The organism is Burkholderia sp. CpTa8-5 (genome assembly GCF_017815045.1).
Taxonomy (GTDB): Bacteria; Pseudomonadota; Gammaproteobacteria; order Burkholderiales; family Burkholderiaceae; genus Burkholderia; species Burkholderia sola.
Genome location: NZ_JAGIQD010000002.1, coordinates 1 through 230,686, shown reverse-complemented (window position 1 = coordinate 230,686; position 230,686 = coordinate 1). Strand labels below are relative to the sequence as shown.

The 230,686-nt window shown below is 66.2% G+C and carries 198 protein-coding genes, 5 pseudogenes and 2 riboswitches (1 of these 205 cut by a window edge); of the genes and pseudogenes, 84 read left to right on the top strand and 119 right to left on the bottom strand.

Going from position 1 to position 230,686, the window contains the following annotated elements; all coding sequences use genetic code 11:
• The 3 genes in view from J8I35_RS04460 to J8I35_RS04450 are tightly spaced (each overlapping or abutting the next) and all read left to right on the top strand, a layout consistent with a single transcriptional unit that may run on beyond the window.
• On the top strand, positions 1-585 hold the final stretch of the coding sequence (locus J8I35_RS04460) for an NAD(P)/FAD-dependent oxidoreductase (protein WP_209924607.1). The gene continues 876 nt to the left of window position 1, outside the view; 585 of the gene's 1,461 nt are visible here — the last part of the coding sequence; the start codon falls outside the window, past its left edge; the stop codon is at positions 583-585.
• Positions 582-1,112, top strand: coding sequence for a hypothetical protein (locus tag J8I35_RS04455; RefSeq protein ID WP_209924606.1), 531 nt, complete (start codon positions 582-584; stop codon positions 1,110-1,112). Before J8I35_RS04460 ends, J8I35_RS04455 begins: the two co-directional genes overlap by 4 nt.
• The gene (locus J8I35_RS04450; RefSeq protein WP_209924605.1) at positions 1,109-1,702 is read left to right on the top strand and encodes a peroxidase-related enzyme; all 594 of its coding nucleotides are present in this window, start codon (positions 1,109-1,111) and stop codon (positions 1,700-1,702) included. Before J8I35_RS04455 ends, J8I35_RS04450 begins: the two co-directional genes overlap by 4 nt.
• 256 nt (positions 1,703-1,958) lie before the next feature.
• On the opposite strand, the gene J8I35_RS04445 is transcribed toward J8I35_RS04450, so the two are convergent.
• From J8I35_RS04445 to J8I35_RS04430, 4 genes are all read right to left on the bottom strand, one after another.
• Positions 1,959-4,721 carry an Hsp70 family protein gene (locus J8I35_RS04445; protein ID WP_209924604.1) on the bottom strand — a complete coding sequence of 921 codons (2,763 nt, stop codon included), beginning with the start codon at positions 4,719-4,721 and terminating at the stop codon, positions 1,959-1,961.
• Between the two features lie 5 nt (positions 4,722-4,726).
• Positions 4,727-6,568, bottom strand: a complete 1,842-nt coding sequence (locus tag J8I35_RS04440; RefSeq protein ID WP_209924603.1) for an Hsp70 family protein — start codon at positions 6,566-6,568, stop codon at positions 4,727-4,729.
• Entirely contained in the window at positions 6,565-7,155 is a 591-nt protein-coding gene (locus tag J8I35_RS04435) for a DUF2760 domain-containing protein (protein ID WP_209924602.1), read from the bottom strand. The genes J8I35_RS04440 and J8I35_RS04435 overlap by 4 nt, the downstream gene beginning before the upstream one ends.
• A 251-nt stretch (positions 7,156-7,406) precedes the next feature.
• Positions 7,407-7,847 carry an Rrf2 family transcriptional regulator gene (locus J8I35_RS04430; RefSeq protein ID WP_209924601.1) on the bottom strand — a complete coding sequence of 147 codons (441 nt, stop codon included), beginning with the start codon at positions 7,845-7,847 and terminating at the stop codon, positions 7,407-7,409.
• A 140-nt stretch (positions 7,848-7,987) separates the two neighbouring features.
• Between J8I35_RS04430 and J8I35_RS04425 the strand changes: the two genes are divergently transcribed.
• The 5 genes from J8I35_RS04425 to J8I35_RS04405 all read left to right on the top strand — a co-directional run bounded on the left by J8I35_RS04425 (position 7,988) and on the right by J8I35_RS04405 (position 13,069).
• On the top strand, positions 7,988-8,902 hold the full coding sequence (locus tag J8I35_RS04425; RefSeq protein WP_209924600.1) for an NAD(P)/FAD-dependent oxidoreductase: 915 nt from the start codon (positions 7,988-7,990) through the stop codon (positions 8,900-8,902).
• Positions 8,903-9,028: 126 nt separating this feature from the next.
• Positions 9,029-9,988: a LysR substrate-binding domain-containing protein gene (locus J8I35_RS04420; RefSeq protein ID WP_089489024.1), complete on the top strand. Its 960-nt coding sequence runs from the start codon at positions 9,029-9,031 to the stop codon at positions 9,986-9,988.
• A 129-nt stretch (positions 9,989-10,117) separates the two neighbouring features.
• On the top strand, positions 10,118-11,248 hold the full coding sequence (locus J8I35_RS04415; RefSeq protein WP_050014357.1) for a DSD1 family PLP-dependent enzyme: 1,131 nt from the start codon (positions 10,118-10,120) through the stop codon (positions 11,246-11,248).
• A gap of 103 nt (positions 11,249-11,351) precedes the next feature.
• Positions 11,352-12,323, top strand: a complete 972-nt coding sequence (locus J8I35_RS04410) for an ornithine cyclodeaminase family protein (protein ID WP_124594236.1) — start codon at positions 11,352-11,354, stop codon at positions 12,321-12,323.
• Positions 12,324-12,346: 23 nt separating this feature from the next.
• Positions 12,347-13,069: an HAD-IA family hydrolase gene (locus J8I35_RS04405; protein WP_209924599.1), complete on the top strand. Its 723-nt coding sequence runs from the start codon at positions 12,347-12,349 to the stop codon at positions 13,067-13,069.
• A gap of 77 nt (positions 13,070-13,146) precedes the next feature.
• On the opposite strand, the gene J8I35_RS04400 is transcribed toward J8I35_RS04405, so the two are convergent.
• Positions 13,147-13,701 carry a tyrosine-type recombinase/integrase gene (locus J8I35_RS04400; RefSeq protein ID WP_209924598.1) on the bottom strand — a complete coding sequence of 185 codons (555 nt, stop codon included), beginning with the start codon at positions 13,699-13,701 and terminating at the stop codon, positions 13,147-13,149.
• Between the two features lie 23 nt (positions 13,702-13,724).
• Between J8I35_RS04400 and J8I35_RS04395 the strand changes: the two genes are divergently transcribed.
• Both J8I35_RS04395 and J8I35_RS04390 read left to right on the top strand, forming a co-directional pair.
• Positions 13,725-13,928: a hypothetical protein gene (locus tag J8I35_RS04395; RefSeq protein WP_209924597.1), complete on the top strand. Its 204-nt coding sequence runs from the start codon at positions 13,725-13,727 to the stop codon at positions 13,926-13,928.
• 83 nt (positions 13,929-14,011) lie between these two features.
• Complete coding sequence (locus J8I35_RS04390) at positions 14,012-14,269, top strand: SymE family type I addiction module toxin (protein WP_176016466.1); 258 nt, start codon at positions 14,012-14,014, stop codon at positions 14,267-14,269.
• Between the two features lie 40 nt (positions 14,270-14,309).
• On the opposite strand, the gene J8I35_RS04385 is transcribed toward J8I35_RS04390, so the two are convergent.
• From J8I35_RS04385 to J8I35_RS04350, 8 genes are all read right to left on the bottom strand, one after another.
• Positions 14,310-14,615: a hypothetical protein gene (locus J8I35_RS04385; protein WP_176016465.1), complete on the bottom strand. Its 306-nt coding sequence runs from the start codon at positions 14,613-14,615 to the stop codon at positions 14,310-14,312.
• Positions 14,612-15,130 (bottom strand): RHS repeat-associated core domain-containing protein, encoded by a 519-nt coding sequence (locus J8I35_RS34525; RefSeq protein WP_245170119.1) that lies wholly within the window; start codon positions 15,128-15,130, stop codon positions 14,612-14,614. Before J8I35_RS34525 ends, J8I35_RS04385 begins: the two co-directional genes overlap by 4 nt.
• 181 nt (positions 15,131-15,311) lie before the next feature.
• Positions 15,312-15,590 (bottom strand): hypothetical protein, encoded by a 279-nt coding sequence (locus J8I35_RS04375; protein ID WP_209924596.1) that lies wholly within the window; start codon positions 15,588-15,590, stop codon positions 15,312-15,314.
• A 117-nt stretch (positions 15,591-15,707) separates the two neighbouring features.
• Positions 15,708-16,043, bottom strand: a complete 336-nt coding sequence (locus J8I35_RS04370) for a hypothetical protein (RefSeq protein ID WP_209924595.1) — start codon at positions 16,041-16,043, stop codon at positions 15,708-15,710.
• Positions 16,043-20,863, bottom strand: a complete 4,821-nt coding sequence (locus tag J8I35_RS04365) for an RHS repeat-associated core domain-containing protein (RefSeq protein ID WP_348522250.1) — start codon at positions 20,861-20,863, stop codon at positions 16,043-16,045. The genes J8I35_RS04370 and J8I35_RS04365 overlap by 1 nt, the downstream gene beginning before the upstream one ends.
• Positions 20,864-20,984: 121 nt before the next feature.
• The gene (gene vgrG / locus J8I35_RS04360; RefSeq protein ID WP_209924594.1) at positions 20,985-23,798 is read right to left on the bottom strand and encodes a type VI secretion system Vgr family protein; all 2,814 of its coding nucleotides are present in this window, start codon (positions 23,796-23,798) and stop codon (positions 20,985-20,987) included.
• A 135-nt stretch (positions 23,799-23,933) separates the two neighbouring features.
• A complete protein-coding gene (locus tag J8I35_RS04355; protein WP_050014353.1) occupies positions 23,934-24,551 on the bottom strand; it encodes a glutathione S-transferase family protein in 618 nt (205 codons plus the stop codon).
• 95 nt (positions 24,552-24,646) lie between these two features.
• Positions 24,647-25,015 (bottom strand): hypothetical protein, encoded by a 369-nt coding sequence (locus tag J8I35_RS04350; RefSeq protein ID WP_050014352.1) that lies wholly within the window; start codon positions 25,013-25,015, stop codon positions 24,647-24,649.
• Positions 25,016-25,096: 81 nt separating this feature from the next.
• On the opposite strand from J8I35_RS04350, the gene J8I35_RS04345 reads away from it, so the two are divergent.
• Entirely contained in the window at positions 25,097-25,564 is a 468-nt protein-coding gene (locus J8I35_RS04345; protein WP_209924593.1) for a MarR family transcriptional regulator, read from the top strand.
• 146 nt (positions 25,565-25,710) lie between these two features.
• Positions 25,711-26,472, top strand: coding sequence for an isocitrate lyase/phosphoenolpyruvate mutase family protein (locus tag J8I35_RS04340; protein ID WP_209924592.1), 762 nt, complete (start codon positions 25,711-25,713; stop codon positions 26,470-26,472).
• Positions 26,473-26,649: 177 nt separating this feature from the next.
• Here the strand turns inward: J8I35_RS04340 and J8I35_RS04335 are convergent, their stop codons facing one another.
• The gene (locus tag J8I35_RS04335) at positions 26,650-27,549 is read right to left on the bottom strand and encodes a LysR family transcriptional regulator (RefSeq protein ID WP_050014347.1); all 900 of its coding nucleotides are present in this window, start codon (positions 27,547-27,549) and stop codon (positions 26,650-26,652) included.
• A gap of 101 nt (positions 27,550-27,650) precedes the next feature.
• Between J8I35_RS04335 and J8I35_RS04330 the strand changes: the two genes are divergently transcribed.
• Entirely contained in the window at positions 27,651-28,529 is an 879-nt protein-coding gene (locus J8I35_RS04330) for an aldo/keto reductase family oxidoreductase (protein ID WP_176016463.1), read from the top strand.
• Positions 28,530-28,593: 64 nt separating this feature from the next.
• On the opposite strand, the gene J8I35_RS04325 is transcribed toward J8I35_RS04330, so the two are convergent.
• Complete coding sequence (locus J8I35_RS04325) at positions 28,594-29,796, bottom strand: MFS transporter (protein WP_089489022.1); 1,203 nt, start codon at positions 29,794-29,796, stop codon at positions 28,594-28,596.
• A 70-nt stretch (positions 29,797-29,866) separates the two neighbouring features.
• Here J8I35_RS04325 and J8I35_RS04320 point away from each other — a divergent pair, with 70 nt between their 5' ends.
• On the top strand, positions 29,867-30,916 hold the full coding sequence (locus J8I35_RS04320; RefSeq protein WP_209924591.1) for an AraC family transcriptional regulator: 1,050 nt from the start codon (positions 29,867-29,869) through the stop codon (positions 30,914-30,916).
• 37 nt (positions 30,917-30,953) lie between these two features.
• Here the strand turns inward: J8I35_RS04320 and J8I35_RS04315 are convergent, their stop codons facing one another.
• Together J8I35_RS04315 and J8I35_RS04310 are read right to left on the bottom strand one after the other, a co-directional pair.
• A complete protein-coding gene (locus tag J8I35_RS04315) occupies positions 30,954-31,118 on the bottom strand; it encodes a hypothetical protein (protein ID WP_012338702.1) in 165 nt (54 codons plus the stop codon).
• 69 nt (positions 31,119-31,187) lie between these two features.
• Complete coding sequence (locus J8I35_RS04310; protein WP_209924786.1) at positions 31,188-33,116, bottom strand: DUF3857 domain-containing protein; 1,929 nt, start codon at positions 33,114-33,116, stop codon at positions 31,188-31,190.
• A 709-nt stretch (positions 33,117-33,825) separates the two neighbouring features.
• On the opposite strand from J8I35_RS04310, the gene J8I35_RS04305 reads away from it, so the two are divergent.
• Positions 33,826-34,689 (top strand): crotonase/enoyl-CoA hydratase family protein, encoded by an 864-nt coding sequence (locus J8I35_RS04305; RefSeq protein ID WP_209924590.1) that lies wholly within the window; start codon positions 33,826-33,828, stop codon positions 34,687-34,689.
• 49 nt (positions 34,690-34,738) lie between these two features.
• On the opposite strand, the gene pdeR is transcribed toward J8I35_RS04305, so the two are convergent.
• The 4 genes from pdeR to J8I35_RS04285 all read right to left on the bottom strand — a co-directional run bounded on the left by pdeR (position 34,739) and on the right by J8I35_RS04285 (position 43,243).
• Positions 34,739-36,742 carry a cyclic di-GMP phosphodiesterase gene (gene pdeR, locus J8I35_RS04300; RefSeq protein WP_050017231.1) on the bottom strand — a complete coding sequence of 668 codons (2,004 nt, stop codon included), beginning with the start codon at positions 36,740-36,742 and terminating at the stop codon, positions 34,739-34,741.
• A gap of 576 nt (positions 36,743-37,318) precedes the next feature.
• Entirely contained in the window at positions 37,319-40,957 is a 3,639-nt protein-coding gene (locus J8I35_RS04295) for a hydantoinase B/oxoprolinase family protein (protein WP_209924589.1), read from the bottom strand.
• Between the two features lie 127 nt (positions 40,958-41,084).
• Complete coding sequence (locus tag J8I35_RS04290; protein ID WP_089489020.1) at positions 41,085-42,383, bottom strand: MFS transporter; 1,299 nt, start codon at positions 42,381-42,383, stop codon at positions 41,085-41,087.
• 86 nt (positions 42,384-42,469) lie between these two features.
• Positions 42,470-43,243 carry a putative hydro-lyase gene (locus J8I35_RS04285; RefSeq protein WP_050017234.1) on the bottom strand — a complete coding sequence of 258 codons (774 nt, stop codon included), beginning with the start codon at positions 43,241-43,243 and terminating at the stop codon, positions 42,470-42,472.
• A gap of 205 nt (positions 43,244-43,448) precedes the next feature.
• Between J8I35_RS04285 and J8I35_RS04280 the strand changes: the two genes are divergently transcribed.
• Together J8I35_RS04280 and J8I35_RS04275 are read left to right on the top strand one after the other, a co-directional pair.
• Complete coding sequence (locus tag J8I35_RS04280; protein WP_050017235.1) at positions 43,449-44,381, top strand: LysR family transcriptional regulator; 933 nt, start codon at positions 43,449-43,451, stop codon at positions 44,379-44,381.
• Positions 44,382-44,536: 155 nt separating this feature from the next.
• Positions 44,537-45,427 (top strand): hypothetical protein, encoded by an 891-nt coding sequence (locus tag J8I35_RS04275; RefSeq protein WP_209924588.1) that lies wholly within the window; start codon positions 44,537-44,539, stop codon positions 45,425-45,427.
• 10 nt (positions 45,428-45,437) lie between these two features.
• Here the strand turns inward: J8I35_RS04275 and J8I35_RS04270 are convergent, their stop codons facing one another.
• From J8I35_RS04270 to J8I35_RS34800, 8 genes are all read right to left on the bottom strand, one after another.
• Entirely contained in the window at positions 45,438-45,764 is a 327-nt protein-coding gene (locus J8I35_RS04270; RefSeq protein WP_124554396.1) for an antibiotic biosynthesis monooxygenase, read from the bottom strand.
• A 67-nt stretch (positions 45,765-45,831) separates the two neighbouring features.
• Positions 45,832-46,818, bottom strand: a complete 987-nt coding sequence (locus J8I35_RS04265; RefSeq protein WP_209924587.1) for a YkgJ family cysteine cluster protein — start codon at positions 46,816-46,818, stop codon at positions 45,832-45,834.
• A complete protein-coding gene (locus J8I35_RS04260; protein WP_245170116.1) occupies positions 46,812-47,576 on the bottom strand; it encodes a MetQ/NlpA family lipoprotein in 765 nt (254 codons plus the stop codon). Before J8I35_RS04260 ends, J8I35_RS04265 begins: the two co-directional genes overlap by 7 nt.
• 53 nt (positions 47,577-47,629) lie before the next feature.
• Positions 47,630-48,679 (bottom strand): formylglycine-generating enzyme family protein, encoded by a 1,050-nt coding sequence (locus tag J8I35_RS04255; protein WP_124594166.1) that lies wholly within the window; start codon positions 48,677-48,679, stop codon positions 47,630-47,632.
• Positions 48,680-48,694: 15 nt separating this feature from the next.
• Positions 48,695-50,644 carry an arylsulfatase gene (locus tag J8I35_RS04250; RefSeq protein ID WP_209924585.1) on the bottom strand — a complete coding sequence of 650 codons (1,950 nt, stop codon included), beginning with the start codon at positions 50,642-50,644 and terminating at the stop codon, positions 48,695-48,697.
• Between the two features lie 291 nt (positions 50,645-50,935).
• Entirely contained in the window at positions 50,936-51,247 is a 312-nt protein-coding gene (locus tag J8I35_RS04245) for a hypothetical protein (RefSeq protein ID WP_050017241.1), read from the bottom strand.
• 11 nt (positions 51,248-51,258) lie between these two features.
• On the bottom strand, positions 51,259-51,957 hold the full coding sequence (locus tag J8I35_RS04240) for a hypothetical protein (protein ID WP_245170096.1): 699 nt from the start codon (positions 51,955-51,957) through the stop codon (positions 51,259-51,261).
• Between the two features lie 307 nt (positions 51,958-52,264).
• Entirely contained in the window at positions 52,265-52,390 is a 126-nt protein-coding gene (locus J8I35_RS34800; RefSeq protein ID WP_256975687.1) for a hypothetical protein, read from the bottom strand.
• A 242-nt stretch (positions 52,391-52,632) separates the two neighbouring features.
• Between J8I35_RS34800 and J8I35_RS04230 the strand changes: the two genes are divergently transcribed.
• Positions 52,633-52,923 carry a hypothetical protein gene (locus tag J8I35_RS04230; protein WP_245170095.1) on the top strand — a complete coding sequence of 97 codons (291 nt, stop codon included), beginning with the start codon at positions 52,633-52,635 and terminating at the stop codon, positions 52,921-52,923.
• A gap of 123 nt (positions 52,924-53,046) precedes the next feature.
• Here the strand turns inward: J8I35_RS04230 and J8I35_RS04225 are convergent, their stop codons facing one another.
• Entirely contained in the window at positions 53,047-53,976 is a 930-nt protein-coding gene (locus J8I35_RS04225; protein ID WP_124594171.1) for a LysR substrate-binding domain-containing protein, read from the bottom strand.
• A gap of 126 nt (positions 53,977-54,102) precedes the next feature.
• Here J8I35_RS04225 and J8I35_RS04220 point away from each other — a divergent pair, with 126 nt between their 5' ends.
• The 6 genes from J8I35_RS04220 (at position 54,103) to J8I35_RS04195 (ending at position 59,675) form a co-directional block, all read left to right on the top strand.
• Positions 54,103-55,122, top strand: coding sequence for an NAD(P)-dependent alcohol dehydrogenase (locus tag J8I35_RS04220; protein WP_124638399.1), 1,020 nt, complete (start codon positions 54,103-54,105; stop codon positions 55,120-55,122).
• 193 nt (positions 55,123-55,315) lie between these two features.
• On the top strand, positions 55,316-55,606 hold the full coding sequence (locus J8I35_RS04215; protein WP_011694564.1) for a co-chaperone GroES: 291 nt from the start codon (positions 55,316-55,318) through the stop codon (positions 55,604-55,606).
• A gap of 12 nt (positions 55,607-55,618) precedes the next feature.
• Positions 55,619-57,259, top strand: a complete 1,641-nt coding sequence (groL, locus tag J8I35_RS04210) for a chaperonin GroEL (protein WP_050017246.1) — start codon at positions 55,619-55,621, stop codon at positions 57,257-57,259.
• A 607-nt stretch (positions 57,260-57,866) separates the two neighbouring features.
• Positions 57,867-58,088, top strand: coding sequence for a hypothetical protein (locus tag J8I35_RS04205; protein WP_209924584.1), 222 nt, complete (start codon positions 57,867-57,869; stop codon positions 58,086-58,088).
• Positions 58,089-58,220: 132 nt separating this feature from the next.
• Positions 58,221-58,742 carry a PTS sugar transporter subunit IIA gene (locus tag J8I35_RS04200; protein WP_209924583.1) on the top strand — a complete coding sequence of 174 codons (522 nt, stop codon included), beginning with the start codon at positions 58,221-58,223 and terminating at the stop codon, positions 58,740-58,742.
• A gap of 48 nt (positions 58,743-58,790) precedes the next feature.
• Entirely contained in the window at positions 58,791-59,675 is an 885-nt protein-coding gene (locus tag J8I35_RS04195) for an acetylglutamate kinase (RefSeq protein WP_209924582.1), read from the top strand.
• An 80-nt stretch (positions 59,676-59,755) separates the two neighbouring features.
• Here J8I35_RS04195 and J8I35_RS04190 read toward each other — a convergent pair whose 3' ends face one another.
• The 12 genes from J8I35_RS04190 to J8I35_RS04135 all read right to left on the bottom strand — a co-directional run bounded on the left by J8I35_RS04190 (position 59,756) and on the right by J8I35_RS04135 (position 71,881).
• Complete coding sequence (locus J8I35_RS04190) at positions 59,756-61,774, bottom strand: family 2A encapsulin nanocompartment cargo protein cysteine desulfurase (protein ID WP_209924581.1); 2,019 nt, start codon at positions 61,772-61,774, stop codon at positions 59,756-59,758.
• The gene (locus J8I35_RS04185) at positions 61,749-62,681 is read right to left on the bottom strand and encodes a family 2A encapsulin nanocompartment shell protein (protein ID WP_050017251.1); all 933 of its coding nucleotides are present in this window, start codon (positions 62,679-62,681) and stop codon (positions 61,749-61,751) included. The genes J8I35_RS04190 and J8I35_RS04185 overlap by 26 nt, the downstream gene beginning before the upstream one ends.
• A 138-nt stretch (positions 62,682-62,819) precedes the next feature.
• Complete coding sequence (locus J8I35_RS04180; RefSeq protein WP_050017252.1) at positions 62,820-63,041, bottom strand: helix-turn-helix transcriptional regulator; 222 nt, start codon at positions 63,039-63,041, stop codon at positions 62,820-62,822.
• 8 nt (positions 63,042-63,049) lie between these two features.
• On the bottom strand, positions 63,050-63,988 hold the full coding sequence (gene epsC, locus J8I35_RS04175) for a serine O-acetyltransferase EpsC (RefSeq protein WP_050017253.1): 939 nt from the start codon (positions 63,986-63,988) through the stop codon (positions 63,050-63,052).
• Between the two features lie 28 nt (positions 63,989-64,016).
• Positions 64,017-64,487 carry a rhodanese-like domain-containing protein gene (locus J8I35_RS04170; RefSeq protein WP_209924580.1) on the bottom strand — a complete coding sequence of 157 codons (471 nt, stop codon included), beginning with the start codon at positions 64,485-64,487 and terminating at the stop codon, positions 64,017-64,019.
• 375 nt (positions 64,488-64,862) lie between these two features.
• Positions 64,863-66,263 (bottom strand): amidase family protein, encoded by a 1,401-nt coding sequence (locus tag J8I35_RS04165; protein WP_209924579.1) that lies wholly within the window; start codon positions 66,261-66,263, stop codon positions 64,863-64,865.
• Positions 66,264-66,339: 76 nt separating this feature from the next.
• Positions 66,340-67,131 carry an alpha/beta hydrolase gene (locus J8I35_RS04160; protein ID WP_050017286.1) on the bottom strand — a complete coding sequence of 264 codons (792 nt, stop codon included), beginning with the start codon at positions 67,129-67,131 and terminating at the stop codon, positions 66,340-66,342.
• Between the two features lie 84 nt (positions 67,132-67,215).
• Positions 67,216-67,563 carry a DUF4148 domain-containing protein gene (locus J8I35_RS04155; RefSeq protein ID WP_209924578.1) on the bottom strand — a complete coding sequence of 116 codons (348 nt, stop codon included), beginning with the start codon at positions 67,561-67,563 and terminating at the stop codon, positions 67,216-67,218.
• A gap of 260 nt (positions 67,564-67,823) precedes the next feature.
• Complete coding sequence (locus J8I35_RS04150; RefSeq protein ID WP_050017257.1) at positions 67,824-68,366, bottom strand: cytochrome P460 family protein; 543 nt, start codon at positions 68,364-68,366, stop codon at positions 67,824-67,826.
• Positions 68,366-69,409: an alpha/beta hydrolase gene (locus J8I35_RS04145; protein ID WP_209924577.1), complete on the bottom strand. Its 1,044-nt coding sequence runs from the start codon at positions 69,407-69,409 to the stop codon at positions 68,366-68,368. Before J8I35_RS04145 ends, J8I35_RS04150 begins: the two co-directional genes overlap by 1 nt.
• A 291-nt stretch (positions 69,410-69,700) precedes the next feature.
• Positions 69,701-70,978, bottom strand: coding sequence for an epoxide hydrolase (locus J8I35_RS04140; RefSeq protein WP_124630874.1), 1,278 nt, complete (start codon positions 70,976-70,978; stop codon positions 69,701-69,703).
• Positions 70,979-71,176: 198 nt separating this feature from the next.
• Positions 71,177-71,881: an SDR family oxidoreductase gene (locus tag J8I35_RS04135; protein WP_124554383.1), complete on the bottom strand. Its 705-nt coding sequence runs from the start codon at positions 71,879-71,881 to the stop codon at positions 71,177-71,179.
• A 134-nt stretch (positions 71,882-72,015) separates the two neighbouring features.
• Between J8I35_RS04135 and gcvA the strand changes: the two genes are divergently transcribed.
• On the top strand, positions 72,016-72,906 hold the full coding sequence (gcvA, locus tag J8I35_RS04130) for a transcriptional regulator GcvA (RefSeq protein ID WP_050017260.1): 891 nt from the start codon (positions 72,016-72,018) through the stop codon (positions 72,904-72,906).
• Between the two features lie 25 nt (positions 72,907-72,931).
• On the opposite strand, the gene J8I35_RS04125 is transcribed toward gcvA, so the two are convergent.
• From J8I35_RS04125 to J8I35_RS04110, 4 genes are all read right to left on the bottom strand, one after another.
• Positions 72,932-73,519, bottom strand: coding sequence for a pyridoxamine 5'-phosphate oxidase family protein (locus J8I35_RS04125; protein ID WP_209924576.1), 588 nt, complete (start codon positions 73,517-73,519; stop codon positions 72,932-72,934).
• A gap of 97 nt (positions 73,520-73,616) precedes the next feature.
• Positions 73,617-73,808, bottom strand: a complete 192-nt coding sequence (locus J8I35_RS04120; protein WP_124638385.1) for a hypothetical protein — start codon at positions 73,806-73,808, stop codon at positions 73,617-73,619.
• A gap of 12 nt (positions 73,809-73,820) precedes the next feature.
• Positions 73,821-75,020 carry a PLP-dependent aminotransferase family protein gene (locus J8I35_RS04115; RefSeq protein WP_209924575.1) on the bottom strand — a complete coding sequence of 400 codons (1,200 nt, stop codon included), beginning with the start codon at positions 75,018-75,020 and terminating at the stop codon, positions 73,821-73,823.
• A gap of 361 nt (positions 75,021-75,381) precedes the next feature.
• The gene (locus J8I35_RS04110; protein ID WP_245170094.1) at positions 75,382-76,026 is read right to left on the bottom strand and encodes a hypothetical protein; all 645 of its coding nucleotides are present in this window, start codon (positions 76,024-76,026) and stop codon (positions 75,382-75,384) included.
• A gap of 380 nt (positions 76,027-76,406) precedes the next feature.
• On the opposite strand from J8I35_RS04110, the gene J8I35_RS04105 reads away from it, so the two are divergent.
• On the top strand, positions 76,407-77,828 hold the full coding sequence (locus J8I35_RS04105) for a hypothetical protein (protein ID WP_209924574.1): 1,422 nt from the start codon (positions 76,407-76,409) through the stop codon (positions 77,826-77,828).
• A 124-nt stretch (positions 77,829-77,952) separates the two neighbouring features.
• Here the strand turns inward: J8I35_RS04105 and J8I35_RS04100 are convergent, their stop codons facing one another.
• Positions 77,953-80,253 (bottom strand): NADP-dependent malic enzyme, encoded by a 2,301-nt coding sequence (locus J8I35_RS04100; RefSeq protein WP_209924573.1) that lies wholly within the window; start codon positions 80,251-80,253, stop codon positions 77,953-77,955.
• 134 nt (positions 80,254-80,387) lie between these two features.
• Between J8I35_RS04100 and J8I35_RS04095 the strand changes: the two genes are divergently transcribed.
• Positions 80,388-81,359 (top strand): LysR substrate-binding domain-containing protein, encoded by a 972-nt coding sequence (locus J8I35_RS04095; RefSeq protein ID WP_050017265.1) that lies wholly within the window; start codon positions 80,388-80,390, stop codon positions 81,357-81,359.
• A gap of 5 nt (positions 81,360-81,364) precedes the next feature.
• Here the strand turns inward: J8I35_RS04095 and J8I35_RS04090 are convergent, their stop codons facing one another.
• From J8I35_RS04090 to J8I35_RS04080, 3 genes and pseudogenes are all read right to left on the bottom strand, one after another.
• Entirely contained in the window at positions 81,365-82,042 is a 678-nt protein-coding gene (locus tag J8I35_RS04090) for a hypothetical protein (protein ID WP_209924572.1), read from the bottom strand.
• Positions 82,042-82,416, bottom strand: coding sequence for a VOC family protein (locus tag J8I35_RS04085; RefSeq protein ID WP_209924571.1), 375 nt, complete (start codon positions 82,414-82,416; stop codon positions 82,042-82,044). The genes J8I35_RS04090 and J8I35_RS04085 overlap by 1 nt, the downstream gene beginning before the upstream one ends.
• 446 nt (positions 82,417-82,862) lie before the next feature.
• A pseudogene (locus J8I35_RS04080) lies at positions 82,863-83,122 on the bottom strand (LysR family transcriptional regulator); the annotation flags it as partial.
• 152 nt (positions 83,123-83,274) lie between these two features.
• Between J8I35_RS04080 and J8I35_RS04075 the strand changes: the two are divergent.
• From J8I35_RS04075 to J8I35_RS04060, 4 genes are all read left to right on the top strand, one after another.
• Entirely contained in the window at positions 83,275-83,934 is a 660-nt protein-coding gene (locus J8I35_RS04075) for a carbonic anhydrase (RefSeq protein WP_209924570.1), read from the top strand.
• Positions 83,935-83,995: 61 nt separating this feature from the next.
• Positions 83,996-84,466 (top strand): cyanase, encoded by a 471-nt coding sequence (gene cynS / locus J8I35_RS04070; protein ID WP_124657387.1) that lies wholly within the window; start codon positions 83,996-83,998, stop codon positions 84,464-84,466.
• Between the two features lie 145 nt (positions 84,467-84,611).
• Positions 84,612-85,091, top strand: coding sequence for a DUF1348 family protein (locus J8I35_RS04065; protein ID WP_209924784.1), 480 nt, complete (start codon positions 84,612-84,614; stop codon positions 85,089-85,091).
• Positions 85,092-86,003: 912 nt separating this feature from the next.
• Positions 86,004-86,462 carry a GNAT family N-acetyltransferase gene (locus J8I35_RS04060; protein ID WP_209924569.1) on the top strand — a complete coding sequence of 153 codons (459 nt, stop codon included), beginning with the start codon at positions 86,004-86,006 and terminating at the stop codon, positions 86,460-86,462.
• Positions 86,463-86,518: 56 nt separating this feature from the next.
• Here J8I35_RS04060 and J8I35_RS04055 read toward each other — a convergent pair whose 3' ends face one another.
• Complete coding sequence (locus tag J8I35_RS04055) at positions 86,519-87,211, bottom strand: glutathione S-transferase (protein ID WP_209924568.1); 693 nt, start codon at positions 87,209-87,211, stop codon at positions 86,519-86,521.
• Positions 87,212-87,357: 146 nt separating this feature from the next.
• Here J8I35_RS04055 and J8I35_RS04050 point away from each other — a divergent pair, with 146 nt between their 5' ends.
• A complete protein-coding gene (locus J8I35_RS04050; protein WP_209924567.1) occupies positions 87,358-87,933 on the top strand; it encodes a TetR/AcrR family transcriptional regulator in 576 nt (191 codons plus the stop codon).
• Between the two features lie 119 nt (positions 87,934-88,052).
• On the opposite strand, the gene J8I35_RS04045 is transcribed toward J8I35_RS04050, so the two are convergent.
• From J8I35_RS04045 to J8I35_RS04030, 4 genes are all read right to left on the bottom strand, one after another.
• Complete coding sequence (locus J8I35_RS04045) at positions 88,053-88,514, bottom strand: GNAT family N-acetyltransferase (RefSeq protein WP_348522249.1); 462 nt, start codon at positions 88,512-88,514, stop codon at positions 88,053-88,055.
• A 150-nt stretch (positions 88,515-88,664) separates the two neighbouring features.
• Positions 88,665-89,099 carry a lysozyme inhibitor LprI family protein gene (locus J8I35_RS04040; protein ID WP_245170093.1) on the bottom strand — a complete coding sequence of 145 codons (435 nt, stop codon included), beginning with the start codon at positions 89,097-89,099 and terminating at the stop codon, positions 88,665-88,667.
• Positions 89,100-89,193: 94 nt separating this feature from the next.
• A complete protein-coding gene (locus tag J8I35_RS04035) occupies positions 89,194-89,763 on the bottom strand; it encodes a YdeI/OmpD-associated family protein (protein WP_209924565.1) in 570 nt (189 codons plus the stop codon).
• A gap of 96 nt (positions 89,764-89,859) precedes the next feature.
• Positions 89,860-90,987, bottom strand: coding sequence for an aminotransferase class V-fold PLP-dependent enzyme (locus tag J8I35_RS04030; RefSeq protein ID WP_209924564.1), 1,128 nt, complete (start codon positions 90,985-90,987; stop codon positions 89,860-89,862).
• A 277-nt stretch (positions 90,988-91,264) separates the two neighbouring features.
• Between J8I35_RS04030 and J8I35_RS04025 the strand changes: the two genes are divergently transcribed.
• Complete coding sequence (locus J8I35_RS04025) at positions 91,265-92,446, top strand: serine hydrolase domain-containing protein (protein ID WP_209924563.1); 1,182 nt, start codon at positions 91,265-91,267, stop codon at positions 92,444-92,446.
• A 100-nt stretch (positions 92,447-92,546) separates the two neighbouring features.
• Here J8I35_RS04025 and J8I35_RS04020 read toward each other — a convergent pair whose 3' ends face one another.
• The 4 genes from J8I35_RS04020 to J8I35_RS04005 all read right to left on the bottom strand — a co-directional run bounded on the left by J8I35_RS04020 (position 92,547) and on the right by J8I35_RS04005 (position 97,307).
• Positions 92,547-93,719 (bottom strand): FAD-binding oxidoreductase, encoded by a 1,173-nt coding sequence (locus J8I35_RS04020; RefSeq protein WP_209924562.1) that lies wholly within the window; start codon positions 93,717-93,719, stop codon positions 92,547-92,549.
• Between the two features lie 153 nt (positions 93,720-93,872).
• Positions 93,873-95,024: a branched-chain amino acid ABC transporter substrate-binding protein gene (locus tag J8I35_RS04015; RefSeq protein WP_209924561.1), complete on the bottom strand. Its 1,152-nt coding sequence runs from the start codon at positions 95,022-95,024 to the stop codon at positions 93,873-93,875.
• Between the two features lie 414 nt (positions 95,025-95,438).
• Positions 95,439-95,630, bottom strand: a complete 192-nt coding sequence (locus J8I35_RS04010) for a CsbD family protein (RefSeq protein WP_209924560.1) — start codon at positions 95,628-95,630, stop codon at positions 95,439-95,441.
• 141 nt (positions 95,631-95,771) lie between these two features.
• Complete coding sequence (locus J8I35_RS04005; RefSeq protein WP_209924559.1) at positions 95,772-97,307, bottom strand: helix-turn-helix transcriptional regulator; 1,536 nt, start codon at positions 97,305-97,307, stop codon at positions 95,772-95,774.
• A 392-nt stretch (positions 97,308-97,699) separates the two neighbouring features.
• Here J8I35_RS04005 and J8I35_RS04000 point away from each other — a divergent pair, with 392 nt between their 5' ends.
• The 3 genes from J8I35_RS04000 (at position 97,700) to J8I35_RS03990 (ending at position 98,543) form a co-directional block, all read left to right on the top strand.
• Positions 97,700-97,864 (top strand): hypothetical protein, encoded by a 165-nt coding sequence (locus J8I35_RS04000; protein WP_162838130.1) that lies wholly within the window; start codon positions 97,700-97,702, stop codon positions 97,862-97,864.
• A gap of 74 nt (positions 97,865-97,938) precedes the next feature.
• Complete coding sequence (locus J8I35_RS03995; protein ID WP_050017278.1) at positions 97,939-98,289, top strand: BON domain-containing protein; 351 nt, start codon at positions 97,939-97,941, stop codon at positions 98,287-98,289.
• 56 nt (positions 98,290-98,345) lie between these two features.
• A complete protein-coding gene (locus J8I35_RS03990) occupies positions 98,346-98,543 on the top strand; it encodes a CsbD family protein (protein WP_050017279.1) in 198 nt (65 codons plus the stop codon).
• A gap of 239 nt (positions 98,544-98,782) precedes the next feature.
• Here J8I35_RS03990 and J8I35_RS03985 read toward each other — a convergent pair whose 3' ends face one another.
• The gene (locus tag J8I35_RS03985; RefSeq protein WP_050017280.1) at positions 98,783-99,811 is read right to left on the bottom strand and encodes a DUF1338 domain-containing protein; all 1,029 of its coding nucleotides are present in this window, start codon (positions 99,809-99,811) and stop codon (positions 98,783-98,785) included.
• A gap of 222 nt (positions 99,812-100,033) precedes the next feature.
• On the opposite strand from J8I35_RS03985, the gene J8I35_RS03980 reads away from it, so the two are divergent.
• Positions 100,034-100,990, top strand: coding sequence for a LysR family transcriptional regulator (locus J8I35_RS03980; protein WP_124594199.1), 957 nt, complete (start codon positions 100,034-100,036; stop codon positions 100,988-100,990).
• Positions 100,991-101,009: 19 nt separating this feature from the next.
• Here J8I35_RS03980 and J8I35_RS03975 read toward each other — a convergent pair whose 3' ends face one another.
• Complete coding sequence (locus tag J8I35_RS03975) at positions 101,010-101,471, bottom strand: hypothetical protein (protein ID WP_050017290.1); 462 nt, start codon at positions 101,469-101,471, stop codon at positions 101,010-101,012.
• A gap of 87 nt (positions 101,472-101,558) precedes the next feature.
• On the bottom strand, positions 101,559-103,688 hold the full coding sequence (locus J8I35_RS03970) for a TonB-dependent siderophore receptor (protein ID WP_050017282.1): 2,130 nt from the start codon (positions 103,686-103,688) through the stop codon (positions 101,559-101,561).
• 815 nt (positions 103,689-104,503) lie between these two features.
• Here J8I35_RS03970 and J8I35_RS03965 point away from each other — a divergent pair.
• On the top strand, positions 104,504-106,132 hold the full coding sequence (locus tag J8I35_RS03965) for an NADP-dependent glyceraldehyde-3-phosphate dehydrogenase (protein ID WP_050017283.1): 1,629 nt from the start codon (positions 104,504-104,506) through the stop codon (positions 106,130-106,132).
• A gap of 69 nt (positions 106,133-106,201) precedes the next feature.
• On the opposite strand, the gene J8I35_RS03960 is transcribed toward J8I35_RS03965, so the two are convergent.
• Positions 106,202-106,834 (bottom strand): LysE family translocator, encoded by a 633-nt coding sequence (locus J8I35_RS03960; protein ID WP_204384040.1) that lies wholly within the window; start codon positions 106,832-106,834, stop codon positions 106,202-106,204.
• A 296-nt stretch (positions 106,835-107,130) separates the two neighbouring features.
• Complete coding sequence (locus J8I35_RS03955) at positions 107,131-107,280, bottom strand: hypothetical protein (protein WP_204384038.1); 150 nt, start codon at positions 107,278-107,280, stop codon at positions 107,131-107,133.
• 144 nt (positions 107,281-107,424) lie between these two features.
• Between J8I35_RS03955 and J8I35_RS03950 the strand changes: the two genes are divergently transcribed.
• From J8I35_RS03950 to J8I35_RS03935, 4 genes are all read left to right on the top strand, one after another.
• Positions 107,425-107,748: a hypothetical protein gene (locus tag J8I35_RS03950; protein WP_050018102.1), complete on the top strand. Its 324-nt coding sequence runs from the start codon at positions 107,425-107,427 to the stop codon at positions 107,746-107,748.
• 122 nt (positions 107,749-107,870) lie between these two features.
• Complete coding sequence (locus J8I35_RS03945) at positions 107,871-108,356, top strand: hypothetical protein (RefSeq protein ID WP_209924558.1); 486 nt, start codon at positions 107,871-107,873, stop codon at positions 108,354-108,356.
• A gap of 242 nt (positions 108,357-108,598) precedes the next feature.
• On the top strand, positions 108,599-110,068 hold the full coding sequence (locus J8I35_RS03940) for a PepSY domain-containing protein (RefSeq protein WP_209924557.1): 1,470 nt from the start codon (positions 108,599-108,601) through the stop codon (positions 110,066-110,068).
• A 40-nt stretch (positions 110,069-110,108) separates the two neighbouring features.
• Positions 110,109-112,232 (top strand): TonB-dependent receptor, encoded by a 2,124-nt coding sequence (locus tag J8I35_RS03935; protein WP_209924556.1) that lies wholly within the window; start codon positions 110,109-110,111, stop codon positions 112,230-112,232.
• 82 nt (positions 112,233-112,314) lie between these two features.
• On the opposite strand, the gene J8I35_RS03930 is transcribed toward J8I35_RS03935, so the two are convergent.
• Positions 112,315-113,547, bottom strand: a complete 1,233-nt coding sequence (locus tag J8I35_RS03930; protein WP_209924555.1) for an NADH:flavin oxidoreductase/NADH oxidase family protein — start codon at positions 113,545-113,547, stop codon at positions 112,315-112,317.
• A 78-nt stretch (positions 113,548-113,625) separates the two neighbouring features.
• On the opposite strand from J8I35_RS03930, the gene J8I35_RS03925 reads away from it, so the two are divergent.
• Together J8I35_RS03925 and J8I35_RS03920 are read left to right on the top strand one after the other, a co-directional pair.
• Entirely contained in the window at positions 113,626-114,084 is a 459-nt protein-coding gene (locus J8I35_RS03925; RefSeq protein ID WP_209924554.1) for a MerR family transcriptional regulator, read from the top strand.
• A 178-nt stretch (positions 114,085-114,262) separates the two neighbouring features.
• A complete protein-coding gene (locus tag J8I35_RS03920) occupies positions 114,263-114,583 on the top strand; it encodes a DUF1330 domain-containing protein (RefSeq protein ID WP_050018096.1) in 321 nt (106 codons plus the stop codon).
• A 19-nt stretch (positions 114,584-114,602) separates the two neighbouring features.
• Here the strand turns inward: J8I35_RS03920 and J8I35_RS03915 are convergent, their stop codons facing one another.
• The gene (locus tag J8I35_RS03915) at positions 114,603-115,439 is read right to left on the bottom strand and encodes an NAD(P)-dependent oxidoreductase (RefSeq protein WP_124654161.1); all 837 of its coding nucleotides are present in this window, start codon (positions 115,437-115,439) and stop codon (positions 114,603-114,605) included.
• A 71-nt stretch (positions 115,440-115,510) separates the two neighbouring features.
• On the opposite strand from J8I35_RS03915, the gene J8I35_RS03910 reads away from it, so the two are divergent.
• Positions 115,511-116,614, top strand: a complete 1,104-nt coding sequence (locus J8I35_RS03910; RefSeq protein WP_209924553.1) for a LacI family DNA-binding transcriptional regulator — start codon at positions 115,511-115,513, stop codon at positions 116,612-116,614.
• Positions 116,615-116,692: 78 nt separating this feature from the next.
• Here J8I35_RS03910 and J8I35_RS03905 read toward each other — a convergent pair whose 3' ends face one another.
• Complete coding sequence (locus J8I35_RS03905; RefSeq protein ID WP_050018104.1) at positions 116,693-117,985, bottom strand: MFS transporter; 1,293 nt, start codon at positions 117,983-117,985, stop codon at positions 116,693-116,695.
• Positions 117,986-118,308: 323 nt separating this feature from the next.
• On the opposite strand from J8I35_RS03905, the gene J8I35_RS03900 reads away from it, so the two are divergent.
• A complete protein-coding gene (locus J8I35_RS03900) occupies positions 118,309-119,781 on the top strand; it encodes an AlkA N-terminal domain-containing protein (protein ID WP_209924552.1) in 1,473 nt (490 codons plus the stop codon).
• Positions 119,778-120,309: pseudogene (locus tag J8I35_RS03895) on the top strand (methylated-DNA--[protein]-cysteine S-methyltransferase). The gene J8I35_RS03900 and the pseudogene J8I35_RS03895 overlap by 4 nt, the downstream one beginning before the upstream one ends.
• A gap of 13 nt (positions 120,310-120,322) precedes the next feature.
• Here J8I35_RS03895 and J8I35_RS03890 read toward each other — a convergent pair.
• Positions 120,323-121,141, bottom strand: a complete 819-nt coding sequence (locus J8I35_RS03890) for a helix-turn-helix transcriptional regulator (protein WP_050018091.1) — start codon at positions 121,139-121,141, stop codon at positions 120,323-120,325.
• 77 nt (positions 121,142-121,218) lie between these two features.
• On the opposite strand from J8I35_RS03890, the gene panB reads away from it, so the two are divergent.
• Entirely contained in the window at positions 121,219-122,073 is an 855-nt protein-coding gene (panB, locus tag J8I35_RS03885; protein ID WP_209924551.1) for a 3-methyl-2-oxobutanoate hydroxymethyltransferase, read from the top strand.
• 29 nt (positions 122,074-122,102) lie between these two features.
• Here the strand turns inward: panB and J8I35_RS03880 are convergent, their stop codons facing one another.
• Positions 122,103-122,594, bottom strand: coding sequence for an Lrp/AsnC family transcriptional regulator (locus tag J8I35_RS03880; protein ID WP_124654151.1), 492 nt, complete (start codon positions 122,592-122,594; stop codon positions 122,103-122,105).
• Between the two features lie 156 nt (positions 122,595-122,750).
• Here J8I35_RS03880 and glmS point away from each other — a divergent pair, with 156 nt between their 5' ends.
• Positions 122,751-124,580: a glutamine--fructose-6-phosphate transaminase (isomerizing) gene (glmS, locus tag J8I35_RS03875; protein ID WP_209924550.1), complete on the top strand. Its 1,830-nt coding sequence runs from the start codon at positions 122,751-122,753 to the stop codon at positions 124,578-124,580.
• Positions 124,581-124,791: 211 nt separating this feature from the next.
• Here the strand turns inward: glmS and J8I35_RS03870 are convergent, their stop codons facing one another.
• The 8 genes from J8I35_RS03870 to J8I35_RS03830 all read right to left on the bottom strand — a co-directional run bounded on the left by J8I35_RS03870 (position 124,792) and on the right by J8I35_RS03830 (position 134,896).
• A complete protein-coding gene (locus tag J8I35_RS03870) occupies positions 124,792-125,286 on the bottom strand; it encodes a hypothetical protein (RefSeq protein WP_209924549.1) in 495 nt (164 codons plus the stop codon).
• 336 nt (positions 125,287-125,622) lie between these two features.
• Entirely contained in the window at positions 125,623-127,353 is a 1,731-nt protein-coding gene (locus J8I35_RS03865; protein WP_124630892.1) for a DUF4236 domain-containing protein, read from the bottom strand.
• Positions 127,354-127,417: 64 nt separating this feature from the next.
• On the bottom strand, positions 127,418-127,822 hold the full coding sequence (locus J8I35_RS03860; RefSeq protein WP_185731868.1) for a hypothetical protein: 405 nt from the start codon (positions 127,820-127,822) through the stop codon (positions 127,418-127,420).
• Between the two features lie 42 nt (positions 127,823-127,864).
• Positions 127,865-127,968: riboswitch (SAM-I-IV-variant riboswitch) on the bottom strand.
• 249 nt (positions 127,969-128,217) lie between these two features.
• Positions 128,218-129,852 carry a hypothetical protein gene (locus J8I35_RS34520; RefSeq protein WP_245170092.1) on the bottom strand — a complete coding sequence of 545 codons (1,635 nt, stop codon included), beginning with the start codon at positions 129,850-129,852 and terminating at the stop codon, positions 128,218-128,220.
• A 1,200-nt stretch (positions 129,853-131,052) separates the two neighbouring features.
• On the bottom strand, positions 131,053-132,405 hold the full coding sequence (locus tag J8I35_RS03845; protein ID WP_209924548.1) for an ATP-binding protein: 1,353 nt from the start codon (positions 132,403-132,405) through the stop codon (positions 131,053-131,055).
• Positions 132,406-132,455: 50 nt separating this feature from the next.
• Positions 132,456-133,130, bottom strand: coding sequence for a response regulator transcription factor (locus tag J8I35_RS03840; protein WP_050018086.1), 675 nt, complete (start codon positions 133,128-133,130; stop codon positions 132,456-132,458).
• Between the two features lie 8 nt (positions 133,131-133,138).
• Complete coding sequence (locus tag J8I35_RS03835) at positions 133,139-133,864, bottom strand: MipA/OmpV family protein (protein ID WP_245170091.1); 726 nt, start codon at positions 133,862-133,864, stop codon at positions 133,139-133,141.
• A 219-nt stretch (positions 133,865-134,083) separates the two neighbouring features.
• A complete protein-coding gene (locus J8I35_RS03830) occupies positions 134,084-134,896 on the bottom strand; it encodes a hypothetical protein (protein WP_209924546.1) in 813 nt (270 codons plus the stop codon).
• A gap of 762 nt (positions 134,897-135,658) precedes the next feature.
• Here J8I35_RS03830 and J8I35_RS03825 point away from each other — a divergent pair.
• The 7 genes from J8I35_RS03825 to J8I35_RS03795 all read left to right on the top strand — a co-directional run bounded on the left by J8I35_RS03825 (position 135,659) and on the right by J8I35_RS03795 (position 145,955).
• Positions 135,659-138,421 carry a type VI secretion system Vgr family protein gene (locus J8I35_RS03825; protein WP_209924545.1) on the top strand — a complete coding sequence of 921 codons (2,763 nt, stop codon included), beginning with the start codon at positions 135,659-135,661 and terminating at the stop codon, positions 138,419-138,421.
• Between the two features lie 19 nt (positions 138,422-138,440).
• A complete protein-coding gene (locus J8I35_RS03820; RefSeq protein ID WP_209924544.1) occupies positions 138,441-140,753 on the top strand; it encodes a DUF3274 domain-containing protein in 2,313 nt (770 codons plus the stop codon).
• 134 nt (positions 140,754-140,887) lie between these two features.
• The gene (locus tag J8I35_RS03815) at positions 140,888-142,231 is read left to right on the top strand and encodes a virulence factor (RefSeq protein ID WP_209924543.1); all 1,344 of its coding nucleotides are present in this window, start codon (positions 140,888-140,890) and stop codon (positions 142,229-142,231) included.
• Positions 142,232-142,296: 65 nt separating this feature from the next.
• Positions 142,297-143,640 (top strand): virulence factor, encoded by a 1,344-nt coding sequence (locus J8I35_RS03810; protein WP_209924542.1) that lies wholly within the window; start codon positions 142,297-142,299, stop codon positions 143,638-143,640.
• A 79-nt stretch (positions 143,641-143,719) separates the two neighbouring features.
• Complete coding sequence (locus J8I35_RS03805) at positions 143,720-143,977, top strand: PAAR domain-containing protein (protein ID WP_050017691.1); 258 nt, start codon at positions 143,720-143,722, stop codon at positions 143,975-143,977.
• A gap of 18 nt (positions 143,978-143,995) precedes the next feature.
• Positions 143,996-144,310, top strand: coding sequence for a TrfB-related DNA-binding protein (locus tag J8I35_RS03800; RefSeq protein ID WP_124595409.1), 315 nt, complete (start codon positions 143,996-143,998; stop codon positions 144,308-144,310).
• 166 nt (positions 144,311-144,476) lie between these two features.
• Positions 144,477-145,955 (top strand): aminotransferase class V-fold PLP-dependent enzyme, encoded by a 1,479-nt coding sequence (locus J8I35_RS03795; protein ID WP_209924541.1) that lies wholly within the window; start codon positions 144,477-144,479, stop codon positions 145,953-145,955.
• Positions 145,956-146,049: 94 nt separating this feature from the next.
• On the opposite strand, the gene J8I35_RS03790 is transcribed toward J8I35_RS03795, so the two are convergent.
• The 10 genes from J8I35_RS03790 to J8I35_RS03745 all read right to left on the bottom strand — a co-directional run bounded on the left by J8I35_RS03790 (position 146,050) and on the right by J8I35_RS03745 (position 156,314).
• Complete coding sequence (locus tag J8I35_RS03790; protein WP_245170090.1) at positions 146,050-146,442, bottom strand: 2-oxoglutarate dehydrogenase; 393 nt, start codon at positions 146,440-146,442, stop codon at positions 146,050-146,052.
• An 82-nt stretch (positions 146,443-146,524) separates the two neighbouring features.
• Positions 146,525-148,372: a peptidase S10 gene (locus J8I35_RS03785; RefSeq protein WP_209924540.1), complete on the bottom strand. Its 1,848-nt coding sequence runs from the start codon at positions 148,370-148,372 to the stop codon at positions 146,525-146,527.
• 697 nt (positions 148,373-149,069) lie between these two features.
• Complete coding sequence (locus J8I35_RS03780) at positions 149,070-150,884, bottom strand: ExeM/NucH family extracellular endonuclease (protein ID WP_209924539.1); 1,815 nt, start codon at positions 150,882-150,884, stop codon at positions 149,070-149,072.
• 168 nt (positions 150,885-151,052) lie between these two features.
• Entirely contained in the window at positions 151,053-151,994 is a 942-nt protein-coding gene (locus tag J8I35_RS03775; RefSeq protein WP_209924538.1) for a CopD family protein, read from the bottom strand.
• Positions 151,991-152,371: a copper homeostasis periplasmic binding protein CopC gene (copC, locus tag J8I35_RS03770; RefSeq protein WP_050017697.1), complete on the bottom strand. Its 381-nt coding sequence runs from the start codon at positions 152,369-152,371 to the stop codon at positions 151,991-151,993. Before copC ends, J8I35_RS03775 begins: the two co-directional genes overlap by 4 nt.
• Before the next feature lie 14 nt (positions 152,372-152,385).
• Positions 152,386-152,733 carry a copper-binding protein gene (locus J8I35_RS03765; protein WP_209924537.1) on the bottom strand — a complete coding sequence of 116 codons (348 nt, stop codon included), beginning with the start codon at positions 152,731-152,733 and terminating at the stop codon, positions 152,386-152,388.
• Between the two features lie 66 nt (positions 152,734-152,799).
• Entirely contained in the window at positions 152,800-154,095 is a 1,296-nt protein-coding gene (locus J8I35_RS03760) for a copper oxidase (RefSeq protein ID WP_089488975.1), read from the bottom strand.
• Between the two features lies 1 nt (position 154,096).
• Complete coding sequence (locus tag J8I35_RS03755) at positions 154,097-155,599, bottom strand: TolC family protein (RefSeq protein ID WP_209924536.1); 1,503 nt, start codon at positions 155,597-155,599, stop codon at positions 154,097-154,099.
• On the bottom strand, positions 155,596-155,877 hold the full coding sequence (locus J8I35_RS03750) for a hypothetical protein (protein ID WP_185641185.1): 282 nt from the start codon (positions 155,875-155,877) through the stop codon (positions 155,596-155,598). Before J8I35_RS03750 ends, J8I35_RS03755 begins: the two co-directional genes overlap by 4 nt.
• 89 nt (positions 155,878-155,966) lie before the next feature.
• Positions 155,967-156,314: a hypothetical protein gene (locus J8I35_RS03745; protein ID WP_185722700.1), complete on the bottom strand. Its 348-nt coding sequence runs from the start codon at positions 156,312-156,314 to the stop codon at positions 155,967-155,969.
• Positions 156,315-156,546: 232 nt separating this feature from the next.
• On the opposite strand from J8I35_RS03745, the gene J8I35_RS03740 reads away from it, so the two are divergent.
• The gene (locus J8I35_RS03740) at positions 156,547-157,218 is read left to right on the top strand and encodes a heavy metal response regulator transcription factor (protein WP_050017679.1); all 672 of its coding nucleotides are present in this window, start codon (positions 156,547-156,549) and stop codon (positions 157,216-157,218) included.
• A complete protein-coding gene (locus tag J8I35_RS03735) occupies positions 157,215-158,624 on the top strand; it encodes a heavy metal sensor histidine kinase (RefSeq protein ID WP_209924535.1) in 1,410 nt (469 codons plus the stop codon). Before J8I35_RS03740 ends, J8I35_RS03735 begins: the two co-directional genes overlap by 4 nt.
• A gap of 23 nt (positions 158,625-158,647) precedes the next feature.
• On the opposite strand, the gene J8I35_RS03730 is transcribed toward J8I35_RS03735, so the two are convergent.
• The 4 genes from J8I35_RS03730 to J8I35_RS03715 all read right to left on the bottom strand — a co-directional run bounded on the left by J8I35_RS03730 (position 158,648) and on the right by J8I35_RS03715 (position 161,429).
• Positions 158,648-159,856 carry an MFS transporter gene (locus tag J8I35_RS03730; RefSeq protein ID WP_089488972.1) on the bottom strand — a complete coding sequence of 403 codons (1,209 nt, stop codon included), beginning with the start codon at positions 159,854-159,856 and terminating at the stop codon, positions 158,648-158,650.
• 97 nt (positions 159,857-159,953) lie between these two features.
• Positions 159,954-160,139 (bottom strand): DUF1289 domain-containing protein, encoded by a 186-nt coding sequence (locus J8I35_RS03725; RefSeq protein ID WP_209924534.1) that lies wholly within the window; start codon positions 160,137-160,139, stop codon positions 159,954-159,956.
• Positions 160,140-160,141: 2 nt separating this feature from the next.
• Positions 160,142-161,137 (bottom strand): CDF family Co(II)/Ni(II) efflux transporter DmeF, encoded by a 996-nt coding sequence (dmeF, locus tag J8I35_RS03720; RefSeq protein WP_209924533.1) that lies wholly within the window; start codon positions 161,135-161,137, stop codon positions 160,142-160,144.
• 16 nt (positions 161,138-161,153) lie between these two features.
• Complete coding sequence (locus J8I35_RS03715; protein WP_124554331.1) at positions 161,154-161,429, bottom strand: metal/formaldehyde-sensitive transcriptional repressor; 276 nt, start codon at positions 161,427-161,429, stop codon at positions 161,154-161,156.
• Between the two features lie 115 nt (positions 161,430-161,544).
• A riboswitch (yybP-ykoY riboswitch) is annotated at positions 161,545-161,712 on the top strand.
• A 69-nt stretch (positions 161,713-161,781) separates the two neighbouring features.
• Here J8I35_RS03715 and J8I35_RS03710 point away from each other — a divergent pair.
• Positions 161,782-162,792 carry a sodium:calcium antiporter gene (locus J8I35_RS03710; RefSeq protein ID WP_050017672.1) on the top strand — a complete coding sequence of 337 codons (1,011 nt, stop codon included), beginning with the start codon at positions 161,782-161,784 and terminating at the stop codon, positions 162,790-162,792.
• A gap of 92 nt (positions 162,793-162,884) precedes the next feature.
• Here the strand turns inward: J8I35_RS03710 and J8I35_RS03705 are convergent, their stop codons facing one another.
• The 6 genes from J8I35_RS03705 to gstA all read right to left on the bottom strand — a co-directional run bounded on the left by J8I35_RS03705 (position 162,885) and on the right by gstA (position 170,487).
• Positions 162,885-163,253, bottom strand: a complete 369-nt coding sequence (locus J8I35_RS03705) for a copper-binding protein (RefSeq protein WP_124631804.1) — start codon at positions 163,251-163,253, stop codon at positions 162,885-162,887.
• Positions 163,250-166,456: an efflux RND transporter permease subunit gene (locus J8I35_RS03700; protein ID WP_209924532.1), complete on the bottom strand. Its 3,207-nt coding sequence runs from the start codon at positions 166,454-166,456 to the stop codon at positions 163,250-163,252. The genes J8I35_RS03705 and J8I35_RS03700 overlap by 4 nt, the downstream gene beginning before the upstream one ends.
• Entirely contained in the window at positions 166,453-167,976 is a 1,524-nt protein-coding gene (locus J8I35_RS03695; RefSeq protein ID WP_209924531.1) for an efflux RND transporter periplasmic adaptor subunit, read from the bottom strand. The genes J8I35_RS03700 and J8I35_RS03695 overlap by 4 nt, the downstream gene beginning before the upstream one ends.
• An 11-nt stretch (positions 167,977-167,987) precedes the next feature.
• Complete coding sequence (locus tag J8I35_RS03690) at positions 167,988-169,280, bottom strand: TolC family protein (RefSeq protein WP_209924530.1); 1,293 nt, start codon at positions 169,278-169,280, stop codon at positions 167,988-167,990.
• A 91-nt stretch (positions 169,281-169,371) separates the two neighbouring features.
• Entirely contained in the window at positions 169,372-169,758 is a 387-nt protein-coding gene (locus J8I35_RS03685; RefSeq protein WP_209924529.1) for a hypothetical protein, read from the bottom strand.
• Positions 169,759-169,854: 96 nt separating this feature from the next.
• Positions 169,855-170,487, bottom strand: coding sequence for a glutathione transferase GstA (gene gstA, locus J8I35_RS03680; RefSeq protein ID WP_050017665.1), 633 nt, complete (start codon positions 170,485-170,487; stop codon positions 169,855-169,857).
• 136 nt (positions 170,488-170,623) lie between these two features.
• Between gstA and J8I35_RS03675 the strand changes: the two genes are divergently transcribed.
• The 5 genes from J8I35_RS03675 (at position 170,624) to J8I35_RS03655 (ending at position 174,802) form a co-directional block, all read left to right on the top strand.
• Positions 170,624-171,004 carry a helix-turn-helix domain-containing protein gene (locus J8I35_RS03675; RefSeq protein ID WP_050017663.1) on the top strand — a complete coding sequence of 127 codons (381 nt, stop codon included), beginning with the start codon at positions 170,624-170,626 and terminating at the stop codon, positions 171,002-171,004.
• Between the two features lie 22 nt (positions 171,005-171,026).
• On the top strand, positions 171,027-171,395 hold the full coding sequence (locus J8I35_RS03670) for a hypothetical protein (protein WP_209924528.1): 369 nt from the start codon (positions 171,027-171,029) through the stop codon (positions 171,393-171,395).
• A 213-nt stretch (positions 171,396-171,608) separates the two neighbouring features.
• Complete coding sequence (locus J8I35_RS03665; RefSeq protein ID WP_209924527.1) at positions 171,609-173,012, top strand: MFS transporter; 1,404 nt, start codon at positions 171,609-171,611, stop codon at positions 173,010-173,012.
• A gap of 179 nt (positions 173,013-173,191) precedes the next feature.
• Positions 173,192-174,076: a helix-turn-helix transcriptional regulator gene (locus tag J8I35_RS03660; RefSeq protein WP_209924526.1), complete on the top strand. Its 885-nt coding sequence runs from the start codon at positions 173,192-173,194 to the stop codon at positions 174,074-174,076.
• A gap of 135 nt (positions 174,077-174,211) precedes the next feature.
• Positions 174,212-174,802, top strand: a complete 591-nt coding sequence (locus J8I35_RS03655) for a GNAT family N-acetyltransferase (RefSeq protein WP_124639396.1) — start codon at positions 174,212-174,214, stop codon at positions 174,800-174,802.
• Positions 174,803-174,843: 41 nt separating this feature from the next.
• Here J8I35_RS03655 and tam read toward each other — a convergent pair whose 3' ends face one another.
• A complete protein-coding gene (gene tam / locus J8I35_RS03650) occupies positions 174,844-175,629 on the bottom strand; it encodes a trans-aconitate 2-methyltransferase (protein WP_209924525.1) in 786 nt (261 codons plus the stop codon).
• A gap of 137 nt (positions 175,630-175,766) precedes the next feature.
• On the opposite strand from tam, the gene J8I35_RS03645 reads away from it, so the two are divergent.
• Both J8I35_RS03645 and J8I35_RS03640 read left to right on the top strand, forming a co-directional pair.
• Positions 175,767-176,657: a LysR family transcriptional regulator gene (locus tag J8I35_RS03645; RefSeq protein ID WP_089488966.1), complete on the top strand. Its 891-nt coding sequence runs from the start codon at positions 175,767-175,769 to the stop codon at positions 176,655-176,657.
• Positions 176,658-176,802: 145 nt separating this feature from the next.
• Entirely contained in the window at positions 176,803-178,086 is a 1,284-nt protein-coding gene (locus tag J8I35_RS03640; protein ID WP_124654096.1) for a cystathionine gamma-synthase family protein, read from the top strand.
• A gap of 167 nt (positions 178,087-178,253) precedes the next feature.
• Here the strand turns inward: J8I35_RS03640 and J8I35_RS03635 are convergent, their stop codons facing one another.
• The 3 genes from J8I35_RS03635 to J8I35_RS03625 form a co-directional block, all read right to left on the bottom strand.
• Positions 178,254-178,688 (bottom strand): GNAT family N-acetyltransferase, encoded by a 435-nt coding sequence (locus J8I35_RS03635; RefSeq protein ID WP_124554320.1) that lies wholly within the window; start codon positions 178,686-178,688, stop codon positions 178,254-178,256.
• Positions 178,689-179,101: 413 nt separating this feature from the next.
• Complete coding sequence (locus J8I35_RS03630) at positions 179,102-179,305, bottom strand: hypothetical protein (RefSeq protein ID WP_124554319.1); 204 nt, start codon at positions 179,303-179,305, stop codon at positions 179,102-179,104.
• Positions 179,306-179,339: 34 nt separating this feature from the next.
• Positions 179,340-180,659 (bottom strand): DUF3422 domain-containing protein, encoded by a 1,320-nt coding sequence (locus J8I35_RS03625; protein WP_089488962.1) that lies wholly within the window; start codon positions 180,657-180,659, stop codon positions 179,340-179,342.
• A gap of 160 nt (positions 180,660-180,819) precedes the next feature.
• Here J8I35_RS03625 and J8I35_RS03620 point away from each other — a divergent pair, with 160 nt between their 5' ends.
• Positions 180,820-181,695, top strand: a complete 876-nt coding sequence (locus J8I35_RS03620) for a LysR family transcriptional regulator (RefSeq protein WP_027782171.1) — start codon at positions 180,820-180,822, stop codon at positions 181,693-181,695.
• Positions 181,696-181,722: 27 nt separating this feature from the next.
• Here the strand turns inward: J8I35_RS03620 and J8I35_RS03615 are convergent, their stop codons facing one another.
• Positions 181,723-182,274, bottom strand: coding sequence for a hypothetical protein (locus J8I35_RS03615; RefSeq protein WP_209924524.1), 552 nt, complete (start codon positions 182,272-182,274; stop codon positions 181,723-181,725).
• Between the two features lie 128 nt (positions 182,275-182,402).
• The gene (locus J8I35_RS34945; protein WP_050017652.1) at positions 182,403-182,753 is read right to left on the bottom strand and encodes a hypothetical protein; all 351 of its coding nucleotides are present in this window, start codon (positions 182,751-182,753) and stop codon (positions 182,403-182,405) included.
• Between the two features lie 241 nt (positions 182,754-182,994).
• On the opposite strand from J8I35_RS34945, the gene J8I35_RS03605 reads away from it, so the two are divergent.
• The 3 genes from J8I35_RS03605 to J8I35_RS03595 all read left to right on the top strand — a co-directional run bounded on the left by J8I35_RS03605 (position 182,995) and on the right by J8I35_RS03595 (position 186,246).
• Entirely contained in the window at positions 182,995-183,990 is a 996-nt protein-coding gene (locus J8I35_RS03605; protein ID WP_245170088.1) for a hypothetical protein, read from the top strand.
• 313 nt (positions 183,991-184,303) lie between these two features.
• Positions 184,304-185,110, top strand: a complete 807-nt coding sequence (gene blaOXA, locus J8I35_RS03600; RefSeq protein WP_124595431.1) for an OXA-1043 family class D beta-lactamase — start codon at positions 184,304-184,306, stop codon at positions 185,108-185,110.
• A complete protein-coding gene (locus J8I35_RS03595; protein ID WP_209924523.1) occupies positions 185,107-186,246 on the top strand; it encodes an acyltransferase in 1,140 nt (379 codons plus the stop codon). The genes blaOXA and J8I35_RS03595 overlap by 4 nt, the downstream gene beginning before the upstream one ends.
• 40 nt (positions 186,247-186,286) lie before the next feature.
• Here J8I35_RS03595 and J8I35_RS03590 read toward each other — a convergent pair whose 3' ends face one another.
• From J8I35_RS03590 to J8I35_RS03580, 3 genes are all read right to left on the bottom strand, one after another.
• Positions 186,287-186,874 carry a methyltransferase domain-containing protein gene (locus J8I35_RS03590; protein WP_209924522.1) on the bottom strand — a complete coding sequence of 196 codons (588 nt, stop codon included), beginning with the start codon at positions 186,872-186,874 and terminating at the stop codon, positions 186,287-186,289.
• 423 nt (positions 186,875-187,297) lie between these two features.
• Positions 187,298-189,019, bottom strand: a complete 1,722-nt coding sequence (gene poxB / locus J8I35_RS03585) for a ubiquinone-dependent pyruvate dehydrogenase (RefSeq protein ID WP_089488960.1) — start codon at positions 189,017-189,019, stop codon at positions 187,298-187,300.
• Positions 189,020-189,229: 210 nt separating this feature from the next.
• Positions 189,230-189,757: an Lrp/AsnC family transcriptional regulator gene (locus J8I35_RS03580; RefSeq protein ID WP_050017644.1), complete on the bottom strand. Its 528-nt coding sequence runs from the start codon at positions 189,755-189,757 to the stop codon at positions 189,230-189,232.
• Between the two features lie 164 nt (positions 189,758-189,921).
• Between J8I35_RS03580 and mdeB the strand changes: the two are divergent.
• Positions 189,922-192,670 (top strand): annotated as a pseudogene (gene mdeB, locus J8I35_RS03575) (alpha-ketoglutarate dehydrogenase).
• Between the two features lie 461 nt (positions 192,671-193,131).
• Here the strand turns inward: mdeB and J8I35_RS34510 are convergent.
• A pseudogene (locus J8I35_RS34510) lies at positions 193,132-193,194 on the bottom strand (Lrp/AsnC family transcriptional regulator); the annotation flags it as partial.
• A 1-nt stretch (position 193,195) separates the two neighbouring features.
• On the opposite strand from J8I35_RS34510, the pseudogene J8I35_RS03570 reads away from it, so the two are divergent.
• The 13 genes and pseudogenes from J8I35_RS03570 to J8I35_RS03510 form a co-directional block, all read left to right on the top strand.
• Positions 193,196-193,303: pseudogene (locus J8I35_RS03570) on the top strand (aminocyclopropane-1-carboxylate deaminase/D-cysteine desulfhydrase family protein); the annotation flags it as partial.
• 579 nt (positions 193,304-193,882) lie between these two features.
• Entirely contained in the window at positions 193,883-195,295 is a 1,413-nt protein-coding gene (locus tag J8I35_RS03565) for an undecaprenyl-phosphate glucose phosphotransferase (RefSeq protein WP_245170087.1), read from the top strand.
• A 52-nt stretch (positions 195,296-195,347) separates the two neighbouring features.
• Positions 195,348-196,508: a polysaccharide biosynthesis/export family protein gene (locus tag J8I35_RS03560; protein WP_209924521.1), complete on the top strand. Its 1,161-nt coding sequence runs from the start codon at positions 195,348-195,350 to the stop codon at positions 196,506-196,508.
• Positions 196,505-196,984 carry a low molecular weight protein-tyrosine-phosphatase gene (locus J8I35_RS03555; protein WP_089488957.1) on the top strand — a complete coding sequence of 160 codons (480 nt, stop codon included), beginning with the start codon at positions 196,505-196,507 and terminating at the stop codon, positions 196,982-196,984. Before J8I35_RS03560 ends, J8I35_RS03555 begins: the two co-directional genes overlap by 4 nt.
• Positions 196,981-199,275 carry a polysaccharide biosynthesis tyrosine autokinase gene (locus J8I35_RS03550; RefSeq protein WP_209924520.1) on the top strand — a complete coding sequence of 765 codons (2,295 nt, stop codon included), beginning with the start codon at positions 196,981-196,983 and terminating at the stop codon, positions 199,273-199,275. The genes J8I35_RS03555 and J8I35_RS03550 overlap by 4 nt, the downstream gene beginning before the upstream one ends.
• Entirely contained in the window at positions 199,272-200,519 is a 1,248-nt protein-coding gene (locus tag J8I35_RS03545; protein ID WP_209924519.1) for a glycosyltransferase family 4 protein, read from the top strand. Before J8I35_RS03550 ends, J8I35_RS03545 begins: the two co-directional genes overlap by 4 nt.
• Entirely contained in the window at positions 200,516-201,724 is a 1,209-nt protein-coding gene (locus J8I35_RS03540; protein ID WP_209924518.1) for a polysaccharide pyruvyl transferase family protein, read from the top strand. The genes J8I35_RS03545 and J8I35_RS03540 overlap by 4 nt, the downstream gene beginning before the upstream one ends.
• On the top strand, positions 201,718-203,010 hold the full coding sequence (locus tag J8I35_RS03535) for a polysaccharide biosynthesis protein (protein WP_209924517.1): 1,293 nt from the start codon (positions 201,718-201,720) through the stop codon (positions 203,008-203,010). Before J8I35_RS03540 ends, J8I35_RS03535 begins: the two co-directional genes overlap by 7 nt.
• Complete coding sequence (locus tag J8I35_RS03530) at positions 203,000-204,103, top strand: hypothetical protein (protein ID WP_050018197.1); 1,104 nt, start codon at positions 203,000-203,002, stop codon at positions 204,101-204,103. The genes J8I35_RS03535 and J8I35_RS03530 overlap by 11 nt, the downstream gene beginning before the upstream one ends.
• Positions 204,104-204,110: 7 nt before the next feature.
• On the top strand, positions 204,111-205,145 hold the full coding sequence (locus J8I35_RS03525; protein WP_209924516.1) for an acyltransferase: 1,035 nt from the start codon (positions 204,111-204,113) through the stop codon (positions 205,143-205,145).
• Between the two features lie 467 nt (positions 205,146-205,612).
• On the top strand, positions 205,613-207,115 hold the full coding sequence (locus tag J8I35_RS03520; protein WP_245170086.1) for a ShlB/FhaC/HecB family hemolysin secretion/activation protein: 1,503 nt from the start codon (positions 205,613-205,615) through the stop codon (positions 207,113-207,115).
• A gap of 175 nt (positions 207,116-207,290) precedes the next feature.
• Positions 207,291-210,737 carry a GLUG motif-containing protein gene (locus J8I35_RS03515; protein WP_209924515.1) on the top strand — a complete coding sequence of 1,149 codons (3,447 nt, stop codon included), beginning with the start codon at positions 207,291-207,293 and terminating at the stop codon, positions 210,735-210,737.
• 178 nt (positions 210,738-210,915) lie between these two features.
• Entirely contained in the window at positions 210,916-213,957 is a 3,042-nt protein-coding gene (locus tag J8I35_RS03510; RefSeq protein WP_209924514.1) for a GLUG motif-containing protein, read from the top strand.
• Between the two features lie 338 nt (positions 213,958-214,295).
• On the opposite strand, the gene J8I35_RS03505 is transcribed toward J8I35_RS03510, so the two are convergent.
• The 12 genes from J8I35_RS03505 to J8I35_RS03450 form a co-directional block, all read right to left on the bottom strand.
• A complete protein-coding gene (locus tag J8I35_RS03505) occupies positions 214,296-214,979 on the bottom strand; it encodes a hypothetical protein (RefSeq protein ID WP_209924513.1) in 684 nt (227 codons plus the stop codon).
• 87 nt (positions 214,980-215,066) lie between these two features.
• A complete protein-coding gene (locus J8I35_RS03500) occupies positions 215,067-215,615 on the bottom strand; it encodes a hypothetical protein (protein WP_209924512.1) in 549 nt (182 codons plus the stop codon).
• Positions 215,616-215,623: 8 nt separating this feature from the next.
• A complete protein-coding gene (locus J8I35_RS03495; protein ID WP_209924511.1) occupies positions 215,624-216,640 on the bottom strand; it encodes a hypothetical protein in 1,017 nt (338 codons plus the stop codon).
• Between the two features lie 148 nt (positions 216,641-216,788).
• Positions 216,789-217,271, bottom strand: coding sequence for a hypothetical protein (locus tag J8I35_RS03490; RefSeq protein ID WP_245170085.1), 483 nt, complete (start codon positions 217,269-217,271; stop codon positions 216,789-216,791).
• Complete coding sequence (locus J8I35_RS03485) at positions 217,262-217,903, bottom strand: pilus assembly protein (protein WP_245170106.1); 642 nt, start codon at positions 217,901-217,903, stop codon at positions 217,262-217,264. The genes J8I35_RS03490 and J8I35_RS03485 overlap by 10 nt, the downstream gene beginning before the upstream one ends.
• 49 nt (positions 217,904-217,952) lie before the next feature.
• Positions 217,953-220,112, bottom strand: coding sequence for a TcfC E-set like domain-containing protein (locus J8I35_RS03480; RefSeq protein ID WP_209924779.1), 2,160 nt, complete (start codon positions 220,110-220,112; stop codon positions 217,953-217,955).
• A gap of 249 nt (positions 220,113-220,361) precedes the next feature.
• Positions 220,362-220,910, bottom strand: coding sequence for a fimbrial assembly protein (locus J8I35_RS03475; protein ID WP_209924509.1), 549 nt, complete (start codon positions 220,908-220,910; stop codon positions 220,362-220,364).
• Between the two features lie 567 nt (positions 220,911-221,477).
• The gene (locus J8I35_RS03470) at positions 221,478-224,522 is read right to left on the bottom strand and encodes a hybrid sensor histidine kinase/response regulator (RefSeq protein WP_209924508.1); all 3,045 of its coding nucleotides are present in this window, start codon (positions 224,520-224,522) and stop codon (positions 221,478-221,480) included.
• Between the two features lie 79 nt (positions 224,523-224,601).
• Positions 224,602-225,276, bottom strand: coding sequence for a response regulator (locus J8I35_RS03465; protein ID WP_050018240.1), 675 nt, complete (start codon positions 225,274-225,276; stop codon positions 224,602-224,604).
• 368 nt (positions 225,277-225,644) lie between these two features.
• Positions 225,645-225,833 (bottom strand): hypothetical protein, encoded by a 189-nt coding sequence (locus J8I35_RS03460; RefSeq protein WP_205781944.1) that lies wholly within the window; start codon positions 225,831-225,833, stop codon positions 225,645-225,647.
• A 119-nt stretch (positions 225,834-225,952) separates the two neighbouring features.
• Positions 225,953-229,036 carry an ATP-binding protein gene (locus tag J8I35_RS03455; protein ID WP_209924507.1) on the bottom strand — a complete coding sequence of 1,028 codons (3,084 nt, stop codon included), beginning with the start codon at positions 229,034-229,036 and terminating at the stop codon, positions 225,953-225,955.
• A 397-nt stretch (positions 229,037-229,433) separates the two neighbouring features.
• A complete protein-coding gene (locus J8I35_RS03450) occupies positions 229,434-230,453 on the bottom strand; it encodes a hypothetical protein (RefSeq protein ID WP_124594911.1) in 1,020 nt (339 codons plus the stop codon).
• Positions 230,454-230,686: the final 233 nt, after the last annotated feature.

Sequence of the window (230,686 nt, the reverse complement as noted above, 5' to 3'; positions counted from 1 at the left end):
ACGCCGCCGCCGCGCGACAGCGTGCTGCGCGTGTCGCGTCACGATCATGCGCATTTCCATGCGGGCAGCCCGATCGAGACGCTCGCCGACCACGCGGACGGCCTCGACGTGACGACGCCGCGCGGCCGCTACACGGTCGACTTCCTGATCTTCGCGACGGGCTTTCATTCGGACTGGACGACGCGCGACGAATTCGCGTCGTTCGGCGCGCACGTGCGGCGCTGGAAGGATCGCTATCGGCCGGAACCGGCGCGATGGCTCGACGAGCTCGCCGAGTCGCCCGATCTCGGCCCAGCGTTCGCGTTCCAGGAGCGCGAGCGCGGTGCGTGCCCGGCCGTCACGCGCATCCATTGCTTCAATCATGCGGCGAGCCTGAGCCACGGCAAGCTGTCCGGCGACATTCCGGCCATCAGCGCAGGCGCGCAGCGGCTCGCGCGCGGCATTGCGAGCCGGCTGTTCGATGCCGATCGCGACCGCCACTACGACGCGCTCGTCGCGTACGCGAATGCCGAACTGCAAGGCGACGAATGGCGCGACGCCGACGCCATCGGTCACTTTGACGACGAAGGAAAACCGAAACGATGACTGACTCTCTCACGCCGGCCGCCGCGCCGGATACGATCGATGCGGCAGCCGGCCTGCGCGAAGGCGACGCCGTCGCCGCGCTGCGCCGCGCACGCGGCAAGGTGCTGTTGCATACGCAACTGAGCGAAGCCGCGCTGTTCGATCCCCCCCTGCCCGATCTTTCGCCGGTCGAGCGGCTGCATGCGGCACGCTATGTCGCGCGACAGTCGAACGCACACGCGCTGACCGACATCTATCGCACGCGACTGCTCGACGCAGGCGGCACGCTCGACGATATCGAACGAGCCGATGCCGATGCGTTCGACGCGCTGCCTCGCCGCCTCGGCGCGATCCTGTTGCACGCGAAGCGCCTGACGCACGCGCCGGTCGACGCACGCGCGGCCGATCTCGCCGCGTTGAAATCGGCCGGACTCACGACATCCGCGATCGTCGCGTTGTCGCAGCTCATCGCGTTCGTCGCGTATCAGTTGCGCGTGGCCGCCGCCGCGCGGGCACTTCAAGCGCGCGCCGCCAAGGAGGCCGCATGACGACTACGGCCCACGGCTTCACGTTCGACACGCTCGGCTGGCGCGCATGGCTCGACACGGTATCGCTCGACGCGGCGAGACCCGATCAGCTCGCGGTGCTCGAAGCGAGCCACCCGCAAGCGAAAACATCCGACTATTACCTGCTGCTCGTCCATCTGCCCGAGATCCTGCTGCAGCGCTCGGGCGTGTTCAACGCGATCATGTACGGCCCCGGCGGGCTGTCGCGCGCCGAGCGCGAACTGGCGAGCACGGCGGTGTCGCGCGTGAACGGTTGCGTGTACTGCGCGTCGGTGCATGCGCAGCGCTTCACGCAGCTCGCGAAACGCACCGATGCGATCGAGCAGGTGTTCGACGATCCGGCGACGGCCGGCACGACGGCGCGCGAACGCGCGATCGTCCGCTATGCGATTGCATTGACCGAACGGCCCGACGCGATCGACGACAGCGATATCGCCGCGCTCGAAGCCGAAGGGCTCACGCATGAGGAGATTCTCGACCTGTCGCACGCGATCGCGATCTTCGCGTGGGCGAACCGGCTGATGCTGACGCTTGGCGAGCCGGTGTTTCCGGAATCGGCGGCGGGCGCCTGACCGCACGCAGGAACGTGGCGCGGCCGTGCCGCGTCACGCCTTGTGCGTCGACAACAAAATGCTCGTCTCGGTGTTGGCGATTCCCGTTCGGTAACCGCGCGCGATGGCGCAGAAACCGGATCAGCGGAAAAGCGTCGCGAAGGAGTGTCGCATGCCTGAATGAAGCCGGCTTCAACGTCGTGCCATGGGTGGCGCGACGTCGACCGGGAACGGACGCTTCGACCTGCGAACGAGATCGAAGCACCCCGTACTGCTCTCAATCACCCAGCAGCTTCAATCCGGCCGGCAGCGTTTCGCCGAACACGCGCACCGTATCGGCTTCGTCGAACGCGATCGCTTCACGGACCATGTCGATCCACGCCGCCGACACGTTGGCGGCCGACAGGCGCTTGATGACGGCCTCGCGCGTGTCGTCCGGCAAATCGCGCGAGCGGTCGCCCGTCATCCGCGCGATCTGTGCGGCCGCGAACGCAGCCGGTTCGACCTGCTTCCAGTCGAGCGCGAACAGCGCATCGAGCCAGCCGTTGACGATTTCCGCCGGCACGACGCTATGCGCGCTGCCATAGAACGGCCGCCTTGCACCGATCCGCCCGAGCGCCCACGCGCACAACGCGCGATCGGCCGGCTTCTGCAATTGCGCGATCAGGCGCTCGGCCAGCTCGACCTTGCGCGCGACGGGCAGCCGTTCGAGCGACGCGGACAATCGCGTCATGTCGGCCGGCCCGACCTTGGCCGGATCGAACGGCAACTTGCGCCGCTTGTCGTCGGACGGCTCGAGGAACGCGATCGCGTCGCGCACCTGCGTCTGCGCATCGTCGTCGAGGCCGCCGGCCACGCGCCGCCACAGCGTCCACCACTCGGACCACACCTGTGCATCGGTCACATACTGAATGCCGTCGTCGAAGAGCGGCCACAGCTGCTCGATGCGCCATGCGTCGAGCGGATGGCCGAAACCCGGACGCAGGCAATACCCGGCGAGATTCAGCCACGCGCGCTCGTGATCGGCCGAGCGCCGCCGCCGCCGCACCCGCGCGAGCAATGCGTCGAACAGTTCGCGCGCGAGCGTGACATCCCAGTCTTCGCGCGCGCCGAGCACCTGTTCGAGTTGCGCGCGCAACCGACGCGTGTCCTTCGGCGTGACGCCCGCGGCCTTGCTGCCGAACGAACGCTCGATCAGCTCGAGCGCCTGGTCGAGCCGCGGATGCCGCGCGAGCGCCGCATCGTCGCCTTGCACCGGCGCATCGCCGCGCAACTGGAATTCGAGCCGCCAGCGGCGCGCCGCGTCGCCCGTCGCGATGCAATGCATTTCGAGCGTGCCGACCTCGGTCAGCGACGCGGTGAGCTTCACCGGCGTTTCGCGCGCGTCGCCGCCCGCCTTCGCATCGACGACCGTCGCGATCGGCGGCAGCCGCACGAAATCGCCGCCGTCGAGATCGACGAGATCGCCGGGTTGATACTTCGTGTCGGCCACCGTCGACACGAGGTGGAAACGCACCGGCTGCCCGAGCTGCAGCGCGAACGTGCGATCGTCGAGGCGGATCTCGCGGCCCTCTTCCGCGCCGCGCGGCAGCAGGCAGACGCCGCGGGCGGCTGCGTCGCCTTCGCCGTCGTCGAGCACGAGGAAATAGCTGCGCGCGGAGCCGCCGCCGATGCGCGGCGCATGCCCGGCGCGCGCAAGCCCGTAGGCCACCGCGCCGCGCGCGACGGCCACATCGGGATGCGCGTTGTGCAGCACGTCGAGCGGTGCGCCGCGCCACGCACCGAGCGTCTGCGCGAGACGGCCGGCAAGCGCGCCCGCGCGGAACACGCCGCCGTTGAGCAGCAGCGTGTCCGGCAGCGGGCCTTCCGCATGACGGTTCAGGAACGCGGCGACGTGGCGCGTGACGGCCGCGTCGCTCGCATACGGCAAGCCGAATTCGACGATCGCCGCGCGCGCACGGCGCGGCAATTCGCCGGCCTCGACCTGCGGAAAGAACCCGTCGACGACGATCTGCTCGACTTCCTGCCGCGTCAGCTCCGCCGAACGCGCACCGCCGACGAGCTTGCTGCCCGCGCCGAGCAGCGTGACGGTGACGGACGCCGGCGCGTCGTCACCGAGCAGCCGCTCCTTCGCCGCGCGGCAGCGCTCGACGAGTTGCGACAGGCTCGCGGCCGACAGCCGCGTACCGGGCTCGGTCAGCCGCGACTCGACCAGGCGCGCGAGCGCGAGGTCCATGTTGTCGCCGCCAAGCATCAGATGATTGCCGACGCCGACGCGCGTGAAGGTGGGTTGGCCGTCGTCGCCCGGCGCGACGTCGACGAGCGTGAGGTCGGTCGTGCCGCCGCCGACGTCGCAGATCAGCACGCGCCGCGGCGCGGCGAACGTCTCGCGCAACGTGTCGCGCTGGCCGTACAGCCAGTCGTAGAACGCGGCCTGCGGTTCTTCGAGCAAGCGCAGCGCCGGCAGCTTCGCGCGCCGCGCGGCCTCGACGGTCAACGCACGCGCGCCGTCGTCGAACGACGCGGGCACCGTCAGGATCACGTCCTGCTGCGCGAGCGGCTCATCGGGAAAACGCGCGTTCCACGCGTCGCGCACATGCGCGAGATAGCTCGCGCTCGCATCGACCGGCGACACCTTGTCGACGCCATCGGCCGCGCCCCACGGCAGGATCGCCGCGAGCCGGTCGACCGCGGCGTGCGACAGCCAGCTCTTCGCGCTCGACACGAGCCGGCCCGGCACCTGCGCGCCGAGCGTGCGCGCGTAGCGGCCGATCACGGCCGGCGGCGCATCGGCCGCATTCGCGCTGGCCTTCGGATCAGCCTTCGAATTGGCCGCCCACGGCAGCCGCAGCGCGTCCGGCGGCAGCTCGCCCGCCGCCGGGTGATAGCGCACCGACGGCAGCAGCGGCTGCGCGGCCACCGCGCCCGGGCCGACCAGCTGCTCGACGTCGAACACGCGGATCGCGTCGGAACCGGCCTCGACGTACGCGACGACCGTATTGCTCGTGCCGAGGTCGATGCCGACCGTATAACGCTTCATCGCGCTCAGGCGGCGCCGCGCACGTCGAACTCGACCTTCCAGCGCTCGTTCGTGCCGCTCGGGATCGCCTCGAGTTCGAGCGTGCCGGCTTCGGTCACGCGCGCATGCAGCTTCACCGGCACGACTTCGCCGACCGTACGCCCTTCGGCGGGCAGCGTCGCCTGGATTTCCTCCAGCTCCTGCAGCTCTTCCGCCGACCAGTAGTCGAGCAGCGTGCCGACCTGATCCTGGCGGCGCACCGACGAACCGAAGAAGCGGAACTGCACCGGTTCGCCGACGACGAGACCGAATTCCTGCGGCGGCAGTGCCGCGTCCGAGCCTTCCTCCATCCCGAACGGCGCGACGCACAGCGCCTGCACCGGCGGCTCGAGCCCCGGCACCGCGGGCATCGCCGATTCGATCGCGACGTAGTACGCACGCGCCGTGCCGCCGCGAATGCGCACGCCCCGGCCGCGCTTCACGTAGCCGTAGTACGCCGCGCCGCGCGCGACCGCGAGATCGAGATCGGCGCCTTCGAGCAGGCGCGCGGGCGGCGCGCCTTCGGCGGCGAGCCAGCCGTTGAGCGTATCGAGCACGCGCTGCGTGAGCAGCGTCGACTTGAACACGCCGCCGTTGAACAGCACGGCGGTCGGATGCAGGAACGTCGCGCCTTGCGGCAGCGTGCGCTGCACGCCTTCGAGCGTGTCGAGCGCCGCGACCTGGCGGCCGAGGAACGCCGCGAGATGGCGGGTGATGCCGGCGTCCTGCGCATACGGCAGGCCGAGCTGCGTCAGGCCGACACGCGCGCGGCTCACCGGGCGCGCGGCCGCATCGACCTGCGGGAAGAAACCTTCGAGGATCGTCTGCGTCAGTTCCGCGCGCGTGAGCTCGGTGCGGATCGAGCCGCCGATCAGCTTCGAGCCGCGGCTCGGCACGACGAGCGGCACCGCGTCGGTGGTCGGATCGGACAGCAGCGTTTCCTTGGCCGCGCGGCACGCGTAGGTCAGCGCGCGCAGTTGCCACGGATCGGCCTGCGTGCCCTGCTGCGCGAGCTTGCGTGCGACCACGTGCGCGAGCGCGAGATCCATGTTGTCGCCGCCGAGCAGGATGTGCTCGCCGACGGCCACGCGATGCAGTTCGAGATTGCCGTCGCGCTCGACCACCGCGATCAGCGACAGATCGGTCGTGCCGCCGCCGACGTCGACGCACAGGATCAGGTCGCCGACCTGCACCTGCTTGCGCCAGCCACCTTCGCTTTTCTGGATCCAGCTGTAGAGCGCCGCTTGCGGCTCTTCGAGCAGCGTCATCCGCGTGTAGCCGGCGGCGCGCGCGGCCTCGGCCGTCAGTTCGCGCGCGGCCGGGTCGAACGACGCGGGGATCGTGACCGTCACGTCCTGGTCGGCGAACGGCGCGTCGGGATGCGCGTGGTCCCACGCTTCGCGCAGGTGCGTGAGATAGCGGATCGAGCTTTCCAGCGGCGACACGCGCGCCACTTCCGGCGGCGCATCGCTCGGCAGGATCGCCGCGCGGCGATCGACGCCCGGGTGGCACAGCCAGCTTTTCGCACTCGACACGAGGCGGATCGGCGTGCCGGCGCCGCGCGTGCGCGCCATCTCGCCGACCGCGAACGCGCGCGAATCCGTCCACGGCAGCGTCAGGTCGCCCTGCGTCAGTTCGCTTTCATGCGGCAGGTAGAGGAACGACGGCAGCAGGTCGCGCGATTCCAGCGCGCCCGGTGCGGTCAGCTGCGCGATCGGCAGCACCTGCTGCACGATCTTTTCGCCGTCGCTCGTGCTGCTGTCGACGTACGACAGCGCGCAGTGGGTCGTCCCGAGGTCGATACCGATCGAATAGCGCGGATCGCTCACAGTTCCACCTCCGCCGGTGCGATGACCGATGCGTCGTGGCTGCCCGTCAGCTTCGGCAGGCGCACGTCGGAAACACGCCAGCCGCGATGGCTGACGGTGCCCGTGAACGGCGCGGAGCCGACCACGTTGCCGGTCACGCGCACGGCCGTCGCGTCGAAGCCGGCCGGCAGCGTCACGCGGCTGCCTTCCGCTTCGTCGCGCACCGGCACGATCGTGAAGTGCTCGCGCAGCGCCGCGCGACAGCCGTCGTGCACGAGGCGTGCGGCCGCGCCGATGTCGGCGTCCGCGTAGCCGGCGATGTCTTCCTCGACGAAATCGATGAAGCGCGCATCGCGCTGCAGCAGGCCGAGCAGTTGCAGCGCGGCCTGCGGGCTCGCTTCGCGCAGCTCGGGGGCCGGCGCCTTCACCGGCGCGGGTGCGACGGGCGCGGCAGCGGGGGCCGGCGTCGGGACCGGCGCGACCGGCGCCGGGGCGCCCTCGCGCACGCGCAGCACGCCGGCCGCGAACTCGCGGTTGCCGAGCACGGAGAAGAACGTGCCGACGGCCAGCGACAGCCGGCCGAAAAAGGACAGGTTGGATTCGGGCATGGGGTCTGGACTCCTGTGGGCTCGCAGCAGGGCGAGCGTTTCTTGCCTGGGCGCCCGGCGGCGGCGTGCGGCATGCGCACTGCCGCCGCCGGGCGCGTGATTCGAACGCGCCCTCGCGGGTGCGGAAAACCCGTATTTTGCCCTGTGGCGGGCGAACCGGGCAGAAGTCGGGGGACAGAACATGGCGGCGCGGCGGTTTCGGCCGCGCCTGCGCGTGCGTGACGCGCGTACGGCGGCCGTGCTGCGCTGCGTCAGCGCGGCTTGCGCAGCCGCGCCGCCTTCGCTTCGAAATCGCGCGACAGCATGCCGAGCGTGACTTCGCCGAAGCGCGCGAGCAGCGACGCTTCAGCCTCCTTCAGCGCCGCCGACAGATGCGCGTTGACCGCTTGTTCGACCAGGCATTCGGGCGCGTCCTCGGACACCAGGTCGGAAAACAGCGGCGGCTCGCCCACCGCGCGATAGACGTCGAGCAGCGTGATGTCGTCGAGCGCGACGCTCAGCGCCCAGCCGCCGCCGTGCCCCTTCTCCGACTGCACGTAGCCGCAATCGCGCAACCCGCCGAGCAGGCGCCGCACGACGACCGGATTCGTGCCCAGCATCGTCGCGATCGTCTCCGACGTCAGCGGGCCGTCGGCCTGGTCCATGTGGATCAGCGCATGCAGCACGCGCGACAAACGGCTGTCGGTTCTCACGGGCGGGACTCCCCTCTCTCGAAACTTCTGAAGTTGCATGAATGATACCATCGCCCTATCATGCAACTTCTCGTGTTTCATGAGTTGGCCGCCAGCGAAGCACGTCTATCCGTCACGCAGATTCAGAAAGGAGTGGATGCATGGATACCCATCATGAAGTGATCGTGATCGGCGGCAGCTTTGCCGGGCTGTCGGCCGCGATGCAACTGGCGCGCGCACGCCGCCGCGTGCTCGTGATCGACGCCGGCCGGCCGCGCAACCGCTTTGCCGAGCATGCGCACGGCTTCTTCGGGCAGGACGGCAAGCCGCCCGCGCGGATCGTCGCCGAAGCGAGCGCGCAGCTTGCCGCGTATCCGACCGTGCAGCGCATCGACGGCGAAGTACGTGCGGCCGAACGCGACGCGGATGAACGCTTTCACGTGACGCTCGCCGACGGCAGCCGCGCGAGCGCCGACCGGCTGATTCTCGCGACCGGCATCCGCGACGAACTGCCCGCGCTGCCGGGGCTCGCCGAACGCTGGGGCATCAGCGTGCTGCATTGTCCGTACTGTCATGGATACGAAGTGAGCGGCCAGCGGCTCGGCGTGCTCGCCACGCATCCGCTGTCGGTCCATCAGGCGATCCTGATTCCGGACTGGGGCCCGACGACGTGGTTCACGCAGCGCGTGGTCGAAGCGAACGAGGAGGAAGCCGCGTTGCTCGCCGCGCGCGGCGTGCGCATCGAACGCTCGCCGGTCGTCGAGATCGTCGGCGACGCGCCGCGTATCGACGCGCTGCGGCTCGCCGACGGGCAGGTCGTGCCGATCGACGCGTTGTTCGTCGCCGCGCGCACCGACATGGCGAGCGACCTCGCGCAGCAGCTCGGCTGCGCGTTCGACGAAGGGCCGCTCGGCACCGCGATTCGCGTCGATGCGTGGAAGCGGACGAGCGTCGCAGGCGTGTATGCGGCCGGCGATGCGTCGAGCCTGATGACCAATGCGACGTTCGCATCGGCATCGGGCGTGGCGGCCGGCGTGGGCGTACATCGATCGCTGATTTTCGGGCTGGACGCGTAGGCGGGTGGACAGCGGGGGCGTCACGGTCGTCGATGTATCAGGCGAAGGAAGCGGGCGCCTTCCGGCCATCCTCACCGCAGCCACCCCGCGCCACGTCGATAGCTTCGCCGCGCGATCTGCGGTTTAATGCTCGATACCCTATGCATTAAGAGTCATGAAATGCTCGACCTCGACGACCTTCGACTCGTCCGCGCGATCGGCACGTCGCGCTCGCTGGCCGCGGCGGCCCGGCTGCTCGACCTCACGCCGCCCGCGGTCACGATTCGGCTGCAACGGATGGAGGCGCGCCTGAACGCGAGGCTCGCCGTGCGGCAGCCGAAAGGGATTGCGCTGACCGACGAAGGGCAGCGGCTGTACCAGGAAGCCGTCGGCATTCTCGAGCGCGTGGAGGCGCTGCCAGTCAGCATCGCGGGCGACCACGGCGACGTGCAGGGCACGCTGCGCGTCGTCGCCCCGCTCGGCTTCGGCCGCAAGTACGTCGCGCGGATCGTGCGCGACGTGCAGCGCGCGCATCCGAAGCTCGAAATCTCGCTCCATCTGTCGGAAAGCCCGTTGACCAGCGCATCGGGCGCCGACGTGGTCGTCCACGTCGGCGGCCTCAAGTCGTCTTCGTGGATCGGCTATCCGCTCGCGCCCAACGAGCGCTTCCTGTGCGCGAGCCCCGCGTATGCGCGCCGCCTCAAAGACCTGAACCATCCATCCGACCTGACGCGCTACGACTGCCTGTGCCTGCGCGAGAACGACGAAGACATCCCGCGCTGGCGCTTCTCGCCCGGCCGCGGCGTCAAGGGCGAATCGCGGCGGGCGACCGTCATCCGCGTGACCGGCGCGCTGTCGTCCAACGACGGCACCGTCATCACCGAATGGGCGCTGGCCGGGCTCGGCATCGTCGAACGCTCGGAGTGGGACGTCGCGCAGTTGCTCGCGAACGGCAAGCTCGTGCGGCTGCTGCCCGGCTGGAGCCTGCCGCCCGCGCCGGTGACGGCGCTGTTGCCGTCGCGGACCGGCCGCTCCGCGCGGCAGCGGGTGTTTCTCGACGCCGCGCGGCAGTTTCTCGATCCGCCGCCGTGGCGCGGCAAAGCGTGAGCCGGGGCCGCGCTCCGCGAGAGTCGGCCAATTAAACTTCCCTTAATGGCAGATTAGTTCCGCATTAAACACGCCGTGAGCCGACTGCCCTACAGTGTCCGCATCGGCAACCCCGCAATCGGACGCATCGTGGACCTTCACACCCTCAACACCCCGGCCGCCTTGATCGACGTCGGCCGCATGCAGCGCAACATCGCGCGCATGCAGACGCATCTGGACGCACTCGGCGTGCGGTTCCGGCCGCACGTCAAGACCACCAAATGCCGGCACGTCGTCGACGCGCAGATCGCGGCGGGCGCGCAGGGCATCACGGTATCGACGCTCAAGGAAGCCGAGCAGTTCTTCGCGGACGGCATCCGCGACATCGTCTACGCGGTCGGCATGGTGCCCGCGAAGCTCGGCCAGGCGCTTGCGCTGCGTCGGCAAGGCTGCGACCTGAAGATCGTCGCCGACAGCCTGCCGGCCGCCCATGCGATCGCCGCGTTCGGGCGCGAGCACGGCGAACGTTTCGACGTATGGATCGAGGTCGACGTCGACGGCCACCGCTCGGGCATCCCGCCCGACGCCGATTTGCTGATCGATGTCGGCCGCGCGCTGACCGACGGCGGCATGCTGCTCGGCGGCGTGATGGCTCACGCGGGCTCCAGCTACGAATACGACACGCACGCAGCACTCGTCGCGATCGCCGAGCAGGAACGCAGCCGCACCGTGCGGGCCGCGGAGCGCCTGCGGGCCGCCGGGTTGCCGTGCCCGGTCGTGAGCATCGGGTCGACGCCCACCGCGCTGGCGGCGGAACGGCTCGACGGCGTGACCGAAGTGCGCGCCGGCGTGTACGTGATGTTCGACCTCGTGATGCACAACATCGGCGTGTGCGAGCCGTCCGACATCGCGCTGTCAGTGTTGACCACCGTCATCGGCCATCAGGAAGAGAAAGGCTGGGCGATCGTCGACGCGGGCTGGATGGCGATGAGCCGCGACCGCGGCACGCAGCGCCAGGCGCACGATTTCGGCTACGGGCAGGTCTGCACCGAAGCGGGCGACGTGCTCGGCGGCTACCTGCTGAGCGGCGCCAATCAGGAACACGGGATCGTGTCGCGAACCGGTACGCCGGATACGGGCATCGCGCAGCGGTTTCCGATCGGCACGCGGCTGCGCATCCTGCCGAATCATGCGTGCGCGACCGGCGCGCAGCATCCCGAATACCAGGCCGTCGGCGACGACGGCGCCGCGCAGACGTGGCCGCGCTTCTATGGGTGGTGAGCATCAGTCCCCGCCGCGTCATCCGCGCATTGACTATTTGTCCAAATCTGGACAAACTTTAAATACCCTGAATTCGTCTCGTGCCGACCAGGCACCCCCGACCATGCCGACCGACGCCCGCCTCCTTCTCCTCGACCGCGATGCCGTCGAGCCCGCCCTGCAAGCCGGGCAAGTGATGGCGGCCGTCCGCGAAGCCTTCGTGCTGCACAGTCAAAGGGCCGGACGCGTATTTCCGGTCGTGCGCGAGAAACTGCACACAGGCGGCGTGTTCGGCATCAAGTCGGGCGACGTCGCCGATCAGGACTTGCTCGGCTTCAAGGCGGCCGGGTTCTGGCCCGGCAATCGGGCGCGCGGCGGCGAGCCGCATCAGGCCACCGTCGCGTTGTTCGATCCGGCGACCGGCCGGCCGCTGTGCATCATGGACGGCAACGCGATCACCACCGCGCGAACCGGCGCCGCGGGCGGCCTCGGGCTGCAACAGCTCGCGCGTCGCGACAGCACGCGGCTCTGCGTGTTCGGCACCGGCGTGCAGGCGCGCGTGCAGCTCGACTACGCGCTCGCGCTGCTGCCGCAGCGATGCACGGTGCAGTACGTGACCGTCAACGGCGAGCCGGATCCGGCGTTCGAAGCGCACTTCGTCGAACGGTGCACGATCGGCGTGGCGCGCGACCGGAACGATGCGGTCGCCCATAGCGACGTGGTGATCACGGCCACGCCCGGCGGCGGCGCGTTGTTCGACGCGGATGCGGTTCAGCCGGGCACCCACCTGACCTGCGTGGGCGCCGATACCGCGGGCAAGCGCGAACTGCCGGCCGGCGTGCTGGAACGCGCGCGCATCGTCGTCGACGATCACGATCAGGCGCGCACCATCGGCGAGTGCCAGTGGGCGCCGGATTTGCCGCGCACGGAAATCGGTGACATCCTCGCGGGTGCGGCATCGGTCGATCGTGCCGCGCACGAGATCACCGTCTTCGACATGACGGGGCTTGCGCTGCAGGACCTGACCGTCGCGCGCTTCCTCTATCGACACGCGCTCGACAACGGCACCGGAACCGCCGTTCCGTGGCCCTGGTAAACGACTTCCCGCTTTCGACCGCCATGCGTCTCGCCCAAGTTTCCGCGCTCTCGTTCGACCTCGACGACACCCTGTGGCCGTTCGGGCCGTCCGTCGTACGGGCCGAGGCGACGCTTCGCGCATGGTTGATCGAGCACGCGCCGAATACCGAGCGCGTGCTGCCGACGCAACAGGCGCTCGGTGCGTTGCGTGAGGAATACGAACGTTTGCGCCCGGAGCTCGCCGGTGACTTTCGCGCGATGCGAATCGGGTCGATCCGGCTGGCGCTGGAACGCGCGAACGAAGATGTCTCGCTGACCGATCGTGCGTACGACGTGTTCTACGCGGCACGCAACCGCGTCGAATTCTACGAAGACGCGCTGCCGGCGCTCGCGTGGTTGAGCGAGCGCTTTCCGTTGATCGCGGTCACCAACGGCAATGCGGATCTCCGGCTAACCGGCGGCGGCGAATTCTTTCGCACGACGCTCAGTGCGCGTGAGTTCGGCTTCGCGAAGCCGGAACCCGAGATCTTCCATGCGGCGGCGGACGCGCTCGACGTACGGCCGGGCGAATTGCTGCATGTGGGTGACGACTTCCACCTCGATGTCGTCGGCGCGTTGAATGCGGGGCTGCAGGCGGCGTGGGTCGTACGCGAGCCGGTTTCTGCAGGAGAATACGCGCCGGGGTACGCCGCGGCGCCGCATCTCAGGCTGCGCGACCTGTCGATGCTTTGTCGCGTGCTCGGCGGGCCGGACGACGTGTCGTAGACGTCTGTACGACGGTTGGATACATTCAATCGGATCGTTCGCAGATCATATCCTTCGCCCCGCAGGGGCGCTGGCCTTTACTCCTGCGCATCCGCTTCCGACTCCGCGTCGATGGCCGCTAACAAGGAGCCCGCTTTCAACCCCTGCGCCGCCTTGTCATCCACATACTCCGGCTCCCGCATCCGTCCATCTCCGCGCGCCGGATGCGTCGCCGCATGGATGTGCTTCAGCTTCTCCAACGACACCATCGTATAAATCTGCGTCGTCGACAGCGACACGTGCCCTAACATTGCCTGGATGAACCGCGTATCCGCTCCGTTATCCAGCATGTGCGTGGCCATCGCGTGACGCAGCAGGTGGCACGACCCGACCTTCTTGATCCCCGCCGACGCCATCAGCCGCTTCACAATGTGCGCCAGGTACGACGCATCCAGCGGTTCACCGAAGTCCGTCACCCATAACGCTTGGTGACCGCCTGTCGTCAGTTCCTCGCGTGCCTCGCGCATGTACACGTCCAGCCACTGCAACGCGCGCTTGCCGATCGGCACCATCCGGTCCCGCCATCCCTTGCCCTCGCGAACCAGCACCAGACGTCGTGCGTAATCGATGCCCCACGTCCGCAAGCCCGCCATCGCTGCCGCAACTCGATGCGGTCGTGCGCATCGCGCAAGTGCTGCAAACCAGCGTGGACTCCCTCGTCGGACTCGAGCCGCCCATCGAGCCGCGTATTCATAACCCGCGGCTGCATGCACTGTACGAACAGATGAATTTGCTTTCGGACGAGGATCAGCAAGCGCTGATCGTCCTGAGGGACAGCCTTGTCAAACGCTCGCAGATGTCGAAGCTCATGGCGAGGTAACACCGCTGTAAAAGAGCGCCGGCCGCATGGGCGCCAACCCATACGGCCCGCTGACCACCACCAACTCACGCCAGGAGTTGATCATGGCTGACGCCAATCTTGAAGCACGTCCACCCGTCACGGAACGTTTCATCACCATGCAGCGCAAGCGCGACATCGGTCGTTACGGGATGAGGGCCATCTATGATGAGAGCTGCGAGCCGCTGCACCTCTGGCTCAAGATCGCCGGCCGCTGGTTGATCCACGATGCAGGCTTCCACGCCGGCCAGAAGCTCCGCGTTCACGTCGAACACGGCAAGCTCACCATTACCGCCGCGCAAATCACCCCCGATTGCGGCTAACCACACTAACTACAAGGGCCGCAACTGCGGCCCTTGGTGCTTAACGCCTCACTCGAAAGCTCACATCGCTTCCCATGATTTGCAAATCGTCAATTTCAAGTCGGTTCTCTTGCGGAAGTGGACCAACCAAATAAAAGCCAAGTTCGGTGATTTCTCGCTCCAACCGATCTATCTCTACAAAGAGCTGATTGTTTGCAGCTTGCTCAAATTCCATGAAGAGTTGTTCATACGAGCAGAAATGCGGACCAGGGGCAAAGTTTCCGAGCATGAGTATCCCATCGGCAGAAGTCACCGTGACCTCTCCTGCTAAATCTCCACTGCAATCGTTCAAATAGAACTTCATCATCGTGGGCACCCTGTGGTTTTCCCAAGTGCTTCGGACAACCCCTTGAGGTTCTCATCGCTGAAGCCGTCTGCGCCACCAGGATGAATGATTCGAGCATGATTTGGAAACTTATTAGTCCGGTCCTCAATAACATCGAACCCGGCTCCTCGGATCGCATCTGCCGTACCCGATGCAACAGTTTCTGTTGCCTTCTGCAAACCCGTAGCCTTCGGAAAAGCATCCCTCATCTGTTGAGCTGCAGCGCAGGGACAACAACCATGTAGGACGGATATCCCAGGAGGATTGAGCTTCTTTTCTGGCTCTTTCAAGCGGAGGTTATCAATCGAGTTACCCCCAATCCGATTGACCTTCGTGGCCCCAGGAAGAGGCTTACCAGTCAGCCCAAGCGGATCGATCCACGTGATGGGATTCGGCGCGTATTGGTAGACGTTGATCCCGCCTGCAAGCCCGATCGGATCCTTGGAGGTGAACCGTCCGCTACTCGGATCATAGTACCGATACCGGTTGTAATGCAGCCCCGTCTATACGTCACGCTCCTGCTGATTGCAAAATAGCGACGAACTACGGCTTTGGTGCAAAAGTAACCCTCGTCATAGTCGCATCGCAACCCTGTTCGTTTGGCGACACTCCTGCAGCAGTGGGGCTGTGAGGAATTTCCGCAAGGGTGTGGGGCGCAAACGTCGAACCAGATCGTACTCATACCGCTACCCCGCCATCAACGATTCTTTGTGCCGCCGCCTCAATATTCCTTCGGGAAACGCTCTCGACAACCACGATGTTAGGCATATAGAAAAATCCGTCGTCACGAACGCCATCGGTTGCATCTTGAGCGAATCTAACTGCATCGTAAAAATTCAGCGTGATATCACCCTCCTCAGAGGTTACGAGAACGCCTTCCAAAAATCCTTTTTCTTCATGTTCAAATTCTGCAAGCTCGTCATACCAGCCAGGATACGTGATTTTTATTTTCCGCACACTTCACCCCTCACTTTATTCCAACCTTCTCCAGAGCACCGCCGCCCCATTGAATTAATTTCACGAACTCAGGAGCAACCTCAGGCGGACGAGGACCACCGACACATGTTCATTCTCTTACAGGCGACCCGAAATCAATCTCACTAAATCATTAAAAATTCCGCCGAGATTTTCCTTTAAGAACTCAGCATTACCACTTAATTTAAAAATATCTCCAACAACAACTCTCCCATCCTGATGTGTTAAGTCGGCAGTCAGCTCGTACATCCCCTCCACACCATTTAGATCAAGTGTTAAATCTATCTCACTTGGATAGAAACTCACATACGCCGTGCCGCCTAGCACGTTTTGATAGAAGCCAGAACTTGATGATTCGAGCATCACTCTCTCACCAACTTCGGCCTCCACTGCCTTAACGTACCTCGCCAAATAAGCACAAATATCGCTTGGCATCACTTCTTCCCCCTTCCAGTGACCGATCCCAATATACCTTCCGTCAGAGGGTGTGTTGATCCATTCCCTCTGGATTTAGCCCAATCAGTCAACTTGGAATCGGCGGAATCGTTTATGGGTCTAATTGTTACGTGACCGTTTGGCTTGTCATGCGTCGCTTGTAAACCACACGAGCAAAGCTTTTGCACGTCTAACGCAACGTATTTTCCGCTATCCAGTCCGGCCTCTGACGTCGCCGCCGATAGACCCGGCTCTTTCCCGTCAATGCGAGTCGTGTCTTTCCCCAGTCTTGGAGTCAGACTATCAGGTGTTCCAGACGCATTTCTGAAAACGGTTCCGCTTGTTAGAACTTTCGGCTCGAAGTCAGAGAGCCCAAGCGGATCGATCCAGCTTATCGGGTTCGGCGCGTACTGGAACGCATTCAGTCCACCGTTGAGTCCGATCGGGTCTTTCGATATGAACCGTCCGCTACTCGGATCATAGTACCGATACCGGTTGTAATGCAGCCCCGTCTCTTCATCATGGTACTGCCCCTGGAACCGAACCGCGTTCCCCACCTCGTTGCGCTCCGGCACCTCCCCCCACACCGTCTTCTCGCCGCCCCACGCCCGATACCGCCCCAGCCACACCACCTTCCCTGACTCATCCAGCAGTTCCTGCGGTGTCCCCAGGTGGTCGTTCTGGTAGAACAGCGTCGCATGCCGCGTCTTCGCCGGCACCTGCACGAACCTTCCATCCGTGCCCGTCGCCACGAACGCCGCCTCCACCAGCGTCTCGTCCAGCCGCGCCAGCGGCACGAACGTCCCCGGTTCGTGCAGGTATAGCGACGCCCCCTGCCACCGGTGCCGCTCAATGAACGTATGGACCCGCTGCGCCACCGGCACAGAGTACGGATCGGCCGGATCCTCCCGTACCACCGGCGTCGAGCGATCCCTCACCCGCTCGCCGCGTTCCCCCGGCTCGAGCGGTGCGAGATGGAACCGCTCCTCCATCAGCAGCACGTCGCCGTCCCACGTGAACACCGTCCGATCGATGCGGCCGTCCCTGCTCGTCACCTCTTTCAACTGCCGTCGGCCGAACGCATCATAGGCAAAGTGCACGCCCAATTCCGGCCGCACCGTGCCCGGGGTCGACGTCACGCCGTGTTGCGGCCGCTCGATCCGGTCGATCTCGTTCGCCGCCGGCCGCCTCGCATAGCGTTCGGCCTGCGTGAGCCGGTTCGCCGCGTCGTATTCGTACAGCCAAGTCACGCCACCCGGCTCCGTCTTGCGCACCAGATTGCCGTGCGCGTCGTGCTCGTAGCGCGTGCGGTTCAGTTCCTTCAGCACGTTGCCGATGCACTTCGGCAATGACCGCTCCCAGCCGGTCAGCGCGTCGACCGCGTCGGCAATCCGCAAGCGCCGCGCGAGTTGTTCGTCGGGCAACCGTTCGCCCGGATGGGCGTCCCACCACGCACGATCCTGCGCCATTTGCCGCTGCATCCGCGCCGTGGCCGACTCGATCGTTTCGTCGCTCGGGCGCGGCGGGATCTTGTCCGGATCCACCGGGTTGCCCGCCGGATCGAATGCGAACACCTCCTTCAGGTCCCGTGTCGTCGCCTTCAGCAGACGCCCGGTCGGGTCGTACGCATACTCCGTGACGCCGCGCGTGCGATCCTCGATACGCGTCAATTGGCCCGCCGCGTCGTACTGCAACCGGCGCGTGGCCATCCAGTCCGCCAGCCGCGCACTCCCGTCACGCCGCACGGCCATGCGCTGCAATCGACCTGCCGGATCGTATTCCCGAACCTGCTCGAAGCTGCGATACCGGCGCACGATCTCACGATGCAGTTTGTCGCGCTCGAAGTCCACCAGCGGCCGGCCGTCCAGCAACACGCCGTGCAAATGGCCCGAACCGTAGCGCAGCCAGTCGATCGTGCGCGTGTTCGGCAGTTGCGTGCGGATCCGGTTGCCGAGCACGTCGTATTCGTGACGCGTCACCGTCGTGTAGGAACCGTCGCTGTCCGGGTAGATCGTCTGCTCTTCGGCGATCAGGTTATCGGCATCGTCGTAGTGCAGGTGCACACGGCTGTGATATCCCTGCGCGGTCGTCAGCCGGCCGCGGGCGTCGTAATGGAAGAGCTCGGTCACCCGGCCCCGGCCACCCGGCCCCTTCGTCTCCCGCCGCGTCAGCCGGCCGAGCGGGTCGCGCGCGTAGGTCGTCTCGACGTCCCCGGCCTGCGAACCGATCAGTTGCCCGGCATCGTCCCATTGGTAGCGGGTCGTGCTGCCGTCGAAGTCCGTCTGCTCGACGATGCGCCCCAGCCGGTCGTAGCCGAACCGCGTCCGGTCCCGGTTCTCGTTGGTCAGCGTGTCGAGCCGCCATTGCCGGTCGTATCCGTATGCCAGTTCCCGGCCTGCGGCGTCCTTGCGCCAGGTCGGCTGCCCACGTGCATTGAACGTGTACTCGGTGACGTGGCCCGCGCCGTCGCGATACGTGCGCAGGTTGCCTTCTCCGTCCCACGTGAAGCGTTCCTCGGCGCCGTCCGGATGCACGACGCTGACGACCTGCCCTCGCGCGTCGCAGCGATAAAGCGTGTCGTGGCCCGCGGCATCGGTGACCCGCGACGGATGACCGCGCTCGTCGTAGCCGTAGCGTGTCGCGTGGCCGGAGCAGTCGGCCGCCTCCGCGAGCCGTCCACCGTGGTCATAACGGAAGCGTTTTACGCCGCCTTTCGGATCGGTCACCGACAGCAATTCGCTGCGTACACCCCACACGTAGCGGGTCGTGCGGCCTGCCGCGTCCGTCACGGAGACCGGCCGGCCAAGCGCGTCGTAGGCCGTTTGGGTGACACGGCCATCCGGCCCGGTGACCTGGACCGGCAAACCGCCCGCGTCGTATTCGGTACGCGTGACATTGCCGAGTGCGTCGATCTCGGCCGTCAGCCGGCCGTGCGCGTCGTACTCGAAACGCTGCGTGTGACCCAGCGCGTTGCGCATGCCGACCAGACGGTGCTGGTCGTCCCATTCGTACGATTCGGTCGAGCCGTCAGGATGCTCGACCAGCACGATCCGGTTGTGGAAATCGTAGCGGTGAATCGTCGCATGACCGTCCGCATCGGTCACCTTTGTGTACCAGTGTTCGCGGTGGTACTCGAAGTGCATGTCGTCCTGGACATGCTGGCCGTCGTTGCCGTACCACGTCCGCACGCATCGTGCGTCGGCCGGCGCGGGCACGCCTTCGCGTCGGCCCGGCCAGTCCCATGCGAGGTTCGCGGGGTGTCCGTTGAAATCCGTATAACGCGTGAGCAGGTGTTGCTCGTACGTGTACGTACGCCGGAAACCGAGCATGTCGACGTGGCCGATCAGGTCGCCGTCGGCGCTGTACGTGTAGCGCGCGAGGGCTTCGTTGGCGAGCCCCGTAACGCCTGCACGGTAGATCGCCGAGACGCGGCCGTCGACGTACTCGATGCGGATCGCGTTCGCCGCACCATCGCTGATCGTAACGAGTTCGCCGGCGGCGTTGTACGTGAAGCCGAGACCGAGGCCGTCGCGGTTGATGCGGGAAACGAGGCGGTAACGGGCCGACGCAATGCGGCCGCTCAGTTCGTATTCCTCTCGACTACCGTCCGGATAGGTCAAATGGATTCGGCGGCCATCCGGGCGTGCAATCGTGAACTGCTCGGCCGGCACCTCGACAGACTCCCCGAATCCGACCGGCGGCAACGGCACCGCGCGGCTGTCCGGATCGAAGAACGTCAGCGTACCGTCCCGCTCCTCCAGCGACAGGTGATACGCACTGCTCCAGCGCGCGCCCAGCGGGCTCGCATCGTAGGCCGCAAGGCTCGACCGATAGCGTCGCGCCCACACGATCGGCACGACACCGTCGAGCACGAAGTCGGTCTGCGCGAGGTGCTCGTCGCCCATTGCGTAATTGACGGGCTTCGCGCTCGCCGTCTTCGGACAGCCGCACCCGTCCTTCGGCGGCAGCGGGCTGGGTGTCGCGCCCTTCTGCGTCGAATCGCGGTGCTCGCCCGGCTTGCGGTGCGGCGCGCGCATCGTACCCGGCGTGGCCTGCGCGACGTGCGACGGCATCCCGCGCGCCTTGCGCGCCTTGATCTCCGCGGTGATCTGCGCGGCCATGAACAGCAAACCGCCCGCTTCGTCCACGCTGCCGAACGCGCGGTCGAGCATCGGCCCGGTGTCGCGGTCGAACGCGTCGAGCCAGGCGACGATCGCATCGCGCTGACCCGACACCTTGAGCAACTGGTCGATGCCGATGAGCGCGATCTCCTCCGTCGACGGCACCCACGACAGGAAGCCCGGGTTCTTCTTGATGCGCCCCATCTGCTCGGCCGCCGAAACAGGATCGAGCACGAAGCGGCGCACCGTGCGCGACGCTTCGCGCACGCCCGCGACGATGTCTTTCTTCCACGCGCCGAGGTGCGTATCGAACTCGGCCATGAATGCGAGCACGTCGCCGCCGGCCGTCGCCCAGAACAGGTCGACGAGCATCGCCGCGCCCGCGCCCTTTGCAAATGCGAGCAACACTTCCTTGACGATCGCGCGCGCTGGCCGCGTCGCATTGCCAGCGGCCGGCACCACGCCGATCGCATCGATCGCGAGAATGCCCCAGTTGAGTACCTTCTTCGTGCCGTCCGGCTCGCTGCAGATCCGATAGATGTCGACACCGACGTCGTACAGCGACATCGCATTGCCGACGAACGGCACCATGTACAGGCACTGCACGAAGATCTCGAGGCCGGGGTTACCGACCGATTCGACGTCGGTCGCGATCAGCTTCGGCGAGGTGTCCGGTGCGGGCACCGGACTGACGATCACGCGCCGTGCTTCGGCATTCTGAAGAATCGCATTGGGTATCGGGCGCTGCGGGGTCGAGGGTGCGGTGGTTCCGGCCATAAGTTGTTATCTGTTTCGAATAGGAAGCGAACACCGCGCGCGATCAGCGCGACACGGTGGTTTTGACGAGACCGGGGGCGGCGCCGGGCATCGAAGCCGCCGCGTGATTGCTTGTGGAATTCGCGACTGGCTTGCCGACAGCGTCGAGCGAGGCCCGGGCAAGCGCAGCGGCATCGCCGTTCGCGACGTTCGCCGCCCCGCCCGATGCGGCTTCCCTGACGAGCGCGGCCGCCCCGAGCGCTTGCCCGGCCGACTCCGCTATGGGAATCGCGGCCGTCATCGACGCCCCGACGAGACTCGGCACCGTGTGGCCGGCATCCCCGCTCGCCGGCGAAAATGGTGGCGTCCCTTGCGGATCGCCCCACTTGCGCGTGGTGTCCTGAAGATCGTGGTCTTCCTCGAAATACTGGACCGAGCCACCGCCGCGCGGCATATCCGCCACCGTGCCCCGGCCGTCGGCATCGAGCCTGCCCTCGCGCCACGAACCGTCCGGGAACGTCACGCGATACTTTGCGTTCCTGACCGGCTCGCCATTCGGATACGCATGCCAGAGTTGCATGCCGGTTTGTTCCTGTGCCGGCATCAGCGGCAACGCCTGCCGACGGGTCGCGGACGGCCCGGCACTCACCGGCCCCCGCAATCGGATCTCGCCCGCACTGCCGATCTCCACTGTCCCGCCTTCGAGCTTGATATAGGCGCCGCCGCACATCAGCACCAGCGCCTTCTGCGCATTCAGCGTCACCGCATCCGACGTGCTCGCGATCGTCACACCCTTCAGCGCCGTCAGTTCGAGCGCATCCGCTTGCGCCTGAACGTCGACCTTGCCCGCGCCCGCGTACAGCTTCATTCCGTGCGCATTCGCATACAGCGACACCGCATTGCCCGCTGCAACCGTATAGTTGCCGCCGATCGCCGCATCGGCGTTGCCGCCCGTCGTCGTGAAAAGATGTCCGTCAGCCGCCAATTGCATGTGTTCTCCGCTGGTCACGGCGACCCCGTGCGGTGCGGATGCGAGCAGCACGGCAGCTTCGAGATCACGAACCTGCGCTTCGAGCAACGCCTGCTGCGCTTCGCAGGCCGCCATCGTCGCTCGCGCCTTCTCGACCGCATCGCCCAGACTGCGCATGCGGGATCGCGCCGCGTCGAGTTGCCGCCGCGCGACCGCCATGTGGAAAGCGTGCCCGCCCGCACTCGACTGCGCGTCGGCCGACAGGAACAGTCCCTTGCCGGCGCGCAGCACGCCGCGCTCGTCGGTCCGGACCTCGAACCCTTCACCGCGCGTCTGCTGCCGGCTGTCGACGAAATGCCCGAGGTTGACCTGCGTCTTTCCACCGTAATCCGTCGACAGCTTGATGCTTTCGCGCCCCTTCCGATCCTCGAAGCGAAGCTTGTTGTTCGCTCGCGTGCGAATCACGTTGCGCGTGTTGAAGCCATCCCGGCTCGTGACCAGATCGACGGCCTGACTGTAATGGTGCGCATGCGCGATATACGGCCGGTTCGGGTTGCCGCCGGCAAATGCGACCGCGACTTCGGTATCGGCCAGCAACGGAAAGTGAAATCCCGTCTGATGGCTGCCTGCGAAGGGCTTGGCGAGGCGCAGCGGCACGCACTCACCGCCGGCCGGCCATGTGTCGAAGTCGAAATCGAAGCGCACGGTGTAATAGCCGTCGCTCGTCAGGTGCGCATACGGCGAAGCGCCCGGTGTCGTGACCCGTGCCGACAACGTGCCGGCAATCGCAGGCCAGCGGCGCTCGTCGAGTTTCAGCCGAAACGGCCGGCCGCACGGAATCGCATCGAACGTGTTGATATACGACGCATCCCGGCCGCCCGCATGGCGCACCGACACGATGACGATCCCGTGCGGCGCGTCGGCCGGTTGCTCGTCGAGCTTCGCGACAAGCCCCGGCGCGAAGTCGACGACCGAACTCTTGCCCGAATACGTGACCTGCCATGCAAGCGCCGCCTCGCGGCGCAATTGCGCTTCACGCCGCGCTTCGTCGCCGTCGGCATGGTGAGTGCCATAGACGTAGCTCGCCCCCCAAGTCGTCGGATCTTCGCGCGCGATGGTCGCCTCGGCGTTGAATCGGTCGTCAGCCTTCTCGGGGTTGTAATCGGCGACCTTGATCGAACGAGGAATCGTTTCGCTTAACGATTCGAGCGAAAGCACGGCCTCGTGACCACTTTCCAGGCCGCTTGCTTCGCGGTACGGAATGACGACTTGCGGACGATACGAATAGGCATCGACATCATCGCCGAAATGCAGTTCGTCGCCATGCTGTCCCGCGCGGAAAAAACAGAATAATCCGGTTTGTTCCATCAGCAGGCGAATGTAATCCCAGTCGGACATCCGGTACTGCATGCGAAACGCAAGACGCGGATACGCGCGCCGCAGCTTGAACGAAAACTGGTGCGCGCGGAATTCGTGCCGCCTGAGGATCGATTCGACGATTTCGGGCACGGACTGTTGCTGATAAATGCGGGTCGCCTCCACGAGGCGCAAACGGGCGACGAACGGCTCGACGACGATCCTGTACGATACGAAATCGCGCGTCTTTCGGATCTGACCGAACGCGGTGATGCAGCCGGCGAATCGACGTATCGCGTCCGTCGCGACGTTCGTGCCGGGCGGCTCGATCGTAAAGATCGCGGGGCGATTGAGGTAATCGGCGCGTGCGAGCGAAACCGGGCTGGTCAGCGTCACCTCGATCCGATAGGGCTCGCCGAGTCGCTCGTCGAGCACGAACGACATGATCGACAGATCCGGCGCCACGGGTGCGCTGGGCACCTCGAGGAAATACGACTGACGACCGGTTATCCACTGCGCGACTGAGCGTTGCGTATCTCGTTCTCGGGCCATGCTTCCCTCTCAGCAACCGCGTTTTTCTCGGAAGCAGAAGGGATAAAGGATGGCCGGGTTCTCGTCCAGCGAATTGCAACGGTCTGCAACAATGTTCGTGGCCGATCACGCCAATCGACATGACCGACCACCATTTCACGCCGCCTTCCTCGCCTCCGCGATCCGCTGCGGCGCCTTCGGCCGCGCATACAGCCGTTCCAGATACGCGCGCAGTTGCGGGAACGGTTCGATCAAATGGCATTCGCTTGCCCAGTCGATCAGGTACGCCGTCACGCAATCGGCCACCGTCAGCGTATCGCCGACGATGAATTCGCGCCCCTCGAGATGCGTGTCGAGAATCGCGGCCATCGTCGCGAAATCCTCGCGCGCCAGTTCGATATCGGCCGGCGAGCGCTTCTCCGGCGGATAGAGGAACGTGTGCCGCGTGATGCGCCACAGCGGCTGCTCGAGCTCCGTCACCGCGAACATGACCCACCGATAGGCTTGCGCCCGCAACGCCGGATCGACGGGCAGCAGCGCCTTCTCCGGGTACTTGTCCGCGAGATACAGCACGATCGCGGCCGATTCGGGAATCACGAGGTCGCCGTCCACCAGCACGGGCACCTTGCCGGCCGGATTGAGGCGCAGGAATTCGGGCCGCTTGTGCTCGCCCTCGAGCAGGTTGACCGACACGAATTCGAAATCCGCATCCAGTTCCTTCAGCCCCCACAGCGCGCGCTGCGAGCGCGTGCCGGCAAATCCGTAAAGCTTCATCGCCAGTCTCCATCCATGAATGTCGGGAAAATGTCTGCATGCCGGGCACGACGGATCGAACGAAGCGACGCGCGTCGCGCGGCATCACCCGTCGCTCACGCGCCGGGAATCGCCAGTACCGGCATCACGTCGACCGACACGCCCGGGAACAGCGTGAAATGCGGATGACCTTCGAACAGCGCGGCGGCCGCGTCGTGCGACGCCGCCCGCACGACGGTGAAGCCGGTCAACGCATTGGTCGTGTCGCGGATGCCGGCTGCGTCGATGTTCTTGGTCTTGCCGAGCGGCCCGCCCAGCTCGACGATCGCGTCGCGATGCCGGTCGACCCACGCATGCCATGCGGCGATGCCGTCGCGCTCGCGCGTGCGCCGCTCGTCCTCCGGCAGCGCGAGCCATGCCTTCATCGCCGGGCTATCCTGGCTCCCGAGAAATACGGCGAGATACAACTGTGGTTGCGCACTCATGCCTGCTCCTCCGATGACGGACGCGGCGGGTTGCCGCGCCTCGACCTTGACAAGATAGGTTGATATCAACACAATTGCAACATGGCACGAAAAGAAAAGCTTCCCTTCGAAACGACGCTGATGGTGCGCGATTGCTGCCTGTGTTTGCACATGCAGCGCGCGGCGCGCAATCTCGCGCGTATCTTCGACGACGTGCTGCGCCCGCTCGACCTCACCAACGGCCAGTTTTCGCTGCTGATGTCGTTGAACCGGCCGCAACCGGCGCCGATGAAATCGGTCGCGTCGCTGCTCGCGATGGACCGCACCACGCTCACGGCCGCGCTCAAGCCGCTCGAGCGGCGCGGCCTCGTCACGATCGTCCAGGATCCCGACGACGGACGCAGCCGCCTGCTCTCGCTGACGCCGGCCGGGCACGACCTGCTGGCCGAAGCGTTCCCGCTGTGGCAACAGGCGCACGCCGAGATCGAGCGGCCGTTCGCGCCGGGCGAAGTCGACCAGTTGCGCGGCCAGCTGCGCACGCTGTCGATCGATCCGGAGTCGCGCGACTGAAGCGGCCTGCGGATCGCGCTGCGGTCGTCATGCGCACTTCCTGTCACGCGCTGTCAGCAGACATTGCGCAAGCCGGTCGCACCGCCCGATTCGGTGGCAATATCGCTCGGCACGACAATCGGTCCGGCATCCATCAGGAGACGAGTATGGGCAACAACGAGAAAGGCGCGATTTTCCGGTCGCTTCACCGCGCGGGCCAGCCGCTCGCGCTGTTCAACGTGTGGGATGCCGGCAGTGCGCGCACGGCGGCCGACGCGGGCGCCGTCGCATTGGCCACCGGCAGTTGGTCGGTCGCGGCGGCCAACGGTTTCGCCGACGGCGAGCAGATGCCGCGCGCACTGATGATGGACGTGCTGGAGCGGATCGTGCGCGCGACGGACCTGCCCGTCACCGTCGATCTCGAAAGCGGGTACGGCGAACGGCCGGAGGATGTCGGCGACACGATCACGCTGAGCATCCAGGCCGGCGCGATCGGCTGCAATCTCGAAGACAGCTTTCCGGCCACGGGCGAACTGCGCGACGTCGACGAGGCGGCGGCCCGCCTCGCGGCAGCCCGGCGGGCGGCCGATCGCGCGGGCGCCGATTACTTCATCAACGCGCGCACCGACGTGTTCTTCACGGCAGCAGCCGATACGCACGACGAACGCTTGCTCGACGCGACGCTGGCGCGCGCCCGCGCGTATGCGGCCGCCGGCGCCGACGGCCTGTTCGTGCCGGGCCTGCGCTCGCCGGCGCTGATTCGCGCACTGACGGCCGCGTCGCCGCTGCCGGTGAACGTGATGCGCGTGTCGGAAGCGCCGACGATCGCGGAACTCGCCGAGTACGGCGTGGCGCGCATCAGCCACGGGCCGTATCCGTACCTGCAGGCGATGAAAGCGCTGGCGGCGCTGGTCAAGCAAGGCGGGTAACGGCTTCACGGGGCGGCGGGTGCCTGCTGCCCATCAAACGACGACCTTCCGTGTCATCGGCGCCCGCTTCCGCGCTTCGGTTGTCGCGCGTTTGCCGCAGCGCGTGGGTCGGCCGCATGAGCGACGACGACGCGCGGCGCCTGCTCGACGCACACGCCCCGGCGCGCTGATCGGCGCTCAGGATGCCTTGATGAAATCGATGAACGCGCGCAGTGCCGGCGGCACGAGACGCCGCCCCGGGTAATACAGGAAAGGCCCCGAGAACGGTCGCCACCACGGTTCGAGCACAGGTTCGAGCGCGCCGCTGTCGACATGCGGGCGCAGCCAGTCTTCGAACAGATGCACGATGCCCGTCCCGGCGATCGCCGCATCGACCATCAACTCCGTCGCCCCGCCGATCTGGACCAGCAACGGCCCCGCGGCCGGCTCGACCCGCACGACCTCGCCGTCGCGCTCGAACTCCCACGGCGGCATCGCGCCGCTGGCGAAACGCCCGCGCAGGCACCGATGGTCGAGCAGGTCGCGCGGATGCTGCGGCCGGCCGTGCCGGTCGAGATAGCCGGGCGCCGCCGCGGTCGCGAACCGCTGGATGCGCGGGCCGATCGGCACCGCGATCATGTCCTGTTCGAGCCGTTCGTCGTAGCGGATGCCCGCGTCGCATCCGGCCGCCAGCACGTCGACGAAACTTTCGTCGGCCGTCACTTCCAGCCGGATGTCCGGATACGCATCGAGAAAGCGCGGCACGATCGCCGGCAGCACGAGCCGCGATGCGCTGACCGGCACGTTGAGCTTCAGCGTGCCGGCCGGTCGGCCGCGGAATTCGTCGATACCGTCGAGCGCCGCCGCCACTTCGGTCAGCGCGGGCCCGAGCCGTGCGAGCAGGCGCTCGCCGGCTTCGGTGGGCACGACGCTGCGCGTCGTGCGATGCAGCAGCCGCACGCCGAGCCGCGCTTCCAGCCGGCGCACGGCCTCGCTCAGCCCCGACGCGCTGAGGCCCGTCACGCGAGCGGCGTCGCGGAAGCCGCTCGCGCGTGCGACGGCCATGAATGCGTTCAGATCGCCGAGATCGGTTTGCATTGTTCGCCTTTTCGTACAACCCGTGCGAATTATGCCCGCTTATCGCGCAGCCGACTCGTCCTTATGCTGAACGCATTCATCTCTTCGACAGGAGCAAGGTCATGCCCGATATTCGCCACACCGCCACCTTCAGGCTCGGCGATCGCCACGTCAAACGGATCGGCTACGGCGCGATGCAGCTGGCGGGCCCCGGTGTATTCGGCCCGCCGAAAGATCGCGAGGCCGCATTGAACGTGTTGCGCGAAGCCGTGGAATCCGGCGTCGACCATCTCGACACCAGCGACTTCTACGGCCCGCATGTGACGAACCAGTTGATTCGCGACGCATTGCATCCGTACCGCGACGATCTCGTGATCGTCACCAAGATCGGTGCGCGGCGCGGCGACGACGCATCGTGGCTGCCCGCCTTCGCGCCCGACGAACTCGAACGGGCCGTGCACGACAACCTGCGCAACCTGGGGCTCGACGTGCTCGACATCGTCAACCTGCGCATCATGTTCGACACGCACGGGCCGGCCGAAGGATCGATCGAAGCGCCGCTGACCACGCTCGCCGAGCTGCAGCGGCGCGGGCTCGTCCGGCACATCGGCCTGAGCAACGTCACGCCCGCACAGGTCGCGCAAGGCCGGCGGATCTGCGACATCGTCTGCGTGCAGAACCACTACAACATCGCGCATCGCGGCGACGATGCGCTGATCGACGCGCTGGCCCGTGACGGCATCGCGTACGTGCCGTACTTTCCGCTCGGCGGCTTCTCGCCGCTGCAGTCGTCGACGCTGTCCGGCGTCGCGGCCCGGATCGGCGCGACGCCGATGCAGGTCGCGCTCGCGTGGCTGCTGCGCCGCGCGCCGAATCTTCTGCTGATTCCCGGCACGTCGTCGGTCGCGCATCTGCGCGAGAATCTCGCGGCGGCCGATCTCGATCTGCCGGCCGACGCGCTCGCGGCACTCGACCGCATCGCGGACGCCGGCGCCGCCTGACGTGCGGCCGATCGCCCGGTAGCCCGTGCGACACGAGCCGCCGGGCCGCTAGGCCGCCAGACGGTCAGGACGCGACCACGCCGACCCGCTTCGGCACGCCGGTCACGATCGTCGCGACCGCCACCGCGAGCACGATCGCCGCGCCGACGAACACGCCTGCCGCGCCGTTCGCGTCGAACACGACGCCGCCGACGGCCGCGCCCGTCGCGATCGCAAGCTGGATCGCCGCGACGATCAACCCGCCCGCGCTCTCGGCTTCGTCGGGCACGGTGCGCGTCACCCACGTCGACCATGCGACCGGCACGCCGCCGAACGCCATCCCCCACAACGCGACCAATACCGCGTCGATCATCGGCGCGCGGCCGAGCACGACGAGCGCGATGCCGAGCACGACCATCAACGCGGGCATGCCGATCAGCATCGGCCGCAGCCGGTGTTCGAGCACGCGGCCCGCGAGCGACGTGCCGACGAAGTTCGCGATGCCGTAGCCGAGCAGGATCGCCGACAGTCCGTTCACGCCGACGCCCGCCACCTGTTCGAGGAACGGCCGCAGATACGTGAAGAACGCGAAATGTCCGGTGAACACGAGGATCGTCGCGAACATCCCGAGGCCGACGGTCGGCCGGCGCAGCACGTCGATCAGCGTGCGCAGCCGCGTCGTGCCGCTCGGCGGCATCGACGGCAGCGTGAGGATCTGCGACACGAACGCGATGCCGCCGATCACGGCCGCGATCAGGAACACGTTGCGCCAGCCGATCAGGTGGCCGAAGTAGCTGCCCATCGGCGCGGACGCGATCGTCGCGACCGCCACGCCGCTGAAGATGATCGACAGCGCGCGCGGCACCATCGCCGTCGGCACGAGCCGCATCGCGGTGGCGGTCGCCATCGTCCAGAAGCCGCCGAGCGCGATGCCGAGCACGACGCGGCCGAACAGCAGCACGCCCAGGTTCGGCGCGAACGCGACGGCGAGGTTCGATGCGACGAGCAGCACCGAGAACACGAGCAGCACGCGCCGCCGGTCGATCGTGCGCGTGAGCGCCGAGATCAGCAGGCTCGTGACGAGCGCGACCGTGGCCGTGGCCGTGACGGCTTGCCCGGCCACGCCTTCGGTCACGCCGAGGCTGTCGGCCATCGGCGTCAGCAGGCTCGCCGGCAGGAATTCGGCCGTGACCAGCCCGAACACGCCGAGCGCCATCGCGAATACCGCGCCCCAGGCCGGTTCGCGGGGGGCCGCCGTCGAGGCGGCCGAGGAGATTCCGGGATTCATGCGGGATTCCGTGTCGGTTAGGGAAAGTACTGATGAGGGGCTATCGTAAGGAACAGCGGCAGGACGGTCTATGACATACAATCCGTTGTTATTGATCGTTCGTCCGAATCTCGCCATGTCCGAGCCGCTGCTTCCCCCGATCCCCGACGCGCACGACCTCGTCAGCGAGCTGCTGCTGGGGATGCGCCTGAGCGGCGTCCAGTACCGCCGGATCCAGGTCGCGCGGCCGTTCGGGCTGAGTTTCGGCCACGGGACGGGCCGCGCGCAGTTCCATTTCATCGTGCGCGGACCCGTGCTGCTGCGCGACGCGACGGGCGAGACGATGCGGCTCGAGGCCGGCGACGCGATCCTGTTGCCGCACGGCGGCATGCACGCGCTGGTGTCCGATCCGGATGTGCCGTGCCGCGAGATCGACGGCTTCGAGGTCGCGAAGATCTGCGATACGGTCGCGTCGGTGGCGTCGGCCGGCGTGTCGCCCACGAGCTGCGCGACGAAGGAACCCGGCGCCGGCGATGCGCTGATCTTCAGCGCCTGCATGGAACTCGACCTCGGCGGCATGCAGCCGCTGGTCGGCACGATGCCCGCGTTCATGCACGTGGGCACGCTGCTCGCGCGCTACCCGGAAATCCGCCCGATGCTCGATGCGATGGAGCGCGAAGCGTGCACGGCGCGCGCGGGCTTCGCGGGCATCCTCGCGCGGCTGGCGGACGTGGTCGCGGCGTTCATCGTGCGCGGCTGGGTCGAGTGCGGATGCGGCGACGCGACCGGCTGGGTGCAGGCACTGCGCGAGCCGAAGCTCGGCCGCGCGATCGTCGCGCTGCATCGCGACCCGGGCCGCAACTGGAGCGTCGCGGAACTCGCGACCGAAGCGGGCGTGTCGCGCTCGGTGTTCGCCGAGCGCTTCCTCGCGGCGACCGGGATGACGCCCGTGCGCTACCTGACCGAGCTGCGGATGCGGCTCGCCGCGCAGTGGATCGCGCGCGACCGCGAGACGATCGAAGCGGTCGCGTACCGGCTCGGCTACGGTTCGCTCGCCGCGTTCAGCCGCGCGTTCAAGCGCGTGGTCGGCAAGCCGCCGGGCGCCGTGCGCGCGGACGGCGACGTGCGCGCCGAAGCGTAACGCCCGGCGCGCGGCGCCGACGCCGGGCCGCCCTGCATCACTTCAACGCGTCGAGCCGATCGACCAGCGCCGTCGCGCACTGCACGGCGAGCGCCGCGCACTGCTCCACATCGACTGCCGCGCCGGTCGCGACCGTGCCCTGCACGATCCTGCCCAGCAATTCCTTCGAGAGTTCGGCGATCTCGTGATCCCGTTCCGTCATGATGTCCCTCCTGCGCGTCGGCGATTCCGGTGATTCGCCCGTTCGGAGCGAATGCCGTGCCCGCGCCGTTCAACGCGGCTTCGCCCGCACGACGATCTGCGCCTGCGTGTCGCGCTCGATGCGCTCGAGCGACGCGCGCAGCGCCACGAACTCGTCCGGCGTGCATACCTGACGGCCGAAATCCGCGCTCATCCGCCGCGTGACCTGCACGACGCGCGCGGCCGCATCGAACACGTAATGCGACGTGAAATCGACGAAGCGGTCGTGCACGGCCGCATCGGCCGGCAGGTCGGTCAGGACCACGCCCGCCGGCAGCACGATCTGGCCGGTCTCGTCGAACGTGCCGCCGACGCAGCCCCACGGCTGCGTGCGCACGGGCTCGGCCAGCCAGGTTTCGACCTGCGTCGCGATACCGCCCGTCAGGCTCGACAGCGCGGGCAACGCGGTCGTACCGTCCGGCCACACGAAACGATCGAGCGTGCCGGTCACGGTCACGTCGAACGGCCCGCCGGTCACGCGCCGGTCGCTGGTCGACAGTTGCGCGCGGCCGCGCAGGCCGCTTTGCCGCAAGCGCTCGTTCGCCAGTTGCGCGAGGCGGTCGCGCGACGCGCGGCGAAACAGGTTGCGTTCGAGTTCGGCGGTCCAGCCGTCATCCTGCACATAAGCCTGAACACGCGCGGCGCCCGGCTGCGCGGCATCGATCGCGATTCGCGCGGTGCGGCCGCGCGGCTGCGTGGCCGGCGTGCGCGACAGCACGCCGGTATCGACGAGCAGCGCCGGGCGGTCCATCACGATCGGCGGCAGGTAGCCGAACGCGATGCCAGCCGTCGTCGTATCCGCGTAGAGCCGGAGATCGGGCAGCCACGTGATCGCATGGTTGATCGCGCCGCCGCCGTAGCCGGGCACCGACGGCAGCGTGTACACGGCGCCGAGATTGATCAGCACCGGTTCGCTGCGAATGCCGACCGCCGCGAGCAACGCGCCGAACAGCGCGACGTGATCCTTGCAGTCGCCGTAGCGGTTGCGCAGGATGTCGGTCACGCGATGCGGCGCGGCGGCCGTTTCGCCGAGAAACAGCCCGACGTAGCGCACGTTCGCCTGCACCCAGTCGTACAGGATGCGCGCCCTGTCGCGCGGATCGACGGCATTCGCGGTGAGCGCGCGCGCCAGTTGCACGACGGCCGGATCGTTCGCGCTCGGGTCGACGGCCGCGTTGCGGTAGCGTGCGGCGAACGCCGCGTAGTCGGGCAGCGTCGACACGACGAGCCGGTCGCCGTAGGTCGGATAGCCGACCGCGCCGCTCTCGATGCGGTCGTACGCGCCGTGCCGGTAGTCGAATTCGTAGCGCGTGCGGCCGTTCGCCGTGACGGGCGGCAGCGCGACGTAGCCGCGCGCATCCGCATACAGCGGCATGTCGGCCGGCAGGTCGAAGATCAGCCGCTGGCTGTCGACCGGCTCGCGCGACGGCTCGACGGTATAGCCGAAATAGCCGCGATTGACCGGCTTCGTGCGGGTCTTGCGGAACGCGACGCGCGTGCTCGACCCGGCCTCGACGCCGGGAAACACGACGGTGCGCAGCAGCCCGTCCTGGAACGTCGGCGCGCCGGCCGAGCGCGGCTCCTGCACGTCGCGGATGCCGTCCGCACCGACCGGATGCGCGACGCCGTCGCGGTCGATCGTCTCGGCCGCGACCAGCTCGACCTTCTCGAGATTCCTGTCGAACCACACGTAGCGCTGCGCGACCGCGTCGATGCCGTTCGCGTCGTTCGCGCGCAGCGTCGAATCGTCGTGCTCGTCGAGCGAACCGTCGTGCTGGATCACGAACTCGTGGACGTCGCTGACGAGCGTGACGGGCGCTGCTGCATCGGCCGCCGCGCGCGAGTCGCTCATGTCGCCCATGCCGCCCGTGTCGCGCATATCGGCCACGGCCGTACCCGCGCCGAGCGCCACGGCGCACGCGAACAGGCAGCCGGTCCATCGGGAAGGAAAACGCACCACGTCGAAGTTCTCCGCGCGTTCGTTGCCGGACGCCAGCGCCGCGCGCCGGTGCGGCAGCCGTGCCTGCATGACGCGCACATGACGGCCGCCCGCGCCACCCGCGCGCGTGGCCATCGTGCGGCCCAGTGTGGGCGCCGTGCCGGCGAGCGTCAAGCCGCGCCGTCGGGAAGGAAACGTGATGCCGAGCGACGGCGCCTTCGAGATCCGTTGACCGTGTGATTGCGTTCGTGTCGCGGGCGGCGTGATCGGCTTCGGCATCTTGCCGACGGCGCGGCATCTCGAGCGGCGGCGTCCGAAACCGATCGACACCGCGCGGCCATGCGAGCCGCGCTATCCCTCACGCTCACGGCGCGACAAGCCATCCGTACTTCGATCGGCCCGACCCGCTACGGCCGATCGGCGTCCCGACGCGCTTTCCGGCGCGTAAGCGACCGGCGACGCCGGCCGCGTCATCGCCGCCGCGCCCGCTCCGCGCCAGCCCCCTCCGCCCCGCCGACGTCGGCCCCTCGTTCCGCCGTCCGTCGTCCCCGCCGCTTCGCCCGAACGCGATCCGCGCCGGCGTCCCGGTCGTGCGTTTTTCCCCGCAATTCGACATTTGTGCGCGCGCAACAATGGCGATGCCTCGCGCCGGGCGCCATGCAGGCGACCCGATTCCCGCATGGCGCCTGGCGCGGCGCGCTTTAAAAACCACATCTCACGAGGACATACCATGCAACTCCAATCTCATCCGGCATGCCGCCCGTTTTACGAAGCCGGCGAACTCTCGCAACTGACCGCCTTCTACGAAGAAGGCCGCAATGTCATGTGGATGATGCTGCGATCGGAGCCGCGGCCGTGTTTCAACCAGCAACTCGTCACCGACATCATCCAGCTCGCGCGCGTCGCACGCGACTCGGGCCTCACGTTCGACTTCTGGGTGACGGGCTCGCTCGTCCCCGAGCTGTTCAACGTCGGCGGCGACCTGAGCTTCTTCGTCGACGCGATCCGCAGCGGCCGGCGCGATCAACTGATGGCCTACGCGCGCTCGTGCATCGACGGCGTGTACGAGATCTACACCGGCTTCGGCACCGGCGCGATCTCGATCGCGATGGTCGAGGGCAGCGCGCTCGGCGGCGGCTTCGAGGCCGCGCTCGCGCATCACTACGTGCTCGCGCAGAAGGGCGTGAAACTCGGGTTCCCCGAGATCGCGTTCAACCTGTTCCCGGGCATGGGCGGCTATTCGCTGGTCGCGCGCAAGGCGAACCGCGGCCTCGCGGAATCGCTGATCGCGACCGGCGAAGCGCATGCGGCCGAGTGGTACGAAGACCAGGGGCTGATCGACGAGACGTTCGAAGCAGGTGATGCGTATCTGGCGACGCGCACCTTCATCGACGTGGCAAAGCCGAAGCTGAACGGCATCCGCGCGATGCTGCGCGCCCGCGATCGCGTGTTCCAGCTGTCGCGCTCGGAGCTGATGGACATCACGGAAGCGTGGGTGCATGCGGCGTTCACGATCGAGCCGAAGGACCTCGCGTACATGGAACGCCTGGTGATGCTGCAGAACCGGCGCGTGTCGAAGTTGCGCACGGTGTAATGCGACGGGCGCCGCCGACGGCCGGCGGCGCCTTTTTCCGGAACGACGCTCAGGCGATCAGCCTGAGCTTTCTCGTCTCCGCGAGCCACGCCTCGAACGCCTGCGCCGGCATCGGCCGCGCGTAGTAGTAGCCCTGCGCGTGATCGACGTCGAGCTGCTTGAGGAATTCGGCTTCCGCATGCGTTTCGACGCCTTCGGCGACCACCGCGAAATTCAGCGCCTTCGCGAGCGACACGACCGAGTGCACCAGCGCCTGCGAGCGCGGGTTGCGGTCGATGGCCGTGATGAAGGTGCGATCGAGCTTGATCGCGTCGAGCGGCAGACGCGACAACTGCGACAGCGACGAATAGCCGGTGCCGAAATCGTCGAGATGGATCTCCGCGCCGAGCTGGCGGAACTGCCGCATCAGCCCGATGGCCGCCTCCTCGTCCTCGATGAAGCAGCTCTCGGTCAGCTCGATGTCGAGCAGGCCGGGCTTCAGCCCCGCGCCATCGAGAATCGACGCGAACTGATGGACGATGTTCATGTCCTGCAACTGCCGAGCGGACACGTTCACCGCGATCCGGATGCCGAGCCCCTTCGCTTTCCACGCGGCGGCCTGCGCGGCCGCGGTGCGCATCACCCAGCGCCCGAGCGGCGCGATCAGCCCCGACTCTTCCGCGAAACGGATGAACTCGATCGGCGCGACGAGCCCGCGATCGGGCGACTGCCAGCGGATCAGCGCCTCGACGCCGTGCACGTCGCCCGTCGCGATGTCGACGACCGGCTGGTAGTACAGCACGAACTGCTCTTCCTCGAGCGCCTTGCGCAGGTTCGTGTCGAGCCACATGTACTTCGCGACCTTCTGGTTCATCTCGAGCGAGAACACGCGATACGTATGCTTGCCTTCCTCCTTCGCGACGTACATCGCGGTGTCGGCGCAGCGGATCAGCGTCTCGAGCGAATCGCCGTGCTGCGGGTACATCGCGATGCCGATCGAGCAGCTCGTGTAGACCTCCATCAGCCCGAGATGGATCGGCGTGCGCAGCCGTTCGAGGATGATCTGCGCGGTCGCTTCGAGCAGCGGGCGCGTGCCGTGTTCGAACAGCACGAGGAATTCGTCGCCGCCGAGCCGCGCGAGCGTCGCGCCCGACGGCAGGCAGCCGTTGATGATCGCCGATACGTCCTGCAGCAGGCGGTCGCCGGTGATGTGCCCGTAGTGATCGTTGACGCGCTTGAAGTTGTCGAGATCGAGGAACAGGATGCCGACCTGGCCGCGCGTATTGGCGTCCTCCTGCGCGATCGCCGCGTGGATGCGCTCGCTGATCGCATGGCGGTTCGGCAACCCGGTGAGCACGTCGGTGTTCGCGAGCTCGGTGAGCCGCTGCTGCGCGTTGCGCTCCTCGGTGATGTCGATGCCCGAGCAGATCAGGAACTGCTCTTCGACGCCGCTGCCGCTCTGCACGAACTTGTTGCGGAACTGAAACAGGCGCGGCCCGTTGACCGTATTGATGTAGCGCTCGACCGCGAACGACTGGTTGCTCGCGAAAAAGCCCGTGATGTTGGTGCGCGACTGCGCGCCCTGCTCCGGGCTCATGAACAGCTCGAACGCGCTGCGGCCGATCACGTCGACCTCGCGCTTGCCGGTCACTTCCTCGCACAGGCGGTTGAAGCGCTGCACCATCCCGTTGCGATCGAGGATCACGACGAGCGAATTCACTTCCGACACGACCTGCTCGGCGAACGCGAGCCCGTGCGACAGGTCGCCGGCGACGGACTCGGTATCGGAATAGGCGGACGCCGTGCCGGCCCAGTCGACCGTATTGACCTTCCTGCCGACGAGGTGGAGGCTGACCGTGCTGCCGAACAGCACGATGTCGAGCACGAGGTGCGACGTGACGCCGGTCAGCGCGCGGATGCGCCCGGCCTGTTCGACCGTCAGCGCGACCGCGACGTTGGTCAGCCCGCGGACCGCGGCCAGTTCGAGTGCATTGCTGTCGCTGCCGAGACGCCAGCAGGGGCTGCGCGTACCGACGTGCGCCTCGAGCACCGCGCTATCGTTTTCGTCATCCATGGACACGCCCCGATCCAAAAAAAACGCACAGTGTAGACGGAGGCGAGTGACCCCACCGCCTTCCCGGGCCGCGATGCACGTGCCCCGCAGGGCGGCCGTGATTGCCGTGACAGCGGCCTCGTCCCGTACTTGTTTGCAGCTGATGCGACCGGCGTTCGCGCGTGATGCGCGCAGGTTCTGCCTTACGGAATGATGAGAGCCATCTTATCAAATGACAATGAAGATTGGCACTCACATTTAGAGAAGTGTGTCAAGGAATCGGGACTCGATTGGCAAGCCGGAGTTTTCATGATTGGCGGTTGGCGAATGCGCGCACGGGGCGGGGCGCATCGGGAGCGGCGTGCCAGGCCGCAAAGCCCCGCCGGGCGGGCGTTCGGGGCCGGTCCATCGATATGGGGCCCGATCTTTCGGGAGCCCGTGGCGGCAGGGTCGAATCGGATCCCGTGATCCGCAGTTTCCCGTGGTTTTTGATTCCGTTCGTGCGCGAATACGCGGCTTTATTCCACAGTTCGTTGCAATATCCTCCGCCCGCCCCCGTCGCACCCGGCGCGGCGCATCCGCGCCGGATGCGCGGGCTCAGCCTGCCGCGCCGTAGCCGCCGCCGCCCGGCGTTTCGACGACGAACACGTCGCCGGGCGCCATCTGCGCGCGGCCGATGTGGTCGAGCGCCTCGACCGTGCCATCCGCCCGCTCGATCGTGTTGCGGCCGAGCGCGCCGGCTTCGCCGCCCGCCGCGCCGAACGGCGCGTGGACCCGGTTGTTCGACAGGATCGACGCGGTCATCGGCTCGAGGAAGCGGATCCGCCGCACCGCGCCGTCGCCGCCGCGCCAGCGCCCACCGCCGCCCGAGCCCGCGCGGATCCGGTGCGAATCGAGCCGCACCGGGTAGCGCCATTCGAGCACCTCGGGATCGGTGAGCCGCGAGTTCGTCATGTGCGTCTGCACCGCGGCGACGCCCGCGAAGCCGTCGCCCGCGCCGCTGCCGCCCGCGATCGTCTCGTAGTACTGGACTCGATCGTTACCGAATGTGAAGTTGTTCATCGTTCCCTGGCTCGATGCGACGCAGCCGAGCGCGCCGTACAGCGCGTTGGTGATCGCCGACGACGTCTCGACGTTGCCCGACACGACGGCCGCCGGGTAGTCGGGGTTCAGCATCGAGCGGGCCGGCACGATCACGGTCAGCGGCTTCAGGCAGCCGGCGTTCAGCGGAATGTCGTCGCCGACGAGCGTGCGGAACACGTACAGCACCGCCGCCATGCAGACGGCCTTCGGCGCGTTGAAGTTGTTGTCGAGCTGCGCGGACGTGCCGGTGAAATCGATCTCTGCGCACCGCGCCGCGCGATCCACGCGGATCGCGACGCGAATCTCCGCGCCGTTGTCGAGCGGATAGCGGTAAGCGCCGTCCTGCAGCGCGCCGATCACGCGCCGCACCGCTTCTTCGGCGTTGTCCTGCACGTGCGTCATGAACGCGAGCACGACGTCGCGGCCGAACTGCGCGACCATCCGGCGCAGCTCGTCGACGCCCTTCTGGTTCGCGGCGACCTGCGCGCGCAGGTCGGCCATGTTCTGCTCGACGTTGCGCGCCGGATAGCGGCCGGATGCCAGCAGCGCGCGCGTCTCGGCATCGCGCAGCACGCCGGCCGACACGAGCTGCCAGTTGTCGATCAGCACGCCTTCCTCGTCGATATGGGTCGAATCGGGCGGCATCGAGCCCGGCGTCGTGCCGCCGATATCCGCATGGTGGCCGCGCGAGCCGACGTAGAACAGCGGCGCGTCGGCGCCGTCCGCGAACACCGGCGTGATGACCGTCACGTCCGGCAGGTGCGTGCCGCCGTGGTACGGGTCGTTCAGCATGAACACGTCGCCGTCGCGCATGCGGCCGCGGTTGCGCTCGATCACCGTGCGGATGCTCTCGCCCATCGAGCCGAGATGCACGGGCATGTGCGGCGCGTTCGCGATCAGGTTGCCGTCGCCGTCGAAGATCGCGCACGAGAAGTCGAGCCGCTCCTTGATGTTCACCGAGTACGCGGTGTTCTGCAGCCGCAGCCCCATCTGCTCGGCGATCGACATGAACAGGTTGTTGAAGATCTCGAGCCGCACCGGATCGGCGTCGGTGCCGAGCGAGCGGCGCGTCGGCAGCGGCGTCGTGCGCGTCAGCACGAGATTGCCCTGTGGGGTCATCTCCGCGCGCCAACCAGGTTCGACGACGGTCGTGCCGTTCTGCTCCGCGACGATCGCGGGGCCGTCGATCGCGTCGCCGGCGCGCAGCGTGTCGCGCACGACCAGCGCCGCGTCGTGCCACTGGCCGCCGGAATAAAAACGCACGGCCGCGTGCGCTTGCGGCGCCGCGCCCGCCTCGCGCGGTGCGAGCGGCGCGATGTCGACCGGCGCGTCCGAGCGGCCGATCGCCTCGACCGACGCCAGCTCGGCGACGAGCGGCGTGCCGGGCATCAGGAACGCGTAGCGCTGCCGATATGCGGTTTCGAACGCCTGCTGCATCGCCGCGACCGAGCCGGCCGGCACGTCGAGCGCCGAATCGGTGCCCTGGTAGCGCAGGTGCACACGTCGCTCGGTCGTGATCCGCTCCGGCGGCACACCCTGTTCGAGCAGCGCGCCGATGGCCTCGTCGGCCAGCCGGTCGAGCGCCGCGTTCAGCGCCGGCAGCGATTCGTCGGACAACACGGCTTCCACCGCGCGCTCGCGCATCGCGGTCTGGTCGGCGAGGCCCATCCCGTATGCGGACAGCACGCCCGCGAGCGGATGCGCGAACACTTGCGTCATCCCGAGCGCATCGGCCACGCCGCACGCGTGCTGGCCGCCCGCGCCACCGAACGTCGTCAGCACGTAGCGCGACACGTCGTGGCCGCGCTGCACGGAGATCTTCTTGATCGCGTTCGCCATGCTGCCGATCGCGATCTCCAGGAATCCTTCGGCGAGCGCCTCGGGCGTCTCGCGCCGGCCGGTCGCCGCGTGGATCTCGTCGGCGAGCGCCGCGAACTTCGCGACCACGCCGTCGCGATCGAGCGGCTGGTCCGCATGCGGGCCGAACACGCGCGGGAAATGATCGGGCTGGATCTTGCCGAGCATCACGTTGCAGTCGGTCACCGTCAGCGGGCCGCCGCGCCGGTACGCGGCCGGCCCCGGGTTCGCGCCGGCCGATTCGGGTCCGACGCGCAGCCGCGCGCCGTCGAAGCCGAGCACCGAGCCGCCGCCGGCCGCGACCGTGTGGATGCTCATCATCGGCGCACGCATCCGCACGCCGGCCACCTGCGTCTCGAACACGCGCTCGAATTCGCCGTTGTAGTGCGACACGTCGGTCGACGTGCCGCCCATGTCGAAGCCGATCACCTGCTCGAAGCCGGCCGCCCGCGCCGCGCGCACCATCCCGACGATGCCGCCGGCCGGGCCCGACAGGATCGCATCCTTGCCCTGGAACGCGTCGGCGCGCGTGAGGCCGCCGCTGCTCTGCATGAACTGCAGGTTCACGCCGGGCATCTCGTGCGCGACCTGCTCGACGTAGCGGCGCAGGATCGGCGACAGGTATGCGTCGACCACGGTCGTATCGCCGCGCGACACCATCTTCATCAGCGGCGACACCTCGTGCGACACCGACACCTGCGTGAAGCCGATGCGGCGCGCGAGCGCCGCCAGCATCCGTTCGTGCGCGGTATGGCGATAGCCGTGGATCAGCACGATCGCGAGCGCACGCACGCCGCTGTCGAACACGCGACGCAACGACGCTTCGGCACCCTGAACATCGAGCGGCACGACCACGTCGCCGTGCGCGCCGACGCGCTCGTCGATCTCGACGACCGTCTCGTACAGCGCGTCGGGCAGCGCGATGTCGAGATCGAACAGGCGCGGCCGGTTCTGGTACGCGATACGCAGCACGTCGCGAAAACCGCGCGTCGTCGCGAGCGCGGTGCGTTCGCCCTTGCGTTCGAGCAGCGCGTTGGTCGCGACCGTCGTGCCCATCTTCACCATGTCGACCTGCGCGGGCGTGATCGGCTCGCCGGCCGCGAGGCCGAGCAGGTGGCGGATGCCGGCCACGGCCGCGTCTTGGTACTGCTCGGGGTTCTCCGACAGCAGCTTGTGCGTGACGAGCGTGCCGTCGGGCCGCCGCGCGACGATGTCGGTGAACGTGCCGCCGCGGTCGATCCAGAATTGCCAGCGCGCGGCGTCGGAGGGAACGGAGGAAAGGTGTCGGTCAGTCATGATGTCGGTCGATGCGTCGTTGAATCGAGGGACGAACGCCGCCGCACGGCGCGCGTCGCACGCCGTGTCACGGTGTCGATGAAAGGGGAAAAAAGCGCGGGGCCGACGGCCCCGCCGCTGCCGTCGGTCAGGCAGCGTCGAGTTCGCGGCCGCGGGTCTCGGGCAGTGTCAGCGCGGCGACGATCACCACGCCGTACGCGGCGACCGCGAAGATGCCGATGCTCGTGCCGAGCCCGTACTGCTTGGACAGCGCGCCGATCAGGAACGGGAACAGCGCGCCGATCGCGCGGCCCACGTTGTAGCAAAAGCCCTGGCCGGAGCCGCGCACGCGGGTCGGGAACAACTCGGTGAGGAACGCGCCCATCCCCGAGAAGATGCCCGATGCGAAGAAGCCGAGCGGGAAGCCGAGCCACAGCATCGACGCGTTGGTCAGGTTCAGCGACGTGTACGCGAACGCGATCACCATCGAGCCGACCGCGAACAGGATGAAGTTCGGCTTGCGGCCGAGGCGGTCGGTCAGGTATGCGCTCGTCAGGTAGCCGACCCACGAACCGAAGATGATCATCGCGAGATAGCCGCCGGTGCCCATCACCGTCAGGTGCCGCTCGGTCTTCAGGAAGGTCGGCAGCCACGTCGTGATCGCGTAGTAGCCGCCCTGCGCGCCGGTCGTCAGCAGCGCCGCGCGCAGCGTCGTCGTGATCAGCTTCGGCGCGAAGATCTCGGTGAGGCGCGGCGCATCGGCCACCTTCGCCTGCGCGGCCTTCTCCTTCTCGTAGACGTCCGGCTCCTTCACGTAGCGGCGGATCGCGACCACCAGCAGCGCGGGCGCGAGGCCGACGAGGAACAGCGCGCGCCACGCCTGCTCGGCCGGCAGCACCGAGAACAGCAGCGCATACAGCAGCGCGCACAGCCCCCAGCCGATCGCCCAGCCCGACTGCACGAGGCCGACCGCCCTGCCGCGGTCGCGCGCGCGGATCACTTCGCCGATCAGCACCGCGCCGGCCGTCCATTCGCCGCCGAAGCCGAAGCCCATCAGCGCGCGCGCCGCGACCAGTTGGTGATAGTTCTGCGCGAGCCCGCACAGCGCGGTGAACACCGCGAACCACATCACCGTGAGCTGCAGCGTGCGTACGCGGCCGATCCGGTCGGACAGGATGCCGGCGATCCAGCCGCCGAGCGCCGACGCGAGCAGCGTGATCGTGCCGATGAAGCCTGCGTCGGCCAACGAGATGCCCCAGGTCGCGACGAGCGTCGGGATCACGAACGACAGCATCTGCGTGTCCATCCCGTCGAGCATGTAGCCGACCTTGCAGCTCCAGAACGCGCGGCGTTCGCGCGGTTGCGCATCCGCGTACCACGAGAACAGGCCGCTGCGCTCGCGGCTCGCGGGCTCGGCGGCGGGCGCCGCGAGGGTCTTGCTTTCCATGGTGGTACTCCTGTCGTTGTGCGCCGATCAAATGGCGTGTGGTGCTGTGTGTCTGTCGTAGGTGTGTCGCGTGCGGGGCCGGCGGTTCAGAACACGGCCAGCGACGCGTTCGTGATGTCGGTCATCAGCATGTGGCCGGGCGTATGCGCGATCGCGATCGGCAGCTTCGCGTCCATCAGCGCGGTTTGCGGCGTCACGCCGCACGCCCAGAACACCGGCAGCTCGCCGTCGCGGATCGTCACCGCGTCGCCGAATTCGGGCGCGTCCAGATCCTCGATGCCGAGTTCCCGCGGATGGCCGATATGGATCGGCGCGCCGTGCACGCCCGGAAACCGGCTCGTGATCTGCACCGCGCGGATCGCGTCGGCGCCGCGCAGCGGCCGCATCGACACGACCAGCTGGCCGCCGAAAATCCCCGCGCGGCGGTTCGCGATCGACGTGCGGTACATCGGCACGTTGCGCCCCTCCTCGACGTGGCGCAACCCGATCCCTTCGCGGGCGAGCATGTCCTCGAACGAGAACGAGCAGCCGATCGCAAATACGACGAAATCGTCGCGCCACAGCGCTTCGAGCGATTCGACCTGCTCGGTCAGGCGGCCGTCCCTATATACGTTGTAGCTCGGCACGTCGGTGCGGATGTCGAGATCCTCGCCGAGCGCGGCGATCCGGAACGCACCCGGTTCGCCGACGCCCAGCAGCGGGCAGGCCTTCGGGTTCGCCTGGCAGAAGCGCAGGAAATCGTGCGCATACGCGTCGGGCAGGATCGCGAGGTTCGCCTGGGCAAACGGGCCGCAATGGCCGGCGGTCGGGCCGCGGAACGCGCCGCGGCGCACGGACTGGCGGAATTCGGAAGGCGTCATCATGGTCGGTCGCAGATCGGGATGGCGGGGCGATGACGGTGGTGTGTCATCGGATATGGCGAAGAATAGAAAGGAAAAAATTTTGTCGCCAACGAGTTTTTTTGCGCCCGTTGTATAGAATTTCTTAACGGGTCTGCGGGTTTTCCCCGGTCCCGTTCACTTTTCGTCGCCGGCAAGCTGCGCATCCATTGCTCGCCCGACTGCCATGAACACGCGTTTTCTCGAAACCTTCGTCATGCTCGCGAAGCTGCGCAACTTCCGCACGACCGCGGCCGCGCTGCACGCGACGCCGGCCGCGATCTCGCAGCGCCTGAAGGCGCTCGAGGACGAACTGCATACCGTACTCGTCGATCGCGACAGCCGCGCGTTCCGGCTCACGCCGAACGGCGAATACCTGCTCGGCTATGCGAAGGCCGTCGTCGAGGCGACGCAGGAACTGCAGGCCGCCGCGTCCGGCGAGCGCGCGCTGCGCGGCAAGCTGCGGCTCGGCGTGATCGAGACGGTCGTGCACAGCTGGCTGCCGCATTACATGCGGCGGCTCGCGGCCGACTACCCGCAACTGGAAATCGACCTGACCGTCGACGTCAGCGTCGTGCTGCAGCGCCGACTGATGGCCGGAGAACTCGACCTGATCATTCGCGTGGAAGGCAGCGACGAGGCGTCGGTCGTGTGCGACGCGCTCGCGAACTACCCGGTGCGCTGGATCGCGCGCGCCGGGCTGCTGCCGAACACGCGCACCGGCCTCGCGCGGCAGGTGCTGCGCCAGCCGATCCTCACCTACGGGCGCGGCACCGCGCCCCATCGCGCGCTGGAAGACATCGTCCGCACGCTCGCGCATGCGCACGGCGTGCCGCTGTCGGAGACGCGCATCACCGGGTCGCCATCGATCTCGGTGATCGTGCAACTGGTGCGCGACGGTTTCGGCGTCGCCGCGATTCCGGTGCTGTTCGTCGATGCGCTGATCGAAAGCGGCGAAGTCGTCGAGCTGCCGCTGCAGCCGTCGCCGCCGTCGATCGTCGTGTCGATGTCGCGGCGAACGGACGCGCCGCGGTTCGTGCACGGTGCGTCGATCGCCGCGCGGGCGGCGTGTCACGAGTATTGCGAAAAGAGCACGCGCTTGCTGGTCGAAGCGCTTTGACCCCGACGCGCTGGCTGACGCACGTTCGACATCGCCGCGCGAATCGCCCACAATCGCGATCGGCGCGTCGCCACATCGGCGCCGCGCATCGTGAATGACCGCCCGGCCGTCCGGCATTCGTCGCTTCGCATGATCGTGCACCACGAGAAGGCAACATGCAGATCCGCTCCACTTCGTCCCGCCTGAACCTCGCGCGCGTCGTGATCGTCGCGCTGTATGTCGCGTCGCTGCTGCTGCCCGTCGCGGCCGAACCGCCGAATGCGGTCGGCGCGGTAAGCTGGTTGCACGGCTACACCGTGCTCGCGCTCGGGCCGCTCGCGATCCTCGACCTGCAATTCGCGTGGCTCGGCAACCCGCTGCTCGTCGTCGCGCTGCTCAGGCCGAGCCGTACCGTGTCGGCGCTACTGGCCGTGGTCGTCGTCTTTGCGCTCGGCTGGCATACGATCCCGACCGATGCGAACTACGAAACGATCCGCACGTTCGGGGCCGGGTACTACTGGTGGATCGCGGCGATGGTGGGCGCCGCCGCGCTGCCGTGGATCGACGGGCGCGAGCGGCAGGATGACGTGACGCGAAGCGGTGCCGTCGGCGCCGTGGATGGGGTCGTACCGAACGGTGCTGTCACCGGCACCGGCGGCCTGGCCCGGCCGAATGCCGCGCCGGCATCGACGCGTCCGCCTGCCCGGCAGCGCGGCTGGACCGTGACGGCAACCGATACGCGCATCGCGTCGACCGATCAGACCGGGACGACACGCGGCATCGCGCTGTCCGACCTCGGCGCGATCCTGATCGAAACCAACGACCAGGGGCCGTTCGTGTCGGATGTCTGGTGGATCCTGTTCGATACGAACAAGCAGTTCGCGTGTGCCTTTCCGCAGGATGCCGAAGGCGCGAAGGCGGCGGTCGACCGATTGCTCGACCTGCCCGGCATCGACCACCGCAAGGTCATCGACGCGCAGACGTCGATCCAGAACGCGACGTTCCCGATCTGGGAGCGCGCGGCGCGCGAACCGGCCACGCCGGGAGAGACCGGCGCGACCGCGTGACCGGCGACCGTTACGCGGAGGGCTCCGCACGCGGCGGCGTCAGCTTGCCGTCGCCGTACTCGCGAAGCACCTGCGAAATCACGACACGATACCCGTCCAGCCAGCGCGCCTGCTTCGCCTTGGCTTCGAGATGCGCGGGATGCTGGATCAACTGCCGCAGCGCCGCCTCGGATTCCCAGTAGTAGATATTCTGGATCAAGCCGGCTTCCGCGTTCTCCCACGTTTCCTCGCCGAGATAACCGGGCGTCGCGCGCGCCATGTCGGCGATCTGCCGGTCGAGCCGGTGGAATTCGTCGTCGTACTGCCCGGCACGAAAAATGAAGGTCGACGCGTACATGCCCGCTCACTCTGCCACGATGAAAGAACGCCAAGTGTAAGGCACGCACGGCGTGCCGCGATCGTCGTCAAGCGGCGAGCGGAGCGGCGGCGGCGCGATCGTCGAGCCACGCGTCGATGCATGACGCATCGTCGCGCGTGGCGGCAGTGGGTGACGGCATGGCTGCGAGCGCTTGTCGCGCCCGCTCCAGCGCCTGCGCGAAGCCACGCAATTCGTGCGTCGCCGGCCGGTCGTCGGACCGTCGACGCGCGAGCGCCGCTTCGACGTTCGCGCCGATCAACGCCAACTGCGCGTCGATGAAGTCGACGCACAGCGCGCGGCAATGCGCGGATACCTGAGCGACGACGAGCAGGACCGGCACGATCGACACGGTCAGGTAGCCGCCGGGCGCCAGCCGCGACAGCGCATCGCGCAGGTCCTGCCCGCCGTCGGTCAGCGACGCGAATACGGCGTCGCGCCACACCGCGCGCTCGAACACGAGCGCATCGCGATACGCGTCGAGCGCCGCACGATCCGCGACCTGCCCGGCCGTCACCAGCGGAATCGGGAACGACGATTCGTTTGTGGATTGCACGCTCCCGGCCTCGACGATGCAGTTCGCGCCGAGCCACGCCGCATCGTCGTGTCGTGCCGCAAGCACGCGGGCCTGCAACCGGTCGGGCAGCATCGGATCGAGCGGCACCGCGCGGCAGATCGACGGCTTGTTCGCGTGCACGCCGCAGCGGCCGTCGTCGGCGAGCGCCGCGCAACGGCCGAGCGACGAATAGTCGTAGCCTTGCAGCGTCAGCGCGAGCCATTCGCCGTGCACGCCGCCGCCGCGATGAAACAGCCGGTCCGCCAGCGCATCGGCGGCCGCGACGTCGTCCGCATCGAGCGTGTGCTCGCGCCCGCCCGCCTGCCAGCGTTCGCCGATCCGTCGCTTCGGCACGCGACGAATCGTCAACGCGCCGACGAAGCGGTGCCGATGCCGGAACAGTTCGCGCAACGACAGCGTCGGCGCGCTGTTGCAGCAGCGTCCGCACGCGTTGCACACGAGCAGGTAGGTGTCTACCACGGCCGCCGCACCGAATCCTGGTAGCGCGTGAGGATGAAGCGCGCGACGTCGTCCGAGTGATACGCGGCGACGAGCTGCGCGACCCACGGCTTCGCACGATCGGCGTCGCGCACCGTGAGCACGTTCGCATACGGCGAGCGGGCGTCCTCGAGGCTGATGCTGTCGCGCGCGGGCTGCAGCCCGGCGCGGGCCGCGTCGTCGCTGTCGATCGCGACGAATGCGGCCGTGTCGAGCGCCGCGTAAAGCCGGTCGCGGCGCAGCGTGGCGAATTTCAGCGCGAGCCGGTTGCCCGTCACGTCGCGCAGCGTCGCATGCAGGCCGGCTTTTTCGCGCAGCGTCACCAGCGTGTCGTTCTGCAGCAGCACGAGCGCGCGCGCCATCCCGCGCGGATCGGCGGGCAGCGCGACCGTCGCGCCCGGTTGCAGTTCGTTCAGGTTCTTCAGCTTGCGCGAATAGAATGCCATCGGCAGCGTGACCGTCGGCGCGACGGCGGTCAGCGCATAGCCTTTCGCCGCGCGCGTGGCGCTCAGGCGCTGCGCATCCTCGAAGCTGGCCGCGTCGATCCGCCCGTCGGCCAGCGCCGTGTCGATGCGCGACGCATCGTCGAATTCGACGACGTCGACGCCCAGCCCGCGCGCGGCGGCCACCTTCTTCACTTCGCCGAGGATCTGCGCATGCACGCCGCGCGTGACGCCGACGCGCACTGCCGGTGCGGCACGTGCGGCGGCTTCGGCAGCCATCGCCGAACCCTGCTGCATCACCGCGCAGGCAGCCAGCAGCCACGCCGAAACGAATCGCCCGATGCCCGCGGTCACGACGCGTCCCTCAGGATCGTGCGAAACCCGATATGCGATGCGCCGAGATCCGCTTCCTGCTGTTCGCGCGACGACGCGCGATAGCGCACGCAGTAATCGCGCGAACACAGGAACGAGCCGCCCTTGATGACCATCGGCGTATCGTGCCGGCGCGTCGACGGTGCGACGGCTGCGGTGTCGCCGTTCGTATGCGACTGATGCGGGCCCGTGTACGCATCCTTCGTCCATTCCCATGCGTTGCCGATCATGTCGTAAAGACGAAAGCCGTTCGCCGCATAGCAGCCGACGGGCGCCAGCCCCGCGTGACCGTCCTCGGCCGAGTCGAGCACCGGAAACGCGCCCTGCCAGTAGTTCGCGGCCGGCTTGCCGTTCGCGTCGCGCGGCGCCGCATCGAGCGACGCGTCGTCGCGGCCGGCCTTGCCCGCGTATTCCCATTCGGCCTCGTTCGGCAGGTCGCGGCCGAGCCAGTGCGCATACGCGAGCGCATCGCGCTGCGTGACGAGCGTCACCGGCAGGTTGCCGAGCCCGTCCACGTCGCTGCCGGGCCCGCGCGGATGCCGCCACGACGCGCCCTTCACCCACGACCACCACGCGAGGTCGCGTGCATTCATCTCGTCGCGCGTCGGCACATGGAACACCGCCGCCCCGCCCTGCTGCTCGGCCTCGGTCACGTAACCGGTCGCCTGCACGAAGGCTGCGAACTGCGCGATCGTCACGTCGGTCTGGTCGATCCAGAAGCCGCCGACGCGCGTCGTGCCGTCGCCGGCCGGACGCTCGTCCGCATAGCCGCGCGTGCTGCCGAACACGAACGCGCCGCCGCGCAAGTGCACCATGCCCGCCTTCGGATCGTCGCGCCACTTCGCCGGCAGCCCCGAATAGCGCTTGCACTCGCGCTCCGAACCGAGCGGCGCGAGCGCGCGGCCGCGATTCAGATCGTCGAACGCGCCGCCTGCCGGCACCGCCGGATTCGCATAACCCACCGCGAACGCGGCGGCGAACAGCGTGGCGGCCAGCGCCGCGCCGATCGTCCAGAAACGCAACCGCATCGTGTCGCCTCGCGATCAGTAGTAGCCGCGCGGACGCAGCGGCTCGACGCCACCGACGTTGCTCATGTAGGTCTTCCACTGATCAACCAGCGTGCCGATCACCGACGGGTTCTGCGCCGACACGTCGGTCGTCTCGCCACGGTCCGCCGCGAGATCGTAAAGCTGCCAGTGACCGTCGAGCGGGCCGAGCGGCGGCTCGGTCCACAATGCCTTCCAGCGACCGTCGGCGCTGCGCAGATACGCGCGGCCGTATGCTTCGTCGCCGAACGGCGTCGTATGCACTTCGCCCGTCGTCGAACCGGTGAGCACCGGCAGCAGCGACTGGCCCGTCACCGGATACACGTAGCGGTTGTTGTAAATGACCTTGCCCTTGTTCTGCTCGACGCCCGTCAGCGTGTTGACCAGCGGCGGCGCCGGTTGCGACGGCGGCGTGACGCCCGCAACCGCGAGGAACGTCGCCGTGTTGTCGGTCACGTGCGTGAACGCGCGCAGCGTCGGCAACGGTTGCGACTGGCCCGGCAGGTGCACGATCGTCGGCGTCGACACGCCGCCTTCGCCCGAATAGCCCTTCGTGAGCCGGAACGGCGCCGCGCTCACTTCGGCCCAGCGCAGCCCGTACTGCAGGCGCTGTGCGTTCTGCTTGCCGTTGTCGGTGCCGAGCGTCGAGTAGATCGGGTCCTGTCCGTTCGCGGTATCGGTCGCCGTCGGGTCCGCGCCGGAATCGATCGGCCAGCCTTCCGCGCCGTTGTCCGACTGGAACATGATGAACGTGTTGTCGTATTCGCCGATGTCCTTCAGATGCTGGATCAGGAGTCCGATGTTGTAGTCGAGGTTCTCGACCATCCCCGCGTAGATTTCCATGTAGCGCGCCTGAGCCTTGCGCTCGGCCGGCGACAGGCTCGACCACAGCTTGTCGACCTTGCCGGAGCCGTAGTCGCTGTAGCCGTCCGCGGCCGAATGCACCGCGCTGATGTACCTTGCGCTGGCCGTGCCGTTGTTCGCGGTCGCGGGCGATGCCGCCGTCGTCTCCGGTAGCCCGTCGAACGGCTTGAAATCGGCGGGAATCAGGCCGAGCGCCTTCTGTCGCGCGATCCGCGCGTTGCGGATCGCATCGTAGCCGGCGTCGTACACGCCCGCGTACTTGTGCAGCCACGGATCGGGCACCTGCAGCGGCCAGTGCGGCGACGTGTAGGCCGCGTACGCGAAGAACGGCTTGCCGTCCTGCTTGTTCGCATCGATGTACGAGATCAGCTTCCGCGTATAGAAATCGGTCGAATAGAACACGGCAGGGCTGCCGCCCGTGCCCCCCGGTTGCCCGGGCTGGCCCGGCTGCACGTAACGACCGTCTTCCGTGTAGTTCGACGAGCCGGCCGGCTCGTGCGCGAAGTGGTTCGTCGCCGCGCCGCCGAGCAGCACGTAGCTGCGCTCGAAGCCCCACTGGTCGGGTGTCTGCCCGCTGCCCGTCGCACTGCCGACGATGCCCGAGCCGATGTGCCACTTGCCCGCGATATACGTGTGATAACCGGCGTCCTTCAGCAATTGCGCGAACGACAGCGCGCGATCGTTCAGGTAGCCCTCGTAGCCGGGCAGCCCGCGCCGCTCGTCGGTCGGCACGCCCATCGTGCCCTCGCCGACGAGATGGTGATCGGTGCCCGACACCAGCATCGCGCGCGTGATCGCGCAAACAGTGCCCGTGTGGTGGTTCGACAGGATGCGGCCCGACGCGACGAGCGCGTCGAGGTTCGGCGTGTTGATTTCGCCGCCGAACGCATGGATGTCGGAATAGCCGAGATCGTCGGCCATGATGTACAGGATGTTCGGGCGCTTGGCCGCGGGCGTCGCGCTGGCCTGCGGCGGCGGACTGCTGTCGACGCCGCCGCACGACGCGAGCGACACCGCGCCGGCAATCGCGGCGCAGACGACACGGAAACGAAAAGCATGCAACGGCGACGCGGACTTTTTCATTCTTGTTGACGCTCGATCTACGGGAGCGGCGATCTTAGCGTCGCGCGCGCAACACCCAAAGTCGGATTCGTCACATGCTAACGGGGTGGGGGAATATGTAAGGAGGCCAGTATTCCGCAACTCGCACGACGATTGATTCGCCGCGTCAGGTTGAATCACGTCGCATCAGCTTCGGGCGAATCGCGATTGCGGCGCACGTTTGTCCGGCACCGCGCCTTTTACGGGGACGTCCGCCCTTCTTCTCGTCGTAGACCATCACGACGGCATGATGCAGGCGCCCCACCCCAATTCTCAGTCGGTGTCCGGGCGCTGAACGGGGGACCAGTCGATGGAACCCGACTCTGCGAACTTGAGCCGTTCGCGCAATTCCGGATGTACACCCGCCTGCATCAGCAGCGCCATGCCGCCCAATCGCCGCGCGTCCTCATCGGTAATCGGGCACCCGTCATTCGGTTCTGCATGCGGCGGAATCGTGATGGCGACACCTGCATTCATTTCGCGGTCAAGGACGGCCTGCACGTCGCGGCGAAACACCGTGCACAGCGTAACCTGTTCGGTCTCCTCGTCGTAAAACACGATGGTGGCGCGTCTCGGTTTGCTCATGTCACCGTCCTCTACAGGTCTGAAATTTTTTCGAAAGCACGTTGCCTGCACAATGCGTAGGTTCTGGGGTCTTTATACATCGCGCCAGCGGCCGCACACATTTCCATGTCGATTTCGTATCGTGCGAAACACTGTGCCTCTTGAAACGCGTCGACAGCCGCCGTGGTCATAGCGTCGCCCCACGGTGAGTCGTCGAGCGAGAACGGTGTCGCGTCGCTGAGCAGCGCACTATCAACCCGTACGGGCGCGATGCCGGCAATACCACTGCCTGTGCCAGCTATGATGCTCTCCAGGTATCGTATCAACTCATCAGCCGATACATCGCTTGGCCGTGCCCAACTCGGGATTGGCGTGTCCGCAGACCGCAACGCCATGGGTGCCACTCTACCGAACCGGTTCCCACGAGGGAGAGGGGGCAGGGACCGCCGACCACCCGAAGCGCCGCCATTCACCGCCACGCGCTCAATCTCGACGACGACCCGCCCATCCCCGATGGCGGACCTGAGCAAATCGAGCGGTGCACCACGAACGGTACCAAGGCCCAATTGCCGCACGTACATCACCGCATTCGTCGTCAGGCCTGCATACTTCGGCCAGTGCAGCATCAGTTCGGAGATTGCGGCGCGCTGACTGGCCAACAACGTTCCACGTCCCGCGCGCGTCAGTGTCGCGCGCTTTCCCGAACCCAATTCGATTGCGATTGAAGCCATTCGAAACCCCGGCGTTACCGTCGGGCGAATCTACTTTTCGCAACACGATGTCACAAGCTCGCGGTTTTCATGGAACACGCAAAAACCTGCGCGCGTCGGGACTGACGGCTCGCATTGTTTCCCCGAGACATGCCGCCGAGGCGCTGCGGCTCGCTGTTTGGCGCCGCGCAGACGCCCGCATTCCGGATGTACGTATGTGCTCCCAGCGTCGGAAATCTTTAAATTCTGTTACCTGCCCCAGGTAGTCCCTGTCGTGCGCTCAATACCGCATCACCCGATACAGACCGGCGGCCGCAAGCGCCATGCCTCACCACGCGAGCCCGCCGCTCGTCTCGCTGACCACGACGAGCGCGATCAACGCGGTGGCGGGTGGTATCAGGAAAACAGCGCCGACACACGCGACGCGTCGCCGTAGCGCACCAATGCGCTCCATACCCTCGCCATCCTTGGCGTGGAAACGTTAGAAAAAGTCTCGAGACGGCCAACAAGAGCTGCAAAACTACACCGATCGCGGCAATCGCGAAGGTTACCGCGACCGATCGGCATGCCAGCGTCAGCGCTACCCGGCACCATGGGCGGGATATCGCCGGCGCAATCACCCGATCTAAACTCGATCGATCTGCTCGACAACCTGCTAGAGTTGCCGGTCAATTTTTGGAAAGGGACATGTAAGAATTGCGCGACTTATCCCGAGAAAGTGCTCGCGCCGCGCCCGTACAGCTATCTCGGCCTGAAGGCGAACACTGCGATTCGGGGTGCGCAATGAATTGGCTTGCAGACCGATTGCTTCTCATCGTCACGGCACTGATCGTCACGGCCGCAGGCTGGGCGATCATCAGCGCGACAGGCGAATGGTTTCCGCTTCTGATGACGGTGACCGCGTTCGCTTCACTGTGGATCGAAAACTCGCGGCTGCGCAAGCTGCTCGAACAAAACGGTATCGATCCGCGACGACGCAAGCGCTAGTCGCCCGAAAAAAGCGGCTTACCGGTTTTTCCTCACTGGGTTCAGGCTGACTATGCGAGACGCACGAGAGTGCGACACGCATCCAACCAGATTGTCACGTCGTCATCGGAGAACCGCTCGCCGTCATCCGCGCTCGCCGTTCGCGTCGTCCGACGCCAGCATGTTCGGAATCTCGTCGACCAGCGCATCGACGACGACCCGCACCTTCGACGGCACGTGACGCGCCGCCGGTCGCACCGCGAACACTTCGGCGCCCGACACGCTGTCGCTGTCCATCACGAGCGCGAGGCGGCCGTCGCGCACGTACGGCGCCATCAGCCAGCACGGCAGCCACGCAAGGCCCGCGCCGGCGGCAGCCGCATCGGCGATCGCCTGCAGGTCGTCGAACCGCAGCCGGCCGGCCGCGCGATGGTCGTGCACCGCGCCGTCCGCGCCGATGACCCGCCATGGCGTCGGTTGTCCACCGCGCGAATACGCGATGCCGACGTGCGACGCGAGTTCGTCGAGCCCCGACGGCCGGCCGTGACGCGCGAGATACGCGGGCGATGCGCAGATGCCCATGCGCTGCACGCCCAGCTTGCGGCCGACCAGCGCGTTCGTATCGGCCAACTCGCCGATGCGCACCGCCAGGTCGAAGCCGTCGTTGACGAGGTCGGCCACGCGGTCGCTGAACGACATGTCGATTTCGAGCCGCGGGTGGCGCTCGACGAGACGCCGCACCACGGGCGCCACGCACTGCCGCCCGAACAGCACCGGCACGCTGACGCGCACGCGCCCGGCCGGCTCGCGGCGCCCCGCGTCGAGCGCGGCCTCCGTTTCGCCGAGTTCGGCCAGCAGCCGCCGGCATTGCTCGTAATAGACGAGCCCTTCGTCGGTCAGGCCGAGCTGGCGCGTCGTGCGCTGCAGCAGCCGCGCGCCGAGACGCAGTTCGAGCCGCGCGACGATCTTCGCGACGGCCGAGCGCGTCATGCCGAGGCGCAGCGCCGCCGCCGCGAAGCTGCCCGATTCCACCACGTCGACAAATTCGGCGACGCCTCTCAGCCGTTCATCCATGCCGCTCCGCTCCGGTGCGATGACAGGGTTGTGTCCGTGCTGGCGACAATCGTCGGCCGAATTCTCGCCAATGCGTCCACCTGCGCAACACTATGATAGTCCTGACTATCTCGAAAAGGAGTCGACATGCATGCATGGCAAATCAAACCGGGCGACGGCATTGCCGGGCTCCGGCGCATCGACGCGACACCGCGCGCGGTCGGGCCGACCGGCGTCGTCGTCAGGATCCATTCGGCCGCGCTGAACTATCGCGACCTGATGTTCGCGCGCGGCGACTATCTCGGTATCGGCACCGACGCGCTGATCCCGGTCGCCGACGGCGCCGGAGAAGTGGTCGAGACGGGCCGCGACGTCACGCGCTTCAAGCCGGGCGACCGCGTGATCAATACGTACTTCCCGCGGTGGATCGACGGGCCGCCGACACCGCACAAAGTGTCGGGTTCGCCCGGCGCGCAATTCGACGGCGTGCTCGCCGAACGCTTCGTGTCCGACGAGGCCGCGCTGGTCGCGATCCCCGCGCATCTCGACTACGACGAAGCCGCGACGCTGTCGTGCGCGGGCGTCACCGCGTGGAACGCGCTGTTCGTCGACGGCGGACTGTCGCCGGGCGCGACCGTCGTGCTGCTCGGCACGGGTGGCGTATCGATCATCGCGCTACAGCTCGCGCAGGCCGCCGGGTTGCGCACGATCGTCACGTCGTCGAGCGACGCGAAGCTCGAACGCGCTCGTGCACTCGGTGCGGACGCAACGATCAACTATCGGACGACGCCCGAATGGCAACACGAAGTATTGCGCCTCACCGGCGGTGCGGGCGCGGATCTCGTCGTCGAAGTCGGCGGACGCGATACGCTGCCGCGCTCGCTCGCCGCGACGAAAACAGGCGGCATCGTGTCGGTGATCGGCGGGCTCAGCAGCTTCGACGGGCCCGAACTCGGGCTGCTGCCGCTGATCGGCGGCTTCCGGCGTCTGCACGGCTTCATGGTCGGCAGCCGCGCGATGCTCGACGACGTCGTGCGGCTCGTCGACGCGAAACGGATCAAGCCGGTGGTCGATCGCGTGTTCGGCTTCGACGAGGCGCCGCAAGCGTATGCATACCTGCAATCGGGGCAGCACTTCGGCAAGGTCGTGATTCGCGTCGCATCGTGACGCCTGAAGGCGGCACACGCCGCCTTCTTCCGCCTCCTCCCTCTCCGCTCCCCGTCTTCCCGTCCAAAGCGCATTCGCGCAAATGCTTTTCCGAATCCGTTATTGGATCGCACCGCCGCGCGTTTTTATACTCGTCAGCACTCTCTGTTAAAGAGTGCCAGCCAATTTCGACAGAACAGCACAGGACGAAAAGATGAGCCTACGCCCCTTGCACGACCGCGTGATCGTGAAGCGACTCGACCAGGAAACCACCACCGCATCGGGCATCGTGATTCCCGATAGCGCCGCCGAGAAACCCGATCAGGGCGAAGTGATCGCCGTCGGCCCCGGCCGCAAGGATACCGACGGCCAGCGCATCGTGCCCGACCTGCAGGTCGGCGAGCGCGTGCTGTTCGGCAAGTACGCGGGGCAAGCCGTCAAGGTGGACGGCAACGAGTTTCTCGTGCTGCGCGAAGAAGACATCGTCGCGGTCGTCAATCAATAACGGAGCGCAATCATGGCAGCCAAGGAAATCATTTTCAGCGACATCGCACGATCGAAGTTGACCGAAGGCGTGAACATTCTCGCGAACGCGGTCAAGGTCACGCTCGGGCCGAAGGGCCGCAACGTCGTGCTCGAACGCAGCTTCGGCGCGCCCGTCGTCACGAAGGACGGCGTGTCGGTCGCGAAGGAAATCGAACTCGCGGACAAGCTGCAGAACATCGGTGCGCAGCTCGTGAAGGAAGTCGCGTCGCGCACCAGCGACGCGGCCGGCGACGGCACGACGACGGCTACCGTGCTCGCGCAGGCGATCGTCCGTGAAGGCCAGAAGTACGTCGCGGCCGGGCTCAATCCGCTCGACCTGAAGCGCGGCATCGACAAGGCCGTCGCGTCGGCCGTCGACGAATTGAAGAAGATCAGCAAGCCGACCACCACGAGCAAGGAAATCGCGCAGGTCGCGACGATCTCCGCGAACGGCGAGGAATCGATCGGCCAGCGTATCGCCGAGGCGATCGACCGCGTCGGCAAGGAAGGCGTGATCACCGTCGAGGACGGCAAGTCGCTCGCCGACGAGCTCGACGTCGTCGAGGGGCTGCAGTTCGATCGCGGCTACCTGTCGCCGTATTTCATCAACAATCCGGACAAGCAGATCGCCGAGATCGAAAACCCGTACATCCTGCTGCACGACAAGAAGATTTCGAACATCCGCGATCTGCTGCCGGTGCTCGAACAGGTCGCGAAGTCGGGCCGGCCGCTGCTGATCATCGCGGAAGACGTCGAAGGCGAAGCGCTCGCGACGCTCGTCGTGAACAACATCCGCGGGATCCTGAAGACGGTGGCGGTCAAGGCACCGGGCTTCGGCGATCGCCGCAAGGCGCTGCTCGAGGACATCGCGATCCTCACCGGCGGCCAGGTGATCGCCGAGGAAACGGGCCTGACGCTTGAGAAGGCCACGCTCGCCGAGCTCGGCCAGGCGAAGCGCATCGAAGTCGGCAAGGAAAACACCACGGTGATCGACGGCGCGGGCGATGCGAAGAACATCGAGGCGCGCGTGAAGCAGATCCGCGTGCAGATCGAAGAGGCGACGTCCGACTACGATCGCGAGAAGCTGCAGGAACGCGTCGCGAAGCTCGCGGGCGGCGTGGCGGTGATCAAGGTCGGCGGCGCGACCGAAATCGAGGTGAAGGAGAAGAAAGATCGCGTCGACGACGCGCTGCACGCGACGCGCGCGGCCGTCGAGGAAGGCATCGTGCCGGGCGGCGGCGTCGCGCTGATCCGCGTACGGCAGGCGATTCGCGAACTGAAGGGCGCGAACGCCGATCAGGACGCGGGCATCAAGATCGTGCTGCGCGCGCTGGAAGAACCGCTGCGCCAGATCGTCACGAATGCGGGCGAGGAGGCGAGCGTCGTCGTCGCGAAGGTCGCGGAAGGCGCGGGCAACTTCGGCTACAACGCGCAGACGGGCGAGTACGGCGACCTCGTCGAATCGGGCGTGCTCGATCCGACCAAGGTCACGCGCACCGCGCTGCAGAATGCGGCGTCGGTGGCCGGGCTGCTGCTGACGACCGATGCGACCGTGTTCGAAGCGCCGAAGGATGCGGCGCCGGCCGCTGCGCCCGGCGGCCCGGGCGCGGGCGGGCCGGGGTTCGATTTCTGACGACGCGGCGGCGTGCGCGCCGGTTTGTCGGTATGCGCGCGGTCATGTAGTCACGGGAAACGCGTGGCGACGGAAGTCGTCACGCGTTTTTCTTTAGGATCGACCGTCTGCGGAGCAGTTGGCGCAAACCAAACGTTCTGATACGCACCCTGCCACACCAGCGCGCATCTTTCGCAGTGCACGTAACGCGCGACTCACACGCCTTTACGACCTTTTTACTTGCGCCCGCGCATCCGTTCACTAGAATGGGTCCGCCATCCACCGCCGAGCACGCGCCATGCGCATCCGAAGTCCTCGTCCTCCGAGTTGCTTTTCTGCCTGACAGGCCGGACGCCTGCGTCACCTTCCCGAGTCACCGTCCTGCCGACAGGCGGACGATGCGCGCCGTAGTCCTTTCCGTGCACGCTTGAACGCGATGTCGATGTGGTCGTCACGCATCGCAATGTATGCGTTCGAGCACGTGCATCGACACAGGCCGCGTAACGACGCGCCATCGATCCGCCGATTCTAGCCGGTTGTTTTGCATCACTGATTTCATTCACGGGGCCTTCCGCTTCCGCAGCATCGCATGCCCCGTCGCGATCGTCTTTCATACAGGAGCCGTGAAATGATGCTGGGTTTGACGTTCTGGAAACACGTGATCGGCAGGCGGACCGAAACCCTCCACGAAGCGCGAGCGACGGCGCACGACCGGCATCGCCGGGTGTCGAGAACGCTCGTACTGGCGAGCGCCGCGGTCGCGTTCGCGGCAATCGCGTTCGGTGCGCCGGTCGTCGGCATTTCGGTGTTTGTGCTGACGACGCTGCCGTTCGTACTGTCGGGCACCTGAGGTTGCCCCTATCGGGCGCGACTCCGTCGGCGCTCGATACGAAATTTTAATGCTTGCCCACCGCGTATCTGACACCGTCTTTACGCGAGGTTATCTAGGATTTCCCTGTCATCCCGACACGGAGCAATCCGCATGCAAACGCAGCAGGCCGCCGTCGGCGGCCAATCCCCCCTCCCTCACCGACGCGGCAGCACGCCGTCCGCGCCCCGGCTCGCCAACGCTTGTCCGCCGGACAACATCCTGCTCGATGTACCCGTGGAAAGCGCGAGCCAGTTGTTCGACCTGATCGCGCGCCATGTCGCGCGCGGCAGCGGCGTATCCGCCGACCGGATCCGCGCCGAACTGATCAAGCGCGAGCAACTCGGCTCGACCGGCCTCGGGCAAGGCGTCGCGATTCCGCATGCGCGCGTCGACGGGCTCGGCTCGGCCGTCGCGCTGTTCGTTCGCGCGCGGTACCCGTTCGCGTTCAACGCGCCGGACCGCAAGCCCGTGCATGAATTCATCGTGCTGGTGCTGCCGCACGCGGACGGCCGCATGCACCTCGAACTGCTCGCCGATGCCGCGCGATGGTTCAGCGAACGCGCGATCCGGCAGGCGTCGCGCGATGCGCAAACGCCCGAAGAGATTCACCGGCTCATGCAACGCACTGTTTGACCCGACATCGTGCAACGGCAGGCATTCCCTCCATCATTTCCGATTCCCATGTTCCCAGACCCTGATACTCCCACCCGACGCGTGGCCGGCCTGACCCGCGCGCTGCCTTTCATGCAGGCGCTGCACGGACAGACCGTCGTCATCGTCGACGGCGGTGCCGCGAGCGACGCCCACGCGCGCTCCGCCTTCGCACAGGATGTCGCGCTGCTCGCACTCACCGGCATCCGTCCGATCGTGATCCAAAGCATCCCGACCGCGTCCGGCACGCAATCGGTCCACACCGTGCATGCGGCCATGACCGGCATCAATCATGAACTGGTGCGCCTGATCGGCAGCCACGGCGCCCCGGCGATCGGTGTCGACGGTCACGACGGCGGCTTGCTGGTTGCCAGCGCTGAACCCGACCACGCGAGCACACGCGCGATCGCACGATTCGACAGCGCTGCGTTGAACGCGTTTCTCGACAATGGACTGGTGCCCGTCGTGATGCCGGTCGCACCGGACGACGCGGGCCACGACCGGCTGTTGCGCCCGGAACGGCTCGGCAGCCTGTTCGCGCAACGCACGGGCGCCGTCACGCTGGTGATGATGGTCGACAGTGCATGGCTGCGCGAACTCGGCGAGCTTGCCGGTCTGTACGGCATCGCGGAACTCGAGCAATGGCTCGCCGAACATCCAGCCGCCGACGCGGCGCCGTGCGTACGCGACGCGCTCGATGCGCTCGCGCACGGCGTGCAGAACGTCCATCTCGCCGATATCGGGCAACCCGAATCGCTGATCGATGAGCTGTTGACGGAGGAAGGATCGGGCGTGGTGTTCTGCCGGCGCGGCAACACCGATCTGCTGTCGGAGATCCGCCGTTATTTCGCGGATTCGGCCAGTGTGCTGCGTGACGGCTTCAGCGTCGAGCAGAAGCCGGTCGTGCGTTTCTAACCGGGTAGCATAAAAACGCTTGCGGCGACCCGCAAAGGCCGCCGCAAGCGGGCAACATCGACGTCAGCGCAACGAAAACGTCAACGCCGCGCCGCCAGTCTCCTGACGACGCTCACCAGCGCATCGACTTCATCGCACGTGTTGTAGAACGCGAGCGACGGCCGCACCGTGGCCTCGAGCCCGAAACGCCGCAGGATCGGTTGCGCGCAGTGATGCCCCGAGCGCACCGCGATGCCCTCTTCGTTCAGCGCCTGCCCGACCTCCTCGGTTTCATAGCCCTTCAGCACGAACGACAGCACGCTCGCCTTGTCGCGCGCGGTACCGACGAGCCGCACGCCCGGCACCGGCGCGAGCACGCTCGTTGCATACGCAAGCAGATCGTGCTCGTAGCGCGCGATGTTCTCGATGCCGATGCGGTTCACATAGTCGAGCGCCGCGCCGAGCCCCACCGCATCCGCGATGTTGCCGGTGCCGGCTTCGAAGCGGTTCGGCGGCGGCTGGAACACCGTGCGCTCGAACGTCACGTCCGCGATCATGTTGCCGCCCCCCTGCCACGGCGGCATGTCGTCGAGGATCGCGCGCTTGCCGTACACGACGCCGATCCCGGTCGGCCCGTAAATCTTGTGTCCGGAGAACACGAAGAAATCCGCATCGAGCGCCTGCACGTCCACACGCATGTGCGAGATCGACTGCGCACCGTCGACGAGCGCCTTCGCGCCCGCGCGATGCGCGAGCTCGACGATCTCCTTCACCGGCACGACCGTACCGAGCGCGTTCGACACCTGCGTGACGGACACGATCTTCGTGCGATCGTTGAGCAGCTTCCGGTATTCGTCGAGCAGCACCTGCCCCGAATCGTCGACCGGAATTACACGAAGCTTCGCGCCCTTGACCGCGGCAAGCTGCTGCCACGGCACGATGTTCGCGTGATGCTCGAGATGCGACACGACGATCTCGTCACCTTCGCCGACGTTCTGCACGCCCCACGTCTTCGCGATCAGGTTGATCGCCTCGGTCGTGCCGCGCACGAACACGATCTCGTCCGGCGACGATGCGCCGATGAAGCGCTGCACCGTTTCCCGCGCATGCTCGTACGCATCCGTCGCGCGGCCGGCCAGTGCATGCGCCGCGCGGTGGATGTTCGAGTTCTCGTGTGCGTAGAAGTATGCGAGGCGGTCGATCACGGCCTGCGGCTTGTGCGTCGTCGCCGCGTTGTCGAACCAGACAAGCTGCTTGCCGTTCACGCGCTCCTGAAGGATCGGGAAATCGCGGCGGATCGCGTTCACGTCGAACGGCGGATGCGCGCCGCGATACAGCTGGCTTTGCGGCTCGGCTGCGTGCGCGTCGTCGATGAAATACCGCGGCACATCCGCGCCCGATGCGCCCGATGCGCCCGATGCACGCGACACCGGCACGTCGCGATGCACGGCGAGCAGTTCGCGCAGCGCGTCGTCGTCCGGCAACCCGAACGCTTCCGGCGACGCCAGCCCGTTCGACGGCACGACGATGTCCTGCGGCGTCGCCTGCCAGCCTTGCAGCGAACCGTCGGTGAAGTAGTACGGCGACGTCTTCGCCGCGCTTTCCGGTGCCGGCGTATTCACCTGCGGCACGCCGAGCGCCGCGCCGCCGACACGCGGTTCGAGCGCGGGCGCGATCGACACCGCGTTGTCGGGCAGCCCGTTCTGCGCGGCCGCATGCGGCGCGAGCGCGGGTGCGCGGTTGCCGAGCGACAGCACGTGCGTCGGCGCGGACGGCGCGAGGTTCGCGCCCGGTACCTTGCCTTGCGGCAACGCAAGACCCGGCACGCCGGTGCCCGCGCCGCCCGGGCCCGCGAGCGGCGAGCCGCCCGGCACCGGGTTGCTCACCGACGCGAGAATCGGCGCCGCGGCCGGCAAGGCCGACGGCACGCCGCCAACCGCACCGCTGCCGGCCGACAGCCCGGGCGCGGTGGCCTGCCCGGGCGGCGTCGCGAAGAACTCGGACGCGAGCCGCGCGAGCGTCGCCGGGTCGGGCAAGCCGGCCGGCAGCGGCGCATGCGGCAACGCGTGCGCGTCGCCGCCGGCCAGGCCGGGATTAACGGTAGGTGTCGGGATAGTCATGGAACTTGGCGATTTCGACGTCATCGAGGACAGCCAGCGCATCCGGAGAATGGATCGCGAGCGAGCAATACAGCGAGATCAGGTACGACGCGATCGCCTGGTTGTTGATCCCCATGAAGCGCACCGACAGGCCCGGCCCCTGCTCGCCCGCGACGCCCGGCTGATACAGGCCGACGACGCCCTGGCGCTTGTCGCCGACGCGCAGCAGCAGGATCTTGGTCTTGCCGTCCGCGACCGGCACCTTGTCCGACGGAATCAGCGGAATGCCGCGCCACGTGAGGAACTGCGAGCCGAACAGGCTGACCGTCGGCGGCGGCACGCCGCGCCGCGTGCATTCGCGGCCGAACGCGGCGATCGCGAGCGGGTGCGTGAGGAAGAATGCCGGCTCCTTCCACACCTTCGTCAGCAGCTCGTCGAGATCGTCCGGCGTCGGCGCGCCCGTCAGCGGGAAGATCCGCTGTTCGTCGGTCACGTTCGCGAGCAGCCCGTAATCGGGATTGTTGATCAACTGGCTTTCCTGCAGTTCCTTGATCGTCTCGATCGTCAGGCGCAGCTGTTCCTTGATCTGGTCATGAGGACTGCTGTAAAGATCGGAGATCCGCGTATGCACGTCGAGCACCGTGCTCACCGCGTTCAGGAAGTATTCGCGCGGCTGTTCCTCGTACGGCACGAAGGTCTGCGGCAGCACGCTTTCGTCCTCGAGCTGCGTGCACGCGGCGCGCACCGCTTCCGGGTTCTTCACCTGGTTCAGGCGGTAGATGCCGGCCTCGACCGGCACCCATTGCAGCAGATGGGTCAGCCAGCGCGGCGTGATCGTGGAAAGCTGCGGGACGGTCTTGGTAGCGTTCGCTAGTTGGCGGGCGGCGTGATCGCTCAGCGCGGCCGTGCCGCTTGCAACGGTCGACATGTGTGGCTCCGGGTTCTTAAGATGAAAAACGGGATTGCTTATGACGCTGGGTGATTATCGGAAGCACGCCCCTGCCGGCTCAACATGCTATAGCCGTCAGGTCGTGCACCCGAAAGGGGAAAACGATGGGGGACGGCCTCAGGTGACGTACGCGCTTGGCAGTAGCGTCGAGATCGACACGTCGAATGCGCGCGCGATCTTGTCGGCCGTGACGATCGATGCGATCGCCTCGCCGCGCTCGATCTCGCCGACATACGAGCGGTTCAGCCCCGCGTGCTCGGCCAGTTGCTCCTGCGACCACGTGCGCGCTTCGCGCAGCTTGCGCACGGTGGCGCCGAAGTGATGGATGAGGTCGCTCATCGCGCCTCCTAGGCGACGCGCGCCGCCGTGCGCGGCGCGGCGTTCGCTTCGCTGCGCAGCACGGCCTGCGTGACGTTTTCGCCGGCCGGCACGTCCTGCGTGAGCCACACGTTGCCGCCGATCACCGCGCCGCGCCCGATCGTCACGCGGCCGAGAATCGTTGCGCCCGCATAGATCACCACGTCGTCCTCGACGATCGGATGGCGCGCGAGCCCTTTCTCCAGATGGCCGTCCGCATCGCGCGGGAAGCGCTTCGCGCCGAGCGTGACGGCCTGATACACGCGCACGCGCTCGCCGATGATCGCCGTCTCGCCGATCACGACGCCCGTGCCGTGGTCGATGAAGAACCCCGCGCCGATGCGCGCGCCCGGATGGATGTCGATGCCGGTTTCCGCATGCGCTTGCTCGGCGATGATCCGCGCGAGCAGCGGCAGGCCGAGCCCGTACAGCTCGTGCGCGAGCCGGTGGTGGATCATCGCGAGGATGCCCGGATAGCACAGCAGCACCTCGTCGACGCTGCCCGCCGCCGGATCGCCGTGGAAGGCCGCGAGCACGTCGCTGTCGAGCAGGCGGCGAATCTCCGGCAAGCGTGCGGCGAACGCCTGCACGGCCTTCGACGCGACTTCGCCGAGGTTGTCTACCGGCCCGTCGGCGTTACGCTGGCGCGCCGCGTAACGCAATTCGAGCGTCACCTGCGTGAGCAGCGCGTTCAGCGCCGCGTCGAGCGCGTGAGCCACGTGGAAGTTCTCGCTTTCCTGCCGCAGGTCGGGGGGCCCGAGCCGCATCGGGAACAGCACCCCCTTCAGCGCGCCGACGATCTGCGCGAGCGCCTCGCGCGCCGGCAAATCGCGCCCGCCCGGTTCGAGCGAGCGCCGCTGTTTTTCGCGCCATGCGCGGCGCACCGTCTGCAGCGATTGAACGATGTCGTCGATATCGAATGCGGCCATGCTGCTTTCTCCCCGTAACGGCCGTGAATCAATCCTGCGCCCACGGCAGGCCGCGAAAGCGCCAGCCGTTGTGGCCGCCGCGATGCTGCCGCTCGTCGAGGTCGCCCTCGAAGCCTTCGAGCACATTGAACACCTGCGTGAAACCACCCTTGGTGGCAGCCTCGGCCGCCTGCGCCGAGCGGTTGCCGCTGCGGCACAGCAGCAGCACGACCGCACCCTTGCCGGTCTTCGCTTCCAGTTCGCGCACGAAGCGCGGGTTGCGCGTCAGGCTCGTACCGGTCGCCCACGGCACGTGCAGCGACTCCGGCACGTAACCGACGAATTTCCGTTCCTCGGCCGTGCGCACGTCGACCAGCACTGCGTCGCCCGCCGTGAACAACGCCCACGCGGCTTCCGGCGCAACGCCGCCCGCGTAGGGCGTGCCGGCCGCCACGGCCGTTGTGCGCGCGTCTTCCAGCGCCTGCTGGGCGGCAGTTCGTTCTTCCAGTTCAACCGTCATGACACTTCCTTGTATTCTCAGATTCGTATGAACAAAGACACCGGGAATGCGGCTGTTGCAGCTTGCGTGCTGTCTATAGCCGTCAGCGCCACTATGCGAGTGCGGTCGGGGAAGCAGAACCAATAAAAATTCATTTCCTAATCAGCGCCGCGGGGAATGCAATAGCAGACGCGCGCTATCGATGCGCGGTCGTTGGCGGGATGGAAATGGAGGACGGGGGCCGTTCGATGTCGTGCATCGAAGGGATTCGAAAGGAAGCGAGAGAGACGATCGGCGCGGCATGCGGCGCGTCGTCATGGAGTCCGAAATGGAACGGATCACGCGATGCACCGACGAAGCCACCGCGCCTCGCCGATGCATGTGTTCTTCAGTACGTCACACCACCGGGTCGACCACCGTAACCGGCGCGCCACGCGCCTCGATATCGCGCCCCGCGAGCAGACACAGATCCTCGCGATGATGCGTGGCGACCACCTGCACGCCCACCGGCACGCCGTTCACGATCGACGTCGTGACGGCCAGCCCCGGCAGCCCCATCGCGGGCAGCGCGCGCAACGTGAGCTGCGCTTCCCATACGCGCTCGAACCCGTCCGGCCCTTGCCGGTCGAGATCGTCCGGAAACGGCAGTTCCGACGAAACCGGCAGCAGCAACACCGGATATTCATCGAAAAACAGCCGCCACTCGCGCGTCAACGTCGTGCGTCGGACCAGCGCGCGGCTGATCACGTCGGCCGGCAGATCGCACACCTTGCCGCGCACGGCGGCGATCACCGCAGCCGCGCCCGGATCGCCATCCTGCTCGACCGAGTTCGCCAGCGCGTCGAAGCCATCGCCGAGCCACAGCTGTTCCTGCAGCAGCGCGGCCTCGCGCATCGGCGGCGTATCGTCGATCTCGTCGACGGTCCAGCCGGCATCGACGAGCCGGCGCGCGGCATCGCGCAACGCGGTCTCGACTTCGGGCACGACCTCCAGGCCGCGCGGACGCACGCACAGCGCCGCGCGCCTCGGCACCTCACGCCCGTCGAACGGCACCGCGACGTGCCACGGATCGCGCGGGTCCGGTGCGGAGAACGCTCGCAGCGCAAGCGAGAGATCGTCGATCGTGCGCGCGATCGGCCCGGCCGCCGACATCAGTTGCGCGCCGATCGCCCGCTCGGGCGACGACGCATTGAATGCCGGCACGCGACCGAGCGACGGCCGGATTCCATGCACGCCGCACGCATAGGCCGGGTAGCGCACCGAGCCGCCGATGTCGGTGCCGACCGCGAGCGGTCCGATCCCGGCTGCTACGGCCGCCGCCGCGCCGCCGCTCGATCCGCCCGGCGTCAGCGACGGATTGCGCGGATTGCGCGTATGACCATGCACGCGATTCGACGTGAACCAGCGCAATGCGAACGTCGGCGAATTGGTGCGGCCGAGCAGCACTCCGCCGGCCTTGCGGATGTTGGCGACCACCGGGCTGTCGGCGGGCGCGATCAGGTTTTCCTGCAGGCGCGTGCCGTTGGTCGTCGCGAAGCCGGCCTGATCGACGTTGATCTTCACGGTGACGGGTACGCCCGCGAGCGGCCCCGGATCGTCGCCGCGCGCGATCGCGCGATCGACTTCGTCGGCCTGCCGCCGCACGTCGTCGGGGCGGTGTTCGACCACCGCGTTGATCGCCGGATTCACCGCATCGAGACGATCGAGCACGGCGTCCGCCACTTCGCGCGCGGACACGTCACGCTGCCGCACGCGTTTCGCGAGTTCGGTCGCCGACAGTTGCCAGAGTTCGGTCATGACTTCTCCTGCTGAAAAGACATCACAATCACGCGCGGCGCCGCGCTTCGTCACGAAAGCGCGGCGCCGCATTCGCTCACTGCGTATCCTGCTTCGCGCGCTCGGCGGCGGCGATGATCGCGTCGGCCACGGCCTTCGGCTGGCTCAGCATCGCGACGTGGCTCGCGTTCACGCGCGCGACCGTCGCGCCGATCCGCTTCGCCATCGCTTCCTGCAGCGTCGGATCGATCATCCGGTCGTGCGTCGCGACGACGAACGTCGACGGCTTCGCATGCCATGCGGCTTGCGCGACCTTCTCCGAGATGCACCCGCTATACCACGGCCCCTGGGTCGCGGCAACGATGCGCTGCTGCGCGGGCGGCAGATCCGGCGCGAAATCCTGTGCGATCGCCTTGTCCGACAGCCGCGCGAAACCGCCGGCGTCCTTGCGCAGTTCGCCAGCCCATGCCGGCGCCGGCAGCCCCTGCGTGACGTCGGCGATCGACTGGCCGTTGTCCGGCGCGAACGCCGCGACGTACACGAGCGACTTCACCTTGTCGTCGTTGCCCGCGTCGCTAATCACGACGCCCGCCCACGAGTGGCCGACCAGCACGACCGGCCCCTTCTGTTCGTCGATCGTACGCTTCGTCGCGGCCGCGTCGTCGGCAAGCGAGCTCAGCGGGTTCTGCACCGACACCACGTGCAGCCCGCGCGCCTCGAGCAGCGGGATCACGCGGTTCCAGCTCGACCCGTCGGCAAATGCGCCGTGTACGAGCACGACGTTGGTGCCCTTCAGGTCTTCCTTCGGCGCGGCCTGCGCCGCGACCGCACCGAACAGTCCGCCGATCATCGCGGCGGATACCAGAACGCGTTTCATCAAACCGGCCATCGTCATGCTCCCTTCCTTATCGTGTCGTTGAAATAAAGTGCTGCCCGAGCAGCCGCGCGTGCATGCGGCAAGCGCGGCGCCCGATCACGAATGCGCGTACAGGTCGTCGGCGGCGTAGCGTGCGGCGCGCGACGGCGCGGCACCGCGATGGCCGGCCGGCGTCACCGCATCGGCCACGTTGTCGCCTTGCGACTTCGACGGGCCATTCTGGTCGGAACGCGCGACCTGCTCGGCAGCCGCGACGGCGTTCTCCGCGGCGGCGATGTCGTCCGGGTAGTGCGCTTCGCTGCCGGCCGGGTTGTAGCCGGCCTTCTCGAGACGGATGAGGTCGGCGCGCACTTCAGCACGCGTGAGGCTGTGGCCGGTATCGGCGAACGACAGCGCGGGGGCGATGGCGAGGACGGCAACGGCGAGGATTCGAGCGGCTTTCATGAAGGTTCTCCTTGAACGAAGTTGAGGTGTCGAGCACTGGGCATCCGGTGCGAACGCCTGGCACCGAACGTTTGCTGCATGTCGACAGTAGAACCCGCGCACGTATCCGGCATGTTTCCGGAACCGGGCTTTCTGCATGCCAGTTTTTCAGGAACGGCAGCAGATACAGTGCGATACACACCGGCTACGCGATGCACCACGAAAAAAAGGCGTGCCCCGCCGGGCACGCCTTCCTATCCGCTTCACGCTCACGCGTCACGTCACGGTGCGAGCCGCGTGAACACGTAATCGTGGTTCTTGACCCGCGCCTGATGGCACGCAAAGCACGTCTGATGCTGGCCGATATCGGCCGGCACGCCGTTGATGAAGCGCCCGAACCCCCAGCCGCCCGTCGCCGCATAGCGACGCGAGTCCTTCACCATGACCTGCACGGTCGTCGCCTGGCCGGGCACCGTCGCGGGCGCGAACTCGTCGGACTGCTTGCGCTTGTACGCGAGCTTCACGAGGATCGTGCCGTCCGGGAACGGCAGCGTCGCCTTTTCGAGCGCACGCATCGCAACCGGATTGCCGAGCACCACGCGCAACTCGTCGAGCGGTGCGGCCTCTTCGGCCGGCGCGACCATTTCCCACTTCCGGTAGCCGGGCGGAATCGTCACGCCGTAAATCGGCGATGCGGCCGCGGCCGGCTTCGACTGTTCCGCGAACGCGGCCGGGCCGCTCGCCGACCACGCGCCGGCCAGCAGCACGCCCGCGACGAACGCGCGGCGCGCGCCGCGCCGCCATCCCCCCACGCGGGCCCGCATCACAGATGCTCCACTTGCAGGATCGCATCGGCGAAGGCCTGCGGCGCTTCCTGCGGCAGGTTGTGGCCGATGCCGCCGGTAATGGTCCGGTGCTGGTACTTGCCGGTGAACTTCTTCGCGTACGCGGCCGGGGCCGGATGCGGCGCGCCGTTCGCGTCGCCTTCCATCGTGATCGTCGGCACGGCGATCGAAGGCCCGGCCGCGAGACGCCGCTCGATGTCGTCGTATTTCGCTTCGCCCTGCGCGAGCCCGAGACGCCAGCGATAGTTGTGGATCACGACGGCCACGTGATCGGGATTCCGGAACGATGCGGCCGAGCGCGCGTAGGTCTCGTCGGAGAACTGCCACTTCGGCGACGCGAGTTGCCAGATCAGCTTGTTGAACGCGTCGCGGTTCTGCGCGTAGCCGAGTTCGCCGCGCTCGGTCGAGAAGTAGAACTGATACCACCACTGCAGTTCGGCCTGCGGCGGCAGCGGCTTGGCATTCGCCGCCTGGCTGCCGATCAGGTAGCCGCTCACCGACACCAGCGCCTTCACGCGCTGCGGCCACAGCGCCGCGATGACGTCGGCCGTGCGCGCGCCCCAGTCGTAGCCGCCGAATATCGCGTGGTCGATCTTCAGCGCATCCATCAGCGCGACGATGTCGACGGCCGTCACCGCCTGCTGGCCGTTGCGCACCGTGTCGGCCGAGCGGAACGTCGTCGAGCCGTAGCCGCGCAGGTACGGCACGATCACGCGATAGCCGGCCGCGACGAGCAGCGGCGCGACGTCCGCGTAGCTGTAGATGTCGTACGGCCAGCCGTGCAGCAGGAACACGACCGGGCCTTGCTTCGGGCCGAGATCCGCATAACCGACGTTGAGCACGCCCGCATCGATCTGGTGGATCGTACCCAGCGACGCGACGCCGGCCGGGCGCTTCGCCGCCGATCCATCGGGCGCCGACTGCGCATGCGCGAGCGCGCTGAAGCCGAGGTCGGCCAGGCTCAGGCTTGCCAGCGTGGTGCCCAGGAGCAGGCGGCGGCGGGTGTTCACGGTATCGGTCATGACTCGTTCTCCATTGTCGATCGCTAAGAAAGAGGCCCGCGGCACGTGCGGGCAATCGGATGTCGTCGTTCGCGGCGGCAGCGGATGGCGCCGCGCCGCCGTGTGAATTGCTTCACCGGTTTTATATCCGAACCGTCCGGAGGCTTTGTATCTCAACGTATCCGTGTGCGAACACGACACACAGCGATTCAAAAATCGCGAGAAAAACGACGTTTCGGCGCGGCCGCGCGGCAGAAACGAAAACGGGCCGCGCACCAGGCCGGCCCGTATTCACTGCGCTTACTACGCCGCTTACGCGCGCCGCAACGGCCGGAACCCCGCACGCACTTCGCGCGCAAACAGTTCCGGTTCTTCCCATGCCGCGAAGTGCCCGCCCTTGTCGACTTCGTTGAAGTAGATCAGGTTGTGATAACTGCGCTCGGCCCAGCTGCGCGGCGCCTGGTAGATCTCGCCGGGAAACACCGTGATCGCGGCCGGCAGCGAGATATCCACCGCGTTGAAGTTGTTCGAGTGATCCTCCCAGTAGATCTGCGCGGACGACGTCGCGGTGTTCGTCAGCCAGTACAGCGAGATGTCGTCGAGGATCTCGTCGCGCGGAATCGAGCGTTCGGGCACGCCGCCGCTATACGTCCACTGCGAGATCTTGTCGTACATCCACGCAGCCTGCCCGGACGGCGAATCGGCAAGCGCATAGCCGACCGTCTGCGGCCGCGTGACCATCATCGCCGAGTAGCCGCAATTGTCGCGATAGAACGTCGCGAGCTTCTCGTACGCGGCCTTCTCCTTCGGCGTCAACGAAGCCGGCGCGGGCGCATCGATCTCGAGCAGCGTCGCGATATCCGGCGGCACCGTCGCCGGCATGTTCACGTGAATCCCGGCCAGGCCCTGCACGCGCTGCATCGCCATCCGGTGCGAGATCACCGAGCCGCAGTCGCCGCCCTGCGACACGAAACGCGTATAGCCGAGCCGCGCCATCAACTCGCCCCACGCTCGCGCGATGTGGTCGGAGCCCCAGCCGGTCTTCGTCGGCCGGCCCGAGAAACCGAAGCCCGGCAGCGACGGCACGACGACGTGGAACGCATCGTCCGCGCTCGCGCCATGCGCGGTCGGGTCGGTCAGCGGGCCGATCGCCTTCAGCAGCTCGAAGATCGAGCCGGGCCAGCCGTGCGTCATGATCATCGGCATCGCGTTTGCGTGCCGCGACCGCACGTGAATGAAATGAATGTCGAGCCCGTCGATTTCGGTGATGAACATCGGGAAACCGTTCAGGCGCGCCTCGCCCTTGCGCCAGTCGTAGTCGGTGCCCCAGTAGCGCAGCAGCGCCTGCATGCGCTCGAGCCGCACGCCCTGCGATTCGTCGACGACGGTCTCGCGGCCCGGCCAGCGCGTCGCGACGATACGACGACGCAGATCGACCACGGCTTCATCGGGGATGTGGGCGGTGAACGGGCGTATGCCGCTCGCGCCGGTGGCCGCATGCAGCGCGGTGGGCAGCATCGCCGAGACCCCGGCGGCCACGGAAGTGGCCAGCAGGTGGCGACGCATCGGGGAAAACGGTGTGAAGGACATCGTTCGGCATCTCCTTTCGTGAAATGGAAAGTGAACATGCCGCGGGGGATCGCGCTCAGGCTTTCAATCCGGCGTGCCCATGTCACGCGGCGTCGCCCATTTGAAAGGTCGGATGTATCCCGAATTTGTCTGATTTGTACGCGTTTGTAGCTGCTGCGCGGCGAGCAGCGCTTGCGCGGCCGCTCGCCGGTGTCGCGCTCAGAGCGCGTTGACGATCGCGCCGTCGACGCGAATGTTCTGCCCGGTGATGTAGCCCGCGCCGTCCGACAGCAGGAACGCGACTGTCTTCGCGATCTCGCCGGTCTTGCCGAAGCGGCCGGCCGGAATGCGCGCGACGATCTGCGGCGTTTCCGGCCAGCTGTCGATGAAGCCCGGCAGCACCGCGTTCATCCGGATGTTCTCGGCCGCATAGCGTTCCGCGTACAGCCGCGTCCATGCGCTCAGCGCCGCGCGCAGCGCCGACGACACGGGCATCGGCTGCTCGGGTGCGTCCGCCGCGAAGCTCGATATATTGACCACCGCGCCGCCGCCCTGCTTCTGGAAGATCGGCGTCACGCGGCGCATCACGCGCACCACGTTCAGCAGGATCAGATCGAGCCCCGTGTGCCAGTTGTCGTCGGTGATCGCCAGCAGCTCGCCCTTCGGCGGATGGCCGGTGTTGTTCACGACCGCATCGATCCGGCCGTAGCGCGCGACCGTTTCCTGCACGAGCCGGTCGATATCGGCCTCTTCGGTCACCGAGCCCTTGATGCCGAAACCGCCGAGTTCGTCGCCAAGCGCCACCGCGCTGCCCGACGGCGACATCAGCGCGACGCGATAGCCCGTCGCCGCCAGTTCGCGCGCGATCGCCGCGCCCATGCCCTTGCCCGCCGCCGTGATCAACGCCACTTTTTCTACAGTCACGATCCGCTCCTCATTCTCATTCTGCCGCCGCGCAGCCGCCATTCGGCGCGCCATGGTGGTAATGTAGGCGCATCGCTTCCCACTGTCGAACCAGTATTTCTGCCGCCAGCCGATAGTTTTTCTACAGCCTGACGATGCCGCCACGTCCTTCCCGCCTGCCACCGCTGAATGCGCTTCGCGCGTTCGAAGTGTCCGCGCGGCACCTCAATTTCCGCGCGGCCGCCGACGAGATCGGCGTCACGCAGGGCGCCGTCGCGCAGCAGGTGCGCCACCTCGAGGACGTGCTCGGCCTGAAGCTGTTCGAGCGCCTGCCGCGCGGCCTCGCGCTCACGCACGACGGCGCCGCGTATTTCTCCGACGTGCAGCGCGCGCTGCACGCGATCGCCGACGCGACCGACAAGCTCGTGAAGCGGCGCGCCGCGCTGACGATCAGCACGACGCCGTCGTTCGCGTCGAAGTGGCTGATTCCGCGGCTCGCGCAGTTCACCGACGCGCATCCCGACTACGACGTGCGCGTGATCGCCGATCCGCAGATCGCGACGTTCCGCCATGACGGCGTCGATCTCGCGATCCGCTACGGCAAGCCGCCGTTCGGCAAGCATCTCGCCACTCATGCGCTGTTCCCGCTCGACGTGTGCGCGGTGTGCAGCCCGTCGGTGCTGACCGCGCCGGCTTCGCCGCGCGCGCTCGCCGGGCAGGTGCTGCTGCACGACGCGCACGACCTGTGGCCCGAGTTCCTCGCCGCGATGCCCGAACCGGTCGACGTCGATCCGCACAAGGGGCTGCGCTTCAACCAGACGTCGCTCGCGATCGATGCGGCCGTCGCCGGCCAGGGCATCGCGCTCGCGACCGAGCCTTTGGTCGAACGCGATATCGCAGCAGGCCGGCTGTGCAAGCCGTTCGATTTCGCGTTTCCGCTGTCGGTGGGGTTCTATCTCGTGTATCCAGCCGAGCGTCGCGACGACGACGCGATCGCGGTGATGCGCGAGTGGATGATCCAGGCCGCGTCGGACGGGCGGCCTTGAGTGGATCGAGCGCGCTTGACCAGCGTCAAGGCGCGATCCAGCGGGCTTCGTAGCCGCTTTCGTTCAGATCGAATACCGCGCGGCGATGGCCGGCGCGCGCGAGTTCGAGCCAGTCGATGCGCGTGATCGTCATGTGGATCAGGCAGAAGTTGTCGTAGCCGTCGCCGGTTGAGGCGGCGTTGTCGATATGCGCGTCTTCCGGTGAGGAGATCGGCGTGCCGGGCGGCAACGGCGCGCGATACAGCAGCAACGTATGCGGGCGGCTCGATGCCCAGATCGCGCGCCGTTGCGCTTCGTCGTCGCAGATCGATGCAACACCTTCCGCGCGAATCTGCGCGAGCGCGTCGAGATCATTCGCGACGATCGAGATGCGCGGATCGCGACGCAACTCCGCGACTTTCTCCGAACGCGCGTCGGTATGAAACGACAGCACGTGCGCGGTGCGGCTCACCTGACGCAATACGATCGTCCGGACCTTCGGCGCGCCATCGAGGCCGAGCGTCGCCGCCTGCAGCATCGTGAACGGCGAACGCTGTACGCTCACGCCGGATTCGAGGCAGGACCAGACGCGGTCGTAGGTTTGCGCGAGCGATTCGGAGGTCGAGTCGGACATGAGGCGGCGGCGATCGTCGGTGTTTCGATCGCGCAAGCTTAACCGCTTGTGTCGGCGACGGCTCGCATCGGATGCGCCGCAGCCGCCGTTGTGCCGCTCAGTTGTAGCCGAGCACGACCGGCGCCGCATCGCCGGCATCGGTCGCCGGCTCCGCGCCGAAGCGGCCGAGCACGTCGGCCACATACTGCGGCCCGGCGCTGATCTGCGACGACGGATGCTTTGCCGGCCGCTTGTCGCCGGTGTTCGCAGCCGCGCCCACCGCGGCCGTTTCGTTGATGGTGTTATTCATGTCGGTGTCTCCTCACGCGGCCCGCGCCGCACCATACGCGCGCACGAGACGCGCGACGCCTTCCCGGATCGCATCGACGTCCGGCGCGGCGAACGACAGGCGCAGCGACGCCGCGTCGACGTTGTCCGCGAAGAACGCCTTGCCGGGTACGAACACGATCTTGTTGGCGATCGCCTGTTGCAGCAGCCCGTCCGACGATACCGCGCCGAGCCGCGCCCACACGAACATCCCGCCTTCGGGACGATGGAATTCGATCGCATCGCCGAAGCCGTCGCGCAGCGCATCGCACATCGCGTCGCATTTGCGCCGGTACGCGGCCGTGATGCGCGGCAGATGGCGTTCGAGCGCGCCGTCCGCCAGATATTCGGCGGCGGTGGCCTGCGTCCACGGCGCGCTGCACAGGTCGACCGTCTGCTTCGCGATCACGCAGCGCCGCGCGATTTCGGCCGGCGCGATCGTCCAGCCCACGCGCAGCCCCGGCGCGACGATCTTCGACAGGCTCGCGAAATGCACGAGCCAGTCGCGCGCGCCATCCACCTCGCCGGCCAGCGCGAGCATCGACGGCACGGCTTCGCCCGCGAAACGCAGGTCGCCGTACGGATCGTCCTCGATGATCAGGAAACGGTATTGCGCCGCGAGACGCAGCAGCTTCAGCCGGCGTTCGCGCGTGAGCGTCGCGCCCGTCGGGTTCGCGAAAGTCGGGACCGTGTAGAGCAGCTTCGGCTGTGCGATCGCGCCGGATGCGAGTTGTTCGGCCAGACGATCGACGTCGACGCCTTCGCCGTCGACCGGAATCGTCACGATGCGCGCCTGTTGCAAACGCATCGCCTGCAGCGTGGCCGGGTACGCCGGTTGTTCGGTCAGCACGACGTCGCCGGGCGACACCATCACGCGCAGCAGCAGGTCGAGACCTTGCTGCGAGCCGGTCGTGACGAGCAGCTCGGCCGGCGTGCACGCGACGCCGCGACGCGCCATCAGCGCGATCAGTTGCTGCTTCAGTTCGGCGAGGCCGTCGGTCGGGCCGTATTGCAGACAGCGGATGGGCTGCCCATACGCACGTTCGGCCGCCGCGTTCAGGCCGTCGACGTCGAACAGGTCGCTGGCCGGATAGCCGCCCGCGAAGGAAATCATGCCCGGTTCGGACAGGTACTTGAACAACTCGCGGATCGGCGAGCCGGCGGGGTTTTGGAACGAGGGCGTGAACGCGTACATGTCGTCGTGTGCAGGTGGGCGCGGACGGCCGGGATAGCCGTCGAGCGCCGGCCGCCAAGGCGCTTCTGGCGCCGCGGCGGTGAATTCGAGCCACGATTGTCGATAGTCATTAAGGGCTCGGCAAACGATATCTATGCACTAGGTCTTGCGGTTTGGTCATTACATCGCGGTTGGGCGGGTGTTGGCGGCGCGTGGGGATGCGGGGTTCGGTGGCGGTTCGTCGAACGGGTGTTTGATTCGGGCGATTGTTTCGCCGGGGTGGTCACGGCGATCACCGCTGCTTTCCTGGCTTGGGTGGTTCGGCGAGAATCGTGGGTGGCGCCGCTTCAACGCAACGACCGCCCGGGCGGCGGGACCATTCTCAGCGAAGCCAAATCGGAAATTTTGCCGCGACCCAATCGAACGTGGTGGGTGGCAGCGAGATCGACCTTTCACTGTCGTCCTCATCCGATGCGTCGAAATAATCCAACTTGTTCTTACGGATGATGGTCGAGTCCTCACCCGGCCGGCCGTCCCAAAAAACGAAAAATGGTCGCGTAGCAAGCGTCGAGCCATGTGCATCGCTGACGACGAGTTTGACCTGCTCATTCTGATCACCCAAAAAACCATTGCTGCGGACACCGCTTCCGCAGATGTTGACGATGTAGGTTATGCCGTCGACCTGTTTGACACCACCATCCATCTTGACGTTGTAGTTGAAGCGCTGACAATCGGTACGGTCAATCATGATTCCGCGATAGCCTACCAAGTAGACGAATGCGAAAAAAACGAGTGTGACGATCGCGGCGCCTGCGCGCTTCGCTCGGCTGAAACGGTTGAAATTTCTGACGAGCCGGTACACGTAGAACCCGAAGATGATCGACGTGATGGCGAAGATCGCCAGCTTCGTGTTCATGACCGAGACAAGTACGATCCCGTTCCTCACGTTGCGCGGTAAGAACAGCCAGCCGATATCGACAACCAGATATATGGCGACCACCGACAAGACTACTTTGAGGATGGTCATTGCCACTTTCATTGCTCGGCCGGAATGGTTCTGTATACGGTGTCAATTTTCAGAATGATCGGCTTGTCCAGCTTGATGAGTTTGGGCTAGCTGTAGACCACGAAGTCGCCGCCACAACTATCCACGGATCTCCAGTGTCGGTACGTCTTGTTATGCTTCGACCAGTAGACATCCTTCTCTCGAAATTCCCGAAATCTCCTGGTTCGTCTGTCGACCGCCCTATTGAACTCGATTCCGTACAGAGATAGTGCGGAATCTCCTGAGTGGAACTTTTAAAAATGATCGACTATGTTTCGATCATGCAGGAGCGGCCAACGTGACTCGGACTCGACCTGCACACTTGAGAAGTGTTACAGATCGATAACGGAGCGACAAAAAAAATGAAAAATGGGGAAATTAAAGAGTATCGAAGCATCGCACGCACGATGATCTTTGGCGCATGCATCACTTCACTGACCTTAGCAGGGTGCAGTGCCGTACCAGACAAGCAGTATCAACAAGTTGGCTTCCAATCCAGGTCATGCACAATCGATAAAGTCGGCCGACGCGCCGACTGTCCAGCTACCCAAGCGGGCGTTACGGAGAACAACGATGGTCGCGTGGAAAGGCGCTTCAGCGTGGCCTTTCTCGAATACTGCGAACTGGAGAGCGAGGCATGCAAGGGGCCGGGCCAACTGTTCGCGCCAAATCAGCTACACGCCATCCTGCAGAAAATCGAGAATTCAAATACCGCGGGAGAAGCAACGTTTGTCGCTGTCTACGTGCATGGCTGGCACCATAGCGCCAGCCCCGACGACGAGAACGTCAAATATTTCGACCATATGCTGGCGCGGTACAAGGATGCACTGTCGCGCGCGGGGCAAGCGAATACGCAGGTACTCGGTGTTTATGTTGGCTGGCGGGGAGAAAGCATCTCAACGCCAGTAGCAAGCGTCTTTACAATCGCGAACCGTGCACGCGCGGCAGATTCGATCGCCACAAGTGGCACGATGGCATCCGATTTGGCCGATATTGCTCGCGCTGTCCAGAAGGGCCCCACAGCAAACCGTATGATTGTGACCGGTCATTCCTTGGGTGGCAGAATCTTATCGCGCGCCCTGTTACCCACGTTCATGAAAACAGACCAGCCTCTTGGAGAAAAGACGCTGATCGTTACATTGAATGCGGCTATTGGAGCAGACGCTTACTATGACCTCTATCACGACTCCACACGCCTTGCGCCGACTGCATCCACACCAACATGGCTGAACATCACGAGCCGCGACGATTGGACAACTCGACGTACCTATCCGTTTGCACACCTGCTGGGCAACATGCATCCCGACCATCCGGGGGACGATTCAAGTGGCAGCACCATCGGTCACTATCCCTCCTACAAAACGCATCAGATAAGTTTTGCGGATTGCAACGCCGTGGGATGCGGAGACAAGAGCCGTATAGCGGCACTTCTCACAGAAAATTACTGGCTGCCGGCTCCCTATCATTTCTTCGTGCTGCAATACGTTCCTGAAAGCCTTGAAGCTGGTGCAAACACGTGCGGCTTGATACGAGAATATCCATACAATCAGAACGCAACGGAAGCGATGACAGCCACGGGCATTTGTACCAAGATGGTGGGAAGTGAGTCACCCCATACAGGCCGAAAGCAGTTTCCCGCCAATGGTCACCTCTGGAACATTGAAGGCGATTCGACTGTCATCGACACCGATGGTTTACAGGCGACGGGCACTCCTGTTCACAACGCTACGACGCAGACCAACCTTGCGACCATACTGGTGCGCTTGCTGTATGCCAACCAATAAGATGAGCGCGCAGTTCACAGCATGATTCCTTGCGTATGAAGCCTATTGTGGCGGAGATAAAAGGCGTTTCGCATTGCGTTAGTGGCGGGCCGGCGATGACCGCCCCACCACTAACGTCATTCCATCACGCGGAAGCGCCCCGATTAGCCTCAATCACCGTCAACGCAGCCATATTCACGATCCGCCGCACAGTTGCACTCGAAGTAAGAATATTCACGGGAGCATTAACGCCCAACAGGAACGGCCCCACCGCCACATTACTCCCCGCCTCGGTCTTGAGCAGGTTGTACGCGATATTCCCCGCATCCACATTCGGACAAACCAGCAAATTCGCCGCCCCCTTCAACGGCGACATCGGCAGCAGCTTTGCCCGCAGCCCTTCATCGAGCGCGCAGTCGCCATGCATCTCGCCATCCGCTTCGATATCCGGCGCCTGTTCCCGCACGATCTCCAGCGCGCGGCGCATCTTCACGCCCGAAGCCGCACTCCCCGACCCGAAATTCGACCGCGACAGCAGCGCGACCTTCGGCGTCAGATTCAACCATTCCATCTGCCGCGCCGCCGCGATCGTGAATTCCGCGATCTGCTCCGCATCGGGGTTGTCGTTCACGTGCGTATCGACCAGCGCGACCGTTCGCTGATCGAGCAACAGGATGTTCATTGCCGCGTAGGTCGACGCACCCGGTTTCTTGCCGATCACTTCGTCCACGAACCGCAGGTGATTGTGATACTCGCCCACCGTCCCGCAGATCATCCCGTCCGCGTCGCCGAGCTGCACCATCATCGCGCCGATCAGCGTCAGGCGGCGGCGCATTTCCACGCGCGCCATTTCCTTCGAAATACCGTCGCGGCAGCGCAGCTCCCAATACTTCGTCCAGTACTGCGGGAAACGCTCGTCATATTCGGGATTGGTCACTTCGACATCCTGACCGAGTCGCACGCGCAGCCCAAATCGCTCGATGCGCGCGAGCAGCACCTCCGGACGCCCGACCAGAATCGGCCGCGCAAGCTTCTCGTCGACGATCACCTGCACCGCACGCAGCACCCGCTCGTCCTCGCCTTCGGTGAACACGATCCGCGCCTTGCCGCCGTCACGCACGAGCTGGCGCGCGGTCGCGAACAGCGGCTTCATGAACGCGCCCGAGTGATAGACGAATTGCTGCAGCTGCTCGACGTACGCGTCGAGATTCGCGAGCGGACGCGTCGCCACGCCGCCTTCCATCGCCGCCTTCGCGACGGCCGGCGCGATCCGTACGATCAGGCGCGGGTCGAACGGCTTCGGAATCAGGTATTGCGGGCCGAACGACACGTCGTACGCGCCATAGGCCGCCGCGACGACTTCGTTCTGCTCTTCCTCGGCGAGCCCGGCGATTGCGTGCACCGCGGCAATTTCCATCTCGCGCGTGATCGTCGTCGCGCCCACGTCCAGCGCGCCGCGGAAAATGTACGGGAAGCACAGCACGTTGTTGACCTGGTTCGGATAATCCGAGCGGCCCGTCGCGATCACGACATCGTCGCGGGTCTCATGCGCCAGTTCCGGGAAGATTTCCGGCGTCGGGTTGGCCAGCGCGAGAATCAGCGGACGCGCCGCCATCTGCTTGAGCATCTCCGCCGTGAGGATGCCGCCGACCGACAGCCCCAGGAACACATCCGCGCCGCCGATCACTTCGGCGAGCTTGCGCGCCTCGGTTTCCTGCGCGAAGCGCGACTTGGCCGGGTCCATCAGCGTGGTACGGCCGCGATAGACGACGCCCTCGATGTCGGTCACCCACACGTTTTCCACCGGCAGCCCGAGGTCGACCAGCAGGTCCAGACACGCCAGCGCGGCCGCACCGGCGCCGGACGTCACGACCTTCACTTCCTTGATGGATTTCCCGACGACCTTCAGCCCGTTGATGAACGCGGCGGAAACGGTAATGGCGGTGCCGTGCTGATCATCGTGGAAGACGGGAATCTTCATGCGTTCGCGCAGCTTCTGCTCGACGGTGAAGCATTCCGGCGCCTTGATGTCCTCGAGATTGATGCCGCCGAACGTCGGTTCGAGGCCGGCGATGATGTCGACCAGCTTGTCCGGGTCGGCCTCGTTGATCTCGATGTCGAACACGTCGATCCCGGCGAACTTCTTGAACAGGACGGCCTTGCCTTCCATCACCGGCTTCGACGCGAGCGGGCCGATGTTGCCGAGGCCGAGCACCGCGGTGCCGTTGGTGATCACGCCGACCAGATTGCCGCGGCTCGTGAAGCGGTGGGCCTGCAGCGGATCGGCGGCGATCGACTCGCACACGCTCGCCACGCCGGGCGTATAGGCCAGCGCCAGATCGCGCTGCGTCACCAGCGGCTTGCTCGCCACGACCGAGATTTTCCCGGGGGTCGGAAACTCGTGATAGTCGAACGCGGCCTGCTGCTGTGTCTCTGTCTGTTTCATGTTGTGGTCCCGGCGTGGGCGCCAGGCCAGTCCCGGCGCGATCCATGAAGGTGATTCTAGGGATCCGCCATAACGTGACGATTTTGTTTTAGTATCGGCCCATCACTTTTTCATGATGCATACATGACTAGTCAATGAATTTTGACGCAAACGACGTGGTCAGGCGGCTGGGCGCGCGTCTGAAGATTCGGCATCTGGTGTTGTTGCTGCAGATCCAGCAGCACGGATCGCTGACGCGCGTCGCCGAGCACATGGCGAGCAGCCAGCCGGCCGTGACGAACGCGCTGTCCGAGCTGGAGAGCATGTTCGGCACGCCGCTGTTCGAACGCTCGTCGCGCGGCATGCGGCCCACCGCGCTCGGCGCGGTCGTGCTCGAACGGGCGAAGGCGATGATCAAGGATCTCGACCACCTCGCCCGCGAGATGGAGACCGTCGCCGCCGGGCATGCGGCCCATCTGCACATCGGCGTGATTCCGTTCATCTCCGGCCAGATGCTGTCGGCCGCGCTGAAGCGGCTGCAAGCGCGCATGGAGCGGCGCCTGACCGTGACGATTCACGAAGGCACCAGCGATCAGCTGCTGCTGCAACTCCGCGATCACAGCGTCGACATCGTGATCGGGCGCGCGTCGTCGGCGATCGATCTCGGGCAGGTTTCGTTCGAAGTGCTGTACCAGCAGCAGCCGCGCATGATCGCGAGCCGGCGGCTGGCGGCCAAGCTCGCCCGCACGCCGCTGGACTGGCACAAGCTGCACGCGCTCGACTGGATTCTCGGCGCGCCGCATACGCCGATGCGCGAACAGGTGACCGACCTGTTCCTGTCGGCCGGCATCGCGCCGCCCGTGCCGATCGTCGAAAGCTACTCGTCGAAGCTGATCGGCGAAATGATCGCGTCGAGCGACGAGGCCGTGTCGATCGTGCCGGCCGATATCGCGGAGGAACTGGTGCGGATCGCCGGCGTGGCGATCGTGCCTTATTCGCTGGTGTGGACGTTGCCGCCGATCGCGCTGTTCACGCGCTCCGCCGATTCGCAATCGCCCGCGCGAGATCTGCTCGTCGACGCGCTACGCGCGGTATGCAAGGAGACGTACGGAGAAGTGCAGCGATAGCGGCATTATTTGCCGGCAGCAAGGCGCCGCAGGATTTCCGGACGCTCGGCGCTCAGCACGTGGTCCGCACCCTCGCCCCTGTCGTAGCGTTTGCTCGTGCGGTAGGAAAAGCGCTTCGCGTATTGATTGGCGGCGGGATCGAACATCCACGCGTCGACGTCGAAGAAGTGCTGACCGAAATGATCCTCGTCCTTGCCCCACACGTAATCGGCCCGGACGAACAGCGGATACGGCGACACCTCCGGCAAGTTCCACATCGCGCGGTCGGCCATTTCCGTTTCGGTAACGATCGGCATCAGGTTCTCGATCTTGCCAGTCGCGCCGATCCGCAGCACGGCCACGCGCTCCAGCATCCCGCTGCCGCCACCCGAGAACATCCCCGAGAAGAATACCCACGAGCCGCCCGATGCAATCGGCAACCGCTCGGACCGTGGATTCAGGCCGAACTGGTACAGCTCCTTCGAGGAATGAGGAAGCGGCGCCGGCGGCATCTCGAAGCACGGCGCACGGTCGGGCAGCACGCAGAGCTTCACGCCGGAAAGCGGCAGCCCGTCGCCGTCGAGCTTGCCTTCCGTCTGAGTGAAGCGCGGGAATGCCGTTTCGCGGGGCGCGGCTTGAACGCAGGCGATGCCGACGAGCGCCATGCTTGCGATCGCCGCGAGCGTTTTACCGATCCAGCGCATCACCCCTCCGCCCGATGACACACCGCCTCGATATTGTGTCCATCCGGCCCGATGACGAACGCCGCGTAGTAGTTCGCGTGATAATGCGGCCGCAGCCCGGGCGCGCCATTGTCTTTCCCGCCGGCCTCCAGCGCCGCGCGATGGAATGCATCGACTTGCTGCCGCGTGTCGGCCGCGAACGCGATGTGGAGAGGCGCCGGCTTCTCGTCGGTCGGGAACAGACACAGCGAAGACTTGCTGGGCAGACCGATCTCGATCCCGTACGACGGGTCGCTTTCCCCGACAATTTCGGCGCCCAGCGGTTCGAGTGCCTTCAGGAAAAACGCCTTGCTGGCGGCGTAGTCGCTGACGCCGAATTTGACGTGGTCAAACATGAGCTCCCTCCGATGGATCGATCAGTCATCACGGTGGTGTGATGTAGCGATGGCCGCAATGTTGCCACATGCGGCGGTGGTCCGTTACCGGCTCCAAAGGACCCTGAGCGGCGCTTCGCATCGTTCGCGCCAATGACCCTTGTTCACCATGAACCGGTCCTCCGATGTTGAGCCGCCGCAGTCTCCCGTTGGTATTGGGGCAGCGCTTGCTCTTCACGAAGACCAACAGCCGAATGACCAGGAGGAGATCTCGACTGCCGATATGCTTGCTCAACGTGTACACCCCGGCTACGGCGCAAACGAAGCGGATCTTACTGTTCGTGAGCGCTTGTGGCTTGCCTCCATACGCCTTCCAGCATCGCGGGCACCCATTGCCCGGCCGGACAGTGACTCGCGGTGTCGGCAGGAAAAATCATCGATTCGCCATCACTCGTCTGCCGAGCCTTCAGTTCGCCGACGTCATGTATCGCCCACCCGCATCCAGATCCCATAGCACGGATTTCGCTTAGCGGATCCCCGCCGCGCCGGCATCCATGAGTTGCACGTTCTGCCCCGAACGGTCTAGCCGCTGAGTGCGCAGCGTGTCTTCCAGTCGACGTATCTGCTGCGACAGCGCGGACTGCGAAACGTGCAGTGCCTCGGCGGCGCACGTGAAATTGCCGTGTTCCGGGACGGCCGGGAAGTAACGGATACCACGCAACAGCACGGCGAATTTCTTCGCGCCCGACAACAATTGGTCTTTCCTATGGTTAGCATCACAAACCCGTCTTGGACACTATGACGGAACGGGGCCATTCTCTGTTCAACGCATCGCACTGACCGACGCGGCGACGAACGCCAGACTGAATGGAGCTGACCATGCAAGAGATCATCGACGGTTTTCTGAAATTTCAACGGGACATCATGCCCGCTCGCAGGGAGTTGTTCCGCAAGCTGGCCACCAGCCAGACGCCGCGCACTCTGTTCATTTCCTGTTCCGATAGCCGCATGGTTCCCGAACTGGTCACGCAGCGCGAACCGGGGGATCTGTTCGTAATCCGCAACGCCGGCAACATCGTGCCTTCGTTCGGTCCCGAGCCGGGCGGTGTGTCGGCTACCGTCGAATACGCAGTGGCCGCGCTCGGCGTGACGGATGTGGTGATATGCGGCCACTCGGACTGCGGCGCGATGACGGCCGTCGCGACGTGCAAGTGCCTCGACCACATGCCCGCCGTCGCGAACTGGCTGCGCTACGCCGACTCGGCGAAGCTCGTCAACGAGGCGCGTGAACATGCGAGCGAGCGCGAGCGCGTCGATTCGATGGTGCGCGAGAACGTCATCGCACAGCTCGACAACCTCAAGACCCATCCCTCCGTTGCACTGGGACTCGCGCAAGGCCGCCTCAATTTGCACGGATGGGTCTACGACATCGAATCCGGCTCGATCGAAGCGCTCGACGCCGCGACTCGCCAGTTCGTGCCGCTCGCCGCGCATCCCGATGTCACCGCGACGCCCGCCGAGTGCGCGGCTGCGCTCTGATTCCCGGCTCGTCACACCGACTGCCGATCTCACCAGGTTGATTTACTCAAGGAGCAACATCATGACCCAATCGCAAGTCACACCGAACGCACGCGAAGCTTTGACGGAAACGATCGTCGACGCGAAGGTGCGCAAGAACCTCACGTTCGAAGCCATCAACGAAGGCACGGGCCTGAGCCTCGCATACACGACAGCCGCGCTGCTCGGTCAGCATGCGCTGCCGGAGAATGCGGCGAAGCTCGTCGCCGAACGCCTCGGGCTCGACGACGACGCTGTTCGCCTGCTGCAAACCATTCCCGTGCGGGGCAGCATTCCGGGGGGCGTGCCGACCGATCCGACCGTCTACCGCTTCTATGAAATGGTGCAGGTGTACGGCTCGACGTTGAAGGCGCTGGTTCACGAGAAATTCGGCGACGGCATCATCAGCGCGATCAACTTCAAACTCGATATCCAGAAGGTTCCGGACCCGGAAGGCGGCGAGCGTGCCGTCATCACGCTCAACGGCAAGTATCTGCCGACCAAGCCGTTCTGAACCCATGATGCAAAGACGAAAATTCTTACTGAGCACCGGTGCCGCGCTCGCTTCGGGCGGCCTTGCCCTCTCGGGTTGCACGATGACGGGGCCGCGCTCCACGTCGAGCACCAACAACGCGCTGTCCCCCACAAGGAGTTCCGAAATGACTTCACCCGCAGCAGTTCGTCCGCCGCTTCCGCCGTTCACGCTGGAGACGGCCATCGAGAAAGTCCGTCTCGCAGAAGACGGCTGGAATTCGCGCGATGCCGCCAAGGTCGCGCTCGCCTATTCGCTCGACACGAAATGGCGCAATCGCGCGGAGTTCGCGAACAACCGAGCGGAAGCGCAGGCGTTCCTCGAGCGCAAGTGGAAGAAGGAGCACGAGTATCGTCTGATCAAGGAACTGTGGGCGTTCGGCGGCAATCGCATTGCCGTGCGCTACGCCTACGAATGGCACGACGACTCGGGCAACTGGTTCCGTTCCTACGGCAACGAGAACTGGGAGTTCGGCGAGGATGGCCTGATGCAACGCCGCTATGCGTGCATCAACGATATGCCGATCAAGGAATCCGCGCGCAAGTATCACTGGCCCCTGGGCCGTCGGCCGGACGATCATCCGGGACTGAGCGAGTTGGGGCTTTGAAGCCCGAATCGTTACAGCCGCGGTGAGCGATCAGCGCCCGACGATTCGGTAGCGAAGAACGACGGATTGTTGGGCGTGCGCCGGCGGGCCGTCAGGATGCGGCAACTTGAACGTCGTTGAATTATTCGTGACGTTCGTCGCTCCTCCTGCGGATTCGCTGAACCGGCCCGTGAGCACGCTCGCGCTGAGTGAAATTGTCGTGGTTCGTAGATCTTCCCAATGATGTTCGAGCGCTGATCGTGTCTGTTTATTCTGCCTGCCATCGACCTCCCGCTCTCTATCGGGCTCGCGCGCGCGCCTTCGACCGTTCCTTCGCTCGGCGGCGAAACGCCGGGCGATGGGTTGCCCGCATCTTACGCGCGACTGCACGACAGTGACGGGCGCCGGTGAACAATTGTCCATCATGGTCGATGGCCAACGGCATCATGTGCATGGTGTTGTGGTAAAGCCTTCCGCGTGGCCATGAACAGCACGCCGGTCGACGTCACGACGCACATGTTATGCACGCTTCGGTGCGCTACCGATGAGGCACCGCGGGCTTCATCTGCAAGGTTCAGTGTCGTGACGTCACCGTGATTTTGGGTGTGACCGCCAAGAACGCGCTGAGCAATGCCCCGTTGGCCGGTCGATCAACGTCTGTTCGCCCTTCCAGCGACCGAATGGGCGTAATGGGCGTAATGGGCGTGCCAGCCCGACCGATTGCAACCAGCCTGAAGCGGTCGTCCACGGAAAAACACCCACCCGCCACTTCTGGCCGGACGCTGCGTCAATCGTCCGTGCTGCAAACTCGATATATCGCGCGGACTTGCCGATTTCAGCCGCCCCCTTCAGCAGCATTCCACACGACCTTGGAAGTTCGATGCCATGCTGCTATCGTCGAGCATTCCTGGCTGACTTCGGAGTGGCCGAACCATGCCCCTGATCTTGCGTCGCGCGACGATGGCCGATGCCGCGGCGGTGGCCGACGTCTATCTTCGGTCGCGCGACACGCTGGCATCCTATGCGCCACTCGCGCACGCCGAAGCGGCCGTCCGCGATTGGGTTGCCAACATGCTTGTTCCGTCGGGCAACGTTACCGTTGCCGTGAACGATGGCCACATCATCGGCATGGCCGCACACGCTGTCACCGACGGCGTGACCTGGCTCGAGCAACTGTACGTGTGCCCTGAATTCAAACGGCAAGGGATCGGCACTGCCCTGCTGGAATCGGTGAAGTCGCAAACGGACGGCACACTCCAGCTCCATACGTTCCAAATGAACCACGATGCTGCTGCGTTTTACGAGCAGCACGGGTTCGTTGCCATTGTGTACAGCGACGGAAGCAGAAACGAGGAGGGTTGTCCCGATGTTTTGTACCGCTTGACGCGGTAGCGCGGTCATCCGTTCGCTCGCCTCATCCGCCCGTTATCGACCGATGCACGGGCAGCTCAGGCCAGCATCGCAAACACCGGCTGGTTCCTGACGCTCTCACGCGCCAGCATTCTCGCGTACCAGGCTCGAAGCGCTTCGCATTCCTCAGGCACCGGCAGCTTCACGAGCATCGCAAAGATCAAACCACCGATGACGGTGATGTCGGCCATCGAGAACGTTTCGCCCGCAACATACGGTTGCCGTTGCAGCATGGCATCGAAGTAGCGCATGCCCCTCAACGCCTTGTCGCGTTGACGGAATCCCCACTCCGGATTTTGATACGTCTCCACGTCGGGCCCCAGCCCCGGCGTGCCGTGATGGAAATAGACGCTGATCGCGTCGAGCAGTTCCAACTCGGCGCGCTTGCTCATCATGTGGATGATGCCCTTTTCGCGTGGCGTGCTGCCGGTGAGCACGGGTACGCCATCGAGCGTGTCGAGGTACTCCGTAATGGCCGTGCACTCGGCAATGCAGGTGCCATCATCGAGTTCAAGCACCGGCAACGTACCCGAATAATTCTTGCCGGCGATGAACTCGGGCTTTTTATGCTCGCCCTTGTAAAGATCGACCATCACGAACTGGACGCGCGATTGCAGCCCCTTTTCGGCCAGCGCGATGCGCACGCGTGTCGGATAGGGCCCTGTCGGGAAATCGTGGATCTTCATCATGGGCAGTTGGGCTGTGTCGAAATCGACATTGCTGGAAGTCATTGCAGGGGCGCTCCGTAGTCGGTTGCACTGGATCGGACGACGCGGAAACATGTCGCCGACGAAACTACCTAACGTTTGTTAGGTTAACCATATAAGGTACAATCCGGAGTGTCAACACCCATTTCCCGCGCGCGGAGACTGAAGCAGTGACGAACGACGCGAGCTCGAACTCGAGAGAAAGAATTCTGGCAGCCGCCACGAGGCTCGCGCAGACGCACGGCTACGGCGGCTTGAATTACCGGGATCTCGCCAACGAGGTGGGCATCAAGGCCGCGAGCATCTACCACCACTTCGACAGCAAGGCCGATCTCGGCGCTGCGGTAGCGAGGCGTTATTGGGGGGATGCAGCGGCGGCGCTGGACGACATGCTGGCCGGATCGCGCGATCCGCTGGACTGCCTGCGTCGCTATCCGGATACCTTCCGCAAGGCGCTCGAGACCGGCAACCGCCTGTGCCTGTGCAGCTTCATGGCCGCCGAAACCGACGATCTGCCGGAAGTCGTGATGAAAGAAGTGCTGGCCTTCGCCGACGTGAACGTGGCGTGGCTCAGCAAGGTGCTGTCCGCGGCGGCGGTGGTCAGCGCCCGGGAGAGCAAACAGCGGGCGCGGGCAATCTTCGCCGCCATCGCCGGCGCTCAGCTCATCGCGCGGAGTCGCGCCGATCTCTCCCTCTATGACGCGCTGATCGACAATTATCGTAAAGCAGGCCTTTTGCCGGCGTAGCAGGGTAACGGTCACGCGGCTTCAGATGATGTCGAACGTTCGCGAACGCATGATGTCCGATCGTGTGACCCCGACTGACGTGGAATTCGTCGCCGATGTTTGCTGCCGGACCGCCGCGATCAACAGCAGGCCGAATTGACAGGCTTTTCGTAAAGAGACCAGACAATACCGTCCGTTTTCAATCCAACGCGGACAAAGCCCAGGGACTCGTAGTAAGCGCAGAGCTTCGTGTTTTCAGCGCCGCAGTCGAGCCGAAGCAAACGCCGGTTCAAGCGGCTCACCTCATGAGCGCACCAGTCCAGCACGAAGCTGCCGAGCCCGAGCCCGTTGAAACCTTGCCGCACACAGAGGCCGTGCACGTAGCCTGCAATCGGCGCTTGGGCCCCCCAGTGCCTGTCGTCGTCGAAGTCGAGCGAAAACGTTCCGACCAGCGCGCCATCCTGTTCGACGACGTACACGGCCTTCCCGGCGACGTGGTTTCGCACCCACCGTTCGGAAAAGCCGTCGCCTTCCTTGCCCCACACGTAGTCGCCGTGCGCGACCTTCTTGGCATGTGCATCGTTCCGGATCTGTGTCAGCACCGGGACATCGTCTGCCGTCGCTCTGCGGACGCTTTTCGACACCATCGTTCGTTTCCCCGTTATATCCGAGCTACCATCCCGGCGCACCACGTAACCAACCTGACGCTAGCCGCGCGCACGGCACTCATGCTGTCTTTATCCAGCGCTGCGCTAACCGTGGCTCACTTGCTTGAGCCACGCGTTCAATTGACGCGTACGATCGCGTGTTCTGTCGATTTCGCAAGTCAGTAGATCAAGATTACGATCCGCGCCTGCCTCGTTTATCAGATACCAAGCGGAACATTCGTCATCGAGAAAACGGATCCATTGCCGCTGAGAGGCGACAAATTTCACCTTGAGTGCAGGGTAGTCGACGTACTCGTCACGCGGCCGAGACAGCGACTTCAATACCTTTTGGTAAGTGCGGTTCAATTCGTCGTCTGCTTGCTGAAATTCATCTTGACTACGCTGCAGCAAGCACTCGGGAGCTACGCTATCCGGTGCGCAGCTCTGCGCTTGCGCAGCGGTGAACCACGACAATGTCAGCGCCATGGCGGCGCCCAGCGCCGCGCGAGGAAGGCTGAACGCCGATGCGCGGATATGCATTCTTGCTCCCATTCCCGTTTTCCCATTCATATGGCGATCGGAACAATTCACGCGCCGATCGCGTTCGACAAAATCTCCGTCGGAAACCCACGCTCTACGGATGAAAAGTCTCGCCCCGCTTCAGCATGTCGATGAATTCGGCGATTTTCCGTGCTCGTGTTTCCGGCTTCTTGGCATTCTGTATCCGAAACAGGATCGCATAGCGATTACGGCCGTTCAGCGTTGCGAAAAACTTCCAAGCTTTCGGATTGGCATCCAACGCCGCCTGCAAGTCGTCCGGCACGATCGAGTTGCCGGCCGACGCATAGGCAGCCGCCCAGCGGCCGTCCTTCCTCGCCTTCTCGATTTCGCCCATGCCGGCTGGGCGCATCCTGCCTGCGGCGATCAACGCTTCGGCCTTGTCCTTGTTGAGTTTGGACCAGATGCTTTTCGCCGAGCGCGGGGTGAAGCGCTGTAACCAGTATTGCTCGCTCTCGGCCTTCTTTTGGCCATCGATCCAGCCATGACAAAGGGCACTCTCCAACGCCTCTTGGTAGGTGACGGTTTGCTGCCCAGTACCTTTTTTCGCGAGCCGCAGCCATGCTCCGGTCGACGTGCCGCCGTTCTGCCCCAACCAGCTTTCCCATTCGGCTTGACTGGCAAACGTCAGAGCGCCTTCGGTCATGTCACGATCCTGAATGGTTGCGTTTTCAACGACTCGAAAGCCGCCGCTCAACGAACGAGCGGCAGCCACCGGAGCCCCCGATTCCGCAAAACCGCCTCAAACAATCCGGTTCAACGCATCGGCAAACCGCTTCGCCGCGCCGTCGACATCATGCAGCTTGTCGAGCCCGAACAACCCGAGCCGGAACGTCTTGAAATCCTCCGGCTCGTCGCATTGCAACGGCACACCCGCCGCGATCTGCAAACCGACATCGGCAAACTTCTTCCCGGTGCGAATACCGTCATCGTCGGTGTAGCTCACGACGACACCCGGCGCCTCGAACCCTTTCGCGGCCACGCTCCTGACCCCCTTCTCCGTCAGCAGCGCGCGAATGCGCTCGCCAAGTTCGAGTTGTTCCGCCTTCACCTTGTCGAAGCCGTATGCATCGGTTTCCTTCATCACGTCGCGCAGCGTCGCGAGGCTGTCGGTGGGCATCGTCGCGTGATACGCGAACCCGCCGCCCTCGTACGCTTCCATGATCTGCAGCCACTTGCGCAGATCGCACGCGAAGCTGGTGCTGGTCGTCGAATCGATGCGCTCGCGCGCGAGCGGGCTGAACATCACCATCGCGCAACACGGCGACGCACTCCAGCCCTTTTGCGGCGCACTGATCAGGATATCGACGCCGCTCGCCTGCATGTCGACCCACACGGTGCCCGACGCGATGCAATCCAGCACGAACATCCCGCCGACCGCATGCACGGCATCGGCCACCGCGCGCAGGTACGCATCGGGCAACATGATCCCGGACGCGGTTTCGACGTGCGGCGCGAACACGAGATCGGGTTTGTTGGCGTGGATCGCGGCGACCACTTCGTCGATCGGCGCCGGCGCATAGGCGGCCTGCCTGCCCGCTTCGACCGGGCGCGCCTTCAGCACCGTGGTCTCTGACGGAATGCTGCCCATGTCGAAAATCTGCGACCAGCGGAAGCTGAACCAGCCGTTGCGGATCACGAGGCACTTCTTGTTCGTCGCGAACTGTCGCGCCACGGCTTCCATGCCGAACGTCCCGCTGCCCGGCACGATCGCGACCGACTTCGCGTTGTAGACTTTCTTCAGCGTGGCGGAGATGTCGCGCATGACGCCCTGGAAGCGCTGCGACATATGGTTGACCGAGCGATCGGTGTACACCACCGAATATTCGAGGAGCCCCTCGCGGTCAACATCGGGAAGTAAACCTGGCATGCTCGCCTCCGGTGAAAGATGAACGATGGAATCAGGACAAGCAGCGTCTTCGATTCGATACTGCTCTGCACCATGCAAATACGTCATTTCCTCGACGAAAGCCGATTCTAGCGAACGCCGCCGGCCGATTGGCGCATATTTTTGCCCGCTCCCGGGCTCGGTATGCGCCGACGCCGGTCCGTGCCGCGCACATCGCCCTGTTCCGTGTAAGGGTTAACGACGCGCACGGCAACAGCCGCCTAACATGTCGACCAGCCCCCTCACGACGGAATTCACGATGACCTCCTCTCCCGCATCGTCACTGCAGTCGTCAACCGATCCCGCGCTCGCCGAGCGCATCGACGCGGTCCTGTCCCGCCAGCTCGATACGCAGCGCCTCGTCGGCGCGGTCGTCCTCGTCGCTCGCGACGGCGAACTCGTCTATCGCCGCGCGGCCGGGCTCGCGGACCGCGAATCGCGTACGCCGATGCGCGAGGACACGCAGTTCCGGCTCGCGTCGGTCACGAAGCCGATCGTCTCGGCGGCCGCGATGGCGCTCGTCGCGCAACGCAAGCTGTCGCTCGATGAAGACATCACGCGCTGGCTGCCGGAATTCCGTCCGGTGCTGCCCGACGGCCGCGTGCCGACGATCACGGTGCGCCAGTTGCTCGTGCATACCGCCGGCCTTGACTATCGCTTCAACGAAACCGACGCGAACGGTCCCTATGCGCGTGCGGGCGTGTCCGACGGGCTCGACGGCGCATCGATCACGCTCGCCGAAAACCTGCGCCGGATCGCGAGCGTGCCGCTGCTGTTCGCGCCTGGCACCAATTGGAACTATTCGCTGTCGATCGACGTCATCGGCGCGCTGATCGAGGCTGTGTGCGGCGTGCCGCTCGCCGACGCGATCGATGCGCTCGTGCTGCGCCCGCTCGGCGCACGCGACACCGGCTTCGTCGCACGCGATCCCGCGCGGCTCGCCACGCCGTACGTCAACGACACGCCGCAGCCGCACCGGCTCGCGGAAAACGAGACGGTGCCCATCGAGGAGGGCTTCGTCGGCGTCACGTACTCGCCGTCGCGCGCGCTGAATGCACAGGCGTTCCCGTCGGGCGGCGCCGGAATGGTCGGCACCGCCGGCGACGTGCTGACGGTGCTGGACACGCTGCGCGCGGGCGGCGGCGCGATCCTGCCGGCCGAACTGATCGACGAGATGGGACGCGTGCAGACCGGCGATTTCGAATTGCCGGACCTGCCGGGCGCGGGCTTCGGGATCGGCTTCTCGGTGCTGCGCGACCCGCAGGCGGCCGCGTCGCCGGAATCCGTCGGCACGTGGCGCTGGGGCGGCGTTTACGGTCATTCGTGGTTCGTCGATCGCGCGCGCGGACTCACCGTCGTGTCGCTGACGAACACGCTCTACGAAGGGATGAACGGGCAGTACACGCTCGATCTGCGCGATGCCGTCTACGGCGTCGGCTAACGCGTGCACACGAAAAAAGGCCCGACAGCGTCGGGCCAACGGGTTTGAGACACAAGGAGAATCCCGCCCACCCCATACCGGGCGGTTACGCCGCACTACACTACACGACGTTCTTTTCGACGATCGGCCGGTTTTCGAGCACACGCGCCCAACCGAGCGACGACAGGTCGAGCGTGTCGTAACGCCCGCCCAGAATGAGTTCACTGACGCCCCGCCCGGTCGCCGGCCCTTGCTGTAGCCCGTGGCCGCTGTAGCCGTTCGCGAACACGACGTTGTCGAGCTCGGGGTGGTAGCCGATGATCGCGTTGTGATCGAACACGTTGTACTCGTAGTAACCGGACCAGCAATTCTCGACGCGCAGCGCCTCGAATTCCGGCACGCGGTGCGCGAGCGTCGGCCAGATCACGTCGTCGAACAGCGCGTGGTCGACCTCGTCGAGCGGCAGGTCGTCCGGGTCGCGATCGGGGCTCGGCGACGTCCCGCAGATATACGTACGCCCTTCGGGCCGGAAATACACGCCGGTCGGATCGATCAGCAGCGGGCAATCGGCGAACTTCGCCGGCGACGATACGTTGAAGATGCTGCGCCGTCGCGCATACACCGGAATATCGATGCCCATCATCGACGACAGCGTGCGCGTCCAGGCACCGGCCGCGTTGACGAGCGTGTCGCACGCGTAGCGCTCGCCGTCGCCCGTCACGACATGCGTGATCCTGCGGCCGTCGCGCACCACGTCCTTCACGTCGGCCGGCACGTAGCGCGCGCCGAGCGCCTGCGCCTTCTTGCGCAGCGCCTGCACGAGCCCGTAGCCGTCGAACCAGCCTTCACCGCTCACGCCATACGCGCCCGACACGAGATCGTCGACGTTCAGCCACGGAAACTTCGCACGCAGCGCATCGCGATCCATCAGCCGGATATCGGCGCCGAGGCGCGTCTGCAGCGCATGGTTCTCGCGCAGCGTCGCGTCGCCGGCCGGCGTCGCGAGAAACAGGTAGCCGCCTTCGTGCAGATCGATCGACGGCCGATTGCCGTCCACTTCGAGCCGCTCGCCGATCGTGCGCAGGAAGTCGATGCCGAACAGCGACATCTCGATCGACAGCGGCGTCGAGAACTGCTGGCGAATCGACGCGGCAGACAATGCCGACGACGATTTGGCATAGGTGGGGTCGCGTTCGATGACGGTCACGGCGACCGTGGGATCGGTGGCGCGCAGGAAATAAGCGATCGAGCTGCCGATCACACCACCGCCGACGATGACGACTTGAGAACTCACGACTGACTCCGGTTGCACGTAAAAGGCTCAGGGCCTGTGGGTGATTCATGCCGCGTCGCACGCGGCGTCGCGCGGGCAGGCTTCGTGGACGATCGCTGCGGCTATTTCAGCACGTCCTGCATCGCCGCGAAAGCCCGCCCGCGCGGGTTGCCTTCAGTCCGCCGATTTGGTCGTGACGGGCTGCCACGCGGCGTTCTTCACTTCGTACAGCGTCGAGCTCGGGTTCTTCAGGTCGCCCGTGCTCGTGAACGCGATCGTGCCGGTGATGCCGTCGTAGCGCGTGCCCTTGAGCGCGCCATTGAAATCGGCCGGCTTCGTCGAGTTCGCCTTCTGCATCGCGTTGATCGCGATCCACGTCGCGTCGTACGCGAACGGCGCATACGCGAGCATGTCGACGCCGTACTTCTGCTTGAATTTCGTCTCGAACAGCTTGCCTTTCGCGAGACGCGACAGCGGCTGCCCGTACTCCCACACCGATGCGCCTTCGGCCGCATTGCCGGCGAGCTTGATGAAGTTCGCATTCATCACGCCGCCGCCCGCGAGGAACTGCGCGCGGATGCCGAGCTGGCGCATGCGCTTCACGAGCATCGCGGCCTGTGCGTCGAGGCCGCCGAAGAACACGAGATCGGCGTTGGCGCTCTTGATCTTCGTGAGCTGCGCGCTGAAGTCGACGGCCTTGTCGTTCGTGAATTCGCGTGCGACGATCGTGCCGCCGTTCGCCTTCGCGGCCTTCTCGAATTCGTCGGCTTCGCCCTGGCCGAACGCGGTGCGATCGTCGATGATCGCGATGCGTTTCGCCTTCGTCACGCTCGCGGCATACGTCCCGGCATTCCCGGCGTTCTGCGTGTCGGTCGCGATCACGCGGTACACGGTATCGAGCCCGGCGCGCGTGATGTCGGGATTGGTCGCCGACGGCGTGATCATCGGAATGCCGGCCTTCGCGTAGATCTTCGACGCGGGCAGCGTCGTGCCCGAATTGAAGTGGCCGATCACGACGGCCACCTGCGCGTCGGCGAGCTGCTGCGCGGCCTGCACGCCGGTGCGCGGATCGCTCTGGTCGTCCTGCGACGCGATCACGAACTTCACCGGCTTGCCGCCGACGGTCGTGTGCGCGGCATTCGCTTCGTCCACCGCCATGCGCACGCCGTTCTCGATGTCCTTGCCGTACGCGGCGCCGCCGCCCGTCAGCGGGCCGGCCACGCCGACCTTGACGATCGTCTCCTGCGCATGGGCCGCGCCCGTCTGAAACGCGAGAAGCACGGCGGTCAGTGCGACGCCGGAAAGCGAACGAATGCGGAACGTCATGGCAGTCCTTCTTGTGAGAGTCGGGATGCAACGCGCGATCGGCGCGCGTCGGCAACCTCCTGCGCGCCGATGATGTCTTGCGCTGCCGACGCGCAATGCGCGCGACCGGTGCGCCGATCACCGCGATTCCGTCTCCGAAGAACCTTTCATCGCGAAAGAGGTGAATGGATTGTGGGTAGCCAATACCCGTGCAGCAAACGAAATATCGGAACTACGTTGTGAGGATTTGTCATCAAGTTCCGGATTCATGGCCGATCCGCGGCCCGTACGACGGCGGGCCGTGGACGGAGGTGTTCCGAGGGGAAATGGCGGTCGCGTCGCCGGGTAAAGGCCGGCGCGGTCATGCCGGCAACGCATCATCGTGGCGACGCCGTCCGGCCTTCGCGACGCCGACAGCCGGCGCCGCATCATCGGTCAGTGCCGGTCGGTGCCCGTGTGGTGGCGCACCGCATCGGCCGCCTCGCCGGCCTTCTCCTGAAGCTTGCCGGCCTGCTGTTCGGCGATGCCTTCCGCCTCGGTCTCGCGGTCGCCCGTCACCTTGCCCAGTGCTTCCTTGACCGAACCCTTGACCTGTTTGAGCTTGCCTTCGATGCGATTCCTGTCCATGGTCTTCTCCTGCGATGGTTGAGGAAAGCCGGCAATGCAGCGGCCTGCGCGGCACCGCCGAGCGGACAGGATCGCAAGCGGGCGCCGCGCGCGGCAGATGCGGATGCACCAGTGCGCATGGTGCATTCGCACCGAACGCCGTCAGTCCTTGTTCGCGCCGCCCTTGTCGCCACGCGCGCCGTTCGTTTCGGCCGCGGCCGCGCCGACGATCCCCCGCTCGCGCGCCCAGACGATCGCCTCGGCGCGGCTGTGCACGTCGAGCTTCGCGTAGATCGTCGCGACGTGATTGCGCACGGTGTTCGGCGCCAGCCCGAGACGACCGGCGATCTCCTTGTCGGCGAGGCCATGGCACAGCAGGTCGAACACGTCGCGCTCGCGCGCGGTCAGGTCGGACAACTGCGCGCCCGCATCCGGCGCATTCGCGCGCCGCACGTTCGCGAGCTTCTCGATCAGCGTGCGGCTGAACCACGACGCATCCTGCATCGCGGTCTCGATCGCATAGACGAGCTCCATCTCGGTGCGCTTGCGATCGCTGATGTCGAGCAGCGCGACGAGCAAACAGTCGCGCCCGTGAATCGCGACGGGGTCGGCCGACACGACGCAATCGCGGACATCGCCGTCGCGCGTGCGGATCTGCACGTCCGCGTTGCGCACGTTGCCGTCGCGCACGAGCCGGCCTTCGATGCGCGGCCATACGCCGCGTTCGGCCCACAGCCCGATCTCGTCCGCGGATTTGCCGAGCAGGTCGGGCTGCGCGTGGCCTGTCATCGCGGCAAACGCGTCGTTCACGTCGAGCAGCTCGAAACCGTCAGCCGTGACGATCGCCATCGCGACCGGCGCCATCCGGAAGGCGGTCGCGAAGCGTTCCTCGCTTTGCATCAGCGCGCGCTCGGCCTGCTTGCGCGGCTCGAGATCCATGAACGTGAACAGCATGCACGCCTCGCCGTTCATGTCGATCGGCTGCCCGGCGACGACCACCGCCTTGGTGCTGCCGTCGGCCAGTTTCAGCACGGCTTCCATCTGCGGGATCGTCGCGCCTTCGCCGAGACGCTCGATCGCCAGCTCGCGCCGCTCGGCCTGTTCGAGCACGTCGACCTCGTATACCGAGCGGCCGAGCACGTCGTCGCGTGCGTGGCCCGTCATGTCGAGGAAGCCCTGGTTGACCTTCACGTAGCGCAGGTCGTCGAGCCGGCAGATCACGGCCGGCGCCGGATTCGCGTTGAAAGTGCGCTCGAAGCGCTCCTCGGCACTCGCCCATTCGGTCGCGTCGTGCAGCACGAGCGCGAGGCAGTCGGGTGCGCCGGCCGCGTTCGTCAGCACGAGGCTGCGGATGCGGTGCACCCAGCTCACCGATTCGTCGGCGGCCGATTCGACTTCGACCGTCACGTCGCTGAACTCCTCGCCGGCGATCACGCGATCCATCGGATAGTGGCCGTCGCGCACCGGATGGTTGTTCCGGTAGCGCAGCCGGAACCGCTCGCGGTATTCGGTGACGTTCGCGCCGAGCGCCTTGAGCTCGGTCACGCCATGCATCGCGAGCGCGGCCTCGTTCGCCCAGACGATCCGCTGGTCGGGCTCGATCAGGATCACGCCCTCGGTGAGTCCCGCGATGATCTGGTGCAGCTGGCGCCGGTCGGTATGCGACTTGAGCACCTGTTCGTCTACTGGTTCGTTCATCGATTCGTTGTCCCTGTCGTCAAACATGAGCGTCAACAGTGCGGCCGGGCGCCCGTTGCAGCGTCACGCGCCGGCCGGCGGGTGCGGCGATGATCACGTGCGGCGCAACGGCGCGACAGGCGCGGATGCACTATCTCGAATAGTACATTCGCACGCCGCCCGCGTTTCGTGCGGCGCCCCGCCCAATGGCGCAGCGCAGCCCGCGCGCCCGTCACGCAGCATTGCCCAGGTCATGGTGCACGTCGCGTGCCCGCCCGTCCGTTCCGTCCCCAGTGCAAACGCACTAGCCGATCAGGTGAATTTGCGCGATGTCCGCTCGCGTTCGCGTCGGTACGCTGGTACTGCATCGGCGCTCAGGCGCCGCCCTTTCATACCGCAGAGGAGGACACCGGATGAAATTGCAACAGACACCCGATCCGACGCGGCCCGAGCCGGCCCCGGATCACCCGCCCGAACCGGCGCCCGGCACCGATCCGCCGGTGCCGCTGCCGCCCGACGTGCCGCGCCCGGACATGCCGCCGCGCGAGCCCGGCTACGACACGCCGATCGCCCGCTAACGCGCCGAAGTGCACGGGAACGATCCGTGCTCCCGCAGCAACTGATTCAACCCGCCAATCGAAGGAGAACATCAATGAACAAGACCTCGCACCTTTCGACGCTGCTCGCCGTCAGCGCGGCTTTCCTGCTTTCCGCTGCCCCGCTCACGAACGCGCACGCCCAAGCCTCGTCGACCGACAGCGGCATGGCGACCGAATCGAACCAGCCTGTCACCGACACATGGATCACGACCAAGGTGAAGGGTGAACTCGCCACCACCAAGGGCGTGGAAAGCACTGACGTCAGCGTGAAGACGGTCGACGGCGTCGTCACGCTCACGGGCGTGCTGCCGACCAAGACCGCCGTGAAGAAGGCCGTCGCCGTGACGCGCGCGGTCAAGGGCGTGAAGCACGTCGACGCATCCGGCCTGAAGGCGAAGGGCTGAGCTACCACGCGGCGGCCGACCGCCGCACTTTTCTCCCCGTACACAAGGAGCACACCATGAACGAAGACAAGATCAAGGGTCAGTGGAAACAGCTCACCGGCAAGCTGAAGGCCAAGTGGGGCAAGCTGACCGACGACGATCTCCAGGTCGCGGAAGGCAATCGCGATTATCTGGCCGGGAAGATCCAGGAGCGTTACGGGATCGCCCGCGACGAAGCCGAGAGGCAGTTGAAGGAATTCGACCGCGAGCTGTAACGCGCCAGTCGTCTCACCCCGCCGCGACGCGCACCGCGTCGCGGCCACGCGGAGGACAACGACATGGGCAAATATCTGATCGCATGGCTGCTCGGTGTACCGATCGGGCTGCTGGTGCTGTTTTATCTGGTCACGCACCTCTTCTGATGCACGTGACGCCCCGTCGACGAAAACGGGCCGACGGCTGACACCAGCCGCCGGCCCGTCTGCTTTCGCATGCTGTATGCGATGCGTCGCGCTTACTTCGCCGCGTTTGCCGTCATCTTGAAGATGCCTTGCGCGTTGCCCGCGTCGAAGCGCAGGTCGGTCACCCAGCGACGCGCCGCCTGGTCGAACGTGCGCTTGCGCGTGATGAACTCGTAGAACGATCCCGGCACGTTGCGCTTGACCGTGCCGCCGTCGCGGGTACGGAACTCGCGCTCGACCGTATCCGCGCGATAGGCCGTCTGGAACACGCGGCCCGAGCGCGAGCGTTCGACTTCCGGCTTCATCGGCCGGCCCTTCGCCTTCTCGTCGTCGGACAGCTTGAACACGTCGGCGACGCGGTCGGTCGCGTGATTGAACGCATTGCCCTCGGTCGCGATCCACGCCATTTCCGCCGATTCCATCAGCAGCGTCTCGTAGTCGAGTTCGTTCGGCACGTCGTGCTGACGCGCGAACGCGCCGACGATCTCCGGCAGCAGCGCATGCGCGGCTTCCAGCGACAGCCAGCCTTCGCGCTCGACTTCCCACAGCAGCGCGACGGCCGCCGGCGACAGCGGATCGCGCGACGAGCCGACGACGTTCGTCACGGCCTGCTGGAATTCCTTCGAGAAGCGCTCCGGGTGCAGTTCGCTGACGAAGAACTGGGCGATTTCGTCCGGCGCGTCTTCATGCGCATACGCGCGGCCGGTCATGCCGAGCTTGTCGAGCGGGTAACGGCCGTTCAGGCGGAAGCCGAGCGGACGCAGGATGCGCGTGAACGCGGCCTCGCCCGGCGGCAGCGCGCCCGTGTGCGGCCAGCGCACCGTGCGCAGCGCGCCGTGGTCGAAATAGACCGAGCCGCCGCTTTCGACCGCGTCGGCCGTGTACGCGCGGCCGTTCGCCGAACGCTCGAGCAGCCCTTCGAACAGCGCCATATTCATCGCCTGCGCGATTTCCGCGCGCGTCACGACGCCGTCTTCCCATTCTTCGAGGATGGCCGGCATGTTCAGGGTCGAGAACAGGGCGTCGGTCTTCGCCTGTCCCAGCAGCTTCGTCAGCAGGCTGTCGATATTCGGATTGCGCATCGGGATTCTCGTGTCGGGGACCGCCGGCAAACGTGCCGGCAACTCGTCGGCCGGCCGCCCCACGAGCGCCTGACCTTGCGTGGGGAGCATTATTCAAAGGGTTGCAGCGGGGCGTAAAGCGAGATTAAATTGAGACGTGATGAGTTTTTGGAATTATCAGCCGTTTTTCGCTCGTCTCTCTCCCGTCCGGAGTGGCCCTTTTTATCAGATGAATCGAGCATCATGCGCAAATTCAAGATCCCCAACATGGGCGCGCTGGTGGCGTTCGAAGCCGCCGCCCGCCACGAGAGCTTCACGCACGCGGCCAAGGAGCTGTTCCTGACCGAAAGCGCGGTGTCGCGGCAGATCGCGACGCTGGAGGCGAGCCTCGGCGTGCGGCTGTTCGCGCGCGTGAAGCAGCGCGTCGTGCTGACGCGCGCCGGCAAGCTGTACGGCACGCAGGTGCGGCGCGCGCTGGAAGCGCTCGACCGCGACACGCTGTCGATCATCGCTCACGGCAGCGGCGGCGGTTACCTGGAACTCGCGGTGCTGCCGACCTTCGCGTCGCACTGGCTGATTCCGCGCATCAAGAGCTTCTACGACCGCACGCCGGACGTGCGCGTGAACATGGGCAGCCGCACCGACCTGTTCTCGTTCGAGGACACGCACTTCGAAGCCGCGATCCACTACGGCAAGCCGACCTGGCCCGGCACGTCGTCCGACTACCTGTTCGGCGAGGAAGTCGTGCCGATCTGCGCGCCCGCGCTGCTGAACGGGCCGGTCGAGCGTGTCGAGGATCTGCTCGCGTATCCGCTGCTGCACTCGACGACGCGCCCGGGCGCGTGGGCGCAGTGGTTCGAGACGCACGGCGTCGAGGACATCCGCACGATGCAGGGCGTGCGCTACGAACTGCATACGATGCTGATCAGCGCGGCCGCGGCCGGGCTCGGCGTCGCGCTCGTGCCGAAGTTCTTCGTCGAGGAACAGTTGCAGCAGCTCGGCCTCGTCGTGCCGTGCGATGCGGCAACCGTCGGCGATTCGGCGTACTACCTCGTGTATCCGACCGAGTTCAGCCACAGCAAGCCGCTGGAATCGTTCCGCAGTTGGCTGCTCGAACAGGCGAGCGCGTATGCGGCGCCGGAGCGCGATGCGCACGACGCCGATGCGGAAGATGAGGAAGACGACGAGGACGTCGAGTAACGGCGGCGTCGCACCGGCGTCATCGCGCGGCGGCTGCGCATGCGTGTCGCGACGGCACGTCGGCCGCCACGACCTTCACCAGCCGCGCACGATCGGGCGTTTCCAGCCCGGGACACGCCGTCTCCAGATCGCGGATCACGAGCGTCGCACGCCCGTCGAACCGGCATACGCCGCGGGGTTGCACGGCCGGTAGCCGTAGCCCGCGTCTCGCCTCGTGCTGGTTCGTGAAAACGATCACGCCCGCGCGTTGCGAGCGGGCGGGCAAGCGTCGCGCCGATGCGTCGTCCTCTTCGAACCACACGTCCGACCCGATCGATTCGTCGCCGTAGTCGAGCGCGTAACGCCCCGACAGCGTGATCGTCCGGTCGATCTGCATCGCATGGCAAGCCGGCTCGGCATCCGCCGGGATCGTCTGCGCCCCGGCCGCGAGCGGGCCGCACGCCAGCAAAGATAAAAACAGCGCGCGGGCGCGGCCGGTCATGCTCGAGACATCAATCGCGGGGCGGATCATGGGCAGCGAAGTGCGGATCATCGTGACGAAGACCCGCATTGTCGCGCACCGCGTGCGTTACATGTGCCACTTCACCGTGGCGGTCAGCGTGCGCGGATCGCCGGGCATGTTGTACAGGTCCGCGTTGCCGTGCGCGGAGATGAAGTAGCGGCGATTGAACAGGTTGTCGAGCGTGAGCGTCACGTCGACCTTCTTGCTGCGATAGCCTGCGCCCAGGTTGAACACCGTGAACGACGGCAGCGTGACGAGATCGCTCGCCGACGTATAGCGCGCCGACTGGAACTGCATGCCGGCCGCCGCATAGAAGCCGTACGGCAACTCGCGCTTGAGCCACAGGTTCGCGCTGTGGCGCGGCATCAGCCCCGGCGTGTTGCTCGACACCGCGAGGCCGGCCGCCGTCGATTGCGCGGAACCGTCCACCGTGCCGTTCAGGTACGCGTAACCCGCATACACCGACCACTTCGGCGCGATCTCGCCGGTGAAGCCGAGCTCCATCCCGCGCACGTGCTGCGTGCCGATCGGCAGCGCGTAGCCGGGATTCGCCGGATCGCCGATCTGCTGGTTGGTCTGGCGCATGTCGAACAGCGCGACGCTGGCCGTCGCCTTGCCGCCGAGGTCGAAGCGCGAGCCGACTTCATACGCGGTGGTCTTCTGTGGCGCGAGCGCGGCGCCGTTCGAGAACGCGCCGGAGCTGATCAGCGTGTCGGCCAGCGGCGAGAACGACTGGCTGAACGACCCGTACAGCGTGAGCCAGTCGAGCGGTTCGTAGATCAGCCCGACGCGCGGGCTCCACGCATGATCGGTACGGTCGAGATTGACGTTCGACGACGTGTAGTCGTGGCGGATCTGGTTCAGGTAGTCGAAGCGCAGGCCCGCGAGCACCTTCCAGTGTTCGGTCAGCGAGATCAGGTCCTGCGCGTAGACGCCCGCGAGCCCGACGACGGTCGACGCGTTCGTCTTCGCACGCGTGCCGGTCGGCACGCCGGGCAGGACGACCGGCTGCGGATTGAAGAGATCGTAGGTCGCGACCTTCGTCACGCTGTAGATCGTGTCGAACTTCTGCTGCTGCGACAGCTCCAGCCCGTACAGCAGCTCGTGGCGCATGCCGAACAGCGACGTCTTCTGCGTGAGTTCGAACAGCCCGTCGATGCCGTGATCGGTACGCTGGCGCGTCGACTGGTCGAGCGTGACGACCGGGTGCGCGGCAGTCTTGATCGGCTCGTAGTTCACGTAGTTCTTCCGCTCGAGCGAGAAGTCGTACGCGCGGATCGCGCCGTGGAACGACAGCGAATCGTTGAAGCGGTGATCGAGCGACACCGTCGCGCTTTTCGCGGAGACGTCGTTGTACGAACTGTTCACCCCGTCGGCCGACCCGTAGTACGTGTTGATCGGCACGTCGACCGGCCGGCCGCGATACGCGGGCACTCCCTGGTCGGACGTGCGGCGGTCGTGCAGGTAGTCGAATTCGACGTTCAGCACCGTGTCGCGGTCGAGCTTGAACTGCGCGGACGGCGCGATCGCCTGCCGGTTGAGCTGGAACTGGTCGCGGAAGCTGTTCGAATTCTCGGCCGCGCCGGTCATGCGGAAGCGCGCCGCGTCGTTCGGGTTCCACCCGAGGTCGAATTCGCCGCGCCGCTCGCCGCGCGTGCCGAGCGTCACGCCCACGTCGTTCACCGGGTTCGCCTGCGGCCGCTTCAGCACGCGATTCACGATGCCGCCCGCCGAGCCACGCCCGTACAGCACGGCCGCCGGCCCCTTCAGCACCTCCACGCGATCGACGTTCGACAGGTCGCGGTAGTACAGCGCATCGTCGCGAATGCCGTCGACGTACTGGTCCGTGATGCTGTTGAAGCCGCGGATCGTGATCTGGTCGCGCTGGCCGTCGCCGACCGAGAAGCCGACGCCCGGCACGTTGCGCAACGCATCCTGCAGCGACGTCGCGTTCTGATCCTCGATCACCGCGTGCGGCACGACGTTCACGGTCTGCGGCACGTCCATCAGCGACATGTCGGTCTTGGTCGCCGCGCGCGAATGGCCGCCGTCGTACGACGCATGCTCGGCGGCCGCGTTGACGGAAATCGCGGGCAGGGTCGCCGCGGCGTCGGCCGCCTGCGCAAACGAAGTGCGGGCGCCGGCCAGCGACGTGGCGATCAGAAGCGCATGGCACGCGCTCGTGTTGAGTTTCATCGTGAACGTGGAAGGGGGTGAAGAAAACGGCGAACGGCCGGCGCGTATCGCTGCCGGCCGGCGCAACCGGCACGAAAAAAGCCGTGACGCCCCGTCACGGCCCGTAATGCGGCGAAATAATAAACGAGAATGATTCGTGTTTTTAATTAATTTTCATCGTGTCGCCTGCCCGCAACGTGAACGCTTATCGCGCCCCGCATTCCTGACGAATGCCTTTCTATTCAGGCCATTTGGCGGCCCGCATCGTAATGAAAAAGAAAGCATTGGATCAGTCGCCTCATGCGGCAACGATCGGTAAAAGGCGGGATTCGGGAGGGCGACGGAGAAACTGGGAAGGATCACGAAGGATCGGGACAAGCAGGCGGGACGGATTCAATAGTCCGGTGTGCGCCGGACCGGGCAACCCCGGCCCGGCGCTCCGGCCAGCCGACCTCGTATCGGCGGCGCGGCGGATCTTCTTCTGTTCTTCACTACGTCTGCTCTCAGGTTCACTGCATTTTTTTCCTCACCGCGTCGGGCCATTATCCGCTCAATCCTGCCGAAGTAAAACGTTTGCGGTTGCACTCAAGCTGTTATACCGGCGATTCGGCAACAGTCTTTCCAAATGCTTACGGTAATTGCGACACGATTCCCTCTGTATTGCATTCGTCGCGACGTTCCTTTTAAATGGAACTGGTTCCATTCGTTGAATCGGCCATGTTCGTGCGTGACGCGCGCTCGCGTGCGCGTCATGATGCCGATTCAGGATCGAGGATCATTCCGTTCAGGATTCGCATCGCCCGTCCTTCCCGGACACCCCGTCAAACGAGACCGTCATGCCCGATTCCGCCTCCCTGCAGCACCTGTTTCCCGCATTACAGGACATCCCCGCCGAATTCCGGCTGGCTTCGCCGATTCACCAGCGCGTGTCGCTCGTCGACGGCGAATTGCGACCGTGGGACGGCGCGACCAAGACCGTGCTGTCGCCCGTGTGCGTGCGGCAGGCGGATGGCAGCGTCGAGCAGGTCGAGATCGGCAGCTACCCGGTGATGGGCGAAACGGAAAGCGACGCGGCGCTCGACGCCGCGGTGCGCGCGTACGACGCCGGCCGCGGCGAGTGGCCGACAATGAAGGTCGAGCAGCGCATCGCGTGCATGCAGGACTTCATCAAGCGGATGGTCGCGCAGCGCGAACTCGTCGTGAACCTGATCATGTGGGAGATCGGCAAGAGCCTCGCCGATTCGCAGAAGGAGTTCGACCGCACCGTCACGTACATGACGCAGACGATCGACGCGCTGAAGGAGCTCGACAACGCGAACTCGCGCTTCGTGATCGCGGAAGGCACGATCGGCCAGATCCGCCGCACGCCGCTCGGCGTCGTGCTATGCATGGGCCCGTACAACTATCCGCTGAACGAAACCTTCGCGACGCTGATCCCCGCGCTGCTGATGGGCAATACCGTGGTGTTCAAGCCGCCTCAGTACGGCACGCTGCTGTTCGAACCGCTGCTCGAAGCGTTCCGCGACGCGTTCCCGAAGGGCGTGATCAATACGATCTACGCGCCGGGCGCGGTGGTCGTGCCGCACATGCTCGCGTCGGGCAAGATCAACGTGCTCGCGCTGATCGGCTCGAGCAAGGTCGCCGATCACCTGAAGAAGCAGCATCCGAAGTCGCACCGGCTGCGCGCGATCCTCGGCCTCGACGCGAAGAACGCGGCGATCGTGCTGCCCGACGCCGATCTCGACCTCACCGTGAAGGAGTGCCTGCTCGGCGCGCTGTCGTTCAACGGCCAGCGCTGTACCGCGCTGAAGATGCTGCTCGTGCATCGCTCGATCGTCGACGAATTCCTGAAGCGCTTCACCGCCGCGCTCGAACAGCTGAAGATCGGCATGCCGTGGGAAAAGGGCGTCAGCATCACGCCGTTGCCCGGCATGCATCGCACCGCGTACATGACCGACGCGATCGACGACGCGAGGGCGTTGGGCGCGCAGGTCGTCAACCATCAGGGCGGCGAGTTCAGCAAGACGCTGTTCTACCCGGCCGTCGTGTATCCGGTGTCCGAAGGGATGAAGCTGTACCGCGAGGAGCAGTTCGGGCCGATCATTCCGGTCGCGCCGTTCGACGACGTGGACACCGCGCTCGACTACGTGACGACGTCGGAACACGGCCAGCAGGTCAGCATCTTCGGTTCGGATCCCGCGCAGATCGGCGCGCTCGTCGATCCGCTCGTGAACCAGGTATGCCGCGTGAACATCAATTGCCAGTGCCAGCGGGGGCCCGACGTGTTCCCGTTCGCGGGCCGCAAGGATTCGGCGGAAGGCACGCTGTCGGTGAGCGATGCGCTGCGCGCGTTCTCGATCCGCTCGATGGTCGCGGCGAAGCAGACCGACAGCAGCAAGCAGCTGCTCGATTCGATCGTGTCGGATCACCACTCGAAGTTCATCAATACGGGCTTCATTTTCTGAAGCGGTATTGATCGATGCCGGCGCCTCCGTCGCACGTCGGTGCGGCGGAGGGATGCCGGCACATGTCGGCTAGACGTTCGTCGCCAACAGCCGAAACCCCGCCACGCCGAACACCACGGCCAGACACGCTTCCATCGCGCGCCGCCCGCGCACGTACAACCGGCGCGCACCGTCCATCGAGAACACCAGCGCATAGCCGCCGAACACCAGGCAGCCGATCGCGAGGCAACCCGGCACGACGGCGCCGTGCGCGCCGCCCGCGCCGTTCGACGACAGCGCGACGATCGACACCCACACGAGAATCGCCTTCGGATTGGTCAGGTGCAGCATCGCGCCGCGCACGTAGAAGCGCGACAGCCGCTGCTCGCGCGCGGCGTTCGCCGCTGCCGCCGGCGGGCCGGACAACGCCGTGCGCGCCGACTTGAACGCGAGCCACAGCAGGTACAGCCCGCCGAACACCTTGATCGCGACCAGCAGCTTCGACCACGCGAGCAGCGCGGCCGAGACGCCGAGCGCCGCCACCGTCGCCCAGAACATCGACCCCGACATTACGCCGAGCGCGAACGCGAACGCCGCCTTGCGGCCCTGGTTCGCGGCGACCGACATGATCGCGAGATTGCTCGGCCCGGGACTGGCCGTGCCGATGAAATACGCGGTGTAGGCAAGCAGCAGGTTGGCGGAGAAGAAGGCGTGGACGTTCATGTCGAAGCTCGCGGAGACGATCGGGAGATTGTTGGCAAACCTGCGCCGTCTGCCCATGGACAATTGCACGGCAATTCGCTGGGCCAGTTGTGTGGCCATGCAACCAATCGCCACGCCCGGACCGTCTCTGTTTTGAAACAACTGGCGCATTCGCCGCCGGTTCGCGCGATGCGGCGGCGGGCGCTCCATGCAGTCGTTTCCCGTCGGCGAACGCACGACGGGCGTGGCCGAACCACCCGGCACGCGCCGTTGCGGCCTTTCGCCGGCAGAAACGCGCGACGCGCCCGATGCCCGCGTTACGTTACATCCGTGAAGCATTTCGCATCGTCGCGCCGCTTCCGGCGTCCGATACCGTCTGCCTGCAGCCGATAGACACGCTCCTCGATCGCCTGCGCGATCCAGTCCCGACGGGACTCGCCGCGCGATGCCGGATCGCGGCTCAACATTACTCAACAATCGTGCGGCGGCGCTGGTACGGAATCTGCATTCCGTTCGGGCAGAAGCCGCGCCCGTTACCGCGCGGACATGAATTCACCCTCGGGCGCTCCCCGGATCCGCCCGTACGACATGCACACGCAACGAGGCTCTCCATGGATGCGCAGCCCAACTCGTCCGATTCGTCGTTCCAGCTCTTCCTCGCGAAGGTGCTCGAACAGCCGCTGCCCGACTGGACCGAAAAACAGCAGATGGAACTCGAGATGGCGCACACGCTGTCGACGCAAATGGTCACGCTCGCCGAAGACATGCGCGGCCGCACGCCCGATCTCGCGCGCTGCCTCGTGCTGCTGCGCTACGCGAAGGTGCTCGACTTCATGCTGACGTCGCTCGCCGCGCATCGCGACATTCATCCGCAGACACTGCGCACGCTGTTCCGGCTCGCGAACCTGAAGGTCGACGACGCGTATCCGGTGTAAGCCGGCGCAACGGACCGGAGGCCGCGCACGTCCCTTGCGGCCACGCCGGCCAGGCGCGATTCGCCTCCGCACACGCACGGCCCGCCTGCTCCTGCGCGCAAACGGCGGTACAATCGCGCGCCATGAACGCACTTCGCCGCTTCCTGCTCCGGCCAGGCGTCGCGCGACAGTGGCTGTGGGGGTTGCTCCTCGTGACGCTGCTGTCCCGCGCGCTGATGTCGGGCGCCGTGATGCTCGATCCGGACGGTCCGGAGGCGGGCTCGGTGGTGCTGTGTTCGGGCCGCGGTCCGCTGATCGTCGCCGGCGCCGCACCGGCCGCCCGCTTCGACGCGAGCGCGCCGATCACGCCGGCCAACGATGCGCTCGCGCTCGTCGATGCACTCAAGCATGACGCGCACGCCGACAAGGCCGCATCCTCCGGCGACGGCGACGGCCTGTGCGCATTCGGCGCCGCGCTGTTCACCGCGCTCGCGTCGTTCGTGCTGCTGGTGCTGCTGTTTCCCGCGGCGGCGCCGCGGCGCTTCCGCGTTCACTTCTACAGCCCTCCTTTCGTGCGATCGATATTCGACGATCGCCCGCCCTCCCGCGCGCCTCCCCGGTTCTGCTGAACGTTCCGTCCTGTGACGCATGCACGTCGACGTGCATGCGCGTTCACGCCGTTCGTTTCGCCCGACCTGATTCACGCGTTCACCCGCATGCCCGCGTCGCGCGGGCGACGCCGCCCTGCGCCCCGTTTGCGCAGCGCGCGGTGCCGCCTGCCGCGCCGACGCATGCACGCGGGTGCGACGCACGTTGACGGCCGCCGGCCCGCGCCGGCCCCGCCGCTCGACGAACCCGAGGAGTTCACACCATGTCGACCATCGTCGATCGGGCCATCTCGCCCGCCCGTTCCGCCAGCGCCGGTTACCGGACGCTCTGGCGCTGGCATTTCTATGCCGGCCTGTTCGTGATGCCGTTCCTCGTGATCCTCGCGATCACGGGCACGCTCTACTGCTTCCAGCCGCAGATCGAGCCGCTGCTGTATCCGCACCGGCTGGTCGTCGAACCGCGCGCGACGCCGCGGCTCGATGCCGACACGTTGCTCGCTCGCGCCCGCACCGCGATGCCGGCCGGCGCGACGCCGGTTTCCGTGCAAGTCTCCGCCGCGCCGGACCGCAGCGCCGAGTACGTTTTCCGGTTGCGCGACGGCAGCCGCGAGAGCGTGTACGTGAACCCGTACGACGGCCGCGTGCTCGGCACGCTGAGCGTCGAGAACCGCTTCATGCAGGTCGACCGGATGTTGCATCGCAAGCTGCTGCTCGGCAAGACCGGCGAGTTGCTGATGGAACTCGCCGCCTGCTGGACCTTCGTGATGATCGGCACGGGCATCGCGCTGTGGTGGCCGCGCGGCGCGGCACGCGTCGGGCGCGCGCTGCAGCCCGACCTGTCGCTGCGCGGCCGGCCGCTGTGGAAGAGCCTTCACGCGACGGCCGGCATCTGGCTCGCGGCCGGCACGATCGCGTTCATCCTGTCCGGGCTGCCGTGGTCGGGCTCGTGGGGCAAGAACTTCAAGGCGCTCGCCGCGACCGTGAACCTCGGCGCGCCGGAAGGCGCGTGGGGCGGTGCGTCGGTGCGCTCGACGCGCCCGGGCGCCGCCGCGGTGGCCGACACTGCGCGTGCGCCGGCCGCCATCCCGTCCGGCCATCACCACGAATCGGACAAATCGATGCCCGGGATGGTGATGGACGACTTGCCGTTGCCGCAAACGCCGTGGGCGGTCGGCAACGTGCCCGTCCCGCATTCAATGTCCGCGCCGACGCCCGCGCCGCTGCCGCTAGGCCGCGCGATCGCGATCGTCGCCGGGCTCGGCGTGACGAGCGGCTACACGCTCGCGCTGCCGGCCGGCGCGGACGGCGTGTTCACCGCGTCGTACTTTCCGGCCGACCCGAAGGCGGAACGCACGATCTACGTCGACCAGTACAGCGGCGCCGTGCTGAAGGACATCCGCTATGACGACTACGGCGCGGTATCGCGCGCGGTGTCGTACGGCACGTCGCTGCACATGGGCCGTTATTTCGGGCTCGCGAACCAGATCCTCTGCGCGGTGCTGTCGCTCGGGCTGGCCGCGATGGCCGTCACGGGCACCGTGATGTGGTGGAAGCGCCGCCCGGCCCGGACGCTGGGCGCACCGTCGCGCGAACGCGGCGCGCCGCCGATGCGCGGCTGGATCGCCGGGCTCGTGCTGCTCGGCATCGTGTTCCCGTTGATGGGGCTGACGATCGTCGCGGTCTGGTTGCTCGACCGGCTGCTGTTCGGCCGCGCGGCACGCGCCGCGGCGTGACCGACGCAAGCGCTTCCCCCATTCGAAGGAAACCGAAGCAATGAAGTTCAGATTGATGCTGCCTGCTGCCGTGCTCGCGGCGCTGTCGCCGGCCGGGCACGCACACGCACAGGAAAACGGCGTCGACGGCAGCGGCGCCACGCTCGCACCGATTCGCGTCGACGCGCAGAAGGCGCCCGCGCTGATGCAACCGCTCGACACCGGCAGCCATCTCGGGCTGTCGTCGCTCGAAACGCCCGCGAGCGTCGAGCAGATCAGCCGCGCGACACTCGACACGCGCGGCGACCGTTCGATCATCGACGCCGTGAGCCGCGCCGCCGGCATCAGCGCGTCGCCGCATCCCGGCAACGGCAACTCGGAGCTCGCCGCGCGCGGCTTCGTCGGCGCGTCGTCGGTCACGCAGCTCTACGACGGCGTGCGCCCGTACGGCGCGATCGGCGTCACGTTCCCGTTCGACACGTGGTCGGTCGACCATATCGACGTGCTGCGCGGCCCCGCTTCGGTGATCTACGGCGAAGGCGCGATCGGCGGCGTGGTCAACATCGTCCCGAAGAAGCCGACACGCACGCCGATCCGCAACGAACTGCAGGTCGGCGGCGGCACCGAAGGCACCGCGCGGGCCGCGTTCGGCAGCGGCGGCGCGATCAACGACAGGCTGTCGTACCGCTTCGACATCAGCGGCAACCGATCGTCGAACTGGGTCGATCACGGCAATTCGCGCAACCTGTCGGTCTCCGGCGCGCTGCGTTACGACGTGACGCCCGACCTGTTCGTGACGGCGTCGTACGCGCAGGGCTTCATGCATCCGATGCAGTACTTCGGCGTGCCGCTCGTCAACGGTGCGCGCGATCGCGCGCTCGACAAGAAGAACTACAACGTGGGCGACGCCGACATCGCGTTCCGCGACAGTTGGGCGACCGTCTCGGCGAACTGGCAGCCGAGCGACAGCCTGAACGTGACGAGCACGCTCTACCGGATGAAGAGCAACCGTCACTGGAAGGATGCGGAGTACTACACGTACCTGCCATCGAGCGCGCAAGTCCGGCGCAGCAGCTACACCGAGATCTTTCACGACCAGGAGCAATACGGCAACGTGACGACGGCCACCGTCGGCGGCGCGCTGTTCGGCATGCGCAACACGTTTTCGGCGGGCGTCGAGTTCAACCACACGACGTTCCAGCACGACAACAACTCGCCGTATGCGGGCACGTCGACGGTCGATCCGTTCGACTTCGATCCGGGCAGCTTCATCAATACGGCCGGCACGTTTCCGAAGTACCGCAGCCAGTCGAACCAGTACGCGCTGTTCGCGGAGAACCGGCTCGAGATCACGCCGCGCTGGTCGGTGATCGGCGGGCTGCGCTACGACCACGCGAGCGTGAACCGCGACGATCTCGTGAACGGCGGCGCGTTCACGAAGGTGTTCGCGAACACCGGCTGGCGCATCGGCACCGTGTACGACGTGCAGCCCGGCCTCGCCGTGTACGGCCAGTATTCGGTCGCGGCCGATCCGGTCAGCTCGCTGCTGTCGCTGAATGCGTCGAAGGCGAACTTCACGCTCGCGACCGGCCGGCAGATCGAGATCGGCGTGAAGCAGTCGTTCCTCGACGGCAAGGCGGAATGGACGCTCGCCGCGTACCGGATCGTGAAGCGCAACCTGCTGACGGCCGACCCGGTGAACCCGAACCAGTCGATCCAGGTCGGCCAGCAGTCGTCGCGCGGGCTCGAGGCGACGGTCGGCGCGGAGATCGCGAAGGACTGGCGCGTCGATGCGAACGTGTCGATCCTGCGCGCGAAATACGACGATTTCCAGCAGTCGTCCGGCGGCACGGCCGTGTCGCGCGCGGGCAACGTGCCGGTGTCGGTGCCGCAGCGGCTCGCGAACCTGTGGGTGAGCTGGCGCTTTGCGCCAGACTGGACGGGTATCGCAGGCGTGAAATACGTCGGCAAGCGGTTCGCCGATACCGCGAACCAGCTCGTGATGCCGTCGTACACGACCGTCGATCTCGGCCTCGCATGGAAGCCGCGCAAGGACACGACGATCACCGCCCGCGCGTACAACGTGTTCAATCGCCGCTACGTGCAGTCCGCGTACTACAACGAAACGCAGTATCTGCTCGGCAACGACCGGCGGTTCGAGGTGCTGGCGAACTACCGGTTCTGATGCGGCGCGCCGGCGCGCAACGGGTGCGCGGCGGCGGGCCGGTCAGTGTCCGGTCGCGCCGCTGCCAGCCCGCCCGCGCCCGTCACGCACGCGGGCCCGCCATCCACTTCCGGTAGCGCCGCGTCTGGCATTGCGCGGCCAGTTGCTGCCGCACCAGCGCACGCAGCGGCGACACCTGCGGGTGCGTGCGGCGCCCTTCGCTCAATCGCGTGAGCTGGAACTTGACGACGGCCATGTTCGCCAGCGCGCCCAGCGCCTTGTTCTTCCAGCGGATCGGCTGCAGCACCGGCGCGCTGTCCTTGCCGGCGCGCCAGTCGCGCGGCAGGTTCGGGTCGATCGACAGCGCGGTCGCGATGCCGACCATCGCCACGCCGCTGTCCACCACCTGCTCGGCCACCGCGCGGCGCCGAATACCGCCCGTAACCATCAGCGGCATCCGCGCGACGGCCGTGATGTCGCGCGCGAATTCGAGGAAATACGCTTCGCGCGCGAGCGTGCGCCCGTCGCGCGCCTCGCCCTGCATCGCCGGCACTTCATAGCTGCCGCCCGACAGTTCGACGAGATCGACGCCGAGCGGATTCAGCAGTTCGACCACGCGCTTCGCGTCGTCCGCGCTGAAACCGCCGCGCTGGAAATCGGCCGAGTTCAGCTTCACCGCGACGACGAATGCCGGCGACACCGTCGCGCGCACCGCCTTCACGATATCGAGCAGCAGGCGCGCGCGATTCTCGATGCTGCCGCCCCATTGATCCTGTCGGCGGTTCGTCAGCGGCGACAGGAACTGGCTCAGCAGATAGCCGTGCGCCGCGTGCACCTGCACGCCGGTGAAACCGCTTTGCTCCGCGAGCTGCGCGGCGCGCACGAAGCGCTGCTGCACGTCGGCGATATCGGCTGCCGTCATTTCCTTCGGCACCGGAAACTGCTTCGACAGCGCCCCCATCGCAAGCGGCACAGCCGACGGCGCGAGCGTCGTCTGGCCGAGCGCCGCCTGCATCTGCCGCCCCGGGTGATTGATCTGCATCCATACGTGCGCGCCGCCCGAGCGCGCGATCTGCGCCCAGCGACGGAATCGGTCGAGATGCGCGTCGCTTTCGAGCACGACGCCGTTCGGTCCCGTCATCGCGCAGCCGTCCACCATCACGTTGCCGGTCAGGATCAGCCCGACCTGACCGTCGGCCCACGCCTGGTACAGGCGCAGCAACGCGTCGGACGGTGCGTGGTCCGCATCGGCCATGTTTTCTTCCATCGCGGCCTTGGCCAGACGGTTCGGAATCACCGCCCCGTTGGGCAGTGTGAGGGGCGCAAACAGATTCATGGTGGCAGGTCCTCGATTGACGATGGCCCACGATAACTTTAAAGTCAACTTTAAGGTCAAGCCCTTTTGGAGCCCACCATGAAAATCGGCGAACTGGCGAAGGCGAGCGGCCTCGCGGCGTCGCGCATCCGCTTCTACGAGGCGAGCGGCCTGCTCGAGCCGGCCCGCCGGCAGGCGAACGGCTATCGCGAGTACGGTCCGGAAGCGTTGACGCGGCTCGCGATCATCGACCGCGCGCAGGGCGCGGGCTTCTCGCTCGACGAGATCCGTGCGGTGCTGCCGCCGGATCTCGGCGCATGGCCGCACGATCAGCTGCTGGTCGCGCTGCGGCACAAGGTCGACGAAATCGCGCTGCTCGAACGGCGTCTCGCGCAGAACCGGCAGCATCTGGAAGCGCTGATCGACGAGATCGAGAACAAGCCGGCCGGCGAGGATTGCGCGGGTGCCGCGCAGCGGATGCTCGATCGGCTGTGCGAGCAGGCTGCCGAGCCGCTGGAGCCCTTGCCCGTCGTGCGGCCGGCGCGCAAGCGGGCGTGATCGATTGCGATGCGGAATTGCACGGCACCGTCCCGTCGATCCATGCGCGACGCGGCCTGAAGCACGATGTAACGCGGTTGTCGCGAGTTGCTTACGTCGCAGGTAATCGACGCGCGCCGCGCGCGCCGCGATCATGGCTCCATCGACTCTCGAACCGCATCCCGACAAGGAGCCTGCCATGACCGCCTACGCCATCGCCCACCTGCATGACGTCGACATGTGCGACGACATCGTCGAGTACCTCGAACGGATCGATGGCACGCTCGCGCCGTACGACGGCCATTTCGTGATTCACGGCGCACGGCCCGAAGTGCGCGAAGGCGTGTGGCGCGGCGACCTGATCGCGATCGCGTTTCCCGATCTCGACACCGCGCGCGAATGGTACGAATCGGATGCGTACCGGCAGATCCAGCCGCTGCGCGCACGGCACGCGAGCGGCCCGTTGATCCTGATCGACGGCGTCGACGAGCGGCACAAGGCGACCGACATTCTGCGTTGAGGCTCGACGCCGACGATGCTTACGACGCCTTCCGCTCCATCGGCTCGCCGACGACGAACCCGCCGCCCTGGAACCGCTGCGCGGGATCGTCGTACTCGGCGGTCGGCGCCGTCACCGGAAACAGCCCGGCGAACTGCTCGGAACTGTCGCGCGGGCGGAAGCCGAGGAAGCCGACCTTCGTGTTGTCCCACCACTTCACCGGGTTGTCCGACGCGCCGTAGACGATCGCGTGCCCGACGCGGTTCGTCAGCAGCGAGCAGCGCACGAGCTCGATGAAGTCGCGATAGCTGAGAAACGTGACGAGCATGCGCGGGTTCTTCGGCACCTCGAACGACGACCCGATCCGCAGGCATACCGTCTCGATCCCGAAGCGGTCGAAATAGTAGCGCGACAGCGATTCGCCGAAGCACTTCGTCACGCCGTACAGGCTGTCGGGACGCAGCGGCGCGTCGGCGTCGAGCACGTCGGTGACCGGGTGGAAACCGATCGCATGGTTCGAGCTCGCGAACACGACGCGCTTCACGCCGTGCTTGCGCGCCGCTTCGTACAGGTTGTACGTGCCGGTGATGTTCGCGCCGACCAGATCGTCGAACGGCGCATCGACCGAAATGCCACCGAGGTGGACGATCGCGTCCACGCCGTCGACGAGATCCATCACGGCCGGCCGGTCGGCCAGGTCGACCACGCGGAGCTCTTCATGTGCGGCCGCGTCACCGAGCGCCGCAATGTCGCTGACGCGCACGACGTCGGCCCAGTCGGCGAGCGCGCCGCGCAACTGGCGGCCGAGGTTGCCGGCCGCGCCCGTCAGCAGCAGGCGGCCGAACGGTTTGCCAGCGGCGGGGGATGAGGCGTTCATCGAATCTCCTTGGATCTGACCTAAGACGGAAAACGTTTTCCAACTATACGCGGACGCGACGCCGAGCGTCAATGGTCGAAGCTGCTCGCAGCCATCCGCACTTTCCCGATATCGGCTGCGATCTGCGCGCCGGCTTTTTCTGCCACAATCGGGCGTTATCGAACGAAAACGTTACCCTTAGCATGAAAAAAGTTTCCTCGACGATCCGCGACGTGGCCGCGGAAGCCGGCGTGTCGGTCGCGACGGTATCGAAGTACGTGAACGGCACGCAGCGCTTCTCGCCGACCGTCGAGGCACGGCTGAAGGAGGCGATCGAGCGGCTCGGCTACCGGTCGAACCCGCTCGCGCGCTCGATGATCACCGGCCGCACGCGCACCATCGGCCTCGTGATCCTCGACATCAGCAACCCGCACTTCACGAACGTCGTGAAAGGCGCGAACCGCGTCGCGCTGCAGCACGACTACACGCTGCTGCTCGTCGATACCGAAGAGAGCCAGGCGCGCGAACGCTCGCTGATCGAGGCGCTCGCGCAGCGCGTCGACGGGCTGATCGTCAGCACGCGGATGCCCGACGACGAAGCGGGCTGGATGCTCGACCTCAACAAGCCGCTCGTGCTGCTGCGCCGCAGCCCCGGCCTGCCGATTCCGAGCGTCGGCATCGACAACCGGCTGTCGACCTACATGCTCGCGCGCCACCTGCTCAATCTCGGCCATACGCGCATCGCGTATCTCGGCTTCGGCACCGCGCGCGTGAACGACGAACGGATCCAGGGCGCGCGCGACTGCCTCGCCGAAGCGGGGCTCACGCTCGACGTGCACGACGCGCACGCGCCGACCGCCGAGGCCGGCGAGCGCGCATGCTCACGCGTGATGCTCGGGCCGCAGCGCCCGCAGGCCGTGATCTGCTACAACGACCTGATCGCGCTCGGCTTCATGAAGGAAGCCGCGTCGCTCGGCTTCCGGCTGCCGCAGGACGTGTCGGTGGCCGGCATCGACAACGTGCCGTACGGCGAATACGCGGCGCCCGCGCTGACGACCGTCGACATCCAGAGCGAGAACATGGGCGAGCTCGCGATGCAGAAGCTGATCGACGCGCTCGCCGGGCGCACCGACGCGAGCTATTCGACGTTCGAGCCGCGGTTGATCATGCGCGCGTCGACGGCGTCGGCCGGCTGACGCGATCGCGACGCGCGTCACGTCCCCGAACTGAAAACGCCGCCCCGAGGGCGGCGTTGTCGCTTGGCCGATACGCCATCACGCATCGAGTTTCGCGGGCTTCATCTTCGGCGTGAGCACGTGCATCACGGCCAGCGCGATCAGGTAGGCCGACGCGCCGATCGCGAACAGCACCCAGTAGTGGCCGGTGCGCTGCAGCACCTGGCCGATCACTTCCGAGAACAGCACGCCGCCGATCGAGCCGGCCATCCCGCCGATGCCGACCACCGACGCGACCGCACGGCGCGGGAACAGGTCGGACGCGGTCGTGAACAGGTTCGCCGACCAGCCCTGGTGCGCGGCCGCGGCGAGGCCGACGATCAGCACTGCGATCCACAGGCTCTGCACCTGCGACACGAATGCGATCGGCAACACGCAGCATGCGCAGATCAGCATCGCCGTCTTGCGCGCCCGGTTCACGCTCCAGCCCGCCCGCAGCAGCATCGACGACAGCCAGCCGCCGCCGATGCTGCCGACCGTCGTCAGCGCATAGATGCAGACGAGCGGCAAACCGATGTGCTGCATGTCCATCCCGCGCGACTCGTTCAGCCACTTCGGCAGCCAGAACAGGTAGAACCACCACACCGGATCGGTCAGGAACTTGCCGACCAGGAAGGCCCACGTCTCGCGCTTGCGGATCAGTTCGCCCCAGCGTGGCGCGCCGGCGTTCGCGTTCGCCGCGTCGAGCGCCTCGGCTTCGTCGCGCGGCTCGTCGTATTCCGCGGCGAGCGCGCGCGTGTCGGCCGTGCGATACATCACCAGCCACACCGCGAGCCACACGATGCCGATCGCGCCGATGATCACGAACGCCGCGCGCCAGCCGTAGGCCACCGCGATCGCCGGGATGATCGCCGGCGCGAACACCGCGCCGATGTTCGCGCCCGAGTTGAAGATGCCGGTCGCGAGCGCGCGTTCGCGGCGCGGAAACCATTCGGCCGTCGTCTTGATCGCGGCCGGGAAGTTGCCGCCCTCGCCGATCCCGAGCAGCGCGCGCACGGCCGCGAAGCCCGTCACCGAGCCGACCGCCGCGTGCAGCATCGCGGCGATGCTCCATACCAGCATCGCCACCGCGTACGACACGCGCGTGCCGAGCCAGTCGACGATGCGCCCGAAGCCGAGCAGACCCAGCGCATAGAACGCCGAAAACGCCATCACGATGCGGCCGTACTGCACCTGGCTCCAGCCGATGTCGTGCTGCAGCATCGGCGCGAGCAGGCCGAGGATCTGCCGATCCATGTAGTTGATGACGGTCGCGAAAAACAGCAGCGCACAAACGGTCCAGCGGTAGCGGCTGGCGGCCGCGCGCACCGCGCCGACGACGGCAGAAGGCATGAATGTCTCCGATGCGCGGTCGCGCCCGTCGCGCCGCACGAAGTTCGTTGACCGGCGACCGGCGCCGGGGCGAACGGCCCACGCGCTGACGCACGGGCCCTTTTCACCAACCAATCTGGAAAACGTTTTTCAAAGGATAGGCCGCGTGCCGGTACCGTGTCAGTCGGGGATTTCGATGAGTCATCTCAAATTGGTCGCGGCAAAAGAGACGACTGTTTCGCAGAGTGGCATTAACCGTTTTTCCGCTGATTTTCCCGCCGCGGCGCGGCAGGCGCAGGGCGGCCGACATACACGTCCGATTCCAGCCAGAATCGACCGCGAGGATGGTTTACAGTCGTCGCATGCGCCTCGATCCCAACACCTGCTACGACGCCCTGCTTTCGCGGAACCGCCGCTTCGACGGCTGGTTCTTCGTCGGCGTGGCGACGACCGGCGTGTATTGCCGCCCCGTCTGCCCGGTGCAGCCGCCGAAGGCGCAAAACTGCAGCTACTACCCGACCGCCGCGGCCGCCGAGAAAGCCGGCTTCCGGCCCTGCATGCGCTGCCGACCCGAGCTCGCGCCCGGCCACGGGCTGCTCGACCTGGCCGGCAATCTCGCCGACGCGGCCGCGACGCTGATCGACGACGGTTTCCTGAACGCGCATTCCGTCGATGCGCTCGCGCGGCGCGTCGGCGTGACTGAACGCCATCTGCGGCGGATCTTCGGCGCGCAGTTCGGCGTGTCGCCCGTCGAGTTCGCGCAGACGCAGCGGCTATTGATGGCCAAGCGGCTGCTGACCGATACCGCGCTGCCCGTGGCCGTCGTCGCGTCGACGGCCGGCTTCGGCAGCGTGCGGCGCTTCAACGACCTGTTCCGCCAGCGCTACGGCCTCAATCCGCTGCGGCTGCGCAAGGGGGCCGGTGCAGCGGCCGACGGCGACATGACCTTTCCGCTGCCGTACCGGCCGCCGTTCGCGTGGGCCGACCTGATGCGTTTTCTCGCGCAGCGGCAGATCGACGGCGTCGAGCGGATCGACGCGCAGCGTTATGCCCGGATCGTCGACCTGCCCGACCGGAACGACGGCCGCCGCGTGACCGGCTGGCTGTCCGTCGCGCACCTGCCGCAGCGCTTCGCGCTGGCCGTCACCGTGTCGCCCGCGCTGACGCCGGTCGTGCCGGCCGTGCTCGCACGCGTGCGCCGGCTGTTCGATCTCGACAGCCGCCCCGACGTGATCGATGCGCATCTCGGCGATCTCGCAAGCGGCTCGCCGGGCCTGCGCGTGCCCGGTGCGTTCGATGGTATCGAGATCGCGATCCGTGCGATCGTCGGCGAGCAGCTTGCGTCGGCGCAGGCGGATACGCCGTCGCTGGCCCGCCTCGCGGAACGCTTCGGCACGGCGGTCGACGGCGCGCCGCCGGGCCTCACGCATGCACTGCCTTGCGCCGCGACGCTGGCCGCGCTGCCGCCTTCGGCCCTCGAAACGATCGGCATCGAACACGACACGGCGCGCGCGATCGTGTCCGTCGCCCGCGCCATCGACGACGGCACGCTCGCGCTCGAACCGATGGCGCCGCTCGACGCGACGCTCGCCGCGCTGCGCGCGCTGCCCGGCTTCGACGAACGCGCGGTGCAGTACGTCGCGATGCGCGCGATGGCCTGGCCGAACGCGTTCCCGGCCGACGACGCGTGGCTGCCCGCTCGCACCGAACTCGCGCGCGGGCCGTCCTCCGCACCGCACGCGGCGGCGCGCTGGGCGCCGTGGCGCGCGTATGCCGCCCTGCATGGGTGGCGCCTTCATGGAGATGTAGCGCGATGACTCCCGCTCACCTGATTCCGAGCCCGCTGGGCGACATCGCCGTGCGCATCGAGGACGATGCGCTGACCGGCCTGTACTTCGTCGGCCAGAAATACTTTCCGTCGGTGGCGATCGTGCGCGAAGCGGACGCGCTCGCCAGGTCGCCGGTCGCACGCCGGGTCGCGGAAGAAATCGCCGAGTACTTCACCGGCGCGCGCGACACGTTCTCGGTGCCGATCCACCTGCGCGGCACCGCGTTTCAACAACGCGTATGGAAGGAACTGCTTGCGATTCCGTTCGGCGAACTCGTGTCGTACGGCGACATCACCGAGCGCATCGGATTGCCGATGAGCGGCGCGCGCGGTGGGCGGCGCGGTCGGCCGCAATCCGATATCGATCATCGTGCCGTGCCATCGCGTGGTCGGCGCGTCAGGCAGCCTGACCGGTTATGCGGGCGGGATTGAACGGAAACGCGCGCTGTTGTCGCTCGAAGGTGCAGGGTTTTCGCGCGGCGCGTATCAACCGATGCAGCAGGCGCTCGCGTTCTGATTGCCGACGTTCATCACGCGCTCAACACCGGCCGACGCGCTTCACGCTTCGCATACGCGCCGGGCGTCACGCGGAATTTCGCCTGGAACAGCGCGATGAAGGACGACGTCGAGTCGTAACCCAGTTGCGCGGCCACCGTGCCGATCGGTGCCCCCGCATCGAGCAGCGGCAGCGACGCGAGCAGCCGCACGGCCTGCCGCCATTCGGTGAACGACAGCCCCGTGTCCTGCCGGAACAGCCGCGATAGCGTGCGCCGCGTCGCGCCGACCTGATGGCCCCATTCGTCGAGACTGCGCGTATCGCCCGGCGCCGCGTGCAGCGCACGCGCGATTTTCAGCAGGCGCGGATCGCGCGGGAGCGGCACCGTGAGCGGCGCCGGCTGCATGCGCGCGATCCGGTCCGCGATCAGGCACACGAGCGCACCGTCGGGCCCCGTCTCGTCGTAGTTCACCGGCAACTCGCCGGTCGCGAGCACCAGTTCGCGCAGCAGCGGCGTCATGCAGAGGATCGTGCAATCGTCGTTCACGTCGCCGCGCGCGATGGCTGCGTCGAGATACAGGCTGTGGAACGCGACGCAATCGCGCGTCGACACCGCGTGCGGCACGTGCGGCGGAATCCACATCGCATAGTGCGGCGGTAGCAGTTGCCGGCTCGACGGTGTCGTCACCTCGAGCACGCCGCTCGTCGCATACATCAGTTGCGCCCACGGATGACTGTGCGCGTCGACGCTCACGTTGCGAGGAATCCCGAACGCACGCACGTACAGCGGCCTCGGCAGGCGCGCCATCGGCGGCACTGCGTAAGGGTCGCCGGGTTGTCCCGCCAGCAACATAAGACGTCCTCCGAAGGTCATTGCACGAACGAGCGCGATGCTACCGTGGCGGCTCCTTTGTCACACGGCTTCCGCCCATGAGCGCTCATACCCGCATCACCCGCAAGACCGTCACCGCGATCCGCTCGACCAAAGGCATCGGCAGCCTCGTGTCGCTGACCGCGTATTCCGCGCCGATGGCGAAACTCGTCGACGACGTGGCCGACGTGATCATCGTCGGCGACTCCGTCGGCATGGTGCTGTACGGGATGCCCGATACGCTGCGCGTCACGCTCGACATGATGATTGCACACGGGGCGGCCGTCGTGCGCGGCGCCGCGCACGCGTGCGTCGTCGTCGACCTGCCGTTCTCCACGTTTCAGGAATCGCCCGCGCAAGCCTATCGCTCCGCCGCGCGGCTCCTCGCCGAAACCGGCGCGCAGGCCGTGAAGCTCGAAGGCGGCTGCGAGATGACCGACACGATCCGTTTCCTGACCGATCGCGGCATTCCGGTGATGGCGCACGTCGGCCTCATGCCGCAGCAGGCCAACGCGACGGGCGGCTTCCGCGCGCAGGGCATGAACCCGCGTTCGGCCACGCAGGTGTTCGACGCCGCGTGCGCGGCCGAGCGGGCCGGCGCATTCAGTGTCGTCATCGAAGGCACCGCCGAAGCGCTCGCGCGCCACCTGACCGAAACGCTGACGATCCCGACGATCGGCATCGGCGCATCGCCCGCGTGCGACGGGCAGGTGCTCGTGACCGAGGACATGATCGGCGCGTTCGATGCGTACACGCCGCGCTTCGTGAAGCGCTACGCGGATGCGAACGCGGTGATGCGCGACGCGATCCGCCAGTACGCGCACGACGTGCGGCAGCGCGTGTTTCCCGAACCTGCGCATTGCTTCGGATACGGCAAGCCGCTGCAACTGCCGGGCGCGGCCCCGACTGCGTGATGCGGGACGAACGACGCGGTTACCTCACGCTACGCGCGCTTGCGCATCGCGTGCGCGACCCGCGCGTTCGCTTCGAATTTCGCGCGATGCGTCGAGAAAAACGTCCGCACGTTGCGGACGTTCGACGCGCCGGTGAACAGCCGCCGCGCGAATTCGTCGTATTCGGCGACGTCGGCGAGATCGGCGATCACGACGAAATCGGGCCCCGGCGACACGCGATAGCACTGCGTGACGGCCGGCTCCGCGCACACGTACGCTTCGAACGCGTCGTAGTCTTCGGCCGTCTGCCGGTCGAGGCTGATCTCGATCAGTGCGGTGACGCCCGTGCCGATCGCGACCGGATCGAGCACCGCGACCTGCCGACGGATCACGCCAGCCTCCGTCAGCCGGCGCACGCGACGCATGCAGGTGGGCGGCGACGACAGCGCCCGCTCGGCGAGTTGCAGGTTCGATACCGACGCGTCGTCCTGCAGGATCGCGAGGATGCGCAGGTCGAGGTCGTCGAGGGTGATGGCGGCCATCGGCCACTCCTTCCGGTCAGCGAGTGAAATTTAATTTCAACATGATAGACGATCATCCGCCAATTTCATGTTTTGCAGTTTTTTGAAATTTAATTCCATTTCACTGGCTCTACCATCGCTCTTACTGATCCAGACAGGACATTTACGGAGCGCGATATGTGTGGAATCGTCGGGGCGGTTGCCCAGCGGGACATCCTGCCGAACCTGGTCGACGGCCTGAAACGGCTCGAATACCGCGGCTACGACTCGTGCGGCGTCGTGGTCTACCGCGACCGCGCGCTGGCGCGCGCCCGCAGCGTCGATCGTGTCGCCAACCTGCGGCGCGAGATCGCCGAGTTGGCGTTGTCCGGTTACACGGGAATCGCGCATACGCGCTGGGCCACCCATGGCGCGCCGGTCACGCTCAACGCGCATCCGCACTTCTCGCCGAGCGACGCGAATGCACGCATCGCGCTGTCGCACAACGGGATCATCGAGAACTGCGATCAACTGCGCGCGGAACTGCAGGCGCACGGCTATGTATTCGCGAGTCAGACCGACAGCGAGGCAATCGCACATTTGATCGATCACCTGTACGACGGCGACCTGTTCGATGCGGTACGGCGTGCGGTGGCGCGACTGCGCGGCAGCTATGCGATCGCGGTGATGTGCCGCGACGAGCCGCACCGGATCGTCGGCGCGCGCGACGGGATGCCGCTCGTGGTCGGGGTCGGCGAAGGCGAGAATTTTCTGGCGTCCGACGCGATTGCGCTGTCGGGCATCACCGATCGCATTGCCTATCTGGAGAACGGCGACGTCGCCGATATCCAGCTGCATCGCTACTGGATCCTCGATGCGAACGGCCAGCGCGTCGAGCGCGCGGTGCAACGCGTCGCCGCGCATAGCGGCGCGGCCGATCTCGGGTCGTATCGCTACTACATGCAGAAGGAGATCTTCGAACAGCCGCAGGCCGTGGCCGATACGCTGCTCGACGTTTCGTCGATCATGCCCGAGCTGTTCGGCGACGGCGCGTGGCGTGTGTTCAATGACGTTGATTCGGTGCTGCTGCTCGCGTGCGGCGGCAGCTATCACGCGGCGCTGACCGCGAAGTACTGGATCGAGAGCATTGCGAAGTTGCCGGCCAGCGTGGAGATCGCCAGCGAGTTTCGTTATCGCGACAGTGTGCCGAATCCGCGCACGCTGGTGGTTGCGGTGTCGCAGAGCGGTGAAACCGCTGATGTGCTTGGGGCCGTGCACGTCGCGAAACGCAGCGGGATGATGCACACGCTCGCGATCTGCAACGTCGCGACGAGTGCGCTGATGCGCGAATGTGCGCTGCAGTTCGTGACGCGTGCGGGGGTCGAGATCGGCGTGGCTTCGACGAAGGCGTTTACGACGCAGCTCGTTGCGCTGTTCCTGTTGACGCTGTCGCTGGCGCAGGTGCGCGGGCGGTTGAGTGACGACGAGGAGAAGAAACACCTGCGGGCGCTGCGGCATCTGCCCGATGCGATGTCGAAAGTGCTCGCGCTGGAACCGCAGATCATGGCGTGGTCGGAGTTGCTCGCGCGACGCGACAACATGCTGTTTCTCGGGCGCGGGATGCATTATCCGATCGCGTTGGAAGGCGCGCTGAAGATGAAGGAGATTTCCTATATTCATGCGGAGGCTTATCCGGCGGGGGAGCTCAAGCATGGGCCGCTGGCGCTCGTCAGCAATGAAATGCCGGTGATCGCGGTTGCGCCGAATGACATGCTGCTTGAAAAGCTCAGGTCGAACATGCATGAGGTCAGTGCGCGGAATGGGCGGCTTTTTGTGTTTGCGGATGTGGACTGTGGGTTGGTGCCGAGTGACGGGATCGAAGTGATTCGGCTGAATGAGTACTACGGGCCGTTGTCGCCGATCCTGCATACGGTGCCGATGCAACTGCTCGCGTATCACGCTGCGCTGGCAAGGGGGACGGATATTGATAAGCCGAGGAATCTGGCTAAGTCGGTGACGGTGGAGTGAGGGGGGCTTCGCGCTCTTATTGTGTGCTCAGGTGCATTAATTTCGATTACAAAGCCTCGATTCAGTTTCGGCTAGTGTCAGATCAGGTCGGCGGAGCGTTACATCGCAGCAGAGCGCGCATCGCACGCGTTAGAGGGGAAATGGCCGGGAGTTGCCCGGCCAGACTGCGATGACTTTTTAACGTTGTGAAGATCAACCGACTCCCGTCGCATCACTCGGTGCAGAACGCACCATTTTCGAGGAATGGTCGGAGTACTTTTCGATCGACATACTGGACGGGTTGGGTGCTCGTCGATTCTTCACTCAAGGCTCCCGCATCCGAAAGTTCGATGCGGCACTCGTTTCGGTATCCTTTTATCATGGCGGTATAGTGATGACCGCTCTCCGGCGTAAAGGTCAGAATGCGAGTGCATGCTTCCGAGAAGTAATCCCGAGCGCGCAAGAGTGAGATCGACAGTGGTTGTCCCGCGACAACTGTTCGAGTTACATCGCCATTGTTAGGTATCGCCGGTAGGCGATTTCGGTCCGTGCAATTGGATGCATTTCCGAATATGCTAGGCAAAACCAAAAAATAATCGTTTTTCGCGAAGGTTAGTAAGGCGGCATCGCCGCCTGTTGGCTCCACATACTGTGGAGCGACGGCAATGGCGCATCCGGCAAGCGCCGAGGTCAGTGCCGATGCAATAAGTGGGTAGCGCGATTTCAATTTGTTATCCTGTTATCCATATGCCTTGCCTCGATGGCATATCGTTAACGACAATAAAGATCGAAACTTGAGGGCCGTGTCGGAAATAGAGGCAGACTGCCGTCACCACCGATTGAGTGACGCCCCAATCCCCACCAGAAAAGGAACGAGGCTCGGGAATCGGCTGCGATCGCTTTGATTGTGAGGTAGCGTTCGACTTTATCGATCGAATGGTCGATTGCAAAGCGGAACTGGAAACTGAATGACCGAACTACGCGGTGGTGAATGGCTCTTTGTGGCCAAACTGAGTCAGACGATCTGACGCTATCTGTTTGCTCTAGTCCAGCCATAGACAAATTACGGACCGACAACACCTGTTGCCGCGATTTCGCCTAACGCATTCTTTTGGTCAGCGTACCATCGTACGAGACATTCTCTGTCATGGCATTTCCTCTCCCGATAGTTCCATTGCCCGCGCGTTCTTTCGCGAAAAGCAGCTTGGTCTGTTACAGCAGCTTTGGCTTTCGTGTAGATGTCAGCCAACTCGACATCAGCAGCAGCCAGCGCAGCGTCATTGCAAATCAGATGCTCGGCGTCCGAACGAGACTTCGAGCAGTCGAAGCTTGTCGGATAGGTCGCGGACAGAGCTGCGGTCGTTTGAGCGCCTTGCCCCGACCCCGAGCTTGCCGAAAACGGGTATTCATCAATCTGCTGTTGCTTCCAACCGGCCAACGGCGTCCCCTCGATAGACACATTCGCGGCTCCGTACGTCGTGAAAACGGGAGTATTGTCCGACGTTTCCATCATCATAAGCACGCCTTTACCGGTGCTCTCGTTGATGGCAAACACGGCTTTCTCAGAGCTGCACTGATGAGCTTTGCACCCCTCTCCAACGAGGAACCCGTCTTTCAGTTCAATTCCAGATTGACTTCCCACCATAAGACGGTCTGATATTTTTTTCCAGCTTGCACGAGATACGCTTCCGAACGCAGCCTTGAAGCGGTGATCGTTCACAACTTCATACGACGGCTTTCCGATCATCCAGGCGAATTTGCTAGCTGCCGGACTTCCGCTGGCCATCGACGCTTGAGAAACGGCGCCGTCGCTAGTAGCTTGAGCCGAAGATGCCGTGGTGTTCGTCCCAGCTGCCTCCGGCTTCAACAGGTGCATTGCCAAAGCGGCGATCATAGCGACAAGTACAGTGATACCGAATCCAATGACTTTCGGCTTTACGGTATCGCGAGTTGACCGCAGCGCCGGGCGCGGAGTGATTTCAGCTACCAATAGCGATTCGAAGTGTTGGTCTCGTTCTTCGATAAGCGCCAGGGCAGCATCCCGCTCTCGAAAGTAACTCAAGGCCTTGCCACTACCATAGAGAAGCGCAATTGCGATAACAACAAAGCCTGCAACGATGTTCACGACTGGGATGAGGAAAGCGCCGAACAGACCGGCAATGAGCGATCCGGTCAACGACGGCGTTGCCGGATAGCTTCGCACTGCCGCCAGCAACGCAGATGCAGCGTCACTTAGATCTTTCAGGTTCCCGTGATGCTCGGCGCACTTCTTTTCAATCTCGTACACCGCACGCATCGCCTTCTCTTTCTCTGCAAGCGAGATTGAGCCGATGTCAACTGCAAGTCGGATTGCGTTCGTCGTTGTTTCGAACTCGGGGGAAATTGATTCGAGGAAGCCCTGGTGGTCTTCCAGAGTCACCGCCTCGCTCAAGTCTTCAGTGTCGACGTACACGCCGTGCGAGAAGAAGTAATCGACCAAGGCAGTAGTCGTGCGTGTTTTGACCATCACGACGAAGTCCCGCGTCGCTTGCTCCCGCTTTGATAGGCGTTCAAAGCCATTGGTGCCAAAATTTCGGCTTCCAGCAACAACAGAACTGACCGGTTTCGACGTTCGCTTGGCGCTCTTCAGCGAATGCGTATGGCGAATCCCCGTACCAGGGATGCTTGTAGTGATACGGCCCCGTGTGTTGTAAGTGAAGCCTTTTCCGCCGATTGATGTGCTGACGCCGCTCTTGCTGAAATTAATGCGGATGCCCGGTGCGACCTTGATGCTTTTTCGAAAGCCCCAGCCCATTTTTCTTCTGCTCCACGAGCTCCAGCGGTGCCACGCTAAGTCGCATCAGCACTGTGGAATTTGGTCATAGTTTGTATTCTGTTTGGTCGATAGTACAAGATAAATCCGTCGCTCGGCTATAAGACTCCGACGCATGTCCGGCCGCCGCCGAACCACCCCGAACGAAATGATGCTCGACCCTGGTCCGGAGCACACCATCCAGCGCAGCCAGCCGCTCTCGCAGCCGAACCGCTTGCCCTTCCGTCATTTCACCGAGCACGATTTTTTGTTCGAGAACGTCGCCACAGCGGGTGATGGCCCACCGATCGACGGTCGCCGTTTCACCTTCGAGCACAGCAGCCGCGGTCGAGACAATACCCGGATTCCGTCTCGAAACGAGATGAACCGTGTGCGTCAACGTAAAACCGGGAAGAAAATGCGACCAGTCTTCACAGACGGTCGGGCGGGAAGCGGAGGAAACTTGGCTCATGGTTGCTCCGGATGAATGGTTATCGAACCGGTGCCAGCCATGCTGCTCCCGTTTCGTTGCCGTCGATCGGCCGCATCGCCTCAAGGGCGTCCACCTTGCCCGGGAGGGCAGGTTGGCGTCGGAAAACCCGACTCTGGATGCTTGAATTTTCACGTTCGACATTCCGAACGTTGATTCATTATATCGAAAATCCGGCCGCTGACAAGCTGTCCGGTGAAAGCCACATTTCAGTGGGAAGGCTCCACCGATCCGGCCCTCATACGAGAGGAGGAGTCCGGCGACGTCCAAGTCCGAGGACAATCAGTAGAGGCCGCCGGACCGGGATGAGCGATAAGGGAATACGCCGGATGACCCGGCGTGAAGCGACGCTGCCCAAACGCATCCCCCTCCCGCCCTCACGCGATGTACTTGTTCTTGATCCGAATATCGCGCCCCTGAAACGGCCCCGTATCGTGATCGTGCACATGCACGATCACTTGCGTCGGATCGAACAGCCTCGATACCTCACGAAAATCCTGGTTCACGCGCTTCATACCCTCGAACATCTCGGCATGCAGTACTGCGTCGTCAAGCGGCATCGGCGCACTGGTCGACGCACGCTCGATATGAATGTGCAGGAAGCTCGTCAGGTTCGCATCCTCGGTGGTGGCGAGCTGGAACGTGCTGATTGCATCGTGCAGCGTCGGGGAAGCGGACAGAACCTGCTCGATATCGGACGGGAAAACCTTCGCACCGTAGAACGGTACGCTCGAATCGTTACGGCCGTAGACAAACAGGAACGGGAAGTGGCTGGTCCGCGATGCGAAGTCCGTCAGGCGTATGCCATGTGCCGACAGGCGCCTGTTCAGTTCGCGGAATCGATACGTCCCGCCCGAATCGCGAATGTTGTAGCGGATCTTCGGCGCCGCACCGGACTGACGGCCGATGGTCACCAGCAGTTCACCGTCGGTATTCGTTTCGATCACGTAGTCGAGCGCGTTGTACTGGAAGAGCATCGGCGGCGTATCGCGACCGAACAGTTCACGACACAATTCGGGGCGGCTCAGCAACGTGCGCCGCAAACCGATCGTCGTCGGAGTCTCGACGCCGATGTTGATCTCGAGATCCGACGCGCCATACGACGAAATGACCGTGCTCGCCTTGCGCAGCAAATGATCGCGCAACGCTTCCGACAAGCCCTCGCCGCCGACGATGAAATCGATGTGATAAGGCGACAGGTCGAGATCGCATTCGTCGACTACCGAGCGGATAAACGGCGGATAGCCGAATATCAGGTACTGATATTTCGGCCCGAACAGCTTCAGCGTGTTGATCAGCTTGGCCTTGTCCGGTCCGATCGACTTCATGATCCCGACGTCGACGAGCGACATCGACACGTTCATGCCCGTTGCCCACGGCCCGAGCGCAAAACAGTTCAGCAGCATCTTGCCGGAATCGCGAAACACCAACTGATAGTTCAGTTGCAGGATGCGCTTGACGTCGCTGCGTTCGGCCGCGCTGCGCACCCAGTTGTTCGGCTGGCCGGTGGACCCCGACGATTCGTCGATGACGACGCCCGACTTCGGAATGGCCCCGCCATAGCAGCGCTGTTCGATCGAGTAGCGCTTGATGTAGTTCTCCTTGGTCATCGCGGGCAGGTCCGATAGCCGCCATCTTCCGCCAGCCTTGTAACCCTCGGCCTTCAGGAACTCGACGTAGGCCGGGCACGTCGTGCTCGCTTTGAGGAAGGCTACGCGAGCGCGCAAGCGGCCGACATAGGCCAGATAAGGTTGAAACACCGGTGCGTTGAGGAACACGTAAAGACGTCCATCGACACTGATCACCCGGCGAAGAAACCACAGCGTCCAAAGAATGGTTTCGAGAAACAGACGGTGGAGCGTATTCATGCGGATCTCGGAGAATGGGACGAAACCGTCGCGTCGACAAGGATGTCGGCGAGCGCCCTGCGCTGGCTTTGCGGCGGTGTACGCGAGTAGCCGACCTTGAAGACGAGCCATGCCCCGTCGACACCGGTGTGCGCACTGAACCATGCGGCGGCGCCGGGGTTCGTGACCAGGTTGCCGTACGGATGCAGGTACAGCCCGAGGCTCGTCAGGGCAAGCCAGAAGCGCAGCAGGAAACGGCCCGACTCGATCGCATTCTCCGGGTTGAAGAAATCGCCGCTCAGCACGCCGATCGCGGGTACGTGGCCCAGTTGCGCGCGATACCGGTGCCTGAAGTAAAAACGCGTCGGCTTGAACGTCAGGATTTTCGACAGATGCGCGGAAAGCCAGAACTCCGCGCGCGACAGGTTCATGCAGCGCCAGTCGAGACCGTCGCGATGCAGCGCCGTCGAGCGTTCGGTGAAGCGAAACCACCCGGTGATTTCATCGTGGTAATCCGCGACGTTCATGTCGTGGAACACGGCATCGATGTTCGCGGCGATGATCGGCTCGACCCGTTCGGCCCCCGATACATGGGTATAGCGATGCCCCCATTCGTCGGCCAGCGCTGCCAGTTGCGTGACGGCCGCGTCCGGTACCGGTGTCGGGTCCATCGAAATGCGCGACGTGCGGCGCGCCATCATCAGCGCCGACAGGTCCTCGCTCGGCGCCCCGGGGTTGGCGACGAGCCGCAACGCAGCGAACGGAATCAATTCCGGCAGGGTCGGCTGGGACATGACGGCCGCCAGTTCCCGTACCGGGCGATGCAACTGCCATTCGACACGCAAACCGTGTGGTGCCGCGAGCAGATCGATCGCTTCGATGAACATGCCCATCGCGGACAACAGGAATGACCCGGTCGTGTCTTCCTTCGGTAACGTACGCGTGCCATCGACGAACAGTTCGGCGCATTCGTCCGAAATCAGTTGCACGCGCCATGGTTGAACGTTGTGCGGCGACGGTGCATGCCGGGCAACGGACAGAATCGCGTGCCAGACAGAAAAGGCTTCAGTGGAAATCCCCGGCATCTCTCGTGGCTTCCTTGTTGTTGTTCGGCAAATTGCCGCTGCGGCGCGAGAATCCGGTCCCTCTCAAGACCGGGCGAAGTTGTGCGCATCTTACACGAGGGCCGGAATCAGTTCACGTGCGCCTGCGGCCGACCTTGACGCTGCCGGCCATCCCGACGATAGGCGGCCGGTGCCTTTCCTAGCAGTCGATGAAAATCGCGAATGAGATGCGCCTGATCGAAATACCCGCACGCATGCGCCCCTGTCGCGCTTGCGCTGCCAGCCAAGACAACCGCCCCGACTAAAACCACACACTGAACCGCGTCCCCGTCATCAGCACATCGACCGTCAGTTTCCATCGATGGGCCTCGGCAATCTCCCTGCAGATTGCCAGCCCGAGCCCCGCACCGTCATATCGCGAATCCGGCGCCCGCCAGTATCGGTCGAAAAGCAGCGGCAGATGTTCCCGCCGAATACCCGGCCCCTCATCTTCAATATGAATCGCCGTCTCGAGAACGGTCAGCACGACGACACCGCCCGACGGCGACGCATTGATCGCATTCTCGATAAGGTTCTTGAGCAGGACGAAAAGCGCCCCGCCGTCCGCGCGTATCGGCGCCGCGGAATCGCGCGCTTCGATATGAAGCGTCACTTGCTTCGCATCGGCCTTGCCGGCCAGCAGGCTCACGACGTCCCGCGCGACGTCGACGCCGCTCACATCACCGAAACTGAAGTTCTGCGCTTCGCTGACTTCAGCCAGATGCAGCAGTTGCTTGACCTGCCGGGCCATCAAATCGATCTCGCGAAGCAAAAGCGCCTTATGGCTGATGTCGGGCTGCAGCTCAATCTGCCCTCTGACCAGCGTGAGCGGCGTCTGCAACTCGTGCGCGGCGTCGGCCAGAAACTGCTGCTGCACCGCGAAGCCATTCTCGAGCCGGGTCAGCGCGTCGTTGAACGCATCGATCAGCGGCTTGATCTCGCTGGGAATCCCGGCCGACGACAGCCGCGTCTTCAGGTTGCGCGGCTCGATTTCCCGCGCGGCACGCGATACCTCCCGCAACGGCTTCAGCACGTGACCGATCGTCAACGGCAGCGTCAGTCCGAAAATGATGGTCGCAATGACCAGCACATACGCGACGGTCCTCGGTATCGGATCGATCCGCGTCCTGACGAGCGCATCGACGAGTTGCCTGCTGTGCGCCACCTGCACGTAATAGACGACGCTCCCGTTCAACGCGCGCTGCGTCGCGACCGCGTACGCCTTGCCGTCGATCGTGGCGGGCAGCACCTTGCCTGCCACCGTCGCGAGGTTCTCCGTCAGCCACGGTCGATCGTCGCTCGAAGGCACCGACGCCAGCAACACCTTCCCCGTCGCATCGAGCACGCGATACTTCACGTCGGCCGGCAAGAGCCGGAACATCACCGCCGGATGCTCGCCCAATCGCACGGATGCCGGGCGCCCGGCCGCATCGAAATGCATTCCGTCCACGATATGACGGATGCTCTCCATCTGCTGGCGCCTTCCCAAGAACTCCGGATATCGGTCCAGAAAATAGATGGAAAGCACGGACAGCAGCGCCAGGCTGATGGCGAACGCGGCGACGTTGGTCACCCACAGACGCGTCGACAGGCGCAGGATCCAATGACGGAACATGGCGTTTTTTTACCAGGGAGCAGCAACGGGTGACACGCGGCGAAGCATCGTCACGCGTCCCGCAGCGCGAAGCCGGCGCCGCGGATATTGGTGAGCCGCGTCGTTGTGCCGATCGCCGTCAGTTTCTTGCGCAAGCGGTGCACGGTCACCTCGAGCGCGTTCGGCGTGACCGCCTCCGCGAGCCCCCACGCGGCATGCTCGAGTACCGCATGCCGGACGGTCCGGCCCGCGGCTTCGATCAGGCAGAGCATGACCTGCAGCTCGGCCGGCGCCAGCAGCACCGTCCGGTCGCCGCAGCGCATCGCGCGCTGCGGCGGGTCCACGGTCACATCCGCGAACGATGCGACGAGGGTCGTGAGCAGCGCCGGACGCCGCATCAGCGTGCGTACGCGGGCGACGAGTTCGGTCATTTCGAACGGCTTGGTCACATAGTCGTCGGCGCCGCTTTCGAGTCCGTCGATGCGGTCATGCAACGCGTCGCGTGCCGTCAGCATCAGGCAAGGCATCATGCGGCCCGCCGCGCGCAGCGTCCGCAGGAACGTCAGGCCGTCTCCGTCGGGCAATCCGCGGTCGACGATCAGCAGCGCGTAATCGGCCCGGTCGATACCGTAAGCGGCTTCCCGGGTATTGCCGAACCGGTCGGATTCGATGCCCGCCGCGGCCAAGGCCTGAGACAACAGGCCGGCCAGGCGTTCGTGATCCTCGACTATCGCCACTCTTGGCATGCTCGCACTCACTTGAACCGATACATGTAGCCGATCCGGGCCTGGGGAACGAACCGCCTGCCGACGAGCGGACTGTCGGTGATGCCGTCGCCGAGACGCGACACGCCGACGTCCACAAACATCGTCTGCTGCTTCGTCAACCGATAGTCGAAACGGGTGCCGGCCGACACGTTCACGGCCGAACCCGCGCTGTAGGCGGGACGCCACGCACGCGCTTCCGATGGTTGCACGCCGTAATAGTAGTCGACGTATTTGTTGCTCAGCCATTCCGCGCCGACATGCGGCGTGATCGAGAACGCGCCGAGCTCGAACGCCTTCTCGAAGCCGATTTTCGCGCGCTCGCCCTTGTTTCCGCCGAGCAGGAAGCTACCCGACAACGTGCCGAAGCCGGTGCTCCATGACAGTGCGGGCCCATACCACAACGCGCCCTTGCGCTTTTCCATGCCGTTCAGGATCGGGGCATCCGAGCCGCTGTATCCGTCGAACAGCGAGAACTGACCGCGCAGCGCGACATTGACGCCGCTCCAGTTGCCGATTTTCAGATCGACCGTGGTGCCGATGGCCTGCACCCATTTGTTGTCGAAGTAGACCAGAGGAAAAGGCAATACGCGGGTGCCGTCGCCCCTGTAGGCCGACGGCTCGATGCCGACGCCCGCGCCCAATCCCCAATGCGTGACGTTCGTCGCGTTGTTGAGGATGGTCAGCCCTGAGTTATCGGGATCGGGCGGGCTCATGCCGTCGTCCGCCCACGCGGAAGCAGATGAAAGTGCGAATGAAGCGGCAATCAGCCATAACGGGCGGGCGCGGCGAGAGGCAATTTTCACAATCGTTTCCTGGTGTCGAGGGTCGAAACCGGGGCTACTGTAGGACCAGTCGACTTACCGCTCACTTACCAGGAAAAATATCGTCCAAGGCCTCTCCGCGCGCCTGCACGACCCGCCCGCCCAAACCCCCTACTTCGACAACCGCAGCTTCTTCGACACCACGACGCCGCTCGACGGACTCACCAGCCAGATGTCACGGAGATCCACGTGCAACGTGGAGATCCGCGTCGAAATGTCCGTCGGCTCCTCGATACTCGGGTCGGCATGTTCGGTTTGTTCGCTCAAGTAAGGCCGAACCAGACGTCCGGAAAAAACCAGTGCGAAGTCGCCATGCGTTTGCGCGTACTCGGCGGGCGAAAGCCGCAAGCGGCTCCGAACCGTGGTCTTTTTGCCTTGCCCCGTCTCGAGCTCGATGATGTCGACGTGCTGGACGTACCCTTTCGCCTTCGCCTCCGGAGCAATCACGAGCCCGCGCCCGCGCGGCCCCTTCGTCACCTTGCTGAGCAGGATGCCGTCCCGGCCGTCGCGCTCCGCATCGAACAGGTCGACATCCAGCGTCAGCAACTGCCGCCGCGACCGGTATCTCAGCCCGTACCGCACCGGCACCACGAAGGTCACGTCACGGTCCAGACCGACGGCCGCCAGGTCGGGATTCGCGCCGTGCCGGCCGGCGGCACCGGCGACGGCGCCGCGAACCCGGTCACGCAACGAAGGCGCGAGCGTGCTGGCGTGCACCTTCTGCAGCGCCTCCCGGATGGCAACCGGATCGTCGCCGACAATCGGTCGTGCCGGGGACGTGTCGTGATCGACAGCCGACGCGACGTGCGTCGCGCCGCCGACGGCCTCCCCCTCCGCACGCGCCGCGACGGGCGCCAGCATCGTCGTCACGGCGACGATGCACGCGAAGCGCGAACAACCCAATTTGAATTTCCGGTGAAACACGACGAACTCCCGATTGCTTGCGGATCGATAAACGACGAGCACTATAGGGCGGAACGATCGGCAACGCACCCGCCGCTTGAAATTCGCCGATGCCGGCACGCCTCGCCATAGGCTCCTTGTCGGCCCGGCGGCACGTCAACGGCCAACACAACACTACCGTGTTGCCTTGGCGACAACAACCGACGGAAAGCGAGCAGCGGTGCCCATCGGCCATCCGCAAACGCGTCCCGCGCCATCGCCTGACTCGCGGATTCCGTCCGAATCCAGCCCGCCATTCACGTGCGCCACCGAACCATCCGGCGGCGAATTTGTATGTTGAAAGATGCCTTTTCCGGCATCCGATCGGCGGGCTTACACACCGCGCGCCGGTGCACAAGCCCCGCTCGCACCGATTTCAATAGCGTGACGTGTCGTTGCTCATTTTGATTCAGGACAATTCCGAATCTTCAACCTCCAATTCAATCGTGTCCTGACAAAAAAGCCCCCATTTCGACGATATGGGAAAACGAGGCACGACAAATACCAATCCAGAACAATCTACTCGACACATTCTCATCCAAACAAAAACACTACTCAAACCAACCAAATATTAACCATTGTTTCAAAAGAAAATATTTCCCATCTCAAAATAAAAATATTAATTAAAGCTAGAAATAGCTTGCTATTCTTCGCACCGAAATCCCAAGTGCCGTTGCATTGCCACCCTGAGAGGCGGATTCGAACCCATCCGAATCCGGAACAAAAAATAACGAGATTGTCGTTATGTCGATCGCAGCAACTTTTAGAAACTTTGCGTCGGGTCTGATCGATCTGAACAAGCGCCCAGTCTCCCTGCATTTCGGGCAGGCGCAACGCGCAGTCGGCCATCTGCTGGCGCTCCATCACGCCGATATCCGCGAGGGACTGATGTCGGGCATCGAAGGGCAACTGACCTGCGTGTCGACCTACGATCATCTGCCGCCTGCGCTGTTTCTCGGTTTGCCCGTATCGGTCCGGCTGACGACCGATCGGGGCAACATCCAGGCGATCAACGCGATCGTGCGCGAAGTGCGAGCCGGTCAATCCGACGGCGAACTGACCGTCTATCAGCTGCATGTGTGCGACGCCCTTTCACTGATGGACCGTCGCACGAACGCTCGCCTGTTCCGCTCGCGCAGCGTGCCGGACATTCTCGCGACGCTGATGAACGAGTGGAAACAGCGTAGCCCCGCACTCGCGCGAGCGTTCGATTTCGACCTGTCGGCATTGCGGGCCGATCGGTATCCGGCACGCGAGCTGACGCGGCAGGTCAACGAATCCGACGCACGCTTCATCCGGCGTCTGCTGCGCCGCGAAGGCATCACGGTCTTTGCAAAGGCCGCGCCGGTCGACGGAAGACGCGGCGTGGCCGATGAGCGCCCGATTCACACGCTCGTCTTCTGCGACGATCCGCATCGTCTGCCGGACGCACCGGCGGGCACCGTCCGCCTTCACCCGCGCGACGCTGGCGTCGAGCAACGTGACACCGTCACCCTCTTTGCGTACGACCAGAGCCTGTCGCCCGGCAAGGTCCGCCGCCCGTCGTGGGATTACAAGACCGCTCGCATGGACGACTTCGAGGCCGTCGCCGGCCTCGACCAGGGCGAGTCGGGGAACGATCTTGCGCGCCTGCTGACCGACGTCGCGATCGACATCCCGCACGTCGGCGACTCGTGGAACGATCACGCCCGCATCGCGCACGACCGGATGCTGGCCCATCAGTTCGAAGCCGCGCGCTTCGAAGGCATCGGCACCGTACGCGACATGCTGGTGGGGCACGGGTTCACGCTGGCCGGCGACCCCGAGCTGGATATGAAGTCGATCGATCGTCGTCGGTTCGTCGCCACGTCGATTCGACACGTCATCTGGAACAACCTGCCGAAAGACCTGTCGGGCCGCACAAGCGGACTATTCGCGGCAAGCCGCAACCTGACGCCGACCGCCCCGCCGCCCGATGCATCGGCGCAAACGGACACGCGCTACGAGAACAGTTTCACGTGCGTGCAGCGCGGTGTGCCGCTGAAGCCCGCCTACGATCCGGCGATCGACGTGCCGCCGGTTCACCTGCTGACCGGCACGATCGTCGGCACGCAGGGCGAAGAGGTGTTTTGCGACAAGGCCGGCCGCGTGCGTGTGCAGATTCACGGGCTGGATCCGGCGGACCATGCTCACGCGCAAGGCGCCGGTACGAACGGCCTGGCCGGCGACAGCGCGCCGATTCGCGTCGCGGCGAGTCTCGCGGGCGAATGCTTCGGTGCGCTATTCCTGCCGCGTGTCGGGATGGAAGTCCTGCTGGGGAGCCTGTCGGGCGATCCAGACCGTCTGGTGATCATCGGCGTGTTGAGCAACGGCGCGAACCCGCCCGCGACTTTCAGCCATACCGGCGGGCTGCCGGGCAATCGCTACGTGTCCGGGATCAAGACGCGGGAAATCAAGGGCCGCCGGCACAACCAGCTTCGCCTGGACGATACGCCGTCGCAAATCTCCGCGCAGTTGGCAAGCGAACATGCGCATACCCAGTTGAATCTCGGCTACCTGACGCAGCCGCGCGTGGACGGACACGGGAACGATCGTGGCGAAGGCGCGGAACTGCGCACCGACGCCGCTGCGGCCTTGCGCGCCGCCCAAGGCATGCTGTTGACGACCTATGCGCGTTCGCACGCGACCGGCGGTCAGCTCGATCGCGACGAACTGATTCACTTGCTCGATCAATGCACGGCGCTGTTCAAGTCGCTCGGCGATTACGCCGGCCAGCATGGCGGGCAATCCGCCGACACGGCCGGCCAGGACAACATCGCCAACGCTTTCCGTCACTGGAAACCCGGCGGGTCGGAATCTGGCGCTACCGGCGACGCATCCGCGTTCATGGCGTTCGGTGCGCAAGCGGGGTCGCTGAACGTCACGCCGAAAACGCATGTCACGTATGCGGGCGAGAACATCGATCAGATCGCGCAGCAACACATGCAGATCACGAGCGGCGAGCGAATCAATCTGCATGCCGGGCATGGCGTCGCAATGTTCGCGCACGGCGACGGCGTATCGGCGATCGCGCATCAGGGGAAAGTGACCCTTCAATCGCAGCACGACGACACGCAAATCGAGTCCGGCAAAAACATCCAGTTGACCGCGGCCGACGGCAGGCTGGCCGGCACGGCGAGCGACGGAGTCGTATTCGTCACGGCGGGCGGCGCGTATCTCAAGCTGCATGGTGGCGATATCGAATTGGGATGCCCCGGCAAGTTCACCGTGAAATCCGATGGTCATGCATGGGACGGCCCCGCAAGCATGAGCGTCGACCTGCCGACATTCGATCAAAGTCCGCTCGGCCGCGTCCCGAAGCTGATTCGGCCAACGGACGGTAACGCGGTGCCGGGGTTCGAAGGACAGATTCGAAAGGCATCGGGAACGCTGTCGAGTTTGACGACCGACCCGGCCGGGGAACTGCCGGCCGTCGATACCGACCGGTTCGAGAGGCTGGCGGTGAAGTTCGCCAAGAAGAATGTTTAACGAAAGCATAGGAGTCCGGATGAACGACTCATCTCTCGATTCTCGACCGACCGCGAGCGCCCGCACCAACGAGCACGCCGCGAAGACCGATGTGGCCGATACGGCTGCGCCGCGCCCGGAGCCACCTCAGATCGTCGTCGGTCGGAGCGACGGAGTCTCGATGTGGACGAAAGACACCCGGCTGATCTGTATCAAGCAAATGCCGTTGCCTGGTATCGTCATCTTCGTCCATGGCGTGAACTCCGAAGGCGAATGGTTCGAAGCCGCCGAGCAGGGGCTGTGCGATGGCCTGAATCGCCGGCTCGGCCGGCTGGACGATCAATTGATGTATCACGGCATCGACGCCGGGCAATTGGTGCCGGCGAAGTACACGGAAAGCGTGACGCCGGATGGGTTTCTTAATCCGAAGCTTTGGTCCGGCAACTACATCAAATCTGACCCGTCCTTCTCTCCCGTCATTCATTTCCGATGGGGCTATAGGGCAACCGCCGCAGAGCTGAAAGAGTACGGCGACAAGATTTTCCTGAACGAGAAGGACTATTGGGGCGGCGGCCCGTTCACGAACGGCTGCGCGAGCCTGCCCGATCTCTGGCACGGCGGTCTCGACGACCGCGCTGCCGGGTGGTTGACCGTCCAGGGGATCAACCCGACCAACCGGCCGCTGTATCGCGCGCCGCCCCGCGCATATGGCGTGCTCGCGGCGTTGCGCCTTGCGAGGCTGATCGAGTCGATTCGCCGCATGCAGGCCGACGTGCCGATTACCGTCGTATGCCATAGCCAGGGCAACATCGTGGGCCTGACGGCGGCGTTTTTCGGCGATGCGCTGCCCGACGTCGTAGATCCGTGGGGACGTAGCGGGCATTGCGTGGCGGATGCCTACGTACTGGCGAATGCGCCGTACAGCCTTGCGCGCGCAGACGGCCCGAATCCATCCGATACGTTCATGGATACCTGGTCGCAACGCGCGACCAGGGACGGCAGCGGTCGTCGCGGACGGCAGACCTACGCCGCCCGCACGAAAACGTTCGGCAAGTTTCTGTCGATCATCGGCACGCGCAAAGCCTACGAACTGCCCGCCGGCAAGATCGATGAAGACATGGCCAACGAACGGGTATCACCGACCAGCAAGCGGTCTTATGCGGCACAAGAGGATCGGGCTCGCCACGGCCTGAACGAATCGACTTATGGTCGCGTCACCGCGTATTGCTGTCCACACGATCAGGTGATTTCGGCGGTCACGGTTCAAGGCATCGGCTGGCGCGGCATCGACGAGAACGAGCTGAACGATATCGGTGTCCCCGGCGTGCTGACGCAGCGCGTCTTTGCCTCCGGCTTCAAGGTTGGCGTGCAGAAACGCTATCGGTATCGGGAGGATGACTGGCGGCATGGCAAAGAGGGAACCACGTCGGGATTCTGGTATCCGCCTTCGCCGCCGGCCAAATTCAATCTCATCGGTGCGCTCAAGGGAAACGAGTCCGTGTTCGGGGTGGCGGCCACGCTTGCATCCGCGCCGATCATGTTTTTCGTGACCCAGATCAGCTCGACATTGAATATGTTCCGCGTGAACGCCAATCCGCCGAAGGGCTGGAGCGTGGTAGCGGACGCGCCGGCACTCGACGAACCGTTCCCGCCGCAAGCGTTGCGGTTCGGCAAGCCCATCGAAACGAAAGACGGCAATGCGATAAGCGACTTCAACGAAGGCAACGATCCGCCGGCCGCATGGCGCGACGCAAGCAAGAGCGAGGCAGACAAGCGCGCGGACGATCCTTACGATCAGTACAACGCGAAGAACGCCGACAGCGTCGCGCAAGGGACGGCAGAGAGCGAAGCCGGACAGCGTTACGAGGACCGCGCGTTGATGCGGATGGAGGCACGGCGCACGCTGAATACAGAATGGCTCGATGGTGATGGCCACGTGATCGGCGAGGACGGCAAGAGCGAAATGCCGGAGGGCTACAAGGAATGGCGCGATCAGCAGATTGTCGATTGGCTCGATCGTGGCTCGACCAACAGCCCGACGAACCATTCCACGACGATGACCAATCCGAAGCATGCCAGAAAGGCGCTTGCGTACGACGTGGCGATCGGGGTTTGCTATCTGACGCCCGAGCAAATGAAGGTGCTGCGGATTGAGGCGGATTGGCGGATGGAAGACGGTATTCCCGACGACAACCCGAACAAGAAATACACGGAGTACTTTGTGCGCGGAAAACTTGACGAACTTCCGATGCATGAATGGGTACATGCGGAGAGCAGCGAAGGCAAGATGCCGGACACCATCACGAATGAACGAGAAGGTCAGTTCTATCTGAAGGTCGGGGGCACGATATGAAGGCACTAATCGCTACATGGCCGCGACGTGCCGCTGTTGCGCTCGCAGCATGGATGATCACGGCCGTACTCATGGCGTCGTTAATGGCGCACGTAGAACAACCAGACCCGACACAACTGGAAATAGGAGATTGGATGAAACGATTTTTAGTCGTGCCCAGCCTGGCTGCGCTCATGGTGCTTCTTTTCACCACGGCCACGGTACGGCCCGCGCACGCGGCACCTTCGACGGAACCTGTAACGCATGCGGGGCCCTCTGCGGAAGAAGCAGCGAAGCCATTCGTCGCGCAGGTCGTAGGTTTGATCTGGTTGAATCCGTTGCAACGCATGGACTACCCGACCGAATGGCAACTGCTGTGGACGCAAGGACTCGCATCCCCGAACAAGAACGACGACATGGTGCGAACCGATCCGAAGTCCTTTACGACGCTCCAGTCGGTAGCGGGTATCGCATACGGCAACGAAGGCGCAGAAACATTCAGAGGGTTCTATCGCAAGTACATGACCAAGTTCCCGCTGCTGCTTCACTCACGCTACGCGAGCAACGCGAAATACTTCTACACGGTCAAACCTGACGATAAAAGGGACTGGCGCGAGTTGGCCGGTATCCGTGTCGAGCTTGCAATTCCGGAACGACTTGACGCATCCGAATCGCAAAGCTACTTGCAGGACTCCATTCGAAGGACGTTTTCGATCGGGAATCAGTATTTTCCAACGATGTGGAGCCGCAACACGCTCCCCGACGTACAAATCACGCAAGGCGACGCGAACGCCGGATTCACTTCATTGAGCAACGCGTTGGACTATTTGCAGGCGAATCCCGACAAGAGCGTCTGGGTAGTGAACTGGGACGCACCTAACTTCCCGCCCACGGATGCACAGATCAACGAGAACCTTGTCACGCTCTTCCTCGCCGGTCCGACCTTCAATACCGAGCGCGAACCGCTCGCCTGGATCGGCAAGGCAGCAACCGGCAACACGCATGATTTTCCGCAGAAGGTCGGCACAACGCGCGCCGTGCAGGCGTGGAAGGCGACGATCGACCAAGCGGCACGCAATGCTGGCATCACGGTCCCTGACCTCGACTACATCGTTCACGACGCAGGTAAAGGCAGCGACGCATCGTCGGCGCGCCTTGCCACCCTCGCGCAGACGTTGACCGAAGCCCTCCCCGAATACGACCACCGCAAACAGACATTCAACACGGCCGCCCTACTTGGCGACATGGGAACCGGCAGCGCACTGACAGATGTCGCGCTCGCCATCGGCCGGATCAACCACTTCGGCGGCAACGCACTCGTCGCCGGCACGACCGATCCCGAGCATCCCGTCGCGGTCGTTGTCCGGCCACCGTCGAAGCTCACGCCGATCGATCCCGACAAGGACTGGTTCCGCGCACGCGGCGGCAACAATGCCTACCTGCCGTGGTGGGGCCGCCGACACGATACGAATTACGGCATGCAAGGCTATTCATGGTGATGCACACCGGTACGGCAGCGCGTTAAATGTGAACGTAGATGTTGTATAGAGCAGCAGGAGGTGGGGTGAAACGATTTGTAGTTGTCCCTAGTTTGGTGGCACTTGTGGCGTTTCTGTTCTCGACGGCCATGATGCGCTCGGCGCATTCCGCACCTGCCGCTGAACCAATAGCGAACGCAGCTCCCTCCGTCGAAGAGCCGGCGAAGCCATTCTTTGCCCAGGTCGTCGGACTCATTTGGTTGAATCCGTTGCAACGCATGGACTACCCGACCGAATGGCAACTGCTGTGGACGCAAGGACTCGCGTCTCCGAACAAGAACGACGACATGGTGCGAACCGATCCGAAGTCCTTTACAACGCTTCAATCGATTGGCGCGCTGGTATATGGTAACGAAGGCGCAGAAACATTCAGAGGTTTTTATCGCAAGTACATGACCAAGTTCCCGCTGCTGCTTCACTCGCGCTACGCGAGCAACGCGAAATACTTCTACACGGTCAAACCTGACGATAAAAAGAACTGGCGTGAGTTGGCTGGCATCCGTGTCGAGCTTGCGATTCCGGAACGACTCGACGCGGCCGAATCGCAAAGCTACTTGCAGGACTCGATTCGAAGGACGTTTTCGATCGGGAATCGGTATTTTCCAACGATGTGGAGCCGCAACACGCTCCCCGACGTACAAATCACGCAAGGCGACGCGAACGCCGGATTCACTTCATTGAGCAACGCGTTGGACTATTTGCAGGCGAATCCCGACAAGAGCGTCTGGGTAGTGAACTGGGACGCACCTAACTTCCCGCCCACGGATGCACAGATCAACGAGAACCTTGTCACGCTCTTCCTCGCCGGTCCGACCTTCAATACCGAGCGCGAACCGCTCGCCTGGATCGGCAAGGCAGCAACCGGCAACACGCATGATTTTCCGCAGAAGGTCGGCACAACGCGCGCCGTGCAGGCGTGGAAGGCGACGATCGACCAAGCGGCACGCAATGCTGGCATCACGGTCCCTGACCTCGACTACATCGTTCACGACGCAGGTAAAGGCAGCGACGCATCGTCGGCGCGCCTTGCCACCCTCGCGCAGACGTTGACCGAAGCCCTCCCCGAATACGACCACCGCAAACAGACATTCAACACGGCCGCCCTACTTGGCGACATGGGAACCGGCAGCGCACTGACAGATGTCGCGCTCGCCATCGGCCGGATCAACCACTTCGGCGGCAACGCACTCGTCGCCGGCACGACCGATCCCGAGCATCCCGTCGCGGTCGTTGTCCGGCCACCGTCGAAGCTCACGCCGATCGATCCCGACAAGGACTGGTTCCGCGCACGCGGCGGCAACAATGCCTACCTGCCGTGGTGGGGCCGCCGACACGACACAAATTACGGCATGCAGGGCTATTCATGGTGACGCACACCGGCGCGGCAAATCGCTTCGTCCGAACGTGATCGCCGCGTCAGACCTCAAACCATTTGGAGGACGGAATCCCATGCGGGGAATTATCCGGGTAGAAGATACGCACACCCACGGCGGCCGGGTCGAATCCGGCGCCCGAAAAAGCACGGTGATGGGGCGCGCGGTCGCTCGTATCGGCGACGCGTGCTCGTGTCCGATTCATGGCGCCTGCACGATTGCCGAAGGCGACCCGGCCTTCGACATCGAAGGCGGAGCCGCCGCGTTCGACGGCCACAAGACTTCGTGCGGCGCGGAATTGATCTCGTCGCTTCAACATTCGGGGCGGGTCTGAATGCCGACGCCCCGACGCATGACCGACGAACAGTTCCGGCTGCTGCGGATGCAGGACACGCGGATCAAGCCGCTGAACCAGTGGGCCTTGCACGAGATTTTCGTGAAGGGCCGATCACAACGGGCGCTGGCCGCCGAACTCGGCATGACGCACTCCGCGATGTCGCAACTTGTGCGAAAAGCCTGGCGACGCTATCTCGATCTGCCATGCAACGCCGCCCGCCTCACGACGCTCACGGTCACGATTCCGTCGAAGTACGAGCAGGCGCTGCTGGCATGGGTACGGGATGCGCACCGGTTATCGACCGACCCCGGCCCCGATGCGGCGACGTAATCGCGACGATTCCGGCCAGCGAAGCCGCGGAGAAATGAATTCCTCCAATCCCATCACAGATAAAACGTAATTCCACTTAGAGCTGAATTCTCAGCCAACTTTGGATCCTTTTTCCCTTCTGTCCCCCGTATCATTTCCGTCACTACGCAATCAGCAAGAGACGGACATGAGCGACACCCCCCCGCTGCACTACCTCGACTACGCAGCCACGACCCCCGCCGATCCCCGCGTGATCGAAGCGATGACGGCCTGTCTCGGCTTCGACGGCATCTTCGGCAACCCCGCATCCAGCTCGCACGCCGCCGGCCGGCTCGCGAAAGACAAGGTCGAGCACGCCCGCGTGCAAGTCGCCGCCCTCATCGGCGCGGACGCCGACGAGATCGTCTGGACGTCGGGCGCCACCGAATCGAACAACCTCGCGCTGAAGGGCTATGCGGAAAACGCGACCGGCAAGCGCCATCTGATCACGAGCCGCCTCGAGCACAAGGCCATTCTCGACACGATGGCGAACCTGTCGAAGCACGGCATGCAGGTCACTTTCCTGACGCCCGACGCGAACGGCGAAATCACCGCCGACGCCGTGGCGGCCGCGATCGGCCCCGACACCGGCCTCGTGTCGTTGATGCTCGTGAACAACGAGATCGGCACGCTGACCGACATCGGCGCGATCGCCCGCATCGTGCACGCCGCCGGCGCGCTGCTCCACGTCGACGCCGCGCAGGCGCTCGGCAAGACGCAGATCGACGTACGCGCACTCGGCATCGACATGATGTCGATGTCCGCCCACAAGGTGTACGGCCCGAAGGGGATCGGCGCACTGTTCGTCCGCCGCGAGATCGCGAGCCGGATCGCCCCGCAAATCCACGGCGGCGGCCACGAGCGCGGGTTGCGTTCGGGCACGCTCGCCACGCATCAGATCGTCGGCATGGGCGTCGCATGCGAACTCGCCGCCGACAAACTCGACGGCGAAGCCGCCCGGATCGCGGCGCTCGGCGCGCGGCTCACCGACGCGCTGTTCGCGCTCGGCGACGTCACGCAGAACGCAGCCGCGGCCCGCCGCATCCCGCACACGCTGAGCCTGACGGTACATGCGCCGGGCTTTTTCCCGTTCATGCTCGGCGATGCGCTCGCCGTGTCGTCCACCTCCGCCTGCAATTCGACCAGCGGCGCGCCGTCCCACGTGCTGACCGCGATCGGTCTCGATGCGGAAACGGCCGGCCGCACCGTGCGCATCAGTTTCGGGCGTTTCACGACGGAACAGGACGTCGACTTCGCGGTCGCCTGTTTCGCGCGGGCGATCGAGCAATGTCGGGCGGCGGCGGCGACCGGCTTCACCGCGTCGCGGCAGATCACGCCGGCCGACCTGAAGGCGATCCGCAATGCCGGTTTCCGTGCGGTGATCTGCAACCGGCCGGACGGCGAAGGCGCGGATCAGCCGGCGTTCGAGGAGATCGCCGCTGCCGCGCGCGAACTGGGCATGGACGCGCGCTACCTGCCGGTCGAACGCGACCGCATCGGCGACGCGGAAGTCGACGCGTTCGGCGCGCTGGTCGACACGCTGCCGAAGCCGGTGCTCGCGTATTGCCGCAGCGGCAGCCGCTCCGGCATGCTGTGGAATCGGCTGTCCGAACGACGCACGGCGTAAACCGCCCGCCACTACACCCGCCCCCCCCTGCGTCCACGCACGAAGCCGGCCCGCGCGACGGAAAGCCGCGCCGGCCGCCACCCTGCCTGCTACATCACTCGTCCTGCTGTTCCTGCTGCGCCTGCACCTGCCGCTGCCGGATGAACTGCCGCACATCGCTCATCGTCACGCGGCCGGTGTGCTTCGCGTCGATCTCGTCGAAGTGCTTCGACACGAAACCGAGCCCGCTGCTCTGCGCCTGCGCCTTCGTCACGGCCGCGCCGTTGCTCAGCACGGTATTGGCGCCGAGCCGCGCGTCGACGCGCTGCTGCGCCTGCTGCTGCAACGTCGCGCCGGTCGACGGCAACACCGGCGCCGCCCGCGTGGCCGGAAAGAACGGACCGTCGACACCGCGCCCGCCGTGCGGCAGCTTCACCGGCGCCACCGCCTGCGGCGGCAACGCGTAGGCAGTGCTCATCACGGCGCCGAGCACGATCAACGGAGACATACGCCGCATCAATTGGATTAGGGACATGATCGCTCGCATTCAATGGATGAATAGAAGGTTCCTTTGATAAGGACTCCGTCGCTCAAGGGGCGGCCGCCAGCGTGGTCGCCGTCGTCGCACCCGGCGCGCTGCCGGTCGGTACGCTCGGCGGGTTTTCATCCGGCCACGGCGGCGGCAGCATGTGCAGCGTCAGCGCCGTCGGAATCCGCGCGCCCTTGTAGAACGTCTGCAAATCCCGCTTCATCAGCGGACGGGCGACGTCGTCCAGATAGATCATGTGACCGCCCTGGAAGAAATTCACCTGCAGTTTCGGATTCAGGCCCTTCACCGTCTGCAGCCGCGCGAGCTGCTTCTCGGTGTTGAAGAACGGCGTCGCGAGATCGTGGTAGCCATTCTCCGCGAGCACGCGAAGCTTCGGGTTGAGCTGCAGCGCGCCGAGCAGATCGGGGATCGTGTCGGGCATCGGCTGGCCGTCGTGCGAGAAATCCCAGACGCCGATGATGTTGTCGTTCAGCGGCAGGTACGTCGCGTTCGGCGCGGTGTAGCCGAGGTAGTCCGGCATCTGCGTCGCGAGCGCGTTCGTGAACGGCTGCGAGATCAGGATGTCGGACGGATCGCCGTCGTTCTGCAGCCGCGGGTCCGAGTTCGGCAACGACACGCGCCCGTCATATCGGCCGATCGTCGTGCCGGGCACGAGGCTCGTGCCGAACGGATTCGCGTTGAAGTAGTCGCGCAGCGCCTGCTGCGTGAGACTCGACGGGATCGACCACAGCCTCAGCGTCGCATCGCTCGGGAACACCGGCGTGCCGAGCGCATCCGGAATGCCGAGCTGGCTCAACACCCACGACTGCGAATACTTCTGCAACTGGCTGTAGATCAGCGTCGTGAACAGTTCTGTCTGGAGTGCGTACAGATCCTGGTTCACCGGCGCCGGCGACACCTGGTTGAAGTACGCGGCGACCGCCGCATAGCCGGGCAGATAGCCGGCCACCGTATCGGTATCGAGCAGCAGCCCTTCGGTCGACTGCGTGATCGCCACCGCTTCCACTGCATCCGCGAAGTAGTTCAGGATCGCCGACTGCAGCACGATCCCCGTCAGGTGCACGCCGGCCGATTCGAGCGCGAGCGCGAGCATGTCGGTCCGCGGCGTGCCGTACGATTCGCCGTACAGGTAGATCGGCGACGTGCCGCGGCCGTTGACGTTCAGGTAGCGCTGGATGAAGTCGCGCATGATGTTCACGTCCACGTCGGAACCCCAGTACTTCTGGTTGGTGTTCGGCAACACGGCTTCCGACAGCCCGGTGCCGGGCGGGTCGATGAACACGAGGTCGGTGGTGTCGATCAGGCTCTCCGCATTGTCGACGAGCGGATAGTTCGGCCAGTTGTTGCCGAACAGCGGATCGGGCGTGGCCACGCGGGTCGGCGCGAACGAGCCGAGCCGCAGCCAGATCGACGACGAACCGGGCCCGCCGTTGTAGACGAACGTGACCGGGCGCGGCTTGCCGTTCGTGCTGGGCGCGGTGTACGCGACATACGACATCGACGCTTCCGCATTGCCGTTCGCGTCCTGCGCGGTCAGGTGGCCGGTGGTCGTCGTGTAGTCGATCGTCTTGCCGCCGCCGGTCCACTGGTAATGCATGACGGCCGCCTTCTCGGACACCTGCGACGGCGCGAGGCCGTCGGTCGCGTTCATCGAGTACGCGACCGGGTCGACGTACGGCTGGTTGGCCGCCTGCGCCTGCGTGCCGGCCGCCTGCGCGCTGGCCTGCTGGCTCGCGGTGGCCTGCGCGAGGCTCGACGCGCCGACGGACGACGAATCGTCGCCGCCGCATGCCGCGAGCGCCAGTGTCATCGCGGTCAATGCACCTAGCCCGGCCAGCCGGCCGCGACGAACGCGGCGGCTGCCGGTATTGCTCCTGTCTGGTTTCATCTCTTTCCTTTGGCTTCGGATACCGCGTCACACAGGCCGCCAACGCCTGCGGCACGCGCAGGCCGACCCGCCACTCGCGTTGCACGGTCGGCAGTCGGCGATTGGGGATGGGACTTCTCAGAGACTGAACTTGATACAGACACAGCAAACTGCTGGCGAGAATGGTGCTCGGACGCGCCCCCTGCAGTTTGGCCAACTTTTATATGACTAAAATTTACGACACCACAAAAATAGGCGGTGCCGCGCCGCGTTGTCAAAGATCATTCGGATATTAAAATTCCCGCAATGATGCGAAGGGCGGACAGTGTCTGGAATTTGAAAGAAAACGGAATTATTCGTGCAAGGTACGCGTTATCGGCATTGCCGCGTCGAGTATTTTGCCTTTCTCGCGCAAAGCAGCAGCCTTTCCTGTATTGACGCGGCGCATCCAAGGCCTTCGGATCGAGCGGGCATTTCTTTCATTTTTATTATCGCCGATCGATTAATGCGATGCCGCGACATATATATGCCATTCAGCGATTCGATTCGCTTCGATCACGCTTCAATTGCAGTTCCGGTGTGCACTGCGTCATCCATAAAATACCGGTTCGATTAATATTTCGAGGAATTATTTACCCGGCATTCGAACGGCTTTGCCGTGCGCACGGCGACGTACGGCATCGCCGCACGTCGCCCGTTGCGATGACTCACGCCACGATCACTTCCCGCCGTCCGGCAGCGCGATATCGATCAGCACCGGATCGTGATCCGACGAACGATACGCATCGGCCGCGTAGAACGTCTTCTGCTGCTCGGCCGACTTGTACGCGAGCGTGTACTGCAGCGCGAGCGGCTCGTCCGCGTTGATGTGCCATTCGTGCACGGCCTTCACGTGCGACGCGAGCGGCAGCGTCGCGAGCGCGTGGTCGAGATAACCGGCTTCGCCGTTGTACACGTAGCTGTACGCGTTCGCGCCGATCCAGCGCGCGACGAGGTTGCGGTAGCCGCGCGATTCGAGCGTGCGGATCGGGTCTTCGTACGTGTAGCTGTTGAAGTCGCCGATCAGCAGCACGCCCTGGCTCTTGACGCCCGTCGGGTTGCCGGCCAGCCAGTCGGCGACCTTCGCCGCCGCGCGCGTGCGCGTCGGATTCCAGCAGCCCTGACCATCGCCCTGGTCGAGATCGTCGTTCGTGGCATCCGGGCAGTTCTTCGACTTCAGGTGGTTCACGGCCACCGTCAGCGCCTGCTTGTTGCCGCCGACCAGCCGGAACGACTGCGCGAGCGGCTGGCGGTTCTTGTCGTCGATCGCGAGCGTCGCCGCGCGGCCGACCGGTTCGACCTTGCGGCTGTCGTAGATCATCGCGACCGAGATCGCGTCGCCGCCGAGCCGCGACGTGCCCGGATCGACCACGCGCCATTGGGCACCGAGCTTCGCCGCGAGCTGGCGCACCGCGCTCAGTTCGCCGTAGCCGTTGTTCTGGATTTCCATCAGGCCGATCACGTCGGCGTCGATCGCCTTCAGCGCGCTGACGATCTTCGCTTCCTGGCGCTGGAATTCCTCGAACGTCTTCGCGCCGCGGTTGTCCGGATCGTCGAAGCCGCCGCCGAGACCGTTGCCGTTGAAGTAGTTGAGCACGTTGAACGACGCGACGCGCAGGTTCGATTTCGGATCGCGCGCCGGTGCGTTCGTGCGCGGGTTCTCGCGCTTGTCGAACGCCGGCACGGCCGCGCCGGGCAGCGGCTGTACGCGCCATGCGCCATAACGCACTTCGAGCACGCCTTCGACGTCGCGCACGGTGTAGCCCGCGCGCAGCGTGTTCGCGGCCGACAGGCCCAGCGCCGGATACGGCACGGTCGCGGGGTTCTGCTTGTTCGAGCCGTCGTCGAGGATCAAACGGTTGCGCGCGTTCGCATCGATCTGCGTTTGCGCCTGCGCGGGCGGCACGACGCTCGTCGGCGTACGCAGCCGGCCGTTGCTGAGCATCACGCTGCCGTAGCGGCCGAGTTCGTAGTTGTCGGTGACGCTCAGCGTCTGCGGCAGGCGCACGCGCATCCCTTCGTACGCGGCGAACGCGTTCGGGCTGTCGACCGGCAGCGTGAGCGTCGCGGGCGTGACCGTCTGGCCGTTCGCGCACACCGCGATCGCGCCCGCCAGCGTGAGCTGCGTCTGCCCGTATTTCTCCTCGACCTTGCCCGTCACGTGCACGAGATCGCCGGCCTTCGCACGCACCTTCGGCGCATAGACGAACAGGCCTTCGGACACGCCCGGCTGGTTGCGGCGCTGCGCGTCGGCCTGCTGGACGAAGAAGCCGCCGAAGCCGTCCGTGCCGCCGAAATCGGCAGTGACGACGGCTTCGATCGACGTGTTCTGACCGGCGAGCGGCGACGGCGCGCCCGGGCCCTGGATATCGGCGATCGGCGTCGTGCTGCCGCCGCAGTTCGCGCTGACGGGCGCGGCAGTGGCGGCAAATACCGGCGCGGCGAGCGTCGGGAGCAGCAATAGCGGGGCAAACAGGCGGATTGTCGAACGCATGGCGGGAATCCCGGTTGTGAGGGTGGCGAAAGCTTAGCGGCGCTCGGTGACAGTTTTTGGTAATCGGCAGACAGGCCGATGTAATTGTCGTCATCATGCCGTGATCGCCATGCGTCGTACGGCCGCGCGTCGCTCATGCCGCGAATCCTCCGCCGAAAAAACGCCGCGCTAGACCGTCCCCGGCAACGCGCTCGACACGAGCACGGCCGCCACCATCAGCACGCCGCCGAGCACGACCGCCTCGACGCGCAGCACCGTGCCGAACCGCTTCAACGCGCCGGCCGGCATCGCGACGGCCGGGTCCTGCAACGCGGCGAGCAGCTTCGGCATCCCGAAGAACCGGTTGTGTCCGCCGAGCATCGCGGCAATCAGCACGAGCACGAGCTTCAGCAGCAGGATCTGCCCGTACGTCGACGCGAACAGGTTGGCGGGCGTATCGACACCGCGCCAGCCGTTGTACGCGCCGGTCGCGAACAGTACGACCAGCGCGTAAGTGGACGCATCGGACAGCGACTGCACGAACGATGCGCCCGTCGCGCGTTCGCTCGCCGGCATGCGGACGAGCCGCGGCATCACGCCGAACGCCGTCACGAGCACGAGCCCGACCCACGCGCTGATCGCCAGCAGATGCAGCCAGTCGGCCCACACGGGGACGCTGAACGGCCCGGCGTCCACCGGATGCCCGCCGTTGCTGCGAGCGAGCGCGACACCGGCGAGCGCGGCCACCATCGCGAACGGAAACCGCGTGTCGTTCGCATGCGAGACGAACGACAGCAGCACGACGACGAGCATGAATGCGGTGCCGGCCAGCCACGCATGGCCGAACCCGGTGCCCGCGAGCATCGAATAAACCGCCGACCCCGCGTCGAGCAGCGACACTTCGCTCATCAGCGCGCAGTGCGCCCAGAACGCGGTGACGCTCGCGAGCAGCGATACGACGGACGCGCTGCGCAGCGTCGCGACGAGCCGCCGCCCGACGCCGCGCTGCCACGCGGATGTGCCGCGCGCGAGCCAGTGCCGGCCGAGCAACGCGCCGACGACGACCGCGAACCCGGCGTTCTGGATCGCCACTGACACGAGCCGCAGCAGGCCGACGATGCCGTCGTTCATCCCTTCACCCGGAACGTATACGTGCCCTTCGTGCGATGCGCATCGGCCGTCATCGCCACCCACTGCACCGTGTACGCGCCGGCCGCAAGCTTCGGTATCGCGACGGTCATCACGCGCGGATTCGACGCATCGACCTTCGCCTTGTCCTGCGTGACGGCGTTGCCGCTCGCATCCGACACCTTCACCGAGCTGAACGCCGGTTCGAGATCTTCGTTGAACGTGAGCCGCAACGCGTCGGGCGCCGCGTCGACCGTGCCGCCGGCCGCTGGCACCGCGCCTTCGAGCTTGCCGTGGGCCGAAGCCGCGGCCGGTGTCATCGCGAAGAGGGCGGCCGCCGCGGCGAACGCGGCGAGCCCTCCGGAAATCGTGCTGGTCATGTTCGCGCTCCGCATCACGGCTTCTTCAGTTCGACGACGGTCAGCGCGCCGTTCACGTCCTCGGCGACGAAGTCGATCGTATCGCCCACCTTGACCTGCGACAGCATCGCCGGGTCCTTGACCTTGAACACCATCGTCATCGCATCCATCCCGAGGTTCTCCAGCGGACCGTGCTTGATCGTCAGCTTGCCGGCGGCCATGTCGATCTTGCGAATCTCGCCGTGCGACATGCGCTGCGCCGCCGCGGCGCCCTGCTTCGCGCCGCCGCTCATGTCCATGCCGGCCATGTCGCCGGTCGCGTACGACGCGGCCGAGAACGCCAGCGCGCACCCCGTCGCCATCAGAACCAGTCCTTTCTTCATCGTGTCGACTCCCGTGTGAGTGAATGGAAATCGACGGCCGCATCGGTGCGGCCGCCGCGTGCTGCTTCAGCCGTCCGGCAATTCGCCGGTGTATTCGTGCGCGACCGTGCCCTTCGGATGCCGGAACCAGCCCGGATCGCGATAGTCGTTGCGGCCGAGCCCCTGCCGCACCTTGAGCACCGTGAACATGCCGCCCATCTCCAGCGGCCCGAACGGGCCCGTGCCGGTCATCATCGGCAGCGTGTTGTCGGGCAACGGCATCTCCATGCCGCCCATCGCGCCGCCCGTGCTGCCCATCGCCATGTAGTCGGGCACGAGCTTGCCGATCCGCTTCGCGAGATCCTTCTGCGGCACGCCGATCAGGTTCGGCACCTGGTGGCCCATCGCATTCATCGTGTGATGCGACTTGTGGCAATGGAACGCCCAGTCGCCCGGACGATCGGCGGTGAACTCGATCGCGCGCATCTGGCCGACCGCGACATCGGCCGTCACTTCGGGCCAGCGCGCGGCCGGCGGAATCCAGCCGCCGTCGGTGCCCGCGACCTCGAAGCTGTAGCCGTGCAGGTGGATCGGGTGATTCGTCATCGTCAGGTTGCCGAAACGAATCCGGACGCGGTCGCCGGCGCGCACCGGCAGCGGATCGATGCCCGGAAACACGCGCGAGTTGAAGGTCCACATGTTGAAATCGGTCATCTCGTTCACGCGCGGCGTGTAGCTGCCCGGGTCGATGTCGTACGCGGCGAGCAGGAACACGAAATCGCGATCGACCGGCATCGTGCCGCGATCCTTCGGATGCACGATGAACATGCCCATCATCCCCATCGCCATCTGCACCATCTCGTCGGCGTGCGGGTGATACATGAACGTGCCGTGCGCTTCGAGCTGGAACTCGTAGACGAAGGTCTTGCCGGGCGGAATGTGCGGCTGCGTGAGGCCGCCGACGCCGTCCATCCCGTTCGGCAGCCGCAGCCCGTGCCAGTGGATCGTCGTGTGCTCGGGCAGCCGGTTCGTCACGAAGATGCGGACCTTGTCGCCTTCGACGGCCTCGATCGTCGGGCCCGGCGACTGGCCGTTGTAGCCCCACAGGTTCGCGTTCATGCCGGGCGCCATCTCGCGCACGACGGGCTCGGCCGTCAGGTGGAATTCCTTCCAGCCGTTCTTCATCCGCCACGGCAGCGACCAGCCGTTCAGCGTCGCGACCGGCGTGTACGGGCGGCCGTTCGGCGGCACGAGCGGCGGCTGCGTGCCGGTTTTCGCCATCGTGGGCGCTTCGGGCAGCGACGCGGCGCCGGCCTTGCTGACCATCGCCGCACCGAGCAGCGCGGCGCCCGAGCCGCTGAGAAATTGTCGACGGGACACCATGTCAATGACCTTCCGGATGCGGTTGCGTGGCGGGCGCCGGCGGCGCCGCGGGAGGGGAAGCCGGCTGCGGCGCAGCGTCGGCCTTCGAAGCGGATTCGGGTGCTGATTCGGCGGAGTTCGTCGCGCGCGGCGTAGCACCCGACGACGGCAACCGGCCGCCGACCGCCATCTGCAGATCGGTTTCCGCGAGCCAGTAGTCCTTCAGCGCGTCGATGTAGCCGTTGACCGCGCCGACCTGTTCTCGCGCATCGGTCAGCAGCTCGAACACGCTCGCGAGCATCCCGTTGTAGCGCAGCAGCAGTTCGTCGGAGATCGTCTTGCGCAGCGGCACGACTTCGTCGCGGTAGTGCGTGGCGACGTCGTAGCTGGTGACGTAAGCCGAGTACGATTCGCGCACTTCGGAGCGCGCATCGATGGCGGTTTTCGCGAGCCGGTTCGCGGACTGCATGTAGATCGCCTCGGCGCGCGCGACCTTCGCGCCGCCCCAGTCGAACAGCGGAATCTCGACGCTGATCTCGTAGCCGTGCTCGTGGCCCTTGCCGGTTTCGTAGTCGTTCACGTAGCCGAGTTCGACCGCGTTGACGAAGCGCGTGGCCTTGCTCAGGCCGAGCGACGACGCGACGCCCTGCGTCTGCAGCTTCGCCGCCTGGATGTCGAGGCGGTTGCTCATCGCGAAGCGTTCGAGATCGGGCAGATCCGGGCGCGCCTTCGGTAAATCCGGCAAGCGTTCGGGTAGCGCGTATCGCGTGCGTTCGCCCCACAGCCCCATCGCGCGCGTGAGCTTCTCGCGTGCGGCGACGGCCTGCTGGCGCGCCTTCGCGTACTGGGCGACCGCGTCGGCATGAAACGCCTGTTCGCGTGCGTAGTCGAGCCGGCTGAAGTTGCCGGCCTGCCGCATGCGCAGCGCGAGTTCGGCCGCCGCGCTCGCGGCGTCGCGCACCTGCTGCGCATAGTTCGCGGCCTGCTCGGCGGCGACCGCTTCCACGTAGGCGCGGCGCGCGTCGGCCGCGACCTTCAGCATCGCGTCGGCCGTTTCGAGCTTGGTCTGCTCGAAGCGGCGGCGTTCGATCTTCGTTGCCAGCGGCATCGTCAGCAGCGCGAACACGTTCGCCGAGAACGTGCGGCCGAGCGTCAGCTCGCCGTCGCCGGCACGCGTGCGGCTGAACGCGAAGCGCGGGTTCGGCAGCCGGCCGGCCTGCACGAGGTCGGCCTCCGACAGCCCGAGTTCCGCGTACGACGCCTGCAGCCCGCGGTTGTTCAGCAGCGCGACCTGCACCGCGTCGTCCATCGACAGCGGTTTCGCCAGCAATTCCTGCGTCCGCCGGTCGACCGCTTCGCGGTCGGCGTGGGTCCGCACCACTACCGCGTCCTTCCCGATGCGTTCCGATGCGACCGACGACACGGCGTCGAACCCGCCGTCCTTCGAAAACGTCGTGCAGCCCGCGAGGAGCGTCAGCACGACCGCGGCCGCGCCGATCCGAGGCGATATCGCGAGCGTCGTCATCGCGTGGCCCCTCCGTGCGTCGAATGGGCGGCGCCGTTGCCGGCCGCGCCGCCGCTCGTGCGCCCTTTCGCGGGTCGCTCCACCACGTCCCGGTTCAGTTGCTTCCAGCCCGGGCCTGCGTCGTCCTCATACCGCTGGTAGCCATCGAACGCGGACGTCACGGTGACGTCCGGCACCGACGCGGCGGCGTCCGCCGGGTCGGGAAACGCGGTTTGCGCGGGTGCAAGCGACGACACGAGGGCCGCCGCGCCCCATAGCGCCGCAATGATCAATCGCATGAACATGTCTCGTCGTAAGTCGTCCGGCGTAGCGTGACGCAATGGCCGGAGCAAATAGCGGATCGCGGCGGGTCGGCCGCGGACAGGAACTAGACGGGCATCCTGCGAGGCGGCCGGTCGATGCCGCCGGTCAGGAACGACACGTCCCCGGCCGAACGCGGCGGCGCGACGGTCGTGACGCCGACGCTCGCCGCGGCCGGCGCCTCGAGCGCGCCCGGCATTGCGGAGCCGAAGCAGCAGGACACGCACGCGGCACATGACGACGCATGCCGCGCGTGATCGTGATGGCCGTCCTGCGCGGTCGGCATCGTGTGCAGCGCTTGGTCCTCATGCGGCACGGCAGCGCCTGCGCACGGCGTCGACACAGCCGCGAACGACTGGATCGGCAGGCTCAGCGCCAGCAACACGACGACGAGGAAGGTGCGCCAGTACGACATGGATGCGAAATCAGGCAGGCAATGATCGTTAGGGCCGGCGCGTCGCACGACGGCGCGCTCCGGGGACAAGACGGCCGCAGCTTATCGCCGCCGCGGTGACGACGACATGGCCGAAACATGACCGGCCTTTCATGACAATTCCGTCATCCGCCGATCATCGTTCGCGCACGCGCGGCGCCGTACGCTCTGGCGTTACACTGACCGGCTGGAATCACGGACGGCCTGCCTCACCATGCGGATACTGATAGTCGAAGACGAACCCAAGATGGCGTCCTACCTCCGGAAGGGCTTGATGGAGGCGAGCTACACGGTCGATGTCGCGGAAAACGGCCAGGACGGGCTGTTCCTCGCGCTGCACGAGGATTTCGATCTCGTCGTGCTCGACGTGATGCTGCCGGAACTGGACGGCTTCGAGGTGCTCAAGCGGCTGCGCGCGCAGAAGCAGACGCCCGTGCTGCTGCTCACGGCCCGCGACGCGATCGAGGACAAGGTCGCCGGGCTCGAGCTCGGCGCCGACGATTACCTGCTCAAGCCGTTCGCGTATGCCGAGTTCCTCGCGCGCATCCGCTCGCTGCTGCGGCGTGCGCCGCGCAACGTGCGCGACATCCTGCACGTCGCCGATCTCGAAATCGATCTGCTCAAGCGCCGCGTGCGGCGCGCCGACACCCGCATCGACCTCACCGCGCAGGAATTCGCGCTGCTGCAGCTGCTCGCGGAACGCGAGGGCGAGGTGCTGACGCGCACCTTCATCACGTCGCAGATCTGGGACATGAATTTCGACAGCGACACGAACGTCGTCGACGCGGCGATCAAGCGCCTGCGCGCGAAGATCGACAACGCGTACGAGAAGAAGCTGATCCACACGATCCGCGGGATGGGCTACGTGCTCGAGGATCGTTCGTGACCGCACACGCCGCTTCGTATTCGCTGCTGCGGCGCCTGACGCTCGCGTTCGCCGCGGTCGCGGCGCTCGTGTTCGCGCTGACCGGCGCGTATCTGTACCGGTCGCTGTCCGCCGAGCTGACGCGGCGCGACGACATCGAGATCTCCGGCAAGCTCAACCAGTTCCTGCAGCTCGCGCGCGCCAGCGGATCGACGGCCGCGCTACGCGCCGATCCGGCCGTGTTCCACGACGTGCTGCTGTCGCATCCGGGCGTCTACCTCGGCATCTACGATGCGCAAAACCGTCCGCTCGTCGAGCATTCCGACGAAGCCGGCAACACGCTCGCGTCGGGGATCGCCGCATCGCATCGGGCAGGGAGCGCCGACGGCCCGTTCACCTGCGCGCCGCCTGGCATCGGCACGTCGCGCTGCGTGTATGCCCGCGAAACGCTGCCGTCCGGCGAAACGATCCAGGTCGCACTCGCACGCACGGCGACCGATCGGCAATCGCTGCTCGAAAGCTATCGCGTCGATATCTGGCTCGCGGCGGCCGTCGGCGCGCTGCTGGTCGGCGCGCTCGGCTACGCGGTCGCGTCGCGCGGCCTGCGCCCGGTCGAAAGCCTCGGCCGGCAGACGTCGCGCATCGAGGCGCACAACCTGAACGCACGCCTCGACGCGCGCGGCGGCCCGGTCGAATTGCGCGAGCTCGCCACGTCGGTGAACCGGATGCTCGACCGCCTCGAACGCGCGTTCGTGCGGCTGTCGCAGTTCTCGTCGGATCTCGCGCATGACATGCGCACGCCGCTTGCGAACGTGATCAGCTCGTCGCAGATCACGCTGTCGCGTGCCCGCACGGCCGACGAATACGAAGCGCTGATCGAATCGAACATCGAGGAATGCGAACGGCTGCAGCGGATGATCGAGAACATGCTGTTTCTCGCCCGCACCGACAATGCGCGGCAGCACCTGAAGGCCGCCGAACTCGACGCGGGCAGCGAATTGCGCCGGCTCGCGTCGTATTTCCAGGCGCTGGCCGACGAAGCCGGCGTGCGCATCGACGTGCATGGCGAAGCGCCGGTCGTCGCGGACGCGACGCTGTTCCGGCGCGCGGTGAGCAATCTCGCGTCGAATGCGCTCGAACACGCGGAAGCCGCATCGACGATCGAGCTGGCCGTGTCGACCCAATGCGGTTACGCGGTCGTCGAAGTCACGAATCGCGGCGTTGCGATTCCGCCCGAACAGGTCGAACGGATCTTCGAGCGCTTCTACCGGATCGATTCGTCGCGGCACGGCGCGGCGCGCAACGCGGGGCTCGGGCTCGCGATCGTGAAGTCGATCATGGAGCTGCATCGCGGCAAGGTGGAAGTCGCGAGCCGCGACGGGCGCACGACGTTCGCGCTCTACTTTCCGCGCGACACCGATAGTTAGACGACGCGCCGCCGCGCTCGGCGCTAGCGTTCCTGCGCGGCGGCGAACGACGTACGAACGCACACGAGCAGCACGATGGTCGCCGCGCTGAAGATAGCCCCCGCGTAGAACGTGGCCGCGGCGCCCGCCCGATCCCACAGCACGCCCGCGACGACGCTCGAGACGAGCGTCACGATGCCGCTGATCAGGTTGAACACGCCGAACGCCGTGCCTCTCAATTCGGCCGGCGCGGCCTGCGCGACCATCGTCGCGAGCAGCCCTTGGGTCATCCCCATATGGAGTCCCCACAGCGCGACGCCGACGAGTACGGCCGGCCAATGCGCGCCGTGCGCCAGCACGATGTCGGCGGCAATCAGCAGCACGAGCCCGATCACCATCAGTTTCGTGTGGCTCGTCGTATCGGCGAGCTTGCCGAACGGGTAAGCGGACAATGCATACACGACGTTCATCGCGACCATCACGAGCGGCACGAGCGCGACGGGCACGCCGCTGCCCATCGCGCGCAGCACCAGGAACGCTTCGCTGAAACGCGCCAGCGCGAACACGCCGCCGACGGCGACGACCCACCAGTAGCGGGCGCCGAGTTGCGCGACGACCGCGCGGCGGATCGGGTTCACGCGCTTCTCGCCCGGCGCACGCGCCGGCTCGTCGATGCCGAACGCGAGCAGCGCCACGGCCAGCACGCCGGGAATCACGGCCAGCCAGAACGCGAGGCGGAAATCGTCGCGCCACACCAGCATGATGACGACGGCCAGCAGCGGCCCAAGGAACGCGCCCACCGTGTCGAGCGACTGGCGCAGCCCGTACGCGGCGCCGCGCAGGTGAACGGGCGTGACGTCGGCGACGAGCGCGTCGCGCGGCGCGCCGCGAATCCCCTTGCCGATGCGGTCGACGATCCGCGCGGTCACCACGACGCCGATCGTCGGCGCGATCGCGAACAGCGGCTTGCTGAGCGCGCCGAGCGCGTAGCCGGCGACCGCGAGCCATTTGCGATTGCGCAGGTAGTCGCTCAGCGTGCCGGAGAACACCTTGACGACCGGCGACGTCGCCTCGGCGATCCCTTCGATCACGCCGATCGTCGTCGCGCTCGCGCCAAGGCCCGCCATCAGGAACATCGGCAACAGGCTGTGGATGATTTCGGACGACACGTCCATCAGCAGGCTGACGCAGCCGAGCACCCACACGCTGCGCGGAATCTGCCGAAGAATGCCGGTCGGTGCGTCGGTCTGCATGGATCGCTCCCGGTTCAGGCATCGTGATGCCGAATGCCTGTGATGCTACCGCATGCTCGCAACCCTGATCGCAGACCGAGGCGCGCGTGCGCGCTTGCTATTGCGCCGCGTCGCGCCGCAGCTTCGCCTGCCGCTGCGTACGATCGTTCAGTATCTGGTGTCGGCGATGATCGGTCAGCTTCTTCCAGTCGCGCGCCTCGTCGCGCGTGCGCAGGCAGCCGACACAAAAGCCCGTGCGGCCGTCGAACGCGCACAGCCCGATACACGGCGATGTCACGGCCACGATCAGGCTGCCTTCCCACGCGTCATCACTTCGACGGTCACGTGCGACACGCCGTCGAAGCGCGCGAGCAGCGCATGGTAGAAACGCGCGTCGCGCGCGGCGTCGCCCGATTCGACCGACACGATCGCACTCATGTGCCCGGGGCCCACGCGCCATACATGGAGGTCGTTGACGTTGTCGCCGAGCGCCTCGATCGCGCGGCGCACGTTGTCCGTCAGCCTGCGGTCGACGTTGACGTCGAGCAGGATCCCGCCCGTATCGCGCATCAGCCCATACGCCCAGTTGGCGATCACCAGCGCGCCGACGATGCCCGCGAGCGGGTCCATCCAGACCCATCCGAACGCGCGCGCGAGCAGCAGGCCGACGATCGCCAGCACCGACACGGCCGCATCGGCGATCACGTGAACGTAGGCCGACCGGATGTTGTGGTCGCGATGCGCGGCCGAGTGCGAACCGTGAGCATGATGCGCGTGGTGCGCGTCGTCGTGGTCATGATCACGGTCATCGTGGTGGCCGTGCCCATGCGCGTGATGATGATCGCCGCTCAGCAGCCACACGCTCGCGAGATTCACCGCAAGCCCCAGCACCGCAATCGGAATCGCTTCACCGAACTGGATCGGCACCGGCGCCAGCAGGCGCGCGATCGCCTCATAGCCGATCAGCAACGCGATCATCGCGAGCACGATCGCGCTCGTGAAGCCGGCCAGGTCGCCGAGCTTCCCGGTGCCGAACACGAAGCGCGGATCGTCGGCGTGCCGGCGCGCATAGGTATAGGCCAGCGCCGCGATCAGCATCGCGCCCGCGTGCGTCGACATGTGCAGCCCGTCGGCGACCAGCGCCAGCGAGCCGAACAGCGTGCCGCCGACGATCTCGGCGATCATCATCGCCGTGCACAGGCCGATGACCATCCACGTCTTCCGCTCGTTGCGCGCATGTGCGGCGCCCAGGAACGCGTGGCTGTGCGCGCCGCCCGCCGCCGCGCCGTTGAATTCGTTCATGTTTCGATCCGGTGACTTACTTGAAATAGCTGTGCACGACCTCGATCAACTGCTCGGTCGCGCTGCCTTCGTGTGCGTCGGGCGTATCCGCATCGACGAGATGCGACCGGATGTGGTCTTCCAGCACGACGGCCAGCAAGCCGTTCATCGCGCCGCGGCAGCTCGTGATCCGTTGCAGCACGTCGTTGCAGCCGCGCTCTTCCTCCAGCGCGCGCTCGATCGCTTCGACCTGCCCCTTGATACGGCGCACGCGGTTCAGCAGCTTCTGTTTCTCGCGAACGGTATGACTCATCGATGGCTCCTGTATAGGGTAGGGGAGTATATCTCCGGACGCTTTCCCCTATAGGATGGAGGGGTATATTTTTCGAGACGGAGGCTTGTCGAACGAAAACCGCTCGGCTAGACTGGTTTTCGTCTTTGGGGAGTAGCCTGCTTTCCGTCACCGGAAAGCGAGCGCGTCAACACACTCGGCCCGCGGCCGTGGCGCGTTCGGCCTGATCGGCTTGGCGAGACCATCGGCACATCGCGTCGTTCCTGGTCGGACGCCGGCGGATGTGTCATGGTTCGTCAGCGTCCGACCACGGAGTCCCCATGTTCCTTCCCGCTCGTCTCCCTCACGCCACCGCTGCCCGCGGAGGTGCCGCATGACCTTCATGTTCGTCGAACTGGCGTTCATGCTGATCGTCATCCTCATCGCCGCCGAAGTCTTCACCAATGCGCTCGAACATCTCGGCGAACGCCTGAAGATTTCCGAAGGCGTGACCGGCTCGCTGTTCGCGGCCGTCGGCACCGCGTTGCCCGAAACGATGGTGCCGCTGCTCGCGCTGGCCGGCGGCACGTCGAACCAGGCCGTGAACGAGGAGATCGGCGTCGGCGCGATTCTCGGCGCGCCGCTGATGCTCGCGACGCTCACCACGCTCCTGATGGCGCTCGCCGTGATCCGCTCGCGCGGGCTGCGCGGCACGATCGCGCCCGAACGCACGGGCTTCGTGCGCGACATGAACACCTTCCTCGCCGCATTCTCGCTGGCGACCGTCGCGATGTTCGTCCCGCATCACAACTGGGCCGTGCGCGCGCTGCTCGCCGCGATGCTGGTCGGCCTCTACGTGGTGTACGTCGTGCTGACGTTCCGCGCGTCGACCGGGCTCGTCGACGCCGGTCACGGCACCGAGGCGCCGCACGCAATGTTCCTGTCGCGCGTCGGCCTGCCGACCAACCTGTCGACGATCTTGCTGCAACTGCTGATCGGCGTCGCGCTGCTGGTCGGCGGCGCGAAGGGCTTCATTCACGGTGTGGAAGGCGTGTCGCACGCGCTCGGCGTGTCGGCGTTGCTGCTGTCGCTGATCATCGTGCCGATCGCGACGGAACTGCCGGAGAAGGTCAACAGCGTGCTGTGGATTCGCCGCGGGAAGGACACGCTCGCGTTCGGCAACATCACCGGCGCGATGGTGTTCCAGGGCACGCTGCTGCCGGCGATCGGCATCATGCTGACGCCGTGGGAGCCGCGCCCCGAAGTGCTGACCGGCGTGATCGTCACGCTCGCGGCGGCGGCCTGGCTGCGCGTCAATGCACGCACGCGCGGGCTCGCGATCTGGGCGTTGCTCGCGAACGGCGCGGGTTATGCGGGGTATCTGGTGCTGACGCTGACGCGCTAAGCGCCGGTCGGGCGCGCCGGCCGACGAACCCGTCGGCGCGGCGCGTTTCATGGCACCCGACGCGGGCGACGGCAACGCCCGCATCCGGACGATCAGGAACCCTTGACGAGTTTGACGATCGTCAACGTACCGTCGACCTTCTCGATCCGCACCCTGACCTTGTCGCCCGCATGCGCTTGCGCGAGCATCGCCGCGTCCTTCGCCTTGAACGCCATCGTCATCGGCGGCATCCCGACGTTCTCCAGCGCGCCGTGCTTCAGCGTGATCTTGCCGCTCGCGGCATCGACCTTCTTCACTTCGGCGTCCGTCAGCGCGGCATTCGATTCCGCCGCACCGTCCGACGACATCTTCATGCCGGACATGTCCATGCCCGACATCTCGCCGGCGGCGAACGCCGGTACCGCGAACGCACTCAGCGCGACGACAGCGGTGGCCGTGGCGATCAATTGATTCATCTTCATCGTGATTCTCCGGTTGGGATAGATGGCACGTTCGTGCCGGAAGGAACTGCATCGGAATGCCGCGCGCGGCCCGCGCTTCGCGCACGACGGCGCTGAAGCAGAAGCCACGCGGCGGGAATGACGAACATCGACAAGAGCGGCGCCGTGACCATGCCGCCGACCATCGGCGCGGCGATGCGCTGCATGACTTCGGAGCCGGCGCCGTGGCCGATCATGATCGGCACGAGCCCGGCGAGCACGACGGCGACCGTCATCGCTTTCGGCCGCACGCGCAACACCGCGCCTTCGCGAATCGCGTCGAGCAGCAACGCATCGGTCAGCGGTTCGCCGGCATCGAGCCGGCGCTGCAGCGCGCCCTTCAGGTACAGCAGCATCACGACGCCGAATTCGGCGGCCACGCCGGCCAGTGCGATGAAGCCGACCGACGTCGCGACCGACACCGCATGGCCGAGCGCCCACACGAGCCAGAACCCGCCGACCAGCGCGAACGGGACCGTCGACATCAGCAGCAGCGCGTCGGCCGCCGAATCGAACGTGACGAACAACAACACGAAGATCACGACGAGCGTGACGGGCACGACGGTGCGCAGCGTCGCCGCCGCGCGTTCGAGGTACTCGAACTGGCCCGACCACGCGATCGAATAGCCGGGCGGCAACGCGACCTGTTGCGCGACGGTCTTCTGCATCGCACGGACGGCCGTGCTGAGATCGGTACCGCGGAGATCGACGTACACGTAGCCGGACAGCCGCGCGTTTTCGCTGCGGATCATCGGCGGCCCGTCGGCGATCGCGACGTGCGCGACGTCGCCGAGGCGGATCTGCGCGCCGCGCGCGGTGACGATCGGCAGTTGCCGCAGGTTCTCGAGCGAATCGCGGATCTCGCGCGGATAGCGGATGTTGATCGGGAAGCGCTCGCGCCCGGCGATCACTTCGCCGACGTCCTCGCCGCCGATCGCCGACGACACGACCGACTGGATATCGGCCACCGACAGCCCGTAACGCGCGGCGGCGAGCCGGTCGATGTCGACGTCGATGTAGCGGCCGCCGTTCAGCCGTTCCGCGAGCGCGGACGTCACGCCCGGCACGCGCTTCACGGCTGCCTCGACCTGTGTCGCGATCGCGTCGATCCCCGCCAGGTCCGGCCCGGAAATCTTCACGCCGACCGGCGTCTTGATCCCGGTGGACAGCATGTCGAGCCGGTTGCGGATCGGCGGCACCCATACGTTCGACAAGCCCGGCACCTTCACCGTCCGGTCGAGTTCGTCGACGAGCTTTTCCGGCGTCATGCCCGGCCGCCACGCGCTGCGCGGCTTGAAGCGGATCGTCGTCTCGAACATCTCGAGCGGCGCCGGGTCGGTCGCCGTATCGGCGCGGCCCGACTTGCCGAACACCGTGTCGACCTCGGGCACGGTCTTGATCAGCCGGTCGGTCTGCTGCAGCAGCTCGCTCGCCTTGTCCGCCGAGATGCCCGGCAGCGCGGTCGGCATGTACAGCAAATCGCCTTCGTCGAGCGGCGGCATGAATTCGCCGCCGAGCCGCGACAACGGCACGGCGGTCAGCACGAGCGCGACGACCGCGACGCCGATCGCGGCCCACGGGCGCCGCAGCATCGCTTCGAGCAGCGGCCGGTACAGACCGATCAGCACGCGGTTGAGCGGGTTCGCGTGCTCGTGCGGAATGCGACCGCGCACCAGATAGCCCATCAGCACCGGCACCAGTGTCACCGACAGCCCGGCGGCGGCCGCGATCGTATAGGTCTTCGTGAACGCGAGCGGCGCGAACAGCTTGCCCTCCTGCCCTTCCAGCGAAAACACCGGAACGAACGACAGCGTGATGATCAGCAGCGAGAAGAACAGTGCCGGCCCGACCTCCGCGGCCGACGCCGCGACGATTTCCCAACGGCGCGCAGTGGTGATCGGCTCGCCGGGATGCGCGCGGTCGTATGCTTCCAGATGCTTGTGCGCGTTCTCGATCATCACGATCGCCGCGTCGATCATCGCGCCGATCGCGATCGCGATCCCGCCGAGCGACATCAGGTTCGCATTCACGCCCTGGTAGCGCATCACGATGAACGCGGCCAGCACGCCGAGCGGCAGCGACAGGATCGCGACCAGCGCGCTGCGCAGATGAAACAGGAACACCGCGCAGACGATGCCGACGATGACGAATTCCTCGATCAGCTTGTCCGTCAGGTTGTCGACCGCGCGCGCGATCAGTTGCGAACGGTCGTAGGTCGTGACGATCTCGACGCCCGGCGGCAGCGAACGCTTCAGGTCGGCGAGCTTCGCCTTCACCGCGTCGATCGTCGTCAGCGCGTTCTTGCCCGAGCGCATCACGACGACGCCGCCCGTCACCTCGCCGTGCCCGTTCAGCTCCGCGATGCCGCGCCGCGTCGCCGGGCCGACCTGGATGCGCGCGACGTCGCCGAGCAGGACCGGCGTGCCGGTGTCGTCGGTGCGCAGCACGACGTGACGGAAATCGTCGAGCGTGCGCAGGTAGCCGGACGAGCGCACCATGTACTCCGACTCGGCCAGCTCGACGACCGAGCCGCCGGAGGCCTGGTTGGCCTTGCCCAGCGCCTCCGCAACCGCCGCCTGCGTGATGCCGTACGCGCGCAGCTTGTCCGGATCGAGCACGACCTGGTACTGGCGCACCATGCCGCCGATGCTCGCCACTTCCGATACGTCCGGCACGGCCTTCAGCTCGAACTTCAGGAACCAGTCGTTGAGCGCGCGCAGTTGGCCGGGATCGTGACGGCCGGTGCGATCGACGAGCGCGTATTCGTATACCCAGCCGACGCCGGTCGCATCCGGCCCGAGCGACACGGTCGCGCCCGCCGGCAGGCGGCTCTGCACCTGGCTCAGGTATTCGAGCACGCGCGAACGCGCCCAGTACGGATCGGTGCGGTCGTCGAACAGCACGTAGACGAACGCGTCGCCGAACGACGAGTACGCGCGCACGGTTTTCGCGCCCGGCACGCCGAGCAGCGTCGTCGTCAGCGGATAGGTCACCTGATCCTCGACGACCTGCGGCGCCTTGCCCGGATACGACGCCTTCACGATCACCTGCGTGTCCGACAGGTCGGGTAATGCGTCGAGCGGCGTCTGTCGCAGCGAATGCACGCCCCATGCCGCGAGCAGCACGGTGGCCAGCAGCACCAGAAACCGGTGATGGACGGACCAGTGAATGATGCGCGCGATCATCGCTCGCCTCCCTGCGGCTCGACCTTCGTCAGTCGGTAACCGTCATCGGTCTGCGTGAACGCGAAACGCACGGTCTGGCCCGGCTTCACGTCCGGAAACGCGTGCGCCGACGGCTTGCCGAACGCCATCGTCATCGCGCCCCAGCCAAGCGCCGGCACCGGTTGATGCGAGAACGTGATGTCGTCGGCCGTGACGTTCTCCACCTTGCCGGTGGTTTCGTAAGCCGGCGCGGTTGCCGTCGCGGATGAGGCGGCCGCGCTTGTGCCTGCCGCCCGCTCCAGCCGCGGCAGCACGCTTTTCAGGCTGGCTTCCGAATCGATCAGGAACTGCCCCGACGCGACGACCGTGTCGCCTTCGTTCAGCCCGCCGAGCACTTCCGTGTCGCCGCCGACGTCGTTGCCGACCGTCACCGCGACCGGCTGAAGCCGGCCGTCGCCAAGTTTCGCGATGACGATCGTGCGCCGGCCGGTCTCGATCACCGCCTCGGACGGCACGAGCAGGCGCGACGCCTTCTCCTGCGCGGCGACCTTCACGCGCATCAGCATGCCGGGCGTGAGCTTCAGCGACGCGTTGTCGATCTCCACGCGCGCCTGCAACGTACGGCTGCCCGTGCTGATGCCGGGCAGCACTTCGCGGATGCGGCCGCTGAAATGCCGGGCCGGATCGACGGCGAACGTCGCGTCGACCGACATCCCCGGCTGCACGTTCAAGGCGAGCGCTTCCGGCACCTCGACGATCAGCCACAGCGTCGACAGCCCGGCGATCTTCGCGAGTGTCTGGCCGGGCGCGACCATCGCGCCGTCGCGCACGTTCAGCTCGCTGACGACGCCGCTCTCCGGCGCGCTCAGCACGACGTGCGTCTGCGCGCGGCCGGTGCGATCGAGGGCCGCGATCATCGCGTCCGGGATCGACAGCGCCCGCATCCGTGCGCGCGCCGCATCGAGCAGGCTGCCGTCCATCCCGCCGCGCTTCAGCGCGAGATACTCCTCCTGCGGCGCGAGCCAGTCGGGCACGAACAGCGATGCGACCGGCGCGCCCTTCGCAATGCGCTGCATCGGCGCACGCGCATACAGACGATCGATGTAGCCCGTCACGCGCGACTGCACGACCGCCGCGCGCGCTTCGTCGAACTGCGTGGTGCCCACCGCGTCGAAGCCGGCCGCCGTCTGCTGCCGGCGCACGGTCGCATAGCGAATGCCGAGGTTCTGCTGCAGGCCCGGATCGATCCGGATGCCCGCCGCGGCACCGCCTTCGTCCGCATAGACGGGCTGCAACTGCATGTCCATGAACGGCGATTTGCCCGGTTTGTCGAAGTGCTGGTTCGGCACCATCGGGTCATGCCAGTACAGCACCTTGCGCGAGGCCTGCTGAGCCGGCACGCCCGACGGCGCGGCGGCGGGCATGGCGGCCGTCGCCGCGACGCGCGTCGCATGGCGAACGCCCGCGAAATAGCCGGCGCCGGCGAGCGCCGCACCGGCGAACGCGATCAGCGCCGCACGCATCAGTGATTGCCTTGTCATGAGCGTCTCCTTCACTGCGCGGCGGCCGTCGCCGACGGCACGACCTGATATTCGAGTTGCGCCCAGGTCTGCGAGACCTCGCGCCTGAGATCGAGCACCTGCAACTGCGCGTCGAGTTGCGCACGCCGCGCGGCGAACGTGTCGGCGAGCGACCCCGTGCCGGCGCGGTATGCCGCCGCCGCGAGCTGCACGCGCTGATCGGCGGCCGGTAGCAACGCGTCGCCGAGATGCGCGATGCGCGCGCGACCGCTCGCGAGCGTCGCGGACTGCGTGCGGATATCGGCCTGCACCTGGCGCAGCGTGTCCTCGTACGTCAGGCGCGCCTTCGTCGCGAGCTCGGCTTTCTCGGCCACGTCGCGGTTCTGGCGATTCTTGCGATTGAGCGGCAGCGGGATCGTCACGCCGATGGACACCATGTTCGAATACGCGCCGCCGCGCTGCTGGTACGCGACTTCCCACGTCCAGTTCGGGCTGCGCTCGCTGTTCGCGACGGCCGTATCGGCCTCGGCGACGGCGATATCGTCCGCGGCCGTGATGAGCGCCGGCTGCGACAGCCGCAATTCATCGGGCGGCAACGACGACACGAACGACACCGGTGCGGGCGGCGTGCCCGCGACATCGTCGACGGGCACGGCGGTCCAGCGCGACAACGCAATGAGCGCGGTCTGGTAGACCTGCTGCGCCTTCAGCAGTTGATCCTGCGTCTGCGCGAGCATGGCCCGCGCCTGGACGACGTCGCCCGCGCTCGCCTTCGCGCCGCGATACGACGCCTGCGTCGCGTCGAGTTCATGGTTCATGTGACCGAGCAGCGCCTGCTGAAGCGCGAGCGCCTGCTTCGCATAGACGGCATCGAGCCACGCCGTCGCGGTCTGCCGGCGTACGGCCGCCAGTTGCACGAGATAGCCGGCGCGCTCGCGGCCGACCTGTTCGCCGGCGAGCGCGGTACGCAGCCGCCGCTTGTCGCCGGACACCCATTCCTGCTCGATGCCGATGCGGCGCATCGTCATGAAATCCTGGCCGACGGTGAAGCGCTGCCCGCCGTTGATTGGCAGGTTGTCGATGCCGGCCTTGAGCATCGGGTCCGGCAACTGGCCGGCCTTGACGGCCGCTTCGGAACGCGCGAGCACGGAAGCCTGCGCGGCCTGCATCGACGCGGAACGATCGGTGGCGGACTGCAGCGCGGCGTCCAGCGTCAGCGGCGACTGCTGCGCGTGAACGGCGCCCGCCATCAGCAGCGCGGCCCACGGTACGGGCGCGCGCCGACATGCACGCGGCATGCGCGGCGTGCGGAAAGCGAATGACATGGTGTAACCCCAAATCGGAACCCAAAGGGATTCCCCGTCCTGCGCGCAGGACGAACCTCACCGCGTGCGCGGTGAACCGGTCAAATCGGGATCAGCTGAAGCGTGGCGGGCGCCACAACCCGTTCGGGTCGCGAGCCGGGACGGACTGCGTGTAGTGGAAGACGATCGTGCTGGAGAATGCGGCGGGACGGCTGACGTCGGCGCGGGCTGCCGGGTAGTAGAGACTGCCGAACTGGCATTGGGCCGTCACCTTGCACGCCGTGCCCTTGGCTTTGGCCTTCGCGTGATCGGCGGATGACGGCTGCATCGAATCGCAGCCGCGCATGTCGGCGGACATGGCCATCTTCATGCCGGTGTCCGCCTCCATCGACATCGTGTGCTGCATCGGACATTCGCCGGTCAGGCCGCTGGCTGCCAGCCCAGTGATGGGCAGCACCGCGCACAGCAGCAGCAGGATGAAGGTCCGAAGCAGTTTCATGGCGGCGATTATAGCGCGGGCTGTTGCGGCATGGCGCTGCGTCGCGACGGCGAAACGACGCGCGTTCCGCGCCGCGGCCGCCACGGCCGTCGCGCGTCATCGCAGCAGGTTGTCCGCCGCCAGCACGGCCTGCACCGCCGGCCGCGCGCGCACCCGCTCGTACCACGCACGCAGATGCGCATGCCGGCTCAGGTCGATTTCCGCGTTGTACACCGAGCGCATCCAGTCGGCCTTGCCCCAGCCGGTCAGCGCGAACAGGTACGCATCGGCGACGGTGAACGTGTCGCCGGTGACGAACGTCCTGCCGTCGAGCTGGCGGTCGATCCACGCGAAGCGGCCGTCGAGCTTCTGCCGCACGGGCTCGACGTACTTCCCCGCCTGCACCGCATACAACAGCGGGATGAAGCCCTTGTGGATCTCGGTGCCGAGAAAGTTCAGCCATTCCATCAGCCGGTAGCGCGCGAGTGTGCCGTAAGCGGGCGCAAGCGCGGCTTCCGGGCGCTGGTCCGCGAGATACTGGGCGATCACCGGCCCTTCGCGCAGCATCGTGCCGTCGTCGAGTTCGAGCAGCGGCACGTAGCCGAGTTCGGTCACGTCGTAGTAATCGCGGCCGCCATCGACGACATGCTTGCGCGCGTCGACCTTGACGATCTCCGCGTCGAATCCGCCTTCGCGCAGTACGATGCAGATCGCCTGCGAACAGCTGCCGGGAGCGTGATAGAGCTTCATGCGTGTCCTTCGTGGGTTGTCCAGGTATCGATTCGCCGCGACGCGGGCGCTAATATCTCGCATCGGCGCGGTGCTGAGAAGACGGCAGTCGTTTGTGCCGTAGTCACAAAAAATTTACCGACCAGGAACCAGCTCGATGAAAACGAGTGCGACAGGATGTTCCGTTGAAGAAGCGATGCGCCTGCTCGGCGGCCGCTGGCGGCTGCTGCTGGTGTCGTATCTGCTCGACGGGCCGCGCCGCTTCAGCGACCTGCGGCGCGACATGCCGGGCATCTCGCAGCGCATGCTGACGCTCGACCTGCGCGCGCTGGAAGACGCGGGGCTCGTGCGGCGCACCGTCTATCCGGAAGTGCCGGTGCGCGTCGAGTACGATCTCACCGCCGACGGCGACCGGCTGCGGCCGGTGGTCGACGTGATGCGCGAATTCGGGCTGTGGCTGAAGGCGCGCGATGTGCTGGCCGACGCGATACCCGACACCGCAGCTGCACCCGAAACGACGATGCACGCTCACAAATAACCCTTCAGCAGGAACCACGTTCATGGAACTTCACGCTACCGTCGGCGCGGCCACGTCCGACCTCGACGACGACGAAAGCTTCGCCAACATCTACTGTCACGATGCGGAACAGGACTATTGCTTCGCGCTGTCGCGCTTTCCGGACGACACGCTGATCGAAGTGATGGTGCGCGACCAGCTCAACGTACGCGTCAAGGATCTGTCGGTGCGGCTGACCGACGATACGATCGACGTCGAGATCGAGCCCGGCGTCGCCGCGCGTCTCGACGACCAGACGCGTTACGTGATCCATCTCGCGCCCGGTCTATACGATCCGGTCACGCTGCGCGCCGCGCTGAAGGAGATCTTCGTCGGCAAGAACGGCTATCGTGACGACAGCACGCACGGCTGACCGGCCGTCCGCTCGTTCTCCTTCGCCACGACGCTACCCCCGGCCCGCCTGCACTCATTCCCACATACTGAACGCCCAACTTCCCATTAATAGGGATGCCTGTCCAGATGTTGACGCACGCCGCGCCACGGCTCTAACGTTCGCCCCAACGCCATTCGATCCGGCTGCCTCGTTCGCGAGCGCCGGCCGGCGCATAGAACACAGGAGACGACCGTGGCCCAATCCACGTCACGCACCCATGCCCACCCGCCGGAGCGGCCATCCGCGCATGTCGGCGCCTCGTCCGAATCCCTATCCGCCGCCCGCGCGACTGCAGCCGCGGCCACAGCCCCGGCCACGCCGCCGAGCCGCAAACGGCTGCTGATCCTCGCGCTGCTGTTCGTCACGGTCGTGATCAACTATCTCGACCGCAGCAATCTGTCGATCGCGGCGCCCGAGCTGTTCAAGGAACTGCACATCGATCCGGTCCGCGCGGGCCTCGTGTTCTCCGCGTTCGGCTGGACCTATGCGCTGATGCAGATTCCGGGCGGCTGGCTCGTCGACAAGGTGTCGCCGCGCGTGCTGTATGCGGGGGCGCTCGCGCTGTGGTCGGCCACGACGCTGCTGCTCGGTTTCGCCGGTTCGTTCGTCGGGCTGATCGTGCTGCGTCTCGCGGTCGGCGCGCTGGAAGCGCCGGCCTACCCGATCAACAACCGCGTGGTGACGACGTGGTTTCCGACCCGCGAACGCGCGAGCGCGATCGGCGGCTATACGTCGGGCCAGTTCGTCGGCCTCGCGTTCCTCACGCCGGTGCTCGCGTGGCTGCAGGCGCATCTCGGCTGGCAGATGGTGTTCGTCGCGACCGGCCTCGCCGGCATCGCATGGGCCGCGATCTGGTATGCGGTGTATCGCGAGCCGCGTGCATTGCGCGGCGTCAATGCGGCCGAAATCGCGCTGATCCGCGACGGCGGCGGCCTCGTCGATCTCGAGGACCGCATCGCGGCGCGCACCGAACGCGCACCGTCGACGTGGCGCGACCTCGGCGTCGTGCTCGGCCGGCGCAAGCTGTGGGGCATCTACCTCGGCCAGTTCGCGCTGAACTCGACGCTGTGGTTCTTCCTCACGTGGTTCCCGACCTACCTGGTCAAGTATCGCGGGATGGACTTCATCAAGTCGGGCTTCCTCGCGTCGCTGCCGTTCCTCGCCGCGTTCGTCGGCGTACTCAGCTCGGGCGTGCTGTCGGACTGGCTGATGCGGCGCGGCGCCTCGCAAGGCTTCGCGCGCAAGCTGCCGATCATCTCGGGGCTGCTGATCTCGACCTGCATCGTCGGCGCGAACTACGTGAGCTCCACCGGCTGGGTGATCGCGTTCATGACGATCGCGCTCTTCGGCAACGGCTTCGCGTCGATCACGTGGTCGCTCGTGTCGGGGCTCGCGCCCGCGCGGCTCATCGGCCTCACTGGCGGCGTGTTCAACCTGATCGGCAACCTGTCCGCGATCGCGACGCCGATCGTGATCGGGCTGCTGGTCGACGGCGCGGACTTCTCGCGCGCGATCACGTACATCGCCGCGATGGCGCTCGCGGGCAGTCTGTCGTACGGGCTGCTCGTCGGCAAGGTGGAGCGTATCGACGCGTAGTCGCACGCGGAAACGGCGAAGGCCAGTGACTCGTTTACACTTCCCCGGTATGCCCGCTTCGGGGTGACACGCGACGTTCTACGGAGCGAACGGATGGCCCTTCCCATGGCCGCCCAACACCTTCTTTTTTCGTATCAATGGAACGCGCGTCACGGGCGGAACAGGCCCTTCGGAACCGCATGCTGCTCAACGTGAACTCCATCCATCGCGACGACGATCGCCTCAACGTGTCGTTCAAGGCATTGGGCGAGCTGATCGAGACGGTCGGCACGCCGCATTTCGTGCCGCGCCTCACGCAACTGCTGAACGACATCGTGCCGCTCGACGTCGCGCACGTCGAACGCTCGCGCGTCGACGGCACGATGCCCACCGGCTACCGTTGCGAATGGATCGGCAGCGGCGGCATCGGCGCCGCGTCCACCGAAATCTCCGACGTGATGACGCTCTACTACGAGCGCTTTCTCGACAGCGACCCGCTGTTCGCGGGGCTGCGCGGCAAGACCGGCACGATGCTCGTCGTGCGCGACATCGCGGCGATCCCGCCCGGCGAATTCCGCCAGCGGCTGTTCGACGACGTGCATATCGGGCATGAATGCGTGCTCGCACGCGGCACCCGCTATTCGCAGCATTCGATCGCGCTGGAGCGCGGCCGCGACCGGCCGCCGTTCACGCTCGCCGAGATGAACCGCTTTCGCAGCATCAGCGACATGCTGTTTCCGCTGCTCGAACTGCATGCGTCGACCACCGCCGCGCGGCGCATCGCGCACGCGACGCCCGACGTCCATCCGCTCGCGCAATTCGATGCGCGGCTCGCGGCCGACGGCGTGAAGCTGTCGAAACGCGAATACGAAACCTGCAAGCATCTGCTCTCCGGCAAGACCGTGCCGGAAACCGCCGACATTCTCGGCGTGCGCGTCGCGTCGGCCGAGTCGTACGTGAAGCGCGCATTCGCGAAGCTCGGCGTACGCACGAAGCGCGAACTCGCCGCGTGGGGTTCGGCCACCGCCGTGCTCCCCGCCGCCGGATCGCACGACGGTGGCGCACCGCCGGCCATCCCGCGCTGACCCGAGCCGCTGCGTCGGCGTCCCGGCGCAATGAACGAAGCAACGACAAGGACGCGATGCGGCGCGTATTCATCGCACCGACGATTGCATCACGGATACCATCACGCCATCCCGGCGAAGACAGGACACCGACCTATGGATCAAGCCGAACACATCAGCATCGAACCGGCGATCGCGCTTGCCGCCGACGAACTGGACGAATGCGATTTCTCGTTCGACATCGCGTGGGAACTGAACGCGCCGTTTCAGGACTTGCTCGATCTTCGCGCGCTGCCGCCGCGGCGCAAGGACTACGGCTTCGATCCGGCCGGCTGGGCGAGCGAAGCGTCGGGCCGAACGGCGCTCTTTCGCGCGACGGCCGGCGAACGGCTCGCCGGGTTCGTCGCGATCGAGGAAAGCTGGAACGGCATGGCCGAGATCGCGGAACTGGCCGTCGACCGCCACTGCCGGCGCCAGGGCATCGGGCAGCTCCTGCTCGCGGCCGCGCAAGCGTGGGCGCGCAGCTACGGGTTCGGCTTCATGCGGCTCGAAACGCAGGCGAACAACGTCGCCGCGTGCTCGACGTATGCGCGCGCGGGCTTCGCGCTCGGCGGCCACGACCGCTTCCTGTACGCCGGTGGCGAGCATGCCGGGGAAGTCGCACTGTTCTGGTACAAGGACCTGCGCGACGGGCAGATCGCGCGAAGCCGCACGGTCGACCCGGCATCGGTGCAGCCGGTGCGCTGACGCACCGCGATCCGTCGCGTCAATGCTGGGGCATTGCCGCGTTACTTGCGCGTCGCCACGATGAACAGGCGCGGAAACGGCAGCAGCACCGTGCCGTCGTCCTGTACCGGATAACCGTTCGGCCCGGCCAGCGCATCGCGATAGCGTGCGACGAACGCGCGCTGTTCCGACGCGTCGAGCGCCGCGAGAAACGGCCGCAGCGCGCTGCCCTTGAACCATTCGACGACCGCCTCCGCGCCGCCGCGCAGCGGGTGGTAATAGATCGTGCGCCACACGTCCACGCGCGAACACAGCGGCGCGAGTAGCGCATGGTAATAGCGCGCATCGAACCGCTCGGTGCGCGCCGCGCCTTTCAGCTTGTCGGCCCACGGCCCGGCCGCGGCGACTTCGCGCAGCAGCCGGTGCGCCGGTTCGTCGAGATTGTCGGGCATCTGCACCGCGAGATGGCCGCCCGGCGCGAGCCGGCCGACGAGCATCGGGAACAGCGTGTCGTGCGCAGGTACCCATTGCAGCACCGCATTCGACAGGATCAGGTCATAGCCGCCCGGATCGTCCCATGCGGCGACATCGGCAAGGTCGAAACGCAGCGCCGGCAGGCGCTTGCGCGCGGCCGCGATCATGTCCGCCGACGCGTCGATCCCATGGATCGTCGCGTCCGGTGCGCGCGCGATCAGCGCTTCCGTCGAATTGCCGGGCCCGCAACCGATATCGATCGCGGTGTGGATCGGCGTGTTCGGCACGGCAGCCAGCAGGTCGCGCACCGGCCGCGTGCGTTCGTCCTCGAACTGCACGTACTGGTTCGCATATTGATCGAGCGGGGTCGTCACGATGAGTCTCCTTGTCGACAGGGGAGCGGCGGCGCATCCGCGCACGAGATGCAACGGGCCGTCGATGCAGCGCATTCTGCGACGGCCGGCGACCTTCAGTAAAATGAATTTAATATCGTGATTGATTCAAAATTCTGATGAAGATCGATACGCTCGGTGTCCAGGCTTTCGTCGCGATCGCCGACGGCGGCAGCTTCCGGCAGGCAGCCGATACGCTGCACGTCACGCAAACGGCGATCACGCAGCGGCTGCGCAAGCTCGAAGCGTATCTCGGCGTCGCGCTGGTCGAACGCACGACGCGCCGCACCACGCTGACCGAGATCGGCCGACGTTTCCTGCCGCAGGCGCGCCGGCTGCTGAACGAACTGTCCGACGCGCTGACCGAAATCCGCGAGACGGGCCTGAGCCAGCGCGGCGACGTCACGATCGCGTGCGTGCCAACGGTCGGCGTGCAGTACCTGCCGCGTATCCTGCGCGCGTTCTCCGGGCGCCGGCCGCACGATCGCGTGAAGATTCTCGATCACGCGTCGGCGTCGGTGCTGCAGGCCGTGCTGCGGCGCGAGGCGGAATTCGGCATCAGCATCGCCGGCGACCAGCACCCGGAACTCGTCAGCGTGCCGCTCACGCACGATCCTTACGTACTTGTGTGCCGCGACGATCACCCGCTCGCGAAGCGGCGGCGCATCCGCTGGGCGGCGCTGCAGCCGCATCCGCTGATCTTCGCCGGCGAAGTGAGCGGCAATCGCGGGCTGCTCGAGGGCGCGCTGAAGACGAGCGGCGTGTCGCTGCATTCGTTCTACGAGGTGCAGCGCAGTTCGACGGCGCTCGGGCTCGTCGCGGAAGGGCTCGGCGCGGCCGTCGTGCCGAAGCTCGCGATCCAGAAGAACGCGTATCCGATGATCCGCACGATCGAACTCGTCGAGCCGTCGGTGTCGCGCACGCTCGTGCTTGTCACGCGCAGGAATGCGCAACTGTCGCCCGCGGCGCGCGCGCTCTACGACATGATCGTCGGGCGGGCCGCACCCTGACGATAGTGTCAGGGGTGCGTCACGAAGCAGCGCCTTCGGGGTAGTATCGCCACACGCGGTCGCGACAAACGGTGCCTACCCGGCGCCGCACGCGTCATGCCACCGCTGCAACGGCCGTTCCTCACCACCCCGCACGGAGCACTGCATGGCCTATCGCAACTACCACAAGCGCAAGATTGCAGACCGGGAACTCCATCCCGAAACCCAGATGATGTCGTACGGCTACGATCCGTTCCTGTCGGAAGGGTCGGTGAAGCCACCCGTGTTCCTCACGTCGACGTTCGCGTTCCGCACCGCAGAGGACGGCGCCGAATTCTTCGACGTCGTGGCCGGGCGCAAGCCTTTGCCCGAAGGTGAAAGCGCGGGCCTCGTCTACAGCCGGTTCAATCACCCGAACCTCGAGATCGTCGAGGATCGCCTCGCGCTGCTCGACGATTCCGAAGCCGCCGTCGTGACGTCGAGCGGCATGTCCGCGATCGCCGCGATCCTGCTGACCTTCCTGCGGCCGGGCGACTGCGTCGTCCAGTCCGTGCCGCTATACGGCGGCACCGAAACGCTGATCTCGAAGTTCCTGCCCGAGTGGGGCATTCGCTCCGAGGTGATCGCCGACGGGCTGTCCACCCGGGCGATCGGCGCCGCGCTCGAAGCCGCCGCGCAGAAGGGGCACGTGCGGATGTGCTACATCGAGACGCCTGCCAACCCGACCAACGCGCTGTTCGACCTCGAAGGGCTGCGCAGCGAGATCGATGCGTTCGAGGCACGCCACGGCTATCGCCCGCTGTCGGTCTGCGACAACACGCTGCTCGGGCCGCTGTACCAGAAGCCGTCACGCCAGGGCATCGACCTGAGCGTGTACTCGCTGACGAAATACATCGGCGGGCATAGCGACCTCGTCGCCGGCGGCGTCACCGGCACCCGCGTCCTGATCACGAAGATCCGCTCGTTCCGCAGCACGCTCGGCTCGCAGCTCGACCCGCATTCGTCGTGGATGATCACGCGCTCGATGGAAACGCTCGTGCTGCGCATGCAGCAGGCCGCGCGCAGCGGCAGCGCCGTCGCGCGCTGGCTCGCCGACAATCCGCATCGGCCGGTGCGCGTGCTGCACCCCGAGCTCATCGACGATCCGGCCTACCAGGCCGTCTACCAGCGTCAGTGCAGCGGGCCCGGCTCGACGTTCGCGTTCATCCTCGACGGCGGCCGCGAGCAGGCATTCAGGTTCATCAACCACCTGACGCTCTTCAAGTCCGCGGTCAGTCTCGGCGGCACGGAGTCGCTGATCTGCCATCCGGCGTCGACGACGCATTCGGGCGTGCCGGCCGAGGCGCGCGCAGCGGCGGGCGTGTCGGAAGGGTTGATTCGCGTGTCGGTCGGGCTCGAACATCCGGACGACCTGATCGCCGACCTGTCGTACGCGCTGGAGCATTGCTGATACGCGTGGCATGCGCCCCGTGCGGGTTCGTACGAGGCCGGTCCCCGCCGGCGCGGGGCGGGCATTCAGCGATGCCCGCCCCGCGCCCGATGCCGACGCCCGATGCCGACGCCCGGATGCCGACTTTCGCGCTGCGCGAGCGTGCTTGCCGCGCAACGCGAACCGCTTCAAAGCACCTTGACCATGAACACGCGCGCCGCGCCTTCCGGCTCGCACGGCACTTCGCCGAACGTCTCGTAACCGTGCTTCCGATAGAAATCGGGCGCCTGGAACGAGATCGTGTACAGCACCGCACGCGCGCAACCGCGCCGCTTCGCTTCCACTTCGGCCTCGCGCAGCAATCGGCTGCCGAAGCCGCCGCCGCGCAGCGATTCGGGCAGATAGAACAGATCGATAAAGAACAGGCCGAGCGACGTGCGGCCGGTGAGGCCGCCCAATACGTCGCCGGTCGCGGGGTCGGTCACGTAAACGTCGAGCGCCGCCGTATCGGCGCGCCCCGTCATCGCGTGGTTGAATTCGCCGAGCTTGCGGCTGATGAAGTCTCGGGCGGCCGGTTGCTCGGTGTCGGTCAATTGAAGGGTAACGTCGGGATGGGCTGTCATCGAGGCGAACACGTGCATGAAAGGACCACCGGGCGCGGGGCATCCGCGACCGGCGTCGCACGACTATAGCGCGTCGTCATGATCCGTGGCGACGCGTGATGGTCGCTCGATATCGCGGGGCGTCATGCGTTCGCGCCGCTGCGAACGCCGCCTTCAAGTCGGCCATCCGGCACCGCTCGTGCGCAATCATCATCCGGTTCACGACGATCACGCCGATCGTCACGGCCGTGCTGTTGCAGCGCAAGGGCGCGTATCGGAGTGCGACCGCGCGTGCGTTCGTCGAACTGGCGCTCGCACAGGGGCGGAAAGATCGAAGAGGGAAGGCAGCGCTCGTGCGACGCGCAAAAGGCGTCCGGCGTTTCGCTCGAATGACACGCCGACGTTATGTCGAAACGATGCGAACGAAACGCGCGTCAGTTGTATCCGAGAATCGCCACCGCCGCGACCTCCGGCCGATCGAGCGTATTCCCGACGAGCGACGTCATCGGTTCCTGCAGCACGGCCTGATACGACGTCACGCGCGCCGCTTCCGGCACACCGGCATCGTCCGGCACCGGCTCGTCGAACACGGCATCGAAACCGCTGTAAAACCCCGCTTGATTCCGCGAAAAAGTCATCTCCACTCCTTTGCCTTGATATGTCGTTGATGTTCTAGCCAGCCTGCTTCAACGCCGCCGCAGGCACCGGCGCGCCGTCATGCGCCGCCTCGGACCGCGCAAGCTGCGCCCGCGTGCGCCGCGTGATGTGGATCACCGCGAACACGACCGGCGCGATCAGCAGCCCTTCCGCCAGTTCGGGATCGACCGGCAGGTTCATCACGTGCAGCGCCTTGAACGCCGCGGTCGCGAGCGACAGCACGTAGTACGAAATAGCGGCCACCGACAGCCCTTCGACCGCGTGCTGCAAATGAAGCTGGTTGCGCGCGGTGCGCTCCATGCCGGCCAAGAGCCGCGTGACGTCCTTTTCCTGCGCGAGATTCACGCGGGTGCGCAACAGGTCGACCGCGCGCGCGATCCGCGCGGCGATCTGTTCGTGACGCGCCCACACGGTGCGGCAGGTTTCCATCGCCGGCGCGAAGCGCCGCTCCATGAATTCGGCGATCGTCGGCATCCCTTCGATACGCTCCTCGCGCAACTCGTGGATGCGCGCCAGCACGAGCTTTTCATACGCGCGCGACGCGCTGAAGCGCGCGCCCGATCCCGACAACGATTCGACCCGCACCGCGAGATGCGTGAGCTTGACGAGCAGCGCCGTGTCGTCGCCATCGGCGCCGCTCGCGTCCATCCGCTGCATCAGCGCATGCAGCGCCGCGTGGATTTCGTCGAGCTCGCGGCTCATCCGGCGCGCGACGGGCAGCGCAAGCAGCGCCATCATTCGGTACGTTTCGATTTCGTACAGGCGCTGCAACAGCCGGCCGCCCTGCTCCTCGCGGAAATCGTCGTCGACCACCAGAAAACGCATGAAGCCGTCGTCGCGCACGTGCCAGTCGCAGAACACCTTGCCGCCGCCGAGCACGTTGCTGCCGACGAGCGCGGGCCCGTCGATCCAGCGGCGCAGGTCGCCGCACACGCGCCGCGCGGCGTCGCCGGACAGCAGTTCCATCCGCACCGCGACGAACCGGATACCGGCGAGCCGCGCGAACCACGCAGCCGGAATGCCGTCGATCGCGAGATCGTCGAAATAACCGGTGTCGCGACGCGGCGCGACGAACGTGAAGGTCGAGAATTCGGTGTGGCGCTCCCACTTCAGGTGCCAGCCGCACGGCGACTGCACCGCGTAGTGCGTCGCGCCTTCGTGCGGCGCGTCGATGCCGGTCTCGCGGCACAGCGCGTGCAGCAGCGTTTCGTGGATGTCGGGCTGGCCGTCCGCGTAGATCGCGTAATGCGTGAGCGACACGGCTTCGGCGAGCCGCAGAAACGGCCGGGCATGCAATTCCGCGGCCAGTGCGGCGCGCAACGGATGGTCCATCATCGATTCACCACGCTTTCCTGTTCAGTCCCGCCCGCCGGATCGTCCGGCCCGATCGCCGCGCCCCCTCGGGCGAAACGCCATCGTGATCGCACTATGGCAGACACACAGCAACAATAAAAACGCATAATGCTGATCGTTACGTTCAGTTTTCCTGATACCCATGAAGATGCTCGATCACGACGTGCTGGCCACCGTCGTCGCCGTCGCGGAAACCGGCAACATGACCCGCGCGGCCGAGGCCGTGAACCGCTCGCAGTCGGCCGTGAGCATGCAGATCAAGAGCCTGGAAGACGCGATCGGCCGGCCGCTGTTCGTGCGCAAGCCGCGCAGCATCGTGCTGACGCGCGAGGGCGAGGTGTTGCTGGGGTTCGCCAGGCGAATGCTGGCGCTGCGTGACGAGGCATGGGCGGCCGTGGTGCGGCCGGAAGTGACCGGCAAGGTCGTGATCGGCGTGCCGGACGACTATGCGTCGTCGCTGCTGCCGTCGGTGCTGAAGAAATTCTCCGCGACCTACCCGAAGGTCGAGATCCAGGTGATGGGGCTGCCGAGCAGCGCGCTCGCGCCGCTGATCAAGGAGGGCACCGTCGATCTCGTCTGCGGGACGCGCATCAAGGGGCTCACCGGCGACTTCATCCGCCACGAGCCGATGGCGTGGGCCGCGATGACGAACGGGCCGCGCGTCTGGGAGGAGCGGCCGCTGCCGATCGCGGTGTTCATGCCGGGCAGCGTCGCGCGCGAGAACGCGATCCGCAGCCTCGAACGCGCGAAAGTGCCGTACCGGACGTCGTATGAAAGCCCGAGCCTGCTCGGGCTGCTCAGCATGGTCGAGGCCGGCCTCGCGGTCGCGCCGCTCGCCCGCTGCGCGATCCCCGCGCAACTGTCGATGCTCGGCCGCTCGCACGGTCTGCCCGACCTGCCGCCGCTCGAGCTGATTCTCGCGCGCAGCACGAAGTCGAAACGGCCGCCGTGCGACTTCCTCGCCGAACAGTTGATGGAAGACCTGCAGCGGCAGACCGGGCAGACCGGCGACGCGTGAGCCCGTCGGCGGCCGCTCGCCACGAGGTCACCCATGCCCGGCCGCGCGCAACGCCGCATTGACGATGCCGGCGACCGTATCGACGAGCGCTTCCAGCGTGTCGCCATGCACGTACCGCCCGGCCGGCGGAACGTGCTCGCTGCGCCGGCCGCCCCACTGCGAGCCTGACGTGACCGACAGCGTCGCGCTGAACCGCTGGCCGTGCCGTCGGCCGAAGACGCCGATGCGCCGCTCGGCGACGTAAGCCTGTTCGGGAAGAAACAATCGGATCTCGACCGCCGCTTGATCGGGGTCGGCCGCGCACGCGTTCGCATCGAACGCCGGCGCGAATGCCTTGACGATGCGGAACGTCACGTGGGAATCCCACGCGGCAAGCGGCCCGCCGGCCGCATCGACGCGTTCGGCGTCGACCGACCACTGATGGCGATCGGGCACGCGAATCGCCTGGCGCAGCAGCACGTCCGCCGCGCGAACCGTCACCATCAACTGCCGGGCAAGCTGCCTGCCCGACGGCAACGCCGCGGTATGCGCGCGACGGGCAGCCGGGCGCGCAATACGCACTTCTTCCGTAAGGTACATAGGCCCTCCCTGTTCAGGGGTAGCGCCGCGTTCGACGCAGCGCACAAACGTCCGCCGTCACCGGCCGGCCGACAACACGGCGGCCGGCGAATCAGCAGCGGATTAGCCGAGCAATCGCCGTTCCCGATTCAACGGACGGCGGGCCGGACGCATAGTCGACGCGCGACCGGCCCGATCACCGCGTCGACTTGCTGCGCGATCAGCGTGTGCAGCGCGAAATCCAGGTCTTCCGGCGCGATGTCGAACTGCACGTGGATCACGTTGCGCACGGCGCGGGCGCTGACGACGTACACGCCGAGCGGGGAATGCAGCAACGCGGCAAGCCGGGCGTGCGCGGCGTCGACGGAGTCGGCCGTCAGCGTGACGGGCAGTTGCACGCGCGGGCGCGGCGGCGGGGACGGCACGACGTTGGCGGGCGCGCCGGCGCGCAACCGGCGGCCGGTGACATCGAACGTGGGAAAGGGATGAATGAACGTCATGGCGCGGACGGAGGCCGTCTCGGCTGTTCGACACATGCCCAGCTTAGAAGAGGCCGTATCAACGCCGTGCAAAAAAACGGGTCGGTCGTGCAAAAAACGGCATGCATGTGCAGGGATCGCGCCCCGCACGTCGCGCTTGCGCCGTCGGGCAATCCCTTCGACGCCGATCAGCCGTTTGGTGGACGCGGCCCGCCGGGTTCGCGGCGATATGCTGGGTGCTTTCCACTCGTCGCCTGCAGCCATGATCGTCCAGCGTGTCGATCTCAGTCGCGTCCTGCCATACGAGATGCCGTACTTCGACGATCGGCTCACGGTCGATCGCAACGATCTGGATATCGCCGCGCGCCTCGGCCTGGACGGCGACGTGCCGGACGAACTGCCGGTTTCGCTGTGCGGCACACCTGCCGGGTCGGATATTCAGGTGTATCTCGATAGCACGAATCGACTGACATTCTCCGTCACCCATCCGGGACTGATCCGATCGGAGAACCGCCTATCCGTGCTTCAAACCCACGACGCGTCCCTACCCGAACTCGGGGCCGTCGATCTCGCCGATAACGCTGTCGTCGGGCTCGGTGCGGCGATGCCGTGGCGGATCGTCAGGGCGTGCGACAGGTTGAAAATCGCGCGGATCACCGCATTCGCAATAGGCGGCCGTAAAGCACCACCCGAGCCCGGTGGGCGTCGGCTGTGCGGGTATTACGCGTGGCCACGATTGGGTTTCGATGCGCCCATTCCCGGCCCGCATGGCGACGAGGCCGCATTGTTCCAGTATTTTCAGGGCTATCGGTCGGGCTGGCCGACGGATCGCTTCGGTCTCTGCGTGCGCTTTACGCGACGCGCTCCGGGCGAGACTTCTGGCGCGCGCGCCGGATCGCATCGCGTGATGACGTTCAACGTTGCGCCTGATGGCGCGTCCGTCCTGGCGCTGCAACGATACTTGATCGAAAAAGGGATATACGGACGACTCAGAAACACCGTTCAATCGCCGGATTCCGGATCACGAAGCCCACGGCCGGACGCCGTCGCGCGCCGAACGCCAATCGTCCCATTCGCTTCTCGCAGTTCAAGCCACTCATTGCCGGGCTCGTCACGCACGAACGTCGTGATGGACACACGCATGCTTCAAATACGGCTACCGTCGCGCGCGATACCCTGCCGGTTCTCCACTCGCCTGCGCCACCGCAACGAAAAGTCTTCGACGTGCGGCCGATCGACCGATCGAAGAGCACGCTGAGCGTCATCTCGGTAGCCGACGCGGAAGCACGTTGTCGCCGGGAAACGCTCCTGCACTTCGGGTGGGAGCCGGACCAGTAACGCGTCGCAACCACGGGCAGCCCCTGACCGCAGCCGCGGTAACGGCGAAGGCCGCACGCGTGCCCCGTCAACCATGACAGGTCAGCAGCCGGCGATCCGCCGATACACTGTGGCCCATCCCGACGGCTGCAATAGACCTCATTTCCGATGCCGGCCGTCGCTTCGATTGCGCACGAGCCTCGCGCTTCCCGCCCATCCCGCACACCTTCCGCATGCTTTCCAAGGAGCTGCACTTGAAACACTGGCGCGACACGCTGTTCGTCTTCGCCGGCCTGCTGGCCGCCGCGTCCTCTCACGCCCATCCCGTCTGCACCGTCGTCGCCGACGCGGCCACCGGCAAGATGCTCGTGCAGCACGGCGACTGCACGACTCGCGTGACGCCGGCATCGACGTTCAAGGTCGCCATCAGCCTGATGGGCTTCGACGCCGGCGTGCTGAAGGACGCGCACACGCCCACGCTCGACTTCCACGCCGGCTACCCGGACTGGGGCGGCGCGCCGTGGCGCGAACCGACCGACCCGGCGCGCTGGATGAAGCTGTCGATCTTCTGGTATTCGGAGCAGGTCGCGCAGGCGCTCGGGCAAGGACGCTTCCAGCAGTACACGAGCGCATTCGGCTACGGCAACGCCGACGTCACCAGCCAGCAGGGCGAACTCCCCGGCGTGATGGGCGCATGGGTCAATTCGTCGCTACGGATCTCGCCGCTCGAACAGGTCGCGTTCATGCGCAAGATCGCGCAGCGGACGCTGCCCGTCAGCGCACACGCATACGACATGACCGAGCGCATCACGCTGATCGACGCGCAACCGGGCGGCTGGACCGTGCACGGCAAGACCGGCACCGGCTCGCCGGGCTCCAGGTACGATGCTGCGCACGCGTACGGCTGGTTCGTCGGCTGGGCGACGAAAGGGCCGCGCACGCTGGTGTTCGCGAACCTGATCCAGGACGACGAACGGCAAACGCCGAATGCGGGCCTGCGCTCGCGCGACACGTTCCTCGCGGCGCTGCCGACGCTCGCCGAACCGGCCCGGCCACAATGAGCGCCGGTCCCCGCAATGCCCGCATCGACCTGCTGCGCGGCGTGTCGATCCTGCTCGTCCTGCTGCATCACTTCAACATCGCGTATCCGTTGCGCGACACCGCGCTCGCGCGCGTGCTCGGCTGGGACGCGGTCCATGCGATCGTGCGCAACGGCAACTACGGCGTGACGATGTTCTTCGCGATCTCGGGCTACTTGATCGCGTCCAATGCGCGCCGCCGCTGGGGCAGCCTCGGTGCGCTCGACGTGCGTGCGTTCTACGTGTCGCGCATTGCGCGGATCGTCCCGTGCCTGCTTCTGCTGCTCGCGCTCGTCGACGGCCTCGCGGCGGCTGGCGTGCCGATCTTCACGAACCATGCGCCGCAGGGCATCGCCGTGTCGTACTGGCTCGTGAACCTGGCGTCGCTCACGTTCTGGATGAACGTGTTGATCGGCGCATACGGATGGGTCAACTACGCGCTCGGCGTGTTGTGGTCGCTGTCGGTCGAAGAGGTGTTCTACCTGTCGTTTCCGCTGCTGTGCATCGCGCTGCGTCGCGACACGCGGCTGTTCGCGTTCTGGCTGCTGATTGCCGCGACCGGTCCCGTGTATCGCTACACGCATCCCGGCGACGAAGGCGGCTTCCTGTACGCGTACTTCGCGTGCTTCGACGGCATCGCGATCGGCTGCTGCACCGCGCTGCTCGCCGAACGCGCGCGCTGGCAGGGACTCGCGGCCGCGCCCGTGCAATGGCTCGCGGCAACGGCGATGACGGCGCTCTATCTCGCGTGGCCGATCGCCGAAAGCCACGTGCTCGGCGTATCCGCGATGGCGCTCGGCACGGCCGTGCTGCTGATCGGCGCGCATGCGAAACACGCATCTGCTCACGGCCGCCTGCTCGCGCCGCTGCGCCGGAGCGGCCGGCTCAGCTACGAGCTGTATCTGTTCCATCTGATCGTGCTCGGCGCGCTGCGCACGTTCTGGCCGCCGTCTGCCACGCATGGCGACGACAAGCTCGCGCTGCTGGTCGCCTATCTGGCGCTGTCGGCAGCATTGAGTGCGGTCATCGCACGCGGCTATGCGACGCCGCTCGACCGCTTCATCAAGCGGGTTGCGTCGCGGCCCGCGGTGCACGTGACGGACAGCGCGCGCGTCTAGCGCCTGCGGGTGGCGGCGAGCAAAGCAGAAGCCGGCGCGGTCAGCCTGCGTATGCGGCGGCGCAACGCACGGTCACGATGCGCGCGGGCGGCAGGTTGGCCCAGACGATCCGGCTGTCGCACGCGACGAACGACGTATCGCCCAGCGGGTGACGGCCGGGCGGGCGCAGGTCGTAGGTGAATTGAATCATCACGCCGGCGGCCGACAGCACGCGATGACATTGACCGACGATCGCCGTCACGTCCTCGCGCGGCAGCGTGCGCAGCGGCAGGCACGACACGATCGCGTCGACCGTGGCGTCCGGCGGCAACAACCGTTCGAGCTGTCGCGCGTCGCCCGACACGATCGAGATACCGGGAAAGCGTCGCCGCAGATGCCGCACGAACGCCGGCGAGCGTTCGACCACGACGAGGCGCCGCGGCGCAACGTCGCGTTCGAGCAGCGCCGCGGTGATCGCGCCGGTGCCGCCGCCGAGTTCGACGACGAGCCCGTCGCCGTCCGGCACCGTGTCGGCCATCTCGCGCGCCAGATGCCGCGAACTCGGGCACAACGCGCCCACCGCAGCCGGCCGGCCGACCCACTCGCGCACGAACAGTGCCGAGACACGCCACGCGTTCGGCCACGTCATACGCGGGCCTCGAACGCTTGCGCGGTCAGCGGCGGCGGGCCGACGACTGCGCGGGACAGGGCTACGGCGATACGGGCAAGGTTCATGCGCATCCTCCTGGGGCGAATCGATCCGCCGCAGGACGCGCGACGGTCAATCGATTCTAGGAAACGCAAACTTAAGGTGACGTGAAGATTGACCCTGATTTGCCTGACTAATTCGTGCCGGATCGGCTGCAGCGCCGTCCGGGTCTCCGCGAAATCGTCGACTGTCAGCGCCCGGCGACACAAATGGGGTCGGGACTTCGGCGCGCGATGTCCCTCTCCCGCAAACCACTATCCGCCCGCCGCATGGAGGTTGGCAGCCCAAGCCGTGCGAGAGCCGGCGGCACGGCCCGGGCTGTGAACCGCGCGCCATGCTCGCCACACGGCGCGCGACCGACCTTCACCGCAAGTTGGTTCTCGCCAGTTCGACGATTTCGTCGCCGCGCCCGCTGAGGATCGCGCGCAGCATGAACAGACTGAAGCCCTTCGCATGCGCGAGCTCGATCTTCGGCGGCATCGCGAGTTCGTACTTCGACGTGACGACATCGACCACCGCCGGCCCGTCATGCTCGAACGCCGTGCGCAACGCTTGCTCGACGTTCTCCGAATGCTCGACGCGCACGCTGAAGATACCGGCGCCCTTCGCGATCGCCGCGAAGTCGGTCGGGCTCAGGTCGACGTTCGTGTCGAGATAGCCGGCCGCCTTCAGCTCCATCGACACGAAGCCGAGCAAGCTGTTGTTGTACACGACGACCTTGATCGGCAGCTTGAGCTGGCGTGCGGTCAGCAGATCGCCGAGCAGCATCGACAGCCCGCCGTCGCCCGACAGCGACACGACCTGCCGCCCCGGATGCGCGCCCTGCGCGCCGAGCGCCTGCGGCATCGCATTCGCCATCGACCCGTGATTGAACGAGCCGTGCAGTTGCCGCTTGCCGTTCATCGTCAGGTAGCGCGCGGCCCACAGCGTCGGCGTGCCGACGTCGGCCGTGAAGATCGCGTCTTCCGCCGCGACTTCGTCGACGATCTTCGTCAGGTATTGCGGATGGATCGCGCGGCCCGGCGGCTCGGCCACCGCGAGATCGTCGAGCCCCTTGCGCGCGGCCGCGTAGTGCTTCAGCGCGTTCTCGAGGAAGCGCCGCTGGGTCTTGCGCGTCAAGCGCGGCAGCAGCGCCGCGATCGTTTCCTTCACGGTGCCGACGAGCCCGAGCGCGAGCGGCGCGCGATGGCCGAGCTGCGAGCCCTTCCAGTCGATCTGCACGACCTTCGCGTTCGACGGATAGAACGGCCGGTACGGGAAGTCCGTGCCGAGCATCAACAGCGTGTCGCACGATTCCATCGCGTGATAGCCCGAGCTGAAGCCGATCAGCCCCGTCATCCCGACGTCGAACGGGTTGTCCCATTCGACGAACTGCTTGCCGCGCAGCGCGTGCACGACCGGCGCGCCGAGCGTGTCGGCCAGCGCGACCACCTCGTCGTGCGCGCCCTGCGTGCCGCTGCCGCACAGCAGCGTGACTGCGTCGGACGCGTTGAGCAGCGCCGCGAGCCGGTCGAGATCGGCATCGGCCGGCAGGATCGACGGCGGGGCCGATTCGCTCCACGCCGGCGGCTCTTCCGGGCCGTCGCCGAGCCCGATGTCGCCCGGCAGCACGATCACCGCGACGCCGCGCTCGTCGATCGCCGTGCGCATCGCCCGCGCGAGCACGCGCGGGAACTGCGACGCGTTGGTCACGAGCTCCGCGAAGTGGCTGCATTCGCGGAACAGCTCCTGCGGATGGGTTTCCTGGAAGTAGCCGAGACCGATCTCGGTCGACGGAATGTGCGCGGCGATCGCGAGCACCGGCTGGTGATTGCGGTGGCAGTCGTACAAGCCGTTGATCAGGTGCAGGTTGCCGGGGCCGCAGCTGCCCGCGCACACCGCGAGCCGCCCGGTCGACGCGGCGTCCGCGCCGGCCGCGAACGCGGCGCTTTCCTCGTGCCGCGTATGCATCCAGCGGATCGAGCCGATCTGGCTCAGGCTGAACGACAGGCCGTTCAGGCTGTCGCCCGTCACGCCCCAGATGCGCTCGACGCCCGCTGCCGCCAGCGTCTTCGCCAGGTATTCCGCCATCGTCTGTCTTGCCATGGTGCCCTCGCTCGTTGATGGGTCGTCACACGAATGAACCGACTCCGATGGCCTCCTGTGCCACGGAACGGACGAGCATACGCGATCGTTTCGCGAGGCGTCGTGAACGTGCAACGCACTTGCGCACGTTTCGTTCGATCCCTTTCGGCGGTGTCGGGCGACTGTCGCCGTTTCGTCAGCAAGCCGGCGGTTTCGCCCGCCGACGCACATTCAGCTCCAGTCGGACGCCGACTCGTCCGGATCGACCAGCGTCAGCCCCGCCGCCGGCAGCGGCAGCGCGGTCTTGTAGCGCACCTGCTTCAGCGCGAAGCTCGACCGGATGTTCGACACGCCGGGAATCGTCGTCAGCCGCTCGATGATGAAGCGCTCGAGCGTGCGCATGTCGGGCATCACGACACGCAGCAGGTAATCGGCGTCGCCCGACATCAGGTAGCACTCCATCACCTCGGGCCGCTGCGAGATCGCTTCCTCAAAGCGCTGCAGCGCATCCTCGACCTGCTTCTCGAGGCTGACCTGGATGAACACGTTGATCCGCAGCCCGAGCGGCTCCGGGTCAAGCAGCGTGACCTGCTGCCGGAACAGCCCGAGCTTCTCCAGCGCGCGCACGCGGTTGAAGCAGGGCGTGGCCGACAGGTTCACCGCGCGCGCGAGTTCCGCGTTCGTGATCCGCGCGTTCTGCTGAAGCTGGTTCAGGATGCCGATGTCGATGCGGTCGAGCCGCCGCGGGTTTGCGCTCATGGTCGAAATATTCCGGAAGAGTGGCCATAACCGGAATATTTACACTATCCGCACGAGAAATCCCAATGAAATCAGACGCATATTTTGCAGATCGGCGGGTAGCATGATCCGACCGATTGCCACTGATTGCGCACCGCTTCGAACCGGTGCGCGGGAGACCTGCGATGACGGACCTGTCGAACGGACTCGACGCCACGCGGCGCGCGAACCTCGCGCACGCCGACGCCGACCCGGAAGAAACCGCCGAATGGCTCGAAGCGCTCGACGCGGTTCTCGCGCACGTCGGCAAGGACCGCGCGCAGTTCCTGCTCGACCGGCTCGCCGCCCATGCGCACGCGAGCGGCCTGGCGGCGGCGCGCGGGCCCGTCACGCCGTACCTGAACACGATCGCCGCACACGACCAGCCGCCCTACCCGGGCGATGCCGAGCTCGAAGAGCGGCTGTCCGCCGCGCTGCGCTGGAACGCGCTCGCGATGGTCGTGCGTGCGAACCGCGCGTACGGCGAGCTCGGCGGCCACATCGCGAGCTACGCGTCGGCATCCGACCTGTTCGAAGTCGGCTTCAACCATTTCTTCCGCGCGGCAGCGGCCGACGGCAGCAGCGAACAGGGTGAACACGGTGAACGCGGCACGGGCGGCGACCTCGTCTACTTCCAGCCGCATTCGTCGCCGGGCGTCTATGCGCGCGCGTATCTCGAAGGCTTCCTCGACGACGCGCACCTGAAGCACTACCGCCGCGAGATCGCCGGGCCCGGCCTGTGCTCGTATCCGCACCCGTGGCTGATGCCCGACTTCTGGCAGTTCCCGACCGGCTCGATGGGCATCGGCCCGATCAACGCGATCTACCAGGCGCGCTTCATGCGCTACCTGCAGCATCGCGGCCTCGCGAACACGGCCGCGCGCACGGTGTGGGGCTTCTTCGGCGACGGCGAGATGGACGAGCCCGAATCGCTCGGCGCGCTGTCGCTCGCCGCGCGCGAGGGGCTCGACAACCTCGTGTTCGTGATCAACTGCAACCTGCAGCGGCTCGACGGCCCGGTGCGTGGCAACGGCCGCGTGATCGACGAGCTCGAGGCGCTGTTCGCCGGTGCCGGCTGGAACGTGATCAAGGTGTTGTGGGGATCCGACTGGGATCCGCTGTTCGCGCGCGACCATGCGGGCGCGCTCGCCCGCGCGTTCGCCGACACCGTCGACGGCCAGTTCCAGACCTTCTCCGCGAACGACGGCGCGTACAACCGCGCGCGCTTCTTCAGCCGCGACCCGGCGCTCGACGCCCTCGCCGCGCAGCTCACCGACGCGGAAATCGATCGCCTGCGCCGCGGCGGCCACGATGCACGCAAGCTGCACGCCGCGTATGCGCGCGCACTCGCGCATCGCGGCCAGCCGACCGTGATCCTCGCGAAGACGATGAAGGGCTACGGAATGGGCACGGCCGGCCAGGGCCGGATGACGACCCACCAGCAGAAGAAGCTCGACGTCGACGACCTGAAGGCGTTCCGCGACCGCTTCCGGCTGCCGCTGTCGGATCTCGACGTCGAGCAGCTCACGTTCTACAAACCCGCCGAAGACAGCCCCGAGATGCGCTACCTGCACGCTCGCCGGGCTGCCCTGGGCGGCTATCTGCCCAGAAGGCGGATGGTGGCGTCGGAGGGGCTCACCGTCCCGCCGACACCGGCCTGGGGTGCGTTCGCGCTGGATGCGGCGGGCCGCGAGATGTCGACGACGATGGCGCTCGTGCGCATGCTGGCCGCGCTGCTGAAGGATCCGGCGCTTGGCCCGCGCGTCGTGCCGATCGTCGCGGACGAAGCGCGCACGTTCGGCATGGCGAACCTGTTCCGGCAGGTCGGCATCTACTCGCCGCTCGGGCAGCGCTACGAACCGGAGGATCTCGGCTCGATGCTCTACTACCGCGAGGACACGCGCGGGCAGATCCTCGAGGAAGGCATCTCGGAGGCCGGCGCGGTGTCGTCGTGGATCGCCGCGGCGACCGCGTACAGCGTGCACGACCTGCCGATGCTGCCGTTCTACATCTACTACTCGATGTTCGGGTTCCAGCGCATCGGCGACCTGATCTGGGCCGCCGCCGACCAGCGCTCGCGCGGCTTCCTCGTCGGCGCGACATCGGGCCGCACGACGCTCGGCGGCGAGGGGCTGCAGCACCAGGACGGCAGCAGCCATCTTGCGGCGTCCACGATCCCGAACTGCCGCGCGTACGATCCGGCGTTCGCGTACGAAGTCGCGACGATCGTCGATGCCGGCATGCGCGAGATGGTCGAGCAACAGCGCGACGTGTTCTATTACGTGACGGTGATGAACGAGAACTACGCGCAGCCGTCGATGCCCGACGACGATCCGGCCACGCGACGCGCAGGCATCCTGAAGGGCATGCACCGGCTGCCGTCCGGTTCGAACGCAACGGCGCACGTGCAGTTGCTCGGCGCGGGCGCGATCCTCGGCGAAGTGCTCGCCGCGCAGCGGATGCTGAAGGACGACTGGGGTATCGATGCCGCCGTGTGGAGCGTCACGAGTTTCAGCGAACTGCAACGCGACGGAATGGAAGCCGAACGGCTGTCGCGACTCGGCGACACGGCGGCCGAGCCTTATGTCACGCAGCAGCTTGCCGCGACGCAAGGCCCCGTGATCGCGGCGACCGACTACGTGCGCGCGGTGCCCGAGCTGATCCGTGCATACGTGCCGCGCCGCTACGTGACGCTCGGCACCGACGGGTTCGGCCGCAGCGATACGCGCGAGGCGCTGCGCGCGTTCTTCGAAGTCGATCGAGCGAGCATCGTGCTCGCCGCGTTGAAGGCGCTGGCGGATGACGGTGAACTCGATGAGGCAATGCTGCACACGGCGCGCGAACGGCTCGGAAAAAGCGGTGCGGCAGCCCGGCGGAGCGCCGTGGCAACGCTGAGCGCACACGCAATGTTGTCGAGCGCTTTTTCAACCGTCTCAAGAATTTTCATCGAGTCTCCACTCGACACATTTTCCGCAAGATAGTCGCGGAACACGAGCACACAATTTGAGATGATGGGCGCGCTAAAGACGCTAGGTCCGGATGCGACGGTCTCGGAATTGCTTGGTGCGACCACAAAACTCGTGATGTTGATAGCCTTCGCTACGCTGTGGGGCGATAACACAAGACTGCGAAAGCTACTGGAACAAAACGGCATCGACCCGAGACGGCGCAAGCGGTAGCGCGTCGACTTGTCACGGCGACGAGCGAGGCTATGCCTTTACCGCCGTGTTCGAACGCGTGGAGGTTGGCCGTGGTCGTGCGGCGCAACAGGTGTGACTCCGTGTGCCGATCGTGCTCACTTCGTTTTGCCCGCACGCCGCCAACACAGCATGCGCGGTCAGCCGCATCACGATGCGCTACACCGGCAGCGCATGCGTCGAAAGAATCTCCTTGAGTACCATGAACGAGCGTACCTGTCGCGACAAGGTCCGGCTCGGCGAATTCGAGCCGGGGTCGAAGGTGCTGTATGCGCATCTCGGCGGCGTGCCGGCGTTGAGCGCGTATAGCGAGATTTTCCGGAACGGGTGACCGGATTGACATGAAACGCCGGCGTGCCACGAGTCGCGCGCCGGCGCGTTGATCACGGCAATCGCCCCGCTCACCGTTGCTGCGGCTCCCTCTACGCGCCCGCCGTCCCGCACGCCATTTCTTCGGCTGCCACAATCCCGCCCTTCTTCGCCCGCCGCGCTCCGCTTGTTGCGATCCGTCCACCTCGACGACCCGGCATCGCACGTCTTTCTAAAGTCAAGTCCGACTCCGTCATTCGTTCATTCGGACAGAAATTCCACTGATTCGTACTCGTACTAATCCATTCCCCTGGAATTTAGTAGGCGTTCTATATAAATCAGGCCCCTGCTTCCTGAAAATTGACCCCATCGAGTCGGCCGCAACGTTTCGCAAGCATTCGCCCTTCATGGCGCCAAGCTCGAAAAGATCCGTCGCAACTCATCAGGCCGACCGGCACCACCGCAGCAGCGCCTCCTTCCCCGATGCATTTCCCATGCAGTGGAAACAGCGGTCACGCTCCGCTCCGGCCGAGCGTGCGATATCGCGTCGCAATCGGGACAACGGGCGTCCATCTCAATCAGAACGGCAGCAGGAGGGTATATGGATACTTCATTCGAACCACGGCACGCACATGCAGCGCGTGCCGCAGGCGGCCTGATCGCGCGCATTGCCGACGTCGCACTGATTTCGTTCGGCGCGCTGGCCGCCGCGCTCGTGTTGCCTGGCACGGACGTCGACCGTTCGTCCGAACTGGCCGCCGTCGCCTGCGCGGCGACCTTCGCGCTGATGCTGTTTCCCGCACTCCGCCTCTACCACGCACCGGCCCGCCCCGCCAGGCACCGCACCGCACTGCTCATCGCGTTCGCGTGGCTGATCGCGCAGGCCGGCGCGGCGCTCGTGATGCGGGTGCTCGCGCCGACCCTCGCCATTCCGCTGCCCTGGTACCTGCTCTGGACCGCAACGAGCGGCATCGCGCTCGTCGCGTCGCGCGTCGTCGCCGGCACGACGCTCGAACGGATCGGCCGCCCGCAGGAAAGCGATCGCCTCGTCGCGATCGTCGGCTCCGGCGCCCATCGCGACGCCGTGCTCGACCGCATCGCCAGTGTGCCGTCGGCCGGATTCCGCGCGGCGGCGATGTTCGATATCGCCCGCGCCGATACGACGAGCCCGGGCGGCATGCCGCGCTTCCGTGATCTCGATACGTTCGCACAGCATGTCCGCACGCACGCGATTCCCGAAGTCTGGCTCGCGCTGCCGATCGGCGAGGCGCGCATCGTGATGGCCGTGCTCGATGCATTCCGCGACGATCTCGTCAACATCCGCTTCATGCCGGACGTCAGCAAGCTCGCGATGTTCGACGGCGAAATGATCGACCTCGTCGGTGCACCGGCGATCAACCTGGTCGCGTCGCCGCTGTCGTCGCGCGCGCTGCTGCACAAGGCGATCTTCGATCGCGTGTTCGCGGCCACCGTCCTCGTCGGCATGGCGCCGCTGCTGCTCGCGATCGCGGCAGCAGTCCGGCTGTCGTCGCACGGCCCCGTCCTGTTCCGCCAGCAACGCAAGGGCGCGGACGGCCAGGCATTCACGATCTTCAAGTTCCGCACGATGCGGCTGCACGACACGGGCAGTGAAGTGCACCAGGCGACGCGCGACGATCCGCGCATCACACGGGTCGGCGCGTTCCTGCGCCGCACGAGCCTCGACGAGCTGCCGCAGTTCCTCAACGTGCTGCGCGGCGAGATGTCGGTCGTCGGCCCGCGCCCGCACGCGCTCGAGCACGACGACCTCTACCGGAAGATCGTCGACGGCTATATCCACCGCTACCGCGTCAAGCCGGGCATCACCGGGTGGGCGCAGATCAACGGCCTGCGCGGCGAGACCGATCGCGTGGAAAAGATGCAGCGCCGCGTCGAAGCCGATCTCCACTACCTGCGCAACTGGTCGTTCGCCCTCGACATGCGCATCGTCCTGGCCACCGCCCTGCGCGGCTGGTCCCACCGCAACGCGTACTGATACGCACGCGGCACCGCCACCGCGCGTCGCCGCATCACGATAAGGATGACTGATGACTTCCGCCATGATCGAGCGGGCCGGATCCGCACGTCCCTACCGCATGCGCACGCTGCTGGCCGCAGCGGTCAGCGTCGCGCTCTCGGCCTGTGCATTCGCACCCGGCATGCAGATGAGCGCACCGCCCGCCGCCGGCCAGCCTGCCGGACACGCGAACGCCGGCGGGAGCGTTCCGTTCCGGATCACGACGATCGACGCCAGCCTGATTCGCCAACTCGACGCACAGGCCGCGCAGCAACAGCACCTGCCATCCGACCGGCTGGCGGCCGCGCCCGGCGCTTATCGCCTCGGCCCCGGCGACGTGCTGCAGATCACCGTCTGGGATCACCCCGAACTCGCCGCCGCGCAAGGCGCCGCGCAGCAGAACGCGCCGCGCGCGGCCGACCCGGTCGCGGGCTTCGTCGTCGATTCGCACGGCAACCTGGCGTTCCCGTTCGCCGGCAGCGTGCCGGTCGCGGGTCTCACGGCCGACGCCGCGCAGGCACGCATCGCCGCCGCGCTGTCGCGCGTCTATCGCAATCCGCAAGTAACACTGCGCGTTGCGTCGTTCCGCTCGCAGCAGGTCTATATCGACGGCGAAGTCCGCACGCCGGGTGCGCAGCCCGTCAACGACGTGCCGATGACGCTCTACGAAGCGCTCGGCCGCGCGGGCGGGCTCGGCACGGCCGCCGACCAGAGCCGCATGACGCTCGTGCGCGACGGCGTGTCCTATCCGCTCGACCTGACGCGCATGCTGCGCGACGGCCGCAATCCCGCCGACGTCGTGCTGGCCGCCGGCGACCTGCTGCACGTGCCGGCACGCAGCGACTACGGCGTGTACGTGATGGGCGAAGTGAACAAGCCGTCGCTCGCGGTACCGCTGCGCGACGGCCGGCTGACGCTGTCCGACGCGCTGTCGCAGGCCGGCAGCGTAAACGCCAATACCGCCGACGCCGCGCAGATGTTCGTGATCCGCGGCTCGCAGACGAGCGATCCGCAGGTGTTCCACCTCGACGCGCGCTCCCCCGTGTCGATGGTGCTCGCCAACGAGTTCGCGCTGCAGCCGAAGGACATCGTCTACGTCGACGGCAACGGCCTGGTGCGCTTCAGCCGCGTGCTGAGCCTGCTGCTGCCCGGCATCAGCACCAGCGCCGCCGCGGCGCTCGCCGTCAAATGAGCGCCATCGCCACGCTGCTCGTCGTGTGCGTCGGCAACGTCTGCCGCAGCCCGATGGCGCAGGCGCTGCTCGGCGCGCGCCTGCCCGGCGTCGACGTGCAGTCGGCCGGGATCGGCGCGCTCGACGGCCAGCCGGCCGACCCGCACGCCATCGACCTGATGCGCGCGCGCGGCCTCGACCTCGCCACGCACCGCGCGCGCCAGGTGTCGTCACGGCACGCCGCACGCGCCGACCTGATCCTGACGATGGACCTGGAGCAGAAGCGCTGGCTCGAGCGCCGCCACCCGTTCCTGTGCGGCCGCGTGTTCCGCCTCGGCGGCACCGGTCAGGGCTTCGACGTGCCCGACCCGTATCTCGGCCCGCGCGCGTCGTTCGAACACAGCCTGCGGCTCATCGAGCGCGGTGTCGACGCGTGGTGCGCGCGCATCGCGCCGGCCGCCTCCCCCTCCACCCCGCTTTCCGGACCGAATCGATGACCTCTCCTGTTTCCCGCGAGCGATCGCACGATCGCGGCGCCGAGCTCGACCTCGCCGGCGTCGTCGACGTGCTCGTGTCCCAACGCTGGCTGATCGCGCTGGCAACCGCCGCCTGCGTCGGCGCCGGCACGCTATACGCGTTTCTCGCCCCGCCGCAATACCAGGCCGACATCCTGCTCCAGGTCGAGGACAGCGGCGACCCAGCCGCCGCGAACAGCATGCTCGGCGACGTGTCGTCGCTGTTCGACATCAAGTCGAGCGCCGCGGCCGAAGCGCAGATTCTCGCGTCGCGGCTCGTCGTCACGCGTGCCGTCGACGAGCTGCGCAGCTACATCGTCGTGCAGCCGAAGCGCTTTCCGCTGGTCGGCGATTTCGTGTCGCGTTTCAACACCGGCCTCGCGCACCCCGGCCTCCTCGGGTTCGGCGGTTATGCGTGGGGCGAGGAAGCGATCGCGGTCGCGCGCTTCGACGTGCCCCGGCCGCTCGAAGGCGAGCGCTTCGAGCTGACGCTGCTCGACGGCCAGCGCTACCGGCTGACCGGGCCCGCGCTGCCGTCGGCCGTCACCGGCCGCATCGGGCACGTGGAAACCTTCCCGACCGCGAGCGGCCCGATCGCGATCGACGTCGCGCGCGTCGATGCGAACCCGGCCACCCGCTTCACGCTCGTGCGCGAATCGCGCGCCGAGACGATCGACACGCTGCGGCGCGGCCTCGACGTCCAGGAAAAGATCAAGCAGTCGGGCGTGATCGTCGCGACGCTGCGCGGCCCCGATCCGCAACGGATCCAGGCGCAGCTTCAGGCAGTCGCGAACCACTACGTGCGTCAGCACATCGAGCGCAAGTCCGCCGACGCGGCGCAATCGCTCGCGTTCCTCAACGCGCAGCTGCCGGTGCTCAAGCGCCAGTTGCAGGACGCCGAGCAGCGCTACACCGACATGCGCAACGCGAACGGCACGATCGACCTGACCGAGGAAGCGAAGCTGATCCTGCAGCAGACGGCCGACGCGACCACGCGCCGCCTCGAGCTGCAGCAAAAGCGCGACGAGATGGCCGCACGCTTCGCGCCGGGCCACCCCGACATGGTCGCGCTCGACGCGCAGATCGCCACGCTCGGCCGCGAGCAGCGCGGCTTCGAGCATCAGGTGCGACGGCTGCCCGACCTGCAGCAGAACGCCGTGCGGCTGATGCTCGACGTGAAGGTCGACACCGATCTCTATACGGCGCTGCTCGCGAACACGCAGCAGCTCGAGCTGGTCAAGGCCGGCAAGACCGGCAGCGTGCGGCTCGTCGATACGGCGATCGTGCCCGAGGATCCCGTACGCCCGAAGCGGCCCGTCGTGATCGCGGCGGCCGCGCTGATCGGGCTCGCACTCGGCATCGCGCTCGCCTTTGCGCGCGACTTCCTGTTCGGCGGCGTCCGTCACGCGGACGAGATCGAGCGTCATCTCGACATCGACGTCTACGCGACGATTCCCGATTCGGCGGCCCAGCGGCAGATGGTGCGGCGCATCGCGCAGCACGCACCGGGGCCGAACCTGCTGAGCGCGCGGCACCCGCACGATCCAGCCGTGGAAAGCCTGCGGAGCCTGCGCACCGCGCTGCGCTTCGCGATGCAGGGCGCACGCAACAATGTACTGCTGCTGACCGGCCCGGCGCCGGGTGCGGGCAAGTCGTTCGTCGCGGCGAATTTCGCGGCGCTGCTCGCGGCCAACGGCGAGCGCGTGCTGCTCGTCGACGGCGACCTGCGCAAGGGTCATCTGCATGAATCGCTCGGTGTCCCGCGCGAGCGCGGCTTCGCCGAGCTGCTGTCGGGCACGGCCGCGCCGGCCGACGTGACCTGCCGCGACGTGGTGCCGCGCCTCGATTTCATCCCGACCGGCGCGGTGCCCGAGTATCCGTCCGAGCTGCTTGCCGACGAACGCGTCGCCGCGCTGCTCGACGTGCTGTCGGCCTGCTACGACGTCGTCGTGATCGATGCGGCGCCGATTCTCGCGGTGACCGACGCGGTCACGCTCGGCCGCCACGCCGGCACCGTGCTGCTCACGGCGCGTGCCGCCACGACACGCGTCGCCGAACTGGACGAAGCCATGCGGCGCCTCGCGCACAACGGTATCGCCGCGAGCGGCGTGCTGCTCAACGGCGTCGATCCGCACGTCGGCCGGTACGGCTCGCGCTACGGCGCCTATCGCTATACGCAGTACCGTTACGCACCGCCGCGTTGCGGCCTGGCATCGTCGATCGGCCGCACGCTGCGCGCGCTCGTGTCCCGCCGCCGGGGAGCGCCGCGATGAGCGATACCCGTCACCTCGAACGCGTCGCGATACGCGATGCCGCGCCGGCGGACGCTTCCGCCACGACCGAATTGGGCTCCCGGCAAGCCCCGGCCCGCGCGGCGCGCCTGCGGATCGCGCTCGTCGTCGAAGCCGCGGGCGGCGGCGTGGCCGTCCATCTCGCCGACCTGATCGACGGACTCGCCGCAATCGACGGCATCGAACTGCACCTGATCGTGCCGCACGGCCCGCGTTTCGACACAACGATCCTCGATGCGCGCGTGCTGTCACGCTGTGCAAGCGTGCATGCGGTGCCGATGCAGCGCACGGTCGGCTGGCGCGACGCGCTCGCGGTCGCCCACGTCTATCGCCACCTGCTGCGCATCCGTCCCGACATCGTGCACAGCCACAGCTCGAAAGCCGGCGCGATCGCACGCCTGTGCCCGGGGCCATGGCGGCAGGTGTACACGCCGCACGCGGTCTATACGCTGAACCCGACGCTGGGTAACCGCCAGCGCCGGTTCTACGGCACCATCGAGCGGCTGCTCGGCCGCCTGTGCACGCACCGGATCGTCGCCGTCTCGCGCGACGAGGCGCAACACCTGAACGAAGCGCTCGGCATTCCGGCCGCGCGCATCGACACGATCGTCAACGGCGTCCGACCGCCCGCCCTGATGCCGCGCGAGGCGGCACGACACGCACTCGGCGTCGCCCGCGACGCCCTCGTCGTCGGTTTCGTCGGGCGCTTCGATCATCAGAAAGGCATCGACCGTCTCGTGCGGATTGCGCGCGGCGTGTATCGCCAATGCGGCCGTACCGTGCAGATCGTCGCGATCGGGTCCGGCGACTTCGTCACGGCGGCCGGCAACGAGGCCGACGATCTTCCGCCGAATCTTCACGTCGTCGGCCGCGTGAACCACGCGAGCCGCTATTTCTCCGCGTTCGACCTGTTCGCGTTGCCGAGCCGCTACGAAGGCTTTCCCTACGTGTGTCTCGAAGCGATGGCCGCGCATGTGCCGATCGTCGCCACGCAGGTATCCGGCGCGACCGAGCTGATCGACACGCATGGCATCGGCGTCGTGGTGCCGAACGAAGACGACACGACGCGCTTCGCCCGCGCGATCGTCGCGCTTGCCAACGATCCGGCCGCACGCGACGCGATGCGAGCGAACTGCGCGGCGGCCCTCGGTCAATTCTCGGCCGAGACGATGGTCGCGCACACGCTCGACCTCTATCACACCCTTTCCAGACGAGGCCCGGCATGACGCCCCCCATTCACGTCGCGCTGCTGCACGCGTACAGCGCCCGCAATTCCGGTGACGGCCTGCTGGTCGACCTGTCCGTCGGCCTGCTCCGGGAGGCCTTCGGCGATGCCGTCCGCGTGTCGATCGTCGCGGCCGATCCGGCTTCATTTCCGGCGTACGACGACGTATGCGCGGCGCCCGTGCTCGCGGAGCGCGGCACGAACCGGCTGGTCGCCGCCGCCGCCGCCGCGCTGCCCGTTCGAGTCAACGGCAGGTTGAAAGCACTGCGCAGCCTGCTCGACGAAGTCGACCTGATCGTCGGCGTCGGTGGCGGCTATCTGCGCGCGCGCACGGCCATCGAAGCGCTCAAGCTCGAAGCCGGCCACCTGCTGCAAATGCGGGTTGCGCTTGCCTCCGGCAAGCCCGCCGTCTATCTGCCGCAAAGCATCGGCCCGGTGCTGTCCTCACGCGCCGTCGCCATGCATCTGCAGTCGCTGCTCGGCGCGTTCGATTCGGTGTTCGTGCGCGACGACCGCTCCGCCGCCTTCCTCGCCGCGAATCCGAATACGCGGCGCGTGCCGGATCTCGCGGTGCTCGACTTCGGGTATCGCAGCGAGACCATCCTTCGGCAAACCCCGCCGAACAGCGACACCGCGCGCCATGTTGCATTCGTGCTGCGCCGCGCACCCGCGTGGAGCGCGAAACGACGCGCGCGCTACGACGCATCGATCGCGCGGCTGATCGAGCAGGTGCGCGCAACGTGCCGGGTCAGCTTTGTCGTGCAAAGCACGGGGCGCGGCAACGACGATCCCGCGTACTACCGCAGCCTCGGCATCCGGGAACCGCTGACGCCGCTCAAGACGCTTCTCGAAACCGACCGGCCGGACGTCACGGTATCGGTTCGCCTGCACGGCGCGCTGGAATCGATCCTGCACGGCGTACCCGCCTTCCACGTCAGCTACGAGCGCAAGGGCTTCGGTGCGTATGCGGACATGAAGCTCGACGACTGGGTCGTCAACGGCGCGGATTTCGATCCGGCGCGCGTCTGCCGGACGATCCTCGCACCCGGCGCGGCTACGGCGTTCCGGAACGCCGCGCAGGGCGGTTTTGCGAGCATCCGTGCCGCACGCGCACGCGTGATCGACGCACTGCGTGCGGCCCGTCGTGCGGATTCCGACATCGAAACAAAAGTCGAAGCCGAAGCCGACGAGGCCATGCCATGCTGATGCGCCTGCTCCTGCGCAGCTTGGCGCTCGGCCTGAAATTCACGCTCGCGATCATCGTCGCGCGTACGCTCGGCTTCGACGCGGTCGCCGCGTACGGGTTCGCGGTCGCCGCCGCCGTGATCGCATCGAAACTGCTCGGCCTCGGCTTCAGTCCCGAACTCAACCGGCGGCTCAGCGAACCCGATCCGCTGCCCGCGTTCGGCGCGATGCGCACCCTCTGCGTCGCGTACGGCGGCCTCTACTTGACGCTCGTCGCGACGCTCGCCGCGGCGACCGCCAACGGTGACGCAGCCCTGCTCGCCCGCTTCGGCCTGTCGACGCGGCTCGCGTGGTGCGTGCTGCTCGTCGCGCTCTCCGAGCATGCGGCATTCGAGGCGAACGGCTGGCTGTTCTCGCTGCATCGACCTCGCGCCGGCTCGCTGCTGCTGTTCGTCCGCACCGGCGCGTGGGCCGGCGTCGCGGGAGCGGGGTTGCTCGTCGGCGCCCTGCATTCGATCGAATCGGTTTTCGCGCTGTGGTTCGCGGCCAATACGTGCGTCGTCGTGCTTTCGTGGCGGCGTATCGGCGCGGTTGCACGCCAGGCGCACGACTGCCCGCAGGCGGCGCGCGCACCGGCCGTGCGCGAGCGCGGTGTCCTGTCGATCTGGCGGCACGGGTTGCCGTTCTACGTGGCCGGCATCGTCCTCGCGTCGTTGCAATACGCGGAGCGGTTCATCGGCGGCGGCCAACTGAGCGCCGATGCGCTCGGCCGCTACGTATTCGCGTGGTCGATCGCCAACGCGATCCAGGCGCTCGCCTTCTCGACCGTCGTCGTGACGGCCGGCCCGCGCTTCGTGCGCGTGCTGTCCGACGCACCGGGCACGTTCCCCCGGCTCGCCGTGCGCGCGACGGTGGCCAGCGTGGCCGTCACCTCGATCGCGGGGGCCGCGGTCCTTGCACTGCATCGCGACCTGTTCGCGTTTGCGCACGAGCCCGCGGGCACCGGGCAGGTCGCATTGCTCGCGACACTGCTCGTGTCGTTCGTGCTGCGCGGCGCGGCGGACGTGCTGTGGACGGCCGCGATCGCACTGCGTGCCGGCTGCGCCGCGATGTTGTCGATGATCGCGCTCGCGCTGACGTACCTGCCGCTCGCATGGAGCCTGATCGTTCACGCTGGTGCGATGGGGGCGGCCATCGCCCATCTGGCGGCGAGCGCCGGCATCGTCGCCACGCTGGCGCTGATCGTCGCGCGCACCGGCCGGTCTCGTGCGGCCGCACGCACGGAGGCCGCCCCGCATGCTGCGTAACCTGATTGCCGGTGGCCCGGCACTGAGCCGCGGCGTGACGCGCGCCGTCGGCGCGATGATCGTATTCGTCTACTGGATCGTCTACGCAAAGGCCGGCACGTTCCTGCCCGAGTTCGTGTTCCGCGACGCGGAGAAGATCCAGAGCCAGATCGGCGGCGGCAGCACCTACGAAGGCACGTCGTTCGATGCGGTCGCGAAGTTCTATGCGCTGCTCGGCCCGGCCGGCACGTCGCTGTTCGTTGCCGCGATCGGCACGGCGTTCATCTGGCGGATCGTCGGCGAAGGCCGCCGCGTCGGGTCGTTGGCCGCGACCGTCGTACTACTGGCGCCGTGTGTGTTCTTCAACCTGTTCGTCGCAAGCAAGGACACGCTCGTCGTGCTGATCGCGCTCGTGCTGGCCAGCATCGCGCGGCGTCGCCCGGCCGCCTGGACCTTCGTGGCCGTGGTTGCGCTCTACGCCGGCTACGCGGCCGTCGTGCGCAGCTACTTCGCGCTGATTCTCGCGGTCGCGCTGGCCGCGCTCCTGTTCCGGCACCTGTCATGGCGCGGCAAGACCTTGCTGCTCGGCACTGCCGCGATCGCACTGTTCCTGCTGCCGCCGGACGTGTACTACCTGCTCCAGCATCCCCGCGACATGGCAGCCGACTATCTCGCCTACGGTTCGCCGTTCGGCGCGCGCACGAGTTTCTACAACCCGGTCGCGCCCGATTCGTTCGTCGCCTTTTGCGCGAACTATGCGTACGCGGTGCTGCGGTTGAATCTGCCGCTGCTGTTCGACGTGGGCCCCAAGGAAGTCGCGATGCAGCTGTTCGTGTGGATCGCGCTGGCCGCCGTGTGGCGTCGTGCACGGCATCGCACGCATCCGGCCCGCGACCTGCTCGCCTGCGTCGTCATCGGTCACGTCGCCGTATCGATGCTGTTCGAACCCGATCTCGGCAGCTATACACGCCACCTGTCCAGCGTCGCCTTGCTGTGCGCGCTTCAGTTCGCGGGATTCGAACCGCGTGCCGGTCGACGCCGGCCAAAGCGCGATGCCGCGACGAACGGCACGCCGACTCCCGCCCGCCTGCCGCACAAGGACATCACCCGCTAAACCCGACATGCAAACCTTCCCCGTCCAGACCGGCATCTTCCGGAACCTCCAGTGTGCACGCGCCTTCGCGGCGCTCGCCGTCGTCGGCTATCACATGGGCACGCTTCCGTTCGGGCAGGCCGGCGTCGATATCTTCTTCGTCATCAGCGGGTTCATCATGTCCGTCGTCGCGCCGCGCGAGGGGCACGCCTTCCTGCGCAGGCGCCTGATCCGGATCGTGCCGCTCTACTGGCTGACCACGCTGGGCGTGTTCGCGATCGCGGTCGTGAAGCCCCAATGGCTGAATTCGACGACGGCCGGCCTCGACTATCTCGTCAAGTCGCTGCTTTTCGTGCCATACGTGAAGGAGAACGGCCATTGGGGGCCGCTGAACCTCAACGGCTGGACGCTCGAATACGAGATGCTGTTCTATCTCGTCATCGCCGGATCGATGTGGTTCGTCCGCGCCCGCCATGCAACGACGTTCGCGGCGCTCGCGCTTGCGCTGTTCTGCGCGTACGTGGCCGCCGGCGGCCCGGCAGGCGAAGTCGCCGCCCATCTCGGTCAGCCGTTCGTGCTCGAATTCGGGCTTGGGGTACTCGCCTGCCGCCTGCTGGAAACCGGCATCGCCGGGCGACTTCCGCGCTTCGCGTGGCTCGCGGCATCCGTAGCGGCGCTCGCGGCGATACCGCTCGCCGCCACCCTGTCCGGCACGCCGACCGGCTTTGAACGTGTCGTCTGGTGGGGCGTGCCGGCCTGCATGCTGATCGTCGCCGCGGTCGCGCTCGACCTGCGGGGCTGGACGATCGGGAACGCGATGCTCGCCCGCCTCGGCGATGCGAGCTATTCGATCTATTTGCTGCATCCGTACGTGATCGGTGCAGCGAACAAGATCGTCGGGGTGCGCCTCGACGCCGGCACGTGGTCGGGCACAGCGGCCGCGCTCGCGACGCTGGCCGCTGTCTGCGCATGCGGCTGTGCCTGTCATGCGTGGATCGAGCGGCCGATGCTTGCTGTCTTGAAGCACCGGTTGTCGCGGAAGCGCCGTGCAGCGGCGTCTTGAGCACGGATGCGATTGAATCGAAGAATCTGACAAGAATGAATGATGGAAACAAGTCGCTCGTACTTGTTCCATGTTCATTGAGGGAACCATTTCGTAACATCGTCGGCATTCCAAACGGCCGGGCGACGGATCACGCATCGGCTGACAGTGCCATCCGTTCGAGGTCAAAAATTCGCTCCGTTCGTTCTTTCATCGCCGTGCCCTGGCCTCCTCCGACGCCGGTGCACGCACCTGCTTTCCCTCGCACCCCCCCTGCATCCCCGCACTGCGCCCAGCCGTTGCGCCAATCGGGATCCTTTGCCCGAAAGCTGGCCGGCCCGTTCCGCATCGCGTGCCTGACCGGCCTCGCGCTGTCGCTTCACGGTTTCGCGCAAGCACAAGTCCAGGTCCCCAATGCGGGACAGTCGCTACGCGACGTCGAGACACTCCGTCCTGCACTACCCGCTCCCGCCGCGCCCGAACTCGCGATGCCTGTACCAGCCGAGGAGCCCTCGCCTGCCACGGCTGACGGCCCGCGCATTCCAGTCAGCGCATTCGTCATCGAAGGCAACGCGGCCATTCCCGCCGCAAGGCTCAACCCGTTGCTCGCCGATCTCGTCGGCCGCGACCTGAGCTTCGAGGATCTGCAGCAGGCCGCCAACCGGATCACGACGTACTACCGCGAACACGGCTACGTCCTCGCCCGCGCGTATCTTCCCCGCCAGGACATCGAACACGGTGTCGTGCGCATCACTGTCGTCGAAGGCCGCTACGGACAGATCGAGTTGCACAACCGCACGCGCGTGCTCGATCGCGCGCTGCGTCAACCGCTTGCGTCGTTGCAGCCCGGCGAGATTGCGCACGGCAACCGCCTCGAGCGCAGCCTCATGCTGCTGAACGAGATGCCCGGCGTCGATGCGAAGGGCACGCTGCGTCCCGGCGCCGAACCCGGCACGACCGATCTCGTGATCGACGCCGAACGCGGTCGCTTCGCCACCGGCTCGATCGAACTCGACAACTTCGGCGATCCGCTGACCGGCCGCTACCGCGCGACCGGCAGCGTCGACGTCAATGCGCCGCTGCGCGTCGGCGATCGCTTCTCGCTACGCGGACTGACGAGCAATACGAATCAGCGCTATTACCGCACGTCTTATCAACTGCCCGTCGGCCCCGCATCGACGCGCGTCGGCGTCGCGTATTCCGACATGGACTACCGGATCGGCGGCAGCCTCAAGGACCTTCGCTTCCACGGTGGCGCCGACGTTCGCTCCGCGTTCGCCACGCAGCCGCTGCTGCGCAGCCGGCGCACGAACCTCGATGCGCAGGTCGTCTACGAAAACAAGCATTTGCGCGACGTGTACGGCGCGTTCGACGTGGTCAACGACAAGACCGTCGACCTGTGGTCGTTCGGCGTGAGCGGCAACCACCAGGACACCGTGGGCGGCGGCGGCCGGACCGGCTTCTCCGCCACGCTCGGCATCGGCCACCTGAGCGGCAACGATCCGCTCGACATGGACTACTACGTTCATACCCAAGGCCAGTTCGCGAAGCTGAATGTCAGCGCACTGCGACTGCAGGCGCTCGGTTCGCGCTTCCAGCTCTATACCCAATTCAGTGCGCAACTGTCGTCGCGCAATCTCGACGCGTCGGAAAAATTCAGTCTCGGCGGCCCGTACGGCGTGCGTGCGTTCGCGCTCGGCGCCGGTAGCGGCGACCAGGGCTGGCAGGCCACGGCCGAACTGCGCTATCTCGCCGCGCCCGGCTGGCAACTGAGCGCGTTCGCCGACACCGGCCGCATCCAGCTCAGCAAGCAGCGATGGTCCCGCGAGCGCAACACCGTGCAGCTGTCGTCGCTCGGCATCGGCGCGAGCTGGTTCGGCGCGCGCCATCAAGTCAATCTCACCGCCGCGCTGCCAGTCGGTTACGCCGATCCGGTCGCATCGCCCACGCGGTCGCCGAGTATCTGGTTGCAAGCCGCCCAGTATTTCTGAGCGGTACACGACGAGCGGCCCGCCACGCAGGGGCGAGCCGCAAGTAGCGCGGGCGGCCTCGCCGCGCGCAGCGTCGAAAGCGTGCGTCCTGCATGCCTTCGGCTTTTCTCGTTTCGTTAGGTATACATATCGATACGAAACGATCAACCTGTACTTTCCGAGGAACAACAATCTCATGAACAAGACCTACGCACTGGTCTGGAACCACACCCAGGGATGCTGGAGCGCAGTCGGGGAAACCGCGCGTCGGCGCGCCAAGCCCGGCAGCGCCAAGCGCGCCGCCGCCGCGATCTCGCTGCTCGGCTTCACCGCGCTGCCCGCCTTCGCGCTGCCCACCGGCGAGAACATCACCGCCGGCAAGGCCGACATCATCCGCGACAACGACGGCAAGTCGATGTCCATCAACCAGCACACCGACAAGCTCGTCACCAACTGGAACGACTTCAGCATCGCGGGCAACGAGCGCGTCGCGTTCCATCAACCCGGCAAGCAGTCGATCGCGCTGAACCGCGTGGTCGGCAACAACGGCAGCCAGATTCATGGCCAGCTCGACGCCAACGGCAAGGTCTTCCTCGTCAACCCCAACGGCGTGCTGTTCGGCTCCGGCGCGCAGATCAACGTCGGCGGCCTCGTCGCGTCCACCCGGAACATCGCCGACGCCGATTTCCTCGCTGGCAACTATCGCTTCTCGGGCAACTCCACCGCGTCGATCGTCAACGACGGCCATATCACCGCCGCCGACGGCGGCAGCGTCGCGCTGCTCGGCGCGCGCGTGTCCAACAACGGCGTGATCCAGGCGAAGATGGGCCGCATCGCGCTCGGCGCCGGCGACACGTTCAAGGTCAACTTCGACGGCAACGACCTGCTCAGCCTGCAGGTCGAGGGCGGCGCGGTCGATGCGCAGGCCACCAACGGCGGCCTGCTCAAGGCAGACGGCGGCGAAGTGCTGATGACCGCGCGCGCGGCCGGCAACCTGCTGAACGCCGTGGTCAACAACACCGGCACCATCGAAGCGAAGGGCCTCGCCAGCCACGGCGGCAAGATCACGCTCGACGGCGGCACCGTCAAGGTTGCCGGCAAGCTCGACGCGAGCACGGCCGAAGCTGGCGCGCCGGCCGGTTCGATCGTCACGCGCGGCGAGCAGGTCCGCGTCGCACGCGGCACCACAGTCGACACGCGTGCCGGCGACACCGCCGGCACCTGGACCATCGAGGCCGCCAACGCCGGTGTCGCACGCAATCAGGCCGACAGCGTCTATCCGAACGACGCGTCGATCGACGCCGATACGCTGTCGGGCAACCTCGGCACCACCAACGTCGCGCTCACCAACACCCGCGGCGACCTCTCCGTAGCCGGCCCCGTCGCGTGGAACAGCGATCGCGCGCTCACGCTGACCTCGCAAAACGGCAACGTCGATCTGAAGCAAACGTTGTCGGCCACCGGCGCGAACGCCAGCCTGAACGTCAACGCCGCCGACAAGATCCGCATTGACAACTCGGTCAAGCTCACCGGCCGCAACGCGCACCTCGAGTTCAACGCGAAGAACGGCCATACGCTGAACAACAAGGCCGTCGTGACGCTGTCCGGCGACAACGCATCGTTCCGCGCGAACGGCGAGGACTACAAGGTGCTGCATACCGTTGCCGACCTGCGCAACGTCGACGCGAACCCGGGCGGCCGCTACGTGATCGGCAACACGATCGACGGCGCGAACGCGAGCTTCCGCAGCATCGCGGCCAACGGCGCGTTCTATGGCGTGTTCGACGGCCTCGGCAATACCGTCTCGCGCCTGCGGATTTCCAATCCGGGCCAAAACTCCGTCGGCCTGTTCTCGCACAACGCCGGCCGCATCGCCAACCTCGGCCTGCGCGACATCGTGACGGTCGCATCGGGTCTGCCGTACGGCTCGCCGATTTCGGTCGGCACGCTCGCCGGCAGCAACTCGGGCACGATCTCGAACGTGACAGCCGAAAACGTCGCGGTGTCGACGACGGGGCGCGCATACGTCGGCGGCCTCGTCGGCTCGAACTATGGCGGCACGATCGAGCACGCCAACCTGTCCGGCCGCATCGACACCGATCGCTACGCGAGTGCGGTCGGCGGCCTCGTGGGCGAGAACCTGACGCTGCTGAACCAGCCGCCGGTCTCGGCGCTGATCCGCGACAGCCACGCCGAGGTACGCATCAACGCCGCGCACGACGGCGCCACGGGCGGCCTGGTCGGGTACAACACCGGCATGATCGAGCGCTCGTCGAGCGCCGGCAGCATCAACGCGACGGGCGCGAGCACGCAAGTCGGCGGCCTCGTCGGCATCAACGACGGCAAGGGCATCGTCAAGCAGTCCTCGTCATCGGCTAGCGTGACCGCGCGCAACAACGCGGTGGCGGGCGGCCTCGTCGGCATCAACATGGCCACCATCGCGGAATCGCGCGCCAGCGGCAAGGTGAGCGTCGGCGAGCGCAGCGTCGCGGGCGGCCTCGCGGGCGTGAACCTGGGTGACATCGACGCGTCCACGGCCGACGGCGACGTGTTCGCGGCCGCCTCCAGCACGGTCGGCGGCCTCGTCGGCACGAACAGCGGCCGGATCCGCAAGTCGCAAGCCAACGGGAACGTGACGGCGGGCGACAAGGCGGTGGCCGCAGGCGGCTTCGCCGGCTACAACGACGGCGACATCGACGAATCGACCGCGACGGGCAACGTCGTCGCAGGCGCCGACAGCCTCGCAGGCGGCTTCGTCGGGCGCAACGGCACCGCGGGCCGCATCCATGCCTCCGTCGCGCAAGGCCATGTCCGTGCCACGGGCAAGTCGACGCTCGGCGGCTTCGCGGGCGCGAACGACGGCTTCATCGAAACGTCGCTCGCCAGCGGCAACGTGGCCGGCGATCACAACAGCACCGTCGGCGGTTTTGTCGGCACGAATGCCGGCACCATCGAGGCGTCCGACGCATCCGGCGACGTGGCTGGGGGGGACAACAGCACCGCGGGCGGCTTTGCCGGGATCAACACCGGTACGCTGGATTCCTCCAACGCGTCGGGCCGCGTCACCGTTCTGAACGCCGGCACGGCAGGCGGCCTCGTGGGGCTCAACCAGGGCATCGTCCGCACGTCGAGCGCCAACGGCAAGGTATTCGCCGGGCAATCGAGCAAGGCCGGCGGCCTCGCAGGCCGCAACCTCGGGACGATCGCCGATTCGCGCGCCACCGGCACGGTCAAGGCGGGCGACTTCTCGTCGGCCGGCGGCCTCGTCGGCGCCAACGAAAGCGGCAACATCGCGCGATCGACGGCGTCGGGCGACGTCGAAGCCGGCCGGCAGAGCCAGGTCGGCGGTCTCGTCGGCAGCCTGCTCGGGTCGGTCGACCAGTCGCGCGCGACGGGTTCCGTCAAGGGCGGCGACGCCAGCTACGTCGGCGGCCTGGTCGGCAGCAATGCCGGCGTCATCACCGCGTCGTCGTCGAGCGGCACGGTTTCCGGCGGCCGGTACGCGCGACTGGGCGGGCTCGTCGGCGGCAATTTCGGCTTCGTCTACGGCTCGTCGAGCACCAGCCGCGTCGACGTGAAGGCTGGCTACGACCAGTCCTACGGCGCACTGGTCGGCGTGAACTATGGCCGCGTGACGCCGTAAAACGGGCACGGACGGTTTCCGGTCACGCCACCTGAACGGCATGCCGGATTCCGTCGGGTGATACGAGCGGCCCGTCCGCTCGCGGCCGGCGGCCACAAGGCCGCCGGTTGCCCCCTCCGGCCGATCAGCCTTCGAGGTCGGCCGGATTTTCCTAAAAAGCAACCAGGAAGACCAAACGATGAATAGAACCTATGCACTGGTCTGGAACCAGACCCAGGGATGCTGGAGCGCGGTCGGGGAAACCGCGCGCCGGCGCGCCAAGCCCGGCAGCGCCAAACGCGCCGCCGCCGCCCTCTCCCTGCTCGGCTTCACCGCCCTGCCCGCCTTCGCACTCCCCACCGGCGAGAACATCACCGCCGGCAAGGCCGACATCCTGCGCGACGCCGACGGCAAGTCGATGTCGATCAATCAACATACCGACAAGCTCATCACCAACTGGAACGACTTCAGCATCGCCGGCAACGAGCGTGTGTCGTTCCATCAACCCGGCAAGACGTCGATCGCGCTGAACCGCGTGGTCGGCAACAACGGCAGCCAGATTCACGGCCAGCTCGACGCCAACGGCAAGGTCTTCCTCGTCAACCCCAACGGCGTGCTGTTCGGCTCCGGCGCGAAGATCAACGTCGGCGGCCTCGTCGCGTCCACCCGGAACATCGCCGACGCCGATTTCCTCGCTGGCAACTATCGCTTCTCGGGCAACTCCACCGCGTCGATCGTCAACGACGGCCATATCACCGCCGCCGACGGCGGCAGCGTCGCGCTGCTCGGCGCGCGCGTGTCCAACAACGGCGTGATCCAGGCGAAGATGGGCCGCATCGCGCTCGGCGCCGGCGACACGTTCAAGGTCAACTTCGACGGCAACGACCTGCTCAGCCTGCAGGTCGAGGGCGGCGCGGTCGATGCGCAGGCCACCAACGGCGGCCTGCTCAAGGCAGACGGCGGCGAAGTGCTGATGACCGCGCGCGCGGCCGGCAACCTGCTGAACGCCGTGGTCAACAACACCGGCACCATCGAAGCGAAGGGCCTCGCCAGCCACGGCGGCAAGATCACGCTCGACGGCGGCACCGTCAAGGTTGCCGGCAAGCTCGACGCGAGCACGGCCGAAGCCGGCGCGCCGGCCGGTTCGATCGTCACCCGCGGCGAACAGGTCCGCGTCGCACGCGGCACCACGGTCGACACGCGTGCCGGCAACACGGCAGGCACCTGGACGATCGAAGCAGCCAACGCCGGTGTCGCGAACAACAACGCCGACAGCCTCTATCCGGCCGGCGCATCGATCGATGGCGACACGCTGTCGAACAACCTCGGCACCACCAACGTCGCGCTGACCAACACGCAGGGCGACCTGACGGTCGGCGGCCCGGTCGCATGGAACAGCGATCGCGCGCTTACGCTCACGTCGCAAAAGGGCAACGTCGATCTGCAGCAGACGCTGTCCGCCACCGGCGCCAACGCCAGCCTGAACGTCAACGCGGCCGACAAGATCCGCATCAACGACGCGGTCAAGCTGACCGGCCGCCACGCGCACCTCGAGCTCAACGCGAAGAACGGCCATATGCTGAACGGCAAGGCCGTCGTCACGCTGTCCGGCGACAACGCGTCGTTCCGCGCGAATGGCGAGGACTACAAGGTGCTGCATACCGTTGCCGACCTGCGCAACATCGATGCGGATCTCGGCGGCCGCTACGTGATCGGCAACACGATCGACGGCGCGAACGCGAGCTTCCGCAGCATCGGCGGTGATCGCACGTTCCACGGCGTGTTCGACGGCCTCGGCAACACGATCAGCCGGCTGTCGATCACCGGCACCGGGCCGAACATCGGCCTGTTCGGGCAAAGCACCGGCACGCTTGCGAACCTGACGCTCGATTCACTCGTCGTCGACGGCACCTCGGCCGCTCGCGCCGCGTTCGTCGGCGGCCTCGTCGGCGACAACCTGGGCGGACGTATCACCAACGTCACCGCGAAAAACATGAGCGTCTCGTACCACGGCAACAGCCTGGTCCAGATGGGCGGCCTCGTCGGCCGCAACCTCGGCACGATCGACCGCGCAAGCTTCTCCGGACGCGTGTCCGGCAGCAACAGCGCGTTTATCGTGGGCGGGCTGGTCGGCTCAAACGCCGGCTCGATCGCCGACAGCGAAGCCTTCGCCGACGTCACGCTGTCCGGCGGCCGCACCCCGCCGATCAGCCGTGAGATGCAGAGCGCGGGCGGGCTCGTTGGACTGAACAGCGGCCGCATCATCCGTGCGACGAGCGGCGGGCGCGTGTCCGGTCGCGCCGATACGAGCACCGGCGGCTTTGTCGGGGTCAACACCGGCACGATTCGCGATGCGTCGGCCAACGCCACGGTCACGGCAGGCAAAGGCAGTTATGTCGGCGGCTTTGCCGGCAAAAACCGCGACGGAGGCATGATCGCAAGCGCGTCCGCTTCCGGCCGAGTCTGGGCCGACGGTGCGATCGCGATCGGCGGCTTCATCGGCGAAAACGCAAACGGCACGCTGGACGGCGTGCAATCGGACGGCGACGTCACGGATCTTGCCAGCGGTCATGTCGGCGGTCTGGCAGGCAGGAACGGCGGCACGATTCGCAACGCGCAGGCCAGGAGCACAGTAACGGCGGGCCGCAACAGCCACGCGGGCGGTCTCGTCGGCACGAACGACGGAACCGTGTCGAACGCAAGCGCCAATGGCAGAGTCAGTGCAGGCGATGGGAGCGATGTCGGTGGACTCGTTGGCCTGAACACCGGGGTGCTGGACACCGTGCATGCCGCCGTCGACGTGACGGCCGGCAACGGCAGCCGTGTCGGCGGGCTGGTCGGCGCGAACCGCGGCAACAGCGCGATCGTGCGCCATGCGTCCGCATCGGGCAGTGCGGCGGCAGACGGTTCCAGTGTCGGCGGTCTGGTGGGTCTGAACGACAAGGGCGCCCTCATCGAGGATGCATCGTCCACTGGCATGATTGCGGGCAACCGTTCGCACCTGGGCGGCCTGGTCGGTGAAAATGCCGGCACGATCCGGGCCTCGACGTCGAGCAGCCGTCTGAACCTCGTGTCGCCGGACTACGGCTGGTTTTTCTGGGGTAGCCTGGTCGGGCTGAATGAGAACAGCGGCACCATCGAAACCAGCTCGGTCAGTGGTTCTGACCAGCCCTATTCCACGGTCGGCATGAGTTTCGGCAAGATCGACGGGCAGTGGCGCTACGGTCCCGTCAGTTGGTGATGGTGCTTTGAGCATGGCGGCACCCGCTCGTTTCATGAGCGGGTGCCGGAAAACCGCTGGCCGGCGGCTTCATCGATGCAGCCGGCCATTACGGGAACGCCGGGTGAGTGGCGACGGATTGCGACCCGATATGGCGACCCGACACGGGCGATCGATGCCGCGCACATCATGACCGAAGCGACTTGCGTCGCGCGAATCCTCTCTTGAACGATCCGAACGGATCTATCAGACCGACGCTCGAAAATACCGATGTATTCGCCGTACAAGGCATCGCATGTATGTCGGGTGGAATGTTCCCGTACGCGACGGCGTATTGCTTGAATGCCGTCGATGCGCGTTCAATCGGGACGCGCCTGCACCGCGGCGTCCCCGTCACAGACGGAATGCCCCGGAATTTCGACGACGCGCCCGGGCACGGGGAGCGGCACGCCGGGATAGACGTTGAAGGCGTCGAGGATTCGAGCATCCGCTCTGGCGCCCTCCACGCGCTCGTGGACATTGCCGGTGGCTGTCAGTCGTGCCCCCGACGCTTCGCATGCGACAGCGAGACCATTCCGGCTCGTGGCCGGCAACTGACGCACGATCCCGCTGAATGCGAGATTGACGACAACCCTGGCGGACGGGTTTGCACGGCCGGCGCCGAGCACCTTGGTGACCGGTTTCACGTCCAGCCGGTAAACCGTCTCCGTCTCGACCGAACGCAATGCCTTGAGCGTGATGGTCTTCGTCTGCCCGGGCGCCAGGCTCATTCGGAACGGATATGCATACAGGGACGGTTGGACGACATCGCCAACCGGTTCGAGACGTTCGTTTTCCAGCGACACGCCGGGATTCAGCAGCTGCGACAACGACACGCTGACGTACTCGGTACGATCTCCGTCGTTGGTCACCTGAACCGACGTGGCCTTGCCCTCCAGGCTGACCTCCTTCGGAATCATGTCGATCGCTGCGACCGCCGATACCGGAACAGCCAGCGTGGCCGCGCAGGCGGCACGCCACAACGCGCGCGAAATTCGCTTCATGCGGAAATAGCCCTCAACCGATTCGCCCTGCTTCCTGTGCGGCCGGCGACGATGCCGCTCGATGAACGCTTAGTCCAATCTCGACGATCAAGGCGCCTTGATCACGGGTTCGAACGTCATCGACAATATCCCTTTGTAGGTACCGGTGGTGCGCTTGAAATCGCCGGCAGGAGGAAGGGCGGCGATGCCGAGATCGTAGTAGCCCACCGAATCGTCGCCCGCTCCCGGCGCGGCCGGATTCTGGAATTCCGTCCCCCGGCCGACGACCAGCGGTTTCGATGCACCGCCTTCGAGGCCGAGCTTGACGGTCGGGGTTCGGAACGCCAGCGCGGGATTCGACTGGTGCGTGATGGCCGGCGGCGAATCCAGGCGGACCTGGAATGTCCCGCTGGTCGACACGACCTTCAATCGTGCGTGCACCTCGAACGGCGTATCCCACGCGCCGAGTTGCCGCATTTCCAGCCCCTGATCGAACCAGCCGCCCTTATCGTCCGTCACGAACAGGTTGTTCGGCCGTGAGACGTGAGCAGTCACCCGGCTCGTCGTCTTGCCGGTCAGTTTCACCGTGTCCGCGAGCGAAACAGCCGGCAGCAGCAGCGCCGCAATCAGACATTTTTCCAGAACGTGTTTTTTCACGCGACCTCCTACGATGGGGTAACGACCGTAAACGTGAGCACATCGCTGTAGTCGCCATCCTTCGCATTGGCGTCGACTGTCGTCTTGAACGTCGGCACGAAACACGTCTTGCCCGAACTGCCGAGCGGCAACGTCGCATTCGACGCGTTCGGCAACGTTAGCGTTGATGCGCCGCTGTTCAACGTGATGTCGTAAGGAATGAGTTGCGACGCGTCGTCGACATGCTTGAGCCTGTAACGGTTCGCGGCCACACCGTTGGCATTGCGTGCGTTGATGATGAAGCGCTTTCCGCTGACGTCTTTGCCGGAATAGGTGAAGCAAAGCTGATTCGTCATATCGGATAACGTCTTCTGCGAATCTCCTCGCGGCAAATCGCCCAGGTTCCAGTCGGGAGCGGTCATGTTGATTGCAATGTCCAGCGGCGGCGGCACCGAAGGGTCCACCACGATCTTGCAGTTACCGGTATTCTCCCCTCTGCGAATATAGGCGACCCCGGATATTTCACCCACGTCGTCACCAGTTGTATAATTCCCGGCGCGAACGCCAATAGCCGGCCAGGAAGAAACTGCCTGATTCGATATCGTGAGCCTGACACTCGCAACAAACGGATCTCGCGTTTTCCACGGGCTAATATAGGGAGACCCATACCCGGCACCGTGATACATGACATATCCGATCCCGGTATAAAATGCCTGATGTTTGACATCGCCCATATAGACGTCGGTTGCAACCGCAGCGCTTTCGCTCAGCCTTCCATTCCGATCATAAGTATAGACAAGCAACCCTCTCGAGTAGAAACCCCTGTCACCCGTGTGTCCTTGCTGCTCCTTATATGCAATTGACAGGTCGACGGTACTGGTTCCGTCTCCATTATCCCGCCATGAACACGCACTGTATCCATTGCTCAAATTGTCGAGAATCAAAACGTAAGCATGAGCCTTCCCGGCGAATATCGCAAACAGTGAAATCAGTGCGAATTTCAACCATTTTCTGCACAAGCCTCTGTCAAAGCCGATTCCACTCATTTCAAATACTCCGAGAAAATTCCACCGACTCGCGATATGCCATTTGAGCTCGAATCGCACGTCACCTTGGATTCACAACCCGCACCCACCTCTCCGATCGCTGCATCCAGCATCCAGCGATCCGCCGTCGATTGCGACGCTTGCGTCGTTACCTTTTCGCATCGGGCAACTGATAGATCACCACGCCATAGCCGATACTGACGAACAGCGGCGCCGTCGTGCCGCCCTCTTGATCGACGTCGACGACAACGTGCTCCCGTGGCCGGAATGTCACCCGCCACACTTGAGGTTGATCCGGCGTGACGAGTTCTTTCAGCGCCATCCGGTATTTCTGCCCTGGCGACAGCACCAGTCGATCGGGGAGGACCAGCAACGTCGGCCTGGGTACATCCTCGACCGGCACGAGACGCTCCGGCCATTCCCCCGGATTCGAGACCCTTTGCTGCGTGATGTCCAGATACAACGGTGTATCGCCAACGTTTTCCGCCCACAGTTCGCTCGCGGGTTTGTCCTGCGACAACGTCAGTTCCGTACGGGACAACTTCAGGACGCCCGCCGCCAGACTGCTGCCGCAGCAGAGCAGGGCCAACGCACCCGGCACCCAGCGCGGCACGCGTTGCATCAGGGGCATTGCAGTGTCCTGGGCGCATCGTCGACACTGAGCGTCATGCGCCGGGTTGCGAAATGCTGCGGCGTGCCGGGAAATACCGCGATGGTCTGCGGCTGCTTCACCCCGTCATACGACACGTTCGAGAACAACGTGCGCACGTTGCCGGTGCTCTCCAGCGTGATGCCGCCCTCCTCGCAACGATGTGTCCAGGCCACCTTCAGCTTGCCCGGCGGCGGCAAATGGCGGACGAGCACGCCGTAGCCGATGGCCACCGACATCGGTGCGGTGATCTTGTCTTTCGGCGCCTCTTCCACCTTCAGCGACCGGATCGGCACCACGTACAGCCGGTAGACTTCTTCCTGCGCGGGCTCCATCAACGATTTCAGCTCGATCTGCCGGCTCTGGCCCGGGCCGAGCGTGAGCTTGTCCGGGCTCGCGAGCATGCCCGGATTGTCCAGCTGCCCGAGGTCGACCTTCTGCTCGGGCGTCACGCCCGGATTCATGACCTTCTGCAGCGTGATCGACAGGTAGAGCGGCGCATCGCCCATGTTCCGCACGGTCACCTTCTGGTCGTGCGTGCTGTAGACGCGCGTGGCGGCCGGCATCACCATCAGTTCGCCTTCGGCCAGTGCCGGCCGGACCGCCGCGCACATCAGCGCGAGCAACGCGAGCACCCGATACTTTGATTTGACATTCATGCGCTTACTCCGTTGATTCGTTGAGACCGGGCAGCGCGCAGCGGAAATCGTTGCCGCTCGTATCCTTCAGGCTGCAGGTGTACCGATGCCCGTCCCGGTCGACCGTGATTCGCGACAGCAGCGTCTTGCTGACGATCGAGAACAGGCCGTTGCGATGCGCGACGTCGCCGGTCTCGACGATCCTGCCGCTCACCGGCTTGCCATCGGCATCCTTCAGGAAGCCGCTGTAGATCATGTTGATGTCGACCTTCGCGTCGGCCGAGTACACCTGCCCCGGATGCGCCCGGACGATGTTGGCCGGCACCTCGATATTCATGTCGAGCTTGTCGTTATTGCTGTACACGCGCGCGAATGCGAGGTCGGAATACGTATTCAGCGGCACCGCATAGGTGCTGCCACCGCCCACCGGGCTGCCTTCCACGTTGAAGCCGTACTTCATCCCGTCAAGCTTCGGCGTGCGCAGCAACATCGCGCTGCCGCCATTGCTGTAGCGGCCGAATGCGACGCCGTCCTTGCTGGCCGCGACCATGCCGCGGTAGTTGAAATCGACGTTGGCGGTATCGGCGGTGTAGCCGAGGTTCAACGACGCATCGCCGCGCGTGCCCGAGCGCGTGCCATACACGTTGATGCCGTAGTCGGAATTGATCCGGTTGCCCGTGACCCCGAGCGTCGTCGTGCCGAAGCCGTCCTGGAAATCCTTCCGGTAATCGCCGCTCAATTGCGTCTGGCCACCGGAGCGCGCCGCGCTGAAGCTCGCCTGGACCTTGTCGAGCTGCATCGTCATGTTGAAATACACGCCATAACCGCCGCTCGTACGGCTGAAGCTGCCCTTCTGCACACCGAGCGCGAAGGTTGCCCACAAGCCGTTCGGCCGATAGTTCCAGCGCACTTCCCCCTGGTGCGTCGCACCGAAGCCCGATTTCTGGTAGTTGTAACCGACCGTCGCCTTGCGCAAGGTGCGGCTGTACGACACGCTGGTGCTGGACGAGCCGGCATAGAACCGCGACACGTCATTGTTCAGGTAATGGCTCGCCGAAAAGCTGCCGAGCAGTTCGCTCGACGCGGCAAGGCTGACATACCCGCCTGCCTTGCGTTCGCCCGCCAGCACACCGAGCGTCGGCGTGAGGTCGACGTCGCCGATCCGCGTCGGACGCGTGACGTTCACTTCCGCCGCCCAGTCGCCGCCGCGGCCGACGAGCGTCGACGCATTCATGTAGAACTGGCGGAAGTTCCGGCTCATCGCGGCTTCCATCAGGAAGCCGCCGCGCTCGCTCATCTCCTTGCCGACCGTGAAATGCCACGCATTGTTGCCGGCCGCGCCGAAGTTGACGTTGTTGATCTCGCGGATTTCCTGCGTGACCACGTTGCCGTTGCGGTCGACGAGACGCACCTGCACCGGGTAATAGCCGCCCGGCAGATCCGCGAAGCTGAGCTCGTTGCGGCCGAGCACGGCCGGGCGCTTCATGATGAGGCGGCCGTTCCGGTAGAACTCGTAGTTGCCTTCCGCCGTCGCGTACAGCACCAGCGAACCCGCACTGCGATCGACCTGCAGGTTGGTCTGGCTGCCCAACGTCACGAACTGGTCGAAACTCGGCGACAGCAGCGTGCTGACCGAACCGGACGCGTAGTCGATGCTGTTCTGCTTACCGGCCCGCACGTAGGTTCGCGCGAAGTTCTTCTGCAGGTAATACGATGAGACGCCCTGCGAGCCGTAGCTCGACCCGCGCGTTTGCGTGTGGTTCGCGTACCAGCTCACGTAGCCGAAGCTGCGCGACGGCAGGCCGACCCAGCTCGCGCCATTCAGGTTGGCGGCGCGATAGCCGCCCGACGACGCACGGAAATCGATCGACTGGTTGTTGACCAGCCCGAAATTCGTCTGTGGCGCGAAGTAATCCTCGCGCGAATCGCGAATGGATATCGAGCGCCGGAGCTTGTCGACCGAGACGAAATAACCGTCGACCTCGATATCGCAGCCTTTGCTGCAACGCTTGTAGTCGACCTTGGAAAGGACGTTGCGGATAATGTCGACATCGCTCGGCGAAACGCCGTTTGCCGCATATTTTTCGGCATCGAAATCGAGTACCGCTTCCGTCGCCGAATAACGCACGAATCCCGGCAATGTCTTACCGTTGAACGTCGCGACGTAATTCGCACTGTCGTCCATCTCGGCCGCACTAAAGCCTTCAGGCACGCCGTACGATACCTTGACTTCGGCGAACGACTGTGACGAGATGAACATGAATACACCGAGCCACAGCCTATTGAACGGGAACGGCGCTCGATAGGTCAACACGTTATTCTCTTTGGGACAGGCGCGGAATCGGATTCCAGATCGGCGACACCGTCTGGGCACAGGAACAACGCGAGGGGCGAAGCCCCGGAGGCGGGGCTTCGCGATGAGACGACGGCCGGGTTACTTCGTGGTCTGCGTATCGCCACCGCCGGCTGCTGCAACCGGCTCGAACACCATCACGAGATCACCGCTGTAGCTGCCGTTGGTGCTGTTCGAACCGACCATGGTCGGTGCGTCGACGTTGATGTTCAGGTTGTGGACTTCGTCGAAGCCGCCGCTACCGGAAACCACTTGCGTGATCTTCTGGGGCGCACCGAACTTGACTTCCGAGGCGCCCGCAGCGCTGCCGAACGTGACCTTCGCGTTCTTCATTTCATAGTTGCCGTTCGACATCTTCAGCGGCTGCGACAGCGAAATGTTGAAATCGGGGTTCTTCGTCCATACGCGAACCGGCAGCGTCTTCGAGAACTTCGATTGCGTGTAGTCGTTCGCGCTCAGTTCTTCCGTGCCGTACCACGTCGAGCCATCCGGCTTCGACACGTAGATGGCATCGTTGATTTGCGCAGTCAGGGTGATCTTTTTCGATACCGTGTCAGCCTGCGCCGTGTGAGCGATGCCGAACAGCGCCGTGGTCACGCCCAGTGCCAGAACGAGTTTGTTGAGTTTCATCAGTTGGTCTCTATAAGGCGAGTTTCTAAAATGAAATGCCGCATCCCAATCGGCACTCGATTCGTGGAATAGTGTTTGTTTCCACGAGGCAAGTTTCTTTTAACCTGACTCACCTTCAAATAGGACGAACCAAGAAAATCTTCCAAAATCGCTCGTACAAATACGAATATAAAAATCCCCAAAATTCAACGTGTTTTATTGCCGGAACAATCCTAAAGTTGTCGATTATTCCGACGGAAACGCACAACACGCCGCCCCGGGCGCAGATATCCAACGGCTGAAGTCGAATTCGGCGGACCGGGAGCGAGGTGACGCTCGTGCCGCCGTCCCGGCTACGTTCGAGTTCGAAGGAAATTCGGCCGGTTCATGCGCGAGCGCCGTGTACGGCCGCATTGGCAGGAAGTGCCGGGGTTGGCGTCGGGCGCAGTACTGCGCGCGATGCGCGGTGGATGAGTTGAAGGCAAGTGGGAGGCAGCCCGTCGAAGCGACCACATCGTTCGTGGCCAGGAGGGCGCCGCGCGAACCAGGCCGTTCCGTTTTGGCGGCTACCCGGCTTCTGCGGGCCGGTCAGGCTTGCCCGCGCAACGTGCCGGCTCCGGGCAGCCGCCCGAGGGCGCCCTCGATCGCGGCCCGGCATGCCGGCCACGCCGGCTCGAATGCGGCCAACCCGCCTTGCGACAAGGTCCGTTCAGCCTGTGCGCATGCGTCCCGCGCGTCGGTATCGCCCGCCAGCGCAAAACCGCCGCGCATCGAATGCAATTCGACCCTGACGGGATCGACATCGCCGCGCAGCAGCGCATCGTCGATCGTCGCGAGCGAGCGCAGCGTCGAGCTCCGCAATTTCTCGCGCATCTCGTTCGTCATGGCCAGCGCCGACAGATCGCCCGAATCGGACGGATTCGATCCGGCAACGGCACCCTGCCCCCCGTGCCGACGCAACACCGCCTCGAGCGCATCGATCGACAGCGGCTTGAGCACGACTTCCACCACCCCCACCTGCGCGCAACGGCGCCGGTCCTCGTCGGTCGCGTGCGCGGTCATCGCGATCACCGGCACCGTCGCGCCCTGTTCGCGCAGGAAATTCGCGAGCGCGAAGCCATCGAGTTCGGGCATGCCGAGATCGGTCAGCACCACGTCGAACGGCTGCTGGAAGTACGCGCGCATCGCCTCGACACCATTCGCGACGAGCGTGGCGTCGCAATGCAGCGCATCGAGCTGATCGCGCAGCAGCGCGCGACTCGCAGGATGATCCTCCGCCACGAGCACGCGCAGCGGGGTGTCGTCGTCCGCATGGATCGGGAGCGCCGGCGCCTCGGGTTCTGGTTCGTCGAACGCGGCCCGCCATCCGTGCGGCGCGTCGAACAGCGGCAGCGACGCCGTGAACGTCGCACCCGCGCCCGGTCGGCTCTCGACGCTCAATTCGCCGTCCATCAACCGCGCGAGACGCCTGCACAACGGCAACCCGAGCCCCGTGCCGCCGAAGCGCCGGTAGATCGACGGATCGGTCTGAACGTATACGTCGAATAAAGTCGGCAGGCCTTCCGCAGGAATGCCGATTCCGGTATCGCGCACCGCGATCTCGACGCCGCGCCGGTCGCCCGATGCGCCGGCCAAGCGCGCATCGATCGTCACGCTGCCGTGCCCGGTAAACTTGATCGCGTTGCTGACGAGATTTGACACGATCTGACGCAGGCGGCTCGGGTCGCCGACGTAACCGTCGGCCAGTTCCGGCGCGATCCGGCATTCGAGCGCGAGACGCTTCGCGTCCGCGAGCGGGCGGAAGATCGCCGCGACATCGTGCAGAACGGCACGCACATCGAACGGAACCGCTTCCAGCGCCATCTGGTTGGATTCGACCTTCGACAGATCGAGCACGTCGTTGATCACGCGCAGCAACGCATCCGACGACGACATGACCGTCTGCAGCCGGCGCTGCTCCATCGACGGCAGCGTGGCGCGCGCCATCAGCTCGAGGTTGCCGACGATCGCGTTCAGCGGCGTGCGAATCTCGTGGCTCATCGTCGCGAGGAACGTCGATTTCGCCTTGTTCGCATCATCCGCCGCCATGCGCGCTTCCTTCAGTTTGTCTTCCGTCAGCTTGCGGGCGGTGACGTCGGTCAAGGTGCACAGCAACACATCGACGCCACGGAACCGGGTTCGCACGACCTGTGCCGCCAGATAGACCGTGTCGTGATCCGGGTGCTCGATCACCAGTTCGTGCTGCATGACGCCGCGCCGGGCGCTGCTGCCCGCGTGGCGCTCGCGGTAGGCCTGCCAGATGCGCTTGCCGAGCGACGGCCCGGGCACGCCGCGGTCGTATGCGAGCACCGCATCGTTGCGCAGCATCGTCTCGCCGTCCGCCACCGACAGCAGCAGCAGCCCGGCCGGCGCGTGGCGGATCAGCGTCCGGTTGAATGCCTCGCTTTCGATCAGGCGGATCGCGCGCCGGTTCGCCGGACGCAGCGCACGACGATCGAACAGCACGATCGTCGACCAGAGCAGCACGATGCCGAACAGCGCGGCGCCGAGCGTGACGCTCACGCGGACGAACGTCGCCGTCAATACGCTGCGCCACGAGAAAGTCGTCATCACGACGAGGCTGGACCCGGGCAAGCGATCGTAGACGACATAGCGCGCGCCAACCCGCCGCACGACCACGTGTTCGCCGAACGAATCGCGTGCGTCGCCCAGCGCGCGCTCGATCATCGCCGGGTCGCGCTCGCGCCCAAAGACGATGTTCCCGCGCGCATCGACGACCGCGACGTCCTCATCGTCGGAACGCGGCATCATCGCGTCGTCGACCCGGTAGGCCCCGTTGACGACGAGCCATCCGAACGGACGCCCGGCCGCGTCGTCGAGCCGACGCGCGAACCGCACGACGTCCCGTCCTGACAACGAGTCGAAACGGCGATCAAGCATGACCAGCCGGCTCTGTATCAACGTCTTCTGCTTCGCGGCCCCGGTCGGCATCAACCGGGCAATCAGCGCCGTCAGATCGGTGCCCGGCTCGAGGGAGCGGGCGCGTGCGACGAGCCCCGGCCCCACCACGGCGAGAAACCGGCCATCGAGCCCGATCAGGTAGCCACCGAACGGTTCGGCGCCGGGCGCAAGCTGCGCGGGTGGCGTCGGGCCCGACCGGTCGTCCTTCCGAACCAGGCCGAGCAACGCACCGAGATAGCCCGCATACGACGCGGCGGGGCGATCCGGCGTGATGTCCGCCAATGCAAGCAGCATCTCGCGACCTGCGCCGTCGCTCACGCCCAGCACGCCGCCCGCCACCGAGAATTGCGTCAGCGCGTCGGGCGACGGCCGCGCGCCCTGATTCCAGAGCTGCTCGATCCTGCTCCCGACGGTCGCCAGCACCATGTCGGCCGCCTGTATGCTCCCGAAGAACTGCGCTTCCCGGAACAGGAACGTCGAGCGCACCTGCGCGCGATGCTCCTGCACGTCGAGCCGCACGACGAGCGCGGCGCAAATCAGAATGAACAGCGTGACCGCGATCCCGCCGCCGTACAGCAGAAATTGCTGCTGACGGCGCACCCGGCCGGGATCAAACGGCTTGCGGCCGGCATTGGCGACCTGGCTGGCGAATCGCTTCAGTTTGGCGGGCATCGACTATCGCGTGCCGAAACGTGTGCCGGCAGCCGTTGCTCGCCGCCGGAACCGGCACCGGATCGCGCATCGCATGCCGCTATTCGCCGTGCGCCGGCGCGTCGGCGCCGGGCATGTCCGGGAGCTTGCCTTCACTGGCGTAGCGGATCAGGTCGGCATCGCGCACGATGCCGAGCTTCTTCATCGCGCTCGACTTCTGCGAACTGATCGTCTGCTTGCTGCGGTGAAGCTGAACGGCGATCTCACCCACCGTCAGGCCGGCCCCGTAAAGTCGCACGACTTCGATCTCGCGGGCCGTCAGCACCCGTGTGCCCGACGACGACTCGGTGCCCTCCAGCAATTGCTTGACGAACGGAGACAGATAATTCGCGCCGACGTAAGCGGCGTGTACCGCGCCGACCAGATGCGAAATCGCGTCGGATTTGCTGAGGATGCATCCGACACCCTGCCGCTGAATCGCATGCAGCACGCTCGGGTTGTCGATCATCGTGATCGTCACGAGATGAAGCGCGGGATAGCGGCGCTGCAAAAACGACAGCAACGCGAGACCGTCGCCATACTTGCCGCCGGGCATCACGTAGTCGACGACGAGCACGTCGCTCTGCTGCTCGTCGAGCATCGCCACCAGGTCGGTCGAATTCGAGACAGTACCGAGCAGCCTGATCGTGCTGCTGCCCGCGAGTGCCTGCGACATCCCGAGTGCGGACGATGGATGATCGTCTGCCACCATCACTCGCACAAAAAATTCATCCATCTCTATTCTTCTCCCGATACACGCGGCCCGACGTGCCATGTTGTGCGACGCGCCGGGATTCGAATCCATCTCGCAACACGATCGCGTTGCGGTGTTCAGCGAACCGGGCGGTGCGCAGCGTAATTTTAAGATAATAGGCGGGTTCTGCGTTGCCTCAATGCGACGGAGTGCGACCGGGAGCACCGGCGTGCGGCCACGCACAGCGGCCGGGGCTCGACGCAATAGTCGCCTCGCCATCCGCCGTGACCGGGCACGGCCTTGCCGCGGCAGACCCTTTCGGCGATCCGCCGCCCATGCACGCCCAATCGACGGCGCCCCAACGCCGTCGATCCGTTCTGCCCTGCGGGGTGGCCCGAGCCGCAGCCTGTCTATCGTTTGTCCACTGACTTGCCCGGTTCATCCGCTCCATCGCCCGCGGCGTGCTGCCACTCGGTGATGGCCCGCCGCTTCTGCGACGGCGACATCATCATGAATTCGTTCAGCTTCGTGAGGAAATCCCGTCTGGATTTCTCCGGCAACGTCGCGAATCCAAGCAGCAGCCCGAACACCTTTCCTATATAGCGCACGGCCTTACCCTTCCTTCTTCAGTCGAAATCACGCGGCACCGGCACGATGCCGCGTGTCTGCCTTCCCTGTTTGACGCCGGCGGTCTGCGCTGCCTTCGCGTGTCGTTTTCTTATCGTCCCGGCCAATCCACCGTTGCGGCCATCGCATCCGATGCCCGTCGCCTGTCTGCCGCTTCGGCGGGCGCGCCCGTCCCGCGCCGCCGCGCGATGCGCGCCAGACTGCGGCGCAGGTCCGCCAGCGTCACGGGCTTGGTCAACACGCATTCGACGTTCGATACCGCATAACGCCTTGCGTCGTCCGGCCCCAGGTGCGATACCACGGCGATCATGTCGCACGGCAGCGCGCGCGCATGGACGACCTCCGCCAGTTCACGGGCCGGCATGTCGGGCAGGTCGGCGCCGAGCAGCAGCACCTCCCATGCACCGTTCGCCAGCGTATCGAGCGCCGCCGCGCCGGACGACACGCAGCGGACCGTATAGCCAAGCACGTCGAGCTGTTCGCGGAAGATCGAGCCGTTGACCGACGTATCGTCGGCAACCAGCACCCTCAGCCCGCGCGCATCGGATGCCGGCACCGCCGGCACCGCCCGCCGGCCGGCATCCGCAGCGCCACGCGTCCCGCGCCGCGATTCCGCCGTCGCGACCCGCGCCTGCCCGATCGCCGTGCGCAGCCCGCTCAGCGAATAGCTCGACACGCGAATCGTGCGGCCCGCAACGTCCGGCTGCAGCGGGCCGTCCGGGGTGGCCAGCACGATCGGCGTACCCCCTCCGAGGCTGTCGAGCTCGTCGCGCCGCCATCGATCGGAATCGCCGAAGAGCACGATCGCGTGAGCACGCGCGAGGCACCCGGCGGCCATTCCGATCGGACTCGGATGCATCGCGACATCGAAACCCCATGCGCGCAGATGGGGAAACGCGAACGTGCGCCACGCATCCTCCGGCGACACGACGATCAGCGTCTGCCCGGCGCCCGCGCCGACCGGACATTTCGGCGCAATGGCCATGCGCAACGGCAGGCGAACGGTAAACAGGCTGCCGACGCGCGGTGCGCTGTCGACCGAAATCGTCCCGCCCATCGCCGCGACCAGCCGATCGCACAGCGCGAGCCCGAGCCCCGTGCCGCCGTAGCGCCGCGTGATCGACGCGTCGACCTGCGAAAACGGCTTGAACAGCCTCGCCTGCTGCGCGGGATCGATCCCGATGCCCGTATCCTCGATGCCGATCGCGAGCTCAGGCGCGCCGCGCGCGTTGCGTCCCACCGCCACGCGCGCGACGACGCGCCCTTCGCTCGTGAACTTGATCGCGTTGCTCAACAGGTTGCCGACCACCTGCGCGAGCCGCGTCGGATCGCCGCGCATGCGCTGCGCGTCGCTCGCATCGATATCGGCAAACAGCGGTAACCCTTTCGCCTTCGCCACGGACGCGAACGCGGTCAGTTGGCGCTCCATCACGGCGATCACGTCGAACTCGATCGACTCAACCGACATCGCACCGGCCTCGATCTTCGAGAAATCGAGGATATCGCTGACGATCGCGAGCAGGCCCTCGGCCGATGCGCGCAGCGTCTGTACGCGACTCTGCTGCGAGGCATCGAGCGCCGTGCGCTCGAGCAGCTCGAGGTTGCCGAGGATCACATTCAGCGGCGTGCGGATTTCATGGCTCGTCGCGGCGAGAAACGACGACTTGGCTGCATTCGCCGAATCGGCCGCGCGCACGGCTTCCTCGAGCTGATGCACGAGCCGGCGCTGGGCGGACGTATCGGCGAAGGCCGCGATCATCACGTCCTCGCCCTGGTAACGGGCGCCGTGCGCGATAACCTCAAGATGCAGCGACGCGGCGCCGAATGCGTCGAGCACGAGTTCGGTCATCATCGTCCGCCCGGCCCCGCCGTCAGCGATGAACACCTCGTATTGCGCGAGGACCTGCGCGGTCAGCGCCTGCGGATCGCCGCCATACGGTACGAGCATCTGCGTCAGCACGTCGCTCGCCAGAATCACGCGGCGATCGGCCAGCGACACGAGCCCGATGCCGACCGGCGCCATCCCGATCACGCTGCGGCACAGATCCTCGCTGTCGAACACGCGGGCCGAGCGCGCGTAGACGGGCACGAGCACGCGCCGGTAGAAACGCATCAACAGCAGCCACATCACCGCGATCGCAAGCAGCGACGTCGCGACGAGCGCACCGGCCTGCACGCCGATCGCGGCCGCGACATCGGCCCACGACAACGCATAGGCAATTGTCCAGCCGGTCGCGCCGAGCGGACCGCGGAACACGATCGTGCCGTCGCGGAACATCGCCTCGGCGGGCGCCGCGAGCCCGTGCGCGACGTCCAGCTCGAGCAGACGCGCATCGAGCGCCTGCGTGCGCTCGACGGCGGGATCGACCGTGATGAGCCGGTTGTCGGCGGCCGTGATGAAGAACACGCCGGTCGCATGACGATCCTGCAGCCACGACAGCAGATACTCGGGCGCATACTCGGTCACGAGCACCGCGAACGGCCGGCCGTCGGCACGCGCCTCCGCGGCGATCCGGATGCGGGCCTGCCCAGTCACCGGGTTGACGTACGGCGGCAGCCAGTGCACGTGCGGCCGACCGTCCGCACCGAGTTCGGGCGTGTGTGTGAAGTCGATGCGCAATGCGTCGAGCACGTGCGCGCGCGCATCGGCGGTAGCCAGCGCCGGATTGTCGCGCGACAGATGCGGCACGAGACCGAACAGTCCCGTGCGGGTGCTGTAGTGGTACCCCTCCAACGTGCGCCCGCGATTGAGCGAACTCGCCGCGCAGATGCGCGACAGCATGAACGACAGCGCGAGATAGCGCGCCACCTCGTCGCGCTGCGCCGTCTGGCCCGGTACACCGACCACCAGCGACGGATACGGCTTGATCGCGAGCTGCTCGCCGTTGGCGAAGAATCCGTCCACGACGTCGGCCGGTGCGGGGTCCAGCTCGCGCCATATCAGCTGCGTATTCGCGACGCCGTTGCGGAACGACGTCTCGCTCACCTGAATCTCGTCGACGGTTTCCTCGACGCCGTTCAGGAAATTGCGCCGCTCGCCGTCCAGGTAGCCGTAGACGATCGAAACGATCCCGAGCCCGCAGGCGACGAGGATCAGGATCGTCACGACAATGGCGCCGCCGAACATCGAAATGCTCTGATAGCGGCGAATGGACTGAAGCGTGCTGTACGGCATGGCCTGGCGCGACGACGCGTCGGGTTCCGCGGTCGAGCGGATGCTCGGCCCGAACGGACGTCACGATGGAATGAAAGGGATGGAATTGTCCCGATCATGCCAAACGACTCGGGGGAAATCAGTCGATGCAGGCCGTTTTAGTACTCGTCTGAATAATTTGAATAATTGTTTTGAACTTGACCGAGTCTTTGATGCGACATTTCGTGTGATCCGGGCCGCTGCGTCACGCAGGGGAACGGCAACGCGCGGTGTACGCGTAAACGAAATGCCGCCGGCAAGCCGGCGGCAAAAGATGCGGACACGCATCGCGGGTCGCACCTGAGGCACTCGATGGGACGCGTGCAGGTCATTCGCGAATGACTGCCCCGCGCGACGCTGCTGCGCCGGACGTTTCCGCTCAGTTCTGCGTGAGCGGATTCAGCGTCGTGCACAGGAAGCCCGTGCAGTTCTTCGGCGTGAAATAGAACGACGCCATCGCCGGCACGGGCGAACCGAGCGCGAGGTCGCTCAGGTAGGCCGAGCCCTGCGCACCGAACGTGTTCGACTGCTGGACGAAGCTCGCGCCGGTCGACTGGATCGCGGCCGACTGGTACGTGAAGGTCGGCGATTGCGTCTGGTCCTTCACGTAGATCCACGAGATCGCCGTGCCGAACGCCATCGCGCCCTTCGCACGATAACCCTTCGCGCCTTCGCTGTTGGCCTGCGCGATGAAGTCGTTCACGGTCGACGTCGGCGCCAGCGCGTCGTACGTATAGGTCGCGTTCGACGCGTTGTTCTTCATGTATACGTTCGCCTGCGCGGCCCCGACCATCAGCGGGCCGACGAACCAGTAGCCCGACTGGCCCTGGCCGTTCGCCTGCGTGAGGAACGCGTTCGCATCGGCCGGCAGGCCGGTCGTCGTGTACGTGTACGTGGCCGACGAGCCGCCGTCCTTGCGATAGAGATCGCCGTACGTGAGCGGTCCTTCGTACCGGTAGCCGCTCGCCCCTTGCGCGTTTGCCGCGTTGACGAAGGACGTCATGTCGGACGACGCCGTTTGCAACTGGTACGTATACGTCTGAGCGGTGCCGTCGTTCACGAAGATCGACTGCGTGCCACCGTTGGCCGCGCTGTAGAAGTAGTCGCCCAGATAGCGGTAGCCCTTCGCGCCTTCGCTGTTGACCAGCGTCAGGAAGCCCGCCTGGTCGGCCGCAACAGGCTGCGCCTCGTAGCGCCACGTCAGTGTGCTGCCGCCGGAACCACCCGAACCGCCGCTGCCGCCGGAACCCGTTCCGCCCGAACCCGTGCCGCCTGTCCCGCCGCTGCCGCCGTTGTTGCTCGTGCCCGATCCGCCTGACGAAGCCGGCGAGGAATTGTCGTCGCCACCGCAAGCGGTGAGCGCGAGGCAGGTCAATGCGATCAGTGCAACGGCTTTCATCGGGATCACCTTCCAAACGAACGGGACGAACGAAGCCCGTACGCGCGAATCACGCCGCGCGCACCGACCATCAAGAATCAGAAATCAGGAGTCGGCCGGCGGCCCCCGCCGGCCCGGCGACGTCAATTGACCTGCAGTTGCCCACCGCGGCCCAGTCCGCCCTTGACGTCCTGCGCCTTGTAGCTGCGCAGCGCGACGACCATCTTGTTGTACGCGTCGATGAACGCGACGAC

Bases quoted from the DNA above. Each gene is read 5' to 3' on its own strand.
- J8I35_RS04455 (WP_209924606.1), top strand. From the start codon at position 582: ATGACTGACTCTCTCACGCCGGCCGCCGCGCCGGATACGATCGATGCG.
- J8I35_RS04450 (WP_209924605.1), top strand. From the start codon at position 1,109: ATGACGACTACGGCCCACGGCTTCACGTTCGACACGCTCGGCTGGCGC.
- J8I35_RS04445 (WP_209924604.1), bottom strand. From the start codon at position 4,721: ATGAAGCGTTATACGGTCGGCATCGACCTCGGCACGAGCAATACGGTC.
- J8I35_RS04435 (WP_209924602.1), bottom strand. From the start codon at position 7,155: ATGCCCGAATCCAACCTGTCCTTTTTCGGCCGGCTGTCGCTGGCCGTC.
- J8I35_RS04425 (WP_209924600.1), top strand. From the start codon at position 7,988: ATGGATACCCATCATGAAGTGATCGTGATCGGCGGCAGCTTTGCCGGG.
- J8I35_RS04420 (WP_089489024.1), top strand. From the start codon at position 9,029: ATGCTCGATACCCTATGCATTAAGAGTCATGAAATGCTCGACCTCGAC.
- J8I35_RS04410 (WP_124594236.1), top strand. From the start codon at position 11,352: ATGCCGACCGACGCCCGCCTCCTTCTCCTCGACCGCGATGCCGTCGAG.
- J8I35_RS04405 (WP_209924599.1), top strand. From the start codon at position 12,347: ATGCGTCTCGCCCAAGTTTCCGCGCTCTCGTTCGACCTCGACGACACC.
- J8I35_RS04400 (WP_209924598.1), bottom strand. From the start codon at position 13,701: ATGGCGGGCTTGCGGACGTGGGGCATCGATTACGCACGACGTCTGGTG.
- J8I35_RS04390 (WP_176016466.1), top strand. From the start codon at position 14,012: ATGGCTGACGCCAATCTTGAAGCACGTCCACCCGTCACGGAACGTTTC.
- J8I35_RS04385 (WP_176016465.1), bottom strand. From the start codon at position 14,615: ATGATGAAGTTCTATTTGAACGATTGCAGTGGAGATTTAGCAGGAGAG.
- J8I35_RS04370 (WP_209924595.1), bottom strand. From the start codon at position 16,043: ATGCCAAGCGATATTTGTGCTTATTTGGCGAGGTACGTTAAGGCAGTG.
- vgrG (WP_209924594.1), bottom strand. From the start codon at position 23,798: ATGGCCCGAGAACGAGATACGCAACGCTCAGTCGCGCAGTGGATAACC.
- J8I35_RS04355 (WP_050014353.1), bottom strand. From the start codon at position 24,551: ATGAAGCTTTACGGATTTGCCGGCACGCGCTCGCAGCGCGCGCTGTGG.
- J8I35_RS04350 (WP_050014352.1), bottom strand. From the start codon at position 25,015: ATGAGTGCGCAACCACAGTTGTATCTCGCCGTATTTCTCGGGAGCCAG.
- J8I35_RS04345 (WP_209924593.1), top strand. From the start codon at position 25,097: ATGGCACGAAAAGAAAAGCTTCCCTTCGAAACGACGCTGATGGTGCGC.
- J8I35_RS04340 (WP_209924592.1), top strand. From the start codon at position 25,711: ATGGGCAACAACGAGAAAGGCGCGATTTTCCGGTCGCTTCACCGCGCG.
- J8I35_RS04335 (WP_050014347.1), bottom strand. From the start codon at position 27,549: ATGCAAACCGATCTCGGCGATCTGAACGCATTCATGGCCGTCGCACGC.
- J8I35_RS04330 (WP_176016463.1), top strand. From the start codon at position 27,651: ATGCCCGATATTCGCCACACCGCCACCTTCAGGCTCGGCGATCGCCAC.
- J8I35_RS04325 (WP_089489022.1), bottom strand. From the start codon at position 29,796: ATGAATCCCGGAATCTCCTCGGCCGCCTCGACGGCGGCCCCCCGCGAA.
- J8I35_RS04320 (WP_209924591.1), top strand. From the start codon at position 29,867: ATGACATACAATCCGTTGTTATTGATCGTTCGTCCGAATCTCGCCATG.
- J8I35_RS04315 (WP_012338702.1), bottom strand. From the start codon at position 31,118: ATGACGGAACGGGATCACGAGATCGCCGAACTCTCGAAGGAATTGCTG.
- J8I35_RS04305 (WP_209924590.1), top strand. From the start codon at position 33,826: ATGCAACTCCAATCTCATCCGGCATGCCGCCCGTTTTACGAAGCCGGC.
- pdeR (WP_050017231.1), bottom strand. From the start codon at position 36,742: ATGGATGACGAAAACGATAGCGCGGTGCTCGAGGCGCACGTCGGTACG.
- J8I35_RS04295 (WP_209924589.1), bottom strand. From the start codon at position 40,957: ATGACTGACCGACACCTTTCCTCCGTTCCCTCCGACGCCGCGCGCTGG.
- J8I35_RS04290 (WP_089489020.1), bottom strand. From the start codon at position 42,383: ATGGAAAGCAAGACCCTCGCGGCGCCCGCCGCCGAGCCCGCGAGCCGC.
- J8I35_RS04285 (WP_050017234.1), bottom strand. From the start codon at position 43,243: ATGACGCCTTCCGAATTCCGCCAGTCCGTGCGCCGCGGCGCGTTCCGC.
- J8I35_RS04280 (WP_050017235.1), top strand. From the start codon at position 43,449: ATGAACACGCGTTTTCTCGAAACCTTCGTCATGCTCGCGAAGCTGCGC.
- J8I35_RS04275 (WP_209924588.1), top strand. From the start codon at position 44,537: ATGCAGATCCGCTCCACTTCGTCCCGCCTGAACCTCGCGCGCGTCGTG.
- J8I35_RS04270 (WP_124554396.1), bottom strand. From the start codon at position 45,764: ATGTACGCGTCGACCTTCATTTTTCGTGCCGGGCAGTACGACGACGAA.
- J8I35_RS04260 (WP_245170116.1), bottom strand. From the start codon at position 47,576: ATGCAGCAGGGTTCGGCGATGGCTGCCGAAGCCGCCGCACGTGCCGCA.
- J8I35_RS04255 (WP_124594166.1), bottom strand. From the start codon at position 48,679: ATGCGGTTGCGTTTCTGGACGATCGGCGCGGCGCTGGCCGCCACGCTG.
- J8I35_RS04250 (WP_209924585.1), bottom strand. From the start codon at position 50,644: ATGAAAAAGTCCGCGTCGCCGTTGCATGCTTTTCGTTTCCGTGTCGTC.
- J8I35_RS04245 (WP_050017241.1), bottom strand. From the start codon at position 51,247: ATGAGCAAACCGAGACGCGCCACCATCGTGTTTTACGACGAGGAGACC.
- J8I35_RS04240 (WP_245170096.1), bottom strand. From the start codon at position 51,957: ATGGCTTCAATCGCAATCGAATTGGGTTCGGGAAAGCGCGCGACACTG.
- J8I35_RS34800 (WP_256975687.1), bottom strand. From the start codon at position 52,390: ATGGAGCGCATTGGTGCGCTACGGCGACGCGTCGCGTGTGTCGGCGCT.
- J8I35_RS04225 (WP_124594171.1), bottom strand. From the start codon at position 53,976: ATGGATGAACGGCTGAGAGGCGTCGCCGAATTTGTCGACGTGGTGGAA.
- J8I35_RS04220 (WP_124638399.1), top strand. From the start codon at position 54,103: ATGCATGCATGGCAAATCAAACCGGGCGACGGCATTGCCGGGCTCCGG.
- J8I35_RS04215 (WP_011694564.1), top strand. From the start codon at position 55,316: ATGAGCCTACGCCCCTTGCACGACCGCGTGATCGTGAAGCGACTCGAC.
- groL (WP_050017246.1), top strand. From the start codon at position 55,619: ATGGCAGCCAAGGAAATCATTTTCAGCGACATCGCACGATCGAAGTTG.
- J8I35_RS04205 (WP_209924584.1), top strand. From the start codon at position 57,867: ATGATGCTGGGTTTGACGTTCTGGAAACACGTGATCGGCAGGCGGACC.
- J8I35_RS04200 (WP_209924583.1), top strand. From the start codon at position 58,221: ATGCAAACGCAGCAGGCCGCCGTCGGCGGCCAATCCCCCCTCCCTCAC.
- J8I35_RS04195 (WP_209924582.1), top strand. From the start codon at position 58,791: ATGTTCCCAGACCCTGATACTCCCACCCGACGCGTGGCCGGCCTGACC.
- J8I35_RS04190 (WP_209924581.1), bottom strand. From the start codon at position 61,774: ATGACTATCCCGACACCTACCGTTAATCCCGGCCTGGCCGGCGGCGAC.
- J8I35_RS04185 (WP_050017251.1), bottom strand. From the start codon at position 62,681: ATGTCGACCGTTGCAAGCGGCACGGCCGCGCTGAGCGATCACGCCGCC.
- J8I35_RS04180 (WP_050017252.1), bottom strand. From the start codon at position 63,041: ATGAGCGACCTCATCCATCACTTCGGCGCCACCGTGCGCAAGCTGCGC.
- epsC (WP_050017253.1), bottom strand. From the start codon at position 63,988: ATGGCCGCATTCGATATCGACGACATCGTTCAATCGCTGCAGACGGTG.
- J8I35_RS04170 (WP_209924580.1), bottom strand. From the start codon at position 64,487: ATGACGGTTGAACTGGAAGAACGAACTGCCGCCCAGCAGGCGCTGGAA.
- J8I35_RS04165 (WP_209924579.1), bottom strand. From the start codon at position 66,263: ATGACCGAACTCTGGCAACTGTCGGCGACCGAACTCGCGAAACGCGTG.
- J8I35_RS04160 (WP_050017286.1), bottom strand. From the start codon at position 67,131: ATGGCCGGTTTGATGAAACGCGTTCTGGTATCCGCCGCGATGATCGGC.
- J8I35_RS04155 (WP_209924578.1), bottom strand. From the start codon at position 67,563: ATGAAAGCCGCTCGAATCCTCGCCGTTGCCGTCCTCGCCATCGCCCCC.
- J8I35_RS04150 (WP_050017257.1), bottom strand. From the start codon at position 68,366: ATGCGGGCCCGCGTGGGGGGATGGCGGCGCGGCGCGCGCCGCGCGTTC.
- J8I35_RS04145 (WP_209924577.1), bottom strand. From the start codon at position 69,409: ATGACCGATACCGTGAACACCCGCCGCCGCCTGCTCCTGGGCACCACG.
- J8I35_RS04140 (WP_124630874.1), bottom strand. From the start codon at position 70,978: ATGTCCTTCACACCGTTTTCCCCGATGCGTCGCCACCTGCTGGCCACT.
- gcvA (WP_050017260.1), top strand. From the start codon at position 72,016: ATGCCGCCACGTCCTTCCCGCCTGCCACCGCTGAATGCGCTTCGCGCG.
- J8I35_RS04125 (WP_209924576.1), bottom strand. From the start codon at position 73,519: ATGTCCGACTCGACCTCCGAATCGCTCGCGCAAACCTACGACCGCGTC.
- J8I35_RS04120 (WP_124638385.1), bottom strand. From the start codon at position 73,808: ATGAATAACACCATCAACGAAACGGCCGCGGTGGGCGCGGCTGCGAAC.
- J8I35_RS04115 (WP_209924575.1), bottom strand. From the start codon at position 75,020: ATGTACGCGTTCACGCCCTCGTTCCAAAACCCCGCCGGCTCGCCGATC.
- J8I35_RS04110 (WP_245170094.1), bottom strand. From the start codon at position 76,026: ATGACCATCCTCAAAGTAGTCTTGTCGGTGGTCGCCATATATCTGGTT.
- J8I35_RS04105 (WP_209924574.1), top strand. From the start codon at position 76,407: ATGAAAAATGGGGAAATTAAAGAGTATCGAAGCATCGCACGCACGATG.
- J8I35_RS04100 (WP_209924573.1), bottom strand. From the start codon at position 80,253: ATGAAACAGACAGAGACACAGCAGCAGGCCGCGTTCGACTATCACGAG.
- J8I35_RS04095 (WP_050017265.1), top strand. From the start codon at position 80,388: ATGAATTTTGACGCAAACGACGTGGTCAGGCGGCTGGGCGCGCGTCTG.
- J8I35_RS04090 (WP_209924572.1), bottom strand. From the start codon at position 82,042: ATGCGCTGGATCGGTAAAACGCTCGCGGCGATCGCAAGCATGGCGCTC.
- J8I35_RS04085 (WP_209924571.1), bottom strand. From the start codon at position 82,416: ATGTTTGACCACGTCAAATTCGGCGTCAGCGACTACGCCGCCAGCAAG.
- J8I35_RS04075 (WP_209924570.1), top strand. From the start codon at position 83,275: ATGCAAGAGATCATCGACGGTTTTCTGAAATTTCAACGGGACATCATG.
- cynS (WP_124657387.1), top strand. From the start codon at position 83,996: ATGACCCAATCGCAAGTCACACCGAACGCACGCGAAGCTTTGACGGAA.
- J8I35_RS04065 (WP_209924784.1), top strand. From the start codon at position 84,612: ATGACTTCACCCGCAGCAGTTCGTCCGCCGCTTCCGCCGTTCACGCTG.
- J8I35_RS04060 (WP_209924569.1), top strand. From the start codon at position 86,004: ATGCCCCTGATCTTGCGTCGCGCGACGATGGCCGATGCCGCGGCGGTG.
- J8I35_RS04055 (WP_209924568.1), bottom strand. From the start codon at position 87,211: ATGACTTCCAGCAATGTCGATTTCGACACAGCCCAACTGCCCATGATG.
- J8I35_RS04040 (WP_245170093.1), bottom strand. From the start codon at position 89,099: ATGCATATCCGCGCATCGGCGTTCAGCCTTCCTCGCGCGGCGCTGGGC.
- J8I35_RS04035 (WP_209924565.1), bottom strand. From the start codon at position 89,763: ATGACCGAAGGCGCTCTGACGTTTGCCAGTCAAGCCGAATGGGAAAGC.
- J8I35_RS04030 (WP_209924564.1), bottom strand. From the start codon at position 90,987: ATGCCAGGTTTACTTCCCGATGTTGACCGCGAGGGGCTCCTCGAATAT.
- J8I35_RS04025 (WP_209924563.1), top strand. From the start codon at position 91,265: ATGACCTCCTCTCCCGCATCGTCACTGCAGTCGTCAACCGATCCCGCG.
- J8I35_RS04015 (WP_209924561.1), bottom strand. From the start codon at position 95,024: ATGACGTTCCGCATTCGTTCGCTTTCCGGCGTCGCACTGACCGCCGTG.
- J8I35_RS04010 (WP_209924560.1), bottom strand. From the start codon at position 95,630: ATGGACAGGAATCGCATCGAAGGCAAGCTCAAACAGGTCAAGGGTTCG.
- J8I35_RS04005 (WP_209924559.1), bottom strand. From the start codon at position 97,307: ATGAACGAACCAGTAGACGAACAGGTGCTCAAGTCGCATACCGACCGG.
- J8I35_RS04000 (WP_162838130.1), top strand. From the start codon at position 97,700: ATGAAATTGCAACAGACACCCGATCCGACGCGGCCCGAGCCGGCCCCG.
- J8I35_RS03995 (WP_050017278.1), top strand. From the start codon at position 97,939: ATGAACAAGACCTCGCACCTTTCGACGCTGCTCGCCGTCAGCGCGGCT.
- J8I35_RS03990 (WP_050017279.1), top strand. From the start codon at position 98,346: ATGAACGAAGACAAGATCAAGGGTCAGTGGAAACAGCTCACCGGCAAG.
- J8I35_RS03985 (WP_050017280.1), bottom strand. From the start codon at position 99,811: ATGCGCAATCCGAATATCGACAGCCTGCTGACGAAGCTGCTGGGACAG.
- J8I35_RS03980 (WP_124594199.1), top strand. From the start codon at position 100,034: ATGCGCAAATTCAAGATCCCCAACATGGGCGCGCTGGTGGCGTTCGAA.
- J8I35_RS03975 (WP_050017290.1), bottom strand. From the start codon at position 101,471: ATGACCGGCCGCGCCCGCGCGCTGTTTTTATCTTTGCTGGCGTGCGGC.
- J8I35_RS03970 (WP_050017282.1), bottom strand. From the start codon at position 103,688: ATGAAACTCAACACGAGCGCGTGCCATGCGCTTCTGATCGCCACGTCG.
- J8I35_RS03965 (WP_050017283.1), top strand. From the start codon at position 104,504: ATGCCCGATTCCGCCTCCCTGCAGCACCTGTTTCCCGCATTACAGGAC.
- J8I35_RS03960 (WP_204384040.1), bottom strand. From the start codon at position 106,834: ATGAACGTCCACGCCTTCTTCTCCGCCAACCTGCTGCTTGCCTACACC.
- J8I35_RS03955 (WP_204384038.1), bottom strand. From the start codon at position 107,280: ATGTTGAGCCGCGATCCGGCATCGCGCGGCGAGTCCCGTCGGGACTGG.
- J8I35_RS03950 (WP_050018102.1), top strand. From the start codon at position 107,425: ATGGATGCGCAGCCCAACTCGTCCGATTCGTCGTTCCAGCTCTTCCTC.
- J8I35_RS03945 (WP_209924558.1), top strand. From the start codon at position 107,871: ATGAACGCACTTCGCCGCTTCCTGCTCCGGCCAGGCGTCGCGCGACAG.
- J8I35_RS03940 (WP_209924557.1), top strand. From the start codon at position 108,599: ATGTCGACCATCGTCGATCGGGCCATCTCGCCCGCCCGTTCCGCCAGC.
- J8I35_RS03935 (WP_209924556.1), top strand. From the start codon at position 110,109: ATGAAGTTCAGATTGATGCTGCCTGCTGCCGTGCTCGCGGCGCTGTCG.
- J8I35_RS03930 (WP_209924555.1), bottom strand. From the start codon at position 113,547: ATGAATCTGTTTGCGCCCCTCACACTGCCCAACGGGGCGGTGATTCCG.
- J8I35_RS03925 (WP_209924554.1), top strand. From the start codon at position 113,626: ATGAAAATCGGCGAACTGGCGAAGGCGAGCGGCCTCGCGGCGTCGCGC.
- J8I35_RS03920 (WP_050018096.1), top strand. From the start codon at position 114,263: ATGACCGCCTACGCCATCGCCCACCTGCATGACGTCGACATGTGCGAC.
- J8I35_RS03915 (WP_124654161.1), bottom strand. From the start codon at position 115,439: ATGAACGCCTCATCCCCCGCCGCTGGCAAACCGTTCGGCCGCCTGCTG.
- J8I35_RS03910 (WP_209924553.1), top strand. From the start codon at position 115,511: ATGGTCGAAGCTGCTCGCAGCCATCCGCACTTTCCCGATATCGGCTGC.
- J8I35_RS03905 (WP_050018104.1), bottom strand. From the start codon at position 117,985: ATGCCTTCTGCCGTCGTCGGCGCGGTGCGCGCGGCCGCCAGCCGCTAC.
- J8I35_RS03900 (WP_209924552.1), top strand. From the start codon at position 118,309: ATGGTTTACAGTCGTCGCATGCGCCTCGATCCCAACACCTGCTACGAC.
- J8I35_RS03890 (WP_050018091.1), bottom strand. From the start codon at position 121,141: ATGTTGCTGGCGGGACAACCCGGCGACCCTTACGCAGTGCCGCCGATG.
- panB (WP_209924551.1), top strand. From the start codon at position 121,219: ATGAGCGCTCATACCCGCATCACCCGCAAGACCGTCACCGCGATCCGC.
- J8I35_RS03880 (WP_124654151.1), bottom strand. From the start codon at position 122,594: ATGGCCGCCATCACCCTCGACGACCTCGACCTGCGCATCCTCGCGATC.
- glmS (WP_209924550.1), top strand. From the start codon at position 122,751: ATGTGTGGAATCGTCGGGGCGGTTGCCCAGCGGGACATCCTGCCGAAC.
- J8I35_RS03865 (WP_124630892.1), bottom strand. From the start codon at position 127,353: ATGGGCTGGGGCTTTCGAAAAAGCATCAAGGTCGCACCGGGCATCCGC.
- J8I35_RS03860 (WP_185731868.1), bottom strand. From the start codon at position 127,822: ATGAGCCAAGTTTCCTCCGCTTCCCGCCCGACCGTCTGTGAAGACTGG.
- J8I35_RS34520 (WP_245170092.1), bottom strand. From the start codon at position 129,852: ATGGTTCAGTGCGCACACCGGTGTCGACGGGGCATGGCTCGTCTTCAA.
- J8I35_RS03845 (WP_209924548.1), bottom strand. From the start codon at position 132,405: ATGTTCCGTCATTGGATCCTGCGCCTGTCGACGCGTCTGTGGGTGACC.
- J8I35_RS03840 (WP_050018086.1), bottom strand. From the start codon at position 133,130: ATGCCAAGAGTGGCGATAGTCGAGGATCACGAACGCCTGGCCGGCCTG.
- J8I35_RS03835 (WP_245170091.1), bottom strand. From the start codon at position 133,864: ATGAGCCCGCCCGATCCCGATAACTCAGGGCTGACCATCCTCAACAAC.
- J8I35_RS03825 (WP_209924545.1), top strand. From the start codon at position 135,659: ATGTCGATCGCAGCAACTTTTAGAAACTTTGCGTCGGGTCTGATCGAT.
- J8I35_RS03820 (WP_209924544.1), top strand. From the start codon at position 138,441: ATGAACGACTCATCTCTCGATTCTCGACCGACCGCGAGCGCCCGCACC.
- J8I35_RS03815 (WP_209924543.1), top strand. From the start codon at position 140,888: ATGAAACGATTTTTAGTCGTGCCCAGCCTGGCTGCGCTCATGGTGCTT.
- J8I35_RS03805 (WP_050017691.1), top strand. From the start codon at position 143,720: ATGCGGGGAATTATCCGGGTAGAAGATACGCACACCCACGGCGGCCGG.
- J8I35_RS03800 (WP_124595409.1), top strand. From the start codon at position 143,996: ATGACCGACGAACAGTTCCGGCTGCTGCGGATGCAGGACACGCGGATC.
- J8I35_RS03795 (WP_209924541.1), top strand. From the start codon at position 144,477: ATGAGCGACACCCCCCCGCTGCACTACCTCGACTACGCAGCCACGACC.
- J8I35_RS03790 (WP_245170090.1), bottom strand. From the start codon at position 146,442: ATGTCTCCGTTGATCGTGCTCGGCGCCGTGATGAGCACTGCCTACGCG.
- J8I35_RS03785 (WP_209924540.1), bottom strand. From the start codon at position 148,372: ATGAAACCAGACAGGAGCAATACCGGCAGCCGCCGCGTTCGTCGCGGC.
- J8I35_RS03780 (WP_209924539.1), bottom strand. From the start codon at position 150,884: ATGCGTTCGACAATCCGCCTGTTTGCCCCGCTATTGCTGCTCCCGACG.
- J8I35_RS03775 (WP_209924538.1), bottom strand. From the start codon at position 151,994: ATGAACGACGGCATCGTCGGCCTGCTGCGGCTCGTGTCAGTGGCGATC.
- copC (WP_050017697.1), bottom strand. From the start codon at position 152,371: ATGACCAGCACGATTTCCGGAGGGCTCGCCGCGTTCGCCGCGGCGGCC.
- J8I35_RS03765 (WP_209924537.1), bottom strand. From the start codon at position 152,733: ATGAAGAAAGGACTGGTTCTGATGGCGACGGGGTGCGCGCTGGCGTTC.
- J8I35_RS03760 (WP_089488975.1), bottom strand. From the start codon at position 154,095: ATGGTGTCCCGTCGACAATTTCTCAGCGGCTCGGGCGCCGCGCTGCTC.
- J8I35_RS03755 (WP_209924536.1), bottom strand. From the start codon at position 155,599: ATGACGACGCTCGCGATATCGCCTCGGATCGGCGCGGCCGCGGTCGTG.
- J8I35_RS03750 (WP_185641185.1), bottom strand. From the start codon at position 155,877: ATGCGATTGATCATTGCGGCGCTATGGGGCGCGGCGGCCCTCGTGTCG.
- J8I35_RS03745 (WP_185722700.1), bottom strand. From the start codon at position 156,314: ATGTCGTACTGGCGCACCTTCCTCGTCGTCGTGTTGCTGGCGCTGAGC.
- J8I35_RS03740 (WP_050017679.1), top strand. From the start codon at position 156,547: ATGCGGATACTGATAGTCGAAGACGAACCCAAGATGGCGTCCTACCTC.
- J8I35_RS03730 (WP_089488972.1), bottom strand. From the start codon at position 159,856: ATGCAGACCGACGCACCGACCGGCATTCTTCGGCAGATTCCGCGCAGC.
- dmeF (WP_209924533.1), bottom strand. From the start codon at position 161,137: ATGAACGAATTCAACGGCGCGGCGGCGGGCGGCGCGCACAGCCACGCG.
- J8I35_RS03715 (WP_124554331.1), bottom strand. From the start codon at position 161,429: ATGAGTCATACCGTTCGCGAGAAACAGAAGCTGCTGAACCGCGTGCGC.
- J8I35_RS03710 (WP_050017672.1), top strand. From the start codon at position 161,782: ATGACCTTCATGTTCGTCGAACTGGCGTTCATGCTGATCGTCATCCTC.
- J8I35_RS03705 (WP_124631804.1), bottom strand. From the start codon at position 163,253: ATGAAGATGAATCAATTGATCGCCACGGCCACCGCTGTCGTCGCGCTG.
- J8I35_RS03700 (WP_209924532.1), bottom strand. From the start codon at position 166,456: ATGATCGCGCGCATCATTCACTGGTCCGTCCATCACCGGTTTCTGGTG.
- J8I35_RS03695 (WP_209924531.1), bottom strand. From the start codon at position 167,976: ATGACAAGGCAATCACTGATGCGTGCGGCGCTGATCGCGTTCGCCGGT.
- J8I35_RS03690 (WP_209924530.1), bottom strand. From the start codon at position 169,280: ATGTCATTCGCTTTCCGCACGCCGCGCATGCCGCGTGCATGTCGGCGC.
- J8I35_RS03685 (WP_209924529.1), bottom strand. From the start codon at position 169,758: ATGAAACTGCTTCGGACCTTCATCCTGCTGCTGCTGTGCGCGGTGCTG.
- gstA (WP_050017665.1), bottom strand. From the start codon at position 170,487: ATGAAGCTCTATCACGCTCCCGGCAGCTGTTCGCAGGCGATCTGCATC.
- J8I35_RS03675 (WP_050017663.1), top strand. From the start codon at position 170,624: ATGAAAACGAGTGCGACAGGATGTTCCGTTGAAGAAGCGATGCGCCTG.
- J8I35_RS03670 (WP_209924528.1), top strand. From the start codon at position 171,027: ATGGAACTTCACGCTACCGTCGGCGCGGCCACGTCCGACCTCGACGAC.
- J8I35_RS03660 (WP_209924526.1), top strand. From the start codon at position 173,192: ATGCTGCTCAACGTGAACTCCATCCATCGCGACGACGATCGCCTCAAC.
- J8I35_RS03655 (WP_124639396.1), top strand. From the start codon at position 174,212: ATGGATCAAGCCGAACACATCAGCATCGAACCGGCGATCGCGCTTGCC.
- J8I35_RS03645 (WP_089488966.1), top strand. From the start codon at position 175,767: ATGAAGATCGATACGCTCGGTGTCCAGGCTTTCGTCGCGATCGCCGAC.
- J8I35_RS03640 (WP_124654096.1), top strand. From the start codon at position 176,803: ATGGCCTATCGCAACTACCACAAGCGCAAGATTGCAGACCGGGAACTC.
- J8I35_RS03635 (WP_124554320.1), bottom strand. From the start codon at position 178,688: ATGACAGCCCATCCCGACGTTACCCTTCAATTGACCGACACCGAGCAA.
- J8I35_RS03630 (WP_124554319.1), bottom strand. From the start codon at position 179,305: ATGACTTTTTCGCGGAATCAAGCGGGGTTTTACAGCGGTTTCGATGCC.
- J8I35_RS03625 (WP_089488962.1), bottom strand. From the start codon at position 180,659: ATGATGGACCATCCGTTGCGCGCCGCACTGGCCGCGGAATTGCATGCC.
- J8I35_RS03620 (WP_027782171.1), top strand. From the start codon at position 180,820: ATGAAGATGCTCGATCACGACGTGCTGGCCACCGTCGTCGCCGTCGCG.
- J8I35_RS03615 (WP_209924524.1), bottom strand. From the start codon at position 182,274: ATGTACCTTACGGAAGAAGTGCGTATTGCGCGCCCGGCTGCCCGTCGC.
- J8I35_RS34945 (WP_050017652.1), bottom strand. From the start codon at position 182,753: ATGACGTTCATTCATCCCTTTCCCACGTTCGATGTCACCGGCCGCCGG.
- J8I35_RS03605 (WP_245170088.1), top strand. From the start codon at position 182,995: ATGATCGTCCAGCGTGTCGATCTCAGTCGCGTCCTGCCATACGAGATG.
- J8I35_RS03595 (WP_209924523.1), top strand. From the start codon at position 185,107: ATGAGCGCCGGTCCCCGCAATGCCCGCATCGACCTGCTGCGCGGCGTG.
- J8I35_RS03590 (WP_209924522.1), bottom strand. From the start codon at position 186,874: ATGACGTGGCCGAACGCGTGGCGTGTCTCGGCACTGTTCGTGCGCGAG.
- poxB (WP_089488960.1), bottom strand. From the start codon at position 189,019: ATGGCAAGACAGACGATGGCGGAATACCTGGCGAAGACGCTGGCGGCA.
- J8I35_RS03580 (WP_050017644.1), bottom strand. From the start codon at position 189,757: ATGAGCGCAAACCCGCGGCGGCTCGACCGCATCGACATCGGCATCCTG.
- J8I35_RS03565 (WP_245170087.1), top strand. From the start codon at position 193,883: ATGGATACTTCATTCGAACCACGGCACGCACATGCAGCGCGTGCCGCA.
- J8I35_RS03560 (WP_209924521.1), top strand. From the start codon at position 195,348: ATGACTTCCGCCATGATCGAGCGGGCCGGATCCGCACGTCCCTACCGC.
- J8I35_RS03555 (WP_089488957.1), top strand. From the start codon at position 196,505: ATGAGCGCCATCGCCACGCTGCTCGTCGTGTGCGTCGGCAACGTCTGC.
- J8I35_RS03550 (WP_209924520.1), top strand. From the start codon at position 196,981: ATGACCTCTCCTGTTTCCCGCGAGCGATCGCACGATCGCGGCGCCGAG.
- J8I35_RS03545 (WP_209924519.1), top strand. From the start codon at position 199,272: ATGAGCGATACCCGTCACCTCGAACGCGTCGCGATACGCGATGCCGCG.
- J8I35_RS03540 (WP_209924518.1), top strand. From the start codon at position 200,516: ATGACGCCCCCCATTCACGTCGCGCTGCTGCACGCGTACAGCGCCCGC.
- J8I35_RS03535 (WP_209924517.1), top strand. From the start codon at position 201,718: ATGCTGATGCGCCTGCTCCTGCGCAGCTTGGCGCTCGGCCTGAAATTC.
- J8I35_RS03530 (WP_050018197.1), top strand. From the start codon at position 203,000: ATGCTGCGTAACCTGATTGCCGGTGGCCCGGCACTGAGCCGCGGCGTG.
- J8I35_RS03525 (WP_209924516.1), top strand. From the start codon at position 204,111: ATGCAAACCTTCCCCGTCCAGACCGGCATCTTCCGGAACCTCCAGTGT.
- J8I35_RS03520 (WP_245170086.1), top strand. From the start codon at position 205,613: ATGCCTGTACCAGCCGAGGAGCCCTCGCCTGCCACGGCTGACGGCCCG.
- J8I35_RS03515 (WP_209924515.1), top strand. From the start codon at position 207,291: ATGAACAAGACCTACGCACTGGTCTGGAACCACACCCAGGGATGCTGG.
- J8I35_RS03510 (WP_209924514.1), top strand. From the start codon at position 210,916: ATGAATAGAACCTATGCACTGGTCTGGAACCAGACCCAGGGATGCTGG.
- J8I35_RS03505 (WP_209924513.1), bottom strand. From the start codon at position 214,979: ATGAAGCGAATTTCGCGCGCGTTGTGGCGTGCCGCCTGCGCGGCCACG.
- J8I35_RS03495 (WP_209924511.1), bottom strand. From the start codon at position 216,640: ATGAGTGGAATCGGCTTTGACAGAGGCTTGTGCAGAAAATGGTTGAAA.
- J8I35_RS03490 (WP_245170085.1), bottom strand. From the start codon at position 217,271: ATGCCCCTGATGCAACGCGTGCCGCGCTGGGTGCCGGGTGCGTTGGCC.
- J8I35_RS03485 (WP_245170106.1), bottom strand. From the start codon at position 217,903: ATGTGCGCGGCGGTCCGGCCGGCACTGGCCGAAGGCGAACTGATGGTG.
- J8I35_RS03480 (WP_209924779.1), bottom strand. From the start codon at position 220,112: ATGGACGACAGTGCGAATTACGTCGCGACGTTCAACGGTAAGACATTG.
- J8I35_RS03475 (WP_209924509.1), bottom strand. From the start codon at position 220,910: ATGAAACTCAACAAACTCGTTCTGGCACTGGGCGTGACCACGGCGCTG.
- J8I35_RS03470 (WP_209924508.1), bottom strand. From the start codon at position 224,522: ATGCCCGCCAAACTGAAGCGATTCGCCAGCCAGGTCGCCAATGCCGGC.
- J8I35_RS03465 (WP_050018240.1), bottom strand. From the start codon at position 225,276: ATGGATGAATTTTTTGTGCGAGTGATGGTGGCAGACGATCATCCATCG.
- J8I35_RS03455 (WP_209924507.1), bottom strand. From the start codon at position 229,036: ATGCCGTACAGCACGCTTCAGTCCATTCGCCGCTATCAGAGCATTTCG.
- J8I35_RS03450 (WP_124594911.1), bottom strand. From the start codon at position 230,453: ATGAAAGCCGTTGCACTGATCGCATTGACCTGCCTCGCGCTCACCGCT.